This is a genomic window from Anaerobacillus sp. ABD4_527 (assembly GCF_056160805.1).
Map to the genome: position 1 here is coordinate 574977 of NZ_JBSWXZ010000002.1, position 224569 is coordinate 799545.

The 224569-nt window shown below is 42.3% G+C and carries 262 protein-coding genes, 5 pseudogenes and 1 riboswitch (1 of these 268 running past the window's edge); of the genes and pseudogenes, 206 read left to right on the forward strand and 61 right to left on the reverse strand.

Annotated features, from left to right (window positions below; genetic code table 11):
* From ACXAHI_RS15060 to ACXAHI_RS15070, 3 genes are all read left to right on the forward strand, one after another.
* A protein-coding gene (locus ACXAHI_RS15060; protein ID WP_474849192.1) for a tripartite tricarboxylate transporter substrate binding protein crosses the window boundary here: on the forward strand, positions 1–455 show its 3' end. It extends 559 nt beyond the left edge of the window; the window shows 455 of its 1014 coding nt (coding positions 560–1014); the start codon falls outside the window, past its left edge; its stop codon occupies positions 453–455.
* A 63-nt stretch (positions 456–518) separates the two neighbouring features.
* The gene (locus tag ACXAHI_RS15065; RefSeq protein ID WP_270181185.1) at positions 519–968 is read left to right on the forward strand and encodes a tripartite tricarboxylate transporter TctB family protein; all 450 of its coding nucleotides are present in this window, start codon (positions 519–521) and stop codon (positions 966–968) included.
* Between the two features lie 15 nt (positions 969–983).
* Entirely contained in the window at positions 984–2501 is a 1518-nt protein-coding gene (locus ACXAHI_RS15070; RefSeq protein WP_442865182.1) for a tripartite tricarboxylate transporter permease, read from the forward strand.
* 58 nt (positions 2502–2559) lie between these two features.
* Here ACXAHI_RS15070 and ACXAHI_RS15075 read toward each other — a convergent pair whose 3' ends face one another.
* Positions 2560–3246 carry a response regulator gene (locus ACXAHI_RS15075; protein ID WP_474849194.1) on the reverse strand — a complete coding sequence of 229 codons (687 nt, stop codon included), beginning with the start codon at positions 3244–3246 and terminating at the stop codon, positions 2560–2562.
* Positions 3239–4846, reverse strand: coding sequence for an ATP-binding protein (locus tag ACXAHI_RS15080; protein WP_474849196.1), 1608 nt, complete (start codon positions 4844–4846; stop codon positions 3239–3241). The genes ACXAHI_RS15075 and ACXAHI_RS15080 overlap by 8 nt, the downstream gene beginning before the upstream one ends.
* A gap of 269 nt (positions 4847–5115) precedes the next feature.
* Here ACXAHI_RS15080 and ACXAHI_RS15085 point away from each other — a divergent pair, with 269 nt between their 5' ends.
* The 15 genes from ACXAHI_RS15085 (at position 5116) to ACXAHI_RS15155 (ending at position 14554) form a co-directional block, all read left to right on the forward strand.
* Positions 5116–6102, forward strand: a complete 987-nt coding sequence (locus ACXAHI_RS15085) for a bile acid:sodium symporter family protein (protein WP_474849198.1) — start codon at positions 5116–5118, stop codon at positions 6100–6102.
* Positions 6103–6371: 269 nt separating this feature from the next.
* Positions 6372–7100, forward strand: coding sequence for a PAS domain-containing protein (locus ACXAHI_RS15090; RefSeq protein ID WP_474849200.1), 729 nt, complete (start codon positions 6372–6374; stop codon positions 7098–7100).
* 90 nt (positions 7101–7190) lie between these two features.
* Positions 7191–8066, forward strand: a complete 876-nt coding sequence (locus ACXAHI_RS15095) for a phosphotransferase family protein (RefSeq protein ID WP_474849202.1) — start codon at positions 7191–7193, stop codon at positions 8064–8066.
* Between the two features lie 155 nt (positions 8067–8221).
* Positions 8222–8623: a hypothetical protein gene (locus ACXAHI_RS15100; protein ID WP_474849204.1), complete on the forward strand. Its 402-nt coding sequence runs from the start codon at positions 8222–8224 to the stop codon at positions 8621–8623.
* Positions 8624–8659: 36 nt separating this feature from the next.
* The gene (locus tag ACXAHI_RS15105) at positions 8660–9547 is read left to right on the forward strand and encodes an EamA family transporter (protein ID WP_474849206.1); all 888 of its coding nucleotides are present in this window, start codon (positions 8660–8662) and stop codon (positions 9545–9547) included.
* A gap of 13 nt (positions 9548–9560) precedes the next feature.
* Entirely contained in the window at positions 9561–9746 is a 186-nt protein-coding gene (locus tag ACXAHI_RS15110; RefSeq protein WP_474849208.1) for a hypothetical protein, read from the forward strand.
* 16 nt (positions 9747–9762) lie between these two features.
* Positions 9763–10281, forward strand: a complete 519-nt coding sequence (locus ACXAHI_RS15115; protein ID WP_474849210.1) for an N-acetyltransferase family protein — start codon at positions 9763–9765, stop codon at positions 10279–10281.
* Between the two features lie 54 nt (positions 10282–10335).
* A complete protein-coding gene (locus ACXAHI_RS15120) occupies positions 10336–11172 on the forward strand; it encodes a DUF2785 domain-containing protein (protein ID WP_474849212.1) in 837 nt (278 codons plus the stop codon).
* 132 nt (positions 11173–11304) lie between these two features.
* Complete coding sequence (locus ACXAHI_RS15125) at positions 11305–11781, forward strand: N-acetyltransferase family protein (protein WP_474849214.1); 477 nt, start codon at positions 11305–11307, stop codon at positions 11779–11781.
* Positions 11782–11783: 2 nt separating this feature from the next.
* On the forward strand, positions 11784–11984 hold the full coding sequence (locus ACXAHI_RS15130) for a hypothetical protein (RefSeq protein WP_474849216.1): 201 nt from the start codon (positions 11784–11786) through the stop codon (positions 11982–11984).
* Between the two features lie 20 nt (positions 11985–12004).
* Positions 12005–12388 (forward strand): DUF4181 domain-containing protein, encoded by a 384-nt coding sequence (locus tag ACXAHI_RS15135; protein WP_474849218.1) that lies wholly within the window; start codon positions 12005–12007, stop codon positions 12386–12388.
* Positions 12389–12449: 61 nt separating this feature from the next.
* The gene (locus ACXAHI_RS15140; RefSeq protein ID WP_474849220.1) at positions 12450–12944 is read left to right on the forward strand and encodes an N-acetyltransferase family protein; all 495 of its coding nucleotides are present in this window, start codon (positions 12450–12452) and stop codon (positions 12942–12944) included.
* A gap of 23 nt (positions 12945–12967) precedes the next feature.
* Entirely contained in the window at positions 12968–13879 is a 912-nt protein-coding gene (locus ACXAHI_RS15145; protein ID WP_474849222.1) for a helix-turn-helix transcriptional regulator, read from the forward strand.
* A gap of 70 nt (positions 13880–13949) precedes the next feature.
* Positions 13950–14201: a zinc ribbon domain-containing protein gene (locus ACXAHI_RS15150; protein WP_474849225.1), complete on the forward strand. Its 252-nt coding sequence runs from the start codon at positions 13950–13952 to the stop codon at positions 14199–14201.
* 170 nt (positions 14202–14371) lie between these two features.
* The gene (locus ACXAHI_RS15155) at positions 14372–14554 is read left to right on the forward strand and encodes a YjcZ family sporulation protein (RefSeq protein WP_474849226.1); all 183 of its coding nucleotides are present in this window, start codon (positions 14372–14374) and stop codon (positions 14552–14554) included.
* 122 nt (positions 14555–14676) lie between these two features.
* Here the strand turns inward: ACXAHI_RS15155 and ACXAHI_RS15160 are convergent, their stop codons facing one another.
* Positions 14677–15231, reverse strand: coding sequence for a CBO0543 family protein (locus tag ACXAHI_RS15160; RefSeq protein ID WP_474849228.1), 555 nt, complete (start codon positions 15229–15231; stop codon positions 14677–14679).
* A gap of 77 nt (positions 15232–15308) precedes the next feature.
* Positions 15309–16430: an HD domain-containing phosphohydrolase gene (locus ACXAHI_RS15165; protein ID WP_474849230.1), complete on the reverse strand. Its 1122-nt coding sequence runs from the start codon at positions 16428–16430 to the stop codon at positions 15309–15311.
* Positions 16431–16584: 154 nt separating this feature from the next.
* On the opposite strand from ACXAHI_RS15165, the gene ACXAHI_RS15170 reads away from it, so the two are divergent.
* Entirely contained in the window at positions 16585–16932 is a 348-nt protein-coding gene (locus ACXAHI_RS15170; protein WP_474849232.1) for a DUF3307 domain-containing protein, read from the forward strand.
* Between the two features lie 18 nt (positions 16933–16950).
* Positions 16951–18738, forward strand: coding sequence for an adenylate/guanylate cyclase domain-containing protein (locus ACXAHI_RS15175; RefSeq protein WP_474849234.1), 1788 nt, complete (start codon positions 16951–16953; stop codon positions 18736–18738).
* A 35-nt stretch (positions 18739–18773) separates the two neighbouring features.
* Here ACXAHI_RS15175 and ACXAHI_RS15180 read toward each other — a convergent pair whose 3' ends face one another.
* Complete coding sequence (locus ACXAHI_RS15180) at positions 18774–19295, reverse strand: lysostaphin resistance A-like protein (RefSeq protein WP_474849236.1); 522 nt, start codon at positions 19293–19295, stop codon at positions 18774–18776.
* 228 nt (positions 19296–19523) lie between these two features.
* On the opposite strand from ACXAHI_RS15180, the gene ACXAHI_RS15185 reads away from it, so the two are divergent.
* The 3 genes from ACXAHI_RS15185 to ACXAHI_RS15195 all read left to right on the forward strand — a co-directional run bounded on the left by ACXAHI_RS15185 (position 19524) and on the right by ACXAHI_RS15195 (position 21029).
* On the forward strand, positions 19524–19742 hold the full coding sequence (locus ACXAHI_RS15185) for a hypothetical protein (RefSeq protein ID WP_474849238.1): 219 nt from the start codon (positions 19524–19526) through the stop codon (positions 19740–19742).
* Positions 19743–19797: 55 nt separating this feature from the next.
* A complete protein-coding gene (locus tag ACXAHI_RS15190; RefSeq protein ID WP_474849240.1) occupies positions 19798–20520 on the forward strand; it encodes a DUF421 domain-containing protein in 723 nt (240 codons plus the stop codon).
* Between the two features lie 131 nt (positions 20521–20651).
* Complete coding sequence (locus tag ACXAHI_RS15195; protein ID WP_474849242.1) at positions 20652–21029, forward strand: VOC family protein; 378 nt, start codon at positions 20652–20654, stop codon at positions 21027–21029.
* 180 nt (positions 21030–21209) lie between these two features.
* Here the strand turns inward: ACXAHI_RS15195 and ACXAHI_RS15200 are convergent, their stop codons facing one another.
* Together ACXAHI_RS15200 and arr are read right to left on the reverse strand one after the other, a co-directional pair.
* Positions 21210–21656, reverse strand: coding sequence for a hypothetical protein (locus ACXAHI_RS15200; protein WP_474849244.1), 447 nt, complete (start codon positions 21654–21656; stop codon positions 21210–21212).
* A 317-nt stretch (positions 21657–21973) separates the two neighbouring features.
* Positions 21974–22387 carry an NAD(+)--rifampin ADP-ribosyltransferase gene (gene arr / locus ACXAHI_RS15205; protein ID WP_474849246.1) on the reverse strand — a complete coding sequence of 138 codons (414 nt, stop codon included), beginning with the start codon at positions 22385–22387 and terminating at the stop codon, positions 21974–21976.
* A 451-nt stretch (positions 22388–22838) separates the two neighbouring features.
* Here arr and ACXAHI_RS15210 point away from each other — a divergent pair, with 451 nt between their 5' ends.
* The 5 genes from ACXAHI_RS15210 to ACXAHI_RS15230 all read left to right on the forward strand — a co-directional run bounded on the left by ACXAHI_RS15210 (position 22839) and on the right by ACXAHI_RS15230 (position 28051).
* Entirely contained in the window at positions 22839–23645 is an 807-nt protein-coding gene (locus tag ACXAHI_RS15210) for a nicotianamine synthase family protein (RefSeq protein WP_474849248.1), read from the forward strand.
* The gene (locus ACXAHI_RS15215; RefSeq protein ID WP_474849250.1) at positions 23642–24883 is read left to right on the forward strand and encodes an opine metallophore biosynthesis dehydrogenase; all 1242 of its coding nucleotides are present in this window, start codon (positions 23642–23644) and stop codon (positions 24881–24883) included. Before ACXAHI_RS15210 ends, ACXAHI_RS15215 begins: the two co-directional genes overlap by 4 nt.
* Entirely contained in the window at positions 24880–25758 is an 879-nt protein-coding gene (locus ACXAHI_RS15220) for a DMT family transporter (RefSeq protein ID WP_474849252.1), read from the forward strand. The genes ACXAHI_RS15215 and ACXAHI_RS15220 overlap by 4 nt, the downstream gene beginning before the upstream one ends.
* Positions 25759–26039: 281 nt before the next feature.
* The gene (locus ACXAHI_RS15225; RefSeq protein ID WP_474849254.1) at positions 26040–26528 is read left to right on the forward strand and encodes a PH domain-containing protein; all 489 of its coding nucleotides are present in this window, start codon (positions 26040–26042) and stop codon (positions 26526–26528) included.
* 2 nt (positions 26529–26530) lie between these two features.
* Positions 26531–28051 (forward strand): PH domain-containing protein, encoded by a 1521-nt coding sequence (locus tag ACXAHI_RS15230; protein WP_474849256.1) that lies wholly within the window; start codon positions 26531–26533, stop codon positions 28049–28051.
* A 110-nt stretch (positions 28052–28161) separates the two neighbouring features.
* On the opposite strand, the gene ACXAHI_RS15235 is transcribed toward ACXAHI_RS15230, so the two are convergent.
* Positions 28162–29652, reverse strand: coding sequence for a M1 family metallopeptidase (locus tag ACXAHI_RS15235; protein ID WP_474849258.1), 1491 nt, complete (start codon positions 29650–29652; stop codon positions 28162–28164).
* A 186-nt stretch (positions 29653–29838) separates the two neighbouring features.
* Between ACXAHI_RS15235 and ACXAHI_RS15240 the strand changes: the two genes are divergently transcribed.
* From ACXAHI_RS15240 to ACXAHI_RS15265, 6 genes and pseudogenes are all read left to right on the forward strand, one after another.
* Positions 29839–31755 (forward strand): BglG family transcription antiterminator, encoded by a 1917-nt coding sequence (locus tag ACXAHI_RS15240; RefSeq protein ID WP_474849260.1) that lies wholly within the window; start codon positions 29839–29841, stop codon positions 31753–31755.
* Positions 31756–31857: 102 nt separating this feature from the next.
* Positions 31858–33241 (forward strand): annotated as a pseudogene (locus ACXAHI_RS15245) (PTS fructose transporter subunit IIC); the annotation flags it as partial.
* 77 nt (positions 33242–33318) lie between these two features.
* Positions 33319–33780 (forward strand): annotated as a pseudogene (locus ACXAHI_RS15250) (PTS sugar transporter subunit IIA); the annotation flags it as partial.
* Between the two features lie 207 nt (positions 33781–33987).
* Positions 33988–34359, forward strand: coding sequence for a GntR family transcriptional regulator (locus ACXAHI_RS15255; RefSeq protein WP_474849262.1), 372 nt, complete (start codon positions 33988–33990; stop codon positions 34357–34359).
* Between the two features lie 4 nt (positions 34360–34363).
* The gene (locus tag ACXAHI_RS15260; RefSeq protein ID WP_474849264.1) at positions 34364–35221 is read left to right on the forward strand and encodes an ABC transporter ATP-binding protein; all 858 of its coding nucleotides are present in this window, start codon (positions 34364–34366) and stop codon (positions 35219–35221) included.
* Positions 35222–35815, forward strand: coding sequence for an ABC-2 transporter permease (locus tag ACXAHI_RS15265; protein ID WP_474849266.1), 594 nt, complete (start codon positions 35222–35224; stop codon positions 35813–35815). It begins immediately after the preceding gene.
* 101 nt (positions 35816–35916) lie between these two features.
* Here the strand turns inward: ACXAHI_RS15265 and ACXAHI_RS15270 are convergent, their stop codons facing one another.
* A complete protein-coding gene (locus ACXAHI_RS15270) occupies positions 35917–36252 on the reverse strand; it encodes a winged helix-turn-helix transcriptional regulator (protein WP_474849268.1) in 336 nt (111 codons plus the stop codon).
* Between the two features lie 132 nt (positions 36253–36384).
* Here ACXAHI_RS15270 and ACXAHI_RS15275 point away from each other — a divergent pair, with 132 nt between their 5' ends.
* On the forward strand, positions 36385–36879 hold the full coding sequence (locus tag ACXAHI_RS15275) for a lactoylglutathione lyase family protein (protein WP_474832273.1): 495 nt from the start codon (positions 36385–36387) through the stop codon (positions 36877–36879).
* Between the two features lie 135 nt (positions 36880–37014).
* On the forward strand, positions 37015–37254 hold the full coding sequence (locus tag ACXAHI_RS15280) for a hypothetical protein (RefSeq protein WP_474849270.1): 240 nt from the start codon (positions 37015–37017) through the stop codon (positions 37252–37254).
* 33 nt (positions 37255–37287) lie between these two features.
* On the opposite strand, the gene ACXAHI_RS15285 is transcribed toward ACXAHI_RS15280, so the two are convergent.
* Positions 37288–37467, reverse strand: coding sequence for a hypothetical protein (locus tag ACXAHI_RS15285; RefSeq protein ID WP_474849272.1), 180 nt, complete (start codon positions 37465–37467; stop codon positions 37288–37290).
* Between the two features lie 196 nt (positions 37468–37663).
* Between ACXAHI_RS15285 and ACXAHI_RS15290 the strand changes: the two genes are divergently transcribed.
* The 8 genes from ACXAHI_RS15290 to ACXAHI_RS15325 all read left to right on the forward strand — a co-directional run bounded on the left by ACXAHI_RS15290 (position 37664) and on the right by ACXAHI_RS15325 (position 42453).
* A complete protein-coding gene (locus tag ACXAHI_RS15290) occupies positions 37664–38413 on the forward strand; it encodes a phosphotransferase family protein (RefSeq protein WP_474849274.1) in 750 nt (249 codons plus the stop codon).
* 162 nt (positions 38414–38575) lie between these two features.
* A complete protein-coding gene (locus ACXAHI_RS15295; RefSeq protein WP_474849900.1) occupies positions 38576–39373 on the forward strand; it encodes an alpha/beta fold hydrolase in 798 nt (265 codons plus the stop codon).
* A 54-nt stretch (positions 39374–39427) separates the two neighbouring features.
* Entirely contained in the window at positions 39428–39595 is a 168-nt protein-coding gene (locus ACXAHI_RS15300) for a hypothetical protein (RefSeq protein ID WP_474849276.1), read from the forward strand.
* Positions 39596–39631: 36 nt separating this feature from the next.
* Positions 39632–39838 (forward strand): hypothetical protein, encoded by a 207-nt coding sequence (locus tag ACXAHI_RS15305; RefSeq protein WP_474849278.1) that lies wholly within the window; start codon positions 39632–39634, stop codon positions 39836–39838.
* A 41-nt stretch (positions 39839–39879) separates the two neighbouring features.
* Positions 39880–40392, forward strand: a complete 513-nt coding sequence (locus ACXAHI_RS15310; RefSeq protein ID WP_474849280.1) for an RDD family protein — start codon at positions 39880–39882, stop codon at positions 40390–40392.
* Between the two features lie 32 nt (positions 40393–40424).
* Complete coding sequence (locus ACXAHI_RS15315) at positions 40425–40922, forward strand: SRPBCC family protein (RefSeq protein WP_474849282.1); 498 nt, start codon at positions 40425–40427, stop codon at positions 40920–40922.
* Between the two features lie 36 nt (positions 40923–40958).
* Positions 40959–41540 carry a type 1 glutamine amidotransferase family protein gene (locus ACXAHI_RS15320; protein ID WP_474849284.1) on the forward strand — a complete coding sequence of 194 codons (582 nt, stop codon included), beginning with the start codon at positions 40959–40961 and terminating at the stop codon, positions 41538–41540.
* Between the two features lie 403 nt (positions 41541–41943).
* The gene (locus ACXAHI_RS15325; protein WP_474849286.1) at positions 41944–42453 is read left to right on the forward strand and encodes an N-acetyltransferase family protein; all 510 of its coding nucleotides are present in this window, start codon (positions 41944–41946) and stop codon (positions 42451–42453) included.
* 56 nt (positions 42454–42509) lie between these two features.
* Here the strand turns inward: ACXAHI_RS15325 and ACXAHI_RS15330 are convergent, their stop codons facing one another.
* A complete protein-coding gene (locus ACXAHI_RS15330; protein WP_474849288.1) occupies positions 42510–43112 on the reverse strand; it encodes a TetR/AcrR family transcriptional regulator in 603 nt (200 codons plus the stop codon).
* A gap of 164 nt (positions 43113–43276) precedes the next feature.
* Between ACXAHI_RS15330 and ACXAHI_RS15335 the strand changes: the two genes are divergently transcribed.
* The 9 genes from ACXAHI_RS15335 to ACXAHI_RS15375 all read left to right on the forward strand — a co-directional run bounded on the left by ACXAHI_RS15335 (position 43277) and on the right by ACXAHI_RS15375 (position 50387).
* The gene (locus tag ACXAHI_RS15335) at positions 43277–44464 is read left to right on the forward strand and encodes a YhgE/Pip domain-containing protein (RefSeq protein ID WP_474849290.1); all 1188 of its coding nucleotides are present in this window, start codon (positions 43277–43279) and stop codon (positions 44462–44464) included.
* Positions 44465–44494: 30 nt separating this feature from the next.
* The gene (locus tag ACXAHI_RS15340; protein ID WP_474849292.1) at positions 44495–45997 is read left to right on the forward strand and encodes an FAD-dependent monooxygenase; all 1503 of its coding nucleotides are present in this window, start codon (positions 44495–44497) and stop codon (positions 45995–45997) included.
* An 86-nt stretch (positions 45998–46083) separates the two neighbouring features.
* Positions 46084–47139 carry an NAD(P)H-dependent flavin oxidoreductase gene (locus ACXAHI_RS15345; RefSeq protein WP_474849294.1) on the forward strand — a complete coding sequence of 352 codons (1056 nt, stop codon included), beginning with the start codon at positions 46084–46086 and terminating at the stop codon, positions 47137–47139.
* Between the two features lie 219 nt (positions 47140–47358).
* A complete protein-coding gene (locus ACXAHI_RS15350; protein WP_474849296.1) occupies positions 47359–47559 on the forward strand; it encodes a hypothetical protein in 201 nt (66 codons plus the stop codon).
* Positions 47560–47590: 31 nt separating this feature from the next.
* The gene (locus ACXAHI_RS15355; protein ID WP_474849298.1) at positions 47591–47872 is read left to right on the forward strand and encodes a hypothetical protein; all 282 of its coding nucleotides are present in this window, start codon (positions 47591–47593) and stop codon (positions 47870–47872) included.
* Positions 47869–48477, forward strand: a complete 609-nt coding sequence (locus tag ACXAHI_RS15360) for a hypothetical protein (RefSeq protein WP_474849300.1) — start codon at positions 47869–47871, stop codon at positions 48475–48477. The genes ACXAHI_RS15355 and ACXAHI_RS15360 overlap by 4 nt, the downstream gene beginning before the upstream one ends.
* Before the next feature lie 78 nt (positions 48478–48555).
* A complete protein-coding gene (locus ACXAHI_RS15365; RefSeq protein WP_474849302.1) occupies positions 48556–48951 on the forward strand; it encodes a VOC family protein in 396 nt (131 codons plus the stop codon).
* A 64-nt stretch (positions 48952–49015) separates the two neighbouring features.
* Entirely contained in the window at positions 49016–49186 is a 171-nt protein-coding gene (locus ACXAHI_RS15370; RefSeq protein WP_270181250.1) for a hypothetical protein, read from the forward strand.
* A gap of 97 nt (positions 49187–49283) precedes the next feature.
* Complete coding sequence (locus ACXAHI_RS15375) at positions 49284–50387, forward strand: NADH:flavin oxidoreductase (RefSeq protein WP_474849304.1); 1104 nt, start codon at positions 49284–49286, stop codon at positions 50385–50387.
* 41 nt (positions 50388–50428) lie between these two features.
* On the opposite strand, the gene ACXAHI_RS15380 is transcribed toward ACXAHI_RS15375, so the two are convergent.
* Positions 50429–50725, reverse strand: coding sequence for a DMT family transporter (locus ACXAHI_RS15380; RefSeq protein ID WP_474849306.1), 297 nt, complete (start codon positions 50723–50725; stop codon positions 50429–50431).
* Positions 50722–51069, reverse strand: coding sequence for a DMT family transporter (locus ACXAHI_RS15385; RefSeq protein ID WP_474849308.1), 348 nt, complete (start codon positions 51067–51069; stop codon positions 50722–50724). The genes ACXAHI_RS15380 and ACXAHI_RS15385 overlap by 4 nt, the downstream gene beginning before the upstream one ends.
* Before the next feature lie 181 nt (positions 51070–51250).
* Between ACXAHI_RS15385 and ACXAHI_RS15390 the strand changes: the two genes are divergently transcribed.
* Positions 51251–52078, forward strand: coding sequence for a LysR family transcriptional regulator (locus tag ACXAHI_RS15390; protein WP_474849310.1), 828 nt, complete (start codon positions 51251–51253; stop codon positions 52076–52078).
* A gap of 32 nt (positions 52079–52110) precedes the next feature.
* Here the strand turns inward: ACXAHI_RS15390 and ACXAHI_RS15395 are convergent, their stop codons facing one another.
* The 3 genes from ACXAHI_RS15395 to ACXAHI_RS15405 are packed head-to-tail and all read right to left on the reverse strand — an operon-like array spanning position 52111 to position 55788.
* Entirely contained in the window at positions 52111–53253 is a 1143-nt protein-coding gene (locus ACXAHI_RS15395; protein WP_474849312.1) for a Ger(x)C family spore germination protein, read from the reverse strand.
* Positions 53250–54341 carry a GerAB/ArcD/ProY family transporter gene (locus ACXAHI_RS15400; protein ID WP_474849314.1) on the reverse strand — a complete coding sequence of 364 codons (1092 nt, stop codon included), beginning with the start codon at positions 54339–54341 and terminating at the stop codon, positions 53250–53252. Before ACXAHI_RS15400 ends, ACXAHI_RS15395 begins: the two co-directional genes overlap by 4 nt.
* Positions 54334–55788 carry a spore germination protein gene (locus tag ACXAHI_RS15405; RefSeq protein WP_474849316.1) on the reverse strand — a complete coding sequence of 485 codons (1455 nt, stop codon included), beginning with the start codon at positions 55786–55788 and terminating at the stop codon, positions 54334–54336. Before ACXAHI_RS15405 ends, ACXAHI_RS15400 begins: the two co-directional genes overlap by 8 nt.
* A gap of 115 nt (positions 55789–55903) precedes the next feature.
* Between ACXAHI_RS15405 and ACXAHI_RS15410 the strand changes: the two genes are divergently transcribed.
* Both ACXAHI_RS15410 and ACXAHI_RS15415 read left to right on the forward strand, forming a co-directional pair.
* Positions 55904–56425 carry a DUF6886 family protein gene (locus ACXAHI_RS15410; protein ID WP_474849318.1) on the forward strand — a complete coding sequence of 174 codons (522 nt, stop codon included), beginning with the start codon at positions 55904–55906 and terminating at the stop codon, positions 56423–56425.
* A 287-nt stretch (positions 56426–56712) separates the two neighbouring features.
* A complete protein-coding gene (locus ACXAHI_RS15415; RefSeq protein ID WP_474849320.1) occupies positions 56713–57522 on the forward strand; it encodes an alpha/beta fold hydrolase in 810 nt (269 codons plus the stop codon).
* Here the strand turns inward: ACXAHI_RS15415 and ACXAHI_RS15420 are convergent.
* The gene (locus tag ACXAHI_RS15420) at positions 57476–58087 is read right to left on the reverse strand and encodes a hypothetical protein (RefSeq protein ID WP_474849322.1); all 612 of its coding nucleotides are present in this window, start codon (positions 58085–58087) and stop codon (positions 57476–57478) included. The two genes, ACXAHI_RS15415 and ACXAHI_RS15420, sit on opposite strands and share 47 nt — an antisense overlap.
* Positions 58088–58196: 109 nt before the next feature.
* Between ACXAHI_RS15420 and ACXAHI_RS15425 the strand changes: the two genes are divergently transcribed.
* Positions 58197–58964, forward strand: a complete 768-nt coding sequence (locus ACXAHI_RS15425) for an SMI1/KNR4 family protein (RefSeq protein WP_474849324.1) — start codon at positions 58197–58199, stop codon at positions 58962–58964.
* 29 nt (positions 58965–58993) lie between these two features.
* Positions 58994–59266, forward strand: coding sequence for a DUF3986 family protein (locus ACXAHI_RS15430; RefSeq protein ID WP_474849326.1), 273 nt, complete (start codon positions 58994–58996; stop codon positions 59264–59266).
* A 79-nt stretch (positions 59267–59345) separates the two neighbouring features.
* Here ACXAHI_RS15430 and ACXAHI_RS15435 read toward each other — a convergent pair whose 3' ends face one another.
* Positions 59346–59966, reverse strand: a complete 621-nt coding sequence (locus ACXAHI_RS15435) for a DUF421 domain-containing protein (RefSeq protein WP_474849328.1) — start codon at positions 59964–59966, stop codon at positions 59346–59348.
* A 107-nt stretch (positions 59967–60073) separates the two neighbouring features.
* Positions 60074–60706: a spore coat protein gene (locus ACXAHI_RS15440; RefSeq protein ID WP_474849330.1), complete on the reverse strand. Its 633-nt coding sequence runs from the start codon at positions 60704–60706 to the stop codon at positions 60074–60076.
* 170 nt (positions 60707–60876) lie between these two features.
* Between ACXAHI_RS15440 and eutH the strand changes: the two genes are divergently transcribed.
* From eutH to ACXAHI_RS15470, 6 genes are all read left to right on the forward strand, one after another.
* The gene (gene eutH / locus ACXAHI_RS15445) at positions 60877–61953 is read left to right on the forward strand and encodes an ethanolamine utilization protein EutH (protein ID WP_474849332.1); all 1077 of its coding nucleotides are present in this window, start codon (positions 60877–60879) and stop codon (positions 61951–61953) included.
* Between the two features lie 233 nt (positions 61954–62186).
* Positions 62187–63053, forward strand: a complete 867-nt coding sequence (locus ACXAHI_RS15450; protein ID WP_474849334.1) for a DMT family transporter — start codon at positions 62187–62189, stop codon at positions 63051–63053.
* Between the two features lie 300 nt (positions 63054–63353).
* Positions 63354–63626 carry a hypothetical protein gene (locus ACXAHI_RS15455; RefSeq protein WP_474849336.1) on the forward strand — a complete coding sequence of 91 codons (273 nt, stop codon included), beginning with the start codon at positions 63354–63356 and terminating at the stop codon, positions 63624–63626.
* Between the two features lie 70 nt (positions 63627–63696).
* On the forward strand, positions 63697–64107 hold the full coding sequence (locus tag ACXAHI_RS15460) for a hypothetical protein (RefSeq protein WP_474849338.1): 411 nt from the start codon (positions 63697–63699) through the stop codon (positions 64105–64107).
* Between the two features lie 466 nt (positions 64108–64573).
* Positions 64574–64921, forward strand: coding sequence for a hypothetical protein (locus tag ACXAHI_RS15465; protein WP_474849340.1), 348 nt, complete (start codon positions 64574–64576; stop codon positions 64919–64921).
* A 181-nt stretch (positions 64922–65102) separates the two neighbouring features.
* Entirely contained in the window at positions 65103–65309 is a 207-nt protein-coding gene (locus ACXAHI_RS15470; RefSeq protein WP_270181268.1) for a hypothetical protein, read from the forward strand.
* Between the two features lie 362 nt (positions 65310–65671).
* Here ACXAHI_RS15470 and ACXAHI_RS15475 read toward each other — a convergent pair whose 3' ends face one another.
* The 3 genes from ACXAHI_RS15475 to pdxR all read right to left on the reverse strand — a co-directional run bounded on the left by ACXAHI_RS15475 (position 65672) and on the right by pdxR (position 69981).
* Positions 65672–66886: a M20 metallopeptidase family protein gene (locus tag ACXAHI_RS15475; RefSeq protein WP_474849342.1), complete on the reverse strand. Its 1215-nt coding sequence runs from the start codon at positions 66884–66886 to the stop codon at positions 65672–65674.
* Positions 66887–66903: 17 nt separating this feature from the next.
* The gene (locus ACXAHI_RS15480; RefSeq protein ID WP_474849344.1) at positions 66904–68463 is read right to left on the reverse strand and encodes an AbgT family transporter; all 1560 of its coding nucleotides are present in this window, start codon (positions 68461–68463) and stop codon (positions 66904–66906) included.
* A gap of 102 nt (positions 68464–68565) precedes the next feature.
* The gene (pdxR, locus tag ACXAHI_RS15485; RefSeq protein WP_474849346.1) at positions 68566–69981 is read right to left on the reverse strand and encodes a MocR-like pyridoxine biosynthesis transcription factor PdxR; all 1416 of its coding nucleotides are present in this window, start codon (positions 69979–69981) and stop codon (positions 68566–68568) included.
* 266 nt (positions 69982–70247) lie between these two features.
* Positions 70248–70397, forward strand: a riboswitch (cyclic di-AMP (ydaO/yuaA leader).
* A gap of 88 nt (positions 70398–70485) precedes the next feature.
* On the opposite strand from pdxR, the gene ACXAHI_RS15490 reads away from it, so the two are divergent.
* Positions 70486–71814 (forward strand): TrkH family potassium uptake protein, encoded by a 1329-nt coding sequence (locus ACXAHI_RS15490; protein ID WP_474849348.1) that lies wholly within the window; start codon positions 70486–70488, stop codon positions 71812–71814.
* A gap of 51 nt (positions 71815–71865) precedes the next feature.
* Here ACXAHI_RS15490 and ACXAHI_RS15495 read toward each other — a convergent pair whose 3' ends face one another.
* Positions 71866–72180, reverse strand: coding sequence for a winged helix-turn-helix transcriptional regulator (locus tag ACXAHI_RS15495; RefSeq protein WP_270181273.1), 315 nt, complete (start codon positions 72178–72180; stop codon positions 71866–71868).
* A 145-nt stretch (positions 72181–72325) separates the two neighbouring features.
* Between ACXAHI_RS15495 and ACXAHI_RS15500 the strand changes: the two genes are divergently transcribed.
* Genes ACXAHI_RS15500 through wrbA form a run of 3 tightly spaced genes read left to right on the forward strand, consistent with a single transcriptional unit; the run spans position 72326 to position 74312 of the window.
* Positions 72326–72742, forward strand: a complete 417-nt coding sequence (locus tag ACXAHI_RS15500; protein WP_474832243.1) for a DoxX family protein — start codon at positions 72326–72328, stop codon at positions 72740–72742.
* Positions 72732–73586 (forward strand): VOC family protein, encoded by an 855-nt coding sequence (locus ACXAHI_RS15505; RefSeq protein WP_474849350.1) that lies wholly within the window; start codon positions 72732–72734, stop codon positions 73584–73586. The genes ACXAHI_RS15500 and ACXAHI_RS15505 overlap by 11 nt, the downstream gene beginning before the upstream one ends.
* Before the next feature lie 60 nt (positions 73587–73646).
* A complete protein-coding gene (wrbA, locus tag ACXAHI_RS15510) occupies positions 73647–74312 on the forward strand; it encodes an NAD(P)H:quinone oxidoreductase (protein ID WP_474849352.1) in 666 nt (221 codons plus the stop codon).
* Positions 74313–74447: 135 nt separating this feature from the next.
* On the opposite strand, the gene ACXAHI_RS15515 is transcribed toward wrbA, so the two are convergent.
* The 6 genes from ACXAHI_RS15515 to ACXAHI_RS15540 form a co-directional block, all read right to left on the reverse strand.
* On the reverse strand, positions 74448–75746 hold the full coding sequence (locus tag ACXAHI_RS15515; protein WP_474849354.1) for an allantoate amidohydrolase: 1299 nt from the start codon (positions 75744–75746) through the stop codon (positions 74448–74450).
* Positions 75739–76923, reverse strand: a complete 1185-nt coding sequence (locus ACXAHI_RS15520; RefSeq protein WP_474849356.1) for an amidohydrolase — start codon at positions 76921–76923, stop codon at positions 75739–75741. The genes ACXAHI_RS15515 and ACXAHI_RS15520 overlap by 8 nt, the downstream gene beginning before the upstream one ends.
* Before the next feature lie 16 nt (positions 76924–76939).
* Entirely contained in the window at positions 76940–78211 is a 1272-nt protein-coding gene (locus tag ACXAHI_RS15525; protein ID WP_474849358.1) for a TRAP transporter large permease, read from the reverse strand.
* Positions 78208–78705, reverse strand: a complete 498-nt coding sequence (locus ACXAHI_RS15530) for a TRAP transporter small permease (RefSeq protein ID WP_474849902.1) — start codon at positions 78703–78705, stop codon at positions 78208–78210. Before ACXAHI_RS15530 ends, ACXAHI_RS15525 begins: the two co-directional genes overlap by 4 nt.
* A gap of 66 nt (positions 78706–78771) precedes the next feature.
* Complete coding sequence (locus ACXAHI_RS15535; protein WP_474849360.1) at positions 78772–79797, reverse strand: TRAP transporter substrate-binding protein; 1026 nt, start codon at positions 79795–79797, stop codon at positions 78772–78774.
* Between the two features lie 128 nt (positions 79798–79925).
* Complete coding sequence (locus ACXAHI_RS15540; protein ID WP_474849362.1) at positions 79926–82001, reverse strand: helix-turn-helix domain-containing protein; 2076 nt, start codon at positions 81999–82001, stop codon at positions 79926–79928.
* A 194-nt stretch (positions 82002–82195) separates the two neighbouring features.
* Here ACXAHI_RS15540 and ACXAHI_RS15545 point away from each other — a divergent pair, with 194 nt between their 5' ends.
* The 11 genes from ACXAHI_RS15545 (at position 82196) to ACXAHI_RS15595 (ending at position 88698) form a co-directional block, all read left to right on the forward strand.
* A complete protein-coding gene (locus tag ACXAHI_RS15545) occupies positions 82196–83239 on the forward strand; it encodes a beta-carotene 15,15'-monooxygenase (protein WP_474849364.1) in 1044 nt (347 codons plus the stop codon).
* Entirely contained in the window at positions 83236–84018 is a 783-nt protein-coding gene (locus tag ACXAHI_RS15550) for a class I SAM-dependent methyltransferase (protein ID WP_474849366.1), read from the forward strand. The genes ACXAHI_RS15545 and ACXAHI_RS15550 overlap by 4 nt, the downstream gene beginning before the upstream one ends.
* A gap of 17 nt (positions 84019–84035) precedes the next feature.
* The gene (locus ACXAHI_RS15555; RefSeq protein ID WP_474849368.1) at positions 84036–84785 is read left to right on the forward strand and encodes a phosphotransferase enzyme family protein; all 750 of its coding nucleotides are present in this window, start codon (positions 84036–84038) and stop codon (positions 84783–84785) included.
* Positions 84786–84913: 128 nt separating this feature from the next.
* Positions 84914–85450 (forward strand): GNAT family N-acetyltransferase, encoded by a 537-nt coding sequence (locus tag ACXAHI_RS15560; RefSeq protein WP_474849370.1) that lies wholly within the window; start codon positions 84914–84916, stop codon positions 85448–85450.
* Positions 85431–86069, forward strand: coding sequence for a lysostaphin resistance A-like protein (locus ACXAHI_RS15565; protein ID WP_474849372.1), 639 nt, complete (start codon positions 85431–85433; stop codon positions 86067–86069). Before ACXAHI_RS15560 ends, ACXAHI_RS15565 begins: the two co-directional genes overlap by 20 nt.
* A 17-nt stretch (positions 86070–86086) precedes the next feature.
* The gene (locus ACXAHI_RS15570) at positions 86087–86566 is read left to right on the forward strand and encodes an N-acetyltransferase family protein (protein ID WP_474849374.1); all 480 of its coding nucleotides are present in this window, start codon (positions 86087–86089) and stop codon (positions 86564–86566) included.
* Between the two features lie 9 nt (positions 86567–86575).
* Positions 86576–87133 carry a 2'-5' RNA ligase family protein gene (locus tag ACXAHI_RS15575; RefSeq protein ID WP_474849376.1) on the forward strand — a complete coding sequence of 186 codons (558 nt, stop codon included), beginning with the start codon at positions 86576–86578 and terminating at the stop codon, positions 87131–87133.
* Positions 87134–87174: 41 nt separating this feature from the next.
* Positions 87175–87678, forward strand: a complete 504-nt coding sequence (locus ACXAHI_RS15580) for a GNAT family N-acetyltransferase (protein WP_474849904.1) — start codon at positions 87175–87177, stop codon at positions 87676–87678.
* The gene (locus tag ACXAHI_RS15585; RefSeq protein WP_474849378.1) at positions 87675–87854 is read left to right on the forward strand and encodes a hypothetical protein; all 180 of its coding nucleotides are present in this window, start codon (positions 87675–87677) and stop codon (positions 87852–87854) included. Before ACXAHI_RS15580 ends, ACXAHI_RS15585 begins: the two co-directional genes overlap by 4 nt.
* Before the next feature lie 44 nt (positions 87855–87898).
* Positions 87899–88321, forward strand: coding sequence for a FosM family fosfomycin resistance protein (gene fosM / locus ACXAHI_RS15590; RefSeq protein WP_474849380.1), 423 nt, complete (start codon positions 87899–87901; stop codon positions 88319–88321).
* A 20-nt stretch (positions 88322–88341) separates the two neighbouring features.
* Positions 88342–88698 (forward strand): hypothetical protein, encoded by a 357-nt coding sequence (locus ACXAHI_RS15595; RefSeq protein ID WP_474849382.1) that lies wholly within the window; start codon positions 88342–88344, stop codon positions 88696–88698.
* A 113-nt stretch (positions 88699–88811) separates the two neighbouring features.
* Here ACXAHI_RS15595 and ACXAHI_RS15600 read toward each other — a convergent pair whose 3' ends face one another.
* The gene (locus ACXAHI_RS15600) at positions 88812–90620 is read right to left on the reverse strand and encodes an LTA synthase family protein (RefSeq protein ID WP_474849384.1); all 1809 of its coding nucleotides are present in this window, start codon (positions 90618–90620) and stop codon (positions 88812–88814) included.
* Between the two features lie 187 nt (positions 90621–90807).
* Between ACXAHI_RS15600 and ACXAHI_RS15605 the strand changes: the two genes are divergently transcribed.
* The 8 genes from ACXAHI_RS15605 to ACXAHI_RS15640 all read left to right on the forward strand — a co-directional run bounded on the left by ACXAHI_RS15605 (position 90808) and on the right by ACXAHI_RS15640 (position 95970).
* A complete protein-coding gene (locus ACXAHI_RS15605; protein ID WP_474849386.1) occupies positions 90808–91389 on the forward strand; it encodes a YdeI/OmpD-associated family protein in 582 nt (193 codons plus the stop codon).
* A gap of 116 nt (positions 91390–91505) precedes the next feature.
* Entirely contained in the window at positions 91506–93068 is a 1563-nt protein-coding gene (locus ACXAHI_RS15610; RefSeq protein ID WP_474849388.1) for a flotillin family protein, read from the forward strand.
* A gap of 327 nt (positions 93069–93395) precedes the next feature.
* Positions 93396–93593 carry a hypothetical protein gene (locus tag ACXAHI_RS15615; RefSeq protein ID WP_474849390.1) on the forward strand — a complete coding sequence of 66 codons (198 nt, stop codon included), beginning with the start codon at positions 93396–93398 and terminating at the stop codon, positions 93591–93593.
* Positions 93594–93619: 26 nt separating this feature from the next.
* Positions 93620–94081 (forward strand): GNAT family N-acetyltransferase, encoded by a 462-nt coding sequence (locus tag ACXAHI_RS15620; RefSeq protein WP_474849392.1) that lies wholly within the window; start codon positions 93620–93622, stop codon positions 94079–94081.
* Between the two features lie 97 nt (positions 94082–94178).
* On the forward strand, positions 94179–94385 hold the full coding sequence (locus ACXAHI_RS15625; RefSeq protein ID WP_474849394.1) for a hypothetical protein: 207 nt from the start codon (positions 94179–94181) through the stop codon (positions 94383–94385).
* Between the two features lie 96 nt (positions 94386–94481).
* Positions 94482–94970: a DUF4489 domain-containing protein gene (locus tag ACXAHI_RS15630; protein ID WP_474849396.1), complete on the forward strand. Its 489-nt coding sequence runs from the start codon at positions 94482–94484 to the stop codon at positions 94968–94970.
* Positions 94967–95500 (forward strand): DUF4489 domain-containing protein, encoded by a 534-nt coding sequence (locus tag ACXAHI_RS15635; RefSeq protein ID WP_474849398.1) that lies wholly within the window; start codon positions 94967–94969, stop codon positions 95498–95500. Before ACXAHI_RS15630 ends, ACXAHI_RS15635 begins: the two co-directional genes overlap by 4 nt.
* Positions 95497–95970 carry a DUF4489 domain-containing protein gene (locus ACXAHI_RS15640; protein ID WP_474849399.1) on the forward strand — a complete coding sequence of 158 codons (474 nt, stop codon included), beginning with the start codon at positions 95497–95499 and terminating at the stop codon, positions 95968–95970. Before ACXAHI_RS15635 ends, ACXAHI_RS15640 begins: the two co-directional genes overlap by 4 nt.
* Before the next feature lie 190 nt (positions 95971–96160).
* Here ACXAHI_RS15640 and ACXAHI_RS15645 read toward each other — a convergent pair whose 3' ends face one another.
* Entirely contained in the window at positions 96161–96247 is an 87-nt protein-coding gene (locus ACXAHI_RS15645; protein WP_270182026.1) for a YjcZ family sporulation protein, read from the reverse strand.
* 187 nt (positions 96248–96434) lie between these two features.
* Positions 96435–96674 carry a hypothetical protein gene (locus ACXAHI_RS15650; RefSeq protein WP_474849401.1) on the reverse strand — a complete coding sequence of 80 codons (240 nt, stop codon included), beginning with the start codon at positions 96672–96674 and terminating at the stop codon, positions 96435–96437.
* A gap of 207 nt (positions 96675–96881) precedes the next feature.
* Between ACXAHI_RS15650 and ACXAHI_RS15655 the strand changes: the two are divergent.
* Both ACXAHI_RS15655 and ACXAHI_RS15660 read left to right on the forward strand, forming a co-directional pair.
* A pseudogene (locus ACXAHI_RS15655) lies at positions 96882–96950 on the forward strand (YjcZ family sporulation protein); the annotation flags it as partial.
* A gap of 246 nt (positions 96951–97196) precedes the next feature.
* On the forward strand, positions 97197–97475 hold the full coding sequence (locus ACXAHI_RS15660; RefSeq protein ID WP_474849403.1) for a hypothetical protein: 279 nt from the start codon (positions 97197–97199) through the stop codon (positions 97473–97475).
* A 9-nt stretch (positions 97476–97484) separates the two neighbouring features.
* Here ACXAHI_RS15660 and ACXAHI_RS15665 read toward each other — a convergent pair whose 3' ends face one another.
* Positions 97485–97952 carry an Lrp/AsnC family transcriptional regulator gene (locus ACXAHI_RS15665; RefSeq protein WP_474849405.1) on the reverse strand — a complete coding sequence of 156 codons (468 nt, stop codon included), beginning with the start codon at positions 97950–97952 and terminating at the stop codon, positions 97485–97487.
* Positions 97953–98158: 206 nt separating this feature from the next.
* On the opposite strand from ACXAHI_RS15665, the gene ACXAHI_RS15670 reads away from it, so the two are divergent.
* The 9 genes from ACXAHI_RS15670 (at position 98159) to ACXAHI_RS15710 (ending at position 105847) form a co-directional block, all read left to right on the forward strand.
* Positions 98159–99769 carry a gamma-glutamyltransferase family protein gene (locus ACXAHI_RS15670; protein WP_474849406.1) on the forward strand — a complete coding sequence of 537 codons (1611 nt, stop codon included), beginning with the start codon at positions 98159–98161 and terminating at the stop codon, positions 99767–99769.
* A gap of 26 nt (positions 99770–99795) precedes the next feature.
* On the forward strand, positions 99796–100356 hold the full coding sequence (locus ACXAHI_RS15675) for a chromate transporter (RefSeq protein WP_474849408.1): 561 nt from the start codon (positions 99796–99798) through the stop codon (positions 100354–100356).
* Positions 100353–100883: a chromate transporter gene (locus ACXAHI_RS15680; protein WP_474849410.1), complete on the forward strand. Its 531-nt coding sequence runs from the start codon at positions 100353–100355 to the stop codon at positions 100881–100883. Before ACXAHI_RS15675 ends, ACXAHI_RS15680 begins: the two co-directional genes overlap by 4 nt.
* A 213-nt stretch (positions 100884–101096) precedes the next feature.
* Entirely contained in the window at positions 101097–101525 is a 429-nt protein-coding gene (locus ACXAHI_RS15685; RefSeq protein WP_474849412.1) for an ester cyclase, read from the forward strand.
* 24 nt (positions 101526–101549) lie between these two features.
* Positions 101550–101960: a hypothetical protein gene (locus tag ACXAHI_RS15690; RefSeq protein ID WP_474849414.1), complete on the forward strand. Its 411-nt coding sequence runs from the start codon at positions 101550–101552 to the stop codon at positions 101958–101960.
* A 76-nt stretch (positions 101961–102036) separates the two neighbouring features.
* Positions 102037–102297, forward strand: a complete 261-nt coding sequence (locus ACXAHI_RS15695) for a hypothetical protein (RefSeq protein WP_474849416.1) — start codon at positions 102037–102039, stop codon at positions 102295–102297.
* A complete protein-coding gene (locus tag ACXAHI_RS15700) occupies positions 102294–102740 on the forward strand; it encodes a hypothetical protein (RefSeq protein WP_474849418.1) in 447 nt (148 codons plus the stop codon). The genes ACXAHI_RS15695 and ACXAHI_RS15700 overlap by 4 nt, the downstream gene beginning before the upstream one ends.
* Before the next feature lie 40 nt (positions 102741–102780).
* Entirely contained in the window at positions 102781–103032 is a 252-nt protein-coding gene (locus ACXAHI_RS15705) for a hypothetical protein (protein WP_474849420.1), read from the forward strand.
* Positions 103033–103387: 355 nt separating this feature from the next.
* Entirely contained in the window at positions 103388–105847 is a 2460-nt protein-coding gene (locus tag ACXAHI_RS15710) for an EAL domain-containing protein (RefSeq protein WP_474849422.1), read from the forward strand.
* Here ACXAHI_RS15710 and ACXAHI_RS15715 read toward each other — a convergent pair.
* On the reverse strand, positions 105844–106068 hold the full coding sequence (locus ACXAHI_RS15715; protein ID WP_474849424.1) for a hypothetical protein: 225 nt from the start codon (positions 106066–106068) through the stop codon (positions 105844–105846). The two genes, ACXAHI_RS15710 and ACXAHI_RS15715, sit on opposite strands and share 4 nt — an antisense overlap.
* A 138-nt stretch (positions 106069–106206) precedes the next feature.
* On the opposite strand from ACXAHI_RS15715, the gene ACXAHI_RS15720 reads away from it, so the two are divergent.
* Entirely contained in the window at positions 106207–106578 is a 372-nt protein-coding gene (locus ACXAHI_RS15720) for a VOC family protein (RefSeq protein WP_474849426.1), read from the forward strand.
* Positions 106579–106839: 261 nt separating this feature from the next.
* Here ACXAHI_RS15720 and ACXAHI_RS15725 read toward each other — a convergent pair whose 3' ends face one another.
* Entirely contained in the window at positions 106840–108624 is a 1785-nt protein-coding gene (locus tag ACXAHI_RS15725; RefSeq protein ID WP_474849428.1) for a M3 family oligoendopeptidase, read from the reverse strand.
* A gap of 125 nt (positions 108625–108749) precedes the next feature.
* Here ACXAHI_RS15725 and ACXAHI_RS15730 point away from each other — a divergent pair, with 125 nt between their 5' ends.
* From ACXAHI_RS15730 to ACXAHI_RS15750, 5 genes are all read left to right on the forward strand, one after another.
* Positions 108750–109307 (forward strand): GNAT family N-acetyltransferase, encoded by a 558-nt coding sequence (locus tag ACXAHI_RS15730; RefSeq protein WP_474849430.1) that lies wholly within the window; start codon positions 108750–108752, stop codon positions 109305–109307.
* A 4-nt stretch (positions 109308–109311) separates the two neighbouring features.
* Positions 109312–109770: an NUDIX hydrolase gene (locus ACXAHI_RS15735; protein ID WP_474849432.1), complete on the forward strand. Its 459-nt coding sequence runs from the start codon at positions 109312–109314 to the stop codon at positions 109768–109770.
* Positions 109767–110324, forward strand: coding sequence for a DEAD/DEAH box helicase family protein (locus ACXAHI_RS15740; protein WP_474849434.1), 558 nt, complete (start codon positions 109767–109769; stop codon positions 110322–110324). The genes ACXAHI_RS15735 and ACXAHI_RS15740 overlap by 4 nt, the downstream gene beginning before the upstream one ends.
* A gap of 515 nt (positions 110325–110839) precedes the next feature.
* Positions 110840–111013, forward strand: coding sequence for a hypothetical protein (locus tag ACXAHI_RS15745; RefSeq protein WP_474849436.1), 174 nt, complete (start codon positions 110840–110842; stop codon positions 111011–111013).
* A gap of 262 nt (positions 111014–111275) precedes the next feature.
* Positions 111276–112484 carry a translocation protein TolB gene (locus ACXAHI_RS15750; protein ID WP_474849438.1) on the forward strand — a complete coding sequence of 403 codons (1209 nt, stop codon included), beginning with the start codon at positions 111276–111278 and terminating at the stop codon, positions 112482–112484.
* A 279-nt stretch (positions 112485–112763) separates the two neighbouring features.
* Here the strand turns inward: ACXAHI_RS15750 and egtD are convergent, their stop codons facing one another.
* Both egtD and egtB read right to left on the reverse strand, forming a co-directional pair.
* Positions 112764–113729, reverse strand: a complete 966-nt coding sequence (gene egtD / locus ACXAHI_RS15755) for an L-histidine N(alpha)-methyltransferase (protein ID WP_474849440.1) — start codon at positions 113727–113729, stop codon at positions 112764–112766.
* Positions 113726–115009 (reverse strand): ergothioneine biosynthesis protein EgtB, encoded by a 1284-nt coding sequence (gene egtB, locus ACXAHI_RS15760; protein ID WP_474849442.1) that lies wholly within the window; start codon positions 115007–115009, stop codon positions 113726–113728. The genes egtD and egtB overlap by 4 nt, the downstream gene beginning before the upstream one ends.
* Positions 115010–115201: 192 nt before the next feature.
* Between egtB and ACXAHI_RS15765 the strand changes: the two genes are divergently transcribed.
* From ACXAHI_RS15765 to ACXAHI_RS15790, 6 genes are all read left to right on the forward strand, one after another.
* Positions 115202–115510, forward strand: a complete 309-nt coding sequence (locus ACXAHI_RS15765) for a hypothetical protein (protein ID WP_474849444.1) — start codon at positions 115202–115204, stop codon at positions 115508–115510.
* 15 nt (positions 115511–115525) lie between these two features.
* Complete coding sequence (locus tag ACXAHI_RS15770) at positions 115526–116020, forward strand: NUDIX hydrolase (RefSeq protein ID WP_474849446.1); 495 nt, start codon at positions 115526–115528, stop codon at positions 116018–116020.
* A 376-nt stretch (positions 116021–116396) separates the two neighbouring features.
* A complete protein-coding gene (locus ACXAHI_RS15775) occupies positions 116397–116879 on the forward strand; it encodes a competence protein ComK (protein WP_474849448.1) in 483 nt (160 codons plus the stop codon).
* 89 nt (positions 116880–116968) lie between these two features.
* Positions 116969–117319 carry a DUF805 domain-containing protein gene (locus tag ACXAHI_RS15780; RefSeq protein WP_474849450.1) on the forward strand — a complete coding sequence of 117 codons (351 nt, stop codon included), beginning with the start codon at positions 116969–116971 and terminating at the stop codon, positions 117317–117319.
* A gap of 107 nt (positions 117320–117426) precedes the next feature.
* Entirely contained in the window at positions 117427–118215 is a 789-nt protein-coding gene (locus ACXAHI_RS15785) for a hypothetical protein (RefSeq protein WP_474849452.1), read from the forward strand.
* A complete protein-coding gene (locus ACXAHI_RS15790) occupies positions 118212–118688 on the forward strand; it encodes a hypothetical protein (protein WP_474849454.1) in 477 nt (158 codons plus the stop codon). Before ACXAHI_RS15785 ends, ACXAHI_RS15790 begins: the two co-directional genes overlap by 4 nt.
* Positions 118689–118727: 39 nt before the next feature.
* Here the strand turns inward: ACXAHI_RS15790 and ACXAHI_RS15795 are convergent, their stop codons facing one another.
* Positions 118728–119579 (reverse strand): STAS domain-containing protein, encoded by an 852-nt coding sequence (locus tag ACXAHI_RS15795; RefSeq protein WP_474849456.1) that lies wholly within the window; start codon positions 119577–119579, stop codon positions 118728–118730.
* 181 nt (positions 119580–119760) lie between these two features.
* Positions 119761–120648 (reverse strand): TetR/AcrR family transcriptional regulator, encoded by an 888-nt coding sequence (locus ACXAHI_RS15800; protein ID WP_474849458.1) that lies wholly within the window; start codon positions 120646–120648, stop codon positions 119761–119763.
* Positions 120649–120835: 187 nt separating this feature from the next.
* Between ACXAHI_RS15800 and ACXAHI_RS15805 the strand changes: the two genes are divergently transcribed.
* The 3 genes from ACXAHI_RS15805 (at position 120836) to ACXAHI_RS15815 (ending at position 123718) form a co-directional block, all read left to right on the forward strand.
* Positions 120836–122335: a DHA2 family efflux MFS transporter permease subunit gene (locus ACXAHI_RS15805; RefSeq protein WP_474849460.1), complete on the forward strand. Its 1500-nt coding sequence runs from the start codon at positions 120836–120838 to the stop codon at positions 122333–122335.
* 92 nt (positions 122336–122427) lie between these two features.
* A complete protein-coding gene (locus tag ACXAHI_RS15810; RefSeq protein WP_474849462.1) occupies positions 122428–122772 on the forward strand; it encodes a PadR family transcriptional regulator in 345 nt (114 codons plus the stop codon).
* Entirely contained in the window at positions 122759–123718 is a 960-nt protein-coding gene (locus ACXAHI_RS15815) for an HAAS signaling domain-containing protein (protein WP_474849464.1), read from the forward strand. The genes ACXAHI_RS15810 and ACXAHI_RS15815 overlap by 14 nt, the downstream gene beginning before the upstream one ends.
* On the opposite strand, the gene ACXAHI_RS15820 is transcribed toward ACXAHI_RS15815, so the two are convergent.
* Positions 123703–124971 carry an APC family permease gene (locus ACXAHI_RS15820; RefSeq protein ID WP_474849466.1) on the reverse strand — a complete coding sequence of 423 codons (1269 nt, stop codon included), beginning with the start codon at positions 124969–124971 and terminating at the stop codon, positions 123703–123705. The genes ACXAHI_RS15815 and ACXAHI_RS15820 overlap by 16 nt on opposite strands.
* Before the next feature lie 113 nt (positions 124972–125084).
* Here ACXAHI_RS15820 and ACXAHI_RS15825 point away from each other — a divergent pair, with 113 nt between their 5' ends.
* The 14 genes from ACXAHI_RS15825 (at position 125085) to ACXAHI_RS15890 (ending at position 137608) form a co-directional block, all read left to right on the forward strand.
* Positions 125085–125963, forward strand: a complete 879-nt coding sequence (locus ACXAHI_RS15825; protein WP_474849468.1) for a LysR family transcriptional regulator — start codon at positions 125085–125087, stop codon at positions 125961–125963.
* A gap of 114 nt (positions 125964–126077) precedes the next feature.
* Positions 126078–127241 carry an iron-containing alcohol dehydrogenase gene (locus ACXAHI_RS15830; protein WP_474849470.1) on the forward strand — a complete coding sequence of 388 codons (1164 nt, stop codon included), beginning with the start codon at positions 126078–126080 and terminating at the stop codon, positions 127239–127241.
* A gap of 197 nt (positions 127242–127438) precedes the next feature.
* Positions 127439–127885: an excalibur calcium-binding domain-containing protein gene (locus ACXAHI_RS15835; RefSeq protein ID WP_474849472.1), complete on the forward strand. Its 447-nt coding sequence runs from the start codon at positions 127439–127441 to the stop codon at positions 127883–127885.
* Between the two features lie 134 nt (positions 127886–128019).
* Complete coding sequence (locus ACXAHI_RS15840) at positions 128020–128823, forward strand: MBL fold metallo-hydrolase (protein ID WP_474849474.1); 804 nt, start codon at positions 128020–128022, stop codon at positions 128821–128823.
* A 100-nt stretch (positions 128824–128923) separates the two neighbouring features.
* Positions 128924–129775, forward strand: a complete 852-nt coding sequence (locus tag ACXAHI_RS15845) for an arylamine N-acetyltransferase (RefSeq protein ID WP_474849476.1) — start codon at positions 128924–128926, stop codon at positions 129773–129775.
* A gap of 365 nt (positions 129776–130140) precedes the next feature.
* Positions 130141–130794 carry an ABC transporter permease gene (locus tag ACXAHI_RS15850; protein ID WP_270181338.1) on the forward strand — a complete coding sequence of 218 codons (654 nt, stop codon included), beginning with the start codon at positions 130141–130143 and terminating at the stop codon, positions 130792–130794.
* A gap of 16 nt (positions 130795–130810) precedes the next feature.
* On the forward strand, positions 130811–131803 hold the full coding sequence (locus ACXAHI_RS15855; RefSeq protein WP_474849478.1) for an ABC transporter ATP-binding protein: 993 nt from the start codon (positions 130811–130813) through the stop codon (positions 131801–131803).
* A gap of 4 nt (positions 131804–131807) precedes the next feature.
* Positions 131808–132545 (forward strand): ABC transporter permease, encoded by a 738-nt coding sequence (locus tag ACXAHI_RS15860; protein ID WP_270181340.1) that lies wholly within the window; start codon positions 131808–131810, stop codon positions 132543–132545.
* 24 nt (positions 132546–132569) lie between these two features.
* Positions 132570–133478, forward strand: coding sequence for a glycine betaine ABC transporter substrate-binding protein (locus tag ACXAHI_RS15865; protein ID WP_474849480.1), 909 nt, complete (start codon positions 132570–132572; stop codon positions 133476–133478).
* A 110-nt stretch (positions 133479–133588) separates the two neighbouring features.
* Positions 133589–134218, forward strand: a complete 630-nt coding sequence (locus tag ACXAHI_RS15870; protein WP_474849482.1) for a DUF6944 family repetitive protein — start codon at positions 133589–133591, stop codon at positions 134216–134218.
* A gap of 350 nt (positions 134219–134568) precedes the next feature.
* Entirely contained in the window at positions 134569–135384 is an 816-nt protein-coding gene (locus ACXAHI_RS15875; RefSeq protein WP_474849484.1) for a hypothetical protein, read from the forward strand.
* Positions 135385–135402: 18 nt separating this feature from the next.
* The gene (locus ACXAHI_RS15880) at positions 135403–136650 is read left to right on the forward strand and encodes a SecD/SecF family protein translocase subunit (RefSeq protein ID WP_474849486.1); all 1248 of its coding nucleotides are present in this window, start codon (positions 135403–135405) and stop codon (positions 136648–136650) included.
* 4 nt (positions 136651–136654) lie between these two features.
* Complete coding sequence (locus ACXAHI_RS15885) at positions 136655–137212, forward strand: DJ-1/PfpI family protein (protein WP_474849488.1); 558 nt, start codon at positions 136655–136657, stop codon at positions 137210–137212.
* Positions 137213–137236: 24 nt separating this feature from the next.
* Positions 137237–137608, forward strand: a complete 372-nt coding sequence (locus tag ACXAHI_RS15890; RefSeq protein ID WP_474849490.1) for an iron chaperone — start codon at positions 137237–137239, stop codon at positions 137606–137608.
* Positions 137609–137656: 48 nt separating this feature from the next.
* On the opposite strand, the gene ACXAHI_RS15895 is transcribed toward ACXAHI_RS15890, so the two are convergent.
* Positions 137657–139024 (reverse strand): LuxE/PaaK family acyltransferase, encoded by a 1368-nt coding sequence (locus ACXAHI_RS15895; protein WP_474849492.1) that lies wholly within the window; start codon positions 139022–139024, stop codon positions 137657–137659.
* 244 nt (positions 139025–139268) lie between these two features.
* Between ACXAHI_RS15895 and ACXAHI_RS15900 the strand changes: the two genes are divergently transcribed.
* The 16 genes and pseudogenes from ACXAHI_RS15900 (at position 139269) to ACXAHI_RS15975 (ending at position 151959) form a co-directional block, all read left to right on the forward strand.
* Entirely contained in the window at positions 139269–140204 is a 936-nt protein-coding gene (locus ACXAHI_RS15900; RefSeq protein WP_474849494.1) for a sigma-70 family RNA polymerase sigma factor, read from the forward strand.
* Between the two features lie 125 nt (positions 140205–140329).
* Positions 140330–141139 (forward strand): aminoglycoside adenylyltransferase domain-containing protein, encoded by an 810-nt coding sequence (locus ACXAHI_RS15905; protein WP_474849496.1) that lies wholly within the window; start codon positions 140330–140332, stop codon positions 141137–141139.
* The gene (locus ACXAHI_RS15910) at positions 141139–141483 is read left to right on the forward strand and encodes a VOC family protein (protein ID WP_474849498.1); all 345 of its coding nucleotides are present in this window, start codon (positions 141139–141141) and stop codon (positions 141481–141483) included. The genes ACXAHI_RS15905 and ACXAHI_RS15910 overlap by 1 nt, the downstream gene beginning before the upstream one ends.
* A gap of 16 nt (positions 141484–141499) precedes the next feature.
* Positions 141500–141851, forward strand: a pseudogene (locus ACXAHI_RS15915) (VOC family protein).
* A 58-nt stretch (positions 141852–141909) separates the two neighbouring features.
* Positions 141910–142491, forward strand: coding sequence for a sugar O-acetyltransferase (locus tag ACXAHI_RS15920; protein ID WP_474849500.1), 582 nt, complete (start codon positions 141910–141912; stop codon positions 142489–142491).
* A gap of 28 nt (positions 142492–142519) precedes the next feature.
* On the forward strand, positions 142520–143266 hold the full coding sequence (locus ACXAHI_RS15925) for an SDR family NAD(P)-dependent oxidoreductase (RefSeq protein ID WP_474849501.1): 747 nt from the start codon (positions 142520–142522) through the stop codon (positions 143264–143266).
* The gene (locus tag ACXAHI_RS15930; RefSeq protein WP_474849502.1) at positions 143259–143810 is read left to right on the forward strand and encodes a DUF4269 domain-containing protein; all 552 of its coding nucleotides are present in this window, start codon (positions 143259–143261) and stop codon (positions 143808–143810) included. The genes ACXAHI_RS15925 and ACXAHI_RS15930 overlap by 8 nt, the downstream gene beginning before the upstream one ends.
* A gap of 140 nt (positions 143811–143950) precedes the next feature.
* Positions 143951–144946: a serine hydrolase domain-containing protein gene (locus ACXAHI_RS15935; protein WP_474849503.1), complete on the forward strand. Its 996-nt coding sequence runs from the start codon at positions 143951–143953 to the stop codon at positions 144944–144946.
* A 35-nt stretch (positions 144947–144981) separates the two neighbouring features.
* Positions 144982–145557, forward strand: coding sequence for a histidine phosphatase family protein (locus ACXAHI_RS15940; RefSeq protein WP_474849505.1), 576 nt, complete (start codon positions 144982–144984; stop codon positions 145555–145557).
* A 23-nt stretch (positions 145558–145580) separates the two neighbouring features.
* Positions 145581–145781 carry a hypothetical protein gene (locus ACXAHI_RS15945; protein ID WP_474849507.1) on the forward strand — a complete coding sequence of 67 codons (201 nt, stop codon included), beginning with the start codon at positions 145581–145583 and terminating at the stop codon, positions 145779–145781.
* A 137-nt stretch (positions 145782–145918) separates the two neighbouring features.
* Positions 145919–146623 carry an alpha/beta hydrolase family protein gene (locus tag ACXAHI_RS15950; protein WP_474849509.1) on the forward strand — a complete coding sequence of 235 codons (705 nt, stop codon included), beginning with the start codon at positions 145919–145921 and terminating at the stop codon, positions 146621–146623.
* A 303-nt stretch (positions 146624–146926) separates the two neighbouring features.
* A complete protein-coding gene (locus tag ACXAHI_RS15955; RefSeq protein WP_474849511.1) occupies positions 146927–147484 on the forward strand; it encodes an MEDS domain-containing protein in 558 nt (185 codons plus the stop codon).
* A 138-nt stretch (positions 147485–147622) separates the two neighbouring features.
* The gene (locus ACXAHI_RS15960) at positions 147623–148663 is read left to right on the forward strand and encodes a zinc-binding dehydrogenase (RefSeq protein WP_474849513.1); all 1041 of its coding nucleotides are present in this window, start codon (positions 147623–147625) and stop codon (positions 148661–148663) included.
* Between the two features lie 120 nt (positions 148664–148783).
* A complete protein-coding gene (locus ACXAHI_RS15965) occupies positions 148784–150118 on the forward strand; it encodes an FAD-binding oxidoreductase (RefSeq protein WP_474849515.1) in 1335 nt (444 codons plus the stop codon).
* Positions 150119–150236: 118 nt separating this feature from the next.
* Positions 150237–150806 carry a nucleotidyltransferase family protein gene (locus ACXAHI_RS15970; RefSeq protein WP_474849517.1) on the forward strand — a complete coding sequence of 190 codons (570 nt, stop codon included), beginning with the start codon at positions 150237–150239 and terminating at the stop codon, positions 150804–150806.
* Positions 150807–150879: 73 nt separating this feature from the next.
* Positions 150880–151959, forward strand: a complete 1080-nt coding sequence (locus ACXAHI_RS15975) for an AI-2E family transporter (protein ID WP_474849519.1) — start codon at positions 150880–150882, stop codon at positions 151957–151959.
* A gap of 53 nt (positions 151960–152012) precedes the next feature.
* On the opposite strand, the gene ACXAHI_RS15980 is transcribed toward ACXAHI_RS15975, so the two are convergent.
* Positions 152013–152411, reverse strand: coding sequence for a DUF192 domain-containing protein (locus ACXAHI_RS15980; RefSeq protein ID WP_474849521.1), 399 nt, complete (start codon positions 152409–152411; stop codon positions 152013–152015).
* A 335-nt stretch (positions 152412–152746) separates the two neighbouring features.
* On the opposite strand from ACXAHI_RS15980, the gene ACXAHI_RS15985 reads away from it, so the two are divergent.
* The 9 genes from ACXAHI_RS15985 to ACXAHI_RS16025 all read left to right on the forward strand — a co-directional run bounded on the left by ACXAHI_RS15985 (position 152747) and on the right by ACXAHI_RS16025 (position 159792).
* A complete protein-coding gene (locus tag ACXAHI_RS15985; RefSeq protein ID WP_474849523.1) occupies positions 152747–152911 on the forward strand; it encodes a Flp family type IVb pilin in 165 nt (54 codons plus the stop codon).
* 67 nt (positions 152912–152978) lie between these two features.
* Positions 152979–153479 carry an A24 family peptidase gene (locus ACXAHI_RS15990; RefSeq protein WP_474849525.1) on the forward strand — a complete coding sequence of 167 codons (501 nt, stop codon included), beginning with the start codon at positions 152979–152981 and terminating at the stop codon, positions 153477–153479.
* Positions 153476–153850: a TadE family protein gene (locus ACXAHI_RS15995; protein WP_474849527.1), complete on the forward strand. Its 375-nt coding sequence runs from the start codon at positions 153476–153478 to the stop codon at positions 153848–153850. Before ACXAHI_RS15990 ends, ACXAHI_RS15995 begins: the two co-directional genes overlap by 4 nt.
* The gene (locus ACXAHI_RS16000; RefSeq protein ID WP_474849529.1) at positions 153850–154749 is read left to right on the forward strand and encodes a pilus assembly protein TadG-related protein; all 900 of its coding nucleotides are present in this window, start codon (positions 153850–153852) and stop codon (positions 154747–154749) included. The genes ACXAHI_RS15995 and ACXAHI_RS16000 overlap by 1 nt, the downstream gene beginning before the upstream one ends.
* 26 nt (positions 154750–154775) lie before the next feature.
* On the forward strand, positions 154776–155366 hold the full coding sequence (gene cpaB, locus ACXAHI_RS16005) for a Flp pilus assembly protein CpaB (RefSeq protein ID WP_474849531.1): 591 nt from the start codon (positions 154776–154778) through the stop codon (positions 155364–155366).
* On the forward strand, positions 155363–156559 hold the full coding sequence (locus tag ACXAHI_RS16010) for an AAA family ATPase (protein WP_474849533.1): 1197 nt from the start codon (positions 155363–155365) through the stop codon (positions 156557–156559). The genes cpaB and ACXAHI_RS16010 overlap by 4 nt, the downstream gene beginning before the upstream one ends.
* A 13-nt stretch (positions 156560–156572) precedes the next feature.
* The gene (locus ACXAHI_RS16015; RefSeq protein WP_474849535.1) at positions 156573–157904 is read left to right on the forward strand and encodes a CpaF family protein; all 1332 of its coding nucleotides are present in this window, start codon (positions 156573–156575) and stop codon (positions 157902–157904) included.
* A 1-nt stretch (position 157905) separates the two neighbouring features.
* On the forward strand, positions 157906–158865 hold the full coding sequence (locus tag ACXAHI_RS16020; RefSeq protein ID WP_474849538.1) for a type II secretion system F family protein: 960 nt from the start codon (positions 157906–157908) through the stop codon (positions 158863–158865).
* 3 nt (positions 158866–158868) lie between these two features.
* A complete protein-coding gene (locus ACXAHI_RS16025) occupies positions 158869–159792 on the forward strand; it encodes a type II secretion system F family protein (RefSeq protein ID WP_474849540.1) in 924 nt (307 codons plus the stop codon).
* A 63-nt stretch (positions 159793–159855) separates the two neighbouring features.
* Here the strand turns inward: ACXAHI_RS16025 and ACXAHI_RS16030 are convergent, their stop codons facing one another.
* Positions 159856–160539, reverse strand: a complete 684-nt coding sequence (locus ACXAHI_RS16030; RefSeq protein ID WP_474849542.1) for a bacteriorhodopsin — start codon at positions 160537–160539, stop codon at positions 159856–159858.
* 214 nt (positions 160540–160753) lie between these two features.
* Here ACXAHI_RS16030 and ACXAHI_RS16035 point away from each other — a divergent pair, with 214 nt between their 5' ends.
* The 5 genes from ACXAHI_RS16035 to ACXAHI_RS16055 all read left to right on the forward strand — a co-directional run bounded on the left by ACXAHI_RS16035 (position 160754) and on the right by ACXAHI_RS16055 (position 165820).
* Positions 160754–161290 (forward strand): DJ-1/PfpI family protein, encoded by a 537-nt coding sequence (locus tag ACXAHI_RS16035; protein ID WP_474849544.1) that lies wholly within the window; start codon positions 160754–160756, stop codon positions 161288–161290.
* Positions 161291–161365: 75 nt separating this feature from the next.
* The gene (locus tag ACXAHI_RS16040) at positions 161366–162049 is read left to right on the forward strand and encodes a response regulator (protein WP_474849546.1); all 684 of its coding nucleotides are present in this window, start codon (positions 161366–161368) and stop codon (positions 162047–162049) included.
* A complete protein-coding gene (locus tag ACXAHI_RS16045; protein WP_474849548.1) occupies positions 162049–163053 on the forward strand; it encodes a sensor histidine kinase in 1005 nt (334 codons plus the stop codon). Before ACXAHI_RS16040 ends, ACXAHI_RS16045 begins: the two co-directional genes overlap by 1 nt.
* 99 nt (positions 163054–163152) lie before the next feature.
* The gene (locus ACXAHI_RS16050; protein ID WP_474849550.1) at positions 163153–163914 is read left to right on the forward strand and encodes an ABC transporter ATP-binding protein; all 762 of its coding nucleotides are present in this window, start codon (positions 163153–163155) and stop codon (positions 163912–163914) included.
* Complete coding sequence (locus tag ACXAHI_RS16055) at positions 163904–165820, forward strand: FtsX-like permease family protein (RefSeq protein WP_474849553.1); 1917 nt, start codon at positions 163904–163906, stop codon at positions 165818–165820. Before ACXAHI_RS16050 ends, ACXAHI_RS16055 begins: the two co-directional genes overlap by 11 nt.
* A gap of 61 nt (positions 165821–165881) precedes the next feature.
* On the opposite strand, the gene ACXAHI_RS16060 is transcribed toward ACXAHI_RS16055, so the two are convergent.
* Positions 165882–166517 (reverse strand): STAS domain-containing protein, encoded by a 636-nt coding sequence (locus tag ACXAHI_RS16060; protein ID WP_474849906.1) that lies wholly within the window; start codon positions 166515–166517, stop codon positions 165882–165884.
* A 6-nt stretch (positions 166518–166523) separates the two neighbouring features.
* The gene (locus ACXAHI_RS16065; RefSeq protein ID WP_474849555.1) at positions 166524–166727 is read right to left on the reverse strand and encodes a hypothetical protein; all 204 of its coding nucleotides are present in this window, start codon (positions 166725–166727) and stop codon (positions 166524–166526) included.
* A 72-nt stretch (positions 166728–166799) separates the two neighbouring features.
* On the opposite strand from ACXAHI_RS16065, the gene ACXAHI_RS16070 reads away from it, so the two are divergent.
* The gene (locus tag ACXAHI_RS16070; RefSeq protein ID WP_474849557.1) at positions 166800–167630 is read left to right on the forward strand and encodes a GNAT family N-acetyltransferase; all 831 of its coding nucleotides are present in this window, start codon (positions 166800–166802) and stop codon (positions 167628–167630) included.
* A 72-nt stretch (positions 167631–167702) separates the two neighbouring features.
* On the forward strand, positions 167703–168665 hold the full coding sequence (locus tag ACXAHI_RS16075; RefSeq protein ID WP_474849559.1) for a ring-cleaving dioxygenase: 963 nt from the start codon (positions 167703–167705) through the stop codon (positions 168663–168665).
* Positions 168666–168748: 83 nt separating this feature from the next.
* Here ACXAHI_RS16075 and ACXAHI_RS16080 read toward each other — a convergent pair whose 3' ends face one another.
* On the reverse strand, positions 168749–169360 hold the full coding sequence (locus ACXAHI_RS16080) for an acetate uptake transporter (protein ID WP_474849908.1): 612 nt from the start codon (positions 169358–169360) through the stop codon (positions 168749–168751).
* A gap of 157 nt (positions 169361–169517) precedes the next feature.
* Positions 169518–170831 carry a hypothetical protein gene (locus tag ACXAHI_RS16085; RefSeq protein WP_474849561.1) on the reverse strand — a complete coding sequence of 438 codons (1314 nt, stop codon included), beginning with the start codon at positions 170829–170831 and terminating at the stop codon, positions 169518–169520.
* Between the two features lie 352 nt (positions 170832–171183).
* Between ACXAHI_RS16085 and ACXAHI_RS16090 the strand changes: the two genes are divergently transcribed.
* The 4 genes from ACXAHI_RS16090 (at position 171184) to ACXAHI_RS16105 (ending at position 174104) form a co-directional block, all read left to right on the forward strand.
* The gene (locus tag ACXAHI_RS16090; protein WP_474849563.1) at positions 171184–172401 is read left to right on the forward strand and encodes a GrpB family protein; all 1218 of its coding nucleotides are present in this window, start codon (positions 171184–171186) and stop codon (positions 172399–172401) included.
* A 19-nt stretch (positions 172402–172420) separates the two neighbouring features.
* A complete protein-coding gene (locus tag ACXAHI_RS16095; protein WP_270181386.1) occupies positions 172421–172615 on the forward strand; it encodes a hypothetical protein in 195 nt (64 codons plus the stop codon).
* Between the two features lie 85 nt (positions 172616–172700).
* Positions 172701–172790: an LPXTG cell wall anchor domain-containing protein gene (locus tag ACXAHI_RS16100; protein ID WP_474849565.1), complete on the forward strand. Its 90-nt coding sequence runs from the start codon at positions 172701–172703 to the stop codon at positions 172788–172790.
* A 111-nt stretch (positions 172791–172901) separates the two neighbouring features.
* Positions 172902–174104, forward strand: coding sequence for an alanyl-tRNA editing protein (locus ACXAHI_RS16105; RefSeq protein WP_474849567.1), 1203 nt, complete (start codon positions 172902–172904; stop codon positions 174102–174104).
* A gap of 34 nt (positions 174105–174138) precedes the next feature.
* Here the strand turns inward: ACXAHI_RS16105 and ACXAHI_RS16110 are convergent, their stop codons facing one another.
* Positions 174139–174348, reverse strand: coding sequence for a DUF2642 domain-containing protein (locus tag ACXAHI_RS16110; RefSeq protein ID WP_474849569.1), 210 nt, complete (start codon positions 174346–174348; stop codon positions 174139–174141).
* 163 nt (positions 174349–174511) lie between these two features.
* Here ACXAHI_RS16110 and ACXAHI_RS16115 point away from each other — a divergent pair, with 163 nt between their 5' ends.
* Entirely contained in the window at positions 174512–174895 is a 384-nt protein-coding gene (locus ACXAHI_RS16115; protein WP_474849571.1) for a VOC family protein, read from the forward strand.
* A 14-nt stretch (positions 174896–174909) separates the two neighbouring features.
* On the forward strand, positions 174910–175302 hold the full coding sequence (locus ACXAHI_RS16120) for a VOC family protein (RefSeq protein ID WP_474849573.1): 393 nt from the start codon (positions 174910–174912) through the stop codon (positions 175300–175302).
* Positions 175303–175335: 33 nt separating this feature from the next.
* On the opposite strand, the gene ACXAHI_RS16125 is transcribed toward ACXAHI_RS16120, so the two are convergent.
* On the reverse strand, positions 175336–176772 hold the full coding sequence (locus ACXAHI_RS16125; protein WP_474849575.1) for an MDR family MFS transporter: 1437 nt from the start codon (positions 176770–176772) through the stop codon (positions 175336–175338).
* A gap of 180 nt (positions 176773–176952) precedes the next feature.
* Entirely contained in the window at positions 176953–177375 is a 423-nt protein-coding gene (locus ACXAHI_RS16130; protein WP_474849578.1) for an organic hydroperoxide resistance protein, read from the reverse strand.
* 156 nt (positions 177376–177531) lie between these two features.
* Here ACXAHI_RS16130 and ACXAHI_RS16135 point away from each other — a divergent pair, with 156 nt between their 5' ends.
* Positions 177532–177981 (forward strand): MarR family winged helix-turn-helix transcriptional regulator, encoded by a 450-nt coding sequence (locus ACXAHI_RS16135; protein ID WP_474849910.1) that lies wholly within the window; start codon positions 177532–177534, stop codon positions 177979–177981.
* 36 nt (positions 177982–178017) lie between these two features.
* Here ACXAHI_RS16135 and ACXAHI_RS16140 read toward each other — a convergent pair whose 3' ends face one another.
* Positions 178018–179532 carry an esterase/lipase family protein gene (locus ACXAHI_RS16140; RefSeq protein ID WP_474849580.1) on the reverse strand — a complete coding sequence of 505 codons (1515 nt, stop codon included), beginning with the start codon at positions 179530–179532 and terminating at the stop codon, positions 178018–178020.
* Positions 179533–179776: 244 nt separating this feature from the next.
* Between ACXAHI_RS16140 and ACXAHI_RS16145 the strand changes: the two genes are divergently transcribed.
* Complete coding sequence (locus ACXAHI_RS16145; RefSeq protein ID WP_474849582.1) at positions 179777–180271, forward strand: hypothetical protein; 495 nt, start codon at positions 179777–179779, stop codon at positions 180269–180271.
* 104 nt (positions 180272–180375) lie between these two features.
* Here the strand turns inward: ACXAHI_RS16145 and guaC are convergent, their stop codons facing one another.
* Positions 180376–181359, reverse strand: a complete 984-nt coding sequence (gene guaC, locus ACXAHI_RS16150) for a GMP reductase (protein ID WP_474849584.1) — start codon at positions 181357–181359, stop codon at positions 180376–180378.
* A gap of 121 nt (positions 181360–181480) precedes the next feature.
* Here guaC and ACXAHI_RS16155 point away from each other — a divergent pair, with 121 nt between their 5' ends.
* Complete coding sequence (locus ACXAHI_RS16155; RefSeq protein ID WP_474849586.1) at positions 181481–181906, forward strand: GNAT family N-acetyltransferase; 426 nt, start codon at positions 181481–181483, stop codon at positions 181904–181906.
* Positions 181907–182047: 141 nt separating this feature from the next.
* Positions 182048–182938: pseudogene (locus tag ACXAHI_RS16160) on the forward strand (alpha/beta hydrolase); the annotation flags it as partial.
* A 379-nt stretch (positions 182939–183317) separates the two neighbouring features.
* On the opposite strand, the gene ACXAHI_RS16165 reads toward ACXAHI_RS16160, so the two are convergent.
* Positions 183318–183722: a TipAS antibiotic-recognition domain-containing protein gene (locus tag ACXAHI_RS16165; RefSeq protein WP_474849588.1), complete on the reverse strand. Its 405-nt coding sequence runs from the start codon at positions 183720–183722 to the stop codon at positions 183318–183320.
* Positions 183723–184192: 470 nt separating this feature from the next.
* Between ACXAHI_RS16165 and ACXAHI_RS16170 the strand changes: the two genes are divergently transcribed.
* Together ACXAHI_RS16170 and ACXAHI_RS16175 are read left to right on the forward strand one after the other, a co-directional pair.
* Positions 184193–185296, forward strand: a complete 1104-nt coding sequence (locus ACXAHI_RS16170) for a histidine kinase N-terminal domain-containing protein (RefSeq protein WP_474849590.1) — start codon at positions 184193–184195, stop codon at positions 185294–185296.
* Positions 185297–185442: 146 nt separating this feature from the next.
* The gene (locus ACXAHI_RS16175) at positions 185443–185667 is read left to right on the forward strand and encodes a hypothetical protein (RefSeq protein ID WP_474849592.1); all 225 of its coding nucleotides are present in this window, start codon (positions 185443–185445) and stop codon (positions 185665–185667) included.
* A gap of 30 nt (positions 185668–185697) precedes the next feature.
* Here the strand turns inward: ACXAHI_RS16175 and ACXAHI_RS16180 are convergent, their stop codons facing one another.
* Both ACXAHI_RS16180 and ACXAHI_RS16185 read right to left on the reverse strand, forming a co-directional pair.
* On the reverse strand, positions 185698–185874 hold the full coding sequence (locus ACXAHI_RS16180) for a hypothetical protein (protein WP_270181398.1): 177 nt from the start codon (positions 185872–185874) through the stop codon (positions 185698–185700).
* A gap of 257 nt (positions 185875–186131) precedes the next feature.
* The gene (locus tag ACXAHI_RS16185) at positions 186132–186410 is read right to left on the reverse strand and encodes a hypothetical protein (RefSeq protein WP_270181399.1); all 279 of its coding nucleotides are present in this window, start codon (positions 186408–186410) and stop codon (positions 186132–186134) included.
* A gap of 181 nt (positions 186411–186591) precedes the next feature.
* Between ACXAHI_RS16185 and ACXAHI_RS16190 the strand changes: the two genes are divergently transcribed.
* Together ACXAHI_RS16190 and asnB are read left to right on the forward strand one after the other, a co-directional pair.
* Entirely contained in the window at positions 186592–187182 is a 591-nt protein-coding gene (locus ACXAHI_RS16190) for a peroxiredoxin (RefSeq protein ID WP_474849595.1), read from the forward strand.
* Between the two features lie 385 nt (positions 187183–187567).
* A complete protein-coding gene (gene asnB, locus ACXAHI_RS16195; RefSeq protein ID WP_474849597.1) occupies positions 187568–189481 on the forward strand; it encodes an asparagine synthase (glutamine-hydrolyzing) in 1914 nt (637 codons plus the stop codon).
* A gap of 318 nt (positions 189482–189799) precedes the next feature.
* Here the strand turns inward: asnB and ACXAHI_RS16200 are convergent, their stop codons facing one another.
* Positions 189800–191197, reverse strand: coding sequence for a DUF2254 domain-containing protein (locus tag ACXAHI_RS16200; protein WP_474849599.1), 1398 nt, complete (start codon positions 191195–191197; stop codon positions 189800–189802).
* Positions 191198–191421: 224 nt separating this feature from the next.
* Between ACXAHI_RS16200 and ACXAHI_RS16205 the strand changes: the two genes are divergently transcribed.
* The 7 genes from ACXAHI_RS16205 to ACXAHI_RS16235 all read left to right on the forward strand — a co-directional run bounded on the left by ACXAHI_RS16205 (position 191422) and on the right by ACXAHI_RS16235 (position 195213).
* Positions 191422–191904 carry a CBO0543 family protein gene (locus tag ACXAHI_RS16205; RefSeq protein WP_474849601.1) on the forward strand — a complete coding sequence of 161 codons (483 nt, stop codon included), beginning with the start codon at positions 191422–191424 and terminating at the stop codon, positions 191902–191904.
* Positions 191905–192099: 195 nt separating this feature from the next.
* Positions 192100–192426: a DUF3889 domain-containing protein gene (locus tag ACXAHI_RS16210; RefSeq protein WP_474849603.1), complete on the forward strand. Its 327-nt coding sequence runs from the start codon at positions 192100–192102 to the stop codon at positions 192424–192426.
* 106 nt (positions 192427–192532) lie between these two features.
* Positions 192533–192829: a hypothetical protein gene (locus ACXAHI_RS16215; RefSeq protein ID WP_474849605.1), complete on the forward strand. Its 297-nt coding sequence runs from the start codon at positions 192533–192535 to the stop codon at positions 192827–192829.
* A gap of 119 nt (positions 192830–192948) precedes the next feature.
* On the forward strand, positions 192949–193863 hold the full coding sequence (locus tag ACXAHI_RS16220) for an AEC family transporter (RefSeq protein ID WP_474849607.1): 915 nt from the start codon (positions 192949–192951) through the stop codon (positions 193861–193863).
* Positions 193864–194117: 254 nt separating this feature from the next.
* Positions 194118–194390 carry a YkvA family protein gene (locus tag ACXAHI_RS16225; protein WP_474849609.1) on the forward strand — a complete coding sequence of 91 codons (273 nt, stop codon included), beginning with the start codon at positions 194118–194120 and terminating at the stop codon, positions 194388–194390.
* A gap of 259 nt (positions 194391–194649) precedes the next feature.
* Positions 194650–194820 carry an FbpB family small basic protein gene (locus ACXAHI_RS16230; RefSeq protein WP_474849611.1) on the forward strand — a complete coding sequence of 57 codons (171 nt, stop codon included), beginning with the start codon at positions 194650–194652 and terminating at the stop codon, positions 194818–194820.
* Positions 194821–194823: 3 nt separating this feature from the next.
* The gene (locus ACXAHI_RS16235; protein WP_474849613.1) at positions 194824–195213 is read left to right on the forward strand and encodes a sporulation protein; all 390 of its coding nucleotides are present in this window, start codon (positions 194824–194826) and stop codon (positions 195211–195213) included.
* Positions 195214–195491: 278 nt separating this feature from the next.
* Here ACXAHI_RS16235 and splB read toward each other — a convergent pair whose 3' ends face one another.
* Together splB and ACXAHI_RS16245 are read right to left on the reverse strand one after the other, a co-directional pair.
* Complete coding sequence (gene splB, locus ACXAHI_RS16240) at positions 195492–196520, reverse strand: spore photoproduct lyase (protein WP_474849615.1); 1029 nt, start codon at positions 196518–196520, stop codon at positions 195492–195494.
* A 29-nt stretch (positions 196521–196549) separates the two neighbouring features.
* The gene (locus ACXAHI_RS16245) at positions 196550–196786 is read right to left on the reverse strand and encodes a transcriptional regulator SplA domain-containing protein (RefSeq protein ID WP_474849617.1); all 237 of its coding nucleotides are present in this window, start codon (positions 196784–196786) and stop codon (positions 196550–196552) included.
* A 201-nt stretch (positions 196787–196987) separates the two neighbouring features.
* On the opposite strand from ACXAHI_RS16245, the gene ACXAHI_RS16250 reads away from it, so the two are divergent.
* The 7 genes from ACXAHI_RS16250 to ACXAHI_RS16280 all read left to right on the forward strand — a co-directional run bounded on the left by ACXAHI_RS16250 (position 196988) and on the right by ACXAHI_RS16280 (position 202645).
* On the forward strand, positions 196988–197191 hold the full coding sequence (locus ACXAHI_RS16250) for a hypothetical protein (RefSeq protein WP_474849619.1): 204 nt from the start codon (positions 196988–196990) through the stop codon (positions 197189–197191).
* Positions 197192–197262: 71 nt separating this feature from the next.
* Positions 197263–198762 carry an argininosuccinate lyase gene (gene argH, locus ACXAHI_RS16255; RefSeq protein ID WP_474849621.1) on the forward strand — a complete coding sequence of 500 codons (1500 nt, stop codon included), beginning with the start codon at positions 197263–197265 and terminating at the stop codon, positions 198760–198762.
* A 75-nt stretch (positions 198763–198837) separates the two neighbouring features.
* Positions 198838–199404, forward strand: a complete 567-nt coding sequence (locus ACXAHI_RS16260) for an HD domain-containing protein (RefSeq protein ID WP_474849623.1) — start codon at positions 198838–198840, stop codon at positions 199402–199404.
* 227 nt (positions 199405–199631) lie between these two features.
* Positions 199632–199877 (forward strand): biotin/lipoyl attachment domain-containing protein, encoded by a 246-nt coding sequence (locus tag ACXAHI_RS16265; protein WP_270181417.1) that lies wholly within the window; start codon positions 199632–199634, stop codon positions 199875–199877.
* A gap of 90 nt (positions 199878–199967) precedes the next feature.
* Positions 199968–200606, forward strand: coding sequence for a FusB/FusC family EF-G-binding protein (locus ACXAHI_RS16270; RefSeq protein WP_474849625.1), 639 nt, complete (start codon positions 199968–199970; stop codon positions 200604–200606).
* A gap of 158 nt (positions 200607–200764) precedes the next feature.
* The gene (locus tag ACXAHI_RS16275) at positions 200765–201955 is read left to right on the forward strand and encodes a dicarboxylate/amino acid:cation symporter (protein WP_474849627.1); all 1191 of its coding nucleotides are present in this window, start codon (positions 200765–200767) and stop codon (positions 201953–201955) included.
* 129 nt (positions 201956–202084) lie between these two features.
* A complete protein-coding gene (locus ACXAHI_RS16280; protein WP_474849629.1) occupies positions 202085–202645 on the forward strand; it encodes a GNAT family N-acetyltransferase in 561 nt (186 codons plus the stop codon).
* Positions 202646–202659: 14 nt separating this feature from the next.
* On the opposite strand, the gene ACXAHI_RS16285 is transcribed toward ACXAHI_RS16280, so the two are convergent.
* Complete coding sequence (locus ACXAHI_RS16285; RefSeq protein WP_474849632.1) at positions 202660–203784, reverse strand: CapA family protein; 1125 nt, start codon at positions 203782–203784, stop codon at positions 202660–202662.
* Between the two features lie 123 nt (positions 203785–203907).
* Between ACXAHI_RS16285 and ACXAHI_RS16290 the strand changes: the two genes are divergently transcribed.
* The 7 genes from ACXAHI_RS16290 to ACXAHI_RS16320 all read left to right on the forward strand — a co-directional run bounded on the left by ACXAHI_RS16290 (position 203908) and on the right by ACXAHI_RS16320 (position 208504).
* A complete protein-coding gene (locus ACXAHI_RS16290) occupies positions 203908–204531 on the forward strand; it encodes a hypothetical protein (RefSeq protein ID WP_474849634.1) in 624 nt (207 codons plus the stop codon).
* Positions 204532–204601: 70 nt separating this feature from the next.
* The gene (locus ACXAHI_RS16295) at positions 204602–205228 is read left to right on the forward strand and encodes a class I SAM-dependent methyltransferase (protein ID WP_474849636.1); all 627 of its coding nucleotides are present in this window, start codon (positions 204602–204604) and stop codon (positions 205226–205228) included.
* Positions 205229–205320: 92 nt separating this feature from the next.
* The gene (locus ACXAHI_RS16300; RefSeq protein ID WP_474849638.1) at positions 205321–205605 is read left to right on the forward strand and encodes a hypothetical protein; all 285 of its coding nucleotides are present in this window, start codon (positions 205321–205323) and stop codon (positions 205603–205605) included.
* 49 nt (positions 205606–205654) lie between these two features.
* Positions 205655–206599: a hypothetical protein gene (locus ACXAHI_RS16305; RefSeq protein WP_474849640.1), complete on the forward strand. Its 945-nt coding sequence runs from the start codon at positions 205655–205657 to the stop codon at positions 206597–206599.
* A gap of 202 nt (positions 206600–206801) precedes the next feature.
* Positions 206802–207737, forward strand: coding sequence for a UDP-N-acetylmuramate dehydrogenase (gene murB / locus ACXAHI_RS16310; protein WP_270181426.1), 936 nt, complete (start codon positions 206802–206804; stop codon positions 207735–207737).
* 70 nt (positions 207738–207807) lie between these two features.
* Positions 207808–207981, forward strand: a complete 174-nt coding sequence (locus ACXAHI_RS16315; RefSeq protein WP_474849642.1) for a hypothetical protein — start codon at positions 207808–207810, stop codon at positions 207979–207981.
* 25 nt (positions 207982–208006) lie between these two features.
* Positions 208007–208504, forward strand: a complete 498-nt coding sequence (locus tag ACXAHI_RS16320) for an N-acetyltransferase family protein (protein WP_474849644.1) — start codon at positions 208007–208009, stop codon at positions 208502–208504.
* Between the two features lie 78 nt (positions 208505–208582).
* On the opposite strand, the gene ACXAHI_RS16325 is transcribed toward ACXAHI_RS16320, so the two are convergent.
* The gene (locus tag ACXAHI_RS16325) at positions 208583–210139 is read right to left on the reverse strand and encodes a catalase (protein WP_474849646.1); all 1557 of its coding nucleotides are present in this window, start codon (positions 210137–210139) and stop codon (positions 208583–208585) included.
* A gap of 271 nt (positions 210140–210410) precedes the next feature.
* Between ACXAHI_RS16325 and ACXAHI_RS16330 the strand changes: the two genes are divergently transcribed.
* The 12 genes from ACXAHI_RS16330 to ACXAHI_RS16385 all read left to right on the forward strand — a co-directional run bounded on the left by ACXAHI_RS16330 (position 210411) and on the right by ACXAHI_RS16385 (position 224074).
* Positions 210411–212174, forward strand: a complete 1764-nt coding sequence (locus ACXAHI_RS16330) for a PTS mannitol transporter subunit IIBC (protein WP_474849648.1) — start codon at positions 210411–210413, stop codon at positions 212172–212174.
* A 29-nt stretch (positions 212175–212203) separates the two neighbouring features.
* On the forward strand, positions 212204–214306 hold the full coding sequence (locus ACXAHI_RS16335) for a BglG family transcription antiterminator (protein ID WP_474849912.1): 2103 nt from the start codon (positions 212204–212206) through the stop codon (positions 214304–214306).
* Position 214307: 1 nt separating this feature from the next.
* On the forward strand, positions 214308–214745 hold the full coding sequence (locus ACXAHI_RS16340; protein ID WP_474812642.1) for a PTS mannitol transporter subunit IIA: 438 nt from the start codon (positions 214308–214310) through the stop codon (positions 214743–214745).
* Between the two features lie 2 nt (positions 214746–214747).
* Positions 214748–215887: a mannitol-1-phosphate 5-dehydrogenase gene (locus tag ACXAHI_RS16345; RefSeq protein WP_474849650.1), complete on the forward strand. Its 1140-nt coding sequence runs from the start codon at positions 214748–214750 to the stop codon at positions 215885–215887.
* 365 nt (positions 215888–216252) lie between these two features.
* Positions 216253–217161 carry an ABC transporter ATP-binding protein gene (locus tag ACXAHI_RS16350; protein WP_474849652.1) on the forward strand — a complete coding sequence of 303 codons (909 nt, stop codon included), beginning with the start codon at positions 216253–216255 and terminating at the stop codon, positions 217159–217161.
* Positions 217158–217898, forward strand: a complete 741-nt coding sequence (locus tag ACXAHI_RS16355) for an ABC transporter permease (RefSeq protein WP_474849654.1) — start codon at positions 217158–217160, stop codon at positions 217896–217898. Before ACXAHI_RS16350 ends, ACXAHI_RS16355 begins: the two co-directional genes overlap by 4 nt.
* On the forward strand, positions 217899–218294 hold the full coding sequence (locus ACXAHI_RS16360; RefSeq protein ID WP_474849656.1) for a hypothetical protein: 396 nt from the start codon (positions 217899–217901) through the stop codon (positions 218292–218294).
* Positions 218291–218638, forward strand: a complete 348-nt coding sequence (locus ACXAHI_RS16365) for a DUF4260 domain-containing protein (RefSeq protein WP_474849658.1) — start codon at positions 218291–218293, stop codon at positions 218636–218638. Before ACXAHI_RS16360 ends, ACXAHI_RS16365 begins: the two co-directional genes overlap by 4 nt.
* 237 nt (positions 218639–218875) lie before the next feature.
* Positions 218876–220843, forward strand: a complete 1968-nt coding sequence (locus ACXAHI_RS16370; protein WP_474849660.1) for a phospholipase D-like domain-containing protein — start codon at positions 218876–218878, stop codon at positions 220841–220843.
* Between the two features lie 197 nt (positions 220844–221040).
* Positions 221041–221874: an alpha/beta fold hydrolase gene (locus tag ACXAHI_RS16375; RefSeq protein WP_474849662.1), complete on the forward strand. Its 834-nt coding sequence runs from the start codon at positions 221041–221043 to the stop codon at positions 221872–221874.
* Between the two features lie 15 nt (positions 221875–221889).
* Entirely contained in the window at positions 221890–223524 is a 1635-nt protein-coding gene (locus ACXAHI_RS16380; RefSeq protein WP_474849664.1) for a glycoside hydrolase family 13 protein, read from the forward strand.
* 10 nt (positions 223525–223534) lie between these two features.
* Positions 223535–224074 carry a GNAT family N-acetyltransferase gene (locus ACXAHI_RS16385; RefSeq protein WP_474849666.1) on the forward strand — a complete coding sequence of 180 codons (540 nt, stop codon included), beginning with the start codon at positions 223535–223537 and terminating at the stop codon, positions 224072–224074.
* A 35-nt stretch (positions 224075–224109) separates the two neighbouring features.
* Here ACXAHI_RS16385 and ACXAHI_RS16390 read toward each other — a convergent pair whose 3' ends face one another.
* Positions 224110–224526: a VOC family protein gene (locus ACXAHI_RS16390; protein ID WP_474849668.1), complete on the reverse strand. Its 417-nt coding sequence runs from the start codon at positions 224524–224526 to the stop codon at positions 224110–224112.
* Positions 224527–224569: the final 43 nt, after the last annotated feature.

Here is a 224569-nt window from a genome sequence, read left to right on the forward strand (position 1 = left end):
CAGGTGTTGATATTAAGCAGCTGAAATACGTGTCAGCTCAAGATGGCAGTGGGATGAGCATGCTGCTTGGTAACAAAGTGGATGTTTACTCAACTGGTCTCGCTGAAGCAACGGAACAGGCACGCGCCGGTAAAGTGAAAGTGCTTGCCGTGACGTCTCCTGAGCCGCTTGAAGGTGAAACGGTATCAGAATTTCCAACGCTAAAAGAACAGGGAATCGAAGACGAATTCATTGTTTGGAGAGGGATTATGGGACCAAAAGAGATGAGTCCTGAAGCGAGAGCATTCTATGAGCAAGCTGTGAAAGACATGATGGAAACGGACGAGTGGAAAGCTCAGCGCGATAACTTTGGTTGGAATGATAACTTTATGTCAGGTGAAGAATTCCAAGCATTCCTTGATCAAGAAAAAGAAACGATGGAATCACTTTTGAAGGAAGTCGGTCTAGCAAAATAAGAAGGGAACGAAAGGTTAGCACATGCTGACCTTTCGTATTACATAAAAGGCAGGTGACACGCTATGCTCGCTAGTGTTGAACGAAAAGTAGCTTTGTTTTTGTTCGTATTTTCGTTTGCATATCTCGTCTTTACTTTTAACCTACCACCATTTCCGTATGCCATCGTAGACGCTGATGCGCTTCCGAAAGGACTCGGATTTTTACTCGCGGCACTTTCAATTCTATTGTTTATTCAAAATCCTGTTCATGACAGAAAGAAAAGTAATATGAAAAAAGATGAAGTGCTGATGTTGCTTGCAGTTGCTGGCCTCATATTCGTCTATATTCTTTTATTTGAGCTACTTGGATTTGTTGTGGTCACGATTCTTTTCTTACTCGTTACGTCGCGATTGTTAGGTTATACAAAATGGAAGTCGTTGATTGCCGTTGCGGTTGGCTTTACGCTTGTGCTCTATTTTTCCTTTAATTACTTACTACAAATCTATTTACCTCAGGGGATCTTGCCCTTTTAGAAAGGAGGAAAGATGATGGATACGATTTCAAATATGCTGTATGGCTTTCAAGTTGTTTTAACGTTCCAAAATATCCTGTTTGTCTTTATCGGCGTTCTTGCTGGGACACTGATCGGAATGCTCCCTGGACTTGGTCCTATCTCAGCGATTGCGATCATGATTCCGTTAAGTTATGGCATGGACCCGGCTTCTGCTCTTATTCTCATGGCTGGGGTTTACTATGGGGCCGTTTTTGGCGGTTCAACATCATCTATTTTATTAAACGCACCGGGAATATCGGGGACCGTTGCAACCTCCTTCGACGGGTACCCGCTAGCGAAGCAAGGTATGGCAGGGAAAGCACTAGCCATTGCAGCCATCTCATCATTTGCGGGTGGAACAGTGAGTGTTGTTGCCCTCATGTTAGTTGCTCCCCTGATGGCAAGCTTTGCGGTCTCGTTCGGACCAACTGAATACTTTGCTCTCATGCTGCTCGGGTTAACAGCCATCGCGAGCTTGTCGGAAGGCTCAACTGTAAAAGCGTTGATATCTGCCACAATTGGGTTAATCATCGCTACGATTGGCGTCGATCAGCAGACAGGGACACAGCGTTTCACGTTTGGTAGCCCGAATCTTCTTGAAGGTATCGACTTTTTAATCATTGCACTTGGATTGTTTGCACTTGCTGAAGTATGCTCGCTAATTCTGTCTAGGAAATCGAAAATGATGGGCGGAAATACGAACGTTGGGTCGTTGAAAATCACGAAGAAAGAAGCAAAAGACATCTCGGGACCAATTGCGAGGCACTCTGTGCTCGGATTTATCCTTGGAGTGCTCCCAGGTGCTGGTGCAACGATCGCTTCGTTCATGTCGTATATTACAGAGAAGAAGATTTCAAAGGACCCTTCTTCGTTTGGAAAAGGGAACATCAAAGGACTAGCTGCACCCGAGACGTCGAATAATGCTGCAACGAGCGGGGCTTTCGTTCCGCTTTTAACACTAGGGATTCCAGGCTCTGGTACCACTGCAGTTCTTCTTGGGGCTCTCCTCGTTGTTGGTGTTCAACCTGGACCATTGATGCTAACTGATCACCCAGATGTATTTTGGGGTGTGATTGCAAGTATGTATCTCGGTAACATTTTCTTACTTGTCCTGAACTTGCCGCTCATTCCGTTTATCGCGCGTATTCTCTATATTCCAAAAGCGCTGTTGATCTCGCTTGTGATTATTTTCTGTATGATCGGAGTGTATGGGGTTAGCTTCAGCACGTTTGATCTTTATCTTCTACTAGCATTTGGGATAATCGGGTTTATAATGAGACTCATAAACTTTCCAGCAGCGCCACTCATTCTAGCATTTATTCTAGGAGGAATGATGGAACAATCCTTTAGGCAAGCACTTACGATTTCAAACGGAAGCTACATGACGTTTTTTGATAGCACGGTAACCGTCGTTCTACTTGTTCTTTCAGTTCTTTCTCTCACGCTGCCTTTTATCAAAAGTAAGCTAAGTAAAAAGAAAGAAGAAGAAGAGAAGGAGCATTTAGCATCTTAAAAGAAAGAGAGAGAGCCGCTTTCATGATAGTTTGAAAGCGGCTCTTTACATTTGTTAGTTATACTGGATGATAGCGTCGCTCAGGTCTGCCTACCGATCCATAAGACAGATCAGCATCCACATTTCCTAGCGAAACCATGTATTCTAAGTATCTTCTCGCAGTTGTTCGACTACATCCCATCACACTGCCAACTTCTTCTGCCGTCATGCCTTGAGGCGTGTGCTCTAGCAGAACTCCTTTCAATTTCGATAGTGTTAGAGGATCGATTCCCTTTGGAGCGGCTTCGGTTACGGTAGCCCTTTGAGCGCCATGTCTCGTAAACAAGTGATCTACTTCTTCCTGACTCACGATTTTCTGACGGTTCATTTCACCACGTGTTTGCTTGAATTTTTCAAGGGTTTGCTTAAAACGATCAAAGATAACCGGTTTAATGATGTAATCGATCGCACCACCACGGAGCGCTTCTTGAACTGCTTCTATTTCTTTTGCAGCGGTTATCATCATGACGTCCGTTTCTTTGTAATGTTCACGAATGTGCCACAGCAATCCCAGTCCGCTTTCTTCTGGAAAAAAGATATCGAGTAGAACGAGGTCTGGCTCTAGAATTTCAAGAAGTTCTTTTCCTTCGGTAATGCTTGAAGCAACTCCAATAACAGTGTAACCAGGGACGTTTTCCGTGAACTTCTGGTTGATTCGAGCAATTCGCTGATCATCCTCAACAATCAATACTTCAATTTCAGACATTGGTATCATCCTCCTTAGGAATCACAACTGTGAAAGCAGCGCCACCGTAACGGCTTTTGGATATCGTGACATATCCGCCGAGATAATTGAGTGCATTTTTCACGAGAGAAAGTCCGATTCCTCGATCTTTTCCATCCTTACGACTAAATCCTCTTACAAAGATCTGTTCCATTTCATCATCATGTATGCCGTTCCCCGAGTCTTCTATTTCAAAGATCAAGTCTCTTCCAATATCCGTCATGAAGAGGTGAATCATTCTCTCATCTTCCTTTTTCTCAAGGACAGCATCCATGGCATTATCGATTAAGTTTCCAACGATCGTAACGATTTTTTCTTGCTCCAGCCATTCAGGAAGGTCACTCATATTGCTTTCTTCATCGATTGAAAACTGAATATGCAGCTCATGAGCTCGGTGGTACTTACCCAGTATTAGCGCTGAGATGATAGGGTTTGGCACTGCCTTTACTAATAGCTGAACAACCTCCTGATATCCAATCGCTTCCTTATGTATTAAGTCGATGGCTTCATCATATGCACCTAACTGAATCAATCCTAAAATGGTATACAGCTTATTGGCGTATTCGTGTGTTTGAGAGCGAAGCACATTCGCGTAGCTTTGGACTTGAGAGAGTTCTCGTGATAGCGCTTCGATTTCAGTTTTTCTTCTGAAACTAGAAACAACGCCCGTGACCTCACCTTTTTGAATGATTGGAATTCGGTTCACAATCACATGATCTTCCCCTATGATGCTTTCTTGATCATATTCTGCTTTTCCGGAATGTAAAACATCTGGCATTCTTGTGTTTGGTAAAACGGACAGAATATGTTGTCCTTCTAAACTTTCTTTTTCATCTCGATTCAGCATGCGATGCGCCTCTTGATTGGCAAGTGTGATTTCACCTTTCTTATCAACCGCAATAATGCCTTCTCGAATCGTTTGAAGAATGGTATTTCGCTCTAAAAACATCGCTCCGATTTCGGAAGGTTCGAGACCAAAAATAGACCGCTTTACGTTTTTTGCAATGAAAAATCCACCTGTTAAACCGAGTAACAAGATCATTCCTATTAAACTCATCACTTTTAACTCGAATCGATCGACTTTCTGTTCGATATCCTCTATTAGAAAGCCTACGGAGACGATACCGATAATCTCTCCATCGTCAAAGATTGGCGTCTTTCCTCTTAAGGAGGACCCAAGAGATCCTTCTGCTTTTGAGACGTAGGATTCCCCGCCTACCAAAGCTTGCTGGCTATCTCCGCCTACCATCGGTTTTCCAATCCGATCAAGTACAGGGTGGGCTACACGGATGCCACCTTTATCGCCAACCACAATAAATTCAGCTTCTGTTTTAGACCGAAGATCCTCAGCGATGGGTTGAATGATTTCCGATGGATTCTCTGACTTCATCGCTTCAATCACCGCTGGCATCATCGCGACAGATTGAGCTACATTTAACGCACGCTCTCCCATCTGCTCCTCAACACTTGTTGAATATAAGTGTGTAAAAATCAGCCCAATACTAAACAAAACTGTAAATAAGAGTGCCAATATCATTAATGATAATTTAGTTTGAAGAGAAAGTGATTTCATTCTACCCATGTACCCGCTTCCTGACTGAATTGTCTTACTATTATTCTAACGATGACCTAACAAGAGCACAAGACTAAGGAAGTGAGGGACGTAGGGACAGGTTCCATGTCCCAAAATTATTAGGTAAGAGGGACAGTGAACCTGTCCCTGCGTCCCTCTTGAAATATTTAGATTATTGTGTATAATTCGATTCATTAGCTATTCGACTTGTCATACGAGGTGAGCATTTGATCCGTCGATTTACCTGTCGAAACCACTGGCATAAGGGAGTGTAGTCTATGAAAATCTTAGAATCAATCAGTAATCTTGCAGGAAAATACTTCGCTCTATGGGTAATTGGAGTAGCACTGATTGCTTACTTCATTCCAACACCGTTCTTAGGGTTAGGAAGTTACATTACGATTCTATTAGGAGTCGTGATGTTTGGGATGGGACTTACACTGAAGCCAGTGGACTTTAAACTGGTTCTAAAAAAGCCTGTTCCTGTCATCATAGGAGTGGCTGCTCAATTCATCATCATGCCTTTGATCGCCTTGCTTCTAGCCATCGTCTTCCAGCTGCCGGCTGAGTTAGCTGCTGGTCTCGTATTGCTCGGGTCTGTACCTGGTGGAACATCGTCGAACGTAATGGTTTATTTAGCGAAAGGGAACCTTGCTCTTTCTGTTGCGATGACATCTTTGTCTACGATGCTCGCACCGATCGTAACCCCGCTCATTTTGCTAGCACTAGCCGGACAATGGCTGCCAGTCGATCCGATCGCTATGTTTCTATCGATCGTACAAGTCATCATCGTACCAATTACGTTAGGGGTACTTGTTCGAAAAGTGTTTCCAACCGCAGTTGATAAAAGTACTGCCGTCATTCCGCTGATCTCAGTCTTGGCAATCATTATCATCGTGTCTGCTGTTGTTTCTGCAAACGTTGAGAGTATTACAACATCAGGTTTGTTAATCTTCTCAGCTGTGATGGTTCATAATTTAGTTGGACTCTCGCTCGGCTACTTTACAGCATTCATGATGAAGTTAGATGAAAGTAAGCGACGTGCGATTTCTATAGAAGTTGGGATGCAAAACTCTGGACTCGGTGTTGCCCTTGCAACAGCTCACTTCGGTCCACTAGCGGCACTTCCAAATGTTATCGCAGCAGTTTGGCATAATATATCGGGGCCGATTCTTGCTACGATTTGGTCGAAGAAACCGATTGAACCAAAAGAGAGTGATTCAAGCACTCAGGTTAAAACTGAGTTGCAAAGGACCGGAATTTAAACGAAAGCCCAGGTCATATCGTCGATGACCTGGGCTTTCTATGAATAAAGAAGCCATAGCGTGTCAGGCCGACAACGTCTGACACGCTATATGTGTTTAGTAGATGGGTAGTTGCAAGCCCCATGTAGGTGAGAGGGACAGTGAACCTGTCCCTCCGTCCCCCAAAAAAAGGAGACATGACGAACGATGACGAATTAATAGAGAATAGTTCCTATTTCTAAAGGACGGCATAAAACAACAATCACTCAAGTAGTGAAGGGGGAATGAAAGTGAACGACCTTTCTCGTGCTGTGCTAGATCACGTTTCTTACGGAGTCTTAGCCATCGACACGGAGTATCGCATCACGTTACTTAATAAATCTGGAGCAAGTTTACTAGAATTATCACCTGAAGAAGTGCTGGGGAGAGACATGTATGAGGTGTTCCCTGATGCTCCTGAAGAGGTTCGGCATGTAGAGAGGACGGTTAAGACTCATAAAGAATATCACATCGATGTGATGCCTTATCAATATGGGAAATACGATACATTCCTCTCGATTCAAACGAGACTGCTTCGAGAAGATGGCATCGTCTGGGGTGCAATGGTTGAGTTTACAGATGTCACAGACCTCTATAAAAAACAATTGCAGCTCGTAAGTCGTGTCGAAAGCTTGTCAGTAAACGTCATTCCTCTTAGTGAAGGAATCGCAGTACTTCCTCTGCAATCCACGATGGATGAAAATGAGTTTAATCATATCATTGATAAAGGGGTCGAAAGGGTTTCAGAGCTCAGGGTGAGTAGATTGATCCTCGACCTTTCCTCGATTGGAAATATTGATCCTGTTCTTCTCGCAAACATTCAAAAGTTAGTAAAAACAGTTTCCCTCATCGGTACGAACGTCATCATCACGGGAGTCCGTCCGTCTGTCGCAATCGAGTGGAGTAAATCGCATGAAGAGAACGTTCAAGCAGCCTTTTATCAGAATTTAGGAATCGCATTAAGAGACGTGTTTGGGTGAGGGACGAAGGGACAGGTTCCTTGTCCCAGTGACATATCAGGTTAGTGGGACAGAGGACCTGTCCCCGTGTCCCAGAAAAGAGGAATGCCCATGAATGAGTTACAGAAAGTAATCGACACCTTCAAATTGAACGTGCTAGCAGTCGAGAATGTTCCAGAGTCATTTAGCTCGACTGTATATAAGGTGAACCTCAGTAATCAACAGCTTGTATATATTAAAATTCCATATTCCAAAGTCAAACGAGACCGTGAAGTAACGGTTCTCAAGCGTTTAGAAAACGAGCTGCCTGTGCCGAAATTGCTAGATTACTGGGAAGGTGATGATGACATCACTGGAGCACTATTATTATCTGCAATCGAAGGGGTTCCTCTATCTGAAAAAGTTGACCCCGCGTTGGCATATGATATCGGTGTTCATCATGCCAAACTACATGCCATCGTTCCTGAGAATTCGGATTTTGAGAGCGCCGTTTCGAACGAGTATGACGATTGGGCTCAGTTCATTGAACGACAGTTTTATTCATTTGCAGAGGATGTGAAGGAAGTCATCGATCACAGGTTGTATGAGCGATCACTTCACCATTTTCACCAGCTCCAGCATTCTCTTCCACCTAAAGTTGGTCCGAGTTTTATACATATGGATTTTCGTCCAGGAAATATTTTGGTTTATGAGAATCGCGTTGCAGGGATTATTGATTTTGAAAGTGTCAGAATCGGTTCAACAGAAATCGACTTTACAAAGATTAATCGTGATATCTTCAGCGTCTTTCCGGGAACGTTAGAAGCCTTTCAGGAAGGGTATCGATCGATTCGTCCACTAATCGACCTAGGAAAAGTGTTACCTTTTTATGCATTCGTAGATGCTTTCAACTCGATTGGCTGGTGCCAAAGGAGAGGGATTGAAAGAAATCGGTCATTTATGGAGCGGAACTATGGTTTGTTAAAAGGGTTTCTCTATAAGACTTGAGGGACAGCGAACCTGTCCCCGTGTCTTGCAATCTGTTAAACTATGGAAGGAGAGAGGGACGAAGGGACAGGTTCCATGTCCCAACTAAACTAATTGATATTCACGTGAGAGGGACAGTAAACCTGTCCCCTTGTCCCGCAAAAGGAGCAATTACGTTGAAAAGACTACATAAAGTAAATGTCACCCTGTTTAGCTTATTACTGATCAGCTTAATGCTCATGATGCTAATCGTCTACAGAGACATAAACAGCAACCTAGGAATAGGATTCGTGATCGCTGGTTTGGTGTTCCTGTTTCTCTTTGTTTTCTATCTTGCCATCCTTTCCATCGTGAAATTGTTTGGAATGGACCGAGATGAAAAGAAGGGGAGGCTTCTAAAGTTTTTAGCTTGGTTTGGAGGTCTGACCGTGATGGATGTTGCGGTCTCGTTGATCACGTCAACGGACATCCGTCCCCTTGATTTCTTCACGTCGTTCGGGATTGCAGTTGGGATCACGTTCTTCGATGTGTTGTTTTTCAAGCGGCAACGGTACGACAAAGGCGTTACTCCTAAGTAGGGGTGCGTCTTTTTGTTTAGGAAAGGAGGTAACTGTATGAAGATAAAAGGAATCGTCTATGTCCTGATCGGGGCAGGAAGCTTTGGGTTCACACCGATCTTTGTGAAGACAGCCTTTGGCTACGAGTACTCATTAGGGCAGGTCAATCTTGTTCAGATGCTGCTCGCCTTCCTATTATTACTCAGTTTATGCCTGCTACAAGGATTAAGAGTTAACCAATCGAAAAGCAATCTGGTGAAAATTATGATGACAGGGACGGCGATGGGATTAACGAGCATTTTCTATTACGGTGCGATGTTGTATTTGAGCGCATCATTAGCCATCATCATGCTCTTTCAGTTCGTCTGGATCGGCATGATTTACGAATGGATCTTCAGCAAGGTCAAGCCAACCAGAATGAATTTCCTCTCATTGCTCGTCACGTTGACAGGAGTTGTGTTCGCGTCGAACATCATCGTTAGCGGGGTGTCGTCACTTCATCCCCTCGGCTTATTGTTAGGATTTCTCGCAGGCGCATCTTATGCAGGCTTTATTTTCTTTAGCGGGCAAGTTGCAACAGAATCCAATCCAATCGTACGCAGTATGCTGATGGTGGCTGGTTCTCTCGTTCTCGTCCTAATCGTGTTCATTCGAGACATTCCAACGATCGCTGTGATAGACGGTCGTTTGTTGTTATTAGGGATAGGGCTTGCGCTTGTTGGAGGTGTCATTCCGACGCTGTTCTTTGCGAAGGGCGCTCCGCTCATTTCAGGAAGACTCGCGAACGTACTAAGTTCCATCGAACTGCCTGTTGCCATCATTTCGGCGATGATCGTGCTGTCGGAAGCCGTTTCGTTTTTACAGTGGATAGGGGTGCTGTTGATCGTCGCAGCGATCGTAATCAATGAACTCGGGGATATGGCGAGAGACAAAGCTCTTGGGTAAGGACGTGTTAAATATGGATGTTATTGCAGTTGTACTGATGTCGATCGGACTCATACTTGCGCCGGTAATCGGGTTCTTTTATCCTGCTTGGTTAAGGATGAATGGAGAAGAGGTTAGTGAGAAGAAGCTCTACGGGATACGCGCTGCTGGAATCGGTGCGCTCCTGCTCATGTATGTGTTATCGCAGGCAATAAGTTGATGAGAGGGGGATAACGTTGATCAGAAAGATGACATCAGAAGATCTACCAGAGATGGTGGACATCTATATAGAAGTATTTCTAAGAAGTCACGCAGCCATTCTACCACGGAATTTCTTAGAAACGGTTACATATAAAACGGTCCTCGATCGATTTGAGCGGATCTTCCAAAGTGATGTTCGACGTCCTTTTTCCTTCGTAAAAATATGCGATGAAAAAATCGTCGGGTTTGTTCTTGGAACGTTTGCGTTACATCCTCCAAAAGGTCATAAAGGTGAAGTCAAGATGCTCTATGTCTTGCAGGAGTACCAGCATGTTGGAATAGGGAAGCAGCTCATACAAAACGCAGTTCAACATTTCTTGAACCATCATGTGGAGTCGATGTTTATCGGGACTTTCAAAGCGAATCAAGCTGCCAGAGCTTTTTATGACCGATTGGATGGGGAGGTTTTCAGTGAACAGACCGATCTTATCAACGGTCATCCCCTTGTCACGGTAAACTATGGATGGTCCTCGATTCGTCGGTTGTTAGATTGAGTCTGACATTCGCAATTGTTAATCTGTTAAACTATGGAAAAAGGGGCGATGTTAGTGAGTGTTGAAACGCTAGAGAAGACGTTAAGAGAGTTAGATTGTGAGGCCGTCGACATGGATGCGCTTCTTCAAGAGATGTTGAGTGAAATCGGGACGACGGACCCGGTGCTCCGGGATGAGTTGATCTATCGCACGTTTTGTCATCTCGTGATGGAGAATCATCTAAGTGAAGAGCAGTTGATCGAAACGTTAAAGACGTGTCTTGATGATCATCATCTTTTCTATAATATTGGTGCTGAAAAAGGTGATGCCGTTTTTACTCGCTCATTTTCTGTACTGGTAATTGCATTGATACTACATAAAGACCGCGAATCCTCTTTTTTACCAGATGAACTGATTCAAGTTACAACAGAAGCAGTTCTGCGCTACCTTCAGGAAGAGCGTGATACAAGAGGTTATGTGAAGGGGAAGGGCTGGGCGCACAGTATCGCGCACGGTGCTGATGCACTTGATGAAGCGATTCGTCATGACGAGTTTCGCAGAGAACAGATCGATTCTTGTCTGAATACGATTGCTGACTGTCTCTTTAAAAAAGGTGTGTACGTTGACGATGAAGACGAGCGGTTACTGATGGCGATGGAGGCACTTCTTCTAAAAGGGTTAAAAGATGATGTCCTCGCATCATGGGTGAAACATGTTGACGATGAGCTCACTTCTTTGTTCGACCAAGAAGGATTTAGCGCTGCGTTTTCCCATACGAAAGCGAACGTATTAGGCTTTCTAAAAAGTTGTTATTTCAGACTAAAATTTTGTCATGAGGCAGAAGAAACGATGACTGCGATCGAGGATGTGCTAGAGAAATGGATGAAGAAGTTTTATGGAAGCGGTGAGTAACGGTGAGAAAGCGAAGAGAAAAAGGGTTTCTTCGAGAGCTTGGAGAAGTTACGTTTCTCGAGATCATCGCAAATATCCTCATGTTCATTCCACGCATGATCATGCGATTCTTCTAATAAAAGGAGATAAAGAATGATTACATTCGAAACAAGTAATGGCACACAGATCGAAGTAGAGAAAGAGATTTTCAATCGTAACCCTGCTTATAATGTGATCGCGTTTGGTAAAGAAACGCTAGATGACTCAGATCTACAAGAGCAGTATCGTGATGTGAAGGAGTTTCATACTGAACGGTACTTGGTGAAGGAGGATGACCATGTTCTAGGGGTCATCGAATACGGCATGGAGAGCCCGCGATCTCGGAAGCCGTGGTTAAGTTTGCTGATAATCGATGGGCAATACCAGGGGCGTGGCTATGCTAGGAAAGTGTACGATCTTTATGAGAGTAAGATGGTTGAAAAAGGTGCGGATCTCATTCAAATCGCTGTCCATGCGGAAAATACATACGCGTTACGATTCTGGCATTCTCTTGGGTTCGAAGTCTATGATGAGCGGATGTATGAAGGCAAACAGTACTATAGTTTAGATAAAACGTTAGCGAGGTTCTAAGAATGAAAGAAGAGAAGAATAAGAAAAAAAGCAGGTTTTTTGTTACTTTTGCTAGTTTGTTTTTAGGTCATCTTACTGTAGATACCTTCAACGGAAGCCCCTTCACGTGGGGGGAATATTTCATGGTGTCGTTTTTAGCAATGTTGATTCATATGTTTTTCTCTTGGGCATGGAATTCAAAAGAGTATAGGCAAGAACAGTAGATTTTAGAGGAGGCGGTACTGTGTTGTTCTTCTATTTAATCGTTTTAGCCGTCATCTATCTCTTCGTAAGCGAAATTTACATGAAGCGAATGCTAGGTATTAAAGAGCGGAGTAGATGGATCTTCCATGAGGAGCGGTATAAAGTTTCGATGATCATCGATGTTGTGATAGTGATTGCCTTCATTTTTACTTCATTTGAATTGATCGTTGAGAGACCAAATTCCCCAGCGATCGTGATGTTAATGCCATCGATGTTCATGGCCTTTCTCATATCGATCAATCGTGGAGTGGAGGATTATCTTCAAGATCCAACGAGTAAATCACATTACTATGAGTGGTTAGCGGCATTTGTGGTCGTTCTTGGATTTGGAGTGTTCTATTTGTGGGAAAGAGGGACTATTTGACATGTTTGAACTTCTGGCTACCTAGATAAACTACGTTATTCAATTAAGGAGCTTACCTAAGATGACCAACATTCGAGAAATGACGAGGGAAGATTGGGACGAAGTGAAAGAAATCTATCGGTTAGGAATCGAGACGGGTGACGCAACCTTTGAGCATCGCACACCTACCTACGAAGTGTTCATCTCAAACGCTGTTACTGAATGTACCTTGGTCGCAGTGGACGAAGGTGGTGTACAGGGATGGTGTAAATGCAATCGATCGTCGAGTCGGTACGTGTATCGCGGAGTTGGAGAAGTGAGCGTCTATGTTCATCCTCGTGAAAAGGGTAATGGGATCGGGAATTTGTTGCTGCAAACGTTGATCAAAAGGTCTGAAGAAGCGGGCTTTTGGACGCTAAGTGCTGGGATCTTTCCTGAAAATATCGGTAGTATTACGTTACATAAGAAGAATGGTTTTGAAAAACTAGGAATTCGGAAAAGAGTGGGACGCATGCAAGATGGGCGGTGGCGAGATGTGATTCTATTCGAAAGAAGAAGTGATGTGGTAGGTGTTTAGTGCAGACGGTGGGGTGTTGATTGATGAAGACAGAGCGTTTACTCGCCATTGTGATTAAACTCTTGAATCAAAAGAAGATGACGGCAAAAGAACTAGCGGATTATTTCGAAGTTTCTGTTCGAACGATTCAACGTGATATGGAGTCCATTGAACTAGCGGGTATTCCAATCACTTCTGAAAAAGGGGTGAACGGTGGGTACGCTATTTTGGAAACGTTCAAGATTCATAACGGCTACTTTAATGACGTCGAACATCAACTTTTAATGACGGCGTTGGATGGTGTATACAAAACGTATGACGATAAGAACTTAAAGAACATCATTGAAAAACTTGCAACGATAAAAATGAGCCAACCCGTTTCAACTAATCGGTCTCTTATTCTCGATTTCAGTGCTTGGGGGCCGGAATATAGAAAGCAAGAAAAAGTGAATGTGATACAAAAAGCGATTGATCAGCAAAAGGCCATTCACTTTCAATACATCGATATTAACGGGAATGTTACGTCTCGTGAAGCTGAGCCGGTCTCCTTAATTTTAAAAATCAACAAATGGTATCTATATGCGTTTTGTAACCTGCGAAATGATTTTAGATTGTTTAAATTAGGCAGGATGTATGAGGTGCAGACGACAGAAAGAACCATCGATCAAAAAAGAGAGGTTCCGCCATTCGATTTTACTGAGGATGAACGTGAACGAGTACTTGTTCGATTAAAGTTCAATAAACAAGCGCTCAATCAGTTGGAGGATTATTTCGAGCTCGATCGCTTGGCGTTTCATGAAGATGGCTTCATTTATGTTTCGGAATATTATCCTGAAGATGAATGGGTATATGGGATGATTCTCCATTTTGGAGATCAGGTGGAAGTGATCGAACCAAGCCATATTCGAACGATCATCAAAGATCGTGCGGAGAAAACGTTGAAAAAATATCTGTAAATACGACATAACGGTGTCGTTTTCCTTTCTTATAATAAGGTTAGATTTTACTTATTAAGGAGGAGTCAAAATGAACAAACCAGTATGTCAAAGTTGTGCAATGCCGATGGAAGATGAAAAGCTTTTTGGTACAAATCAAGATGGATCCAAAAACGAAGAATACTGCGTCTATTGTTATGAAAATGGATCATTCACTGCGAATGTCACGATGAATGAAATGGTGAACATCTGTGTTCCTTATCTCGTCGAAGAAGGGATGAAGGAACCCGAGGCACGAGACATGATGAAAGACGTTTTACCAAAGTTAAAAAGGTGGGCGTAATTTAGAAAAGGCGGACTCTATGAGCTCCGTCTTTTTCTATGGATTCTTAAAGATATGATAGACAGTACTAGAGGTAGATGCCTCTTTTCGCGTAACTTCAATTCCTGCCTATCCAGTCATGCTAGCTTGGACATACACTGTATAGAAACTAGAATAGGGAGGTTGAGAAGATGGGTGCTGACAATAGACCTGGACGCCGCGATGATGGCAGACTATTTGCTTTAGTTGTGGTTCTATTTATTCTATTAATTATCGTTGGTGCTGCTGGCTACGCAGGCGGAAGAGGTCGTTGCTGTAATGTTGGAGGCAACTACGGCGGAAACTACGGTGGTTTCGGAGGCGGCTTCTACTAAAATGAGCTGCTGGGCATCGGACATGCCCCTATAAAACCAGTGGAAAAGAGCGTTTCGTTTATGGAACGCTTTTTTTATTGGATGCGAAGGCGCATCTTTTCATACTTTAGCAGATGGTTTTCTTACGAGCGGATCGATGCTTTATTAAAGATTTTCATCTGAAATTTCACGATGAGACCGATCAATAAATAGGCAATCATGGAATAAACATTATTCCATTTGATATATTCGTACACGTTCACCCAGCGAAGAAGGTTTTCTACAATGAAAGCGAGTAGTAACGATGTGATAATCATAGCCAGCATATAGCTCTTCCAAGTGAAAAAGTATTGATATAACAGCATGAAGATCACTGGTAAAACGATGTAGGTTGAAACAAAAAACGATGGGCTTAAAGGAGTTATACTTGTTGGATAGGCAGTAAAACCATATTGTATCAGAATAACATCCATCAACGTACTGATGGCGATGACGATTCCACCAACAGTCAATAATTCAAATAAACGTTTGCGATCAATGAGTTTGAATGCTACATATAGAAAGATTAGATTGATGATCAGTATTAACCACCAACCAAATGAAAACAAATCATCATGTAACCAATGGTTCCAATATTGTACTTGAAAAGACTCTCTGATGGATGTAATCGATTCCCATGAAGGTGCTCCCATTTCCATATTACCTCGCCACTATTATTTTTTCGGTTAGTACTTAAAGTTGGCTAGTTTGTTATTTTTATACACATAATCCTTCATTACGAATACTGCTCTTTAATCTTCACAAACGCTTCAACATTCCGAAGAAACACATCGACTAACATCGGATCAAAGTGTTTGCCTCTTTCTTCTTTAAAGTATGAAAGAATGCGTTCGAGCTCCCATGCTTCTTTATACGGACGTTGTGATGCAAGGGCATCGAAGACATCAACGACCGATACGATCCTGCCATATAGGTGGATGTTTTCTCCGCTTCGGCCATCAGGATAACCCTTGCCATCCCAGCGTTCATGGTGTTGATCTGCGATGATCGCAGCGGCTTGAAGAATCGATCTTTTCGAGTTCTTCAATAAGTCGTACCCAATCTTTGAGTGGTTTTTGATCAATTGAAATTCTTCCGTAGAGAGCTTTCCTGGTTTATTCAGTATAGCGTCAGGAATCCCAACTTTCCCAATATCGTGCATGGGAGAAGCAACTTTGATCAGCTCAGCTTCTTCTTCTTCGAAGCCTGCCTTTAATGCGAGGAGTTTTGCATACTCAGCGACACGTTTTACATGTGCACCGGTTTCCTTCGAGCGTCCTTCTCCAATCTCTCCCATCTTAAAGAGGATTTCCTTTTGCGTTTCTTCGATCTCGATGTTGACGAGCATCGCTTCTAGCGCTTGACCCGTATAGGAGGCTGCAAGACTTAAGTACTTCAAGTCATTCGGATGAAAAATAGACTCTTCCGTTAGCTTATTGATCACCTGATAAACGCCGACCGTTTTATTGAGTTTGTTCTTCACAGGGATCACCATGACGGATTTCGTTCGATACCCGGTCTGTATATCGATGACAGAATGAAATCTCTCATCTTGATAAGCATCATCGATTACAAGAGGTTCCCCGGATTGGAATACGTGTCCCGCGAGACCTACTGATGAAGGGACCCGAACTTCTTCCATTCCATGGGCGACCCGTGCCCAAAGCTCATTTTTTGTTTCATCATAAAGCCAAAGTGTACACCGATCCGCTAAGGTCATCTTTCGTCCCATATCTGCCATCAACATCAGCAAACGATCGAGGCTGTTTTCGGTCGTGATCTGTGCAGCATAATCGAATATGATTTGGAGAAGTTCTTCAGAATTTAATTCACTTTTATGATACTGATTCGATTCCACAAGTCGAGACCTCCTCGTCTACCTATTTGGGATTCTAATCTATTCGTTCTATTTCTTTCTATAAAAAATGGTATGATAAGAAAAATAAGGATTTGTAGGATAATTCTATCATACACGCTGATGTATTAAAGCGGTAGGTAAAGGAAGGCAAAACATGACTCCGTTTGAATATTTATTTATCGCCCATTTGATTGGAGATTTTCTTTTTCAGACGAAATGGATGGCTGAGCATAAGCATAACAGGTGGCTTCCACTGTTATCTCACGTCTCAATCTACACAGCCGTGTTAGGTACCGTTGCCTGGTTCGGATTCGGAGGCCTTTCGATGTTACAGCTCAGCTTCATCTTCATCACTCATGTCATTCTCGACCGGAGAACGTTCGTTACATGGTGGACGAGGACTGTAATGAGGGATGTTGATGATTCTGTAGGGTGGTTGAAAGTAATCACAGACCAAGTGTTTCATCTTATCGTTATTGCGATCATCGTATCGATTTTATAATGTCTGGGAGGTTACTAGATGAAGGAACGTCACTTTTCACTTGTGAAGCAATTTCCAATACGGAAAGAAGAAGCGTGGGACATTCTCGCAACAAACGATCATTTGAACAGGCTCATCGGTTTGTTTCCAGTAGAATTCTCAGATGCGCGATTCGATGAATCTCTTTTTTACCGTCCTGCAAAGGCAAAGCTAGGTGGCGTCTCGCTTGAATGGAAGGAGTATCCGTTCGAATGGGTGAAGGGAGAACAGTATTCGGTTCAAAGGCTGTACACAGCAGGTCCACTCGCTGAATTTTATGCAGGAATCAAAATGAGGGATGTATCGGTCGATGAGAACCCAATGACAGAAGTCGAGGTTTTTTCGATGTTACGCCCGGCAAACATCATCGGAAAACTCGCGATCCCTGCAATTGCGATTCCTGGTATGAAAAAAACGATCGCATATATTGAAAAATACATAGCGCTCGACTCACGAATCGTTGTGTTGCCTCCACCAAAACACCTTTCACCCACAAACAAACAAGCCCTTTCCTATGCGATGGACAAGCTCGAACCTTCGAAAGCAAAAGAGTTCCTCAAGCAGCACATCAATCAGTCTCATGATCAAGCGCTTGTTGAGATGCAGCCGTATAAACTTGCAGATCAATGGGGGATCGATCGCGAAGAAGTGTTAGTGCTGTTTCTTGAAGCAACAAAAGCTGGCGTTCTAACCTTATCCTGGAGTTTGATGTGTCCGACGTGTCGTGTCGCAAAAGAGAGCGCGTCTTCCCTTCGAGATGTGAAAAACGAGGTGCACTGTGACCTTTGCGGCATAACGTACGACATGACGTTCGATGAAACGATCGAACTGCGATTTACGGTCCACCCGGCGGTTCGAAAAGCCGTTTCACAGACTTATTGTATCGGAGGGCCAAATATTACGCCGCATATCCTTTTGCAGAAACGCATCCGTTCAGGGACTTCAAGTGAACTCCCTGCGATTCATTCAGAAAAAGACGTGAGGCTCCGCATTTTAACAAGGAGTCATCTCGTTTCTCAACGTGATGATGAGGGTGTGGCGCTAACGTATCGTGATGATGGATTTGATAGCGATCATTTTTCAATTCAAGGCTGCACCCTTCAAAATGAGAGCAGCCGCGATATCGTAGCGGTGGTTGAAGAAGTCGAGCGCGATCCGAACGTTGTGACCGCTGCTAACGTAACGACGATGACAAAGTTTCGACGACTCTTTTCGTCTGAGGTACTAGCAGAAGGCCAGGAGATCGGCGTTGAAAATGTGACGATCGTTTTTAGTGACTTGCGAGGCTCAACTTCCCTTTATGAATCAGCAGGAGATGCGCGCGCTTATCGCCAGGTGAACGATCACTTTCAGTTTCTATCAGAGAAATTTAAGAACCATAAGGGAACGATTATCAAAACGATCGGCGACTCTGTGATGGCAGCCTTTTTTGTACCAGAGAATGCGGTAAAAGCGGCGCTCGACATTCAACATTCGATCGGCGATTTCAATGCAGAGCATGGAACGAACTTAACGATTAAACTCGGCATGTATACAGGTCCCGCGATCGCGGTAACGGCGAACAACCAACTGGATTACTTCGGTCATACCGTCAACATGGCTTCAAGAATCGAGCAAGAAAGCAAAGGCAACGATATTATGTTTTCCTCTGATATGCTTGAACGGAAGGAGATTCGAGCGATGCTAAAAGTGTACGAAATGGAATCGTACGAAGCAGCGTTGATGGGAATTCGAAAGGAAGTTTCGCTTGTTCGAATAAAGACAACGAGGGAATTTGTTACTGTGTAAAAAGGAGCTTGCCTTGGCAAGCTCCTTTTTTATATCTAAAGCAGTGGAATGAAGACGAGGATGAGTAGGTCGAACAAAATATGTGAGAGAAGCGGCACCCAGAAATTCTTCCGTTTCTCATAAATCCATCCCCACACGATCCCGCCAACAAGAGCGGCGACAATGAGAAGCGGGGCACCTGAATAAAGGTGAGCGACTGCATAGAGAAGCGTTGCGAGAACGATGGTATCCCCACTTTTGTATTTTTTGAACTGCTGCTGGACGTAGCCTCTCCAATAAATCTCCTCACCTGGAATCACGATGAGAATAAGACTGATGAAGTGCCACGGTTTAACAGGCTGTACGATATCATAAAACTGTTCCATGTTATCAAATAGAGAGGGAGTTGCCAAGATGATGAGTTCGATCCCTACATAGCTTAACCCGTACAGGAAGAGTGCACTGACGATGATGTATATGAGGTCCGTTCCTGTAATCTTCTTAAACACAAGCTTGCCGGTCGTGATGCTGATCACGATTAAGATCGCAAGTGTTACTGTGAAAACAGGCCAAAACATGATTGGAAAGTAGACGAAGCTAATAAAAAGAAGTGCATGAGCTAGAAACAGAGAACTGAATAGTATTGTTTTTTGAATATGTCATCATCCTAACTTGTCTCTGATTTCTACGTATCTACCTATGATTACCCATAGTGTGATGCAAGCATACCCAATCGAGCACATCGTAGCACATCGAAGTGAAACGAAAGCCGTTCTGTATCGTAAACACTACTACGGGGTGATTGTATGAAAAGATTTGTCTTATTTATCGCAAGTTTTATCGTGGTGTTTTTTCTTTTGCAATGGGGCTCAGGTTTTCTCCTAACGGCGTTACATACACCGGATGCTGGTGAGTCCACGTTCCTACAAACGGTTCAATTTGGAGAAAACAGCGTCTCACTTATCTTACTCTTACTCAGTGTAGCGATCGCTTACGTTGTGTCGAGAGTCATTAAAAGCGTTTAATGGATTAAGGAGAGTTTGGGAATGATGAGCGTAAAGAATGAAAGAGGTGCTCATCATGGACATTTTAATGGACTCCTTGAAGGTTATCTTTCGTATTGCTACAATTCTTCCGCTCATGCTTGCGATCGGACTATATATGGGGAAGCGCTCGATCGGAGAGCTCCCAGTTTTTGATTTTCTCGTCGTACTCGTATTTGGTGCTGTTGTCGGAGCGGATATCGCAGATCCTAAGATCGACCATGTTCATACGGTTATCGCGATGATTGCGATTGCGCTTCTACAAAAGTTGATTATTAAAGTGAAACTAAAGAATCCAAAGCTAGGGAAGCTTTTTACTTTCGAGCCAACCGTTGTGATGTACCAAGGTACGTTTCTAAAGAAAAATATGAAACGCATTCAGTATTCGGTCGACAACATCCTGCAGATGTTACGAGAAAAAGATGTGTTTCATACGAGTGACGTTGAGCTTGCGATTGTTGAAGCGAACGGACAGCTGAGTGTAAAACTCTATCCTGGTAAAGAAGGCATTTTACGGGAAGATATGCAGATCTACAAAGCTGGGAACGACTATGAAATTCCTGTGATTTTAGATGGCAAGGTGCAGAGGGATCTGCTTGAGCGAATCGGCAAGACGGAGCAATGGCTATTGAATGAACTACATACTACTGGAAAAGTCGACGTAAGTGAGATTTTTTATGCTGGTGTTACGGGCCAGGGAGAGCTTTCCGTATCAAAGAAAGATCATCAAGCGAAGGATGCTCCTCCTATTGAGCATTAATCGGTGCATTATTAGGGCTTATTTTCCTACCGACTTTCTTCTCATCATTTCGACATTTAAAGGATATCTTTAAGCGCTTAGAGAAAAGAAAAGGCGCAAGAGAGAATTGAAGGAAACGAGGAGGAAAATCCATGATCGCAAAGCTTGGACAGGTAATGGTGTATGTGAAGGATCAAGATCAAGCCGTCACGTTTTGGACAGAGAAAATGGGATTTGACGTCATCTCAGAAGAAAATAAGGGGATGCGTTGGATCGAAGTAGCACCATCTACATCTGCAGAAACGAGCATCGTTCTTCATAACAAAGACGTTATCGCAAAAATGCAGCCAGATATGAATCTCGACACGCCTTCACTCATGTTTTTTACTAAAGAGCTCGATCATCTGCATGAAGACTTAAAACTGAAAGGTGTGAAGGTTGGGGAAATCGTGAAGATGGGAACTAACCGCGTCTTTAACTTTTCGGATTTTGAAGAGAATTATTTTGCGGTTGGGGAGAGAGCGGAGTAGTTGCTGGTACAAAGCTATTGGAGTATCAAATTGCAGTTGAATTTGATACTCTTTTTTTATTGATTGATGGAGTTTCTATCCCTTTTTAGCTAATCATGCACAGGGAACTGCAGCGTATTTCGTGTGTTGAAGGATAGGGTGTTAATTGATGAAGGTACTAAGAATTCGATAGCACTCATTTCACATAGAATTTTGCAAGATAGCTTTTATATCATTCAAGTGTCTAACTAATGACACTCCAGGAACGAAAGCGTAAATAAAACCTTGAAACAGAACTCTCTTCCATGATTTTTTTCTAAGGAGGTCGAATCCTCCCCAGAATATCGCCAACATTATTGCGGTGAAGAAGAAGAGGTATAGAGTCTGTTGTTGATTAACCAGATCCTTAAGTAATTCAACCTTCCACTCTTGCCCTATTTGCGGATTATAGGTGGTTCTATCTTCTTCAAGTCCAATGACATTATAGGATTGTAGAACTAATTTGTCCTCTTTTACTTCTATCCCTTCGTAACCGAGCGGTGTATATTCGAGAGGATAGGTGATTAGATAAGATAAGACAAATGCAATCATCAGAAGGCCAATATATACAAGGAAACGCCTTGTTTTCCTCAAAACTTTTTCACTCATAATTCACCTCACCCATAGTTTTAAAACTCTGTTAGTATATTTGGTTTGTGAATGAACTACTTTAACAATAGCTTTTGCGTAGCACTATTTGTGTCGCGTTCGCTCCGCTTTATTGGAGCAATTCTCAAACTTCATTTTACCATAATTCTTCCAATCAGACTGACAGGTATGGTAGCAATTCAACATGCGAATTAGGGTGCATATAAGTACACAAATTCATATGAAAAAGCAGTTCAATTTAGAGTGCAAACTGTTATTCTGTACTCCAAAACTGAACTGCCAAGGTTTTATTAAGACTCTTTTTTAAGTGCAAAGAATCATTCATAGATCACGTCTTTTCCTTCTTCACGCAATTTTTTCAGAGAAGTAAGCATTTGGTTGATTTCTTCATCTGAGTGCCTTTCCCATGACTTTAACTCTGCTATGATCTTCAAAGGTGATTTCGAGCGATAAGAGCGTGTTGGGTTTCCTGGAAATCTTTTGTCCGTTAGATTTGGATCGTTTTCAAACTCACCTAATGGTTCAACGATGTAAATCCTTTCTTTCTCGGTTGATTTCGCTAGTTCAGCACCCCACTTTGCAGCATTTAACGTCGCGGTAAAATAAATGTGGTTCGATTTTTTGTCCTGATAATTTGATAAATGCTGCGGCTTCAAATGATCTCCGATGTTGAGTTTCGCTTTCGTTCCATGAAAGAAAGGACCGTTATCCAACACATCTTTATCATTCATTCGAATCCACCTCTCATTTGATTTGTAAGTAAGAGTATAGGGGAGAAATATTAAAAAAAGTAGTCTATAAATTTTCTGATTTCAGGATTATAATAAAAGTAGAAGGAAGAAATGTAAGTCGTTTATAGGATGAATTAATGAGCAGTGCCGTTTTTGGCGGTGCTTTTTTCTATTCTGTGTACATACGACCGGTAACGAATCGTGATTAGGTATTTTGACCTGTTCATCACCTTTTACTCAGTAATAAAAGAAATGTATAGATCACGCCAACACCCACGTTTGAGAACGATCCCGTGGGTGTTTTTATCGTATTCAGCGTTACAAAGACTATTGGCTCATTTAAATCGAATATGAAAAAAAGAATTTACAGAGCGAAAGGGTTTACCTATACTTTACTTTATAAATCGAAACGGTTTCGATTTGTGATAAACATGATTGAGAGGTGAACTTATTGAAAGAAAAATATGAATTACTTTGTTCGTTGAAAGTAATTGAAGTCGAAATTGCAGAACTCGCCAGGTATGCAAAGGAATTCGATGGTTGCTATGATCTCTTAAAGAGCAAGTTGGATGATTTATGTACGTTCATCATGAGCAAAGAGAACGACCAAAAATGGAACCAATGGGGCGCGATCGAAGAAGTTCAAGTCCTTTCCCATCAACTCCGCGAAACATCAGTCAATGCGTTATGTGACGTAGAGAAATACCAGTCCATTCGCGCTCAGCAGGTGGGACTTCCCGTCGGACAATATTTATCTTCGTTAGCGAAAACGGTAAGGGATGAGTACAACAACTTCGGAATACATAGTCATTCAAACGTTTTATTTATTGGGTCTGGTGCATTTCCAACGACAGCTTTAACGATCGCGAAAGAGACAGGTGCTGCGGTGATTTGTTTGGACATCGATCAAGAAGCGATTGCGTTATCTAAAGAAGTGGCGCGTGCTTCAGGACTAGAAGAGAAGATCTCATTTTTCCACGGTGACATCCACGCTCACCATAGCTTCGAGGACATCACACATGTTTTTATTGCTTCGCTTGTGAAAGACAAACATGAAGTCATCGAGGTGCTTAAGGAGAAGGTATGGGAAGGTACAAAAGTCATCGTTCGATTCGGGAACGGCTTGAAGTCGATCTTTAATTACCCAATCGATGACATCATCACAGGAAACTGGGTTCAGACGTACATGCACACTGAATACAGTGACAGAATCTACGAAACACTCGTTCTTGAGAAAAAGACTCAGGTGATCTCATGAGTGGGAGGCATACATTAATTGTCGGTGCAGGACCTGCGGCCATTCAAACAGCAGTCGCTGTTAAGAAGAGCTGGAAGGGAGACGTATCGATTGTAAATCGTAATGGCTCCTATTCAGGACGTGTGCAAAATCAACTAAAGAATACTCACCATGTGATCACGGCAATTGCCCCGAATTGGCCATCCCTTTCTGGAAAAGTAGAAATCTCTCGTTTCTACAATGGCTTAGAGAGCGTTGAGGATCGGTTCAATACGATGATCGTCTGTGTTCCAAGCTACAGTTATGAAGATGTTCTTCGATCGATTGGGATAGGAAGGTTAACAAAACTTAACAAGATTATTTTGCTGTCACCCGTAATCGGATCGAACGAACTTGTTAGAAAGATCGTTACCGAAACAAGTAAGAGTATTGAAGTGATCAGCCTTTCAAATTATTATGCCGCAACTAAATTCGTCCCTGAGGGGGACCTTGTTGCGTTTACGAAGGCGGTAAAAAAACGGGTTTACTTAGCTACTAGTAAAAAAGGATCTCTAAATGAAATCGAAAGGTTATTACAAGAAGCTGGGGTTGAAACCGTTGGAAAAGAAAACCCAATCGATGCAGAATGTCGGAACATCACGACCTATGTGCATCCTGCATTCTTCATCAATCCTTTTTCATTGAATGAGATTTTTTCTGAGAAGAAATCGTTGAAGTCCCTGTACAAGCTTTATCCAGAAGGACCGATCACGAAAGAAACAATCAATGTCATGGTGAAGCTGTGGAAAGAGATCTCAGCGCTAACTGTGAAACTAGGAGGGGAACCGATCAATTTACTTCAGTTCCTTAACGATGATAACTACCCTGTACACGAGGAGTCGCTGTCACGTTCTGATCTTGATGGCTTTCAAGAGTTTGAAGCTGTGAAACAGGAGTATTACCTCTACATTCGCTATGCTTCGATCTTGATCGATCCCTTTTCACAGCCTGATAAAAACGGGGCATACTTTGATTTCTCGAAAGTCCCTTTTCAACAAATTTCAAGAACGCCTTCTGGGGAGTGGTGCGTTCCGAGAATCCCATTCGAAGATTATATGAACTTAAAACAAATGCACCGCCTTGGATTTGAAAGAGGAATTAGATTACCAGAAATGTTCCGCTTGATTCAATCTTTCGAACAAAAAGTTCACGAGTGGCAAAGCTTGAAGGGTGAGCCGGTAAGAGGGTTTCAGAGATTTGCAGAAAGGGAGATTCGATGAAAAATGGCGTCCTGCTTGCAATACTATCTTCCTTAATCTTCAGTATCATGAACGCCCTCGTGAAAAGTATAAGTGACACGGTGCCGACTTCTGAAATCGTGTTTTTTAGAAGTTTCATAGGAACTGTACTGATTTTCTTCTTTATGAGGAGCAGAAAGGTTTCGTTCTCGAGAAAAGGAATTCCGTTTTTGATGCTGCGAGGTGCGCTTGGAGCGCTGTATTTGCTTGCATATTTCTATACGATTTCTAAGATACCGCTAGCGGATGCGAGTATTCTCGCGCATCTATCCCCTTTCTTTGCGGTGTTCTTTTCATACATGTTCTTAAAAGAGCGGGTGTCTAAGCAAGTTTTGCTAATCCTACCGCTTGTTCTTGTTGGGATCGTGCTGTTAGCGAAGCCTGGTGCGTATTCATCATACTCACTTTATGCGCTCGTGGGAGTCGTGAGTGCACTGTTTGCGGGTGCGGCGGCAACGAGTATCCGTTTCCTAAGTAAAACACATCACTCGTTTGAGATTGTCTTTTATTTTCTCGCAACTGGGACACTCGTCTCCATTCCGCTGATGTGGAATGATTTAGTGATTCCAACTGCCGCAGACTTAACGATTCTTATCGGAATCGGAGTCGTCTCCTTACTCGGACAAGTGTTTCTAACGAAGGCCTTTACTCATGAAAGTGTGGTCGTCGTTGAAATCGCCCGCTACATAGGGATTGTGTTCAATATTCTCTGGGGCTTTCTGTTCTGGGCAGAAGTACCAGATCTACTTACAATTTCTGGAGGAATTCTCATCGTCTCCGCGTGCATTTTACTATCGAGAAAAAAGAAACAGGTGCGGACGAAGGTGTCCTTACGTCCTGTAATGAGAAGGCAATGACAGGATCATTACGAATCTGTTTCTCCTGCTACTCGATGAACCCACTACAACCTTAGACGTTTCGATTCAAGCATCGATTATAAATCTGCTGAAACAGAGTTTTCCTTCGAATCTGAATGCGTATACGAAAGAGCTGCTCAGTGTATACGAAGATAGGAATTTATTTAAAAGTCTCGTCCCTAAAAAAGGGAGGAGGCTTTTTTTGGATTTTTTGAAACGATTTCCAATTAGTATCGTAAATGATAGTGAGCAAAGTTGTGTATACAAGGAGTGTATAGTGATTGAGTACGTTTATTGAATCTCCAACGAAACGATTGTCAAAAGATAGTGTGAAAGTTTGGTTAATTAGTGAAACCATGATGAATGTTGCTGGGTTTCTAATTCTTGGTGGATTGTTCATTGCGGACGGATACTTTGACTGGAAGCCATGGATCGGGTGGGTACTAGTAGGGTTAACGATTCTTTCTATCGTTGGAACGGTATGGGCTTTCTTCAAGGTTTCTTTGTTGTACAAACATTGGCGTTATGACATCAGTGAAGACTTCCTTCAGATTAAGTCCGGAGCGCTACATGAAGCACATCAATTGATTCCTATGACGAAAATTCAGTCAGTATCAACTCATCAAGGGCCACTGTTAAAGAAATACAACTTGTATTCAATTGAAGTGAATACAACGGGATCTGTACATAAAATACCAGCATTGCCGGAATCCACCGCAATGCATTTAAGGAATCAGATCGCGTTTTATGCAAAAGTAGAGGAAGTGTAGTGATGAGCATGCGAAGACGAAATCACCCTTTGATGATGCTGCATGAACTAGGAAAGCTCTTGAGGAATAGCGCTGTCTTTTTTATCTTGCTTTTTGTTATACATGCTGGGTCCGAAGCCTGGTATATCGTTTATGGGCGCTATGCGCTGGTTGTCCTCTTCATAGTGAGTTTACTTGCGATTCCATACAAATGGTATTCCCGTACCTATGCAGTGAATGAAACAGCGATTCAACTCACAAGACGCAGGATTACGACTACGAAACAAACTGTGCCTTTTTCTAAGGTTCAACATGTTAATCGTAAAACGTATTGGTTTCATCGACTCTTTGGTGTCACCTCACTCATACTAGAGACGAGTATAACGGGTGAAGAAAGTTCAATTGTTCTTCCTGTCATAAAAGTAGATGAAGCAGAAAAGATTGAGGGGAGAATTGAAGCAAGAAAAAGTCCTAACGAATTGAGAGAAGAAGACTCATCGGCTACAAAGGTTTCGCCTATAGAAGTTAACGAAACTAATGAACATGAAGGCAAGGTGAAATCCGACTCTTCAAAGACCGTCCATTTTACGCCTACGAAAAAAGATATCCTAAAGGCAACCTTTACGTCTCTTAGCTTTTTAGCAATCATTCCAATCGCTGGGTCGCTCATTTCGAAAGTAGAAGACTTTCATTTAGAAAACAAAATGAATGGGATATTATCTAGTATCGTTGGATCGACCTGGACGATGAGCATCGTTTTTATATTCTTAATCCTTATTTCAATCGGTATAGGAATGGTAAGGACAGTCGTGAAGTATGGAAAATATGAGATTGCTTCAACTGATGAGAAGGTCATCATTACGAAAGGAATAGCGGAAGAAAGCAACTTTTCAATAGAGAAAGATAAGGTTCAAGCGATTTTAATCGAACAGACCCTTTTGAAACGAATGCTTGGATTAGCCTCAGTAACATTAGTTTCTGCAGGTGGAAGTCTTGGGGAATCTGAAGTGAGTACCCTATACCCTTTTCTTCCGATAAAGCGTGCGATTTCAATTGTAGAGGAAATGCTGCCTCAATATCGTTTAATTGGACAAATGGAACGGTTACCTAGAAAAGCAATGTACCTTCGTCTGTTGAAGCCTAGCTGGTTTTGGATGATCACAACTGGAGCTCTCTTTTGGTTGAAACCCGATCCTTTTAACTTTACTTGGGCATGGTGGGCGCTCTCACTTGTCTTGCTGGTGTTGATTGTAACGTCTCGGGTTTTAGATTATCTTCAAACAAAATACGCGATGAACAAGGAGTTTGTCCAGATGCAAACGGGAGGATTTACTCTTACGACTTATCTATCGAAACGTGAGAAGATCATTGAGATGGAGGCATCGAGAACATTCTTACAAAAGGTGTTTGGTTTAGCCACATTGAACGTGGTCAATCGAGCAAATCCGATCAGACATACTACGATGAGAGATGCTCCTTCTTTATGGGTGAAAGAAGCTTATGGTTGGTACATGGATAGAAAGAAAGAAATTCACTTTCAGTAATGAACAGCGAAGGGTAATTGGCAAGAAGAAAAAATCCGACGAATGCGGAATTCTTTAATACCGCTTCGTCGGTTTTTTTCTTGACCTAAGACACTTTTTTACACGAGGTTTTAGCGAACTTCATCCAATGTGACAGGATGATTATTCAACCATTCATTGAAGTACGTTTCAGTTTCAGGTCCAATCGTTCTTTCAAATGCTTCGATCAAGTCTTCTTTTTCAGCAAATTGATACTTGTTAGCGCTATAATAATGTTCCAAGGCTTCGTTCATTTTTTCTTTTCCAACTTCTTCTTCCAATTTATAAAACATGTGAGGTCCGATCGCATATACAAGATCCACATATTCCTTAGAATTTGAGTATTCGGTTGTGGAAGAAGTAATGGATGCTCCGCTTTTCTTAAGTTCATCTATTTTCTCGGTTTTTTCCTTATATTTGTTCAACTCATCGTTAGCGTGGTTGGGATAGTACTCTGATAAAAATTGAAGCGTTGAATAGGTGGTTAAACTCTCGTCAAGCCATGCATCGTCAATCGTGTGATTTCCGACTACTCCATACCACCATTGATGGGCAACCTCATGCGCGATGGTTTTAAGAAGTTGGTCTGGGTAATTGTTATATAGTCTCTCATTCACCAGTGTCAATCCGGGATATTCCATCCCTAAGAAAGACCTTGCGCCTGGTACGATTTCAAACTCTTTATAGGGATATTCACCAAATGATTCATTGAAATACTGAATGGCATTCTTTGCTGTTTCATGAAAGCTCGAATAGTGAAATTCAGATTCGGATGTATACCAAGTGCGTAGAGTGATTCCGTCTATTTCTTCGCTATGTACCTTAAACGTCTCATCGAGGACACTCATAGCAAATTCTCTCACTTTCTCTGCATGTATCGAATAAGTCTTTTTATCTTCGCTAACTTCTGGTTCCGCCGTTTCCTGTCCAGTGCTTGCTAGATGATGGTCTTTTGGGACAGTGACCGTTACCGAATAATCTGCAACATCATTATAAGATGGATCCCCGATCGGCGGAAACTCATTCATGTACCATCCATCTTCATTGTAGACAGCTCGAGTCGGAAGCCAGCTCCCGAAGTAAATACTATTGTTGTTATAAGAAAAGATCCCCTCATTGTAAGGAACCGTAAATTGAAAGTCCAAGGAGACGTTAATGACTTCATCAACATCCCATTTTTCCAGTGGAATTTCGAGCATTGTATCTTTTATGGTGTACTCGATAGCCTCCCCATCAACTTGTACTTCTTTAAATTCAAGTCCGCCTGATTCATAGAATGGTCCCAGCATAGCTTTCCACTCATCTCTATCAAGTGCATCTGAGTCTAGAAACTTATTGGCTAACACTTGAAAGAAGATTCGATCTTGGGCTTGACCAGTATCATTTTTTGTATGAATCGTCATGGTTCCAGTACCTGTGTTAGTATCCGGAAAAACCTCAACGTCTACCTCGTAGTATGTATTAACATCTGTTAGATCAGGTTCATCTTTAAAAGAAAACCAGGCACTGATACTAGAATTTAAACTAAAGACAGCAATAAGCAGTAGTAAACACAAACCTGAAAACAATAAAAGTTTTTTCATTGAACCCCTCCAATATTCTATTTTCTACTACTTCTCCTGTTTACATTAAATCCCTTTTATCTATTGGAAGTAGGGCACTACAAGCCCCACTTCATTCATCAGCATGGATGATCTTTGTATTCCTTTTGAACCAATACTTTTGATATACTACCTATATTTAGGAACGCTATGAAGTAGGTGGAAGAGATGAATCGTAGACAGCAAAAACTGTTGCTTATGTTACTAGAAAGCAAAGAAACAGAACGAGTGAGCAAACTTGCGGATCATCTTTCTTGTTCTGAGAAGACTGTCCGGAACGACCTAGGGACGATAAAAGAATACGTTGAGAAGGAAACGAACGGTGAGCTTGTTAAGAAGCCGGGGCTAGGGGTTTACATACAGGTGGATGAATACGAACGTTCGAGGCTTTATCAAACGTTCAGCTCAGTAGATACGAAGAAAGAAGAAGTCATCGAACGGCAACGAAAAGTTGAAATCGTCTATGAGCTGCTGATGACGAAGGATCCAGTTTCAATCCAGGGTCTTTCCGAACGCTATTATGTGAATCGACTCGTTATCCGTAAAGACCTTGAGGACATTCGCACATGGTTAGATGAGTTTGAACTCGCCCTTCATTTTAAGCAAAAAGTTGGTGTGTTGGTAGATGGGGAGGAGATGGCGAAAAGGAGGGCACTCGCTCGTTTACGGGAGTTTGTACATGATGACACTCTTGTACAATCCTTCTTTAAAAAGCAATTTTCACCTTATGAAATAAGTCTTGTCGAAACTGAATTACGTACGCATCAAGCCGAGCATGATATTTCGTATACAGATGAAGCGTATGAAAATCTTCTCATGCATACGTTGTTTACGATTAAACGAGTGAAGCAAAGACATGTGGTTACCCTACGTGAAGAAGATGTTGAGAGGGTGACGTCAACTGCGGAGTATCAGTGGGCGAAAAGCCTGTTAAAGAAGCTTGAGTTCGTGTTTGTCGTGCATTTTCCACAAGAAGAAATCGCCTATCTCGCGCTTCATTTTATCGGTGCAAAACGACGAGGTATGAAGGAAGATGAGCTAGAAATCGATCCCATCGCAACAGACCTTGTTCGTAGGATGTCGGAACTGACGTCTCTTTCTTTTCGTGATGACGACGATTTGCTAGAAGGACTGCGTGTTCATTTGTATGCTGCTCTTAACCGGCTTACATACGGCCTGTCTGTAACAAATCCGATGCTTCAAGAAATTAAGCAGATGTACCCGTATTTATTCGATCTTCTCATCGGACTTTCTACAGAATTTAGTGAAAAGCACGGGGTAATGATTCCGGAAGATGAAGTCGCCTATTTAACGCTGCATTTTGAAGCAGCTGTTGAACGGCTTCATTCAAATAGAGGAAAGCAAAAAAAAGCCGTCATCGTGTGTCATCTCGGTGTAGGAATGTCCCAGCTTCTACGAACAAAGCTTGAGCGGAAGTTCGCATCTCTTACGATTCTGGACTGTATTTCCCAAGTAGAACTTCCTTCATTTTTGAAAAAAGAAGAAGTCGATCTCGTTATCTCAACCGTTGACCTTAAGACCGTGCAGGCTGTTCCATCGATCGTGATCTCGCCATTACTGAACATCGAAGAAGAAAGTAAACTAGAGGCATTTATTCATGAGATCGATCGAAGCAGCGCGATAGTTACAGAATACGTAAAGCCTGAATTTGTGTTTATTTATGAAGAACCTGTTCATCGATTCGCCGTTATTGAAGAACTGTCGAACGCACTCTCTCGGAGCGGGTATGTGGCGAAGGAGTATGCGACGCGTGCGCTTGAAAGAGAGCGAGCTTCATCTACAAGCATCGGGTCTGGTATTGCGATTCCACATGGTGATCCTCAGTTCATACATAAGTCAGCGATAGCCGTAGGGGTTATGAAAGAGCCTATCGAGTGGGAGAAGGAAAACGTTAGCCTCGTCTTTCTATTAGCCGTAAATAACGATAATAGTGAGGCTACGAGAGCACTGTTTAGGGAGATCTCTTCTCTGAGTGAAAACCCGCAATTGCTAAGGAGTATTGTGAGTAAGAGAGACCCTGACTCCGTAATCGACATCCTCAGTGGAAACCGTTCATCACAATAAATAGTCATATTTCCGGAAGTTCCGGTAAACTTTCTTTCTTTTTCCCCACTCTTTATAAGATACGATATGTGTAAGCGATATCAAAGAAAGAGGGGGAAGCACATGAAGTTGTTGGCGATTACATCCTGTCCGAACGGGATTGCGCATACGTACATGGCAGCTGAGAATCTACAAAAAGCTGCAGAGAAATTAGGCGTCGAGCTAAAGGTAGAAACGCAAGGGTCCATCGGCGTTGAGAATGAGTTTACTGAGAAGGACATTCAAGAAGCCGATGGCATCATCATTGCAGCCGATAAAACGGTAGTGAAAGACCGTTTCCACGGCAAAAAAGTACTTAGCGTTGGTGTTCAAGAAGGAATTCGTAATCCTGAAGGGTTGATAAAAAAGCATCAAAACGGTGACGTACCTGAGTTTCGCAACAGCGGCGCAGAAACGGCGAAGGATGATAAGAAAGGTAAAGAAAATCCGATCTACAAACACCTCATGAACGGCGTTTCGTATATGATTCCATTCATTGTGGTCGGAGGACTTTTGATTGCAATCTCACTAACGATCGGGGGAGAGCCAACTGAGAACGGTCTCGTGATTCCTGAAGGTTCCTTCTGGAAGACGATCGAACAGCTAGGCGGGGCGTCGTTCACGTTCATGATCCCGATTCTTGCAGGATTCATTGCTTACAGTATCGCGGATCGTCCTGGACTCGCACCTGGTGTGATCGGAGGGTTCATCGCAGCGAACGGCAGCTTTTATGGAAGTGAAGCAGGAGCAGGGTTCATCGGCGGGATTATCGCTGGTTTCTTGGCAGGGTACGTTGCACTTGCGATTAAGAAGATCAAGGTTCCAAAATCCGTTCAGCCGATCATGCCGATCATCATCATTCCGGTTCTCGCATCACTGATCGTTGGACTCGCATTTGTCTTTATCATCGGTGCGCCAGTCGCACAGGTATTTGAAACGTTAACGAACTGGCTTGCAGGCATGCAGGGAACGAGTTCAATCCTTCTCGCCGTTATTCTTGGCGCGATGATTTCCTTCGATATGGGTGGCCCAGTAAACAAGGTTGCGTTCTTATTCGGAGCTGCCATGATCGGAGAAGGAAACTATGAGATCATGGGGCCGATCGCAGCTGCGATCTGTATTCCACCGATCGGAATGGGCCTAGCAACATTTCTTAAGAAACGGAAGTATCAAGAAGCTGAGATTGAAACTGGAAAAGCGTCGTTTACGATGGGGCTTTTCGGAATCACGGAAGGTGCAATTCCGTTCGCAGCTCAAGATCCACTCCGCGTTATCCCGAGTATCATGGTCGGCTCGATTACAGGTTCTGTCATTGCGATGATGGGGAACGTCGGAGACCGAGTCGCACACGGTGGACCGATCGTAGCAGTTCTAGGTGCTGTGGATAATGTGCTCATGTTCTTCGTGGCAGTGATTGCAGGTGCAATCGTGACTGCGCTTCTTGTTAACACCTTGAAAAAAGACGTCGCTGCGATGGAAGTCGCAGGCACTGATGGACAGGTCGAAGCGGCACCAGCAGAGGAAGAGACGGTATCAAGGGTTACAGAGGTAACGAAACTAACTGACATTACGAACGAACGATTGGTGAACATTGCGTTAAAAGGATCTAAGAGAGACGACGTGATCGATGAAATGATCGACATGCTTGAAATGGAAGATGTGCTAGATTCAAAAGAGAGCTTTAAGGAAGCGATCATTGCGAGAGAAAATGAAAGCTCAACTGGAATCGGCATGAACATCGCCATTCCTCATGGGAAATCGACGGCTGTAAGCGAACCTCGCGTCGTGTTTGGAATCAAGCGCGATGGCATCGATTGGAACAGCCTTGACGGTACAGAAGCGAGACTGATCTTCATGATCGCGGTACCTAAAGAGAGCGAAGGAGACGCACACTTAAAGATTCTTCAGATGCTTTCAAGGAAACTTATGGATGATGAGTATCGAGAGAAGCTGCTTGACGTGAAATCTGATGAAGAAGCGTACGAGTTGTTGAAAGAAGTTAATTAAAAGAAATGATAGGTGGGGTTGGTCTTATAAAAGATCGACCCTACCTTTTTAGTGTTCAGAATGAGTTTCATTCGTAAGCATTTGTCTTTAATTCATAATCATTTCTTAAAATTATTCAATTTAGTATTGTGCCCTTCACTTTCGTGTGTATATAATGTATATATAGTATATATACATTATATCAGAGAAGGTAAAAGAGGGATTTGCATGCAGATAATTATTTCGAACAGTTCAAAGGAGCCGATCTATGAACAAATTACAAATCAAATCAAGTCTTCTATCTTAACAGGTGAGATGAAAGAGGGAACCGCTTTACCATCAATTAGGCAGCTTGCAAAAGATTTACAAATCAGTGTTATCACAACGAAACGAGCTTATGAAGAGTTAGAAAAAGCAGGATTTATCTACTCTATTGTTGGTAAAGGATCGTTTGTTGCAGAGCAGAATTTAGAAGTCATTCGAGAAAAGAAACTTAAAGCTATTGAAGATCAATTAAACGCAGTCATTATAAATAGTCGCGAAATGGGGCTTTCACTTGATGAACTACAACAATTATTGATGATGCTATACGAGGAGTGAAACCATGAAAAATGTTGTTGAATTAAGAAGTGCTTCAAAGACATTCAAGGATTTCTCGGTTAAGAATATTGACCTACAAGTAAAACAAGGCTTGATTACAGGATTTATTGGCGAAAATGGAGCAGGCAAGTCGACAACGATTAGAATGATGATGAATTTATTAAAACCAGATGATGGAGAAGTGTATGTATTTGGATTAGACTTCAAATCGCACGAAAAAGAGATAAAGGAACGGATCGGGTTTGTGTACGATGGAAATGTTTTCTTCGAAGGGTTAAATTTAAAAGATATAAAACGGATTGTAGGACCTGCATACAAACGATGGGATGATTCTCTATTTTACCAGTATGCTGATCAATTTAATCTCCCTCTTAACAAACCGATTAAAACGTTCTCTAAAGGTATGCAGATGAAGGCATCCTTGGCTATTGCGCTTTCCCATCATGCTGAATTGATTATTATGGATGAGCCCACTGCTGGATTAGATCCTAATTTCAGGCGAGAGCTATTGAGTCTTTTACAGGAGCTTATGCTTGATGGGAAACGAACGATTTTTTTCTCAACCCACATTACAACTGATCTTGATCGGATCGCGGATTACATTGCATTTATACAAAACGGGGAACTAGTATTCAATCAATCGACGGATGATATTTCAGATCAATATGCGATTGTAAAAGGGGGATTAGAGCTTCTCGATAGGGATACAGAAAGCGATTTTGTTCACGTTCATCGAGCATCCACAGGGTTTGAGGCATTAACGGATAATGTGAGTGCTGTGAAAGATACATTTGGAGACACCGTAGTAATCGAACGAGCTTCTTTAGAAGAAATTATGTACTATACGAAAGGAGCTAGCTGAATGTTAAATTTAATTAGGCGAGACGTTATTTTACAAAAGCGCCAGCTGCTGTTCTTCGTTCCGTTTATTTTATTCTTTATCTTTATGGGCTCACACCCTGTTTTAATCTTTCTTGTTGCAAGTATCTTCATTCCTTTCAACGCTTATGCTTATGATGAGAAAGCGGAAGCAAACGTCTTATTGAATTCTTTGCCTTATACCCGAAAAGAAATTATTGCTTCACGTTACATAGGTGCAATTGTGTATATGATGATTTCAATTGCGCTAACAAGCCTTTCGTTATTTCTATTCAACAAACCGTTTGATATCAAGCACATTCTCATTGCTAGTGGTTTATTCTTGGCGTTTTCGGCCTTTACCTTTCCCTTGTTTTATATCTTTAAACAGGGATATATATTTACGATCGTACTTATCTCCTTTCTTGTCTTGGCGGGTATTGGTCCTTCCATTCTTACGTTTTTAGGGAAGTATTTGACTCCGTTAATGAATGTACCTATACAGGCGCTGTATATTGTAGTAACCATTAGTGTGTTGATGGTTTATGCTGTCTCATGGAGTATCTCTCATGTTGTTTATCAGCGGAAAGTTTTCTAACAGAATTTAAAAAAGAACCAGTTCAAAACGTATTTTAGGAAAAGCGCAATTCTCAACTGAGAATTGCGCTTTTTCTTATAAATCTACATTAATTGGTAATCCTATTGATTGTCCATCTGTTCGGTTCCCCACTTATGCATTTGTTCGAGAATCGGCAAAACCGTTTTTCCTTTTTCCGTCATCGAGTATTCAACTTTTGGCGGGATCGTGTTGTACTGTTTGCGGTCGATGAACCCGTCTTCTTCTAATTCTTTTAACTGCTCACTGAGAACTTTGTGCGTAACGCCTGGTAATAACCTGCGTAACTCGTTATATCTAAAATTACCGTCGACTCCAAGGTGCCAGAGAATGACCGTTTTCCATTTCCCGCCGATTTTCTTCAATGTGTATTCGATCGAACAGTTTAGTTTACCATCTTGATTGATCGGTGCGTCCATCTTCTTTCAGTCCTTTACTTACTTTTAGGTTAGTGTCTCACATAAAAGTGCGTTCTTCTCATGTATAAAAACTCATTATATAATGTGTTCTGTAATCAATTAAATTACAATTTCTAAGGAGGAATTACTACTATGGTAACATATCCAAGAAACTTTTCTCATATTGGACTATCTGTCCCAAACGTTGAAGATGCGGTAAAATTTTATACAGAAGTATTCGGTTGGTACGTCATCATGGAGCCTTCCGATGTAGAAAATGACGATACACCGATCGGCCAAATGTGCCGTGATGTGTTCGGTAACGACTGGGAGAAATTCCGAATCGCTCACCTTTCAACGGGTGATAAAATCGGTGTCGAACTATTTGAGTTCCCAGAGAACGAACAGCCTGAAAACAACTTCGAGTATTGGAAAACAGGTATCTTCCATTTCTGTATCCAAGATCCTGATATTGAAGGAATGGTTGAGAAAATCAAAGCACACGGTGGTAAACAACGTATGCCGATCCGTGAATACTATCCTGGTGAAAAACCATTTAAGATGGTGTATGTAGAAGATCCATTCGGTAACATTTTTGAAATCTATACGCATAGCTATGAGCTGACGTATTCAGAAGGTGCTTACTAGGAGAATGCAATAATGAGCAAAGGAGCTTACTTTTAGTAGGCTCCTTTTTTGATGGAATAAAGTATTGAGTTGTTCTGATCATTTTGAAATAATTGGTAGGAGTGCGTACAACACAATTACATAAGGAGTATACACATGAAATTAAGAGTAATGTTAATCATTTTAACCTTAGTTTCGATGAGTGCGATGATTTGGGCGGGATTCACGAGACAAACCGCACTTTTTCCACTTTTATTAAGTATCACGATCGCTTTCTCGATGGCGAATATCTCTTTTGATGAAAAGAAAGAAGAAAGGGAGAAGACGATTTACAAAGTTGCGATGAGCTTAGCCATTTTCGCTGCGATACTAAGTGCTGGGAATCTTATTTTTTAGTGAAGCAAAAACACCCTCAATGTAAGGATGTTCCTATGGATTGATCGTAAACCCATCGATTCGGTGGCAGTCGATGATAAACGGACTCGTGCCTGCACCAGCATCAAACGTGGCACAGCAATCAGTAGAATCGTAGCTTTGTAGAATCAACGATCCACCTGATGGAACACGAACACCAGACACTCTTAATGCTACAGATGTACCTGGTTGCAAGCGACTTAACCTCATGCAGATGCAGCTCGTACATTTCTTATGTGCGGGTATTCCGCAAGGCTGTTGCTCGAATAAGCTCAAGTAACTCAGTCCTTTCTTTTTTAAAGATTCCTATAGTACTAGTAGATTCAAGTATCTTACATAAAGGCACGGCGTTTAGACATGAAAAGTACCGTACGATGAAGGAGTGGTGTGAGTGAAGGAAGCTGTTCAGATCGCAGAAGGAAATACTGCGACCATCTACTTGCAGGATGATCGCGTGATCAAAGTGTTTAAGGAGCATTTGCCAAGTTCGGAAGCTGTCGCTGAAGCAGATAAACAAAAGCATGCACATGCTTGTGGTCTACCTGTTCCGAAGATTTACGACGTAACGAAGGTCGATGGAAAACAGGCTATTATCATGGCGTACATCAAAGGCAAAACGCTGGGTGACCTTGCACTCGAAAGGATGGAGAAAGCGGAAGACTACATGAAGCTATCGATTGATATCCAGTGCAGGATCCATGACATTACGACGGATTCGCTTGAACCCATGTATAAGAAGTTAAAGCGACAGATTGAGTCTGCTTGGGTGTTAGAGCAAAGCCAAAAACATGCACTTCTTAGAAAACTTGATCGGATGAATGTAGAGAATAAGCTTTGTCACGGTGATTACCACTTATTTAATTTAATCCAATCGGATAACGATGTGACCGTCATCGACTGGGTGGATTCGAGTGCAGGTGATCCTCGTGCGGATGTGTATCGAACATACTTGTTGTATGCGGGTTTTTCTATGGAGTGGGCTGAGCGGTATGTAAAACTAGCATGTGATCGTAGCGGCTTCTCCTTGGACGAGGTGCTTGAGTGGGCGCCGATTATCGCTGGTGCGAGGTTGTCCGAAAATGTTGCGACCGAGAATAATAAGCGATTGATGGAAATTGTAGAACGATATGTTACGAGTTAAAACAAAGAAAGGTCTTTTCTCATTGGAAAAGACCTTTCTGGTTAAGAGGTTTGAATCCATAAATATGGAATTAAATAGAAGGAGCATCGTTTCATAGAGTTAAAGGAGGACAATCTCATTCGTAATTATTATGTTGAAAAAGTAGGGCAAGGTGAACCAGCAATCTTCCTCCCTGCCGGTGGTTTTACTGGTAATGAAGGTTTGAATATTGCTGACTATCTAAAAGAAGAATTTGAAACACATTTACTCGATTTGCCGGGATTAGGGAAAAGTGAGGGAATTAGAGATAAAATCACTTCGCTGGAGTTAGCGAATTGGGTAAAAGCATATATGGACCAACAAGGAATAGAAAAAGGTAACGTGATCGGGCATTCGTTAGGTGGAGCCATCTTATTAGCCTTTGCGTATCATTATCCTAATCGAGTAGCGAAACTCGTTCTGCTAGATCAAGGTCACAAACCTTTTCCTAGAATCCCTAAGTCAGAATACGGTCCGTTTGCTTATGCGTTTCCTATTCTAAACTTTGGTGTACAAGTATTTGGAATGTCTTTTCTAAATAAATTAGCACCGCTCTTTCGTCAAGGTAGTGGTGATGAAGTGAACTTTGAAGGAAAAGTAAAGCAATTTTGCGAGAGTGTTCGTATTGAAGAAGATGAATACGTTCGCTTAGCCTTAAAGCACCCAGGCGACTTTTCAGTAAGTGGTCTTAACCTTATGTTCGGATACTATAATCTAAATCTTCCTAACCTGCTTAAAAAGGTAGAGGTGCCGACTTATTTAGTTTACGGTACGTTTGAAGATATGAACGAGAAAGAGTGCAGAAACACCGCTCAATACATACGAAAAATAAAGCAGCATGACCTTCCGATTACCTATCACCCAGTAAAAGGTGGTCATTACGTTCATTGGAATAGAGAATTATCGTTAAGTGAGCTGAGGAACTTTTTAACATCAGCATAAAGAAGAGGGAAGGTACTGAAGAAGGTAAACTCTTTACAACGTTTGGAGGCAGAAATGCTAAAGAAATGGATTAAAATGATATTAAGGGCTACACCGTTAGGAATTGGAATCGCAACGATTAGCTTAGTGATGCAAGGAGCTATCAAAGCAAGCAGTCCGATTACATTCTTATCGATCGGAATGATCTGTTTAGCACTGTTACATTTTGATGATAAAGAATGAAGCGAGCATTAGTAACTTCATATAGAGGAGGTAATCATGGGGGAGCTCATCAGTAAGTACTTACACTGGATTTTACTAGCGATCGTCGGAATTAGTTTTATTACGTTGTTCTTTCCATTTGAAGGTTCTGCATCTCACATTATTGCGTTGATCATGAGCGGAATCGGATTTGTTTTCCTCATTTACGTAACTTACACGATAGAGAAAAATAAAAGAAAAGAGAAAGACAAGGCTGCTGAATAAAGGTATAGACTACGACTCTTCAAGTTTAGGGAGTGAACGGGATGTCTTATCCTCCTTTTCGAAATCGTATTTACGCTTTTTTACTCGATTATTTGATCATCGCTTCATACGGTGTTTTGGTAGTAGGTTCGATTTCCGTTATCTTTCGAGCATATCTCGTTCCCCTCTTTTCAACTTCGCCTGCAATCGCTCAGCTGACAGGATTTTTATTGATGACGTTGCCAGTTTCTCTATATTTTATGTTGTGCGAATGTTCCAACTGGCAAGGAACGGTTGGAAAGCGCAAAATGGGGCTCCGTGTAACGAACAAGAGCGGTGAACGTATTGGAATCGGTCGCTCGATGCTTCGTACGTTTATTAAGTTTCTCCCTTGGGAACTCGCACATTTTGGTATATGGCGAATCATGCTTCCTTCTGACTACAAGGAAGTGACTTTGTATGTGGTTTTAGTCGCAGCGAATCTAGCTATCTTGTTGTATTTACTTCTTCCTTTTACGAATAAGAAAAGGAAGAATCTCTATGACTGGATCGCTGGAACAGAAGTGGTTCGCTGATAAGAATCTAGAATAATAAAGGAGATGACACGATGGATAATGTCTCAACGGTACCATTAACCATGGAGAGAACGTTTGAGGAAAAGGCTGAAACTGTTTATGAAGCATGGGTGAATCCAGACATGATGAGAAAATGGTTATTAACCTTAGAAGGAACGAACAAGCTCGTAGAGAATCATTCTAAGGTTGGAGGCCATTGGGAAATCATCGACCATCGAGAAGGCGTTGATTACCGAGCGGTAGGGGAGTACCTCGAACTCAACGCTCCAAATCAATTGGTCTTTACGTTCAAAATGCCGCAGTTTAGTGAGTTAGAAGACAGAATCACGGTTGAGATTGTTGAAAATGCTAGCGGAGCACAGATGACGTTTACTCAGCTTATTCACGTTGAGCGAGAAGAAAGTTGGACAGACGCTGATATGGAAAAAGCGCTATCTGAGTACCGTGACGCAACCGAACATGGATGGGATTTAATGTTTAGAGGACTAAAGGAATTAGTAGAGACCGGGGATACGAGCTACAAAGGGTAGCGTGTTACATTATTTTGGAAAAGGGAGCGTTTTGAAATGAAAAAAGTATTAGTTGTGATCACAGATGGTTTTGCTGATTGGGAAGCAAGTTACGTCACGCCAGAATTGAATAAGTCAGGTACGGGTTACTACGTTCAAACGATTGCGATCGATAAAGATCCTAAAACATCGATGGGCGGTTTCACTGTTCTCCCTGATTATAGTTTACAAGACTACTCCGTTGCATCAGATTTAGCAATGGTGATCATTCCTGGTGGAACAGGGTGGAGAGAAGAGAAGAATCAAGTGGTAAAAGAGCTCGTTGCAGCGTGCTTTGAGAACGACATTCCTGTTGCAGCAATCTGTGATGCGACTACGTTCCTCGGCATTCATGGCTTTCTCGATCACCATAAGCATACGGGGAATTCATTGCCTTATTTAAAAGAAAGTGCACCTCACTACAAAGGTGATGATAACTACATAGAAAAACAGTCGGTTAGTGACGGAGGTTTGATTACCGCAAACGGAAGTGGGGCAGTCGAATTTTCAAGAGACATTCTACGAACGTTAGGCGTGTTAGAAGGAGACGCGCTTCACGAATGGTATGAGATGTTCAAGAAGGGTTTCTTAAGCGCTTAAGGTAGTATTTGTTAAATAATCCTGATTAATCATAATAATATCTCACAATCGATTATGTCAGTTTGATGAAAGAAGGAACACAATGGAAGTAATATTAACAAGTGTTTTTTCAGGTATCATTATATTTATTACTGTCTTTTTTTTGATGAAGGCATTCATTATCGCTTATAAAAGAAATGAAATATCACTTCAAAAATTCATTGTTTTTTCAGCATCTTCAATTGTAATAGGTATAATATTTGCTTCCGTATTACCCTTTGGTTTTCAAAGACTATTTGATTACATTTAATAGCCACCTCTTATTAAAAGGTCATCCCTATCGAATATATTTCACTTTCTAACCCAATCAACCTTAAAACTTATCATTGCCTAACGAAAAGATAACGGTGTAAGGGGGATCTCATTGGAAAATTCGGTGACAATCAGAAAAGCTCACCAAAGTGACGCTGTTCAACTGATCGAGCATACAAAAAAGGTGTTGAGCGAGAACGCTCACTTTTTAAGTTCTACGTTAGAAGAGTTTACGACAACGGTTGAGGAAGAAGAAGACTGGATCAACGCTCAAGATTCAAACGGTTTAGTGTTAGTTGCGGAAGTAAATAGTGAAATCGTTGGCATGCTTAATTTTCGTCGTTCCACTAGGAAAAAGTTCTGTCATCAAGGAATGTTCGGTATGAGTGTACAAGAACAATTTTGGGATAACGGCATCGGCAGTTCGTTACTAACGGAACTACTGGACTGGGCGAAAGAAAACGAAGTAGAAAAAGTATCTCTCGAAGTATTTTCAAACAATCCGAGAGCCTTTCACTTATACTCTAAGTTTGGGTTTACTGTAGAAGGTAGACGAGTAAGGCAAGGGAAGCTCGGTCCAAACGAGTATGTTGATGATATTTTGATGGGGAAATTTCTATAACGGCAGAAACCCGCTACTCTTTAGAGAAGTAGCGGGTTTGTTTTGGATGATATAGGCTAATTCAATCCAGCCTCCATCCCTGGTCCTAGAATGGTGAGTCGAGATAGGATGAGGGCAATTTCCCGTGGCGACTCATTCATCCCAGATTTCAGCCAGTGCTGAATCACGCCTAAATTGGCGGAACTCACGTATGCGATCAAATAATCAGTAGGTATAGGAGAGTCGCTTAACCGTTGTTCGATGAGCACGGTGAGGTTCTTCTTCATAAGATCTTTCAGCTTCTCCTGAAAAGATGGATCACCTTTTGGTCCTAAGATGGTCTTTAAGAAAGCTGAATGATCAGCTAGGTGTTCGATTAGTTTTAGAATGTGTGGGAGCGGGTCCGTTTGAACTAGCTTTCTGTAGTCATTCTGTGGAGTTGGGAAACCTTCACGCACAATTTGTTCGAAGTCTTTCAGGATTTCATCCTCGCATTTATCCAACAGGTCATATTTATCTTGATAGTGAATATAGAAAGTACCACGATTGATGTCCGCTCTTTCCGTTAAACTGCTTACCGTTAATGCTTCAAATCCCTTTTCTTCCATAAGCTCAGTTAAAGCCTGACGCAGCATCCGCTTTGTACGTAGAATTCGTCGATCGGTCGTATCTCTGTCCATCGGTGCTTCCTCGCTTCCTTTTTAATCAACACTTTCTACAGTTGTGTTAAGTACTGTTCATCCCGACTAGTATTGTGCATTGTAATCACTTGTAAACCAATTATAATATACAGTGTGAACGTTAATCAACACAGTGTTTATTAAATAGATAAGGAGGAAGGATCATGACAGATCGCAAAATGTGGGTTGTTTTACCGGTAATTGTACTGCTTATTTTAACTATTTTTTCGCTGACACTTATCCCATCTGTTAACCAGACACCGAAAAACATACCGGTAGCCGTCGTGAATTTGGATAAAGGGGCGGACATCCCCGAGCAGGGGAAACTGAACGCAGGGAACACGATCGTAGAATCGATGCAAAAGATGCTAGCATCAGCGGAGGAACCGCCAATTCAGTTGGTGGAACTCAGTAGCGTTGAGGAAATGATGAAAGGGTTCGATGACCAAACTTACTATGCTGGATTGGTTATTCCAGAAACCTTTAGCATGAATCAAGGTTCTCTACGGTCACCAAATCCTACTTCGCCTCAGTTAGACGTGTATACCAATGAAGGAATGAATAGGATGGCAACGATGGTCGCACAATCGATGTTGAATCAAGTGGTTACCAACCTGAACGAAAACGTTCGGAAGCAAGTGATCACTGGTTTTGAACAGCAAGGGATGACCCTTTCACCAAGTCAGGCTGAACAGCTCGCAACACCGATTATGAAACAAGACATTCAGGTAAATGAGATTGGTGAAAATAGTGCGAACGGGAATGCGCCTGTTTCACTGTTTCAACCTCTTTGGATGGCCTGTATGGCAGGTGCTGCGCTAACGTTCTTCTTTCTTCAGAAACATTCGCGTAAGCAAACTTTTAAAGCAAGAGGGATTCAGCTAGTGCTAGGTCTTGTTCTCTCACTAACGGCAGGCTTTGGCTTAGCCTGGTTAGCTGAAGTGATGGTCGGTTTATCGATTCCGAACTTTGTAGATACGGCTTTGTTCTTATCGCTCGTCTACTTCAGCTTCTTCGTGATGATCTCTGCAGTGTTATCGTGGATTGGTTTAAAAGGAATAGGAATCTTCGCGCTGTTACTATTCTTTGGAGCGCCACTCTTAACCATTCCAACCGAATTTATGACTTCTTTTTATCATGATTGGATTTATCCTTGGATGCCGATGCGCTTCATGACAGAAGGTTTGAGAGATTTGTTTTACTTTGATAAAGCGTTGGAATGGAATGAACCTACATCTGCGCTTGTTTGGATCGCTGTTGGAAGTCTCGTTGTCCTTTTTTCTTCACGTTTTAAGCGGTCATCTGTCGAGATGAAAGAAGGGGCTTCCGTACAAAAACAAGAATTGGTGTAGGAGGAACTTTTTTTAAGAGGAGTTGGGAGGATGAAAGCAAACGTATTGATCGTAGGAGCGGGGCCAACTGGTCTAGCGATGGCGTTAACCCTTACCAAGCTTGGCGTACCGTTTCGCATCATTGAGAAAAATAAAGGGCCAGGTGAAACATCGCGTGCTTTAGTAACCCAAGCTCGTATCCTCGAACATTATCAGCAACTAGGTGTTTCAGATAAATTCGTGAAAGAAGGAATTCCGCTTACTGCTGTTCACATTAGAAATGGAGGGGAAGACAAAGCGGAGCTGAGACTGAAGGACATAGGGGGCGCGTTAAGCCCGTTCCCCTATGTGCTGAGTCTGCCTCAAGATGTTCATGAAAGATTGCTAGTGAAAGAGTTGGAGAATGCGGGAGTTGAGATCGAGTGGAATACAGAGCTCGTTTCGTTCACAAATCATGAGGACGGTGTTCAAGCGATCCTCAAAAAGGATGAACATGAGGAGTGTCAGTTCGATTATATTTGTGGCTGTGACGGGGCACATAGTACGGTTCGCCACGGGATGGAAACCGATTTTCCAGGTGGGACGTATGACCAGCAGTTTTTTGTTGCAGATGTTGAAGCAGAGAGTGACTCTCTCGTACTAGGTGACATGTATATGAACATGGAAGCGAACGGATTTTTTGTTTTCATGCCGGTGAGGAAAGAAGGAATCATCCGTCTGATTGGAATCGTTCCGGAGGACGTTCGTGCGATCGACTTCTGGGAGATTTACCCGGCCGTTCAGAGAAAGCTTGATCTTACTGTATCTCAAGTAAACTGGTTTTCTACTTATAAAGTTCATCATCGAGTCAGTGAGAAGTTTAGAGAAGGAAGGGTGTTCCTTGCAGGTGATGCCGCTCATATTCATAGCCCAGCAGGAGGGCAAGGGATGAATACGGGGATCGGAGATGCAATTAATCTCGCTTGGAAACTAGCTAGCGTGGTAAAAGGAAAAGCGTCACGTGATCTATTGGAGACGTATGAACAGGAACGCCGTACGTTCGCGAACAGTCTCGTTTCAACGACGGACCGTGCGTTTACAAACATCATAGGTCAGCATCGGAGAGGGAAAGTGCTAAGAACTGTTTTCTTTCCTTATGTTCTACCATTTCTATTGCGATTCCCATCAGTACGTAAAGCGATGTTCAGGACGATCTCGCAAACGCGCATTCACTATCATGAAAGTATGCTGAGTGTAGGCACGATCGGAAAACGTCGAGGGGGCGATCGGCTGCCATGGGTACAAAACCACAATAATTATGAAGCGTTGCGATCGTTTGATTGGCAGATTCATGTTTATGGAACCGTAAAACAACAGGTGAGAGATGAACTATCTTTTGTCCCGATACCTGTGCATGCATATGAGTGGGACTCTTCTGTGGAAGCTGCGGGATTGCAGAAAAGCGTGCTATACCTCGTCCGGCCAGACGGATATATTGGCTATGTGGGTGAGGACGTAGAAGAAATGAAGCGCTATTTGGCTCGGTTTCAAAATGAGGTGTTTTTTAATGATTAATTAAGTAGTTCTCGTGTCCTCCGCTATTATGCTTCGTTATCGTGGTAAACTGTAAAAAAGTAGGTTTATGGAAGGAGAAGATACCTATGTGGAAGCATAGCCGGTTACTTGAACTTCTGAAACTTGAACACCCGATCATACAAGCAGGAATGGCTGGAGGCGTTACGACGCCAGGGCTCGTTTCTACCGTTTCGAATGCAGGAGCACTCGGAACGCTAGGGGCTGGGTATATGACACCAGAGGCGATGAAAGAGGCGATCGAAGAGATTCAGACGTTAACCAACAGGCCGTTCGCTGTGAATGTGTTCGTCCCTGAATACCCGAAAGCTACAGAGCAAGAGATAAAGCATGCAAACGAGCTTTTGAACCCTTTTCGAGACGAACTAGGACTAGCGGAAGAAGCCTTTCCAGAGATTGATGAATCACTTTTTAGAAACCAAATTGAGGTGATCAAGGAGCTGAACGTTCCTATTGTAAGCTTTACGTTTGGGCTACCTGATCAAGAGGTCATTCAAGACCTTAAGGGTGATGGAATCATCTTGATTGGAACAGCGACTTCCGTGGAAGAAGCGATCTTGAATGAGAAATCTGGTATGGATGCTGTCGTCGCGCAGGGTAGTGAAGCTGGCGGTCATCGTGGAACGTTTTTAGCGACGAACGAAGGCGTTGGTACGATGTCACTCATCCCTCAAGTCGCAGATGAAGTGAAGATTCCTGTCATCGCAGCGGGTGGCATTATGGACGGAAGAGGGGTTTGTGCTTCCATGGTTCTTGGAGCAGATGGCGCGCAGCTCGGGACGGCGTTTGTCACTTGTAATGAAAGTGGTGCGAATCCACATCATAAAGAAGCGATTGTACATACGAAAGAAACAGAAACCGTACTGACTTCTTCCTTTAGCGGAAAGCCAGCGAGAGGCATTCGAAACACCTTTATCGATAAAATGGAAGGCCATGAACACGAGTTATTGGCTTATCCCTTACAAAACTCGTTAACAAAAGGTATTCGAAAAGAAGCTGCAAACCAACAAAACCCTGAATTCATGTCTCTCTGGTCGGGGCAAAGTCCTCGATTGAGCCGCCGTGAATCAGCGTCTGAAATTATTGCATCGATCGTTTCTCAAGCGAAGAGAATCAATAGCTGAATGGTGCTTGAAAGGAGATTTTCATGTCTCCAAAAAGGGCACAAAAAAGAAGGGCAATCGCCCTTCTTTTTTATGGATTCGCATTAATGAGCAGTGCAGCTGTCTCTTAGACTGAAGAAATGCCGTCTTCATAAAGGTTCATGGAAAAGAAGATTGTTATTTTTAAGAAAATTTGAAATAATTGGTAGAGACAAATCTTAGTATGTGGGAGGTAAAGGAATGAAAGAAAATTTAACACTTGCGTGGATTGCAACTTGGTTTACATTGGTTGGGCAGCTTGTATTTTTCATTATCGTGGCATCCTTTACAGGAGAATGGCGGTATGTGATGTGGAGCTTTATTGTCAGTATGATGGCCGGCGTGCCATGTTTGATCCAAACGTTAAGAGCTCAGAAAAAGCGAAACATCCTTGAAGTGTGAGCTTCCGTAGCGTAGGTAAGGAGGAAGGATATTGGGGTTTTTTATTGTAACGATCGGCTTGTTAGTCGGAAGCTGGACCCTTTACGTTAAGAAGAGTATGAATCATTATCTTCTCAGTTTCGTAGCGATGGCTTCTGCAGTCATCTTCCATATTGTTGGTTTACTTGTATCAGGGATGATGCACAGCCAAGGAGCGGCGTTCGTCACGGCTTATTGCGCGATCGGTCTACTTCTAAATGGAATCCTGATGTTAGTCGTGACCATTATTAGAAGCATTTTTGGAGGGAGATTCAGTAAGGAGAGAACGGGATGAAGCAACTATTAACGCTGCTCGTGGTGCTCGTTTTAGTAGCATGCACGAATGAGGAGACGACCGGATCAGAGGAGAAGGTTTTAGCAAAAAGCGATTCAACGTTGACGATTAAGTCAGCATCATTAACTGAGCGTGAGCAAAGGATCATCGATCAAATCGGCATCGACTACAAAACGTTTTTTACCGTTGATGGTGAGTTATCGGATGGTGAGCATTTAGTTAGTTCAATCGTCGTTTTTCAAAATGGTGACGGTGGGAAGGAACAGTTCCAAACGTATGGCGACGATCAAACGTTTAAAAAAGCGCTGCATTCCTTTCAACTTCATATGGAAGAAGGCACCGCATTTTACACGATGGGATCACCGACTGGCTACAGTAAAGGTTCGACCGAAATGCCAAAAGATCTTCAAGGTTATGGGTTTGAACAGCTCGAAGGAGACGTCACGCTAAAAAGTGGAGAAACCGTTTATCTCGCTTACGTAAAGGGGTCGAGTGAGAACCACATGGATATCGGAGGGCTTGATGATTATAAAACCCTTCCTGAATCAGTGAAAGATGCAGAGTACGCGGTTGTCGCTCAACTTTACATAACGGATAATCCATAAAACTGGAGAAGGAGAATGTACCGAGTAAGCGAATATAGTTAGGTGAACGCTACGGCAAAACTATTCGGGAGGTTTTTTATGGGTAGAGTCATTCATTTCGAAGTTCATGTTGACGACATGGAACGTGCAAAAATGTTTTATGGAGAAGTGTTTGGATGGACGTTTGAAGACTGGAGCGAATACGCTGGCATGCCTTACTTTGGCGTCGTCACGGGAGATTCGAACGAGCCTGGAATCAACGGCGCGTTGATGCAGCGACAAACGCCTCCTCCAGAAGTGAACAGCGCGATGAACGGGTATGCATGTACGATGGGCTCAGAAGACATCGATGCAACGGAAAAGGTCATTCTAGCGAATGGCGGAAGAGTCGCTCTAGCAAAATACGCGCTCCCAGGCATGGCTTGGCAGGCCTATTACATGGATACTGAAGGGAATATTTTCGGTGTTCATCAACCGGATGAGAACGCAAAATAAATGATAGAAGAAAAAACCCTGTGAGAAGGGTTTTTTCGTTGGATAAGAAAGGAGGAGTTCAAGTATGAACGTACATATTGGAGATATTCTTTTTCAACTCTTTGCATTTGTCATGTTGCTATCCATTCCTACTCTTATGATCGTGCTACTTTTTATGTTAAAGGGTAGGAGGTCTCGTCTCGATCGCCTAGAGCAGAAGGTCGACCAGCTGCTTTCTCAGAAAGAGGAGAGGTGAGGGCAACCGGCTAACCTCTACCTACAAACAGATTACTTTCTTTCCAATAATGAATCTGTAATAATAAAAATTGCATTAATGGAAGGAGAGGAAACCATTGAGTAAAACAACAAGTTCATTGAAACCACTATTCGAATCATTTACAAGTGAAAACTTAAATTTAGAAAACCGCACGGTGATGGCACCGATGACGCGCGGCTTTTCTCCTGGTAACGTACCTGGAGAGGATGTTGCAGCGTATTATCGTAGACGTGCGGAAAACGGTGTTGGTCTTATCGTGACAGAAGGAACTGGAATCAATCATCCTGCATCTGTTTCTGGCGCGAGTATCCCTGTCTTTCACGGAGAAAAGGCACTAAGCGGTTGGGAAAATGTTGTGAAAGAAGTACACGAAGCAGGTGGAAAAATCGTGCCACAGCTTTGGCATGTTGGAATGACACGTAAAGCAGGCGACCTTCCAAATGAGGAAGCACAGCCAGTTGGCCCATCTGGTCTTGATCTGTCAGGAGAAAAGGTGAACGAACCACTGACTGAAAAAGAAGTAGAAGAACTAGTAGAAGCGTATGCGCAAGCCGCAGCTGACGCGAAGCGTATTGGCTTTGACGGCATTGAACTTCACGGCGCACATGGTTACTTGATCGACCAATTCTTCTGGGAAAGAACAAACAAGCGTACTGACCGTTACGGCGGTGACCTTGTTGGTAGAACGCGATTCGCAGCTGAGATCATCGAAGCGTGTCGACGTGCAGTTGGACCGGACTTCCCGATCATTTTCCGTTTCTCACAATGGAAGATGTTCAACTTCGATGCGAAGTTAGCGGAAACACCAGAAGAACTAGAGCGTTTCTTACAGCCGCTCGTTGAAGCTGGCGTAGATATCTTCCACTGCTCAACGCGTCGTTTCTGGGAGCCAGAGTTCGAAGGATCTGATCTGAACCTTGCTGGATGGACGAAGAAGCTAACAGGTAAGCCTGTTATTTCCGTTGGTTCTGTTGGACTTGACGGTGAGTTCACGAGCTTTGAAGGTGCAAACACGACGAGCCTTGATGGCCTTGTAGACCGATTAGATCAAGGTGAATTCGACCTGGTCGCAATCGGACGTTCTCTATTGATGGACCCTGAGTGGGTGAAGAAAGTTCGTGATGGAAGAGCGGATGATCTACTTCCATTCGATAAGGAAGCATTAAAGAAATTAACGTAAATGTAAGGAAGCCGATCGTGCACGCCACGATCGGCTTTTTATTATAGAACAACGACGCCAGCGATGATGACGGCAATCGATAGAAACTTTCGTTTGTTTGCTTTTTCATTAAAAAGCAGGATGCCAGCAAGCGTGGTACCAGCGATGGATACACCTGACCAAACGGCGTAGGCGATGCCAACATCGATCGTTTGAACAGCGAGTGTGAGAAAATAGATACAAAAGCCGAACAGTAGGAACGACATCACGCTTGGAATGCGCTTTTTAAATCCTTTCGACAGTTTGACGCTTATACTTCCTAACACCGAGCAGATAAGTGAGATGGTCAAAAACATCATGACGGTTGTCCTCCTCTTTCAGCATGTTTACCTGGTGTGTTCAACCCAACGATGCCGATCACGATGAGTTTGATGCCGATTAGTTTCGTAATGGTTGTTGCTTCGTCAAAGAGTGCGATTCCGATGACGGCGATCGTAACCGTCCCGCCACCTGACCAGAGTGCATTGATGATACCGAGTTCGTGGTCTCTAGTTAGAATGATATAGAATGTGAGCGCTAAGGCATAGCTCAGAAAAACGATGCCACTATAACCCGCGTTCGTAAATCCGTCTGCAAATTTCATAAACGTTGCGCCGATCACTTCAAACAGTATCGCAACAATGAGTAGAACGGAATGTTTCATAATGAAGTCTCCTTTTGAATGCGTTAGTTTCTTATTTCTAGAATAACGGGTGTGAGTAGAAGTGTGGTAATACATAAAAAGCATTAAATGATAACTTAAGGTTATGATAAAGTGTTAAGAAGAGTGATGGTAAAGAATAGTTGTTACGTTTAAATAATATGAAGTTATGGAGGCGGCTGGCATGCTACTGCATAAGCTGAAGTATTTTATTGAGATTGCAGAGAAAAGAAGTTTTACAAAGGCGGCCGAAGCGTGCTTTGTTTCGCAGCCTGCGCTTAGTAAACAGATGAAACTCCTTGAGGAGGAGCTCGGTTTTGCGCTGTTTAATCGTTCGGTCAGAGGGGTGGAGCTAACGAGAAAAGGAAGGTCACTCTACGATGACCTATCTCCATTGTTTTCAAAAATCGACCAAACGGTCCATCACTATAAGCAGTTTGATCATATCAGGTTTGGTTCTACGCCACTGTTAAGTTCGTACTTTTTACCGAGTTATTATGAAAAGCTACAGTATACGAACCTGAACGTGACTGTTGTCCAGAATGACAGTCGGGATCTCGTTCCATTATTAAAAGCGCACGACATCGACGCTGCAATCGTTCAAGATACGCCTTCGATCGAAGGGATCTATTCAACGTTATTGTTTCAAGAACCATTTGTCGCAGCGATTCCGGTTTCTTACGCACTGTCCACAAGAAAAGAGGTAACGATGGAGGAGTGCTTTGCTTATAAGCAGATTCTTCCCCCAGAGGGGAGCCTTTCAGATCAAGTTACGAACATGATGCAGGAAAAGGGCATTGGAGTAGACGTGCTTGAAACCCACTACCTCGGCATGGTTGGACTTGTATCGATCGGGATCGGAATCGCTTATCTTCCAAAGATGATGGCGGATGCGATCGAACATAAAGGCGTTACGTTCGTACCTATAAAAAACGGCGTGTTAGAAAGGAAAATGTACCTTCATACAGTTTCACCTTCTATCTTAAAGCTTTTATCAGATACGATGCGCTAGAAAAAAGCTCCTCTCATGATGTTGAGAGGAGCTTATTGTAGATCCTGCGTTCCATATCCATCGACATCAACCTTAACGTCTACAGAAATGGGGACGTCTCTAAACGTCTCGTTCCAGTTCTTTTTATGAGACTCGTAGAAGGCAGGTTCTTTGATCCTTACCCATTTAGATATACCAAGAAAATCTAACTCATATTCGTTTTGAGCTGGATCAATAACTTTTTGTATGGACCTTTTAATGTGGTTCTGTGCATCCGTTGTTATCTTATCATCCCAACCTGGTTTAAACACATCTCTTTCAATGTTCCAATCTTCTCCTAGACGGACAGTCGCCTTAACTGAAACTTCTACTTCTAGCTTTCCGCCTTGTACCTTCGGATTGATTTCTGTACCTGCTGTAATAATTTCGAGTACAACATGGTCTTCCGAATGCTTTTCTTCTTGACCCGTTAAGGACACTAAACCACCTTTTACGGTGTCGGTAAGCCACTTGAGACCCTCCACTTGCTCACGGTTTAGCCAACCCGCAAGTTTGTAATCTTCATCTGAAATGACGGCTGCTCCTGATAAGCGAATACGGTTCTGGTTGATTTCAATTTCGGGGATAACGAAGCTCACATCTTCTGAAATATTACTGGAAAGTTCGCTGAACTTTGTGTTTTCTAAAATCTCCAAACTTTTATCATTATTTTGTGTAAGCTCCTTGATTTGGACCGCAGGGAACATTTCCTTTGTCGGCTCAACGCTCATGATTTCTTCCACTTTTTCTTTCGTCACAAATACGGCGACTGTTCTTCGGAATTCATGATCGCGTAAAAAGAAGCTGATTAGTTTTCGAACAGATTCTTGTTCAATAAGTCTATTCGAAAGAACAAGTGACTTTAAATGTGTAAAGTTTGGTGGACGATCGGTTTCAAGAGAATTTTCTCTTATGATTTCAAAAAACGATTCTCCTTCAAGTGTGAGGTTTTGAAATGGTTTCCCAGATGCCTGACTCCCTTGGGATGCTTGGATGTTATTTGGAACGACATATTGATGTGTCATTGAAAATTTTTCATCTTCACCAAAGTCAAGACCAACCCCAATAATTAAGCCAACATCTTCAATTTCGTTACTGTCCCAGCAGGCAGAAAGAAAGATTACACAAGCAATGGTAACCATTATCTTTCTTATCATCGTAAAGACCTCCTAAAGTATGAAATGAGTAAGAGGATGAAAGGAATACCCACAAGTGATGCATAGGACAAATAGTTGATGTATGTTCCATATGAAAATAGCTCGGTTATTCCATCTGGGAAAATAGACAAAATTATGATAATCAAACCAATCAGGATGTTTAGGTAAATGTTCTTTTTGCAACGTAACGTTTTACATACACCTAATAAAGCAGCGTAGTAGTAGGCGACGACAGTCGTGAAGATGGTGATAATCCATCCGAATAGAAACAATAGCTCGAAGCGTTCAAAAAAGAACCCTTGAAATTCGATCGACTTTGCCATCTCGATGGTTGGAAACGTGGTCACCTTCAGTTCTTCGAGGCTCAAAATCCCAATGTTCAAAATAAAAAAGAGTACGTAGATCGTACATACAGTACCAAGGCTTACTAACAAGATCGTCGACATCGATTTCCAACCCGATATTGACTTACGATTTGAGAGAACCATGATCAGTTCATATCCAACAAAAGAGAAGAATGTCGTTTTTGCACCTATGATGAGAGGAACAATGTCATTTACGAAAACTGGACGTAAGTTGGTAACTTCAATGTTACGGACACTAAGGATGGTCAATAACAGGAACATCAGCAGGATGATAGGAAAATAAAGTTGCAAAAAAGCCATAATATTCGTGATTCCAGTTGAAACAAGGTAGACACATGAAACGATTAGAACGAAAATGACGACTATTCTAGGTGTTAAGTCAAGTAGATAATAATTCACGATCTCAGCCATCATTCTCATAATAAAAGCGGAAATGCAGATCGTGTACAAAACGAATATGATGTTGAATACACTTCCGAGAAGTCTTCCTACGACGTTTGGTGCAATATCATAGATTGTCTGTTCAGGGTAGCGCTTGATGACAGAATAAATTAAAAGCCCATTCAGAAAAGCAATCGCAGCACCTAGTACAACACTGACCCACATATTCGGTTGGTCGATAACATTAGCAGCTTCACGTGGTAACGTTACGATTCCGACACCGATGATGGTCGAGATGATGAATACAATGATGGGGAAGTTCGACAGTTGTTTGTCATTCATGTAGCTTCCCGTCCTTTTTACCTAGTCTGAAAAATAAGCGGATAACTGAGTCTTTGAGTTGTCTGAAACGAATTGGTGCATAAGGTTCCATGTATGGAACGTTAAAGCTTCTGAGTGAAACGAGATGTGTAGAGAGAATAAACAGCGCGATTAGGATTCCATAGATGCCGAGTATCGCGGCAAAAAACAACAGGAAAAACCGAATCGATCGAAGTGCAAGACTCAGCTGATAATTCGGTACAGTGAATGAACAGATTGCTGTAAATGAAATCACCATCACCATCATCGGACTTACGATTCCTGCACTAACAGCCGTTTCACCAATAACGATTGCTCCGACGATACTCACAGTCGAGCCAATTGGCTTTGGAAGGCGTATACCAGCTTCTCGTAAAATTTCGATCGTAATTTCCATCAAAAACGCTTCGATGACCGATGGAAACGGCACGCCCTCTCTTGTTTTTGATAAAGAAATGGCGAGGTCAGTTGGAATGAGGCCGTGATGAAAGGAAATGAGCGAAATATATACAGCAGGCAAGACGAACGAAATGATTGCAGCAAAGTAAGTAAGAATTCGTGTAAGAGAAGCCGGAATCCATTTGAAATAATAGTCATCAGGCGACTGAAGCAGCATGTTTAGTGTGGTCGGTGCTATGAGTGCTGTAGGCGAACCATCTGTCAAAATGGTGATTTTCCCTTCCATCAAAGCGTTTGTTACTTTGAGAGGGAACTGCGTATTCGTTAATTCTGGGAATGCTGAGAACTTGTTTTTCCCAATCGCTTGCTCGAGCAATCCAGCGTCTCCTATATATTCTGCCTCAACAGATTGAATTCGCTCTCTAGCTTCTGTTATTAACTCTTCCGATGCTTTTCCTTTTACATAAACCAATTCAACATACGTTTTGACTTCCGATCCGACAGAAAAACGTTCAAAAACCAAATCGTTCGAATGCAGGTGCATCCGAATCAGTGATTTGTTATCTTGAATCGATTCAACGAACCCATCACGTGGTCCACTGATTGTTGGTTCATTAACTGGTTCATTCGTTTTACGTTTTACAAAATTACACGTTTCAATCGCATAGACGACTTCTGTTTCTCCTTTTGCTATGATGATCGTAAAGCCATCCATCAAGTATGTGTTGATCTTATCGTAGTTTTTTACAACCTCCATCGATTCTACTGGTAATTTGCCAGTGATCGAAAATGGAGAAATGGGTTCATTTTCTTGTGCTAGAAATAGAAGTGGCGCAATGATCAGTTTTTGAATCGTTTTTCGATTGGTGATATCCGCGATAAACAAAATCGTGATGTCGATATCTGGCACTTCAAAAGACTTGCAGTGGAGATCACTGCTATGATGGAAATCGTCCATGATTCGTTCTTTTATGCTTTTGCTTTCTTTTGAAGAATCTTGTTGTTTGATTGAATGTCGTCTTATTTTCATGTCAGAATCACTCCGAACATAAGCTATCTGTTAGTATTCACAGACTAAGGTATTCTATCCAATGTAGCTTCGCGTTTTTGTTTGTAGAAAGAATTAATGAGGGAGAGATCGTTCAGTGAGGTTATTTCATGTTAGCGAAGAAATTGACATAGAAGTGTTTGAACCAAGAATTCCAACACGTAAGGATCTTGATCAAACAAAGGGGCTCGTGTGGGCGGTTGAAGTGAGGTGCTTACCGAATTTCTTAACACCGCGAGATTGCCCCAGGGTTTGCTATCACGTCGGAAGGGAGACGACCGACCACGATAAACAGCAATACCTTTCACCACAGCAGCATCAGCATGTCGTTGTCATCGAACAGGAGTGGCTAGAAGCTATGATGAACACTACGTTAGTTTTGTATGAATTTGACCCAACGTCTTTTCAAAGTTTCGATGAGAACGCTGGGTACTACATCAGTGAGGAAGCGCAAATACCGATTGCTAAACACAAGATCGATGATTTGTTTCAAGAACTGTTTTCGTACGGCGTTGAACTTCGGATCACCCATGATTTATGGGAGATGCATGATGCGATTCAACAAACGACGTTTCATTGGTCGATGTGCAGGATGAGGAACGCAAAGCCGAGGGGATAAGGCGGTTGTTGCGTTACGTTTGTTTGCATTAAGGATAGAGAGTAACAGGTTAAGGTACTAGACCATGCTAGCATGTTTAGTGGTAACAAAGCTTTTTACCTGAAACTAAGAATTTTTTGCCTATTAGAGGTGGAATTCTTTATAAATATGTGACGAACCACGCAAAATCCGACAAAAAAAGCACATTTGTCGCGTTTGGTTATTTATTTCTTCACCCATTTAAGGTTATACTTGTTCTTTAGAAGAAGGACACAACACCCCTTTTTTATAGAGAGGATTGTATCACCATGCTTGATTATAAATACTACAAATGTAACAACAAAAATAATGAAACGATCGTTTTGCTTCACGGTCTTGGCGGCAACTACGGGATCTTCAGTAAACAAATCGCAACGTTTAAGAAGCAGTTTCATGTATTAGCGATCAATTTACCTGGACATGGAAAATCACCAGGGACTTCTACTTATGATAAACCATTTACAAGTGACTTAGTTGTCGATAAACTTCTGCATACTTTAGATGAACTTAAAATAGACAAGGCTCACGTGGTAGGAATTTCACTAGGATCTGTAGTTGCTCATCACATGCTACAACGTGCACCAGAGAAAGTGAAAAGTGCAGTACTTGGAGGGGCAATTACACGGTTCACCCCACTCGCAACTTTTCTTTTATTGGCTGGTACTGCGGTAAAACGGTTTGTGCCTTACATGTGGTTGTACAAGCTGTTTGCTTACATCATGATGCCAAAAGCAAATCATGCAACGGCAAGAAAAGTGTTCATTAGAGAAGCTGTGAAAATGAATCGTCAAGATTTTTTAGCGTGGTATAATTTAGCGTTTACCGTGAAAGAAACGTATGCGGATGTGCAGAAGAAGGGAAAGAACGTCCCGAAGTTATACATTTCAGGAGAAGAAGACCACCTTTTTGTAGAACCATTGCTAGAAGACACGAAGAGCGACAAACTCGCCCGTCATTTGGTATTAGAAGAATGTGGCCACGTGTGTAACGTTGAAAAGCCAAAAGAGTTCAATGCTGCTTCGTTAGAATTTTTTAACAAGCATCGATCGAAGCATGAGCCCGTTTCATCTGCGCTTTAATCGTTTGAATAGTAGGAGAAAGACTCGTCGTTGACGAGTCTTTTTTACGTTGTAACTCTGAGATTGTGGTAAACATTCTACTATAAACATCTAAAATATTCTCTGGAGAGATTTCCTGGTTATAGAGACCGTACCTCCAATGGAGATGACCATCTTCTTTGGCATAATAACCAACTGCATATTCGGAATTACTTAAACTTGGAGCACTTTCGTAGGTTGAATCCGCATTCCAAAAAGCGTAGGTTATTTTCTCTGATTCTATGAAAAAGAAAGGAAGATCCGTTGTTTTGTATAGTTCAGCATATTCACTCTCGGCTGCTTTTTGTAAGTGCTTTTTCATAATGAATACCGCGTCAAAATCGAATGGATCGATCTTTTTTAAACCTTCGAAATCCATCGGAACGAATGTAATCGACCGATCTTCTTTTATCGTTGGTTCGTTTCCTACAACGGCGATGGTTAACGGTGGTCCGTCATAACTTTCAAATTGTGGTTCTCCGCTGCCGTCCGCTTGACACGAGGCTACTACCAGAATTGAAAGACAGAGTAGTAAAAAACGTTTCAATTCTATTCCTCCCTTGCTATCGACAACTCCTATTCTACCATAGAAGATTGCCATCAAATGGAAGAACGGTATACTAATAGAGGAAGCTTATTAACGAGGAGGAACGTTTTTGGACATTTGGGATGACCAAAGAGATAGCATGTATAAAGTGAAGCCGATAACTGAACGTAAAATGGATCGGTATGAAAAGAAAATAAACCGTACATTGCCAGAGAGTTATAAGGAGCTCGTGCTGAAACAGAACGGTGGATACATCAAGCAAAATGCAGTGAAAATTGCTGATGATACCTTTCTAGCGATCGATCACATTTATGGTATCGGTCGTCCAGGTTTACTCGATAGTCCAGATCTCATTAAAGAGTGGGGTTTTAAAGACAATATCATCCTTTTCAGTGGAGATGGGAACGATTGGTTTGCCTTTGATTATTCAACAGAGACACCAACGATCATCCACATCGAAGGAGAAAGTAATGAAGTGATAAAGGTGGCTTCTAGCTTTGATGAATTTTTGACGAAGCTCAGTGTCGATTTTTCCGAAGGGGATGAGGAATTTTCTTGGTCAAGAGAAGAAGCTGAAGTGATCTTCTTAAGTGAGGACGAATTCCTTATTCAAGAGGTCCTCTTTTATATGCAGCATGCCGGTGATCTCGATTGGGTTGCGACGAAACTTTCGCAGCTCAGCGATCATTCTAGTTTACTCGTGAGAGAAGCGGTGGTCAGTGTGCTTGAAACGAGTATGGATGAATATATCCATGAGTTACCTGAAGCTTCATTTGATCATATAAACGAAGCTGTAAGCAATCTAACAAACGATGATATTGAAGAGATTCGAAGGATGATAGAGGAGTTAAAAATGGAGTATCCGTTTTTACGATAAGACGGTTCAAAGGGGAAGGAGGTCATATCATGTATGACGCTAGCCAGCATCTTCATATAGGTTATTACGAAGATGGTTATGATTATGAAGTGATCGCTTATAAAAGGGAGAATGAAGCTGTATGGGATGTATTTGTAGGCGAGGATGATACTGAGCTGTATCGGTCTGTAAGTGAGGTGGGGAAATGGGTATCTGTTAAAGGTCACGGGTTACGCATTTTATCAATCTCAGACAATGATCTCTCATATGAGCATGGGGCTCGTTTGTTTAAGGATTTCCTTGTGGACAATGGTGTTGTTTAGTTTCGTTTGAATAGGTAGAATTTGTTGTTTCTAAAGCAACCTTACTCCCACCTATAACAATAAGGACGCAATCGGGTCCTTATTGCAAATGCTTAGGTGGCTCAACAATATGAGAGTTTGTAGCTACCTCTGTAAATAAATCTGGTTTATAAGACTGTTGTGTTTGAGAATGTTGAGCTATGGGTTGGTTCAATAGTTGAAGGACTTGTTGAATACTTTGTTGGAGCTGGTCGAATTCTTTTCTTGTTACTGGTTGTGATTCAGGTTTTAGTTCATATCCTACTTGTCCATTAGGTTCTAGTGATGCCCATTTGACACTATCGATTGACGTTACATTTTGTTGTCTTAATTTCATTTCGAGTTGATCCACGGTAAAACGTAACTTTTTGAGGTTTTTCTCGTGCAACGTACCATTTTCAATTAGTATTTTGGATTTTCCAGTAATGAATTTTTCGATTCGATCAGATTTCACCTGAGCATATTCCATAATGATCAGCGTTACTACTAACATAGTTCCTACTGCAAGAGTCGTCCATATATTCTTTCCGGCGAGCGGCTGGATTAATAATGAACCGATTCCGATCATGATGACGGTTTGAGCAAGAGTCATCTGCGAAATTGATTTTCTACCAGCTATTCTTAGCAATAATGTTCCCCCAACAACAATCAAGATTGACTTCCATATCCAGTCGAAATCCATGTCACCTACTCCTTTCTCGTACTTAATGATAGAGCACACCGAGGTGAAGCATGTGTCTAAAAGGTAAATCGTTAAAAGCTGAACTCAACACGTTCAGCTTTTTGTTATTATTGAAGCGTTCCCTGATCAGAGACAGGTGTATAGCTTTGCAGCATGACGTTCATATCCTGCTCTGAAAGTTGAGGAACTTGGTAGTAGCTGTGCTTATTTTGGTAAAGAAAGATTTCATAACTTAACTCAATTAGGTTTGGCACACTGTCACTGACAACTCGACGTAATACAGGGTTCGTCATTTCAAGTGCCGTCATTGTGAATAAAGAGGCTAACGTCTTCGTGTGACCTAACATATAAGCTGACAATCCTTGATCAGATAAGTCACGCACTGACTGATTTGGTTTCTTAGGAGGGCTAGGCTTGATCCCATACACAACCTCATTCGACTGCTGCATCGTATAGTTTCCTGTCGGGTTTACTGGATCTTGTCCTGTTTGAAAACTCTGTACGATTGAGTTATACATTGTGGTAATGAACTTAGATTGGTGCTGGAGGATACTTTTCAATTCAGGATCTTGTATAGGCTGTTCATACATCTGATACTGATCGAGCAAATTGATGATGCCGGCTATGATTTCATGAGCGTCGAACACCTCGTGACCGCCATGATTATGTTTGATGCCCCCTGTATTTGATAGTGTCTGTTGAGCATTCGGCATATTCATTTGATTTGGTTGATGATCCATCTTCTTCCCTCCGTTAACGTAGTGATCGTTCTGTTGTATTATCTCTTAAGGAACCTGTCATATGTATGATTCGATTACCAAATCGATCATTCCGTGTTACCATAAATTGCAGTTGTCACTTCATGAATGGTCAAGTGGATTTATTGTGATTGTAGATGGGGGATAGAAGGTTGGGAATCAATGACATCATTGTCTATATCGTTATCGGCTTTTTATGTATAGGTGCGATCGATAAAATAATGGGAAATCGATGGGGGTTCGGTGAAAAGTTTACAGAGGGATTTATGACAATGGGATCGTTAACACTTGCGATGGTAGGAATTATCTCATTGGCTCCTGTTCTAGCAAGTATCTTGACCCCAATCGTCGCTCCCATCTATGGGTTGGTTAGAGCAGACCCTGCTTCATTTGCGAATACCTTGTTAGCTCTTGATATGGGAGGCTACTCGCTAGCGACAGAGATGGCGGAAAGCAAGGATGCTGAACTTTTTGCATGGGTATTTTTAGGAACGATGATGGGGCCGACGCTAGCATTTACGATTCCCGTAGCATTAAGCATTATTACAAAAGATGATCATCCGTATTTCGCTAAAGGGATATTAGTAGGGTTAATCACTGTTCCTTTTGGCTGCTTAGTAGGTGGAATCGTTGCAGGTTTGGATCTCGTCGTTATTGTAGCAAACTTGATACCTACGATCATTTTGTCTGTTCTTATTTCAATCGGATTATTTAAATATACGAATAAGATGATCGCTGGGTTCGCTGTGTTTGCAAAAGGCATACAGGTAGTTGCGATCATCGGACTCGCTGCGATCAGTGTTGAAACGTTTACTGGTTTCGTTATGATTCCGAATATGACACCACTGATTGAAGCTGTTGAAATTGTGGCCAAGATCGCTGTTTTTCTTGCGGGTGCATTTCCGCTAGTCACATTTATCTCTTTCATCTTAAAAAAACCACTGAATAAAATAGGGAAATCGATGGGGATAAACGACGTATCAACTGCCGCGATGATTGCAAGCTTGGCACATAACATCCCAATGTTATCGTTACTTAAAGAGATGAACCCAAGAGGAAAAGTCATGAACGTCGCATTCGCGGTTAGTGGGGCGTTCGTATTGGGGAGTCATTTAGGGTTTGTAGCAGGAGTGAATAAGGAAATCGTTTTTGCCATGATCGTTGGAAAATTGGTCGGTGGAATGAGTGCTGTCATGTTAGCTGTTTTTGTAACTAGAAAAGAGGTATAAAAAACTATGAGAAAGAAAGCCACCAACCTTGTGATGTTGGTGGTTTTTAATTGTATGTTGCGAGGATTTAACGATACTTAGTGAGTTAGTTAAAAATGATTGGTAGTGCCTTTGAGGAGCTGCATTAAGACCGTTATAAAAAATTACCAAATATCTCCTAATTTAGAGTTTTACACGTTCACACGGTGGGAATTACCACCTGAGCAAGATCACATCGATTAAGGAGAATCAATATGTTTTTTGGAGTATGGTTTGTCGTTCTAGCCGCGATGCTCTGGGGAGTTTCCGGTGGATTAGCCGGTATCCTTATGGAGAAAGGTTGGGACCCTCTAGTTATTTCATTTTATCGAGGAGCGGTTGGACTTGTTTGCCTTTTCATTTGGCTGTTGCTTCGTCCTAAACCTGAAGGTGAGGTGAACAAGAGAAAAACGTTCCTCTGGTCAATTTTAGCCGGAATTGGTGTAGCAGGAAACTTTAGTTTTTATTTTCTAAGTATCTCGCAGTCTGGCGTGGCGGTTGCTTCAACGTTAATGTATACAGCGCCACTGTTTGTTTTTATCATTTCCTTTTTCTTGCATCTTGAGCGTGCAACGACATTCAAGGTGGTTTCGATCTTTGTCGTGATGATTGGCATTATGCTATTAACGAATGTCTTTGAAGTAGGACTTGAAAGTTTAAATCTAATTGGAATCATAAGTGGATTACTATCTGGGCTTTCGTATGCGCTTTTCATCTTTGGTTTTAAGTTTGCGACGGAACATGGCCATCCGCCGTTTGTATTAACAGTGGCATTCGCTGCGTTTACCGCCTTGATGCTGACAATCATCGATCTAGACGAAACGGTATCTGTGCTTCGTTCAGATGATCTTGTTTGGTTTATTACGCTAGGGATCATCGGAGCAGGGATCTCGTTCTTCGCTTATTTAGAAGGATTGAAGAAAACGAAGGCGTCTCTTGCAGCAGTAATCGCAATGGTGGAACCTGTGACGGCTTCCTTGTTCGGTGTGCTGATCTTAAGTGAAGTGCTTACTTTTATACAAGTTGTTGGGATTTTAATTATTTTAGTAACCATTACATTGTTAAGTAAAAAGCAGAATTAGGAATGGTTGATCAAATAGTAGAGGAAGAAGCAGTTCGTTTATGGAGCGTAAAGCAGAGTCCATATTTGAACTGCTTTTTTGGTAGTATATCAGGAATATAAAGGAAGTTTTTATTTTTATTTCACAATTAAATGTACTAAAATATGGTAATATATAAATGATTTAATGTGGTCAGCGTTTCATTATCTGCTTTAGTACTATTTGTAGCAAAGAATGATTTTGAACACCCTTTACTAGATAAGAGAATGCTAGAAAAGGTAACAAGTGTCGTATGGAAGTTTACTTAGTGGGAGGTCCATATTGAAAAAGCTCTTAAGCCTTATATCGATTATTATTCCAATTGTACTGTCAGCCTTGATTATAAACTTTTTATTTAATGGAATCTCACTCAGGATTCAAGGACTGCCCATCGTACTGCCTTTTGTTTTATGTCCAATAGGAGCGGTATTTGGGGTGATGGGTTATAGATTAAATAAAGATACCCTGTCTCGAATCGGAATCCTCTTCAACATCGTGCTATTCATTTTTCCGATCGCATATAACATTGTTGGAACGCTTAGTCAGGGAGTGTAAGATCGTATCATTTTAGTCTTATGAAATAGTTATGATAGCAAAGCACATTTTACAGGGAAGAGGAATGTAAATGGCGGTATTTCTAAAAAGAAAAGGTAAAACGTTTTCGCTGAGAGATTTGCATTTCTATCTGTTGTACTTGTTGTTAGCAGGTCTATTCTTCTATTATTTTGTTTTTATGTCTCCTAAGAACTCAGTGGAGTTGTACGAGACCATTTCATTCGCAGAGGATTATGAGGCAGTACAAAGTCTTGTTTTAGAAGGGTATGAAGCCAACTTCAAAGAAGAGGATTTTGTTTCATTACAAAAACTAGGCCCAACTATGAACCGAGTTAGTCAAGTTACTCTATTGGAATATGAAAACAGAACATTTTTAGTCATGACTTCCCCAGGTACAGAACAATTAAAAGTGCTTGCAGTTGAAGAGTTACCTGAAGAGATTAGAAGTTACTTCCTTGGGCTGGATCCATCAAATAAGTAAAAGATAAACCATTGTTTTAAGGGGGAAGATATGACAAAAGATAAAATGAGCAAGTTAATCGTTATCTCGGCGTTTCCAATTTTTCTATCTTTTCTAATCTATGACATAAAGAGCATCGAGTTATGGGGTTACATAGGGATAACCCTAGCGATTTTTCTACCGATTTTTTATTTAGTAGAGATAAGAATGTATTATCCAAGAGTCTCTTTTGCAGTAGGCGCGGTCATTTGGACAGTTTTATGTTCGGTTTTGTTTAATGACACATTCATAAGCATAGGATTAGCTATCATTTCGTTAGGTAGTGTAGGAGTATTTATCCTTTTATATAAAAGCAATTGACTCAATAGGGCAGGAATTGTTTATTCACTCAAGGAGCGGTGTGTGGTTGTTTCCTGCACCATTGGAACGTAAGACTTTGATGTCAGTTTAGTGCTTCGTAGTTAGAAACAGGGAAAAGGGGGATCGTTTGAATCAACTATTTCTTGTTCTCTTCATAATTGGAACGTTACTTGTATTTTTTGCTTGGTATCGGGGGCGTGGAGAAAGTAACAAACAATACACGTGGCTTAGTTATCTTTCCTTAGGGCTTCCAGTCATCGTAATCCTTCTAGTATACACCATTCCTAAAGGTTCAATGGTATCGATCTATTTAACACCTATTGGTACTCTCATTGCATTTATTCTTATAGGGATTACACTATTCAAACGAAATGAAAAAAATCTTCTTGCTGCCATTGGCTTATTTCTATCATTACTATTGCTTGGAATCCTAATCATCTTTGGGATATTTATCATAACTCCACTTGAACCTTAACGTATGTTTGCCAGAGGAAATATTAGTTTAGTAAAATGTGGTTAGTGCGATTGTTCTACGATTTTCCAGTATATTTTAGCGCGAATAGGTATTAAATCCGTGAAGAACGTGTTACGGTGTATGACAAGAGAATGGCTCCTCTTCTCCAAACATAAATGGAAAGAAAGGAGCAAACTGATTGATGCTAGTTAGTAGATATAGTATGATTTTCTATCAGACTAGAACTGCAATTGACCGTTTGCAGCGAGAATCAACAGAAAAAATCAAGATTGGAACGTTGTCTGTTATTACAGGTTTCTCAGAAGAATCCATTCTTGAATCTCTAGAATTTGGAAATATTCCTGCAAACCACTCTGCAGAATTACAATCAAAGATAGCCTCTTCTTAATGTCATGATGGAAGAAGAGGAGGGTTCTCTTTTAAGAATTGGATAACGACTACTAGTGATCTTATACTAACAGTGGGTATAGGATGTTTTTTTGTTTTTTTATAGACTAATAGCGATGATCAGGAGATTTCATGCCTAACATTCAGTGTGATGGAAGCTGATTGAGAAAGAATGGAGCTTATATCAGCGAAATTTTGCTTTTATCGGCGAAAGTGGAGAAGATATCAGCGAAATTTTCAATATATCAGCGAAAGTCAGCCATTTATCGGCGAAACGGTGATTATATCAGCGAAACCGTTAGAAAAGAGCTTGGGACACAATCCCAAGCTCTTTTCGTTTAACTACGCATTTCGCTTCAGTCTTTAGCTGTTCCCTTGTGCGATCTCCTCACGAGTGAACGTTTTATTGCCCTCAAGAAAATCCAGCGTCACAAGTGCAAGTGTTTTTGCCGCGATCAGCATCGCTCTCTCATCAAAGTTAAACTTCGGATGGTGATGAGGGTAGGCGTTCGCTTCGTCTTCCACCATCGCTCCAGTAAAGAAGAACGTGCCAGGGACGTGCTCTAAGTAATAAGAGAAATCTTCTCCGCCCATCTGTTCTTTATATTCTCTGATCGTAGTTGCTTCTTCCACTTGAGTCGCGACGTTTGCGAGCTGATGCGTTTCTTTCGCATGATTTATCGTTGCAGGGTATCCGTCGACATAATTGAGTGAATAATCAGCATCCGCTGCAAGACACGTCCCCTTAATGATGCGCTCCAATTCTTCTTTGATCATTTGCTGTACTTCCTTTTTGAACGTACGTACGGTACCTTTAATAACAACCTTATCCGCGATGACATTGAACGCATTCGTTGCATCGAATGAGCCGATTGACACGACAGCTTGATCGAGCGGATCTACGCGTCTTGAGACGATCTGTTGAAGATTTACGACTACCTGTGAAGCGATCACGATGGAATCCTTCGTTAAGTGCGGCTGAGCGCCGTGACCTCCTTTTCCTTGGATGACCAATTCGAAGCGGTCTGCTGCAGCCGTTAATGGACCTTCTTTGTATAGGATTTCGCCTAGCTTTTCAGTAGCCCATAGGTGCGTACCATAGATTACGTCGACACCTTCCAAGCAGCCATCCTCAATCATCGCGATCGCACCACCCGGCTGCATTTCTTCTGCGTGCTGGTGGATAAAGACGACGCGACCTTCTAACTCGTCCTTGATGCTATTCAGTGCTTTCGCTACTCCTAAAAGGGTTGCAGTATGTCCATCGTGACCACAGGCATGCATGACGCCGTCCACTTTTGATTTATAATCCACATCGTTTTGTTCGTGAATCGGAAGGGCGTCGAAGTCAGCTCTCAACCCGACTGTTTTGCCGGGCTTAGCGCCTTCTAAAATCGCCACAACTCCTCGTCCACCAACTTGCTCTCGTACTTCATGTCCAAGGTTACGGTGGTATTCTGCAATGAACTTCGGCGTTTCAACTTCTTCAAATGATAGTTCAGGGTTCATATGAAGGTGACGTCTTACTTCCACCATTTCGTCGTAAAGGTTTTCGAGTACAGCTTTAATTTTCATCATGCAAAACTCCTTTTCAATTAGTTAAGTCTTATATAAGCATCTGGGCCAATTGGTAGCCCTAGAAGATACCACACGGTGAAAAGTAGGATCCAGAAGATCATAAATGCGAGTGAGTATGGAAGTAACGCTGAAATCAACGTTCCAACACCCATCTTCGGATCGTATTTTTTCGCAAAGGTTAAAATGATCGCAAAGTATGCAAGCATCGGTGTGATCATGTTTGTAATCGAGTCTCCAATGCGGTAAGCGAGCTGAGTAAATTCTGGGCTGAATCCTAAAATCATGAGCATCGGAACAAAAACAGGTCCGAGGATTGCCCATTTTGCGGATGAACTTGCGACGAGTAAGTTGATCAATGCTGAAAGTAGAATGAAGCCGATTAGTAGTGGTAACCCAACCAGTCCGATATTTTGTAACCATTCTGCACCTTTGATTGAGAGGATGGCTCCAAGGTTACTCCATGCAAAGTATGTGATCATTTGCGCGGCGATGAACGTTAGGACGATGTAGTAACCCATTCCAGACATTGCTTTTGTAAGGTGACTAGCAACATCTTTATCTGATTTGATCGTCTTCGCTCCGATTCCATATGCTAACGCCGGAAGGAAGAAGAATAAGAACATGATGGCAACGAGTGAACTCATGAAAGGAGAGTCCATGATGGCACCAGTTTCCTGGTTCCTTAAGATCCCGTTTTCAGGGATGATCGTTAGGGCGATGAGGATGGAGAAGATAGCAACCGTGATTGTCGCAAAACGCAGCCCTTTTTTCTCTGCACGAGAAAGTTCTGTTTTCTGGTCATCCATGACGGATGAAACTGGTAGTGACCCTAATCTTGGTTCAACAACTTTATTTGTGATCCAAACCGTTATCGGTAATAAAACGAACGTGGATGCAAAGACGAAATAAAAGTTCATCGCTGGATTCGCTTTATAAGATGGGTCGATGATCTGTGCACTTGATTCAGTGAATCCTGCTAAGAGAACATCGAGGGAGGTGATGATCAAGTTTGCACTGAATCCTCCAGCAACTGCGGCGTATGCAGCGACGAGTCCTACGATAGGGTTCTTACCGAGAGTGTAGTAAATCAAAGCTGCGATCGGAGGAAGTACGATTACCGCAGCGTCTGCAGCAGCGTTTCCAAGAATCGCGATCAAGACAATCGTAGGTAGGATCAATTTCTGAGGTGCGGCAAAAACGATTCGTCTCATGAAGCTTGATACGAGTCCTGTTGATTCTGCTAAACCGACACCTAGCATGACGACGAGAACGAGACCAAGTGGTGGGAAAGCGACGAAGTTATTGACCATTTCCGTCATGATTCTCCGAACGCCATCTCCGTTCAGGAGATTAACAGCATCGAGGCGTTCATTCGTTGCAGGGTTGATCGCACTGACTCCTAATGTCGAAGCAATCCAGGATGAAACGAGAATGATGGCTGTAATGATGGCGAAAAGCGTGAGAACATCTGGAAACTTATTGCCTCCTTGTTCAATCAAATCTAAAAACTTTTGAGTTACTGTTTTCTTTTTTGTACTTACGTTTCCCTTCTCAGTCGAAGGATTAGGTAGCGCCATCGTGTTGTCCCCTTTCGTTATAATTTTCTGAATTTTTTATTATCATAAAGAAAATCTGTCCCTCTTAAAAGGGGCAGATTTAGAATTTTTATAGGGGTCAGATTAGCTGTGGAACCAGACATTTCGAAGTGATTCAATGCCTTCTTCGATCTGTTCCTCACTTAAGGCAGTAAAGCAAAGCATATAGATGTGGTGAAAATTGGTGGGGTGAGTTTTATCAAGGAACAGTTCAACAGAGTCTAGAGCGATTCCGCTATCAGAAGCGAGGGAGTGATAATCGATATCCTCATCAGGTTCGTTTAGTTTGATCACAACGTGATGTCCCGCATGATCTCCGAGGATCGTGACATGCTCTCCCATATAACGCTGGATGCATTTCTTTGTCCACTCAAATTTCTTTTTGTAAATTTTCCTCATCCTGCGTAGGTGACGAATCCAGTAGCCTTCTTTCATAAAAATCTCAACGGTCTTCTGCAACACCCTCGAGGTGGTTTGTTGATAGATGATCAACTCTTTTTGATAGATTTCTAATAGACCAGGTGGCAGAACCATATAGTTGAGTCGAATACTTGGCAAGAGCGATTTGAAGAATGTTCCCATATAAATGATTCTTCCATGATGATCAAGGTGCTGTAGAGCAGGGATAGGGTCGCCACTGTACCGGAACTCGCTGTTTAAATCGTCTTCGATGATGTAACGATTTCCCTCTACGGCCCATTCGATTAATTTTAGCCTTTGTTGGACGGGCATGATGTACCCTAACGGAATTTGATGAGAAGGGGTCACATATGCCATTACTGCTGAACTTTTATGTAGGTGGTTTAAGTCAATCCCGTTCTTATCGACAGGGATGGAGTCAATTTTGTAGCCAAGGAGACGAAACACTTCCCTAGCTGCGTAATAGCCGGGATTTTCAAAAGCGATGGTTTGCCCATTCAAGCCGATCATCTGGCATAACAAATTGAGCAGGTACTGTGAATGAGGACCGATAATGATTTGTTCTTCTGTACACGACACACCACGAGCCTGTTGCAAGTAATGCGCAATTTCCTTTCGTAAGCCGATTTCTCCCTGCGGATGCCCAAAGTAGAAGAGTTCATCGACTTGATCTTTCATGCATTGATTCGTGATCTTCTTCCAAGTGGATAGAGGAAAACTGGTCGTATCAACCCGATTGCCTCTAAAGTCGTATGTAATGGATGACGGATGGTTTTCAATCTCGCTGTTACGTGTTGGATTTTCTTTTGCGATTTCTCTCATCACATCAGTAGCGAGATCTTGAATGAAATAGCCGCTTCTCGCCTTGCTATATATGTACCCTTCTGATAGCAGCCGTTCATAAGCTGTTTCCACCGTATTTCTACTGATTGCAAGGCTAGTTGAAAGAACTCGAACAGACGGCATCTTACTATCCTTAGGCAAGGTGCCTTTGAGTATTTGTTTTTTTACTTCATCGTATACTTGTAAATAGAGTGGGGTGGACTGTTCGCGGTTTAACTGGATCATAAACTCATTCATTTCAACACTCCTCGTGACCAAGCTTTGTTACTAGTCTACTGGAAAGGAATGAACATGACTAGGTTAGTATTTTAGTTTTTGAAAAGACTAAAAGAAGGTATGAAAACGAGAGTAACAGCATTCTGGTTAATCATATAGTGTGTTGTTAGCGGTTACTTGGTCGTTATTGACGTAATTCCGTTCAAACTGTCGTTTTTTGCTTGTTTACAAACGTGACACCGAGGAGTAGACTATGTCTCATTAAGATATCAATTTAAAAAGTTTCTCATTCGAAATCGCTTAATCCAATCGGAGCGGACGACCCAACGATTGATGCAGTACATTTACTGCTAGGGGTGAATCCTGTTTATCAGGTAGGGCTACTTCTATGGCCCGAATCCGACAGCTAAGTCCGTAAGCGTTATGGGAGAGGACGGTGAAACTTGTGATCTAGCAATCGGCCACAGGTTTAGTTACCTGTGGTTTTTTTGTGTTCGATTTTTAAAAAAATTGGAGTGTAATAAAATGACGATTCGGTCAAAACGGTTTAAACGGCTAGAACCTCCTCAGGTGCTCATTCTTGTGTTTGGCTGTTTTATTCTCATCGGAGCAGCGTTACTAAAGCTTCCTTTCGCAACTACGGAGGAAATAGGCTGGATCGACGCATTGTTTACTTCAACGTCTGCGATGACGGTGACAGGACTCGTTGTGGTAGACACCGGTCAGGCATTCACGCTGTTTGGAGAGCTTGTCATCGCTTTTCTCATTCAACTCGGTGGACTTGGGATCATGACGTTTGCGGTCATCACGTTCATGATGTTAGGAAAAAAGATTGGGATGAAGCAAAGGCTTCTCGTGCAGCAAGCCACAAACCAGAATTCACCTGGAGGCGTTATCCGATTAGTAAAGACGATCTTCCTTTTTTCTCTAACGGTCGAGGCGATCGGCATGATCATTCTGGCCTTCAGATGGGTACCAGAATTAGGCATGAAAGAAGGCCTTTACGCGAGCTTCTTTCATTCGATCTCAGCATTCAACAATGCGGGGTTCTCAATCTGGTCTGATAGCTTGATGGGCTACGTTGGAGACCCTATCGTAAACATCGTGATCTCTGCCCTTTTTATTGTGGGAGGGATCGGGTTTACGGTACTTGACGACCTTGTTCGAACGAAGCGGCTTCGTTCGCTCGCGCTACATTCAAAGATCATGCTCATAGGCACGCTCGTCATTAATGTTGTCGCGATGTTTGGCTTTCTTTTTCTTGAATTCCATAACCCGAATACGCTCGGAGACTTAACGATGTCAGAAAAGCTGTGGAGCTCGTATTTTCAAGGCGTAACGACGAGAACGGCGGGGTTTAACTCGGTGGATATTGGTGCGATTGGAACAGGGACCGCTTTTCTTATGTTTGTTTTAATGTTTGTAGGAGCGGGGAGTACTTCTACTGGCGGAGGGATTAAACTAACGACAGCTGTTGTGATCATTCTTGCCGCATTCACGTTCCTAAAGAGAAAAAGCGATCCTGTGTTGTATGGTCGCACCATTCGGAAGGAAGTTGTTCTGAAATCCTTAACCATCTCCATCATGAGCATCCTCTTGGTTTATCTGTCCATATTCATTTTGGTTCAAACAGAAAACGCAGATGTAACTACGATCATCTTTGAAGCAGTCTCAGCGTTTGGCACGGTCGGTTTATCGATGGGCTTAACGGGTGATCTTTCGCAAGTCGGGAGGATCGTGATTATCTTTCTCATGTTTCTCGGAAAAATTGGACCGCTTACCCTTGCGTTCTCACTTGCGCAGCCTGATCGATCTCGCATTCGATATCCGAATGAGGACCTTTTAACAGGATGAGTTTATAAAAATTGAAAGTAAAAAAGCATGGATGCGGAATCCATGCTTTTTTTATTCTTTTTCTAACCAGTTCTGAGACCAGTCTTCAATATTTTTCATTAAGGGTTCAAGGGCATACCCTTTATCAGTTAGCGCATACTCGATTCTAACAGGGGTTTCTGGATAGACGTGGCGTTTAACGATGCCTTCTTCTTCAAGGTCTTTCAACCGTTCTGAAAGGAGTCTGCCGCTTATTCCGATCGATTCTTTAATCGTGCAGTTTCGCTGGGGACCGGACAGTAGTTGATAAATGATCAGTCCTGTCCATCGTTGACTAAGAATCGTAATGGCTTTTTCAAACCTCGGACATATCTCTGATTGATTCACTTTAAACTCCTCCTTTCCAATAATAGTATACCACACATAATAATTAATAATAAATTATTTACTTGACGTAATAAAGTTACTTGTTTATAGTTGGTTACATAAAGTAACTTAGTTAATAAAAATAATTAAAGGGGAGTTGCAGAGAATGGTTTCAGAAAAAATTGGCGTGCTCTTACTAAGGATCGTACTAGGCACAACATTTATGATTCATGGGTTCGCAAAGTTTCAAGGAGGAATTGAGAATACCGTTGGATTTTTCCAATCGGTCGGCTTACCGGGGTTTGCAGCGTATGTCGTAGCACTCATCGAATTAATAGGCGGAATTGCAATCATACTCGGACTCGGAACAAGAATTGTTGCAGGGTTATTCGCAATCATCATGATCGGAGCAATTTTTACAGTGAAGTTAAGTGCTGGATTTTTAGGCGGTGAAACAGCGGGCTATGAATTAGATCTTTTATTACTTGTCCTATCTTTTTATTTCGTTACGAGAAAACCAGTCGATCTTTCACTAGATCACATGCTGTTCTCGAATAAAGGAGTACGATCAGATGTTTCATAAAGCACCGAGCACGTATGTTGGAGGAGTCACATTGAACGTCATGGACATTGACCGATCACTCCAATTTTATAAAGAAATGATCGGTTTTCAAGTTTTGAATCATCGTTCAGGTGCGGTAGAGCTTTCGGCGGATGGTGTAACACCATTACTTACGTTGTACCAACCTAAAGAAGCACAGCCTAAGCAATTGCATACGACAGGTTTGTTTCACTTTGCGCTCTTATTGCCGAAACGAGCTGATTTAGGAAGGGTTCTCCATCATTTTGCAGAAAAGAGGGTCCCGATCGGTTCTTCAGATCATCTCGTTAGTGAAGCGATCTATTTAAATGACCCTGATGGAAATGGTATTGAGATTTACTACGATAAACCTTCTTCTACTTGGACGTGGCAAGGTGAACAGGTAAAGATGTCCGTAGATCCGCTTGATACGAAGGCGGTATTAGAAGAAGGAAGAGGGGAAGCGTGGAGTGAACTCCCAAAGAACACTGTAATGGGGCATATCCACCTGCAAGTTAGTGAATTAAGAGAGGTTGAAACATTTTACACTGAAGGTCTAGGGTTTGAAGTCGTCAATCGGTTTGGAAATCAAGCGCTTTTTCTATCAACAGAAGGCTACCATCATCATATCGGTCTCAATACGTGGAATAGCCTTGGCGGCTCAAAGCCTTCAGAAACAAGTGTTGGGTTGCAATCGTTCGAACTGATTTATCCAAGTAACGAAAAGCTTCAAGAAGCTGTTTTTAACTTAAGAAAGGTCGGAGCAGAGGTTGTTGAAGAAGGTGCGATTGTAAGAACAGAAGATCCTTCTGGAAATCGGATGTATTTAAAACTAGCGTTCGTCTGATAAAAAAAGTTTTCGAGTAAATAATAGTAGCAGTTCACATTGGGAAGGTAAGGTGCAAGAATGGGCTTTTTAGAAAAAATCTTTGGAAAATCACCTGAAAAGGAGCAAAATAAAATGGAAAACGTTAAAGTCGCAATTATTTATTACAGTTCTACAGGGACAAATTATAAGATGGCTAAGTGGGCAGAAGAGGGCTTGAAAGATACAGGTGCTGAAGTAAAAATACTTAAAGTTCCTGAACTAGCTCCAAGGGAAGCGATCGAATCGAACGATGTGTGGAAAGCGCATTTGGAGGAAACGAAAGATGTACCTGAAGTGACGCTTGATGATTTAGATTGGGCAGATGCGTATATCTTTAGTATTCCTACTCGTTTTGGTAACTTGCCTGGTCAAGTGAAGCAGTTCCTCGATACAACGGGCGGCTTGTGGTCTAAAGGTAAGCTTGCGAATAAAGTTGTAAGTGCAATGTCTTCAGCGAGCAATGCGCACGGAGGTCAGGAGCAAACGATTCTATCGCTTTACACGACCATGTACCACTGGGGTGCAATCGTAGCGAGTCCAGGATATACAGACGACTCGATCTTCGCAGCTGGAGGGAACCCTTATGGTACGAGCGTTACAGTCGGTGAAAACGGGAAGATGCTGGAAAACGTCGAACCGGCTGTGAAGCATCAAGCAAAACGAACAGCATCGGTCGCGCAGTGGGTGAAGGATGGAAATCGTTAAGAACGGATAATCGTTAGGTTTATTCAATACTTGAATCGACCTTTTGTTATGCATACGATCGATAAGCGAATAGCGATGATCATAAATAAATGCGAGCCCATCACTATTGTGATGGGCTCGCATGGTTGTGGAGCTTTAGCTTTCTTTATAACCTGATAAAATCTTCCCAATCGTTCGTTCCATCACAAGAATGCCGTCTAAGCATTCTGTTAACGACGTCCATTCTTCAGGGGTATGACTTTTCCCGTTCTTACTCGGAACAAAAATCATACCTGTAGGAATTTTTTTGCCGACAAGCATGGCATCATGTCCAGCGCCGCTTGGCATTCTACGATACGGTAAGTTTAATTCGTTTGTTGATTCTTCAATCATATTCGTCATCTCATCATTCATATGAACAGGCTCAACGCGAATGCTGTTTGAAATTTCAAGTCGGAGTCCTCGTGTTTTTGCGATAAAAGATGCACGCTCTTTAATCGCATCGATCAGGTTTTCTCTTGCGTCACGGTCGATGTCTCGAATATCAACCGTTACCGTAGTTTTTCCTGCGATGACGTTCGTTCCATTAGGAGAGTTGGTGATCTTTCCAACTGTTGCAACGGCGGTATCGCTGTATTTGGCAGGAAGCTGTTCGATCGACGTGATGAGTTCACTTGCGCCGATCAGGGCATCTTGCCTCATGTTCATCGGCGTATTTCCTGCGTGATCTGCGCTTCCGATAAACGTAAACGTTTCTCTAGCCGGACCTGCGATTCCTTCTACAACACCGATCTGCTGCTTGTTTGTTTCTAACACGAGACCTTGTTCGATGTGGAGCTCAAGGTAGCCGATAAAATCGTCCATGTCTCGTTCCGCGCTTTTCAATCCATTCGGATTCAAACCGTCCGCTGTCATCGCTTCTCTGAGTGTTGTACCTTCGTCATCACGGTATGTGTGGAGAGCTTCTTCGTCGATTTCACCGATCATCGCACGGCTTCCTAGTAAGCCATGGTTGAAGCGTGATCCTTCTTCATCGGCAAAAACAGCAACTTCGATCGACCACTTTGGCATTCCGTTTCGTTCGATGAACGATTCAACTGCTGTTAAAGCGGATAGCACGCCCAACAGGCCATCGAACATGCCGCCGTTCGGAACTGTATCGATGTGAGAGCCTAGCATGAGGCTTTTATGTGTATGAATTCCTTTAATTTTTCCATAAACATTGCCGATCGCGTCCTCCTGAACGGACATTCCGATTTCCCTCATCCATTTCTTAACCCATTCGATCGCTTCTCTGTATTCAGAAGTATAAGGGAAGCGGCTATTGCCGCCGGCTTCCGTTGCTCCAATGCTATTGACGGCATCGAAATAGGTGATGAAATGATTCATAGGTAAGTGGGTGTGACGAGGCAGAGGCTTATATTCCTCCTTCCATCGTCTGACTCGGTTATCCATCTGAAACACCCTCCTCATGACTAACTTCGATTAATTTGATGAACATCTTACTCGCCTGTAGCATCGCTTTTTCATCGATATCGAAGTTCGGATGGTGGTGGGGATAAGCGTCTTTATGACCTGCTCCAGTAAAGAAGAACGCACCTGGTTTATCCAACAAATAATAAGCGAAATCTTCTCCACCCATCATAGGGTCCATCTCCAGTGAGTGTTGAGCTCCAAATAAGTCTTCAGCAGCGCGCTTTATATACGTCGTTTCTTTCTCATGGTTGAACAGGGCTGGATAGCCTTCTTCATAGTTGAGAGAACACGTAGCACCGTATGCTTTTCCTGTATGTTCGACGATTTCAGCCATCCTCTTCTTCACGGAAACCTGGACGTCTCGTGAAAATGTACGAACCGTTCCTAAAATTTTAGCGTGAGCCGGTATGACGTTGAAGGGGCCACCAGACTCAAATGCGCCTAGTGAAAGGACGGCTGACTCTAGTGGATTGACGTTTCGACTAACAACCTGCTGTAGATTTTGAACAACGGCAGATCCACAGACGATCGGATCGATCGTTTCGTGAGGAAGAGCACCATGCCCGCCTTTTCCGTCGATTTCAATCGTGAATCGATCGGACGATGCCATCAATGGGCCGCTTTTCGAGAACACGGATCCTACTGGGAACATCGACCATAAGTGAGTTCCGTACACTTCATCGACACCTTCGAGGCATCCTGCTTCAATCATAGGCTTTGCACCGCCTGGTGTTTGTTCTTCAGCGAACTGATGGATCAGAACGATCGTTCCGTTAAGGTGTTCGCGATTATCGTGAAGAACTTTTGCTGTATGAAGCAGCGTCGAGGTGTGAGCGTCGTGTCCACAAGCGTGGGAAACACCATCCACTTTTGATTTATATGGTACGTCTTTAGCATCCTGAATGGGGAGAGCATCGAAATCTGCTCGAAGTGCGATCGTTTTACCTGGAAGAGCTCCGTGAATCTTCGCGACGATTCCTCGTCCACCTACGCCTTCTTCTATTTCTTCGATACCGATGTCTCGTAAAAAGGCAGCAATTTTCTTAGGTGTTTCTACTTCTTGAAAAGAAAGCTCTGGATTTTCATGAAAGTGACGGCGCCATTCGACCATTTGTGGGTATTCTGTTTCTAGTTGTTCGATCATTTTTCCGTACATCAACAACGTCCTTTCTTTATTCAAATAGACTTGGAATCCATAGCGTCAAACTTGGAATGTATGCAATCAGTAGGATTGCGATGATTCCAGTGATGAAGAATGGGAATATATCTTTAATCGTATTTTCAATTTTAACTCGAGCGATGTGGCACGAGATGAATAGGGTAGAGCCTACTGGTGGTGTGAATAGTCCTAATGCGAATGAACAAAGCATCACGATTGAGAAGTGGGTAGGGTCCATTCCGACACCAGTTGCAATCGGGAAGAATACCGGAATAAAGATAAACAAGTTTGGAACAAGTTCCATCACCATTCCAGCACCAAGCATGATGACGATCAACAGTAAGATCACGAGTCCATCAGAAAGGCCAAGACCTAAAATCCAGTTTGAAATCAAGTTTGGGATGCCTTCTGAGATCAGCGCGTACGTGAAGATCATCGACGTACAGATCATAAGCATTACGACCGTTGTACCGTATACAGTTTCTTTTAATGATTCATAAACTCCTTTGAACGATAGCGAACGATAGACGAATTTCCCAACAAGGAACGCATAGATCGCCGCTAGGGCAGCTGCTTCTGTAACGGTTGCGATTCCGAATACGATGGCTCCGATCAAGAAGATAGGAAGGACGAGTGCCCAAAAAGCTTTGAAAAGACTTAAGAAGAACTCCTTGAAAGAAGGCATCGATTCACGCGGATAACCACGTTTGACCGAAATGATGACGGTCGTGATGAGGTAGGTTAACCCGATTAAAATTCCTGGGATCACACCTGCTAGGAACATTTCTGCAACAGATAGGTTTGCTAGCCATGCGATGATGATCATCGTGCTACTCGGTGGAATGATGATTCCAACTACAGAGCTCGATGCGTTGATCGCAGCTGAGAAGGAAGAAGAGTATCCTTTCTTTTTCATAGAAGGGATCAACACACTACCTGTTGAAGCGGCGTCTGCGACAGAAGAACCAGAAACGCCTGCCATTCCCATACTCGTGATGACGGATACACAGCCAAGACCACCTGGCAGTTGGCGAACCATCGAATCTGCGACTTTAATGATTCGTTGAGCGATATTACCATGGATCATTAAGTTTCCGGCAAAAATAAAGAATGGAATCGCTAGGAATGCGAATGATTGCGTGTTTGAAAAGAAACGCTGTGCTGCGAGTTCCATCGGAATACCGTCGACGATAAAGAAAAGAACGGCCGATATACCCATGGAGAACGCAATTGGTACTCCCAGTAAGAGCATAACGAAAAAGCTGATAATCATTATGGCAATCATTGAGTTTCTCCTCCTTCCATCCACGTACTTTTATTTCGAATAAGTAAACTGATTTGAAGAATTAAAAGAATTGCAACTAAAGCAAACGATACGGTTACAGAGATGTATAGCCACGACTTTGAGATCTGCAGCATCGGTAGAGGCTGCATGCGAACAGCATCTGCTAGTAAGTAACTTGCATAAACCATATAAACCGAAAACAGGAGCATGATGACTTTTGCGAATATCTGTAGCACCCACTGAACGCCTCGGCCGAATTTCTCTTGTAAAACGGAAATTTTCAAATGATCTTCATTCTTCGTAACGGCGATCGTTCCGAGGAAGATCATCCAAGGGAAGAAGATTTGCGTCAACTCAGTAGAAGATGAAATAGGATAGTCGAAAACATATCTTGATAGGACTTCTGCAAACACCACGAGGGTAAGCAGAACCATTAGGATACTTGCGATGATTTCAGTAACCTTCACAAACCTCGATGTGATTTTTTCTAGCATTTCGTTCACCAACTTTCTCCAATAATGAAATTCAGCGAGCAGAAGACCTGCTCGCTGAATGATGTGTTATTGTTCAGAGCGGTATTCTTCTAGGAATGTTTGAACCTCGTTCATGATTTCAGGTGACATTCTTTCTTCCATTTTTCCATAAACAGGCTCTACTGCTTTTTGGAATGGTTCTACGTCAGGTTCAGTGATTTCCACGAAAGAATCTTGCATTTTATCTAACATCTCTTTATCTTTGCTTGCTGTGAACTCATAAGATGCATCACGTGCTGCATTGGATGCTTTTTGTACGATTTCTTGAAGCTCAGGCTCAAGACCGTCAAACGTGCCCTGGTTCATGATGAAGTATGAATAGTAGTAAGTGAAGTTCAGGATCGCAAGGTGATCTTGTACTTCATGGAACTTGGTTTCATAAATCGCATCGAGCGGGTTGAACTGACCATCGACTACTCCTTGGGATAGTGCAAGGTAAACTTCAGTAAACGGCATCGTTGAAACAGAGCTTCCTAGTGTCTTGAATGTTTCGATCAACGTTACGTCGTTCGGTGAACGCATCTTTAAGCCTTCTAGATCTTCTGGAGTATTGATTGGGTGCTCGTTGTTCGTGATTTGAGCAAAGCCAAGTTCAACATCAGACAATACTTTCAATCCTTGCTCAGAACCGAGTTCTTTCAATTTATCGCCAGTTTCACTTTCAAGTACTGCATGCGCTTCATCGAAGTTTTTAACTAAGAAAGGAAGCGATAGCGTCGCGTATTCAGGAATCGTATTCGCCATCATGTTGGCACCAGCGATCTGCATGTCTAGTGCACCGACTTGTACCGATTCAATCATTTCTTGCGCGCTACCGAGCTCTTCGTTAGGGTAGATTTCAACTGTGACTGCGCCGTCTGTTTCTTTTTCTACTACTTCTTTAAACTTCTTAGCAGCGACATCGCGGACAGAACCTTCCACCGTGTTAAAGCCGACTTTCCACGTTCTTTCTTCAAAACTTCCGTCTCCTGAATTAGAAGCAGAATCGCTGCCGCTTCCACATGCACCGAGGAAAACAGTTAAAGCTAATAATAGAACAAGTAATCGTTTCATCTCACGCACTCCTTATTTTTATAATGTTTTTTGAATATTTAAAACCATTGTATCGGACATGCGCCTTCTTTTTATTGTGTGTTTTAACAAAAAAATAATAATTTTACTGAAGTTTAAACAAACAGGCGTTAAGAACGGAAGAGCCACTCTTCTTTTGTTCCTAATAAATTCATAATGTTCCACGCCATACGGAGGTGAAAGATGACCTCTGCATCTCGAATATCGACGGATAAAATATCGCTTATTCGTCTTAGGCGATAGTTGAGCGTATTGCTATGAAGGTGTAACGCATCCGCAACTTCTTTCAAGTGCTGATGATTGAATAAGTAGTGTTCCAGTGTATCGAGTAGCTCGCGCTTATTCTGTTTCGTGTAATCCATCAACGGCTTCACTTGATCGATGACAAATTGGTAGAGCTCTTCTTCCGAACTATTCATCATCATCTTCGCAACGCCGACTTCTCGATACGTCATCCGCTGATTGGGGCGCTTATGCCTGTTAAAGATTTCGATGCAGTACCACACATCTTTATAAGACGTCCTGATCTCTTCTAAGGAGCTTAATCTTCCTAACGCATACGAAAACGTTCTTTTTTCGAAATGCCTACGGATATACAGGTCTAGCTGATCGATGAACGTATCCATCTGACTTCGTACAGACTCTTCAGTCGTATCAGGTGGAAATCCGATGATGCCTCGGAGGCCGTTGTTTCGTTTAAAGATGATGTTGCTGTTGTAGTAGTGAGCAATAAATTTCTCAACGATGTGGTGAAGACTCTTCGTTTCTTTGACGCTCCACTCGTTTTGCTGTTGATCGATATGAAGTCCGAAGAATAGGTAGTTTTCTCGATCGCTTAAACCAAGAAGTTTTGCTTGATCGATCAATACACTGATGTCCACTTTTCCTTGAATATCCTCTAGAAACTCTCCTTGAATTCGCTGTTTCGTTTCGTAAACCGCTTCTTGTTTTAAAAGCTCGATGGAAATGATGTTCTGGGCTTCTTCGATAAGCATCTTTTCAAGATGGTCGAGAGGAAGGTCTTTGTTTGAAAGCGCGAGGAACCCTCTAGGTTCCCTTCTTGTGATGATCGGAATGACAACAACATCGTAGGTGTCTAGCTGAACCGGCTTCAACAAGTCAGGCGTCAATGTATCTAGGAACGGTGGGATCGCAGCTTCGAAAGGGACATTGTCTTTTTCATAAGAAGACACGAGCTGTCTAAACTCATCGTACATAAATACTGAGGCGTTTAACCGCTCGCTGAGAAAAGCGATGATCGGATCCATTCCCTGCTGGTCGATCGCGATTTTCATCAATTCATTATGGTTATGCTGCGTCTGTTCGAGCGTTTGGTTTTTTAGCTGGATGTCATGATTCAGCTTCATCAATTTATCCGCTTGGTTTTCTAGTTCAGTGAAGAGGTACCCTCGATGAACAGCGAACGCTGCCTGGTTACAAATCGCTTTTAAGAGATCGAGGTCTTCATCTGTGAAATGTCCTGTCTGGCGGAACGAATTGATGCTCACGACACCGATACAGTCGTTTTGAATCATAAGAGGGCAACACATCGCGCTTTGTGCTTTCATCCGTTCGCCGCCTTCAATCGGCGTCGACTCCTCGAAGTGCTTCCAGTTTTCCTTCGACATCGACTCCATACCTTGGTACACCTCATCAGTGTGATGGAAGATTTGCGGGCGCTTCGATTGAAACGTGAACCCTGTTAACGATTCGCCCGGCTTAAAACGGATATGCTGCAGATGCTCCCATTTAAAACCTCGCGTCACCCGTGGAATCAGGGTATCTTCCTTGGCATCATATATGTATAGACTGCATGAATCGGAAAGTGGGAGCACTTCCATCGCCATGTCCATGATTCTTCTCAGGATTTCATCGAGCCGTTGATAGAGCGCGAGCGTTCTTGAAAGGTTTAGTAGGAGATCCTTGCCTTTTTGTTCAACTCCTACCGTCGTGGACATGAGCTGACTTTGCATATTGACGAATTCGGTGAGGTCAGAAGATTCTTGTTCTGCTTTGATCACAATCGTATAGCGGCCATTCTCAATCTTGGTAGTCGCACCGCCATTTGTGTCGAATTGTTTTGTGAACACGTTCGTTTGTTTGTAAAAAATAGTGATTTCGGATATTGGTAAAGCAATGGCTTTTGCATATTGGATAATTGAGTCGGCGAGTAAAGGATAGACCATTCTTCTACGATTCCTCCGTTACAAGTTTTTATCTCTATCTTATCATGTCGAATTATCTCGAAACTTAACAGGAAGACAACTTTCTATAGAAGGAAGAGAGGAATTTAGATAGAGAAAGGCTAGAGGATTGTCGGACTTTCGAGGAGAATAACATAGAGTAGATAGCTAAATATGGAAAATGAGGTGGAGTCATGGTGGCATGGCGTTTTGATACAAAACATTACGTTTTATCGATGCTTCTCGTCTTTGTGCTCGTAGCAAACTTCCTTGTCTACAGGTTACCAGTCTCGCAGCCCGTTCCTCGAGAGGCTCAGCTGCTCGTGATGGCTTCGATTGTTGACCTAGCCATTGTCTCGCCTATTTTCATACTAGCGATTGTAGGAGCGTTTTCTGTGAAGCGGCTGCTCCTCACGATGGTGGGTGGACTCCTTCTCGTTAGATGGGTTATTCCTCAAGAATATCTTGTTTCTGTTTTTAAAATGTCTCAAATCGATATGGCGTTAGGAGTCCTTGTTTTCGCGCTTGAAATAGGTTTGCTAATCGCGCTGATCCGCTATGTTCCTTCTATTGTTAGAGGAGTGAAACAAAGTAAAGAAACCTTTTTGTTTTCTTTTCCAGATGCTATGGAACAAAACGTTCGTGATCATTCCGTTATCCGCATCCTCGTCTCAGAAATCCTCATGTTCTATTATGCGTTTTTCTCATGGAAAAAGAGTGCGGATGAAACGGACTTTACGTTACATAAAAAATCAAGTCTTATCATGATACACATTATGACGATCCACGCGATTGCGATCGAAACGATCGGACTTCACTATTGGTTACATGAACAGTCTGCGAGCATTTCTCTCGTGTTACTCATCTTAAATGTGTATTCCATCGCCCTCCTCGTTGGAGAAATCCAGGCGATTCGCTTAAACCCAGCAAGATTAAAGGGTGAAAGACTTTACTTATCTCTTGGTTTAACGAAACGAATGATCGTTTCGTTGGATGAAATTGAGTCAATTACGGTTGATCGTGCTTCTTTGGATAGTACGATCGACAAGAAGACAACCATAACATTCATCGCAAAAGATTTTGAAGAAGTAAAGCCAGAGCTAATTTTAGAACTGAAAAATCCTTGTAAGGCAACGCACCTCTTCGGGATTCAAAAGTCTTATACAAGAGTTGCGTTACGTATCGATGAGCATCACAAATTTCTGAGTAGATTAGTTAATCAATTGGAGGGACAGGCGTGAACAACATAGAGCAGCAGTATAAGAAATCGACGAACTTACGTACACGCATCAGTATTCACGAGCGATTCAGCACAAACAAAGAAGATTGGCATCGATGGCTCTTCGGTCGATACAACCTTCCTGATGAAAGATTGCGCATTCTAGAAATCGGATGTGGAGATGCAACATTCTGGGTGAAAAATCGCGAGCGGGTATCAGAGCGATGGAGCATTACACTGTCTGACTTTTCAAGAGGTATGGTGGAGGCAGCAAAAATGAACGTGAGCAGGTTGGCAAACATTTCTGTGGAGCAAATGAAGATCGAAAACATTCCTTATGAAGAGAACCTTTTTGATGTCGTCATTGCGAATCATATGCTTTACCACGTTCCTGATCGAAACAAAGCGTTATCTGAAGTCCGGAGAGTGCTGAAGGATGGTGGTACGTTTTTTTCTTCTACAATTGGAGAAGAGCACATGAGGGGATTTGGAGATCTTTTAAAAGGGTTTTATCCTCAACTGGATTATCCATCCGCCACCGTACACGCAAAGGAGTTTGGATTAGAAAATGGAGCGGATCAATTGAGATGTTTCTTTGATCATGTCGATCTCATCGATTTTCCAGGTGATCTCAGCATCACCGATGAGCACGCCATCATCGACTATTTACACTCAACGAATGTACACCGATTCGGTGAGGAAGAAGTGGCAGGTTTTCTACAGTATTTACAGGAAGTAAAGGAAGCGAACGGTGGTGCGATCCCGATTACGAAATCTACTGGATTGTTTGTTTCGCAGTAGTAGAAAGGAGAGAGCTTATGCGAGACCAAGAAGAAGTTTTGGAAGGTGGAAACGTGTCGAACGTCTATCGATCCGGTCAAACGGTGAGACGAGAATTGAAGGAAGGCAGCTACAGAATTCATGCGCTACTCGATCACCTCGAACGTAAGGGATATCTTCATTCACCGAGGTTCCTATGTATCGATGACCAAGGGAGAGAGGTTCTGACTTTTATTAAGGGAGAGGCGGGAAACTACCCTCTAAAAGAGTACATGCTTTCAGACGATTCGCTCGTCGAGATCGCACGGATGCTTCGCACGTATCATGATGCTGTGAGTGACTACGCCTACGATCCCGACTGGCCACCATTAGATCATACACCTCCACATCATGAAGTGATTTGTCACAATGATTTTGCCATCTATAACATTATCTTTCATGATAAAGAACCAGTTGGAATCATCGATTTCGATATGGCGGCACCAGGTCCAAGAATCTGGGATATCGCTTATACCCTTTACACGTGCGTCCCTTTGAGCAGGTTTATGGGTAAGGAGAGTTCTGAGATTAAGAGGCGCGTCTCCATGTTCTTCGAAGCGTATGGCGAAACGTTTGAAGAAGATTGGGTAGAGGTTGTGATGGAGCGGTTAGAAGGTCTCTGTCAGACCATTACGAGAAAAGGTTCAGAAGGTGACAAGGCGTTTCAAAAAATGATCGAGGAGGGGCATGTCACACATTACAAGGAAGAGATTGCGTTTATTAAAAAACACGGTCATGCGTGGAAGTAACCGCTTCGTTTACAAGTATTTCTAATCGTGTTAGAATTTTTAAAAAATGATGGCTTGCAGCTTCACAGATAATCTCGTCCCAAAGCGAGGGGCGGGATTTTTTTATGTTAGCGAAAGGGGGGACCGTGATGCAGCCACTAGATTCAGATCGAATCACATTAAGACCATTTGAAATGGAAGATGCAACTCGCATCCAGCAGTTAGCCAATCATAAAGATGTGGCGACCATCATTGGCTTACCTTATCCGTATCGTTTGGAGGATGCGGAGGAGTGGATCAAGATTCAGCCGGAATTGATTCGAAGCGGCACAGAGTATCCGCTCGTTATGTACTCTAAGGATCACGATGAACTGATTGGGACGATCTGTATACGTGTTGACAAGAAAAACAATCGGGGTGAGCTCGGGTATTGGATCGGAAGGTCGTACTGGGGAGAGGGCTTTGCGACAGAGGCCGTCAAACGAATGATCACATTTGGATTTACTGACCTTGAACTAAACAAGGTGTGGGCAACAGCGATCACTCGTAACAAAGGATCGATCAAGGTACTCCAGCATGCTGGGATGGTACGAGAAGGCTTCCTGAGAGAGGATCGAATCGTGTTAGGAACCTATGAAGATGCTGAACTGTATGGGATGTTGAGAAGTGAGTTTGATAGGTCTTAGCGTCATGACGCTACAGAAGAACGTACAGTTCGTGTTATTCATCGTACTTTATGTCGTGATCGACGGGTTTCTGATTAACGTTTTCAGCATCGATTCCTCGTTGTATCCCTATCGAGACTATAGGTATATCGTCGAATTTCTAGGAATCGCTTTTCTGCTCCTCTTCTTGCCTGAAGTGAGATCTCACCTGATACATGTCAAAAACCCTATAAAACTGAAAGAAACGTCTACATATGTTTGGGTCCTTGTGTCTATGCTCTTTCTTTTTTTCTCGCGTGAAATTCTCTTTTCATTAGAATTTCTATATGATCCGCAGTTTCTACTAAACTACCAGCTTCGTTTTGAAAATGAGTCATTTATTTACTTAATTGGAGCGGTAGTACTCGTGCCAATCTATGAAGAAATAATCTACCGTGGCTTGCTTCAGCACTGGTTAACGAAGAAGATCGGCATTGCAGGGGTCTTCATCGCATCGATCATATTTGGCTGGATTCACGGTGATTATCCACTATTTGGCTTTGTGATGGGGATGGCGTTTGGACTTATTTATCATTATAAAAAATCATTGCTTGTAGCGATCGTGCTACATGTTTTGTGGAATATTGCTGCAAGTCTTTGAAAGGAGGAGAATGCGAATTGGACGTGCGAAACGTGAGAAGTTCAGATTATGACAAGCTGGCACCATTAATCAACGAGTGGTGGGGTGGCAGGCAGATGTCTGACCTTTTACCAAAACTGTTTTTTGATCATTTTCAACCTACTAGTTTTGTAATCGAGAAAGAGAGTAATATTATTGGCTTTCTCATCGGATTTCTTTCTCAATCGAACTTAAAGGAAGCATACATACACTTTGTTGGCGTCCATCCGGAATATCGGCAACATAACGTGGGTCGTTCGCTTTACGAGCGATTTTTTAAAGCCGTAACATTCGAAAATCGAGATACTGTAAGAGCGGTGACGTCCCCGGTAAACAAAGCTTCCATCGCTTATCATACGAAGATGGGTTTTGAGATCGTTAAAGGGGATCGATTGGTCGATCGGGTACCGGTTCATTCAAATTATGATGGAGAAGGAAAAGATCGAGTGTTATTCGTAAAGAAACTACGTGATGAATAGAGGGATAGCATGGAGAGAGCTTACTTTATCGGCATCGTACCGCCGGAAGATTATTTAAAAAGAATACAGCATTTCCAGCAAAAGTGGAACGAACATACAGGTGTTGAGCCTCACGTTACGTTAAAAGCGCAAGGTGGCTTAACTGCTGATCGAGAGTGGATCGAAAAAGTGAAAGAAGTGTGTTCGAAAAGTACGCCTTTTCAACTAACGCTCGAGGGTCCTGCGTATTTTGGCGAGGTCGTTTTATACTTACAAGTTCGTTCACACGAATTGGTCGAACTGCATCATCAGTTGGTGAGTGAGGTTTCTCCATCAAACGAGTTGATCAAGCAGTATTTTGAAGGGGAGGATTTTATCCCACACTTAACGCTAGCAAAAGAAGCGTATGGTGGCGGTATTTCTAAAGGTGTCTCAAGATCTGATCTTAAGGAAATGGAGAAAAAAGTAAAGGGAGAACTGACGCCTTATCCAACGTTTGACGTGACGTTCATTCGGATTTATGAGCTAAATGTCGATGAGCGTAAGTATGAGCCGTTACTGGATGTGCCTTTAGGTAACGGGATTTAGAGTGGAGGCAAAAGATTCTGACCGATGAGAGGTGAACGATCATATCTAAAATGAATTTAGTGAAGTTTCAAAAGGATGATTTTGAAGACTATTACCGCCTTGTTTCCAATGAAAGCGTGATGGCTCAAATCACCGAGCGTGCGATTCCGTTAGAAGAAGCGCGGTCGAATTATGAGAAGGTATTGTTACGAAACGAACGTAGTGACTTACTTGGATCTTTTAAGATCATGAGTGAGAACCAATTCCTAGGTCTTGGTCACGTCACGTTGAAAGAAGCGTACGAAGCTGAAATTGGTTATATGCTCCTGCCGCCATTTTGGGGGAGAGGATATGGAACTGAAGTGGCAAGGATGCTCATCGAGCTTGCGGAGCAAACAGATGTGAAAAAGCTTATAGCGACGATCGATCCAAATAATATAGCTTCTAGAAAAATTTTGGTCAATCAGCAGTTCGTATCAGAAAAAATTGGTGAAATGGACGGATTACCAGGTGAAATTCTGAGCAGACGTTTATCGGAATCCATTTTAGAAGAGATCGAACGATGAAAAACAAAGAGAACGTATTGAATGGGGTAGGGGTCGTCTTTTTCTTTTTACTGTTTGTCGTAAGCATGTCTTTCTTAAATGAGATGCCGCTCTTAACGATCACTGGTATCTTAGGATTAAGCGGTGTTTCGTATTTTGTTTATCGGTTTGTTTCATCACAGATTCAAAAAGTTTAGTTCACTATTTATGAAGTTGAATCTAATATTGATTGGGTGATTGGGTGTCTATAAAAGGAATAAATCATCTATTGTTTTCGGTTTCTAACTTGGAATATTCTATACCGTTTTATAAGAACGTATTTAACGCTAAATTGTTAGTGAAAGGTAGAAGTACAGCATACTTTGATCTTAATGGAATGTGGCTTGCTCTTAATGAAGAAAAGGACATACCTCGAAATGAAATAGAGCAATCTTACACGCATATTGCATTTTCGGTAGAAGAAGACGACTTCGAAGAGATGGTCAATAAACTAATAAGTCTTGAAGTCAACATTTTGTCAGGCCGTCCAAGAGCGGAAGAAGATAAGAAATCGATTTATTTTACTGATCCAGATGGCCATAAATTTGAATTTCATACAGGAACGTTGAAGGACAGATTAGATTATTACAGAAAAGAAAAAACACATATGGAATTCTATGATTAAAGAAAGGTGACTTGAATTTGATGGCTAGCCCAGAAACCAAAGAGATGTCCATTAAATCGCTGGAGTCCACTTACAATAAACTTTCAAACGCTTATAAAAGCATGAGCGAAAAAGGTTCAAATACTACGCTCGTCTTAAAGAGACTTAACGCCGTAGAGATCGGAATAAAAAGTTTAAAAGACAATTGGAGCAGTGAGGGGTTCTTTTATGAGGAAGAACCAATGAAAAATTCTAAAGAAGTTCTAGAAGGTATTATTCCATCTATTGAAAAACAGATTGAACGAGCAAAAAAAGGTAGTGCGCAAAAAACAATAAATGAGCGCCGTTTAACTGCGCTTAAACTAGCAATCGAATCATTGGAGCAACGTCTAAACTAAACCGTCCCTTAACCGTTTTAGAAAAAAGAGCTAAAAACCAATAAAATATAACGGTCAGAGGGATTTGACCCGCTGACCGTTTTTTTCCTGCAATTTTACAGAGCAGGTTTCATTTACTCAAGCGCATTATTCTCGATGATAGCATCTGACAGGCGAAGTTGCTCGACTGACTTCTCAATTTGTTTTTCACACTTACTATGGGAAACTTCCTTTTCAGAAGAAACAGAGTAACACGTTCCCTCACCGGACGCTTCTGTTAAATTGGCTTTGTAATAAAGGTCTTTATAACGGAACGAGCCGTCTCTGAAAACGGTCATGTTTTCTTTGTCATCGAGTAATGAATTTCCAAGCATGAATGTTGGTTCGATGTCTAATACATCCAGAATGGTAGGTGCAATATCGATCTGTCCTCCGTTTCCTTCCATCACTTTTCCACCGTCTGCATTCGGCAACTTGATGAATAGCGGCACTTGACGGTCGAGTTCGAACGCATCGACATCGTTCTCAACGTTTGCTTCTTCTGCCATTTCATCGCCTGGCATCGTTAGCCCGCTGTCATGATCTCCATAAAAGATGACGAGTGCATCGTTCCACATGTTCTTCTGCTTCAGCTCCTCGATCATCACCCCGACCGCTTTATCGACAAAATGAACCGTTTGATAATACTTCTTTAGCTGCTCATCTTCATATCCTTCAAGGTTAAGTTCTCGCTTCTCTTTTGGAATATCGTAAGGCGTATGACTCGAGAGAGCGACCATGAAGGCGAAATATGGCCTTTTCAACTTTTCCATCTTATCGATCGATGAGGTGAAGAAGGTTTGGTCGTTCAACGCCATCCCGACTTTATCTCCGTCTGGATAATCTTTTTCACTATAAAAGTGATCAAACCCGACGTTCTCATACACATCATCCCTGTTCCAAAACCCTTCCTTAAAGGCATGCATCGCTGCCGTTTCATACCCGTAGTTCTTCAGAAGGTCAGGGAGCGCTTTGTATTCGTTTGTTGGGAAGCGCGTGTAAACAGAACCTGATTTCAGCGGGTAAAGTGATGTTATTGTCGTGAACTCAGAATCCGATGTTCGCCCTTCATGGGTTTGGTGATAGAAAGATGGAAAGTAAAGTGATTCTTTTTTCAACTCGTTTAAGTTCGGTGTTAACACCTGGTCGTTCACGAATTGGTCGATGACAGAATCCTGAAATGATTCGAGTTGCACAAGGATGATGTTTGGCTTATCAGTTACCTTCTTAGGGTCTGTCTCTTTATTGAGTGACTTCTTAATATCTGATTTCACTTCGCTCGAAACGTTCGGTTCGTCGTCGAATTGCCGCTTTAATTCTGTGACGACGTCTAGTCCGTGATACCCCCAGAAGCCAAGCTGGTAATACTCGCGCATGTTCGAAATCGATTCATCCATCAGCCACTTTTCTTTGTTAAAGAAGCTCGTGACGAGTGGGATCGCAAAAATAACGATTGCCGCGGATAACGAAAGGCCAGCGATCAAGCGTTTCTTCTTTTTTGGTAGTGGGTTCTTTTGGTGACGTAATAGAAAAATTACGATTCCAAAGATGATGAGATCCGTGAAGATGAGAAAATCCTTCACCATGATGAGCTCCATAAATGCACCGCCAACGTCACTCATCTGAAGCATCTGTGAAATCAACGCGACCGACAACAGGTCGTCGAAGTAGCGATAGTACCAGAGGTCAGAGAGAATGAGCGTACTATGTAGAAAGAGAAAGAAAAAAAGGATCCAACGCCTTTTTTTCGGTTTTAAGAAAAGGGTCCAGAACGAGATCATCACCATGCCTGCTACATTCACAAGGAGGAAATCAAACTGAAACGCTGTGTTTGTATATAAACTAAATAGAAAGAGTTTTAAAAGTGATAGTGTGAGATAAATCCAATAATCGAGCGTTTCCATTTCAACACCTCCAATAATTAGTCCTCGTACTAAGTTATCTCCTAAATTTCCTTTTTTAGTTAACTAGAAAACATTCGGATGTGCTTACTGAAAATCATACGAGGTTGTAGAAGGAGTATGGGTGAAGATGTGAAATAGTAGTAGTGAGACGTGAAGGGATGCACGATCTAAAAAGGAGTGTGTTCAAATGAATGGTAGAAGTCGAAAAGTAGATGGTTTTCTTAAGAAAGCGAAGCAGTGGAAAGAAGAATTTGAGACGTTGCGCGAAATCATTTTAGACTGCGACTTAACAGAAGACATGAAATGGATGCACCCGTGCTACACGTATGAGGATAAGAATATCGTGCTGATCCACGGATTCAATGAGTACTGCGCCATTCTTTTTCACAAAGGTGCGTTACTGAAGGATCCCCATTGCATTCTCATTCAGCAGACGGAAAATGTGCAGGCGGCTCGTCAGGTTCGGTTTACGAACGTGAACGAAATTGTAGAATTAGCGCCGATACTAAAAGACTATATTCAAGAAGCGATTGAAGTGGAGAAAGCTGGATTAAAGGTTGAATTGAACAAAGAGGTACAAATCCCTGAAGAGCTTCAGCAGAAGTTCGATGAGAGTCCACAATTGAAAAAAGCGTTCGAAGAGCTAACGCCAGGACGTCAACGCGCGTATGGCTTTTACTTTTCAAAAGCGAAACAATCGAAAACGAGGGTATCTCGCATTGAGAAATACGTTCCGCATATTCTTGAAGGAAAAGGATTGAATGATTGATCCCTTTCCTTTTTTCTGGGTAAATCGGTAAAATCTGAAACTTTTCTTGTTCTAGTCCGTAGAAAAGGTAAGGCAATTACATAGATTGCAAACCAAGAGAGGATGATGAACGGGATATGATGGAATTTATCGGACTGATTATTTCAGCGGTCATTTTGTTTTTCTTATTGATCGCAGCCGGTATCGGTTTTTTTATTTTCAAAAAGCGGTATAAGACGGCAAGCTCCAATCAAGCGCTGATTATCACGGGGCCAAAACTTGGAGATGCAGAAAAAGACAATCGCATTTTCGTTGATGACAACGGGAGAAGCATGAAGATCGTGCGAGGTGGCGGTATTCGCCTTAAGATGTTCCAAACGAGTACGCCGATCGACCTTACGTCGTTCCAGCTCGAGATCGCTTCACCAAAAGCATACACGTCTGAAGGGGTACCGATCAAAGCGACGAGTGTTGCGGAAATCAGTATCGGAAGCAAGCTCGAGATCGTTGCAAACTATGCAGAGAAATTTCTCGGTAAGGAACAAAAAGAAAAAGAACGTGAACTGAAGGAAGTACTAGAAGGTCACCTTCGTGCGATCATTTCTTCCCTTACTGTCGATGAAATCTACAAAGATTTTAATTCAGTAAATAAAAAGGTTAAAAACATCGCAGAAGAAGATCTGAAGAACCTCGGTTTTGAGATCACATCGTTCGCGCTTAAAGAGTTAAAAGATGATGACGAAGAGAACGGCTATCTTGAAGCATTAGGTCGACCAAGAATCGCAGAAGCACGTAAAGATGCGGACATCGCAGAAGCGAACGCGAGACGTGAAACGCGTATGCATAAAGCAAAAACGGACCAAGAAGCAGAAGAAGATGAGATCAGACGTCAGATCGACATCTCGCAATCTCAAAAAGATAAAGACGTGAAAGAAGCGGAATACAAAGCTGAGGTTGAACGTGGACGTGCGCGTTCTGAGCAGTCGTACAACCTAGAACAAGCGACGCTTAACCAGAAGGTAAAAGAAGAAGAGATGCAGGTTCAATACATCGAACGTAAGCGTCAGGTTGAACTAGAGCTTGAGGAACAGAAGCGTAGAAGAGCTCAAGCTGATGCGGACGCATACGACATCCGTGCGAGAGCAGAAGCAGAAGCTGAGAAAGATCGGATCGATGGTGAGACAAAAGCAGAAATCGAGAAGCAAAAAGGGCTTGCAGAAGCTGAGGTTATTCGCGAACGTGGTAAAGCCGAAGCGGAAGCAAAAGAACTGATGGCTCAAGCGATGGAGAAATACGGAGAAGCAGCGATCATCGAAATGGTCGTCGAGATGCTGCCGAAGTATGCGCATGAAATTTCTCAGCCGCTTTCTCAAATCTCAGACATGAAAGTGATCGATATGGGCGGAGGAAGCAGCAACGGCTCTGCGAAGATCACAGATAACGTAACGAAAACGATGACGGGACTTCAAGCGAGTCTTAAAGAATCGACGGGCATGGACTTAAAAGCTATGCTTGAAAGCTTCGTATCGAGAGGAAACTATAATAGTTTCGCTTCAGAGGAGAAGAAGTCTGAAGCAGAAGAAACGGAAGAAGCTAGAGACGCTGAAGATGCTGAAGCGCACGAGCGTGAGCAAAAGCAGTATGAAAGTGAAGTGGCTTCTGCGTATGAAGAAGAATTAGAGAAGGAACAAAAAGAGTAACGGTAAGTGCGTCGAATTTGTTCGGCGCCTTTTCTTTATACATGCGACCAACCTTAAGATAATCGTTACGGTCGATAAGGAGAGTGAGTATCTATCAAAAGTCTCTTAAGTAGCGGATTATTGTTTTTCACTTTTATTGTAGTGACGACCTTAGGATCTCTAACGACCCTATACAACATGTTGCTTAGTTGCGTGTTGCTGTATGTGATCTATCAAAGTGATGAGAAGTTATCTCTATGAAAAAGAAAATAATATTGTGGTATATGGAATAGTTTGGAAAAATTAAGAGTAGAGCATGTTTTACGCCTTAGGAGGAACGGTGAAGGAATGAACACAGACGAAAAGATTCTTGAAGAATTGAGAGAAATAAACCATCGATTAGGGAAGATGGAAGAGGCAAATGAAGAGCAACCATCAAACATTGTTTTTAGTATGATAAAGTCACTGTTGACCGGTCTATTGATCGGTGGGGTGATTGCTGTAGGGTTTGGATTGGTTGAAATCATCGCAAGTTGGATCATGTAACGATTTTTAAAAGGGGAAGTTCACTAATGAATTACGAATTTAACGTGATGACACAAAATCAAGCTGAGGAAATCGCGCGTAACTGGCATTATGATGGAAAGTATTCTTTCTATGACATGGAAGCCGATGAAGAGGATCTTGCAGAATTTCTTGATCCGAAAACGCGTGGAGAATCGATGTACGCTGTGGTGAATAACGATGATCTGATCGGGTTCTTTAGTGCGAACCAGATTGCTGACACGATCGACATCGGATTAGGGATGAGGCCGGATCTTACTGGAAGAGGGTATGGAAAAGCGTTTTTGGAGGCTGGAATTTCATTTGTAAAATCTACATATGAACCAAACGTAATCACGCTTGCCGTCGCCACCTTTAATCAGCGAGCGATTTCACTGTATCGAAATGTAGGCTTTCAAGATGTAGAAAATTATATGCAGGATACGAATGGGAGTACATATGAATTTTTGAAGATGCGTTATGAGTGCTGAGGCTAGCGGTGGACACACTGGACAGTATTATAGCAGCCACAGCCCATAGTTGCGTGTGCATTTTAAAAAAACTAAATTTAAATGGAGGGTGTTTTACATGACGATAAGTAAGAATCGTAACTATACCATTTTCTTCCTCATGCTTGCACCTGCCTTCATCGCAGGTGGTATGGCATTAAGTGATGTTGTTCCTTTCTCATCTGTAATCGGTTGGCTATTGGCACTGGCGAGTCAGGTCACTGCGATTGTCTTCGCAGTAAGACGTAATCGAATCCATCGTGCAAATCAGAACTTGCCTCGTTAGGGAAGTTCTTTTTATTTGCTTCAATATAGTCGTAAAGCCCTTAACCATTCGCATAGGCTGATAGTAATAGCGTATCGATGAAGGGTGGGAATTTTATTGAAAAGTGGACTACCTTTATTAAGTTGCGGAAAAACGTTCGCTCAGGATTTGCCAGAGAAGCTTGATCGAAGTGAGCCTCCAATCACCATTGCCGAGGTTTTCGTCGATTTGAAATCGATACAAACCCCATGTGTACTAACGAAGTATTCAGAGTTTATCCAGTTTACGCTATTCGGATTGAATCCGAAACTGCGTATTTGTTATCGACTGATTAGAAAAGGGGTTAGAGACGAACAGATTTTACAAGAATGGGAGTTTCTATACAATGCTACCGATCGAGTGGGATTCGGAGATCTAAATGCTGTACAGCCGACGGTTCTTAATAACTGTGATTGCTTGAAGAGGGGGAGAAGGAAGCTCGCGTATCACATTCAGATTATTGAGATTGAGACGAATGGCGTTCGAAGCTATCGTCTTCAAAATCAAAGCTTTACAGCGACTGCCATCACTGGTGAGTCTCAGCATGAAAGGAAGGGAGCTCGATGAGAAAAAAGCGTCCTTCTGTTGTTAAGTCGTATAAGCCTGTCTCAAGCGTGAAGTCCAATGAGCAACGATACGTAACACCTTTTATTGCGTGCGGAAAAGTATTTAATCCAGTGTTACCTTTTGAACTTTCTCAAAATGATCGACCTGTACCTTTAACGCGTGTTTCGATCACGGTGAAGAGTTCGCTACCTACGAATGTTCTTATTAATTTCTCTTGTTTTATCACATCAGCCCTAAGAGAAGCGGGGGCATTCAACAACCTTGTGTTTCGTCTGGTGCGTGAATGTTCCTCAATGAAAGTACCGTTAAGAGAGTATTCGTTTCAAAGGCAGCTGCCATCTCCTACTGATATAAAGGAGCCGCTCGTCTACAATTTTTGTGACGAGAATCCGCCGATGAGGACGTGTACGTATACACTTTTTCTTGTAAAAGCAAATGTATCGAAATCATCCTTTTACGATATTACGAACAAGAGCATGACGGGACTCGTTTTTCCTGCCCCGATTAAAAGGGAGGATGAAAGAATATGAAGGAATTTGGCATTCCAACATTAGCGTGCGGTGAGATTCTTAAGAAAAAGATTCCTTCAGAGCTCTCTAGAAAAAATCCACCGATTACGCTCGCAAAAGTTGTGGTGAATCCTCGCACCGTTTCGTCTCCTTGCGTGCTATTGAATTATTCGTTGAATATAAGGTTCGTTACTGAGGGTGTTGAGCCTATCATTAGCCTCTGTTTTCAGTTGGTAAGAACACCGAAAGCCACAAAGAAAACGACGGTACTCGAAGAATGGCAGTTCGAGGGTGCTGAAATTATTCCGACGGATGTTCCGAGTACGAAGACAATCGAACCGATCGTCTTTAATAACTGCGATTGTAATCATTTTTCTAGTCCAGTTATGTATCGTATGCAGCTCGTTGAAATCGTGACGAATAACGTGCGTTTTGTGATCGATGATGAGGAGTTTTCTGGCATTGTGATGAGTGGAATGGATCAACGTTAGCGTAATGGATATGGATATCCGCGAAAAATTCATGATATCCGCGATAACCAGGATATATCCGCGCTTTTCGCTATTTATCTGCTAATATCAAATTATATCCGCTAAAACGAGATTATATCCGCGAAACAAAATTCCCCACTATTCAATACGAAGGAAGGCACCTATTTAGGTGCCTTCCCTTTATAAAATCTTACCATTTACAGTAAGCAGTACCAACGATGATCAACAAAATGAACAATACCACGATCAACGCGAAGTTTTTGTTGTATCCTGACATGAATATCCCTCCCAAATCCTAAATAAGAGGAAATTCCCTCTCTTACTACTAGATTATGTAGAAGTTTGAAAGATGTGAAGACAAGCTAAAACTAGTTTTATAAAAAAAGAAACCTCTCGGATCCTGATCCGGGAGGTGAGGGGTGCGACGAATAAGATTATCTAATCTACTAAAGGCTACTTCTAGATTACCAGAAGAAAGGGCCGTAGCTAAAAGCAGCGATCGAAGCGAACGCTACTGCGATAAGCGCAGCACCGAAGAAAAAGTAGCTTCCATACCCTGGGCCACTATCTCCACCGTCTAATGGACGAAGGTAGACATGGTCACCGTCACAGTGATCAACATACCCGCGGTAGACATTTCCGTCATGACAGCGAATTTCTACGCATCTGCCAACGTTACTACCGAAATGATCTTGATAAGACATAATTTCACCTCTTCTATAATTCGTAGTATTCGGTACTAGTTTATGTAACCAAGCCATCATTCGCATGGACGGGTAGCCGGTATCCAATTAAAAATATAAATTTGCTTAGTGCCCGAACAAACCATTCACCCATTTCATACGCTGTAAAGAAATGAAAAGGGGGGAATCAGAATGAGTGAAAAGTGTGATGTTCAAGGAGTATACAGAGGTGGAGCTGGAAAAGGCTTTGCTTTGATCGTTGTATTGTTTATCCTTCTAATCATCGTAGGTGCAGCTGCACTTGGCGGTGCTTACGGATGTAACAATGTAGCGCCTGCATATGGAAAAGGCTGCGGATACGGTGGCGGATACGGCTACTAAGGCCGGAAGAATCGGACCAAACATACAAAAAGGTCCGTACAAAAAGAGGGTGCCAGTGGCGCCCTCTTTTTATATAAAAAAATCTTGAATTCAAATATCTTTAGTTTGAGTTTTTCGGAATAGGGAATTTATCATAGTATTCGGTACCTAGGAGGAGTAAAAATGATTTCAGATCTTGATCTGATTACGCGCATCATGAATAAGGAGAAGGACGCACTTTCACTCCTCTATGATCAATATGATACCCATCTTTATCGAATCGCCGTAAACATGGGGTTAGATGAAGCGGTAATTGAGGCAACGATAACAGATTTTTATCGAACGATATGGAGATCACCTGATATCCTTTTGAGTAAGAAAACACTTTCTTACATCATGACCCATCTTTACATAGAGATTTGTTTAAAAAGAGATGATCATAAAAAAGCAGTTACTGTTTAAAGGCTTAAACTATAACTTTAATCCACTCCTGCTCTTAAATCTTCTTAGCAAGATATGCGATTCCACTCTTGTAATTCCCTCAAGTGCATACAATTCATTGTTTACAAACGACTCTAATTCAATAAAATCCTGTACAAGTACGTGCATATGAAGTGTGCTCGGCCCTGTCATTTGATAACAGCTCGCAACATATGGATTGTTTGCCAGGTTTTCTGCCACCTCAACGAGCGCCCTCGGTTCACAATCCACCTCGAAAAAGGCTGACACCCCTTTCCCTACTTTTTCACTGTTTACCACACATGAAAATTTCTCGATCACCCCACATTCCATAAGCTGATTCACACGAGACCTCACCGAGACACGAGACAGGTCTAATTCTTTTCCGATGTCCGCGTAAGACATACGGCCATCCTCTACAAGCAGCTCGATGATTCGCTTATCGATGTCATCGATCTTGAGCTTTCCGCCATCTTTCATCGTTTCACATCCTAACTCGATTTTTGTAACGACCATTTTATAAAAAAAGGATTCAATTTTCAAAACATTTCATCTATAATTGGGAGTATCCGTTTGTTAATTAAAATAACATATTTGATTAACAAAAAGTATAAATATATGAACAAATATAATCAAATTGAAAATAAGTGAATGAGCAAACAGAGAATGAAAGGAGCTTATTAACGATGACTACCGACTATCTTCACCATCCTTATACGTCTCAACGGATGACGACCGTCGCCAACAAAGGCATGGTCGCAACGTCTCAGCCTCTTGCGGCTCAAGTGGGCCTCGATATATTGAAAAAAGGGGGCAATGCGATCGATGCTGCGATTGCAACGGCCGCAACGCTTACTGTTGTTGAACCGACATCAAACGGTATCGGTGGTGATGCGTTTGCGCTTGTTTGGACGAAAGGAAAGCTTTACGGACTGAATGGGAGCGGTCCTGCGCCGGCATCGATTTCAATCGATTCATTAAAAAGGAGAGGCTATGATGAGATTCCAAAGTATGGATGGGTGCCTGTCACCGTTCCAGGGGCTCCGGGAACATGGGCGGAGTTGTCTCGCGAGTTCGGAAAGCTTTCTCTTAAAGAAACACTTGAACCTGCAGTACGCTATGCAGAAGAAGGGTATCCATTATCTCCGGTGTTAGCGAAGTTCTGGAAAAACGCGTTCGAACAGTTTCGAGAAGCGCTGACGGATAAAGAGTTTGAACATTGGTTCGAAACGTTTGCGCCGATTGGTAAACCGCCTGAAGTAGGTGATGTGTGGAGGTCTCAAGGGCACGCAGACACGTTACGAAAAATTGGTGAAACGAACGCAGAATCGTTTTATAAAGGTGAACTAGCTGATAAGATCGCATCTTTTTCAAAAGAATTTGACGGGTATTTAACGAAGGAAGACCTGGCTTCTTATAAACCGGAGTGGGTTGACCCAATCTCCGTTTACTATAAGGGCTATGATGTGTGGGAAATCCCTCCAAACGGCCAAGGGCTGATCGCACTATCTGCACTTAACATATTGAACGGATTCGAGTTCGATCATAAAGACTCGGTCGAAACATATCATAAGCAAATTGAAGCGCTGAAGCTTGGGTTTGCGGATGGACAGAAGTACATTACTGAACAAAGTGAGATGTCAGTTTCTGTGCAAGGGTTGTTATCAAAAGAGTACGGTGATGAACGTAGAAAGCTCATCTCTGACGAAGCGTTGATGCCGGCACCAGGTGAGCCTCCAAAAGGGGGGACGGTGTATTTATCAACGGCTGATTCTGAAGGCAATATGGTGTCCTTCATTCAAAGTAACTATATGGGCTTCGGTTCAGGATTGGTCGTACCAGGTACAGGAATTGCCCTGCAAAATCGAGGGCATAATTTTTCTATGAATGAAGAGCACGACAACGCGCTAAAAGGCGGTAAGCGTACGTACCATACGATTATCCCAGGATTTCTTACGAAGGATGGGGAAGCCGTCGGGCCGTTTGGTGTCATGGGTGGCTTTATGCAGCCGCAAGGTCATGTACAGGTCGTTTCAAATCTAATCGATTTTCACCTGAATCCACAAGCGGCTCTCGATGCACCGAGGTGGCAATGGACCGAGGGGAAGAAGGTATGGGTTGAATCTACATTCCCACCATACCTTGCTGAATCACTCAGCAGAAAAGGACATGAGATTGACGTTCAGCTCGAAAAAGGTGCGTTTGGAAGAGGACAAATTATTTGGCGGGACCACCAAACTGGTACACTGTACGGTGGAACCGAATCTCGAACAGATGGTTCAATCGCAGCTTACTAACGCGAGAAGTAGAAAGGTGGTACATCATGAAGCAGTGGCAGCTATTCCTTGCCTTTTTTAGAGTGGGGATGCTCGGATATGGAGGTGGGCCATCTTCTATTCCTCTTGTGCATAAAGAAGTGGTCGAAAAGTATAAATGGCTTAGTGATGATGAGTTTGCGGATATTCTTGCACTAGGTAATTCGTTACCAGGTCCAATAGCGACGAAGATGGCCGGCTACATCGGTCACCGCGTTGCCGGAATCACCGGAATGATGAATGCCGTATTGGCAACGATCGTACCAACGATTACGATCATGATCGTTCTTTTAACCTTTTTATCTAGTTTCCGTGACAAAGCCTGGGTTCAGGGAATGACGCAGGCGGTTGTTCCGGTTGTCGGTGTAATGCTTGCCGTATTAACGTATGACTTCTTTCGAAAAGCTCAGGGGAAATTAGGTTGGATCCTTACGATCGTGATGACGCTCGTCTCGTTTCTAGTGATTGAAATCGCTGGTGTTCATCCTGGAATCGTCATCGGGGTGTTGTTGCTTTATGCGCTTCTTAAGCCTTCAAAGAAAGATGAAAAAGGAGGGGAGGCGTCATGATTTATTGGGAGATCTTCGTCGCCTTTTTCATACCTGGAATTTTAGGCTATGGGGGCGGACCCGCATCGATTCCCCTCGTCGAGAATGAAGTAGTCGGGCGCTTCGGGTGGATGAGTGTGAACGAGTTCAGTGAGATGCTCGCAATGGCGAACGCGTTACCGGGGCCAATTGCGACAAAGATGGCTGGATATATTGGATTTCAACAAGGAGGAGTCCTCGGTGCATTCGTAGGCGTTTTCGCAACGGTCGCTCCGTCGCTCATCTTAATGGTTGTCTTATTGAGTATTCTCTATAAATTTAAGGATTCACCGAAGGTCAAGCTGATGACAGCGCTCATCAGACCTACGGTTGCTATTTTACTGGGCGTTATGGCGTTTCAATTCTTTGCAAGCTCTTACGAAGGAGCGGGCTTATTGCAAACGATCTTTCTCATCGCCGTCAGCTTCATACTGATGGAACGGATGAAGGTACACCCTGCCTTCGTAATCGTGGGCTCCCTTGTATATGGCGCCGTGTTCTTAGGGTGACTTAGGGTGACAGGTACCACCCGTTTTAGCTCGATTGGTGTCGAATAGCTTCATTGCCCTGTGCACTAGCACAGGGCATTTTTATTTGCTTTTAAGACTTCTAAACAGAGTAAGGTTTTACTAGCGATGTATGGTAAAATGTGGGTAAACGGATGAACTCACTAATAGGTTTTAAAGAACAAAACGTAATTAAGCGAAAGGGAGGAACCAACCATGATTAGTGCCTCTAAAAAACGAATTGCTGAAAGATGGTTCAATGACTATTTTACAGAAGGAAATTTAGATGCTTTAGATGAACTGACGACTGAGGATTTCGTCTTCCATTCACATACCGGTGAGAACTCAAAAGAAAAGATGAAAGAGTTCATGGAATGGTACCGATCTGTCTTCCAAGAAGATGAGTGGAAAATCAATGACTTAATCGAACAAGATCAAAAGTTAGTGGTGCGCTATACGGGATGGATGACCTATAAAGGTGGCTGGTTTAACATTCCTTCAGATGATCAGCGAGTGAAGGAAACAGGCATTATGATATTTTATTTTGAAGGAGACAAGGTACGTGAACTGTGGTGTGAAAACAGTGATGCGGCGATTCTTTTCAATCTAGGGGCATTGGAGAGCAATACGCATAGAATCTTTTAATCTGACTTGATAGGAGCTAGTCATTTGAAACAACCTTCAGAAATCGCATACGCTAGAAAATTTCTATCAGCTTGTATCACGATTCTATGTTGTTCTTTCTTATTCACACCATTTCTATATCGTGAACTAGACTATTTAACTGGGCTTAGTATCATGTATTTTTTCTTATTTATAGGTGTTTTTTTATATGGAATTGTAGCCTCTATCTTGAGTGATGCAATTGCTAATTTCATAGTGAAAGATAAAATCTATATAAAGATCTTCCTCTCTGGTATCTTTCATGCACTCTTTGGATTGATTATCGGGTTCCCATTAATGCTGGTCGCATTGTTTTACTTTTTGACAGATCGAATCGCTGCATATTTAGGATATAGGAGCTGGAAGATCTCAACCCTTTCGGTTAGTGTACTAACGGTTGTATTTTTAGCGTTATAACGTAAGTGTATGTTAAACGCATCGTGTTCTAGTGTAATGAAGTCTACAAAACTCTTAAGAGTGAGGAAGAGACGCTATGAAAAAGTATTACCAAGCTGTGACCTATGATGTTTGTGAGCACAATGATTTATTTATCGATATGAATGAGTACCCTATTGATTTCCCGGCAGAAATGGAAGTTCGGGTAAAGGCACTTGCGAAGCAAGATGTTGCTCCACTGGTAAGAGTTTATGTGTCAGAGACGAGTGATTTTAAAACTATCACGTTACATAGAGAATTTACGTTTAAAGAGTACGAGTGTGGGTGTGAGTCAGATAGCATGTGGTGTGAAACATGAGTGAAGAACACTTAAGGAAAGTCAGGCTTGTTCTTTTTTACATAGGATTTTTAATCATTTCGATTTCAGCGTCTTACTTTATTGCGTATCCGATTGGGTTCGCACCTAATGGTTACGAATTGATAGAATCAACAGAAGACAAAGCGACCCTACAATCTTATACAATTATCGGAATGAAAGATGAAAAGATCATCTATCGCCCGGAAGAAGGGAATGAGTGGAAGATGACTTTCCTGAGTGAGCGAATCGAACAACTGCCGCAAGACTATTTCTTTTTCTTCACGTCGGTAATCGTGGCGATTTTTTGGGCAGGAATTGACTTTTTTAGAAGGCGTTCTCTTAAAAGCTGCTTGCTTCAGGCTGGGGCATTCATGCTTTTCCCAACTTTAATGTTGGTTGGGAGCATCAATGACATTAAGGAAGTTATACAGTATTCACTTTAGGGTTGGGATATGGGATCGTTGACAAGTCAGGAGGTATACGATGGATCAAGATAAGCTTCGAGCTGCCTTGATTTTAGGTTCATTAATAGGAGTAATTGGCATAATCATGCTTTTCTTTAGTGTGGATTTCGGTACAGCGATAGCTGAGAACTGGTTAGCTGAAGAAGGTGGGGCAAATACGGAGTATTACCATATTGCTGTCCAGGGCTTTATCAACAACTTTATAGTCGCTGGAGGAATTATGTTTGCTTTTGGACTAACCGTGACATCGGTTGCGCTATACTTTAGGTGACAGGTACCACCCGGTTTAGCTCGATTGATGTCGAACTCCGTCATGAGAGGGTTTAGCGTACGTATGTAAAATGTCCTGTATCTTAATACAGGGCATTTTTATATGCTTTAGTATGGTAGAATATGGTTTGGTGAGTTTTGTTGATAAAGTCCGTTCCAATCGTTTGTATTGGAAGATTTACCAACGGAGGAAAACACATTTGCTTCACCTACAAAATAGTCGTTATACAAATCTAATGATAAGATTAAACACTAGCAACCTACAAGGGGAGAACGTTCATCCTTCCTTGTAATAGGGAGTTAGGTTAGTTATAACCTATCGAAAAACGTCGTTAGGGATTAGGGAGAGATGGGTGATGGGGGATCAGTTTAGTCAGTATAATTTTTGGTTGGTATCATTGTCTTTCGCAATTGCGGTCCTATCTGCTTTTACTTCGTTACATATCGTGAGCCGTCTACAAGGTTCGAAAGGGAACGATCGAATCGTTTGGGTATCGATAGGTAGTTTTACCTTAGGTGCTGGGATTTGGTCGATGCATTTCGTTGGAATGCTCGCTTATCACACCCATATGGCGGTGACTTACGACCCGTTATTAATGTCGATCAGCATCCTTCTCTCCATCGTCTCGAGTGCGATTGCGTTTTACGTGATCAGTTTAGAGATTAATAAAACGAGTACACATCTAGCCGTTTCCGGTCTAATAGGCATGGGTATTGTTTCGATGCACTATATCGGAATGGCGTCTATGGAGATGGCGGCTACGATTACATACGATTCTAAGATGGTAGCGCTCTCCGGCGGCATTGCACTTATTGCTTCCTATATTGCCTTAAAACTTTTTCTTTCGTGTGCTCAAACAGAATGCAAGTGGAGGCTATGGACAAGTGCAGTCGTTATGGGGGTCGCGATCACAGGGATGCATTATACAGGGATGGCAGCGGCGTCCTTTGACGGAATGAGCGTAGCTATTCTTCCTCAAATGGATTCTAGCATCGATCAAGATACATTAGGCTACCTAGTCGTTGGTGGCGTTTTATTAATCATGGCGTTTACTGTCATCGTCATTAAATACCAGGCAAGGATTGAAGATAGCAATCATCGTTTCGCGATTATTGACCGTATGCATCGTTCGATCATCGAATCCGCGAATGATGCCGTCATTACTGCTGACCATGATGGAAACATCTTATCTTGGAATAAAGCTGCGGAGAGAATTTTTGGGTATCATTCGAAGGAAGTCATCGAGGCACCTCTTGAGAAAATCTTGCCAACTGGTTTTCAAAATGCGCACCAGGATCAGGGAGAGGGAAACGATGAACGAACAGGACAGACTGTTGAACTAGAAGGCATACATAAATCCGGCCGTGCCTTTCCAATCGAACTTTCATTATCAACGATCAAAGATGGAGCGGATGTTTACTTTACAGGAATCATTCGAAATATCACAGAACGAATCGAAAGCCAAAAGCGTATAGAAGAGCTCGTCTATCGTGATGACTTAACGCATTTGCCAAACAGAAGGATGCTGTATGATCACTTATCTTCATGTATTGAAGAAGCCGCTGATCATGCTAAACCCATCGCTGTGATGTTTTTAGATTTAGATCGTTTTAAGCAAATAAATGATGTGTACGGGCATCGGGTAGGGGATCAACTCTTGAAAAAAGTTGCCAGCCGAACGCAGTCATGTCTCACTTCATACGATTTATTAGCAAGACAAAGCGGAGATGAATTCGTGATCGTATTAACAGAAACGAATGAGGATCAGGGAAGAAAAGTAGCGAAGGAAATTATTCAAGCAATCGCTGAACCGTTCCTAATTGATAATTTAGAACTCTATACTTCAACATCCGTTGGCATCAGCTTATATCCTAAGGACGGTACGGATGCGGACATGTTGTTAAAACATGCGGATACCGCTATGTATGAAGCGAAGAAGGAAGGCGGGAGTCAGTATTCCTTTTTTACGAAGGAGCTTGATCAAGTCATTTCAAGAAAAATGATGATTGAAACCGGCCTACGTAAAGCGATTGAACGAGAAGAGCTAGAAGTTTATTATCAACCGCAGGTCAATGTGGCCACACAGAAGGTTATAGGATTTGAAGCACTCGTTCGCTGGAATCATCCTGTGCTCGGTCTTGTATCACCAGGAGAATTTATTCCTCTCGCTGAAGAAGCTAACTTAATCATTCCGATGGGAGAGTGGATCTTACGGGAAGCTTGCCTTAAATTTAAGGAATGGGTAGATGACGATCACACGTTGACTCATATTTCAGTGAACATTTCTGCAATCCAGTTTAAACAGCCAAATTTTCCTGACATCGTCAAGGCGACTTTGAAAGAAACCAATTTAGATCCATCTTATTTAGAGCTTGAACTAACAGAAAGTAGTGTTCAAGATCCTGGCCGCGCAATTCCTACCATGCATCGTTTGAAAATGATGGGTGTCAAGCTATCACTAGATGATTTTGGAACTGGTTATTCTTCTCTTAGTTATTTAAAAGACTTTCCATTAGATACGTTGAAAATTGACCGATCGTTCACGCAAGCCATTCATGAGAGTCAAAGGGACAAAGCTGTTGTGGAGACAATCGTGCATATGGCTCTGAAGCTTGGTTTGAATGTGATCGCTGAAGGTATCGAAACGCCTGAGCAGTTAGATCGAATCACAGAAAGCAAATGCCATGAGTACCAGGGATATCTATGTAGTCCACCATTGCCGCAACAACAGATTGCAGCGAAGTTTATAAATAAAGGAATTGAAGCTAAACTAACGATACAAAAGGAGCCTCTCAATCAAGAGGCCTCCAGCTAATATAACGGTTGTTGGTTTTGACATGGTGGAAATCCGTTAATATCTTGAATCATGGCAAAATCATATTGCTTTAAAGCGAATTGGGATTGATACAAATATTCCATCACAAGCACTTTACCTTGTGACGTTCCGCATAATACGCCTGACGTTCCCTGTCCATTCGTTAATGAGATGCCAACAGGTTGACCGATCAAATATTGGATCTTCTGGTGCCAATGCATGGGCAACACTCCTTCACCTCCATCATATTGAATGAGGTAAAATAGGTGCATGTCTAGATAAAAGAAGGAGTAACGCTCTTTTTATTGAATAAGTGAAAGTGAAAGCTCGTTAAAATACGGTATACATAAGGAGGAACTATGAATTTAGGAGCATTCTCGATCAGTTTAACGGTAAAAGACCTTGAGAAGTCAAAGGCGTTTTATGAGAAACTTGGCTTTAGTGACATGGGTGGAGATATGTCTCACAATTACCTCATCATGAAGAATGGCAATTGCATCATCGGCTTATTTCAGGGCATGTTTGATAAAAATATCCTCACGTTCAATCCAGGATGGGATGAAAATGCGGAGAACCTGGATTCCTTCACAGATATCCGTGATTTGCAGAAGCATCTGAAAGAAAGCGGCATCGAATTGATTTCTGAAGCGGATGAATCTAGTGAAGGTCCTGCAAGCATCACCCTTGAAGATCCTGATGGAAATCCAATTCTTCTCGATCAGCATCGATAAATTTTAAGCAGTTCGGCAAAGGGATATCGTACGCGGTATCCTTTGCGAACTGCTTTTCATTTGCACGTTTATTAAAAAGCTACACCACTAGGAGGTTAAGTAGATGGGCTTGTTATACATCGGTGCATTTTTCGCAGGGTTAGGTATCTTTTTTATGGGGATTGCCTCTCTATGGGCTGTATCGCTCTATGATAAGAAAGTGCGCCGTAAATAGATTGAAAGAAGCCCCTCACATGATACGAGGGGCTTCTTTTGAGGGGGTTACTCCTTCACATACTTATCTGTTAGTTCGATAAACTGATCGATTGCGTCGTTGATCGGCTTTAGAGACTGTTTCCAGAATTCACTTTTAGTAAGATCCTCGTTAAGAAACGTTGCGCCTAGCTCTTCGATCGACATTTTACCTGTGTGTCGAAGAAGCTCTACATACTCGTCGGAGAACCCTTCGCTCCCTTGCTTCGATCGTACGTAGATTCCGTTGCTGAAAAGGTAGCCGACCGTATACGAAAGGGTGTAGAACGGTTTTTCAGGAGAGTAATAATGTGAAATCGTCATCCAATTGTATGGATTGTATTCTGCTAACGCATGATTCGTCCAGCGCTTTTCCGTATCAACCATAAGGTCTGAAAGCTCGTCAGCACTGAGCTTGTTTGATTTACGCTTTTCATAAAACTGCTTCTCAAAGTCGAATGTATAAGGGATGTTAGAGATGTATTTGTTTCCATTCGTAATCTTCATTTCGAGCAGTGACAGTTGATCTTCTACTGTCTCGGCATGTTGGATGGCAGCGTCTAGAACAAGGTTTTCAGCGAACGTTGAAGCGCTCTCGGCAAGGGCAGAACCGGTTTCTTGTGAAAATGCTTGTTCCTTTTGTAGAATCGAATTGTGATAAGCATGCCCGAGTTCGTGGGCTAGCGTTACGACATCTTGATAATCACCGTTAAAGGAAAGTAGGATACGACTTTGATTCTCTAGCGGCATCTCAGCACAGAATGCACCGAACTGCTTCGTCTTTCTCTTCTCTGCATCGATCCACTGTTCATCAAACGCACGCTCGGCGAACGTCCCCATATCCTCACTAAATCGATGAAACTGCTTTTTCACGATTTCTGCCGCTTGCTCATAATCGATGCTTGCTTTTGAAGAAAAGTACGGGACATCGATATCGTAGTAACTGAGTTTCTCAAGGTCCATAAGCTCAGCTTTCCTTTGTAGGAAACGCTGTTCCTGCTCGTTATGTTCACGAAGAGCATTCATCATGCTTGAGATCGCTTCTTCGCCGATCCGATTCTTTTCATAGAATTCGGCTTGCGTCTTTTCGTAGCCTTTTAATGCGTATGTATCAAGGCGAAATCCAGCAAAGTGATTGAAGATCGACGCAACGGTATCTTTTTGTTGCTCGAGCACCTGACGGATCGCTTTACTAGCAGATTCCCTCTTGTCCCGGTTATGATCAAAATGAGATACGATGAATGCTTCGTATAGTGATAGATTCTTCGTCTCATCTCCTTCAGAAAGAGGCACTTCTAGCTTGTATACAAGCTGTTCAAAATGATCTTCCCAACCATGAATGCCGTTGATCGAGAGCGTGTTGATCGCATTTTCAATTGACTGTGGCAGCTTTTTGCTTTGTTTTTTCTCTAAAAGGTAAGGCTTAACGGATTGAAGTGAATCACATTCCAATAACTGATGCCATTCTTCTTCATTTAGTTTTGAAAACAAGCCATCAAGTTCCGCTTTTAACGTTTTCACTTTCGTTTGAAGCTTCGTGCTTCTCTCCGTCAACTTCATCGATTCTTGATCATTGGTATCTTCTGAAGAAAGGCAAATGCAATACTCATCGATTTGAAAAGCCTTCAAGATGATGTGCTGAACCTTTTGTAAAAGCTGCTCAACCTCTCTTGTAGGGAGAGGCCAATGCATCTGGTCGATTAAAACTGGTATCTCGCTCTCTAGTTCATTGAAGTGCTGATGTAGTTTGTCAGAGTGCTTTCCCCCAGGATAAATACTGTCTAAATCCCATCGTTTTGTTAATGTATGTTCCATCGAAAATCCCCCTTTTTTTCCACTCTATGTACTAGGTTACTAGAAAAAGGAAGAAATTTCATGTATTTGAGAGAAAATTATGATAGTTTTGTATGTAGTGTAAAATGAAGGTGTGAGGTGAGAGTATGAAAGAATTTAATCCGATTGAAAGTTCACGAATAGTATTAAGACCGTTTAAAGAGTCCGATCTTGATGAGTTCGTCGCGTACCGCGCTGATCCTGACGTCGCACGATATCAATCGTGGGACGATTATACGAAAGAAGATGGCATCTCGTTTTTTGAAGAGATGGCGAATGCTCGTTTCGATGCACCCGGCGAGTATTATCAAATTGCATTCGAGCTCATGGAAACGAATGATTTGATCGGAGATTGCGTTGTGCATCCTTTAGCAGAAGATCCACGTCAGGTTGAGATCGGATTTACACTAGCGCGCAAGTTTCAAGGGAAAGGGTATGCTTACGAAGCGTTAACAACACTTTTAGACTATTTGTTTGTAGATCTTAAGAAGCACCGCGCGTTCGCTGTTACGGATGTGAAAAATGAAGGGTCGGTAAGGTTACTAGAAAACCTCGGAATGAGAAGAGAAGGTCACTTTGTTCAAAACATCTGGTTTAAGGGTGAGTGGGGAAGCGAATATTTGTATGCGATTTTGAATAAGGAATGGAGTCGCGGAAGGAGGTAACTCGTTGGATTATGTAAAAGAATTAAGAGAGCTAGTAGGTCATAGACCGCTCATCTTACCTGGGTCTGTTGTGATTATCCTGAATGATAAGGATGAACTGCTGCTTCAGCATCGAACAGATGGAGGATGGGGACTGCCTGGTGGCATCATGGAACTCGGTGAAAGTCTTGAAGACACTGCAAGAAGAGAAGTGAAAGAAGAGACCGGATTAACGGTAGGGAGTCTACAGCTCGTGGATGTCTTTTCGGGATCGGATTATTACCTCAAGGTTTCAAACGGTGATGAACTGTATTCGGTCACAGCGGTTTATGTAACGAGTGATGTTAAAGGCACGATCACGATGGATGAATCAGAGTCTTTAGACATGCGCTACTTTTCCGTAGAGAATCTCCCAGATGGTGTAACGAAGGAGTACCGTCATTACATCGAAACGTATGTAAGAAAGAAGGGAGGAGGCGCATGAAATTTGTCTTAATATTTGGACCGCAGGCCGTTGGGAAAATGACGGTCGGTGCTGAGTTAGCAAAGCTAACGGGACTGAAGCTTTTTCATAACCATATGACCATCGATCCACTCGCGCCACTATTTGGGTTCAGTTCAGAAATGTGGCGACTCTCATCTTTGTTTCGAGAGGAAATATTTAATACGTTCGCACGAAGCGAGCAATATGGCATGATCTTTACATACGTATGGGCGTTTGACGAGAAGAAGGATTGGGATAGCGTGGAGAAGATGTGTAGGTTTTTCACCTCAGAAGGCGCAGAGCTCTACTTCGTAGAATTAGAAGCGAATGTTGACGAGCGGTTAAAACGTAACCGTACTCCGTATCGTCTTGAACAAAAGCCTACAAAAAGAAACATCGAACAGTCTGAGCATAACCTGCTTGAAACGATGAAAACAAACAGGTTAAATTCGTATGAAGGTGAGATCGACCAGCAACACTATCTACGGATCAATAATGAAAACCTGAAACCAGAAGAAGTTGCACGAATGATAAAGGAACAGTTTATGTTATAGAGAAAAGAGAGCGAATCGATGTGATAACGAGTTCCGTTACCTATCACAAACAATGAAAATGTAGACTAAAATGCGCCACAAATTGCATAGCAATCTGTGGCGCATTTTTTATTTGATATATAAGGGTACAAATAAAAATCGAAACAAAATTTGCAGGTGAATTTGCATACGAATTTGTAGCCTTACATTAGACAGTGTATGTTAACAAATTGACCTGCATTTAACCCTTCAATTTGTTAAGTGTAATTTAGTGAATTAGGCAGGTTTTCGACGACTTTCCTGAAATAATATTGGGGTAATATGCTAAAATTGTAGTTAGATACAACTTAGATTAATCCAACAATCGGGAGCTATTTCTCAATAAGATTGGTGACTTTTTAAAATTTATGACTGGCTAGGAAACGTTCGATTACGGTGCATTTTCTTACTATGTTAAATCATATATTGCACCAAAAGTGTCAGAGTATATACTTTGAAATTCAGCATATTATTTTTGGTTTAGGAGGGGGATGAGTATGTATAGGAAATGGATGTACGGAATCTTAGCAACATTGGGTTTTGTTGGATTAGTATTAGTCGATATAACGATGCTTGTTCCGTTTGCCGAGAACCAAATAATCGCTTCAGCACTCGTTATAGTGTTTTATTTGTATCTTTTATATCTCATTATTTTCCGTAAGATATTTTGAACAATCAGGGAGCTTTAATTGAACAAATCAAGTAAAAGAGCTTGGAACGGCATTGTGCCTCCAAGCTCTATTCTGTATTCTGTGTGATTTACAGTGCGAATTGTACTGTGAACTCAATTGTAAATTGTTATGTGATTTCACGTTTTGCACCTCTGAAGTAAACCCGTTAAGAAAAGGGAGCGCTACTTTAAAAAGTTGCGTCCTTTTTAGGTAGCATCTTACAGTTACTTCAGGACATCCTAATACAAGGGAGGGATGTTCAGTGGTATTCAAAATTATGTTATCTTTGTTATTTTTATTTCATAATACATCAATCGCTTCTGCTGAAACGCCAATCAAAGCAGCTTTCATAAGGGACCATCAATTATGGATAAAAGAGGGAAATAAAGAATCACAGCTTACATCAAATCAGTATATATACACTCCAAAGTGGTCATATGATGGCAGGTTTATTGCTTATTTAGTTGGTGATGCTTTTGGTGAGAATACTAATTTGTTTATTTATGATTCAAATACAGAAGAAAGTTATCAGCCTTACCAAGCCATTGAAACTAGAAATTTTCAATGGTCTCCTGTATCAAATCAATTAGCCTACATCTCTAATGGTGTACTTAACGTAACAAAAATAATGAATGACCGACCATACGGATTTGAGAATGTCTCGCTAGGCGTTAGTGATTTTGCTTGGTTTCCGAATGAAAATGAGTTCATTGTCTCTTCGCAATCAAATTTACTACCGACAGGGTGGGAGCCTGTTCAGTTATTTAAAATACCAGTAGATGCTAATCTTAATTCTGACAAAATAAAACCGTTTTATACTATTCCAACAAATACACCTGACTTGTTTGCCATCAATGCAGAATATTTTAAGTGGAGCACAGATGGAAAATGGGTTAGTTTTCTTGCAACTCCCACTGCTTCCTGGGCGAATGACAGCAATACTCTATGTGTACTTTCTTCTAAAGGAAAAAAATTTCAGAATGTAGGAAAAATGCTTTGGTATAAAGATTGGATAAAGTGGGCTCCAAATAAAAATATACTAGCATACATCTCGGGAGAGGGTAGGTTTTTTGTTGAGAATAAAAACACTACCGTTGCCGATATTCCAATTTTAAACGAACAGATGGAGTATACACCAAGAGGGTATGTTGATCTTGATTTAGATTGGTTTTCCTCAGACACTATTATTGTTGCTCGAGCAAAAGAGAATAAGGAGTGGAAGCAAGGTCCGGTTCCTACAATGTTTACAAGTCTATACGCTTTAAATATAAAGTCGAATGTGCAAAAGCAAATTTCCTATCCAAAAGAAAATGAACTAGATCTCAAACCTCAAGGTGTAAAAACAAAAATTATCTGGTTTAGAAAAAGTATTAATAATAGCAAAGGAAATGTATGGATTAAATACAAATTAAATGGTCCAGAACATATATGGATTCGAAATGTTGACTCGGCTCCTGTTCTTTTCTCATAAGAATAAGACTAATATAGACTAATTCTTTATTATCTTAAGAAGAAGTAATCTTTTGTTCAACAATCGGGAGCTTTAATTGAATGAGCCTTTTGAATAAAATAAAAGTCGCATCCTGATCCGTTAAGGATTAAGATGCGACTTATTTTTTAGTAAAAACCTATGCAACACTTAATGCAATTATCTATCATTTACATAATCATTTTCTTACGCAAATTGATGTTCGATAGGTAACGGAACCCGTTATCGATGTGATTCGCTCTCTTTTTCTAGATAGAGAGGCTACTCAACCTTAAGATAATGAATGCTGAACAACTGATCGTCATCTGTCCAGATCGCTTCAGACAGGAACCCTGAACGCAATGCGAGTTTCTTAAACTCTTGGATGCTATATTTATAGGAATTCTCGGTATGAATCGTCTCATGCTCTTTGAAAGAAATCGTTTCATCTCCTAGCGTAACGGTCTGCTCGATCATGCTGACGAGATGCATCTCGACTCGTCCCATCGGCGCGTTGTAATACGCATAGTGTTTAAACGAATCGAGGTTAAAATCGGCGTCGAGCTCACGGTTTAAGTGTTCAAGCATATTGAGGTTAAAACGTGATGTCACTCCTTTTCTATCATTATAAGCATCATGGAGAACGGAAGGATCTTTCTTTGTATCGACTCCAATCAATAATCCATCTCCTGGCAATAGTAGATTCGCGATATTGGATAGAAAGCTTTCCGCTTCTTTTTTCTCAAAGTTTCCGATCGTCGAACCTGGAAAGAAGACGGTTTTTTTCTTTGAAGGATCAAGGATTTCTTTAGGGAGCTTCAGCTCTCCGGTATAGTCGGCCACGATTCCGGTAATGTCGACGTTAGGATAATCAGAAGCAAGCTGCTCTGAAGAATCCTTAAGGAACGATTTTGCGATGTCGATCGGTACGTATTCAGAAATCATACCAGACTCGAGCAACAGACGGATCTTTCTACTTGCGCCGCTACCAAACTCGATGATTGTGGAACCCCTTCCGATGAGACACATCATCTCATCGAGCGATTCTTCCATAATTGAGAGTTCTGTTCGAGTCGGATAATATTCTTCGAGTTTCGTAATCTCCTCGAACAACTCTGATCCCGTCTGGTCATAGAGAAACTTCGGATGCAGGGTTTTCTTTTGTGCTGTTAAGCCTTCAAGAGCTTCATGAAAACGATCGGGCTGTGTAGTGAGCTGGTCGATGATTGTGAGGCCGGCCTTAATCATGACTCGTCTCCTGCAAGGCGAATACCTGTAAACTGCCAGCGTTTGTCAGGTCCGAAGAAGTTTCGGTACGTTGGTCGTATATGAGACGCAGACGTAACGCAAGACCCGCCGCGTAAGACCATCTGACTGCTCATGAACTTTGCGTTGTATTCACCGAGCGCGCCATCTAGAGGCTTGTTCCCTGGGTACGCCATGTATGGACTTTTCGTCCACTCCCACACGTCGCCGAACGCTTTTTTGATCTGGCCTTCATCGTCTTTGACAGAAGCGACAGGATGATAGATACCGTCTTCAACAAAGTTTCCTGAAATCGGTTGATCTCGGACGGCAACTTCCCATTCCGCTTCAGTTGGGAGGCGTTTCCCTGCCCAGCTTGCGTATGCTTCTGCTTCATAGTAGCTGACGTGTGTGACGGGTTCTTCTTTGTTAAGGGGAACGAAGCCGTGCAGTGTGAACGTGTACCATTCACCATTTCGCTCTTCCCAATGAAGTGGTGCTTTCCATTGTTGATTCTTAACCGTTGCCCAGCCGTCTGATAGCCAGAATTCTGCGCGTTCATACCCGCCGTCTTCTATAAAAGCAAGGTACTCTCCGTTCGTAACCGTTCTTGTCGCAAGTTCAAACGGCTCAAGCCAAACCTTGTGAACAGGCCGTTCGTTATCAAACGAAAAACGCTCTCCTTCGTCGATACCAATCTCTAAAAGTCCACCTTCAAAACGTGCCCATTCGAGCGGAGGTGCGACGTCTTTTGTGGTCGTTTCGCGTTCAAGGTAAACAGGCTTCAACGGATTGATTGAGAAATTGTATTTCACGTCTGTCATAAGAAGTTCCTGGTGCTGTTGCTCATGATGAATCCCGATTTCGATTAAATACGCTACTTCACGTAATTTCTTTTCGTCGAGTTCTTCGATTAACAGAGTGATTTCATGATCGATATCAGCTCGATACTGCTTAACTTTTTCAACACCAGGTCGACTTAATAGTCCTCTTGAATGTCTCGGAAAGAAGCTGCCGACGCTTTCATAGTAGGAGTTGAACAAATACTCAAATTCCTCATGATAAGAAACGTAGTTTTCACGGTAGTCTTTTAAAATAAATGTCTCAAAAAACCATGTCGTATGTGCCATATGCCATTTTGGAGGGCTGACATCGGGGTGCGACTGGATCACATAATCTTCTGTTTCGAGTGGTTGAACGAGCTTCATCGTCATCTCTCTGACGTTTTTATAAGACTTTCGCAAAGTATTTCGTAATTCAGTGGATTCAATATGTTGTAACATGTGTTCCTCCTCGAATCGGTTATGGTTTATCAAAGCAAATACTCTCCTGCATTCTTACAATTACACACTGTCATCAGAAATCCTGTTTTTTATATGCGCACGATGTGCAGTCCTCATAAATTTTGTTGCTCTAGTTGGATAAGTCTGGAATAATTGAGGTTAACGTGATTTGTATGGAAAGAGGGAAACAGAGTGATTGAAGTTTATGAGCCAATGTATATTCCTATTTTGCTGCTTTTGTTAGGAATCGGTTATCTTGTTGTGTATTCGACAGTCGTAATGAAATACAAATTCACCCTTTCTGGGAAGATTCTCATGTCGATTTCTGTGATGATTTATCTTCTTGTTGGCATGTATATGATTGGTGGAGGATATTACACTGATGGTCATAATGAAGGACCGATGCTCTTCGGAATTGGATTTCTTGAGATGATCATTCTTTCGTACGCGTATATTTTCATTGGATTAGCGGTTGGAATAGGGAAGCGGGATTCGAGATAAGAGGATGGTGATGAGGTGTTAGCATCTACGGTCGTAACATGGGGAGAGTCACGTCTAACGTTAACGTGGAGACCGGGCAGGGAGCTTCCAGAACGTGAGCTCATTACGAGCGTACATGGTTTTTGTTATAAGGATGGTGAGCTGCTTCTTGTGAATCTGAATGATAGAGGATGGGATTTTCCAGGCGGGCACATTGAAAAGGGAGAAACAGCTGAGGCATGTTTTCAACGAGAAGCTTTTGAAGAGGCATATGTGTCTGGAAACTGTACGCTGGTCGGCTCTATCGTCGTCGATCACAGTGAAAATGAACAGTGGAATGAGTCGAGCCGCTATCCTAAAGTAGGGTATCAAGTGTTCTACAGCATGGAAATCACGGACGTTCATCCTTTTGGTGGTGAGTTTGAATCGAGTGAAAGGCGCTTCATCTCCCCGGAGAAAGTAAGTGACTACTATCCGAAATGGAATGCGGTGTACCAAGAAATCATTCATGAAATTGAGAGGAAGTCTTAATGCTGGTAACCTTTGAACGGTTATCAGCTGTTTTATTTTACACTGAAAATAAAATAGGTAAAATCTACCTAAAAAGTATTCCTAAATTTCAGATAGTTCATTATAATCGGATTAGGAGGTGTGAAAATATTCCAGTAATTGAAAAAGGAGTTGGCAGTCCTCGTGTTCGCATGAGGGTTTTGAAGTGTGCAATTTTTGATATCGATAGGAGGATGGGCTGGTACATAAGAGACCTCTGAATGCAGTTCCTGGTAAGAGTACATTCAGAGGCGTCGCTGGTTTAAGAAACCAACTTTCATAAGTATACCGCTTCTTCACAATAAGTGGAACTGAAATGGGTGTTCCTGAACAATATACTGAAGGGGATAAAAAAAGAATGACAATTTTATGCGAAGAAATGGTTTTAGAGTACGAAATCAGCCGTACAACCGAAGCGTTGCTACCGGCAAAAGAACTTGTGAACGAAACGAGAATTTACGATCGATCAGGTGTTTATTTATCGAAACGAACTCAGATCGATTTGATTCGAGATGCTTGCCTTGAAGGTGGATCTACATATGATGGACGACGAAAAGCGATGGTGTATCACCTGAAATATGAGCACCAAACGCCAATCGTCATCTCTACCTCGAACAGAATATGCGCCTTTCCTACTGAATCCCCTGATAATCTTGAGTGTTCCTGGATCTTCTATCACCATGTGAGGAACATGACATCACTAACTAAGAATTCGTCGATGGTCCATTTTCATAGTGGTTTAAAGCTAGAAGTCCCCGTATCGCTTTCGAGGCTTCAGAAACAAATGGAAAGGATGGGACGGTGTATCAGTCACTACTCAAATAATCCGGTCTATTGTTAGCATAAAAAAAGTCGTACATTCCTCTCTGTCCGAATATACATTTAGTTGTAGCTTGCAAATCAACAATGTGAGACAGAGGAGGAATCACGATGAGCTGGTATTTGAAGGTGCTAAAGGATTATGTGAATTTTAAAGGAAGAGCTCGACGGAAAGAGTATTGGATGTTTTTTCTTGTTCACGTCATCATTTGTTGTCTTCTTTCATGGATTCAAAGCGCTGCGGATATGGGAGTTGCGCTCACTTCTATCTATACACTCGCCGTTTTCCTGCCTGCGTTAGCTGTAGCAGTTAGACGCTTGCATGATACCGGTAAAAGTGGGTGGTGGGTGCTGATTTCACTCATCCCGATCATTGGTTCTATCATTTTGATCGTTTTCCTCGTACTCGATAGTGAGGATGAAAACAAATACGGTTCAAGTCCTAAACTTGCTGAAATTTAATAAAAACTGCCAGTGCTTCGGTACTGGCAGTTTATTTTTATGAAATGGATAGTATTTTCTAATATAAGTAAAATAAAGAGTGACTGAAAAGTAGAAGGTGTTAGAAGATGGACAGTTATTCGAACGACAATACAGCAAGGCGCTATAGGGCACATGTGAGTACGTGGGGAACCACGCAACTTCATTTGCGGAATCCGTATGTAATGGCATGGTGGTCAGCAGCGTTTCCCGGGTTTGGTCATTTGCTGCTTTCAAAATATATACGAGGATTCATGTTATTTGCTTGGGAAGTCATTGTGAATATGAATGCTCATGTCAATACCGCAATGATTTATTCATTTCAAGGTGAAATCCAGCAGGCAAAGGAAGTTTTGGATACAAGGTGGTTACTTATCTACATACCAGTCTACCTTTTTGCGATATGGGATACTTACCGAACGACCGTAGATATGAATAAAGTGTATATATTAGCTGATATGGAGGATCATCGAATCAATACATTCAGTATGGGTGCGTTTGAGGTGAATTATTTGGATAAACGAAGTCCAAACATGGCTGCATTATGGTCTTTCTTAATGCCGGGTCTAGGGCAATTGTATATTCACCGCATTTTCACAGCCTTCTTTATTGTTGTATGGGGGGTAACGTTTTTATACTACTCACACGCTCTTGAAGCTATCTCCTTACTTTTCTTAGGTGAAACGAGTAAAGCGACTTCAGTAATAAAGCCTGATTGGCTGTTGATGCTTCCTTCTCTTTATGGATTCGCGATTTTCGATGCATATATAAATACCGTAGAAAACAATAAGCTTTATAAAAAAGAACAAAGGAGATATCTCCTAAAGACGTATCAGTCTCCAAGTTTCGTAATTAAGAAAGGAACGAAGATGTCATGAAGCGTGTGCAACTATTCTCCACGTTCGAGAATCATTCCTATCTTGAAATCGCAATTTCAAACCTTGAAAAGCAGGGCATCCCACGTGAAAAAATATATGCAGTGCCGCTTGACAAACGTGCAGAAACGAAAAAACTTTTTGATACACTGCACAGCTCTGATGGGATATCTCTTATCGACATTGGCTTGCCGTTAGCTACTGCGATTTCCGTTGTTACTGCAAGCATCGGATTTGAGTTAGCATGGGGACCGATCTATTGGGGACTAATAGGTGCGGCGTCGGGTTTTGTATTAGGTGTTATCATCAGGTTAATCATCTTTTGGCAAACAGAGAAGGGAAAGAAAAGAGTGAGGCGGAAACAAGCGGATTTGATTTTGATCGTAGAGTGTGAGCCATCCATTAGTGAAAAGGTAGAGAAGATCTTATGGGAACATTTTGCGATGGGGCTAGCAAAAGTTGAAAGTGGAACGTAACAAGAAAGGCTGTAGAGATGTACTCTACAGCCTGTTTTTTTATTCTTCAGTTTCCATGTCTGCACTATTTGTCATTGCCTGAGCAAGGTTCGATGTGATGTTCACTGATCCGAAATCGATGCCGAGCTGAACGGCGGTTTGAGCGATTTCTGGGCGAATGCCTGAAAGCGTAGCCGTTACACCGATAAGCTTGAGACCTGTGAGCAATTGGAAGATTTGTTGCGCGACCATAGTGTCGACCATGTAAACGCCTGACAGATCTAAGAACAAATGATTAACGCCTTTTTCAATACAGCCTGTCAGCGTGTTATCGATGATGGCTGAAGCACGTTCATCGTCGATGTCACCGATGATTGGAAGGAGTGCCTGTCCCTTTTGTAAAGAGATGAGCGGGAAACTTAAGTCGTTGATCGTTTTCTGCTGCTCTTCAATTCTCTTGTTGAGATGTTCAGCCTTTCCTTCAAACACACGCATCATGACGATATCAAACGAGTCATAGATCACCGTTTTCCAAAGATCGATCTTTTCTTGTGGAATCGGATAGTCCTGCTGGTTGATAAATTCTTGTATGTATGTAAGGTACTGCTCACGAACCCTTAAAAACTCCCTCATAATCAAGTGGGTAGGGGTTTTAATGTGCTCTGTATCCGTTGCAATCTCCATAATCCATTGATCGAATTCTTTAAAAAACTGTTCTTTTTCCATCACAAATATTTTGCAAAGATGGTAATGGAACGACATGTTTTGAGATTTAAGGTTCTCGATCACCTTCGGATCATTCGATGAGTAAACACCCTCTGGATCTGATTTATCAAGTGATTGGTACCATTCTTCGTTTAGCTGCTCTGCTTTACTTAACAGAAAATCGTGGAGCTCTATATTCCGTTGCATATCATTTTCTCCTCTCAAACCTTCTCAATCTCGTATCTGATTTAACCTTAGGTCTAGATGTACAGTGGTATATCATTCATAGAAGACAAAATGAGCGTGCATTCGTCAAAAGATTGCATCATTCCTTCTCATGTTACTGAAGAAAATGGAGAAGTGCAAACATTAAAATAGTAAAAGGGAGTTAGGCCTCGGCCTGACTCCCTAAAATGATCTTCTCAACTTTCGAAAGGTCGATAGAAACTGAAGAAGGAATAGTCGCTTGAAGTGTTGTGAGTGCGCTCTTCATCAAGTGATGACGAGGGTCTTTCGACTGCGTGAATTCGTCTCTAATAAATTCAAGAAGCTCATTGTACTGCGCATAATCATCTGAAGATTTTAGCTTCTTCTTCATACATAGGATCGCGTCGTTAAGTACCTCTTTCCGAGATTGGTCTTTAAGTTCTGCATCAGGGAGCCAGTTTTTGAGATCATCTGGTTCAATCAATTGTTCACCGCTCTCAGTTACTTCTTTCACGATTTTCTCAATTCGGTTAACCGTGTAGTTCACCACGAGCTGAATGTTTACGGTAGAACCATGCGTACGCGCGTAATATTTTGTGTTGTGATGAAGAATGCCTAGGAACATAATCGCACAATCAAGTAAGTAAGGTTTCGCATCCACGCTGAACAAATCCTCAAAACGATGATAAACCCACTGCAGCATCCTCGCCTGACTTTCCTTAATGTACTCTTTAATCTCTTCATCTGGTGATAAAACAACTTCTTCAAAAAGCGTGAGAAGGCGGTTCTTTCGATTCGTATTCATTTGTGTTTCGATCTGCTTCTTAAAAACTTCGATATTTGCAGAATCTTTTCCAGTTAATAAGCGATCGCGCTTTGTCTCCATTTCATTCAATAACGTTTTGAAGAGTGCGATCAAAAGCTCATTTTTTGATGAAAAGTAGTTATAGAATGTTCCTTTTGAAATACCTGTATAGTCGAGAATATCTTGAATCGACGTTGCGTGAAAGCCTCTGTCGATGAAAAGTTCATGAGATTTAATGATTACCTGTTGTTTTCGATCGTTCACTGTATCATCACCCTGTGTATTAATGTACTACCTGTATAAATTTGATAATACATCATTTTCTGATAAAGAACAAATGCTTGTGTAGAAGGAGATACAAAGGTGTTGATAAAAATGAACCGATGGTATAAAATAATCGTAGTGAACTTATAGTATAAAAAATGAACTGGTAGTATAGGAGAGGATCAACATGAATGCAGCAGTTAATGAGACACCTCGTCCACAGTATGGCGTTCTTGCTGTACTCATCGTCGGAGCGTTCATTGCATTTTTAAATAATACACTTTTGAATATCGCACTTCCGTCCATTATGGCGGATTTGCAAATCGGTACAGCTACCGTTCAATGGCTGACGACTGGATTTATGCTCGTGAATGGAATTTTGATTCCTGCCACAGCTTTTTTAATTGAAAAATTTTCTGTGCGACGTTTGTTTTTAGTCGCGATGGGATTGTTCTCGATCGGAACCATCATTGCGGGAATGGCAGATGTGTTTCCTGTTCTGTTAGGAGGAAGAATGCTGCAAGCCTCAGGATCAGCAATCATGATGCCGCTACTGATGAACGTGATGCTCGTTAGCTTTCCGATCGAAAAGCGCGGCGCAGCGATGGGGGTTTTCGGCTTAATATTGATGGCGGCACCAGCAATCGGCCCGACGCTATCAGGGTGGATCATCGAACATTACGACTGGAGAATGCTGTTTCACTTCGTCACGCCGATCGCAATCGGTGTGTTACTGCTAGGTTTCTTCTTATTAAAAGATAAAAAAGAGAAAGTAACGTTAAAGCTCGATGTTATTTCACTCGTTCTATCGAGTGCAGGTTTCGGAGGCATCCTTTATGGATTCAGTTCTGCAGGAAGCAAAGGATGGGAAAGCCCGCACGTGACGGTCACACTTGCAGTAGGCGTTATTTCACTTGTTACCTTTATCGTCAGACAGTCGAAACTAGAACGACCGATGCTGAACTTTACGATTTTTAAATATCCAATGTTCGCCTTATCGTCTTCGATTACAATGGTGATTAATATGGCACTGTTTTCTGGCATGCTGCTATTGCCGATTTATGTTCAGACCATTCGTGGCATCTCGCCGTTTGATGCTGGACTCATGATGTTACCAGGTGCGCTCGTGATGGCACTCATGTCACCGATAACTGGTAAACTTTTTGATAAATACGGTGGTCGCATCTTAGCGATGACCGGTCTAACGATTACGGTAGCGACTACTTACTTATTTAGCACGCTATCGTTCGAAACGACCTACACGTATTTAATGATTCTTCATGCCGTACGAATGTTTGGAATGTCGATGGTGATGATGCCTGTCTCAACGAATGGGCTGAATCAGCTGCCAGCGAAATTCTATCCGCACGGCACAGCGATGAACAACACGTTGAATCAGGTTTCTGGTGCGATCGGTACGGCACTGCTCGTTACGGTGATGTCGACTCGAACGGAATCAACAGCTTCAGAGCTAGCACTTTCGGGAGTAAGTGAGCAGCAGATCATGATGAAAGCGATGCTTGAAGGAATTAACTTTGCTTTCTTCGTCGCAACATTTATAGCGGGTGTGGCACTCCTGCTATCATTCTTCATCAGAAGACCAGGAAGAGTTGAAGAGCAATTAGACAAGCAATCAGAGAAACAATCAGACGAAACGATCATCGTAAGGGGTCAGGCGCGTGCCTGATCCTTTCTTTTTTTGTTGCTGTTTCGCACACATTACTGTATGATACATAGTATAGATAGTGTACGACATACAGTAATAGAAAGAGTGATGGTATGACGTTGTTGAATTCTTTAGTAACCGAGCTAAGAAGGGGGACATTAACCCTTGCTGTGCTCAGTCAGTTGAGATCTCCTCAGTATGGGTATTCACTCGTTCAGTCTCTTGAAAAGTCAGGTGTCACAATTGAACAAAGCACGTTATATCCACTTCTACGAAGGCTAGAAAAGCAAGAGCTTGTCACGAGCAGCTGGGATACGACGGAGAAGAGACCAAGAAAGTATTATTTACTGAGTGAATTTGGAACAGAAATTTATGGACAATTAAAAGAAGAGTGGGAGAAGACTTCTGCGGAACTTCACTCCCTTCTGAAAGGAGACGAATCACGTGAAGTTGATTGAAGCGTATATTGGAGAAGTGACGAGAAGGCTGCCAGAAAAGGAGCGGGAAGATATCGCTCTAGAACTAAGGTCAACGATCTATGATACGCTGCCTGAAGATTACAGTGAAGAAGAGGAGAAGGCTGCATTACGTGAGCTTGGAAGTCCGTTTATGTTGGCGAACGGTTATAAAAACTGGCCCATGCATCTTATCGGACCGAAGTACTTTGAGTCATACGTTACGCTACTAAAAATCATTCTGCCAATCGTCCTCCTCATCTCTTTTCTTTCGTTATTAACCGTGGATTTCATCGAGCATTCCGGGATCATCTCGGTGATCGAGATCTTCTGGATGGCGATAGGAAATGCGTTTGCTGTCTTCTTTGATGTTACGCTCCAGGTCCTCTTCTGGGTGACGCTTGGATTTGTGATTCTAGAAAGAACAGAGCATAAAAAGGAAACGATAAAGAAATGGTCACCTGACGACTTGAAGAAATCACCGAGTTATTTAACAGAGAAAGCTGTTAAGAAGATGGAGATCTTTTGGGATCTTTTCTGGACGGCTGTGCTTGTGGCACTTTTTTTCAACGCATCGAGTCTAATCGGTGTGATCCAAAATGGAGAAATGGTGGCACCTCTATTCAATAACGACGTGTTGCTGTCTTATTGGCCACTTGTCGTGGCTGCTTTGATCGGTGAGGTTCTCCTTGCTGCGTATAAGTTAGTAGCTGGGGTATGGACGAAGCGAATGGCGATTCTAAATATGCTTCAGCTTGCCTTTTCGACGACCGTCTTCCTCTTGATCATTTTCAATAACAACATTATTCATTCCAAGATCGCAACTTATTTTCCATTACCGGAAAGTTATCTAGACCGTACTCTTATTATCACTGCGATTGTGGTGGTTGGGATCAACGCTTATGAAGCTTGGAAAGGTTTTAAAAGAGGGAGTCAGGCACGTGCCTGACTCCTAATTTCTCTTTCTTTCGTTTTCTTCCATCCCATTACAATAAAAAAGACGGCTAAGGGATAGAGAGCTACCCATCCGAGGAAGGGGAAAAAGCCAATTGTCATAACAAGTGAAAGCTTTGATGCAATCCTACCTACTCGGTGGTTCTTCAACAGAATGACGCCGGCTGCAGCACCACCTATATAAGTAGCAAAGTAGGTTGCGTTAGGAAACGGTAAAAGCGCTTCAAAAGAAAAGAATCCTTGATAGACACTCGTTAGTATGATGAAGAAGATGATCCCGATAAATAGCAATCCACCTAAGGGCGAAGAGTATTTACTATATACAATCCCAAACCATTTCGGTGCAACTTTTTGGTGTGAAAGCGTATATGCGATACGTGCCCCGGCGCTAACATATGCATTCGCACTCGCAATTGAGATGAATAATGCTGTAATGCTAACGATAACGGCACCTGTTCTCCCAAGTGAGAGTTCAACCATATAGCTTAGTGCGGTTTCTCCCGTACCATTTACGTAGCTGTTTGTACCGACGACTGCCACTGCTAATAAGATGTAAAGGAATGATACGATACCAGCGCTATAAAGTACTCCCTTTAAAGCATCACGATCAGGACGGTTGAATTCTCCTGACATATGGGTGACGCTCTCCCATCCGATGAAACACCAGAATAGAATGCTGATCGTCGGTAAGGAACTTAGCCACCCGTTAGGCGTAAACGGTGTGAAATGTTCTTTCTCAACATGTGGAGCTGCTGCGAAAATTGCTCCGAGTAACACGATGATAATGAGCGAAATGACGAATGTTTGTACAAACCCTACCGTTTTCACTCCAAACACGTTCATCAGTAGCACTGCGAGTAAAATCATCCCTGCTGCTAGTACGGTTTGCTTGTGACTCCAGCCAAAGAGCTGTCCGAGGTAAGACCCACCTGTTAGTGCAATGATTGGAACACCCGTGGGTACAGAAAGCATGAACATCCATCCGATTGCTGTACCGTACGTTTTTCCAAAGGCTTTTGAGACGAACGTTGACACCCCTCCAGAACTTGGGTGAAGGGCTGAAAGCAATCCCATCGTTAATGCAAGCGGTATTGCAGCGATACAAATCACGATCCAGGAAATAATTGAAAGCGGTCCACTCATGTTTGCTGCGACCCCTGGTAAAAATAAGACACCTGAACCAAGTACGGCTCCGATATATAACGCAATAATCTGCGTCAGACTAAGAGATTTTTTTAGTTGATCCATCGTTGACCCTCCAGCTTTTTAGTTCACGTTGAAGTTTATCATTGTTATAAGTATCGTAGTTATCTATAATTATCGATAGATACTATTGAAAAAAGTGATGGAGGATCTATCTGATGGATTTGAATAGCTTATACACCTTTAAAGAGGTAGTCAAATGGGGAAGCTATACACGTACTGGGGAAGAACTTGGATACGCGCAATCGAGTGTCACAACACAAATTAAGAAGTTAGAAGAGCATTACGGTGTAAAGTTGTTTGAACGGGTTGGGCGGACGATGAGGCTCACACAATCTGGTGAACAGCTTTATTTTTATGTTGATCAAATTCTTGCTCTTTTAGAAGAAGCGGAGGATCGGTTTACGCAGGATATCAATTTAAGAGGTACCGTTCGAGTGGGGATTGTTGAATCTCTCGCAGCTTATTTTATCACTCCTTTTATTAAAGACATCAAGGAGAAGCATCCGGAGCTCCGAATCTTGTTAGAATCAGGACTCTGTCCTAACTTGCGCGACGGCGTGATGGACGGGGCTTATGATGTAGCTGTGTTACTAGATCGTGTTCAGGAGCAACCTGACCTTGTCACGATTCCTGTTCGTAAAGAAGATATGGTGATGATTGCATCCCCGCGTCATCGGTTGAGCGGTCTAGCAAAGATGCCACTTAGCGAGATCGAGGAGGAGACCGTTATTTATACAGAAGAAGGGTGCTCATATCGTGTGTTGCTTGAACAAGCATTGAAGAATGGGAACGTACAACCAAAATCGATGCTTTCCTTCAGCAGTCTTGAAGCGATCAAACAGTGCGTAGCAGATGAACTTGGAATAGCTCTACTACCCCGAATCGCTGTGGAAGATGAACTGACGAATGGAAAATTAGTAGAGTTGCCATTTGAACAAGGGGAGATGGAGGTTTTCACTCAAATTGTTTATCAGAAAAAGAAGTGGATCTCGCCTTCTCTTCAGCAGCTTATCTCTTCGATTGAAAATGGATAGAAGATAATACTATCAATGTAAGTGATAATAAGTATTGAAATCTATCGATAACACTGTTCTTTCTTGTAGTGTTAAACTTACTAACGTAATCAAACTTAAAACTGAGGTGCTACCATGAATACATTTCTACAATACAATCCAACAAAGCTTTATTTCGGAAAAGGTCAGATGGAGCAGTTATCATCTGAAATCAAAAAGCAATCAAATGTGCTCGTCGTCTACGGAGGCGGAAGCATCAAGAAAAACGGCGTTTACGATAAGGTGATGGAGCAGCTATATTCTGTAGGAGCAGAGATTCATGAGTTATCAGGCGTAGAGCCAAATCCGCGGTTAACGACGGTGCGTAAAGGGGTCGAGATCTGTAAAAATGAAGGGATCGATTTTCTTTTAGCAGTAGGTGGAGGTAGTGTGATCGATTGTACGAAGGCAATCGCGATCGGTGCGAAGTATGATGGTGATGTGTGGGAGCTTATCACTCAGAAAGCGCCGATTGAGGACGCTCTACCGATTGGAACAGTGCTTACGCTAGCGGCTACTGGCTCAGAGATGAACTCCGTTTCAGTGATCACGAACTGGGAAACGAAAGATAAGCTCGGCTGGGGATCTGTTCATGTTTATCCTACGTTTTCGATTCTAGACCCTGAGAATACGTTCTCTGTACCAGAAAATCAGACGGTGTATGGTATCGTCGACAGCATGTCTCACGCGCTCGAGCACTACTTCCATCGAACGGAGAACACACCGATGATCGATGGATTCATCGAATCTCTTCTACGTACTGCGATTGAAACGGGGCCGAAGCTTGTAAACGACCTTCACTCGTATGAGCATCGAGAAACGATGATGTACATCAGTACGACAGCATTTAATGGGACGCTCATGAACGGTACCGACGGCGGAGACTGGGCGACACACCGCATCGAGCATGCGATTTCAGCTGTTTATGATATCCCGCACGGTGGAGGACTTGCGATTCTATTCCCAAACTGGCTCGAGCATGTGCTTGAAGAAGATCCATCTCGTGTGAAGCAGCTTGCGATTAACGTGTTGGATGTCAATCCATCAGGCAAGAGCGATGAAGAGGTTGCACGTGAAGGGGCGCGCAAACTTCGAGCGTTCTGGAACTCGATCGGAGCACCGAGCACGTTGCGTGATTATGACATCGATGACAGTGAGTTCGACACGATCGTAGAAAAGACGTTCATCAAGCCTGGAGTAGGGACGTATAAAGAGCTTGATGGTGAAAGTGTAATGGATATATTGAATCGTTCGAAGTAATGAATAGCTTTGAGCCACACCCTAATCTACTAAGATTTAGAGTGTGGCTTTTTCATTCCGCGTAGTTCTCCACGTTTCGACTGTAGATACTTTTTACCATTTTTATGGATATCAAGTCCTATCGTGTGACTTTCCAATTTGTGGGTGATAGTCTGGCAGTGGGATGATTTAGAATATTCTGAACAAGGAGGAGTTTTATGAAGAAGGTAGTTTCTACAGTCGTTACGCTTTTGATGGTGTTTGGTTTTGCTAACATTGCTTTTGCAGAAACTGACAAAGATTGTGGAGATTTTAGCACATGGCAAGAAGCCCAAACATTCTTTAACAACAATGACCCAGCAAACGATCCACATGACCTAGATCGAGATAATGACGGCATTGTGTGTGAAAGTTTAAGTGGCTATGACAGTACATACGTCGCTGGCACACCGGTAAATGGGTCTGACGACGCAACATCAGAGGACACTTCTGATGATGCTTCAGACGATTCAGCAACGGATGATACAACAGAAGCAAGTGACTCTGAAGAACAAGGCGATGAAATGCCAGACACTGCTACGAACTACCCTGCATTAATGATTTTAGGAATGCTAGTAATCGCGATTGGCGCATTACTTTTTGTTAAACGCAAAGCTCATGAATAAAGTGTAAATCATCCCAAATCAAAGACAGGCTAGCGCCTGTCTTTTTTGTGGTATCTTTCACAGGTACCACCCGTTTTTTGTCGAAAGAAATGTGGAATAGGAAAGAGAAATGTTAGTTATAGGAGCGTGAAGGTATGATTCAATTCCAGAAGAAGAATGTAACCGTGTTTCAAAGTTCGTTGTATATGACGACCTCAGCGGTGATCGAAACTGATGATGCTGTGATCTTGACTGATCCGAACTGGCTGCCTGTCGAGGTAGAGGGGATTAAGAAATACGTTGAAAGCATTCTCGGCAGCAAACAGCTATACATCATTTACACACATAACGACTATGACCATATCATCGGAGCTGGCGCGTTTTCTAATGCCGTCGTAATCGCTTCTGAAGCGTTCGCCGCTTACCCAGAGAAAGAGAAGATCGTTCAAGAAAACCGAGAGTTTGATGAAGCGCGTTATTTAGAACGCTCTTATGAGCATATTTATCCTGAAGTCGATGTAGTCGTGACGCATGACGAACAAAAGCTTGAAGTGGGAGACATCTCGTTAACGTTTTACAAAGCGCCGGGACACACAGACGATGGGATCTTCACCGTCGTCGAACCGTACGGCATCTTTCTGTCTGGTGATTATTTATCAGACGTTGAATTTCCGTTCATAACAGGAAGCTACCTTGATTATGTTCGTACGATCGAAAAAGCTGAGACAATTTTTTCGCGATACGATATTACTCTGCACGTGCCAGGACACGGTCGAACAACGGAAGAAAAGCGTGAAATGGAGAGCCGCCTCGACTTTTCGAAGCACTACCTTCAACAATTACCAAATGAAGATGATGGATTACGAGAACACATGAAGGAGAAGTTTACGTTCTTCAATTTTATGAGTGGTGTTCATGATGATAATAAAATGGTGGCTAAGCGGGAGCTCGGAAAGTGAAGCGGTATCTAGATATAAAGTATGAGGTGAGAGTCCTCCTTTCGAAGACTGAACGATGAGTCTTTTTGAAATAAGATAGAAGATAGAGAGGAGGAGTACGATGACGTTACCATATTGGGCACAGAGATATCTAGAACGATTAGGGGTCGAACAGGAGCCGCCTACATTACCTTTTCTTGAAAGAGTGTGTCGTGCACATCTAAACGCTGTCCCCTTTGAAAACATTAGTAAGCTTCTTTATTTGAGAGATTTTGAGAAAAATGGTTTTCATATTCCGCCGATCGACGTATACGTAGAAAACATGTTTCAGTTCGATTATGGCGGCACGTGTTACACCAACAATTCTCATGCCTTAACGCTATTAAACGAGTTAGGATTCGAAGGCTATCATGTACAGTTAGGTTCTTCTCATATCGGCATTATCATCGAGCTCGATGGAGAAAGGTGGTATGCGGATTTTGGTTCTGCCTCTCCTTTTTTCAAGCCGGTTAACTTTGAGAAGAATCATGATAACCTGACCGCATATGATATCGAGGAAATTAGAATTGTGCCGGATTTGAACCAAGAAGGCTTTTATCGATTCGTACGCTATCGACATGGCAAGGTTGTGAAAGATGACTGGGACTTCAAGCCTGATGAAGGGAAGGAGTTTGGAGAGTTTACTGAAACGGTTGCTCAATCCAATAAACCTGGTGCTTTCTTCCTTACACATTTACGCTGTCACCACTATCAGTTAGAACAAAACCGTACGCTTTCACTCATCAACAACAAGCTGTCGATCAAGTATAACGATCAGCGTGTGGAAGAAGTCGTTTTGAACACGTCAAAAGAAGTTAAGAAAATCATGGAGAAAGAATTTAACCTCCCTAACCTTCCTGTAAAAGAAGCGATCGATGTTTTAGGTGAATTAGGAGTCGATATTTTTAATAGAGAGAACGCAACGAAAGTTTAAGAAGTTTCGGTAGATACCATAATGTGGTAAAATATACGGTAAACACTGCATGAAAGGAGGGAATGCGGTGGGATTTATTATTGCTCTTTTAACGATCCTATCATCTGCAGGCTTCCTTTATTACATGGGGAAGTCAGGACAAAAGTGGGACATGAGTGAGGGTGAAGAGGAGTAACCTCTTCTCTTTTAATCGTGTTATTAGCGGATTTAACAAGTTGATTAGGAAAGCACATTCCAAGCTTAGGAATGTGCTTTTTTACGTTCTAGAATGAGCGTATTCTTGGGAAAGAAGACGAATTACAGTTATTATGTTAACATGGTACCTGTTGCATTTTTAGGGAATAAAAGGTTGAGGAGGGATTATATTGGATAAATGGTTGAAGTTTCTTGAGATTAATGCGCCGCGAATCTTTGATTTAACGATAGAACATGCCATCTTGGTCGGAGCAGCGATCCTTGTTGCACTATTGATCGGAGTTCCTCTTGGCATTTATTTAACAACGAATGATTATCTGGCCGAGACGGTTCTTCAGATTGCGTCAGTCATGTTGACGATCCCGAGTATCGCGCTATTCGGCGTTATGATTCCGATCTTTTCGATTGTGAACCTTGGTATTGGATTCGTGCCAGCTTTCGTTGCGCTAGTGTTATACGCGCAGCTACCCATTATACGGAATACATATACCGCAATCCGTAACGTAGATCCTGAGATGAGAGATGCAGCGATCGGGCTTGGGATGAAGCCGATTCAGAGGCTGTTTCGCGTCGAAATACCGAACGCTTTCCCTGTCATTATGGCAGGTATTCGAACGGCAGTCGTAATCAATATTGGGATCGGTGTAATCGCAGCTTATATCGGGGCAGGTGGTCTCGGCGTTCTGATCACGCAGGGAATCACGCGTGGAGATAATTACTTAATCATAACTGGGTCTGTTGCAGTAGCGATATTAGCAATGATCGCAGATGGATTCTTGATGTGGATTCAAAAAAGGTACACACCAAAAAGCATTGCGAATTAAAGAGTGAGGTGCAGAGATGATAACTTTCGATAAAACGACGAAAACATACGATGGCGGCGTCACTGCTGTTAAAGGTGTGGATTTTACAGTTGAAAAAGGAGAAATCGTTGTGTTGCTCGGACCATCTGGGTGTGGGAAAACAACGCTACTCCGGATGGTAAACCGTCTGGAATCGATATCTGATGGGAAGATCATGATCGATGGGGAAGATTCGATGTCACTAGATTCGATCGAATTACGAAGAAAGATCGGGTACGTGATTCAAAGTAACGGATTGTTCCCGAACATGACAATCGAAGAAAACGTCATGATCGTTCCAGACCTTCTAGGATGGAGCAAAAAGGATAAAAAAGAACGATTTAAAAAGTTGATGAACATGATCAGCATGGATAGTGAGAAGTTCGGTAAACGTTACCCGCATGAACTCTCTGGTGGACAGCAACAGCGAATCGGCGTTATCCGTGCGCTCGCTGCAGATCCTCCCGTTATGCTCATGGATGAACCGTTCGGTGCGCTCGATCCGATCATTCGTGAAAAGATTCAAGATGAATTTCTACAGATTCAAAACGAAGTGAAGAAAACGATTCTCTTCGTTAGTCATGATATCGATGAAGCGATCAGAATGGCGGATAAAATCGTGTTACTACGTGGAGGCGAGCTCATGCAGTACGACACACCATCCGAAATGCTCGTTCGACCGAAGAGTGAATTCGTTCGAGAATTTTTTGGAAAGGACCGTGCGATCAAGAGCTTGAGTCTTCATACCATCCGTGAGCTGCAAGACATCATCGGACTTGCGGAGTTTGATGAGAGCATCACGGATACGATCACGATCAACGTGAACCATGACCTTCGCAATACGCTCTCGATGCTATTAAACCAGGAAGCAGATCAGGTGATCGTTGTCGATGATGAAGGAACTAAGCTCGGTGCGATCACGATCGATATCGTGCAGAAGTATCTACACTTCGAGATCAAAGCGAAGCCGGCCCTGGTAGAGAAAGGGTGATGGTATGAATAAGAAGAAGGTTATTAGTCAGATCGTTCGCTATTCTGTTTATGGACTGGTCGCTTTGTTCTTTTTCTACGCGATCAGTAACAATTATTTTGGCTATATTTTCAGTGAAACATCGACGTTTCTATTACTTGTGAAGCAGCATATGCAGCTTGTCTTGCTATCATCTGGACTTGCATTGATCGTAGCGATCCCTGTTGGCATTCTTGTTACGAGGAAAAGCTTTCGACGAGCTGAGTGGATCGTTTCAAATACGGTGAACCTCGGTCAGACGATTCCGAGTCTCGCTGTACTCGCTTTGATGATCAGTATTCTTGGTATCGGATTTCAAACAGCGGTTTTCGCCCTGTTCGTTTATTCGCTGTTACCGATGTATCGAAATACAGTAGCTGGCATCGACTCGATCGATGAGAATTTAATCGATGCTGCAAGAGGGATGGGGATGAAGCCCCTTCAAATTCTTTTAAGAATCGAACTTCCAAATGCGGCGTACTCGATTTTAGCTGGTGTAAGAACAGCGATCGTATTGAACATCGGTACGGCAGCCCTTGCCTATGTTGTTGGAGGCGGAGGTCTTGGCGTTTGGATCTTCACTGGAATTCAACTTTTCGATAACGGCTACTTAATATCAGGGGCGATTCCTGTTACGCTACTCGCCATTTTTGTTGACTACTTACTGCGTCTACTCGAGCGACGAATCGTGCCAGAAGGATCTCGTCCACCGCAAGAATTGTAACGGTTATGACAGGAGGTGTTTTTTATGAAAAGAAAATTAATGAGCAGCGTCCTTATCGTCGCGATCATTTCGATGCTGACCTCTTGCTCCACACTCGGAATCGGTGGGAAGCAAGTTTCTGTTGGGGGTAAGAACTTTACTGAACAGTACCTTCTTTCTGAAATGACGACGTTCCTATTGGAGAAAGAGGGGTTTGATGTGAAGCAGATGAACAACCTTGGAAGCTCGGTTGTTCGAAAGGCACTCGAAAACGAACAGGTCGATTTGATGTGGGAATATACCGGAACAGCCCTCATCACGTACATGGGACAAGATAAGATCTCTGATCCAGTTAAGGCGTTCGATAAGGTAAAAGAACTCGATAAGAAGAATGAGATCGAGTGGACCAACATGTCTAACGTGAACAATACGTACGCGATTGCGATGAAAGAAGAGAAGGCAAAAGAACTCGGAATCGAATCGATCAGTGATCTCGCAGCGTATATCAATGAGAACCCAGGAGAGCTTTCAATCGCTTCAGATGCAGAATTCGCAAACCGACCGGACGGTATCCCTGGCGTAGAAAAAACGTATGGGTTTGAATTTGATTCTAGTCAAATCAAGCAGATGGACATTGGATTAACGCAACGAGCGCTGGATAATGGGCAGGTTGATCTCTCGGTTGCTTATGAAACAGATCCGACGATCGTAAAGTATGGCTTGGTTACATTAAAAGATGATAAGAACTTCTTCCCGCCGTACCGAGCAGCTCTAACGATCAATAAAGAAATCTATGAAAAATACCCAGAGATCGAGGAAATTACTGCACCACTAGCTGAAGAATTAAACAGCGACATCATGCGTGAGTTGAACTACAAAGTGGATATTGAAGGAAACCCTGTTTCGATCGTTGCACACGATTGGCTTGTGGAAAACGGCTTGCTAGAGGAATAGGGAGTAGGTGGCAGACATCAGCGTCTGTCACCTTTTTTATGAGATGGGGGAAAGCTGTTACGCGTTCGTTTTCCTAGAATAAGATAAAGAAGGTGAGGAGTGTGTGTAGAATGGAGGGGAACGGCGAAGGATTAATCGTTACAGGGGCATGGATTCAAACGATCGGGGCAGCGGTGGCAGCGATCGGCAACACGGTTGCTGCTATGGATAAAAGTGAAGAAGATGAACGAGTCAGCAGCGAACTTTATATTCTAGGTAACGCAGTCGAAGCGACGGGAAATTCCCTCCAAGCAATCGGTCAAACGAAAATCCAAGAAACTGAGGAAGAAACGCTTGGAATTGTAGGAGATTGGTTTCAGGCAGCTGGGAATATTGCAAACGTAGTCGGCGGAACGATCGTACTCAATGATGAAGTGGAGGAAGGACTAAAAATCGATATTCTTGGTGACGTCATCCAATCGATCGGGGCGAGCTTTGAAGCGCAAAGTTCTAGTTTACTAGATTCTGATTATGCGGCGCTCATTGCAGCAGGTCAGAGGGTGCAATCGATTTCTGTGGCGATCGAGGCAATTGGCCTCGTGTATATAACGAAAGGAAAAGATAAGGTAGGACAGCAGCTGATCGCGATCGGAAGCTATGGCCAAACAGCTGGTGCAGCGCTTTCTGCAATCGGGTATACGAAAGAATACAATCGACCGCGGTCATTTTATGACTGGAATAGCGGCTATTATTATTTGTAGGTAATGATTTTCTGAGAATATATGGAACTTCATGCGTTTAAAGTTCGTACATAGTAGTAGCGCTAGTTCTGGAGGTGGTTTAGTGGAGCTATTCGTGATCGAGTTGGGCTTTTTATTCTTTTCATATTTGGTCGGAGTGAAGAAGCAAACATACCTTCAGGGCTTAATGGCAAATACATAAGGACAAGTCGCTGCTAGGAATGGTAGTAGGAGGATGGTTACTCCTCCCGATAGGTTTCATCTTCATTTTACCTTATTTATGAGGGGATTGTGATTGGAAGTGCGATGGTGTTTCTCTTAACGAGCGTGTATGTGTTGATCAACAGAAAGCTGTGACCGGAGGTGTTTTTTTGATTGCAGAGATGTTTAAGCGTAGAGAAAAATACGCGTATTTAGGTTTGATTGTTGTCACTGTTTTTAGCGGTGTTTTTCTTGCTTTTAATTTGCCGAAGACGAACGGTGAGTGGGCAGAAATGCTCGTGTTGTTACTTCCAATTCTCTTCCTCGTCTTCATCGCATTAAACAGTCGTAAGAAATATAACGAGGTGAAAGGAGTAGATTTCCCCCAAGCGCATTCATCCCTTCTCGCGTGTGATCACCTTGTTTTAAAGCAAGATGCTGCTATGTTTCCTAGGCTTCTTTCGTTTGAAAAAGATGGGAGTTTCATAGGAGATTATCAGTTAATCGATGTAAAGTGGTGGCTATACCCTATCGCTCTTTTTCAGTCTTCGATGCTTTCCCTCATTCCACATCGGGTCGCTTTTTTATCGAACGAAGGTAAAAAGGTATTCTCTTTCAGGCGGGAAGGGTTTAAGAAAACAAAGGTCACGATTTATGATCATGAAGATCAGGTGATCGGTACATATGAACAAGAAGAGTTTAAGAGTTTGGTTAATCTGAATGGAGAATTAAAGGATGAGAATGGATCTGTCATTTTACAGGTAAAAGTTGCTGGGTTCTCTGGAGATTTTCATTTAAAAGATGAGGAAGGACATCGGTGGGCATATTTTTACAATGGTCGGTTTCCGCATGAGTATACAAAGATTTTTAAGGATATGGACAATGATATCGTTGAGGTCTCAAATCGGCTTTCAGAACGAGATAAAATTCGCTTACTAAGCTTCATAGGCTTTATTTTTATGGAGCGGAGTTTTAAGGGGCGATAAGATGGAGCGGCTACTTTAATGAAGAAAAGCTGGGTGATCTCAACGTGTCTTACAATTATCCTCATCTTCTCATTCATCCTTGCTACATGGAAACCGATCGCAGAAGAGCTCAAACTAGGGCTCGATCTGCAGGGTGGATTTGAAATTCTTTATGAAGTTCAGGATCCGTTTGAAGGAAGAAGCGTCGAAAAAGAGAAACTAGTAAAGCAGACCGCATCGATTATGCGAGATCGCGTCAATTTATTAGGAATAAGTGAACCGGTAATCCAAGTCGAAGATGAAGAACGCATTCGCGTTCAGCTCCCTGGCGTGCAGGATCAGAACGAGGCGCGTGACATCTTATCGATCGGAGGGAACATCACGATTCGGGATACGGATAACGATCTTATCCTATCTTCAGAAGAGTTTTCTTCTATTAAAATCGTTGAGGTGACAGAGGGTGAACCACCTCAGGTCACCATCAAGTTTCGTGAAGATGTAGATATGCAGCGCATTACAGAGAAGTACGAGGGAGAGACGCTTGTCCTTTGGCTCGATTATGTAAAAGGAGAATCTTACAGCGCGTCTCACCCTAACGTTATCTTTGATGGTGCTGTATCAATGGCGTGGGCTTACGACGGGGTTGCGCTCTCGAGTGATTTTACAAACGAAGAGGCGGATAAACTTGAGAAAGTACTCAGTACAGGTGACTTACCTGCGCCGATCGAAGAGATCTACTCTCGCTCTGTTGGAAGTCAACTCGGTGAGAAAGCACTGAACAATACGATGCTGTCATGTGGAATCGCGATACTCTTGATCTTTTTGTATATGGTTTGGAAGTACCGTTATCTGGGAGTGATTTCCGTTCTTTGCATGGTATGCTACCTCTATTTGACGTTCGCCATCTTTGTATTCTTAGAAGGCGTGCTCACGCTTACAGGGTTGGCAGCGTTTATTCTTGGCCTCGGGATGGCGGTCGATGCGTCGATTTTAACGTTTGAGCGTTTGCGGGAAATCAAGAGAGAGGGAGCTTCGTTCGAAACGCTCGTGATGGAAGCCTCGAACCGTTCCTTTACAACGATTGGGGATGCACAAGTAACGACCGCACTTGCTGCTTGTGGACTGTTTATCTTTGGTGTTGGCGCTGTAAAAGGGTTTGCGGTCATGCTATTCATCTCGATTGTTGCTGGCTTCTTAACCTGTTATGCACTGTTAAGACTGCTACTCTATATGATTGGTGAGGCGAGAATCGTAGAGTGGTATGAGAGAAGTAATAGAAAGGGTTGAAGAGATGAAGGCATTATTTTTACTGTATGATGGCTATGTAGAATGGGAAATCAGTACGCTTAGCTATATCTTTAGTGAAACGGACGTCGATATCGAGACCACCGCTCTATACCGTGAAGTGACGAATAGCGGGAAGTTCAATGTACGTGTTAGCAAGACCGTGAGCGAGTGTTCACCTGATGATTATGACATCTTAGTCATCCCTGGTGGTGATCCAGAGCCACTTTTAGAGGAAGAGAAGTTTTTGAACCTTATCCAGAGTTTTGATGAGAAAAAGAAGTGGATCGCGGCGATATGCGGAGCTTCAACATTCCTCGGCGCAAGTTCAGTGTTAGGAGATAGGGAGTATTCGACTTCCATTGAAATAGAAGAGTTTCCGACGATCCTTATCGTTGCAAACAAAAGCAAAGCTGATGTAACGGTTTGTGAAAACTTAATTACCGCTGAAGGAAATGCGTACATAGAATTTTCGGTAGCAGTCGCAAAACAGCTTGATCTGTTTGAGGATCGTGAAGATGAATTGGAAACGGTCTTGTTCTTTAAGAATCAGCTGAGAGGGTAGCGCTTTAGTAGAGGAGGGAACGGAGTGGAAACGTTTGAAGACTATCTTAGCAAAATCGAAGATCCTGAGCATCGGGCTCGAATGAATGAAGTGTTCGATTGGGTTGAGGAGAGGTATCCGAACCTAGAGCGAAGGGTTGCATGGAACGAGCCGATGTATACCGATCACGGCACGTTTATTATCGCTTTTAGTAAGGCGAAGAAGCACATGTCGGTCGCACCGGAGCGGGTCGTGATGGAGCGTTTCGCTGATGAAATCGCAGCAGCTGGATATGATGCCACAAAAGAGCTCTTGCGAATTCCGTGGAACAAACCGGTGGATTATGGGCTCCTTGAGAAGATGATCTCGTTTAATATTCGTGATAAAGCGGAATGTACGAGCTTTTGGAGGAAGTGACTGTGTTGAAGAGACGCCTGCTTTATGAGCAGACGTCTTTTTGTATACCTAGTTCTGTTCGACAGCATTCGAGCTAATCCGGGTGGTACCTGTCACCGTAGCTGTGCGGTGGTCAAAGACTCGCTTTGCTTTTCCTTCAGAGCGGGGAAGAGCCGACGGTTCTTTTAAGAAGACTTCCATCGAGACGAGTGCTTCGGTTTTCACCATCAACGCGATTCTTGACGTTAGCTCCTGTGCAGCTGGGTGGCTGAAGGTTTGATCATTAAGAGACTTATAGAATTGTTCTGATACCTCGACATGGAGTTCCACGTGATCCATAGGACCTTTCTTATGAAGGTGAATTTGGTAGTGAGGCACCAGTTCATTAAGGCTACAGATGAATCGTTCGATCTCAGATGGGAAGACGTTCACGCCACGAATAATCAGCATGTCATCGATTCTGCCTTTTACCCGGCTCATTCTCGTCGTCGTCCTACCACATTCACAAGGCTCGCGGGTTATCGAAGCGATATCTCCAGTTCGGTAACGGATCGTTGGTAACGCTTCTTTTGTAAGGCTGGTAAACACAAGCTCACCGTCTTGGCCGTCTTCAACAGGCTCTAGCGTATTTGGGTCAATCACTTCAACGAGAAAGTGGTCGTCAGCAATGTGAAGGCCATCCTGACAATCTACGCATTCTTGTGCAACGCCTGGGCCGATCACTTCACTGAGACCATAAATGTCAGTCGCTTTAAGGTCGAACATTCGCTCAATCTGACTCCTCATCCCTTCTGACCATGGTTCGGCACCTAGTATTGCGATTTCTAGCGAAGTCGAAGCAGGGTCGATTCCTTGTTGAATCATCGCTTCACCGATACTTAACAAGTAGGATGGCGTACAACAAATGATCCTCGGTTTAAAGTCTTGGATGAGTGAGATCTGCTTTACGGTGTTTCCGCCAGATACGGGAACGGTCGCACAGCCTAGTTTTTCTGATCCAACATGCAATCCGAGGCCTCCCGTAAAGAGTCCATATCCATAAGCATTATGAAGAATATCGCCTTTTCGACCGCCTGCTAACGCGATCGCTCGAGCGACGATTTCTCCCCAGCTCTCTAGATCGTTCTTCGTATAAGCGACTACCGTAGGCTTTCCGCTTGTTCCTGAGGAAGCATGGATCCGGACGATGTCTTCCATTGGACTTGCTAGTAGATTGAACGGGTAGTTTTCTCTAAGGTGATGTTTCTGCGTGAATGGGAGACGACGTAGATCGTCTAATGTTTGGATATCTTCTGGGGTGATATGAGCTTCCATGAATGAATCGCGGTAAAAAGGGACGTTTTGAAATGCATGATCGACAGTTTTCTGTAAACCTTTGACCTGATGTGTTTCCATCTCAGCTGATTTCCAACCTTCACACTCTGAGTAAATAGCCATTTCTCCATCTCCTTATATGAGAGTTTTTTCACGGCGTATGTATTGTGCGTTATATTTAAGGTAGTCCTTTATGGAAGCGCTGTCAATTTATTTTGAAAATTTAGACACCAATAAATTGGAAATAGTTCGAAAGTCGTTGTCTTCATGCATTCGACAAATTGCGGGCGGTACCAGGCACTGAGTTTTGTATAATTTTCGTGTGCTCATACGTTATACATAATGAAAACATTCTAAGGAGGATTCGATGGAAAGGTATCAGAAGGAAAAGGATCTACAGACCTTTACTGAGAGGAACCGTGATTTAAAGTCTGAATTCGATGGATTGATCGAAGAGTACAAACAAGATCTATGGAACTACTGCCATTATATTACAGGGTCACCGTGGGATGGAGAAGATCTATTCCAGGAAACGATGGTGAAAGCATTCGGTGGACTTTATCAAAGGTGGCATCCAACCAATCCTAATTCATATCTTTACCGTGTCGCAACAACGACGTGGATCGACCACTGTCGGAAGCAAAAGCGAATCGTTGGAACATTAGAAGAAGGGGACATGCCTACCGAGGAGTTTTCAGATCGATTAGAAGTGGAAGAAGCGCTGACGCATTTAGCAGAGCTTTTCACTCCAAGAGAGTCTGCTGCGTTCTTACTAAAAGAAGTTTTTTCTTTCAGTGCGAAAGAAGTTTCGGGAATCGTTCGAACAACGCCTGGAGCTGTGTATGCGAGTGTGAGACGGATGAAAGAAAAATTGCGCGAATCCAGCTTAGAAAAGCGCAGTAAGGAAAACGTTGACCATAACAATCCAGTGATTAAGAAATACTTGAAGGCGCTAACCGATGGAGACGTTGATGCTGTATTAAGCCTCTTTAGTGAAGATGCGCAAAGCGATGTAGGTTTAGGGTTTCAAGAATATTCAAAGAGCGAGATGCGTTCTGGGTCTATGCAATTTGGGTTGCCTGGTTTCCGAGCAGAACCGTTAATACTATGGGAGAAGCCGGTTATCGTGGTCTTTTATGATGGAGACGATGAACCGAAAATACATGATATTCAATATCAAGAGGTTGAAAATGATAAGATCGTATACCACCGTAGCTTCTACTTCAGGAAAGAAATGATTGTTGCTGCAGCGAAGGAGCTAGGATTTCCGCCACAGGTGAATAAGCCAGCTGCAGATTGGTAAAGGGAAGGTGCCTGGTACCGCCCGCTTTTGCTCGATGATTGTCGAACGAGAGCGGGCAGGTTTTTTGTTGATTTTGTTGAACGTGTTTTAGAGAAGGAAATGAGTACCGAAATAGGAGATGTGATATGAGTGATAGCTGGGATAACTGTTCAAACGACGTGAAAGAGTTTGTAAGAAACATAGTAGAAGAAATGAAAGTCATTTTAAAGGATGGCTTTGTTGGCTTTTATATTCATGGTTCTCTCGCCATGGGTGGGTTCAATCCGGCGAGAAGCGATGTTGATATTCTTGTTGTAACGAAAAGAGAGTTAACAATTAAAGAGAACGAGAAGCTAGCAACATACCTCTTAAAGGCTTCAAACAACCCATATCCAATTGAAATTAGTATTCTCACACTAGAGCATTTACGAGTATGGAAGCATCCGTGTTTTTATGAGTTTCACTATAGTGAGGACTGGCGTGAGCGATATGAGTTTGCAATACAACATGAAGATATCCAGTACATTGCAGACTTGAAAGGAGAGGACCCTGATCTAGCTGCACACCTCACAATTTTAAACTCCAGAGGGGTCAGTATTGAGGGACCTCCGATCAATGAGCTTTTCCCTATGATTCCGTCCAAAGACTATGTCGCTTCTATTCTATATGATTATGATGACTGTCTAGATGACATAGAGGAAAATCCAGTGTACTGTGTGCTAAATATCGTACGCGTTTATCGGTACTTACTCGATGGAGTGATCTCATCAAAACAAGAAGCAGGGATCTGGGGCAGGAATGAGTTTACTGTAGATATCGGGAGAACGATCGAAAAGGCCTACGAAAATTATACAGGTTTGAAAGAGCGTTACTTTGAGAGAAGCGAACTTTCAGCAGTGAGAGAATATTTTCGGCCAAGAGTTAAGAGTTTGATTAACTATAAGGAGGGCATGTGATGCTCGAACGAATCGATACGTTTTGTTTAAGAGTACGTGATGTTGAGCGAGCAAGTGAGTGGTATCAAAAGAATCTAGGTTTGAAAGAGACCTTTCGTGATGATGGGTATCGCATTTTAAGTGTGGGTGATAGTAGCGTTCCAATCACGATTGAGGAAGGTGAACCGTCTAAATCTAAGCACCAGAACTATCCGATCTTCTTCACATCAGCGATTACAGAGACTTATGAAACTTTTAAGAGTCGAGGTGTTGAGGTAAGCGAGCTGCAGCGTGATGAAGTGAATACGTTTTTCGACCTTTATGACCTTGATGGAAATCGAATGCAAGTTTGTTTCTGGGAGTAAAAAGGAGTGGGGCGAAATGCAAGTTAAACGGATTGTAGCCAATATTGAAGCGTATGATTTGGCGAAAGCAAAGGCGTTTTACGGAGATCTACTCGGTCTCGATGAAGTGATGAATCTTGGTTGGATCGCGACGTATGGTTCAGAGGAGAAAATGTCGGTGCAAATCAATGCAGCTATAGATGGAGGTTCCAATATTCCTACTCCAGATCTTTCTATTGAAGTGGATGATCTAGAGGAAGCACTTTGGGTGATGAAAGAAGCGGGAGTTTGAGCATGGTCCAGTAGACGAGCCATGGGGAGTCAGGCGTTTCTTCGTAAGGGATCCTTTTGGAAAGATGCTCAATATTCTTTGTCATGCTAATGTATGATGGAGTTTACCAGTTAAGTAGAATGCTGCATTTATTTGATTAATATGGAGGTAAAGTGATGAAGACAGAAAAACAAAAGATGCTAGACGGAGAACTGTACAATCCAGGTGACGAAGAACTAATTATCGATCGCCTTCATGCTCGTCGAATGACGAGATTGTATAATCAAACGATTGAAACAGATCACAAAGAGCGCTCACGGCTAATAAAAGAACTATTTGGTTCTACGAAGGAAAACGTGGGCATTGAACCAAGGTTTAAATGTGATTATGGGTACAATATACACGTTGGAGAAAATTTCTTTATGAATTTTGATTGTGTGATTCTTGATATTTGTGAGGTGCGTTTTGGAGATAATTGTATGTTAGGGCCAGGGGTTCACATTTATGGTGCGACGCATCCTCTAGATCCAGTCGAACGTAATTCTGGAAAAGAATATGGAAAACCAATCATCTTCGGTGATAACGTGTGGATTGGAGGAGGTGCCATCATTAATCCAGGAGTTACGGTTGGAGATAATGTTGTCATCGCTTCCGGAGCAGTCGTAACAAAAGACGTTCCAGACAACGTAGTCGTTGGAGGAAATCCAGCGAAGAAGATAAGAGAGGTGCCCCACCGTTCGACAAATAGCGGGTGGTGACAGGTACCACGAAAGAAAGAGGGGTACTATGCCAGATTTAAAGAACCAAATTATCCTTATCACAGGCGCCAACAGAGGTCAGGGGCGAGCGATTGCGGAGCACCTCGTAACGATCGGTGCAACAGTTGTTGTCGCGGCCCGAAACTTTGAAAGTGCAAAGGCCGTTTGTGATGAGCTAGGTGAGGAACGAGCTTACCCGATACAGCTAGATGTTACGAGTGAACAACAATGGAAGGAGGCTATGGCTGAGATAGAAGAAAAGTTCGGGAAGTTAGATGCTCTCGTGAACAATGCTGGCGTCCTAAAACGAAAAGCGTTTCAAGAAATAACCGTTGAAGACTACCAGGAACTCATCAATGTAAACCAGCTCGGTGTATTTCTCGGCATGCAGGCAGCTCTACCTTTAATGGAAAAACAGCAGAAAGGATCGATCATTAACAACGTCTCGATCTCTGCGTTTGCACCGATCGGGAAGTCCACTGCCTATGCTGCGACAAAAGCGGCTGTTGTAGCCATGTCAAAAGCAGCAGCCATCGAAGTAGGGCCTAAAGGAATTCGCGTGAACATGATCCACCCAGGTGGAGTGGAAACCGAAATGGCAACACAGGGGCAAGGTGTACCATCTTTCTATGAATCGATTCCTCTTGGTCGAATCGGCCAGCCTATCGAGATCGCAAGAGCTGTTGCCTTTCTTGCTTCAGACGAAAGCTCTTATTGCACAGGAACTGAAATTGTTGTGGATGGGGGCATGACGCTAGGATCTGCGAATGTGTAGTACAGAATCGGTCGGCCGCAGCTTTCTTTCTTCGATGAAATTTGGCAGTGAGAAGCAAAGAAGCGCTTATCGTGCAATCGATGAATTAGGGATTATGGAGGATCTAAAAGCATTTCATCCAGTACTATGTGGAACCATTCCGATCGGGATCGACCTCGAAGATTCCGATCTTGATATTGTGTTCGAAGTGAATGATGCTGAAGAGTTCGAGTGGAGAGTTACAGAATTATATGGGGCGAATGATGACTTCAGATTAAAGAGAACGACGATCAGAGGGAAAGCCATCATTAAAGCGAATTTTTGGTTTCAAGGGTTCGAATTTGAACTGTTCGGACAAGCGGAACGAGTACATAACCAATATGCGTATCTTCACATGGTGATCGAGTATGAGCTTATGAAGAAGCAACCGGGTTTGAGGGAAAGTGTGGTCCACCTTAAAAAACAAGGATACAAAACAGAGCCAGCTTTTTGTAGATTGCTTGGAATTGAAGGTGATCCGTACGAAGGGATGATTGACTATGGTAAAGAGTTTGAAATAATCTAAACGATTGCTTTAAGCAAGAAGGAGGGGAGATACCTCCTTCTTTTCTTTGAGAATCGAGAGTTTCATATGGAATTTTATGCTAAAATTATGGTGGAGATTCTTCGACAATATATCGCAAAAAACGGGTGGTGACAGGTACCATGAATGAGCTTCTTTCATGGGTTGAAGACATTAAGAACAAAAATGCTAGTACAGCTGCTTCACTTCTTATTATTAGAAACAACGAAATTCTATTCGAACATTATAGTGGGACACACAACAACACGAACGGTGCTCGTAAGGTCGATCAGCATTCACGGTTCAACGTCGCATCTGCAAGGAAAAGCTATCTTGGTCTTGCTGTTGCGTTTGCTGTCTATGATGGAAAGATTACGAGTTTAGATGATTTTGCAAGAGACTACTTCTCAGAGTTAGATCCTGAGTTGCTCGGCGCAACAACCATTCGGCATCTCGTTACACATTCACATGGCCTAGATGAGGACGCAGATGGTAACGTATACAGAGAGTTCGAACCTGGAGAAAACTGGGCTTATCGAAACATCAATGTTGTCATGATGACAAAGCTCATCCACCGTCTTTACGGTAGATCCTTCCCTGAACTCTTAAAAGAACGAGTCTTTGAACCACTTAATTTTACGAAGACACGGTGGGAGGTTTCGGATGCCGAGGACCTCGTCAGGGTGATCGTAGATCCTAATCAAGAAGGGGAACGTGCATTAGGGACAGTAGAAGATGGTCTAGATAAAAATCTCTTCGTAAACACTAGAGAGTTTGCAGAGTGGGGTAATCTTCTTCTAAACAGAGGAAGTGTGAATGGGAAACAAGTCGTGCCAGAAGAGGTAATTGATCTGGCAACGACTATTCAAAATCCACCTTACACTGATAAGGAACTACCGCAGAATGGCTTTTTCTGGTACGTTCAAGACGTTCCGCGTGAACGGAGTGAGCTAGGCAGCCGTGTTCCTAGCGGGTCTTATCAAATTCTTGGTGTAACAGGACCGACGCTTCTCGTCATTCCTGAATACGATGTCGTTGTCGCGAAGATGTACAGTAAGCGGTATAACTATGGTGGTGAAAACTACTTATACTATTTAAAAGAGTTTAGTAATCTTGTAGCAGATGCGTTTAACAGGTAAAGGAATACATAATAAGAAAGTTAGAGGAGGATATCATGCCAACAGTAGGGCTAGTAAGACACGGCGTAACAGAATGGAATACGTTAGGAAAAGCGCAGGGACATGCGAATGTGCCTTTGAACGAAGAAGGAAGAAAGCAGGCGTTAGCGCTCGCTGAGAGACTCTCACAGGAAGAACCATGGGATGTTATCATCACGAGTGACCTTATGAGGGCAAAGGAAACGGCGCAGATAATCGCTTCGAAGCTGAACAAGCCACTGATCGAGCAAGAGTGGATTAGAGAAATAAATTGTGGTGATATCGAAGGAACGACTGAGGATGAAAGAGTGGAAAAATGGGGTGAGAATTGGCGTGATCAAGACCTCGGGATGGAAGAGCGATCAGATGTAGCAATCAGAGGGAACGCATTTTTAGAAGAGGTAGCGAAGGATCATCAGGGAAAAAGAGTTCTCGTCGTGAGCCACGGGGCTTGGATCGGAATCACGCTCGAACATTTATTTCCTGAAGAGTACACTCATGCGTTAATCGACAACACGTCACTTTCAATCATTGAAAGAGCAGGTCAAGGTTGGCACAACTCACTATTCAATTGCATCAAGCACTTATCATAGTGGTTAGTTTGGGAGGGGTGTTTTTGAGAAAAATTCTTTCTAGTAAGTGGTTCGGCTATCCATTTATTTTATTTCTACTATTCGGAGATTATGGCAGTCGGTCTATTTCTTCAATTTTTGAACATGTAGGAAAAGCTGTAGTTATTGCGGTAATTGTATCCCTTATGGCTTATTCGATCCAAAATCGTTCCATCATTAAAATGTTTGCGAGAAAGCAAGAGTGACCGTTTAAAATGAGGTGATCTATATGTTCACAACAGATATTTCTGAGTGGAAAAATAATCCAAAGGATATGCCTTGTTAACGATGGCGGCATCTGTTTTTGCCTTTAGCGTCGTTTTTTGCATAGTGGAGTGAAAAAATGGTGAAACGCATTGAGAATAAACATTTGCCTTATTATATAGCAACTACTAAATTAAAACCATCCAAAACAATCGTCTTGTATCACGGATGGGGGAGCAAGGTGGAAGGCTTGCTGGATGTAGCAGAAACCCTTTCTGAGGAAGGCTTTTCAGTCGTCATGCCAGAGCTGATCTACCACGATTCTCGAGGCCCCTTTGCCAATCATTTTCAACCGGACATTATGCAGTCGTACTTTTGGAAAACGATCTTCCATAGCATTGACGAATTTCCAAAGCTTCTTCAGTCAATCGATGAGAAAAGGGAAGACGTCGTTCTCCTCGGAAGCTCGATGGGTGGCTTTATTGTGAATGGGATTGCGAGTAAGCACTCGGTAGGAGGACTCATAAGTGTGAATGGCTCAGGTTCATTCGTACGGTCTGAAACCATATTCCGGAAGCGTGATGGCCGAGGGGAGATCCCGAATAACCTTTTGAAAGTATTGAAACATTATGATCCGATTGAGCAAGGGTGTACCTTAACGCCAACTCTACTTCTTCATGGTGAATGTGATGAGATCGTTCCAATATGTGGGCAGGAAGATTACTTTCGAAAAGTGGTGGAAGAGAATAGAAGTCATGCGGAATTCCGTCGTTATCCTGATGTTGGACATGAATTCACAGATGAAATGGTACACGATGTGCTAGCGTGGTTACATAAGGTTTAAATTGGTTTAAGGAACTCCTTAAAGGGGTTCCTTTTTATGCATAAAAACTTTCAATGCGATCAATGCCTTTGGACAACCCATTCTCTATCCGTTCATCGCTATTTTGTGGATGAGTGTCCTTGGGCTCGTGTTCGCATTTATGACGATTAACGTCATGCAGAAAAAGCAAATTGCATAGTTAAATAGGAGCAATTTAGGAAAAGAGCAAATCAAATAAAGGATTCGCTCTTTTCTTGTCTAATCCTTTAAGTGAGCAACGTCCTCGTAGTAAGAAAGTCTTAAATAAACTAGAGGGGTGATGTATTGAAAAGTGAAATGAATCGGTTGTTTGAGGACAAACGGTGCGTTCATGTGCTCTACGCCTACCAGGGAAGATCGAATTATGTTAAACAGGTGCTCGATTTTATCAAAGATGGTATCGAAGCGGGTGAACATGTGATCCTGATTGAAAATGAACCTGTTTATCGTCTCATCGAGAAAGAACTTTCCAGACTGTTAACGGAAGAAGACAGATCATACGTCCACCGGATCAACAACTTTGATTTTTACTTTTCAAGCGGCAGCTATCATCCTCCAGCAATTGAAGAGCACTTTCAAAAATCCGTAGAACCTTTTGTGGAGAATAATGTTTCGTTCAGGTCGTGGGCGCACGTTGAGTGGGCATCGATGGAAGAACCGCTGCATTTAATAGAAGATTTCGAGAGAATCGTGGATCGCGCTGTGCATCAATACTCGTTTCCGCTCATCTGTGCATATGAAGATGAACGGATGCCAGATTATCTCATCGATATTCTAATGGAAACTCACCCGTACGTGCTGATGGAAGAAGAATTTATAACGTCGAAGCAATATCAGGTATAACACTTGGCTGCTTGAAGCAACTTCCGTGTTAATAAGGAAAACGAATGATATAATGTTTCACACTGTGAAAGACTATGAAGAGCTCAGGCTCTTTTTTTATTTGTAACATGACTACATAATGAGAAAGGTGAGGAAAAAATGAAAGCTGTTCAAGTAACAGGGTACGGTGATGTTGATAAGCTACAGATTGCGGAGGTACCGATCCCAGAACCAAAGGATCATGAAGTGTTAGTAAAAGTAAAAGCTTGCGCGATCAACAATACAGAGATCTGGATGCGAGAAGGTGCATATGGAACGGGATCAAAGTCCGGCTGGCGTCCTGAAGGGGTACAATTCCCACGTACGCCAGGATCCGATATTACGGGTCAGGTTGTAAAAGTTGGAGCGAGTGTCGATGGTGCGATGAAAGGTAGGAATGTCGTTCTCTTTCCTTTCACTTCGAGTGGGGAAGAAGGAGCGGAACATATTTCTGAAGACATGTCTTTCATCGGTTCGGAATACGATGGTGGCTATGCCGAATACGTTGTGTGGCCCGCAGACCTTTGTTTTGATATGCCGCTATCAAACTATATTGAAAGTGCTGTGTTCTCCGTAAGTGGGATGACGGCGTGGCACATGGTGGAACAAATCCAACCGAAGCCTGGAGAGACGATCATGGTTACAGGTGCGAACGGTGGAGTAGGATCCTTAAATGTACAGATTGCAGCGAACGTTTTTGGTGCAAAAGTCGTTGCGATCGTCGGTGACCTCCAACTAGAAGAACGCATGAAGGAGCTTGGAGCGACCCACGTGCTTTCTTATAAGTCTGAAACCCTTGCACAAGACATACTCGATGCGAATGGCGGCCCGATCGACGCTGTTCTAGACGTTGTTGGAGACGCGCTCTTCGCAACGTCGCTACAAGTGTTGAAAAAAGGCGGAAAGTTTTGTACGTCAGGTTCTGCTGGTGGACAGAAGACTGAGCTTGATTTTCGTACGCTCTATTTAAAACACATTACGCTTTACGGATCCGTACTTGGAACGCGTGCTGAGTTTGAGAAGATGTTAACTGCCATTTCAGAAGGAAAGGTCCAGCCTGTCATCGATCGTACGTTTCCACTTGATGCAGCGAGAGAAGCACAGACGTACTTTAAGAATGCTGGTAAGTTAGGAAAAATCGTTTTACTGCCAGAGGAATGATCCTTATTTCGACCCGTCCGAATAGGCGGGTCTTTTTTTAGCACTTTTTTTATACAGAAGCTACCCAACGTCTTCCGCCCACATACACTGCTGTATGAATAAGAAAAGGTGGGCGAGAGGATGGCGACTGAATTAACCGGACGGGTCGTGTTACCTGGTGATCCAGCGTATGACAAAGCAAGGGAAAACCTGAACCTGTATCAATCGAAATTTCCTGGTGCAATCGTATTTTGTCAGGAGGAAAAGGATGTCTTACATGCCTTAACATTTGCTCGTGAAAAAGGGCTTCCTTTTCGAGTAAGGAGCGGAAGACATAGCTATCAAAACTTTTCGAACCTAGATGGTGGATTAGTGATCGACATAAGTGAGTTGAACGAGATATCGGTGTCTGTGCCTACCAAGACAGCGAAGGTATGTGCTGGAGCGGATTTAGGAAAAGTGTACAACACGCTATGGAAATATGGGCTGGCACTACCTGGTGGAACAGAGTTTAGTGTAGGTGTTTCTGGATTAACGCTAGGAGGCGGGATTGGGTATTTGTCGAGAGAGTATGGATTGACGTGTGACCATGTAGAGCGTATTAGAATGGTGGTGCCAAAGGGCGAGAAAGGTGCTGAAATCATTGAGGCAACAAGAGATCAGCATAGCGATTTGTTTTGGGCTTGCTGCGGTGGAGGCGGCGGGAGTTTTGGTATTGTCACATCGTTTACTTTTCGAACCCACCCGATCGACAACGTCTCCGTTTTCAAAATCGAGTGGGAGTTCGATCAGCTCGAAGACGTATTCGAAACATGGCAAAACTGGGCTCCGACCACTGATCATAAGTTAACCTCGACGCTAGAACTTCATGCGAAAAGTAAGAATATCATTCGCTCTGAAGGTCAGTTCTTAGGGTCCAAGAAACGGTTGATCGAGCTGATCAAACCACTGCTAAAGGACAATAAGCCAAGTAAAGTCCAGGTTGGTTCCCTTCCTTTTAATAAGGCGTTCAATTATTTTAACGACCCTGCAGGAAATAAGCAGTCATTCTTCAAAAGGTCTGGCTCTTTCGTGTATAAGCCTATTCCGGAGCGGGGCATTTCGATTATGAAACGATTCCTCGAACATGCGCCGAATGAGGATGCGGTGATTTGGCAGCAGTCACTAGGTGGTGCTGTTTCTGATATCCCTCCTGCTGACTCGGCATTTTACCACCGAGATGCGATTATTGCACAAGAATATAACACAACGTGGACGAAAAAAGAAGAAGCAAGGGATAACGTCCAATGGGTAGTCGCGTTAAGGAAGCAAATGAGACGGTATACGGAAGGTGACTATGTGAACTGGCCAGATGAAACGATTCGAGATTGGCAGCGGGCTTACTACGGGGAAAACGTTCACCGCTTACGAAAGATCAAGACAGAAGTGGATCCGTTTAACGTGTTTCGCTTTCAACAAAGCATCCCTCCATATTAAAAGTACTCTCGTTTGAGAGTGCTTTTTTATTAACCATTGTGGTTCCTTAGTCATTTTGAAATAATTGGTTTGGTAAAGTAGACAGTCTGCGGCGGCATCAAGCAAAGGGGGAGTTAAGATGTTAACTACGGAAGAAGACTTGCTGACTAGTGTCAAAAGAGATTATAAGATGATGGAAATTTTGAAAGCGGCAAAATCACTTAACCTTCCAGATTGGTGGGTATGTGCTGGGTTTGTGCGTTCGAAGATCTGGGATGTTCAGCACGGCTATGAAGAAGCCACGAAGCTACCGGATGTGGACGTCATTTATTTTGACAAGTTTCATATTGACGAGGGTGAAGAAGTAATGCTAGAGAAACAGCTTTACGAGATCGTTAAAGACGTGCCTTGGTCGGTGAAAAACCAGGCAAGAATGCACGTGTTAAACGACGTGGCACCCTATCGTTCCTCAATTGATGCCATCTCAAAGTTTCCTGAGACAGCCACTTCGCTTGGGTTAAAACTTGATGAAGAAGACTGCTTAGTCATTGCTGCCCCTCACGGATTAGATGATGTCCTTCACATGAAACTGCGTCCAACCCCAGCTTTCTTAAATAACGAGCGTAGTTGGATTTATGAAGAACGCCTTCGTAAGAAAAATTGGATTTCTAAATGGCCTCTGCTAGACGTTACTTATGGAAAAACTTAAATTCCCTGTTATGAAGACTCCTTCTTGTGGAATATAGTAAAAGCTATTACTTTTACGTAGAGGAGTTTTGACGATGTGGCTAAAACATAATTTTTTTAAATATATGACTGGTGCGATACTTGTACTTATCTTATTCTTTTTTCTTGCTGAATTAGAGTTTGTGAAGCCGGTCATCACAATCATCAGCACGCTTTTTTACCCAGTGCTGATCGCAGGATTTTTCTATTACATTCTTAAACCGGTCGTTCGACTCGTTCGAAAAATCCCGTTCGTTCCGAATCTTGCGGCGATCTTGCTCGTCTTTGCATCGATCGGTGGACTCTTATACATAGGGTTTAAGTTATTAGCTCAAACAATTGCGGATCAAGCGAAAAGTATTATGAAAGACCTGCCTAAAAAGCTAGAGAATTCAGCTGGTGAGGCTCAAAAAGCGATTGAGAAAAACGATATGGGCATGGTGTCAGTTGGGAATCTGAGACATAAAGCAACAAGTTTTCTTGGAGACATTACACAAAATTTTGGAGATAACATCACCCAAATTGTTTCTACCCTTACAGGTGCGACAACAGTGCTGATCGTCGTACCTTTCGTTCTCTTTTATTTTCTAAAAGATGATCACAAGCTGATCCCTTACTTGTTGAAGTTCGTTCCTGGCCATCATCAAGAAGAAGGGAAGAAGATTTTACAGAACATCGATGATACGGTGGCAGCTTACATTACAGGTCAAGTTATCGTGGCAGTCGTCGATGGTGTTCTTATGTATATCGCCTATTTAATACTAGGCCTTCCTTATGCGCTGATTCTCGGAATGTTCGTTACCCTTACAGCAGTCGTGCCGTTCTTCGGGCCGATCATCGGGGTTATCCCGGCACTTGTCATCGCTCTAACGCAAGACCCAATGATGGCTTTTTCAGTGCTCGTGGCACTCGTCATCGTGCAGCAGCTTGAAGGGAACTTAGTCGCACCGCTCGTATTAGGCAGCAGGCTGAACATCCATCCACTAACGATCATCCTACTGTTGATCGTTGCGGGAGCGCTGTATGGATTTATCGGAATGCTGATTGCGATTCCGTTTTATTCTGTTTTAAAAGTAATCATCAAAAACATATATGAGTTGTATCGTCTGAGGCAGATGCGAGAGATTAGTGAGTGATGAAGATCGGTGTAGTGCATAGCGCTATACCGATCTTTTTATTTATCGTTAAACTAGAACTTAAGGTGATCGTTCACCTTGAGTTTATACTCTGATATAGCTCCTGCAGGAAGTTCAAGAACTGAACGTGCTCCTTTAACTGGCATGGTAAGACGCCATGGCGTTAAATTGGGTATGAGTTTAATGACTTTATTCTCGCTGTTAAGAAAAACAGCATCGATGGAAAAGGTCATGAAGCACATATGGATGGCGTTACACGGTGTGATCAGCAGACCTTCTAAGTCGAGAGGTTTTTTACGAAACATCAAACCTCTAAACCGTGTTCCGAATGAGTCAGCGAACGTAATCGTATGAGGGAGTGTTCTATATATCATACATTTGGAGAGTTCTCTCATGTTCTTCATACCTCCTGAAGATCGTGTTAAATCTACTATATAACAAGGTGTAAGCATTCACAACGGTTTGTAACGACTTTCTATTATTCTCAAACATTTACAATTAAAATTAAAAAATAGGTTTACAAATTCGTTATTGAGAACTACAATAAAAGTACAGATAGTTCTTTAAAAAGAACAAAAACTCAGAATCGAACACTATAATGAACGATCGTAAACGGATACTGACGTTCACTAGTAAAAGGGGGTTTGAAATGAGGATAGCGTAACTGCTTCGTCGTGCTATGTTATTACTTTCTTTCAAGGTCTCTAAAGCATACTTACTGAAATTCAATTCATTTGTAGACATACGTATCTCACAAAATAAAACAACCAAATAGGGAGGAAATCAAATGTTAAAGAAGATGGCAGCGTTCGTTAGAGAAGAAGAAGGTCAAGGGATGGCCGAGTATGGGTTGATTCTTGCAGGGGTAGCGATCGTAGCGGTTGGCGCGTTTACAGCACTTGGTGACCAAGTTGAAGTCTTGATTAAAAAAGTTACAACGGCACTTAAATAAATTTGATCGAGTTTCACTAGCCCCACTCTAAACAAGTGGGGCTAAATTTAAAAGGAGAGATATATCGATGATCTCTAGTATCTTGGTGGTCACCTTGTTTCTATCTTTATATACAGATATACGAAGTCGGAAAATCTTAAACATCGTAACGTTTCCAGCTATGCTGTTAGGATTGATCTACTACACGATTACAGGAGGATTTGAAGGTTTCCTCTTCAGCGGAGCAGGTCTATTAGTTGGTTTCCTTCTTCTCATCATCCCGTATTTGCTAGGAGGCATGGGTGCTGGTGATGTAAAGTTACTTGCCGCTGTGGGTGCTCTTACTGGTGTCACCTTTGTTTTACATTCCTTCTTTTTTACTGCATTAGCAGGTGGGTGCATTGGACTTATTTTACTTGTAAAAAGACTCGAATTCAAAAAGCTCTCCCCTCTATACTTATTCTCGTTTGTCTTTTTGTTAAAAAACATAACGGCTGTTCAGAACGACAAACCAAAAATCACCTTTCCATATGGAGTAGCCATTACAGTTGGGACGCTGTGTGCGTCTTTCGTAGGAGGGATGATGTGAAATCTGAAAAAGGTCAATCGATGGTTGAATTTGCATTGGTTCTTCCTGTGCTAATCGTATTATTGTTTGGCATCGTTGATTTTGGGCGAATCTTCCATGCGTACCTCACCATCGATCATGCGAGTCGAGAAGCTGCGCGGTCGGCAAGCGTTGGAGAAGACGATGCGACGATTCGGGCAGTAGCAGTTGATAATGCAACAAGTATTAATCTTTCTGGCTCTCAAGTATCGATCTCTCCTGGTGGAAAGAAAACATCAGGCAGCGAAGTTAGGATCACCATCAGTCACAACATTGATTTCCTCACTCCTGTGGTCGCCTCATTAACTGGTCCGATCGATCTGACGAGTACAACGGCGATGAGGGTGGAGTGATGAAAAGAATAATTAAGCTACTTTTAAATGAAAGCGGCGGTACGATGGCAATGGTTGCGGTCAGTATCACAGTATTGCTCGGTGCAGCGGCGATGGTGGTGGACGTAGGACGCCTCTATCATGAAAAGAGTACATTGCAGAACGCTGTTGATGCAGCTGCCCTAGCAGGAGCTCAAGAGCTACTTACGAGTAGAAGTAAGGCCACACTCGTAGCTGGGAGCTATGCTTATAAAAATGGATATCCAGTTACTTACTGTGATATATGGACGGGAGCTGACACGATTCACGTTTCTCAGGCTACGAAAGTCCAAATGACGTTTGCGAAGGTGCTCGGTATCAAAGATGCTAAAGTGAGTGCCTCTGCAAGAGCAAAAGTTGGACCTGTTTGGCCAACAAAGGGGATCACGCCCATTGCACTAGAGTATACAGAAGTACCCCATCAGACGGAGTTGAAATGTAGCAATCCGGGTGAAAAAAACGGAAACTGTGGTTATCTTGATATTGGCAGCAATGGTGCGAAAGGTCTCGCGAACAACATTATAAACGGTGTAGAGATACCAAAAGGTACTAAAACTGTCCAAACGGAACCTGGACAAAAGTGGGGTCCGGTTAAGAGTGCGTTTCAGACGCTAATCGATAACGACGCAGGCAAAGCTCATTGTCAGAGTGCGACATCAGCAGATGCATCGTGCGATCGGATGATTATTCTCCCATTAATCAAGTCATGGGACGGTGTGAATGGGAAATCGACGGTAGAAATTGTAGGATTTGCTTCTTACTGGGTCGACCGGGTCGACGAACCAAAGCGTATCGTTGGAAAGTTCAAGAAGATGATCACATCTGGGGAAATCGATGGGTCACAAACTGGGAACGTTTACGGCGTGAAACTAATTAATTAAAGACAGGAAAAGGTAAGGAGGAGCATATGAAAACGAAGCGAATCTGGATGTGGTCTCTAGTCTTCGGAGTGATCGCAACGTGTATCGTCTACGTAGCAATTTTCTCAAATATAGGGATCGTTGCCTCAACGGGGTCTGACTCAGATGTGGAAGAGATGCCTGAGGTTGTTGAGGTTGCAGAAGCTGCCCCGACGGTCATTGATAGGGAAATGAGCAATGAAATGCTCGAGGTCAGTGAAGGTAAGCGGGCCATTTCGATAAAAGTCACGCTTGAACAAGGTGTATCGGGTTATGTTGTACCAGGATCATTCGTAGATGTTGTTGCGTTTGAGACATCTGTGAACGAAGAAAAGAAAGAAGAGCTTCGATCAGCAAAGGTTGTTCTCCAAAATGTTAAAGTCCTAGGCTCCGGAAAAGCTTCAGATGCTGGGGAAGAATCCCTTCTTTATGAAACCGTCACATTAGAAGTAGATGCAAAGCAAGGTGTTCAAATAAGTTTAGCTTCAACGGATGCGAACGGTTTCTACTTAATGCTACGAAATGAGAATGATAAGGCGATCGAGAAGGCTGAACTGAAAGAAACAAGACAGGTTGTTGAAGGAGTTGTTGCGAAATGAGTGTAGAGTGGTACTTTTATTGCGACTCTAACGGTCGAGCAGAAAAAATTGAGACGTTCCTTTTGAAAAGAGGACAACATTTAACATGTTTTCAAACTCTTACAGATCTTCAGTCACGACTTGAGGATGCCTCTAATGCTACTCTCTTTTTACAGCCAAACAATGTTTACAATGTTTATGAACTTAGCGAAGAAATTTCAGTTAAGCACCCTCATATCTACATCATTATCATCTCTGAAGATACGAGTGAAAATACGAAGAAAGCGATGCATTCTGGTGCATCGAACTTATTGACACTTCCGATTAAAACAGAAGAGCTCGTCGATGTTGTGACACAGGCTCACCGTTACATGAATTATCGCGCTGAACAGCAAGGAGTGAAAGAGAATCATGAACCAAAGAACGACAGTCGTGTGATTTCCGTTTGCAGCCCTCGCGGTGGAATCGGGCGAACGGTTACTACCGTGAATTTAGCTGCGAGCTTCGCTAGAGAAGGAAAGATGGTCGCTGTACTCGACACAAACATTCAATTCGGAGACGTCACGATGTACTTCGATGTGAAGCCGAAAAATACGATTTATGAATGGGTGAAGGAAGGTTACGACAAAGGGAGATTTTCTGTCACGCATTATTTAACAAAACACGATTCTGGTGTTGCGATTCTAGCTCCACCACCTCGACCAGAGTTTTTTGAGATCATTACCGAGCATCACATCGAGATGGCGATTACAGAACTTAGGAAAGACTACGATGTGATTTTAGTCGATACAACTTCTTCGATTTCAGAAATTCATCTGAAAAGCCTCGTTCTTTCTGATGATATCTTATTGATGATGACGAGTGATATACCTGCTGTGCGTAATACGAAGCTCTACATGGAAACGCTTGAACCACTGAAGTTAGTCGAGAAGGTAAGCGTTATTTTGAACAGGGATTCTAGAAAAACGACCATCGACCAAAAGCGTTTAGAAGAGATTCTTCAAAAACCGATCATCTCCATGCTTCCAGATCAACCAGGACCTGTTGCGACTTCTATAAACGAAGGGTATCCGCTCGTATTAAAAGATGCGAAAAACGCTCTATCAAAAGCGATCTTTTCACTTTCAAAGCAACTGTTGCCGGAAGAAGAGGAGTCCGTTCAATCTGGATTAAAATCGATCAAGTCTATGCGCTGGCCTCTATTGAGTAGGTAAGGGAGGGAATGGAGTGTCTCTTTTTAAACGATATGTAGATGTTCAACCTGTGGAAGGTGTCGAAGGAAAGCCACAAGCTCCTGTTAAGACGAATGAATACATCGTGATGGAATCGAAACTACAAAACTATTTGTTAGAAGAATTAAAGAAAAAGCAGTTTGATCGAGATGAAGAAACGAGAAAAATTCGTGAACTAGGTAAAGCGTTCATTGATAAAGAAGGTGAGCGGTTAACGTTCGAAGAGAAGAAGAGTCTTCTTGGAACGGTCGAGCATGAGCTTTTAGGGTATGGACCCATCACGCCGCTACTAGAAGATTCTACGGTTTCTGAAATCATGGTCAATGGTCCATTCGATATTTATTACGAACATCAAGGGAAAATCTTGAAAAGTGATTCATCGTTTCGAGATGATGCACATGTTGAGCGTGTAATCGAGCGGATCGTATCACCCCTTGGGCGTCGAATCGATGAGAGTTCGCCCATGGTAGATGCTAGATTGCCAGATGGCTCTCGTGTTAACGCGGTTATTCCTCCTCTAGCGTTAAGAGGTCCGTCATTAACCATTCGAAAATTCTCAGCGACTCCTTTCCAAATCTATGATTTGATCGATTACAATACGCTAAGCACTGAGATGGCAGATTTTCTAAGTATGTGCGTTAAATCGAGGTTGAACATCTTCATTAGTGGGGGAACAGGTTCGGGGAAGACGTCCTCATTGAACGTATTATCATCGTTTATTCCAAACGATGAGCGAATCGTGACGATCGAAGATGCTGCCGAACTTCAGCTTTCACAGGACCACATCGTCGCACTCGAAGCACGCCCTTCCAATATAGAAGGAACAGGAGCGATCACCATACGTGACCTCGTTAGAAATGCACTTCGTATGCGTCCAGATCGAATCGTCGTAGGGGAGGTTCGTGGTGCAGAAGCGCTCGATATGCTGCAGGCGATGAACACTGGTCACGATGGAAGCTTAAGTTCAGGACACGCCAATTCTCCTCGTGATATGCTGTCTCGTCTTGAAACGATGGTATTGATGGCAGGATTCGATCTACCGCTTCGTGCGATTCGTGAGCAGATTGCAAATGCCCTCGACCTTATCGTACACCAAGTTCGTTTGAAGGATGGCTCAAGAAAGATGGTAAAGATCACTGAGGTTCTTGGTATGGAAGGAGAGACGATCGTACTTCAAGATCTATTCGTTTTTAAAGAAGAAGGTCGTAATAGCAAAGGTAAGATTGAGGGCCGTTTCGTACCGACTGGGGTAAGACCAGGATTTGCCGAAGTGCTGGAACAAAATGAATTTACGATTCCATCTTCATGGTTCAAAGAGGAGTGGTGAAATGAATGAGATCGTTCTACTGATACTAATTTTTTTGGCTTTCTCTTTGACATTTTTCTTCATAACGATGAATTGGAAGAAAAGGAAGAAGGCAAATTCGAGAATCAAAGAGTTTGTGCCAGCTGGTCAGTCGATCGTTGAGAAGAAGAGCGAAGATAAGAAGGAAATACTGAAACCACTGATCATTAAACTTTCTAACCTTTTTCATGGAATGAAGTTTAGCAAGGTTACGGAAATAAAGCTTCAGCAGGCAGGAAGTACATTAAAGGTCGAGGAGTTTTTTGTCATACGACTTCTGGTTGCTGCTGCAACTCCTATCGCGCTTTTTCTTCTCACGGTTCCGTGGTACTTCTGTCTTTTAGCGATCGCAATCGGATATATTCTGCCTGAACGATATATGGTCAATAAAGCAAGAAAACGAAACAAACAGCTATCTTACCAGCTAGTAGAAGCCTTAGCAACAATGTCGAACTCTCTTAGAGCGGGATTTAGCTTTGTTCAAACGATGAAATTGATCGGAAAAGAAATGCCAGATCCGATCGGTCCTGAGTTCGAGCGTGCGGTTAGGGAAATTGGAATGGGGATTCCGATGGAAGAAGTGTTTGAAAGTCTGATCGCTCGGGTTCCAAATAAAGAGCTTGAAGTTGTCATCCAAGCGATTTTAGCACAGCGTAAGAGCGGAGGAAATCTAGCAAAGCTCATGGATAACATGGAGGAAACCGTTCGAGGAAGAATCCGGATACTAGAAGAGCTCAATACATTAACCGCACAAGGGAAACTCTCATCGTGGGTCATTACAGCACTACCGATCGTTTTAACGTTGTATCTTTATTTTGTAAGCCCTGACTACTTTCAACCGATGATCGATTATCCAATAGGGTGGGTATTGCTTGGTATAGGTTCGATTTCCTTAATTCTAGGGTGGTTCATCATTCAAAAGATCGTACGAATCGAGGTGTAGCATATGATCAGCATGTTGTTTGTGATCTCTTCCGTCGTTTTCTTCATGCTCTTATTCACTGCAGTGTTTTCTACAATTTATCAAAGAGACATTGCGATCGAATCCCGTGCAGATGTCTATTTTGGTAAATCTGAAGGTGGTGAGAAACGGACCAAAAAGGCATCGAATGTAATTACTCAAACGCTATTCCGTAAATTGTGGAATATAAGTGTTAAGCGTCTTGGAAGGCTGCTTGAGAGAAAGGATCATCGAAAGCTAGAGCTGATGATTCGGGAAAGTGGCTATGAAAAACTATCACCTATCGAATTCCGATTGATTCAAATTCTTGCGTGTGTAACAGGAGGGTTTCTTACGCTATTGTTGATCGGCCCTACCTCTGATGGTGGCATATCTATGCTATTCCTTGCGATTGCAGTATCATTCGTGTTTTATCGCTATCCTATCTTCTATATAGCTAAGAAGAGAACGCAACGTATAAAGGTGATCAACAGAGAACTCTCTGACTTTTTCGATATGGTGAGCTTGTTACTTGAAGCTGGTGTTGGTCTAGAAGGAGCGATCACGGATGTATGTGACCGTATGAAAGGACCATTATCTTCTGAATTTAAGAAGACGTTAGATGAAATGAAGCGAGGAAAATCCAGGCGTGAGGCATTCTACGATATGAAAAAAAGAGTTCCTTCAGATAGTTTTCGCAGTGTGATGACGTCGATTATCCAAGCGGATCATCTAGGTGTGGGAATGACTAGAGTTATCGTGAGTTTAACGACGAGATTAAGAGAGCAAAGACGTGAGGTCGCAAGGGAACAAGCGATGAAAGCACCGGTAAAGATGCTAATCCCGATGATTTTATTTATCTTCCCTCCGATCTTTATCGTCATCTTAGGTCCCCTAGTTGTTAAGGTATTCATGGAAGGATTGGGGTAAGAATTGTGGAGAGAGAACATACATAGAAAAAACCAGTATCGTCTGCATAGATACTGGTTTTTTCTATTGATGAAGTCTTCTCAGTCCATGTAAATCGATAATGCCAAACCCGATTTTTGAGAACAGGGGCAGGATGATAAAGGAAAGGGCACTGACCATTTCCTGGGTTATATTTAAGCCAGTGGAACCAAGCAGCCATGCTGTTGGATAGAGCACCCAGAAGGATGTTAAATAAAGAGCGGTAATGTTGTAATGGCGGTAAAGTCGCTTTCCACCAGCTCGCGCTATTTTTCGTAAAGGCATCCATAGGATGAATAAGACGATGACGAGTGCAATGATTCCGAACGTATACCAGATGTATTTCGTTCTTTCTGGAGAAAAGTCAGCGATCAGCCCGGTTAAAATCATAAACACGTCGGCAGAAACTAAGCCGATGAGAAGCCCTTTGTTTTTCTTTCTCTCATAAAACATAGCGGTCAAGGCGAGTGATAATAGGAGCAGCGGTGTCGTGACAACCCAGTCAAGGTAACGTGCGAAATAGATCGTTCGATCAGCACGTTCAACAACGCCTTGTCCTAAAGCAATCGAAAGGTAAGCTGTCCCAGACCAGGCGGTGATGATGATTGGGATGACGTATTCATAAAGTGGCACGTTCTTTGGTTTCCTACTTAGGATGAAGAAGTAGATAGCGGCAGCGATCATTAAAATAAAATAGATGATGTGTAATGTGATATCCAAATTTGACATTGCTTTCTCCCCTATACGTAATCTTAGTGGTATCCAGTATAGACAAAACTCAGTTCTATTAATCCTATTCTAGTAAAAGGTGCTCCATTTGAAGGTTAGAAGAAAGGAAAACGTGATGACGTTGCAGAAAAGGTACTAGTGTTTGGAAAAGTTGAACAAAAAATAGTTTCGTGTCGCTTATCTGCATTGTCAATATGAAGAAGGAGCGTGTGTCATGTATACGGGTATTCTCTTATACCATGGATTCAGCGAGTATGAATTATCGGTACTTGTTTCTGTGCTTAAGCAAGGGAAGAAGCCAGTCGTTTTTATAGGACTCGATCACGGACTTGTCTCGGGAGAAGCTGGGATGCCTTGTTATCCACAGTTTAGTATCAATCAGGTCGATCGATCAAAGTTAGATAGTCTCGTTCTTCCTGGGGTTGATGATTTTGAACATCTTGTTGAGCACGATGAATTAAAAGCATTCTTAAAGAGCTTGAAAGAAGAAGATTTGTTGATCGGAGCGATTTCAAGTGCTCCGTATTTCTTAGCGATGAGTGGATTGTTGGAGAACAAACGATACACGACGGGCCTGACCCGCGAGCAGCGAACGTTTCTAGCAGCCTTCGATGAAGACTATTTCTGTGATAAGCCAATGCTGGTAGATGGACAGATTATTACAGCAAGGGGTTCATCTTATGTTGATTTTGCTTTTCAGTACGGTGAATCGTTAGGGCTTTCTTTCGAACGAAGTTGGTATGGAAGATAGAGGAGTCGAACGATTGTATGGTAGGATAATAGTTGATAGTTGGGTAAAAATGACAGGCGAGCGTGGTGAAGGTTGGTGTTTAAGGTTTTTCTGATTGAAGATGATCAATCACTATTTAGTGAGATAAAAGATCGCTTAACCCAGTGGTCGTATGATGTATATGGGGTAAGTGATTTTAATCATGTTTTCAAGGAATTTGTGGAGCTGAAGCCGGAGTTGGTGATCATCGATATTCAGCTGCCTAAGTTTGATGGCTTTCATTGGTGCCGAATGATTCGAGAACATTCGAACGTTCCGATCATCTTCTTATCGTCTCGGGACCATCCGACAGACATGGTGATGTCGATGAATCTTGGGGCAGATGATTTTATACAAAAGCCGTTTCACTTTGATGTTCTCGTTGCTAAGATTCAAGCAATCTTAAGGCGTGTATACAATTACAACACCGAAGAAACGGGCGTGAAGACGTGGCTTGGAGCAACGGTAGATTATGAGCGGAATCGGTTATCGAATGAACACGGCACAATTGATTTAACGAAAAACGAAATCTATATTTTGAAAATCTTGATTGAGAAGAAAAATAAAATTATTAGTCGTGATGAAATCATCAGTGTGCTATGGGAAGATGAACGGTTTGTGAGTGACAATACGTTAACAGTTAATGTGAATCGATTACGAAAGAAGCTGACCGAGCTTGGACTTGGTGATTCAATTGTAACGAAGGTCGGCCAGGGATACATGGCTGTGGAGCGCGTGTGATGATCAAAGCCTTTCTTATCGAACGAAGAAGTTGGATCGGTCTCTTTCTTTTTCTACAGCTTTTGTTGCTCCTAACCTCGTATGTTGATCAGTCCATTTCATTCTCGTCAATTCTGTACGTTGTCTTTCTTTCTATACTCATCATGACGATTTTTCTTGTCATCCGATATCGAAAGGAAACAACATTTTATGGAGAATTAGAACATAGGGAAAACCACCTTGAAAGGTGGAGTGTTCCAGAGGGAAACAGTCCGTTTGAACATATTGTTGAACGGAATTTAGTTTCGGAAATCGAAAAGCTTCAAGAAGAAGTCTCAAGAAAACAGGTGGCGATCGAGCAAGAAAAGGATGAGTTGCTCTCATGGATTCATGAAGTGAAAACACCTCTTACCGTCATGTCGTTAATGATCGAGCGCCTCGAGGATAAAGAGGCAAAAGCTCAGTTAACGTACGAGTGGCTTCGGATTCATCTTTTGTTAGATCAACAGCTTCATCAAAAGCGCATTTCATTTATTGAAACGGACGTGTACATCGAGCGGGTAAATCTTGAATCAATTCTTTTCGGTGAAATTAAAACACTGCAATCGTGGTGCATCCGAAAAGGGATCGGGTTTGAAATTGATCTTGATGTAGAGGAAGTGTTGAGTGATGCGAAGTGGCTTGCGTTTATCATAAGACAGCTATTATCAAACGCTGTGAAATATAGTGATTCATCCGATTTGAATATTACGAGTAAGGTGACTCATGATCAGACTGTTCTCAGTATTACTGACTATGGACAAGGAATCGACTCGCAAGACCTACCTCGTATTTTTGAAAAAGGGTTTACCTCGACAACGAGGCATTCCGATCATGCAGCGACTGGGATGGGCCTTTATCTTGCGAGGAAAGTTGCAGATGCGCTACATAGTAAACTAGAAGTGGAGTCAGAGGCTGGTGTTGGGACGACTGTTAAGGTGATCTTCCCAAACGCAAATATAGTTGAATCGATTAGAGGCGTGTGACAAAGGTGTCACATGCTTTTGTGTTTTGTTAGGTGATTGAAAGGAAACCCGTTCTCACCTCATATACACTTAAGACATTAAGTAGGGGGAGGTCATCACATGATCGTATTGGAAGCAACAAAATTACATAAAAGCTATGGAAATAAGTTCACGAAACATGACGTGTTAAAAGGAATTGATTTACAGATTGAGCAAGGGGAGTTCGTCAGCATCATGGGGGCATCTGGGTCTGGTAAAACAACGTTGTTGAACGTTCTTTCATCAATCGATCGAATCAGTCATGGGTCGATTAAAGTGCAAGGAAAAGAAATATCAAAATTAAAAGAGAAAGAGCTAGCAAACTATCGAAAGCATGAGCTAGGCTTTATCTTTCAAGAGTATAACCTGCTTGATACGCTTACGGTGAAAGAAAATATTCTTCTGCCGCTCTCGATCAAGAAGGTTTCGAAAAAAGAAGCGAATGAAAAGTTTAACGAAGTGGCGGGAGAGTTGGACATCGAGCGTATAAGTGACAGCTACCCGAATGAAATTTCAGGTGGGCAAAAGCAACGGACGTCAGCAGCACGTGCATTCATTCATGAACCAAGCATCATATTTGCTGATGAGCCAACGGGTGCCCTTGATTCGAAATCTGCTTCAGATCTGTTAACCAAACTGAGTGAGATGAATCAAAAACGAAAAGCAACGATCATGATGGTCACGCATGATCCTGTGACGGCAAGCTTCAGCTCACGTGTAATCTTTATTAAAGACGGTAGCATCTATACCCAGTTGAATAAAGGAGAGCAGTCGAGACAGGCATTTCTTAAGGACATCATGAAAACGCAAGGTGTGCTTGGCGGTGTGACGTATGAGTACTAAACAGCTCATATTCCGTAACCTCCAGAAGAATGTAAGAAACTATTCTCTCTACATTTTCGCGCTCGTCTTCACTGTCGCGCTTTACTTTTCGTTCGTTACATTACAATTTGCTCCGGCGCTTACCAATGACAGTTCAATCAAAGCAACAGCAGCGATCCGAACAACATCGATCTTTCTGATCGTCATTATAGGAGTCTTTCTTCTATATGCGAATAACATCTTCATCAAACGGAGAAGCAAGGAAATCGGTCTTTTCCAGCTGATCGGGATGACGAAGAATCGAATCTTTTCTATTGTTAGCATAGAGAATGCGATCGTGTTTCTCGTTTCGGTCATGCTCGGAACATTCGTTGGATTTGCTCTATCAAAGCTGATCCTGATGATCTTTTTCAAGGTAGTAGGTATTGAGAAAACTGCTAGTCTCTACTTTTCCGTGGATGCTTTTTGGTTAACGGTCTTGGTGTTTGGGGTTATCTACCTTCTTATCACAGTACGGAACTATGTATTCGTTAAGAGAAGAACGATTTTAATGTTATTTAGCGTTTCAACTACGACAGAAGAGCGAGTAAAAAGTATTTCTGTGTGGGAAATCATCATGGGAATCTCAGGAATCGTTCTGATTCTTATCGGATACTACGTATCTTCTAAACTATTCGATGGGGATTTCACCTCTCTCAATCAGATGATGATCGCCATGATATCGATCCTAGCGTCTGTTATCACTGGAACGTACCTTTTTTATAAAGGATCTGTTCGGTTCATTACGAATCTGATCAGGCGAAAGAAAGATGGATACCTCGATATCAATGCGGTGCTGTCTCTTTCATCGATCATGTTTCGGATGAAATCGAATGCATTCATGTTAACGGTGATCACAACGGTTTCAGCAGTCGCGATCGGGCTATTATCCTTGAGCTATATCTCTTACTATTCAGCAGAGAAAAATGCTGAAATTACTCTTCCTGATCATTTTGCCTTTACGGATGAAGGTGATGCAGATCGGTTTATGGAAGCGATGAGTCATAATGCAATATCGTATGAAGAAAAGAAGATCGAAACTTATAGAGAAGAGGTAGACCTTTCATCGATTATGGACACTTCTCTCGACGAAGTGACGCTGGACTTTGAGAACGTCTCCATGCTGATTACGAACGAGAAAGATGTTGATGGAATCTCAGTTGAGAAAAACGAAATCCTTTTCACAGGATATAACAGAATGGTAGAGAAAATCATGCCGCTTAAGGAAAAAGGGAACCTCGTCATCCATGGTGAGAAAGCTCCGCTTGAACTGAACTATATTGGGTTAAGGGACGAGTCGATTGTAAGTGCGCGTGTATCAGGTGGAGGATTACCGACTGCGATTATTGATGAAGAACATTTCAATAATCTTTTAAGTGAGGAATCGAACAGCTTCTATATAGGCGTTAATGTAGAAGAAGGTAATCTACAGAAGGCAAATGAGATCTTTAATGATCTCGGTCTTCAAGAAACGCACCAATCTCAACTGTATGTTAAGACTAACCAAAAGCAAAACATGGGCTTAGTGATGTTTATCGTAGCTTTCCTTGGTCTCACGTTCCTCATCACATCAGGCTGTATTCTTTACTTTAAACAGATGGATGAAAGTGATGAAGAGAAGCCTAGCTATCGTATTTTACGAATGCTAGGATATTCGAAACGTGATTTGCTTCGAGGAATTGCAGGTAAGCAGGTGTTTAACTTTGGGATCCCGCTTATCGTTGGCATACTGCATAGCTATTTCGCTGTTCGATCAGGTTGGTTTTTATTTGGAACTGAATTATGGACACCAATGATTATCGTGATGGTGATGTACACGATTCTCTATTCGATCTTTGGGCTGCTCTCAATTAAGTACTACAAACGAGTTATTCGTGAAGCGCTTTAAAAGAAGTCTACTTAGTTAATGATCATAATATAAAAACAGACCAGGAGCGTCCCTGGTCTGTTTAAGTTTCTTTTACGAGTTTGTATCCGATATAATCTAAGGCTTGCTCCAAGTTAGATCGTACAGTAATGTCTTCAAGATCACTATCCGATTGAATGGCTCTCAAGGCAAGCTGAGGACGAATGCCGGTTATGATCATATGAACACCCACAAGGTCGAGCGACTTGCTGATCTTCAATAGGTTGCTCATATTGCTCTCATCAATATCAATAAGACCCGAGAGGTCGAGTAATATGTATTCGAGATTTTTCTTCACACTGTGTGCTAAGGTAGTTTCGATAATTCGCTCTGTGCGTTCGTTATCAACGTCTCCGATTATCGGTAGAATTGCTACTTCACTCGAGATAGGAACGAGCGGTACAGATAGCGTTTCGATGCTCGTCTGTGCGCGATCTAGTTCTAATACGTTTCCTAATAAATTTGCCATCGATTTCATGAGCGCAACATGGTCTTCACTAAAATGATGAGGACGACTGTCCATCCCACAAAGTGTTCCAAAGTTTTCGCCGTTTCGAAAATTGATCGGTACTCCGATCAATGAGCCTCCACCAAGACTTTTTGTAACATCCATATCTTTCGTAAAGGCATTTGTTGTTAAATCTTCAATGATGAGCGGTTCACGACCAGCTCGGACAATAAATTGTCAGTAAGAATCACGATATAGCGTTTGATAACCAGATTCGAGTAAAATATCATCTCGATTAAAAGACTCAATGATATCAACGTCTTTTTTATCGTTTCTAGCTACGAAAAACGTATTCACGTCGATGAACTTGCTTATTAGTTCTAGCACATCTTTTGCTGCGTCATGAATACTGTTGTATGCGGGGGATTGCGTCATCTTCATCGTACGCTCCTTTCTTCATTCAATTTGTGATTAGTGTATAATTTTATCGTAACATAGTTTGGAGAAAAGCGTATGTCTAACGCTGTCACTGATTTATATCCAATAGAGAAGAGGGGGAACGTTTTGACATACAAAACACGGTTAGTAGATAATTTTGTAGATAAAGTTTCTTACTTTGCGAAACGCATAAGAACGATGGAAGTGATCGAAACCAGTCATGCGACGATTGTGGACTCTGGTTACCCTTCTGATACGTTCAATATTATTGCGGTTCGGCAAGCTCTATCAGAAGAGTTCTTCCAAGAAGCAATATCTAGGTTCAAAAAGAAAGAGTATCCTTTAAGCGTATGGTGTTGGAATGAGGAAAGTACACATGGAAACGATTTGATAAACCTCGGATTGGTTCAGGCAGAGACAAATGTTGCGATGGTTAAGGAAATGAATGAATTGGTGAAAAAACCGGTGCTTCCAAAAGGTTTCGAAATAAAAAGAATAGAATCACCTGAAGAAGTAATGCTGTTCGGAGCGTTGATTTCTTTATTTTTCGGAGATTCACTAGAAGGGAGAGCGGTCAAGTCGTATTACGATGACGTCGCTTCTCTCAGCATGAAGTCTTCGGATTTGACTTTTTACATTGGGATTGCTGAAGGAAAACCCGTCACGACCGGTTCAATAATCGTTAGCTCAGATAGTGTTGGCATTTATGATATGGGAACATCGGATGAAGAACGTGGAAAAGGATACGGTACTGCCATGTTTCGTTATCTTCTTTCTGAAGCAAGTAAGTACGAGAAGGACGCCTGTTTCTTGCAAGCATCTCCGGACGGATTTGCTATTTACGAAAGTGCTGGTTTCAAAGCGATTGGAGAAATGAACGTATTTGGATGGGAATGTGACAATTAGTTTGAAATCAAGTATATTGAATTCGAGATAATTTTAGTTTATACTAGTGGTGAACACAAAGGAGGGATCACGATGCACTTATTAGGACTACATCACGTGTCCATTTTGACTGGAAAAGCAGAACGAAATTATGAGTTTTTCACAAAGATCCTTGGTATGAGATTAGTAAAAAAAACAGTGAATCAAGACAATACAGAATCTTACCATCTATTTTATGCGGATGGGAAAGGCACACCGGGTACAGACATTACATTTTTCGATATTCCAGGGTTAGGGAAATCATATAGAGGAACCTCAGATATCTCTTATGTTTCATTACGGGTGAAAACTACGGAAGCTCTTCACTTCTGGAAAGAACGTTTCGAAACCTATAATGTGAAGCATGAAGACATACAGAAGCGAGCAGGTCGTCAATCGCTTGGTTTTGAAGACTTTGATGGCACGAGACTGATTCTTGTTGCTGACGACGGTGAAGAAGGCGTAAGAGCCGGAACGCCTTGGGAGCGGGAGGATATTCCAACAGAACACAGCATTGTAGGACTTGGACCTGTGACATTAACAGTAGACGATCCTAAACCTACCGTACAAGTGTTAACAGAAGTGATGGGATTTAGAGAAGAAGGAACGTATCCCGCACCAGAAGATAAGAAAGATATTCTCGTTTATTCAACTGGTGAAGGTGGAAGTGGAGCTGAAGTCCATATCGAAGTACGTCCAGATCTTCCTAAAGCTCGACTTGGAAGAGGTGGCGTCCACCACGTAGCGTTTCGTGTTCCGAATGAAGAAGAGTACGATAAATGGGCTGAGCGGTTGAATCAATTTCGATTACCAAACTCTGGTAAGGTTGAACGGTATTATTTCAAAGCGCTTTACTTTAGAGAGCCGAATGGCATTTTATTTGAGTTATCCACTGATGGACCTGGATTTGCGACGGATGAATCGTTAGAGACGATGGGTGAAGCGTTAGCTCTTCCGCCATTTCTTGAGCCAAAGCGTGCTGAGATCGAAGAGAAGTTAAGACCACTTGAGTTTTAATAAAAAGAAGGACCTCTCTAGGGGTCCTTCTTTTTTGTGTGGCTTTGCGAAAAAAAAGAGACCTAAAAGGTCCCTCTGTCATGCTATTTAAATACCCCAAATGGCTTTCCTACTGGTATCGTTACTTTTCCGAAATGCGTGTTGAGTACACTTGCAGCAGATCCATAGAAACTGAAAATCGCGATGAGGAACTCAGCAATCGCTGCGACGAAGTGCATCGCTTCAGGAGCAATTCCTAGCGTTGATAGCGATAGTCCTATGAAAAGAAAATCAATGAGAACGAAGATGATGAAGAGCACTTTATGTGTTTCCATCGCACCGATCGTCATGAATAGGCTGAAGATCAAGTACCCGATGTAAGCGATGCCTAGCTGGTTCGGATCAACTGCGCTTGCTGCTGCGTCTCCGAACACTCCGAACTGGATCAACCACGATGTGCCGACACCCATCCAAAAAAGTCCGAATGCGCCAAATGCTGTGGTACCAAACGTATTGTTATGCTTAGCGTCTAACACGCTCGCGAAAAGTTGTGCGATTCCTCCAAGAAAGATCGCCCATGGTAATATGAACGAAACGCCGTCCGTCAATCCAAGTTTCGCAGATGAAGCGACGAGTGTCACCATCGCTAGTCCAAATAACCCGATTGCGGAAGGGTCAGCTACTTTAATTTGAACTTGCTGTGTTTGATTCATGATGTAACCTCCTATAAAACATACTTGACCACTTTACACAATAAAAACGGTGTATGCAATAGGAAATTATGTGGAAGCGTATTCTTTACTAAATTCGTTTAAAATTAAGCTAGTAAGAGCTCTAAACGTCAGAAACCCCCGTGCTACACGGGGGGTTTTGTTAATGAGATTCTTTATGCTTTTTCAATTTGTCATCTTGCGACTCTAGTTCGACTGCGCTGATCGAGCCATTTTCTTCTGTTGATATAAAAGAAATCATATTATCGCCTGCATGGTACACATGGTAATATTCCCCTCTTAGTTCATTTAAGAATACTTCATCTGGCTCACCAAACTGACAGGTCAACAGTTCATAAGGAATCGCTGGACCTTCAGATAAGGCGTTGTAACGCAAGTTGAAAACTTTATCATCTACCGTCATGTAGGCATACGTATTATCAAAGAAAGCAGGAATTCCTTCAAAATACCAATCATCATATTGAAGGGAAGGATTTGAAGCTTTTAATTCGTCTTCCGTCATTCCGAGAAAGATCGAAGCGTTCTTTAAGTGTCCTTTCTCTGCAAAGGATAAGAGTCCAGAATGAAATGGTTCAGCTGAACAGCTCTTGTCTGCTTTTGCTGTTGGAAGTTTTGGAGGATCATCGGTCATTGTGAACTCACCAGAGAATTCAACGGCAGCACCGTGGTAGTAAAGGCATGAGTCTTCTTTAAAAGTGATCACATTATCATTTATTTCGAACGTTCCTTTGCATTCTGGCTGATCATTATCCTGGAAGATCGCTTCGTTTCCGTTTGCTTTCGCCTTTCCTGTAAGCTGTCCAACATGTGCTCCATTGCTTACGTCAAATGAGAACATAAACGAATCAGGTGTTACGTTATACACGCTTAAGTTACCGGTGTCGAAGCTCCCATCGATGTAGAGGGCTTCTTTCCAGTGTGAGATGTCCTCTTGTTCGTCAGCTTCTGCGGTCGTTTCTTCTTCTGCATCATCTGAAGCTTCTTCTTCAGAGGAAGACTCTTCTGCTGTTTCTGTACCTATAGGAATAAACGTATAAATGCCGTTAAACGATACATCAGCGACGTTTTGACATCCCTCTGTAGTTGCTACTGCGACCGCTTCTTTTTCTTTCGTGAACGTGACCGTACATTCATTATCATCAGAGTGCGTATAGACAGCCTGATCATTTCCGCTTGAGGTACCAGCTAGTTCACCGACATCTTGTCCATCGTAAGCAAATAACGAAAAGGCAAAAGAATCTCCGCTTGGGTCCGTAATATCAAGAGTTCCCATGATATTTCCGTTTTCTTCCCATTTGTACGTTCCTTCTGTCCATGATGGTGTTGTGCCGACTTCTACTGCTTCAGTTGGCTTTTCAGCTTCGCTTTCCTTTGAGGCGTCCTTTCCAGGAAGAAGGTTACAAGAAGCGGTTAGAATGAGAGAAAGAAATAAGAACATGAGGCGCAAAGGTCGCATAAGATTCCTCCCGAACGATAGATTTGGACTTATTATACATAAACACTAGTAAAAGAAAGGGCTATCGGTGTCGAGGCCAAAATTTTTTTACTGTCTAATCTAGCAGAATTCCAATGTCTGCTTATAGGAGATTTCCGGGGAAATGATTGCAGGAAGTCGAATGAATCTGATGGAAAGTCTTGAACGATAAGCGTACATTGAAGCCGACAAAAACCTCCATGTCTTTTTAAAGTATTTTTAGGAAAGGGTTTCTCCCACTTAAAATGGAAGATAGTAGAACGTATGTAAATGCTAGATTAGGAGTGGTACCGATGAGGGGTACAAGTAAAGGAAACAGAAGAGGAGCATCAGTATGAGAGAAATCGTTGAGTTTGTATCTGAGGAAGCTTTAAGGGAGAGCGCAGAGAACGTCTATCGCAAACACAAAGACATCATCACACGAGCGATTCCTGGTGCTGAAGTTTATCATGTTGGCAGTACAGCCGTAAAAGGTTCTATAACGAAAGGTGATGTGGATCTCCAGATTCGTGTAGATGAGGCAGCATTCGAACAAGCGAGGACGTTCTTAGACAAAACATACGCTCTGAATGAAGGAAGTAGTCAAACATCATTTTTTGGAGCGTATGAAAAGAATGATGAAGTGTTACCGCTCGGTCTGCAATTGACGCTGAAGCATTCTGAGGTCGATCACTTTTTGAAAGTCACTGGTTATTTCAAGGAAAACCCGAGCCTAACGACGAAATATAATTCATTGAAATCTACTTTTCATGGGAAAGAGATGGAAGCGTATCGTACTGAAAAAGCATTGTTTATGGAGGAGATACTTCGGTCTACTGGCTATCTTGATCTTTCACGAAGGTATGATCTTTATGAGAAGGTGAAAATTGTAACAGGTGAGAAGTTTGTAACGATCGAGGAGCTTGATCACGCATCCGAAAATGAGGTGGAAGAGCTTGTTGCAAATGTCCTGAACGACCCAGCTTTTAAAGAGAAAGAAACGCTGAATATTGTATGCAGCGGGCGATTATGCAGTTTCCTCGAGCGAGAGGGATTTGTCCTACATGATGAGACGGTACAGGTGACACATGATCTTCATACGGAAATCGCAGCATCATCCCGTTTTACGTTTGTCTCGCTAAACGATGGAGAAGAAGATGTATTTAAAGATGTATGGGCTGATGCGATGTCTGGTTCATTCAATTCCAAGTCTTCTCTTACAATGGAGGATCATCTAAAAAGCGTCGAATATGAGCTTGGTGAGGGGTGGAGAAAGAGTTGTTTGACCGTTTACGAAGATGAAAAACCAATCGGCGTCGTGATGCCTCATATCGAACCTGGCACAAAAACAGAAGGAAGGCTGTTTTATTTTGGATTAGTACCTTCTGAGAGAGGTAAAGGAAAAAGTAAAGAGATTCATAGACAGGGCTTACGCTTTCTTCGAGACGATTTCAGTGCCAAATCTTATGTAGGAAATACGAGCGTTCGGAACATTCCCATGATGCAAACGTTTAGAGCGAACGGCTGTCGTGAAATATCGAGAAATAAGGTCTATACGTTACGAAGAAAATGAAGCGGGTAGGTGATGAAAGGTGATCGCATACTTATTGAGGCATTGGGTTCCGTTTGCGATCGGATGTATCGTAGCGATCTCTTTAGTGGATCTACTGAAAGGTGAGCGAATAAGCTGGCCATTCATCACGTTATTTTGTATCGGTAGTTTAATCATGTATATCATCCTCTGGCAATTTAAGAAAGGTGAAAAAGATAGCCATTATTCCGGTTGAAGATTGTGTGAGGATTATCGGTACCTTTCTTTGATGTGGTATCCTTTTACTATCGGTAACAAATTGTGAAAGGTAGTTGTACACGATGGATATAATTTCAGATAACATCATGGCGTTTGGGATTTTGTTTCTAATCATCGCCATTCTGCTTTCAAAGTTTACAAAGAAGAAGTGAGGGAAAGGCTTGAGGATTCGTTGCCTCAAGCTTTTTGTTTGGAGAGAAAAGGTGCAGGGCGTGCACTGGACGTGATACGATAAAACTACTATGTGGAAAGAAGGGTATCGATTGACGGAAAAATATTATTATGAAGATCCATACATACGCACGTTTGAGTCAACGGTCGAAAAAGAACAAACGGACGAGAACGGTCACTATGTTGTTCTGACATCAACAGCCTTTTATCCGACAGTGGGCGGGCAGCCTCATGATGTGGGAACGATCAATGACGTTATTGTTGAAAATGTTGAAGAAGTGGATGGAGAAGTTCGTCATTATCTTGAATCACCTCTCAATGGCGAGAAGAAAGTGAGAGGTGAAGTTGATTGGAACCGTCGTTTTGATCACATGCAGCAGCACGCTGGCCAGCATATCTTGTCTGCAGCGTTTGAAGATCTGTTCGGGTATAAAACGATCAGCTTTCACCTTGGAAAGGAAACATGCACGATCGACCTTGACATCCGAGACCTCTCGGAAGAGGAAGCGAAGCGTGCTGAGGATGTTGCGAACAATGTGATCCTCACAAACAAGGAAATCGTTGCAAAATGGGTAGCTCCAGATGAAGCCAAACAGTTTCCACTTCGAAAGCAGCTTTCTGTTACAGAAAACATTCGTCTCGTCATGATTCCAGATGTTGATTACAGCGGATGTGGTGGAACGCACCCCGCTTCTACTGGGGAAGTAGGAGGCATCAGCATCTTAAAATGGGAAAAACAGAAAAAGCTTGTTAGGGTTTCATTCGTATGCGGAAAGAGAATCATCGATGAGCTTTATCAAAAACAAAAAGTGATGGAGCAGTTGACGAAAACGCTTAGCGTTCCTCAAGAAAACGTAGCGGAAGCGGCACAGCGTTTGGTTCAGCAAACGAAAGAGCAAGAGAAAGCGATGGACGATTTACGTGAAAAGCTTTTAGCTTTCGAAGCTGAAGCGCTCGTAAATTCACCTCTTCCTTTAGGAAACTATAACGTTGTTCAGCTCATCTCTCATGAATATGGCATGAAGGAGCTTCAGAAGCTCGCAAAGATGATGCTTAGTGAAAACTCTGCCGTTATCGTTCTCCTTGTTAGTGAGGTAGGAGAGAAAGTTCAAATCGTCTGTGGTAGAGGGGCAGATGTTAACGTTGATATGAACCTTGTCCTAAAAGAAGTCTTGCCTGTGATCAACGGGAAAGGCGGCGGAAAGAAAGATTTTGCGCAAGGTGGAGGAGAAGCGATTATATCTGCAGAGGATGTTTTAAAAGAATTGATCTCGCAAGTAACTGTCGAGGTTTAGTTAAGAGGGGAAGCACGTATCGTGCTTCCTCTTTTTATTCCGGCATAATCAAAACGATTTGTTCAGTGTGTACTTTCCTTTCACACTCAGAGTCATAGAGCACGATGTGATCAGGCTGAACGTGAACAAGATTTCCTCGAAGCGTGTCTTTCTTCGTTTGAATAAGTAACGCTTTTCCTAGGGTAGCGTATAAGCGGTTCAGCATATATGGATCAACAGAAGCAAATCGGTTTTTATAGTTCATTTTTTCATCCCCTTACACGGAAGCATTCGAACTCATCGTATGCACAAATGGATTATTTTGATCTGAAGTAAACTGAATAATTAAAAAATAACTAGCGTAAGAACAAATGTTCTGGTAAGATAAAAGAGAGTTTTGTATACATAATTTAGGAGGCGATCGAGCAATGTTTGAAATGACGATTCAACTACGTGTATCTGATATGGAAGAAGGTTTGGCTTGGTACAAAGAACTTTTTCAGCGTGATCCTGATTTTGTTCCTCACAAAGGTTTCGTTGAATGGGAGATGCTGCCCGGAAGTTGGCTTCAGCTTGCTGAAGGAACACCGACGGAAGGAAGCGGTCCGTTAAGATTAGGGGTAGAAGACATTTCAGCAGAGCGAGAAAGAGTTATGAAGAAACTAAACGTTGATCATTTCGAAATACACTCGAGAGAAGAAGTTCCAGTAAAATGGGGAACGTTCACGGATTCATGGGGAAATCGCCTAGGGTTTTACGAGTACCTTAACAAAGAGATGGAAGCGGAACGCATGCAAACGATTTTGGGATAAATGGAGGGAGTAGGTTGAGTTCTTTCTTAAAGCGAGTCGGCACGACCTATATTCCAGTTGCAAATCCTAAGAATTCTTCAAAATGGTACCAACACGTTCTTGGTGCTGTTGAAAACTATGTGGATCATGATAAAGCGATCATCGATGTTGCTGATCAAAGTTTTTTTCTCGTAAGAGCGAGGGATGGGGAACGATTAGGGTTTACCGATTATAAAGGAAACCAGCATTTTGGTGTAACGTTTGAAGTGGATGGTTTGAATGCACTTCAAGATTTGCGCGCTGAATTACATGAAAACGGTGTGAGTGTAGGAGAAGTGGAAGATCGCGGGCATGCAGGTAATAATTTTGTGTTCAAAGATCCTGACGGCAACGTGTTCGATGTGTGGAGTGAGTTACGCAAATCATAAAGAAAACTCGTCCGTAGTGGACGAGTTTTTGTTTTACAGATTAACTGATTTAGGTTCAGGTGCTTCTTGCTCTTTTGCCATTTCTTCAGGACTTTTTTTGTTGATAAAGAACGAGAGCAAGAGTCCTACAAAGGTGAGTGCGACGATCACGATGAATGCGACTTTTACACCATAAATATCTGGGTTAGCAGTCGATCCTTGCTGTGCGGTTTGTGCCGTTGTCGTCATCACCGTTACGAGGATGGCTGTACCGACAGACGCTGCGATCTGACGCATCGTATTATTCATTGCTGCACCATGCGGGATGAGTCGTTTTGGCATCTGATTGAGTCCCGCTGTCGTTACAGGCATCATCACCATGGAAAGTCCGAACATGCGGATCGCATACATCACGGTAAGATAGGTGATGGTAGTCGTTGGATCGATGAATACAAAACCGACTGTTGAAGCGGTAACGATCGTAAGTCCCGTAATAGCAAGTAATCTGGCACCAAACTTATCAAAGATTCGACCAGTGATCGGAGACATGAACGCGACGATGACCGCTCCAGGTAAAAGGACTAGTCCTGATTCAAAAGCTGTAAAGTCTCTCATGTTCTGCATGTAGAGTGGAATCAGTGTTTCTGCACCGATCAAGCCAAGGAACATAATCATTCCGATTATCGTGGTAATGGTGAAAATTTTATCTTTAAACACTCGGAATTCTAGCATCGGATGAGACATACGTAACTGTCTAGTGATGAAGATCGTGAGCGTAACGACACCGATCGCTAGGACGATCAGCGTCATCGGGCTATCCCATCCATTGTTTCCTGCACTTGTGAATGCATAAAGTAACCCACCGAAACCGATGGAAGATAAGATGATTGAAACCGGGTCAACCTTAGGACGTGAAAGCTCTGTCACATTCTTCATGATGAAGTATGCGATGATGATGATCATGATTGAGAGTGGCAAGACCGACCAGAATAACAAGCGCCACGAATAATTAGCCGTCAACCATCCGGAAAGTGCTGGCCCAATCGCCGGAGCGAACGAAATGACGAGCCCGATATATCCCATTGCGGTACCGCGTTTATTAACTGGAAATATCATTAAGAAGACAGTTTGCATCAATGGGAGCATCACACCCGCACCAGCAGATTGAATTACCCTCCCCATCAGCAACATGCCAAAGTTAGGGGCTAATCCACCGACAACGGTTCCGACTGAGAAGATCCCCATCGCGGTAATAAATAGCTGTCTAGTTGTAAATCGTTCGAGTAAAAAAGCACTAACTGGAATCATAATTCCATTCACTAGCATAAAAACGGTCGTAAGCCATTGACCGGTATTTGCTGTGATATTCATTTCTTCCATAATAGGCGGAATGGCAGTGATCATAAGGGTTTGGTTCAATATCGTAATAAACGATCCTGCGAGTAATAAGGCAGCGATCAGTAATTTATTATAAGGTTGAGTGGTCGTCATTTAAACTCCTCCTTTCTAGTTGACCGTTGTTAATTTAAGAGTTTCATTTACTAGTTTAACTGCAATCAATTATCAAATTATACTCCTTATTCAACCTCGTGACAAACACTCTGATCGATAGAATAGTAGAATTTTACACCCAAAAAAAAGAGCCGCCGAATCGGCAGCTCTATCGTCCTTTTATTTCGTAATCGTATTTAGTTCAACTTCCATATTGCCACGAGTTGCTCTTGAATAAGGGCATGTTTCGTGAGCGGCTTTTACTAATTCTTCTGCAGTTTGTTGGTCGATATCTGGAATCGTAACCGTTAATTTCGCACTGAGTCCAAATGCACCATCTTCTTCTTTACCGATGGAAACATGTGCTTCAACAGAGGTATCGTTTAGTTTAACTCGCTTCATTCTTGCTACCATATTGAGTGCGCTATCGAAACACGCTGCATAGCCAGCTGCAAAAAGCTGCTCAGGGTTCGTAGCTTCTCCACCTTGTCCACCAAGCTCCTTAGGCATGCGAAGATCCATATTGATCACACCGTCTGAGGACTCAACCTTCCCTTGGCGGCCGCCGTGAGCGAGTGCTTTTGCTGTGTATAATGCTTTCATTCTAATCTCCTCCTGTTATTTAAGTTGTGCACAATTTAATTTTACAAAATATAATATACGGCACATCTTTCACTTTGTCAATGAATTAGAGTTGACTTCCTTAGCTCTTCAAGATAAATTGATTGTGCACAACTTATGTAGAAGAAGGTGTTTAAGATCGAACGAAATGATCAATTAAAATTAGAAAATCAGCTTTGTTTTTCTGTTTATGCCTGTTCAAGAGAAATTACAAAGATGTATCGTCCATATTTAGATAAGCTTGGAATTACGTATCCTCAATACCTTGTGTTACTCGTTCTATGGGAACATCACGAAATAACCGTCACCGCTTTAGGAGCTGAACTTTATTTGGATTCTGGAACGCTGACACCACTGCTTAAAAGGATGGAAGAGTCAGACCTTGTAAAACGCGAACGCTCTAAAGAGGACGAACGAAGAGTGATGGTACGGTTAACGACTAAAGGAGAAGAATTAAGGGAAGAAGCTTCAATTATTCCGGATGCGATGGCTGCGAACAGCGGTTTGTCAAAAGAGGAGTTTAAGAAAGCGTTAACTGGGTTTCAACAGCTACTCGATCACATTCACTCTATTAATGATAAGAAATAAGAAAAGACCCGAAGCACATCGCTTCGGGTCTTTTCGCTATGGCCTATAAACCTTCCCGTTTTTATCAACATAGATCGTATAAAGAAGGGTTCGCTCAAATTGTTTTCCTTTCTTAGTATCACCCTCAACGTCGATCATGATGTGATAGATACCTTCACCCGCTTTCTTAATAGGGAAAGATTCTAGTGCATAAAATTTCTTTGCACTGATTTTCTTTTGTTTTACTTTGCCATTCTTACTATATTGAATCACGATGTCTCCTTTTAAAGACTTTGTTTCGATTGCGGACGGATCAACTGTTAATGTTACTTCGTCAGCGTCCTGTTCGTCGATCGCTAGCCCGCCATTAAGCTCACTATCGTAGGATACTTGCATTAAATAGCTTTCCTTTTTCCGCTGGTTAACGATAGCCTTCCATTGACCTGCCCGTGGTGAATCTACTTTTACTTGATGGTGGAAGGCACCTTGAAAGATTCCGCTGTCTTTCGTTGCTTTCAAGGTTGTAAATCTTTTGCCTTCAGGACTTTCGAGGATGATGTTAGAGTCTTCGTTTTGGCTCATCCAATCCAACGCAATGCTCTTAGCATCTTCTTCAACTTCGAAGGTTTCAACCTTTGTTCCTGTAAATTCGCCGCCCCTTACTAGTACATCCCCCGTTTCAGTTTCTTCATAAGCGAAATTGAAAGTTTGTTTTGAAGTAAAGGCAGGAACCGATTGAGTGAGGTAAGGTTCGAACAAGTTGAATGTAGCATTTCCGTTCTTAATCGTTCCGTGATCCCACTTCCCAACAGAAATCTCATTTCCATATGGCAGTCTAGAACTTTTGACCGTAACCGCTCCATCATTTGTTCCGTATTGCCTTAAGTAAAGACCACCCCAGTAAAGCGAGCCTCCAAAGCTACCCCAATCCGTACCCCCGAATGTGTAGTAGGGCGTAAGCGATGTTTTTGCATTGGAATCTGTGATCGATCGAAAGTAGCTCATATATCCGGTTTGAAGAGAATACGTTGCATCGTTTTTGGTACCGATGATTGCAGATAGCCATCCGGCCCAGCTGCTGTAGGCAAGGTCTGCGAGTTGTGAGCCATGGTGAGGAGTTGAAAGCGTGATGATCTTATCAACATACTGATGTGCATTAGAATGAACGAGCGCGGACTGTGCATCGATGCCGCCTTTACTATGAGTGACGAGGATCATTTTTTTACCAAAATAGTGATACATCTCTGATAGTTTAGTGGAGAGGAGCTGACCGTTGTCCCACATGTTTTTCGTCGGGTAAAGGTCGATGAATGCGGTTTGATAGTTCTTGTTGTATGTTATTTCATCCATATCGTTCTCATCGATCCATGTGTTAGAGGAGCTATTCAACCCATGTACGAACACGATTGGAAGGGAGCCTGATCGCGTTGAGAGTGGCTCATCACCTATGTACCATTCACCAGGTGTCCCAGTAGCATCACCTTTTCCAAGAATTCCTGCGTATGCATCGTTAGCGAGAGGCGGGGCAAAAAAGAGAAGGAAAACAAGTAACGGAATCAGTCTTTTTTTCATAAAACCCTCCTAATTACTTTATTTCATATTCTAACTGTATGAATATTCCATCAATACAACAAGAAACGATTTCACTAGTTTAAAAAAGTTTTTGATAGGTCTATTGGATTGAAATGACCGGTATATCGACATAGATCTAGAAGATGTGAGAATGATTGAAAACGGTTTAGAGAAAGGTGGGTATATTGCACTAACTAAAGAGATCTTTTTAGGAGAGATGGAACTTTATGGGAGGGGGGATCGTATGTCTAAGTACATGCTACAAGGGGAGGGCACAACCATGCATATTCGAATGATCCTTATTGCAGTTGTACTTTTCACGCTGCCTGCTTGCATTCAGTGGGAAGAAGGAGGCCAGAATACGCCTGAAGAAGCTGTGAAAACATACGACCGAATAGAAGATGAACGTTTTTATGAAACCTATAAAGTGAATGACGAGCTAGCGTTAGTTTTTCTGAAAGGAACGTATACAGAAGAAGCAATATGGCTTGCAGAAGTTCACTTTGATCGTGACAAAAATTTGTGGAGCGCAGGGTTGATCACGAATATGAAAGAACCATCTGATGACATTGGTACGTTTAAAAGAATGTTTCTTAGCAAAGACGATGGATATAGCGTTGGTTATGTAAAAGGTGACATTGACGAGAGTAACGTCGAAGAATCTGACAACTATCATATTGTGACGGAACTAGAAGAGTATGAAGAATGGAAGATTTGGGTGAACGAAACGCCTTCTTGATTTCAACTTATTGTTTTAGGGCTGTAAGGATGAAGCCGGCATAAAGAAACCATTCATTCGAAACATGAAAAAAGCCACACCTCATCGTGTGGCTTTCTATGATATTAGTATACTTTGTCACCATTAAAGATAGAGTTCTTCACAACCACATAATCAACGTGGCGGAGAGCATCAAGGTTCTTACCACCTGCATAAGAGATCGCGGATTGCAGATCTTGTTCCATTTCAATAAGGGTGTCGTGAAGAGCACCTTTATGCTCTACGAACATTTTCTTGCCTTCAACGTTCTTTTTCTCACCTTTTTGGAATTCAGATGCTGATCCAAAGTACTCTTTGACGAGCTTTCCATCACGTTCTGTTGTCTCACCAGGGGATTCTTCGTGTCCAGCGAAAAGTGAGCCGATCATGACCATCGATGCACCGAAGCGTATGGATTTTGCGATATCACCATGAGTACGAATTCCACCGTCAGCGATGACCGGTTTGCTTGCAGCTTTCGCACACCAGCGAAGAGCGGCTAGTTGCCATCCGCCTGTACCAAATCCAGTTTTGATTTTCGTAATACATACTTTACCTGGTCCAATTCCAACCTTCGTTGCATCAGCACCAGCATGCTCGAGCTCTCTGACTGCTTCTGGTGTACCAACGTTTCCGGCGATGAGGAAACTGTGTGGCAAGTTCTTTTTGATGTGTTTAATCATATCGATCACAGCTTCAGAATGTCCGTGTGCAATATCGATCGTGATATAGTCAGGGACCAAATTTTCTTCAGCAAGCTGCTCGACAAAACGGTATTCTTCTTCTTTCACGCCAATACTGATCGAAGAGATAAGTCCTTGCTTTTTCATATCACTCACGAAGGACAGGCGTCGCTCCGGTTGAAAGCGATGCATGATATAAAAATAGCCATTTGTGGCTAAATAAGTAGCGATTTTTTCATCTATGATCGTCTGCATGTTGGCAGGAACGACTGGAAGCTTAAACGAATGCTCACCTAGTGTGATCGTTGCATCACATTCAGAGCGACTGTTAACCACACATTTAGCAGGAATTAATTGAATATCTTCATAATCAAACACGTTTTCCATTATACACACCCCTAAATACGAATAATCTTTGTTAGTATTAAAAATATCGTTCGTCTATTACTTAATGTACATGACAAAGGTTTCCATGTCAAAACATATTTCAGCGATAGGAGGAATCATTGTGATTAGAAAAGCAAACAGTTGTGATGTGAAAAGACTCGCACATTTGATGGGAGAACTCGGGTATCCGACGAGCGTTGAGGATATGGAAAAAAGGATGTGCATTATGTTTGAGAACCAGCACTACCAGACTTATGTTTATGTTGAAGGTGATGTGGTAGTAGGAATGATCGGTTTTATGCATTGTTATCGGTATGAAAGTAGCGACTCGTATATTAGGATAAACGGTTTTGTCGTGGACTCACATGCGCGAGGAACAGGAATCGGAAAATCCCTTCTCCACTTTGCAGAATGTTGGGCGAAAGAGAACGGAGCATCGTTGGTGACATTGAATAGCGGTAACCGTCCTGAACGAATCGACGCGCATGCGTTTTATGAGCGGTGTGGGTTTGTAGGAAGTGCAACTGGATTTTATAAAAAGCTCTAGGCGCAAGTTATTATTCTCGTCCAAACCGAATATAGTTTACTAGTATTCGCTACGAGTCCTGCTTGAAGGGAGAGGACGGCTATTCAACAGCAGTCGATAGGTGATTTTCCGGTAGTGTTTGTACCTGGGTTATTTGGTTCGATGGGCGACGAGATCATTCCAGGCACAGGAGACTGGCACTTTGGCCTCGCAGGAATTGTGTACAAACCTTTCGTAAAGTTACTTGAAAAAGAACTTGGTCTAAAAGAAGGAGAGAATTTCTTCGTCTCCTATTACGATTGGCGTAAACCGATCGAGCATTCAGCGAGGCGGTATTTGTACGATACGATCCAACATGCGAAGAAAATTACGGGCAAGAAAAAGGTTGTCATCATAAGTCATAGTATGGGTGGATTAGTGAGTCGGTCTTATGTCGAAAGCAACTATTACAAATTCGATGTGAGTCAGCTTATCATGATGTGTACACCGAATGCTGGATCACCTCCTAATTTTAGTTATTGGACCGGTGGGTCATTACCTGGAGAACCAGGAGAGAAAGTCAACCTTGTCCGCCTTTATATGGATGCTTACCTCTGGCTTTTACCGAGGGTGACGAACATGAGTAGAGTTGATGCGATTCATGAATTTTTTAAAGGACTGAAAGATATTACGCCAGGGGCTGCTTATGGGAATTACCTTTTTATGAAAAATAACGATGGAGAATTTGGTGTCGTCCCATATCAAACGATGAATACGAAGAACAACTTCCTTGATCGCTTAAACAATAAGAGAGAAGTGATGAAGAAAAGGCATATTCCAATCACACTTATTGGAGGGATTGGTGAAGAAACCATACGGTATTTGGAGGTTGAACCGTCTGATTCACCGGATATCTGGATAGACGGTGAAGTGACGAATTCGTTGAAAACAGAGCTCGGAGATGGAAATGCGACGCTGAGCAGCGTGTTTTCGCTCGAAGGTGATAAACACATCTTTCAAGGTAGTCATAACGAAGTGCTGTATAAGAGTTTGCCGCTTCTTGCAAAAAAACTTGGACGATCGTGTGAGGAAGAGAAGTCGTATCCCTCTTTCAATGATTACTCGCTGATCATCTTGAAAGGGAGAGGGCACATTAAGCTGAAAGAGAAGACTGAACACATTAGTCACTTGTTGAGACCAGACACATCGACGTCAATCGAACACCATATGTCCGTTGTCCGGATTAAACAAATGTCTTGCCTTGTTGTTTCTCAAGAGTTTCTTCGTACGTACACGGTTAACTTTGTGCCTCACGAGCTACGAGATGTGGAGTATCTTCTGATTAAGAAGGGGAAGAGAACAGAGAGTCGTTTACATGTTAGTTCGAAAGATCCGATTCCTGTCAATGCATTGCTCACACTTTAGATGCCATAACGCAAAATGAAACAACGGATTATCCCGTTGTTTCATTTGGTTCAACGCCGATATAACATGCGATCCCTTTTTGCATATACTCAGCTAAACCTGCTCCATATTTGTCGATGTTTCGTTTAAATCGAGCGTCCTTTACATAAAGATCTCCAAGTCGGTAGAATTCTTCAAGAGTGTACGAGCCGTTAAAATAATCACATAAGAAATGATACCATTCATCGATGATGCTCTGCGTTTCAATCGAATGTGGCGGTATCGACGTTAGACTAGCGAGTTTTTTGTAAATGGTTTCAAGTGCGGCCTGCAATTCTTTCTTTTCACTATTTGATAAATGGTTCAATTGACTCATGCGAGCTTTCCTCATCTTCTGGTTACCATACTGTTTGCGAAAGAACGCAATCGCTTCAAACCTTCCCTTTTTATCCATAATACGACCTCCTTCCATCCTTAAGGAGAAAGAGAATGTTATTTTAAAATATATTCTAGGGAATCAGGGAGTATGACTTTCCGAATCATTGTCTTAACGGGTGGTACGTTAAAGAATAAAATTTTCGGAAATGCACAGATTTCTTTTCAGAATTGATGTAAACTTATGATGATAGCTGGTCGATTGTAATAACTTCAATAATGACATCGTTTTTTATTCCAGACGATTGTTATGAGATATAGAAGTGCTAGGCTAAACATGGTCTATGGTTGAATGGACTTTTACGAATAGTAAGCGTAGCGTGTAAGCTGGGGCGAAAATGTTTTTAAGTACAAAGCGATCGTTCATTCATGATCAGATGAAAAGTCTATTTTGAGTTGATCATTTCAACATTTCGGTATCATTGTTATACTAGTAAGAAAGTTCTGTATATTTTCGTCTTTTACTATAAATAAATGAGGGATGAGGTTATGATTGCACAAAATCAATTAGTAGACTACCTCGACCAAAACCTAGACGAATATCTTAATAGCTGGAAACGTCGAGTTAGAATCTCTGACGATGATATTTATAAGGATAAGGTAGTCGCGAATGGAAAACTAATGTATCAACTTGTTAGAACGAATATCGTTGATCCGATCGATGAAAATAAGATCGCTGAACTTGCGAAGCAAATAGCAAGGGAACGAGTTGAAGCGAATATCAACATCGGGGATTTTATTTATAATGTAAATTTAGGGAGAAGTGTGTTATTTGACCATATGACGCGATCGGATGTTTCTTCTGATGATCTTCTACCGATCCTTCAGTCGTTTAATGACCTGTTCGATACGTTTGCCTATCATGCTGTAACGGAATATACGAAGATCAAAAGTGATGAGTTACAGGAGAAGATTTCATACATAGATGAAACTCATCAAGAAAAGCTATCGATTTTGGGACAGATGTCTTCGAGTTTTGTTCATGAATTTAGAAATCCATTAACAGCCATCATGGGTTTCGTGGCCATCCTTAGGAAAGAAAATCCCGAAATGAAGTATCTTGATGTGATTGAGCATGAATTGAAACAGCTGAACTTTCGCATTTCTCAATTCCTTCACGTTTCGAAGAAGGAAATCGATGGAGTGGAAGAGGAAGAGTTTGAATTGGGTGAAGTCTTCAATGATATGATCGACTTCATTTACCCAAGCGTAGTGGACGTGGATGTTCACATTTCGAATAACATACCTAAAGGTTTACGGATTTTCGGACAAAAAGATAAGATCCGTCAAGTTCTTTTAAATATCGTAATGAACTCGATCGATGCTCTTAAGGAAATCCAAAGAAACCGGAAGATCAACCTATTTGGTGAGAAGCTAAAGGGTGAGATGAAGCTTCATATTTCGAACAACGGACCAGCGATACCTGAGAAAAAACTCGATACGATCTTTGAGCCGTTTTATACGACGAAGGAGCTTGGCACAGGAATCGGTCTCTATGTTTGTCAAAAGATCATCCAGAACCACAACGGTCAGATCTCATGTAAATCCGATGAAGATGAAACAACGTTTACCATTACGTTGCCTCTTTGTTAAGCTAATGTGAACAAGGATGTCATTTACGAGGGATAAGTAAATGGCTTTTCTTCGTGTGAAAATAATGATGAACGGGTATTTTATATAAAGTAGAGAGAGGTTAATCGATCCCATCGATTTTAATCGTAAAGCTAACGGAGGAAACGATGATCACTAAAAATGCAGGAAAGATGAGTAAACATTATTTCGTATCTTATTTCAACCTAGTGATGAATGCCAGGGGGTTCACGATAGACGACGCAAAAGCATTCGCGTTTAAAGAACTGTTCGATAACGACCGGAATGCCTATGGAAAGAGTACGTATCAAGAATTTGAAAAAGCGTATGAAGAGTTGAAAGAGGCATCTCAACCAAACGGGCGGCTAAACTGAAAGGACAGGCAGAGCCTGTCCTTTTCGAATTTAGAGAATCGTATATTCGTCGTGCTTCGCAACAACACGTTTTTCTTCGTCTTCAGATACTTCATGCCATTCGGCTACGATCGTGTTGTTTAAGATGCTGATAACCTTCGCTTTACGGCTACCTATTTGTACGTCACTACCGATTTCTGGGAGTATAATATCGTTCTCTACCTCCACGTAAAACCCCTCTTTTCCATTTAGAGTAGATACTATGATAACATAAATTATTTCGCATTCCTAATAATCAGGGGAAATTACCCTTTAATGATGGTGACAGGTTAGATAGCGCTTGCATCTTTTAGAGGAATACATAGATCTCACCGATCATATAATGAACAATAGCCTATTCTCTCCCCCCTCGTTAAGAGGGGCTTTTTATGTAGAAAAATACATGCAAAAGCTTCTGCACTCATGTACAGAAGCTGATGTGAGTTCTAGTAGTTACGGTCACGTCTGTCCTGGCGTCTTTGCTCGGACGGTTCTTCGTCCAAATCTGGCTCTTCTTCATCCATATTGTTTGGAGTATCACGTTCGCCCGGCTGGCGAATGTGACGTCTGTCCATGTCGTCATCTCTGTTGTTGTCGTAACGAACTGGATCGTAATTCACATCTTCAGGCTGTTGATTCATATCGTCTTGCTCTGGCGTACAAGCTGCTAATGAGCCTGTAGAAAGAGCAGCAACCATCGTTAATACTAAAGCTTTCTTCTTCATATCTTTTCCTCCTTAAATTTGATGGAATCGATTCTTAATATCACCATAGAAAAAGATTTTACTCTTAAAAAAAGCAGGATATTATTGTCAATCACATTGTCTTTGATCATACAAAGAAACGAATGATTTAAGTGAGGTTCTCATATGATATAGGGCATGTGAAAAGAGGTGGAGAGTGGATATGTCAGAGGAGAGCCTGCCGTTTTGCGCGCAAACGAACGATGTTGCGCCATTATTTCGAGCAACTGCTTACGATCCCATCAAAAAAGAAATCGTACAGGTTAGTCTAGAAGATTATCGCGGTAGCTGGGTCATCCTTTTTTTCTATCCCAGTGATTTCACATTTGTTTGACCAACAGAGTTAGCAGCGGTCGCTGCTAGTTATCCTGAATTAAAAGCGATCAACACGAATGTGTTAGGAATTAGTACCGATAGTGTTTATTCTCACAAAGTTTTTACACAAGTTTCTCCTTTAGCGGCAAAAGTCCGGTATCCTCTTGTTAGTGACCGGAATCATCAAATAAGCAAATCATATCGCGTATTAGAAGAACAGGCAGGAACAGCTTTACGTGGAACAGTGATCATCGATCCTGTTGGTATGATCCGCTCGAAAATGGTCTATCCTCCAGAGGTAGGCCGGAATTCATTCGAGTTAGTAAGACTTATTCATGCTCTTCAGTACCATAAAAAAACAGGAAAAGGTGTCCCGGCAAATTGGTCGCCTGGTCAAGAGGGAATCACGATCACAACAGAAAATATTGGTGAACAATAAAAGTAGCGAACTATTTTGCTGCTTTTTTCGTTGTATTATGTGAAGAGAGTGTGAAAAGAATTAAGAGATTAGATGAGACTATCTTCCTAATACGGTGGTTTGGGTCAAAAGAAGGGACAAATTTCGGTGAGAATGTGCTTTAATAGAAGTAATAGTTGGAATATCAATGGATAATCATTACTGAAATTGGAATTGAACGATGCAGCAATCTTCAACCTACGTTTATTCTTATTACATACAACTCTTTGATTATGTGCTGTTATGACGTAATCGATTCTACAGTAAAAATAGAACGGCTTTACCAAAATATTCGCTCAACTGTTACGTAACCATTACTTAAATGTTACAATTGTGTTACTACCCCAAAGAAAGTGTGGCTATAGTTATGTGTGGTTTTATAGGTGTTCTACGTACAGAACCAGGAAAATCAAACTATCATTCACAATCTGATCTAGTGAAAATGAACCAGGTCATTGCTCATAGAGGTCCTGATGATGAAGGCTATTATACCGATGATCATGTTTCGTTAGGGTTCAGGAGACTAAGCATCATTGATATTGAATCTGGACATCAGCCTTATCACTACGAGAACGAACGGTATTGGATGGTTTTTAACGGGGAGATCTACAACTATGTAGAGCTTCGTGAGCAGTTAAAAAAGCATGGCAAAACGTTTCAAACGGAATCTGATACAGAAGTAATCATCGCGTTATTCTCGGAAAAGGGTGTCGATTCGTTCGCTGATTTGCGCGGAATGTTCTCTATATTGATATGGGACAAACATGAAAATACCCTTTTTGGTGCGAGAGATCCATTTGGAATAAAACCTCTTTACTATAAAGAAAAAGATCATGATGTAATCTTTGCTTCTGAAAAGAAAAGCATTACGCTCCTGCAGGATTTTGAAGAAGTGGATCCAATAGCGCTTCAACACTATTTAAGTTTTCAGTACTCTCCGGAGCCAATGACACTCACAGACGGTATAAAAAAGGTCGAGCCAGGTCATTATTTTGTAAAAGAATTGGACAAACCTCTTCAGTTCCATCGCTATTTTCATGCGACATTCAACCCGATTCTTAACAGGGATGAGAAAGAGTGGACGAAACGTATCCAAGATGTTCTCATCGATTCAGTGAATGTACATATGAGAAGTGATGTGCCTGTCGGTTCGTTCCTTTCTGGCGGTATCGATTCTTCTATTATTGTGTCTCTGGCGAAACAAGTTAATCCGAACATCAAGACGTTTTCTGTAGGGTTTGAGAGAGACGGGTATTCGGAAGTAGATGTTGCGAAGGAAACGGCAAACAAGTTGAATGTAGACAATTATTCCTACATGATATCTGCCAAAGAATACATCCAAAAGCTCCCGAAGATTATGTTTCATATGGATGATCCTCTTGCTGATCCCGCGTGCGTTCCTTTGTATTTCGTCGCGAGAGAAGCTCGTAAGCATGTAACCGTGGTCCTTTCAGGAGAAGGAGCGGATGAGTTATTCGGTGGGTATAACATCTACCGTGAACCAGAAGCGCTTCGCATGTTCCAACCAGTTCCGACTAGTTTGAAAAAGATGATCAACAAAGTTGCGACCGTGTTACCAGAAGGAATGAAAGGAAAGAGCTTCTTAGAACGAGGTTCAACGGCACTTTCCGAGCGCTATATCGGCAACGCGAAGATGTTCGAGGAAAAAGAGAAAGAAAATCTGCTTCAAACCTACGATCCGAAAGAAACGTATCAAGAGATCACAAAACCGTTTTATAAAAATGTTCAATCAGATCATCCAGTGAATCAAATGCAGTATATCGATATTCAAACATGGCTCCGTGGCGATATTCTTCTTAAAGCTGACAAGATGACGATGGCAAATGCACTCGAGCTACGCGTTCCTTTTTTGGATAAAGAAGTCTTTAAGGTCGCGAGTGAAATTCCAGTGCATGAAAAAATCGCGAACGGAACGACTAAATCAATTCTTAGAAAAGCAGCTCGAGGCATTGTTCCTGACCATGTCCTCGACCGTAAAAAGCTTGGTTTTCCAGTTCCGATTCGACACTGGCTTCGAAACGAACTCTATGATTGGGCAAAGCAGCTGATCCACGTTAGTGAGACCGATTATCTCATCGATAAAAAAGTCGTTGCGGACTTATTGGAAGCTCACGTTCAGAAGAAAGGCGACTATTCCCGAAAAATTTGGACGGTTCTAGTCTTCATGCTTTGGCACCAAATTTTTGTAGAACGGATTTATTCGTTTGAAGAATTGCAGATGGAAGATGAGATCGAAAGCAAAATAGCGGCTTTTCGTTAAAAAAGCAGAGCCTGCCAGTATGTTGGCAGGCTTATTTTGTTTTGTAGCCGCTAACTGAACGTGGAATTTAGCTGATATCAGCGAAAATCTGAATTTATCGGCGAAATATGCCGAGTTATCAGCGAATTTTTCATTATATCAGCGAATGGGCAGCATTTATCAGCGAATTTTCAATTATATCAGCGAAACCGGTGTGGACTTCCCTGGTCAGACTGGAGTTGGAGGACAGGAAAGCAAAGGGGATTTCATACGTCTTATTGATCACATTCTTCCCAATAAGCAAAGCCCGCCACAATGTTGGCAGGCTTTTTCATATTTCTAATTTTCCATTTTATGTCCCTCTGAACCGCTCTCACCAAACCGTTTCTCAATTTGGTGGAAATCATCTTCGTGACCCGTGTAATAGGCGAGGCTATAAAGCTTTTCAAGTAAGTAATCACGATCCAGATCATAAATGAGTTTTTCATCGATGTGATCCATGGTGTTCTTACCAAATTCCCAAACTTGTTTCAACTTGTCCTTAGAGATCGATTGTGCAACAAGACTCAGTGCAAGGATGATCTCTGAGATGATAAGATAATTTTCACCAGCATAGTGACGAATGTAACCATATCCACGGTACAAATAATAGCTAAAGTTCTCAGACTCCATGATGACTCGCACACATCCATCATGATCAGCGAGGTATGGAGTGAACGTGATGTCTTTCTCGACTTCTAATAACAAGTCAGCCATCTGATGAATAATGGTGATTGCTGTTTTAGGGTCGTCGTTACCAAGTGACTTTACTCCGATCTCAGAGAGCTTCGTCATGCCCATCTTAATATCTTGAATCTCTGTTTCTTTATAACCGACTTCAAGAAATTTATGATATTTTTTCACGTTGATGTCTTTTGCACCTTCTCCCCAAAAAGTAAAAAGGGAAGTGCCTCTTAAAACGTAATCTCCAACTTTTTTCTGCAGCTGAATCACAATGCGGTCTTTCCTTGCTTCTTCAATCATACTTCGAAAGTCAATCAATTGAATGTAGCCTGATTCAATGGAACACGCTTCTTTTTCATTGATTCTTTCTTCTTTATCAAAGGTAACAGGTGTTTCACTTCTGAATTCTTCAAGCTCTTCGGATAGTGATTTCCTCACGATCGAGATAGATTCATTCTTCATGTTTGTGGCGATGTTATGTACCTGCATCCAGCTCGTTGCATGGTTGATGAATAGGATGAACGTCATCACGGTAATGAAAGCTAGCATGAATGTAACTGCAGGTATGACAACAAAATTTTCTTCAGACTGGCTAGTTAGGAATAGGAACGTAATAAGTACATACACGAAGCTTCCGTGGAAGATTCCGACAAAGTGTTGTGTGGTTCGATCTGCAACGAAGTTAAGAAGCATTCTCGGTGAAAACTGACCGCTAAATGTTGTTAACACAACGAGAACGGAGTTTAAGGTGAAAGCACTCAGTGTTAAGATTCCACCGATCAACGAACTTACGAGTAATCTTGTCGGTTGTGTGCTTGCATGCATGAGCTCAGGAGTGAATCGCGATAGCTCGACTGATAAATCGAGGTATAGGGTGAGCATAGAGAATAAGATTGAGCAAATAATATAGATAGCTGGCATATACCAAAGAGTGGATTGAAGCTCATGCTTTCGCACGCTCTTCGGCATATCAAAATATTTGCGCAGCTGCCAGGGTAGGAATTTTTTTAACATGACTGCGACTCCCTTCTACCATTGTCTATAGCGTTTTTCCCCTGGGGTACATTGGTAAAACTCGAATTCTGTTTTTTATATATTTTACTTAAAAGGGCAAATGTGATACTTTCTTTGGTCACGCGTAACCACTAACTGTTAAGGATGGATAAAAGAGGCGCATTCCGGAAAAAGTAAGACGTGAATCATCATTCTTAATCTTAGCTGGTAAAGTAGGTGAAAAAATGGGAGCCGAAAAAGTCATCCTTTATGCCATGTTTGTAGGTGGACTCTTGTTCTTTTTCTATAGTTTGCGCAAGCCTCCGATAAAGGATTGGCTACTTGCCTTCTTTATTACAGGATATTTTGCACTGATTCTCGGAGTGATGGTCGTGGAAAGCGGCATGCTGTCCTATCCCGTTACGATTTTTCCCTATTTTGATAGCAGCCCTCTGTTCGAACTCGTACTTTTTCCTGTATTAAGTCTCCATTATTATCAAACAACGTATCATTATTCGTTTAAAGGTTACCTTTTAAAAGGATTTATGTATACGTCGATCCTCACCATTACTGAAGTTTTATTTGAGAAATTTACAGATTTAGTTCAGTACAATACGTGGAAATGGTACTACACCTTTATAAGTGTTTATGTATTTTTTGTCATAATTCGATGTCTTTTACAATTCATCAGTAAATTGCCTGATCAAGAACAAAAAGAAACACACTAGAATGCTCTAGCGTGCTTTTCAAATTCGTTCCACCGGATTATTGAAGAAAGGGGAACCATCTACCTTACTTATAGAGTATGTCCAGGAAGTTAAATTGGCTTGGACGAGCAACCTGATGCATGTGTCACGAATGTATGAATGACGCCAAAGTATTAAATACTATCTCCATACCAATAAAGAGTGGGGGTACACCTTATGTACAAAAAAGTTACCTGGTGCCTGAGCCTCATGATAGGTCTCGCACTATTGTTTCAAGGGCCTTTTGCAAGTGCACAGCAACCTTCTTATGCGGAATGGGGAAAGATAGCGATTCAAGAAACAAAAAAGCAATATCCAGAGGAAAGTGTTACGGAATACACGTATGATGGTAAGGTGTTTATTTCTGATGAGAGGCATCAATATAATTTCGACTTCACCTTAAAATCCAATGGGATGAAGAAGAATGTTCGTGTATACGTACTCGTAAACGATAAAAAGAAAGAATTGATCGACGTATACTTCGATGATGTAGAAGAGTTTTAATGAGAAGCAGCTGGAGACAGCTGCTTTTTCCATGTGGTAAAGAAGGGATTTTTGCCTTTAGAGGGAATTATTATCTAAACCTTCTAGGAACAAAGGAGAGAGAGGAATGAATGTAATCAGAAGTAAGAAAGACATTGAAGAGCTGCTCATGACCTTCAACAAAATTGCGAACTATGATTCAACCGGGGGAAAACATTATATCGTTTTTAAAGACAGCGATCGGGATGGACAATGGACGGTGATGAAATATGATGAAGCGACTTACTCCGTACATGGTAAGGGAAAATCCTATTGTGATAAGGAAGAAACGTTCGTATCGATAGAGGAACTTCAAAAGATGCTTTGGGAAAACCGAAAAGCTGTGAATAAGCTGGTGAGGGAGGCAAAGGCGTTGATGGCGTGAACGTCAAGCTTACACGTTTTTGTTCAAGGATGAACAAGCATAGGCAAAGATTTCTATACGTGATTCTGTTATTATAAAACTTTACAGAAATTCACATCGTATAGATTTGAGGATTTAGCATGATTGGTGTTTTCATCGATATTATTGTACCAGTATTTATTTTGATCGGAATCGGTGTATTGCTTCACCGAATCTTTCGGTTAGATCTCTACACGTTAGCGAAAGTGAATATTTATTTCATCGTACCTGGTTTTATCTTCTTAAAGCTTTACGAAACAACGTTTTCTCTTTCGCTGTTCATCTCTGTTCTGTCGTTTTTTTCATTTTTCGTTGTACTCCTCTATGTGATCTCTCTACTCGTTAGTAAAGTGTTTCGATACAGTAAGAGCGTGCGAGCATCCTTCACGAACAGCATTTTGTTTTATAACTCAGGAAATTACGGTGTCCCAGTAAACGACCTTGTCTTTAAACATGATCCGTTCGCAATGTCGATTCAGGTTATCATCCTTACTTTTCAGAACATCTTAACGTTTTCCTGGGGTATCTTCGCGTTAAAAGCCGTTGATGGCAACAAGCTGAGTGCGGTTATTGGCTATTTCAAAATGCCTGTTCTTTATGCGATGGTTTTTGGAATAAGTCTCAATGTAACAAACGTAGATGTGCCGGAATTCATCTTGATTCCAGCAGATTATATTGCAGATTCCATGGTTGCGATCGCGCTAGTGACGCTTGGTGCTCAGGTCGCACAGCTTAAATTTGCAAAAAACCTTTCTGTTGTGTACGTGAGTTTGTTTATTCGTTTGATCCTAGGTCCAGTGATCGCACTCGGGCTGATCTATACTCTTGGTATGGATGGTGTGACCGCACAAGCACTCTTAATATCATCTGCGATGCCAACAGCCGTTAACAGCGCCATCATTGCACAGGAATATCGGAACGAACCTGAGCTGTCTGCTCAAATCGTACTTGCGTCCACCGTTTTCAGCATGGTGACCGTAACCGGCGTTATTTCTGTCAGCAGACTGCTATTTTAACGCTCAATACTTTTTACTTGACGAATCAATCGTCGTGATCTAAAGTTAGAATTACAAACGAACGTTCGAAGGGGAGTAGCTTTTACAGTAAAGTCGTCATTTCAGAGCATGAAGCTCTCGGCTTTATTGGCAGCGAATAGCTGTTAGCAAGACCTTTACCGTCTATGTGGTAAAGGGCTCCTCATGAATAACCTTTGCCATATATGGCGAAGGTTATTTTTGATTTGGCTGTACGGTTGAAAGGGGTGAAAAATATGACTGCAATCGTAAAACGAGCAAGGCTGTTTTTTAAAGTGAAGAAGTTTTTCCCGTTTTTGTTTGAGTACTTTACGCGTCATGGTGGTAAGAGGAAATGGATTTCACTACTCGCAATCCTTGGTTACGTTGTTCTTCCGTTCGATTTGATACCAGACTTTCTCAGTATCTTTGGAATGGTGGATGATGTTATGATTCTGACATTCATTCTTCACCAAATCGTGAAACATGCCCCAGATGAATTAAAAGAGAAATACGATTTTGACTATTGACACTATTTCATAAATTCTATAAGATTAAGATAACAATTTATCGTTTCTCCTAAAGGGGAGTAGCTTTTACAATAAAGTCGTCAGGACAGAGCGCGATGCTCTCGGCTTTATTGGCAGCACTAGCTGTTAGCAAGACCTTTACCAAACGGTAAAGGTCTTTTATTTGGCCTTTACCACAGTGGTAAAGGTCATTTTTTATTGAATGATAAGTTGTTGCTCGAGCCCAATCAAAATAAAAAATGAAGCAAGGGAGATCATTATGAGGAAAAACTTATACTCACATAATAAATCACTTTCATTTAAAGAACTTGTTAAACAAAATAAAGAAGATTTGATGCATGACAAGAAAGAAATGGACCGTATCGATCGTCAGCTTGATGAAAAGTATGATCGTTTTCACAGAAAATCGGTTGTTAAAGGAGGGAAGTAGCACGTGCTCCTGAGAAAATCGATGTGTTTGTTAGGGATTGGAGCGGCTAAAATCGATCTTGTCCTTGAGAAGCTAAACTTCAAACGAGGTGAACTCGTGACGGGTATTTTTGAAATCACCGGTGGGACGATCGAACAACGAGTCAAACGTGTAGAGTGTGATCTCATTTACGTTAATCATGCTGAAAAAACGTCTCGAATCGTTGATTCTGTAACAATTTTAACGGTAAAAGATGTACGGAAAGAGCAACGCGTCACGATCCCGTTTTCTTTCCGAATTCCTGAAAATATACCTGAAACTGAAAAGCGTACATCTTACAAGTTTTCAACACGTCTTGTGTTCAATGAAGGTGTTAAGAGTGTGGATCAGGATCAGATCGCGATTCAGGCATAGTAGAAAAAGAGGGGCTGAGTGCTCCTCTTTAATTTGGTCAGAAAACTATTTTGTCACGAAACTCATTGCTCCATAATCAGATTCTTTCTGTTTCTCCATTCTCCGTAAATTCTGCGACACTCCAGTGATAAAGAGAGCCACAGCGTTCAGGTCTGGAACGATCGTATCCTTCATAAACAAAAAATGAGTGCGCTCAATATTGAGTGCACTCATAACAATCCAACTAAGATTGCCATCGACACCATTCGACCTAAACCGGGTGGTGACAGGTACCGCCCTTAAGTAAAGTATTCGAGTTTTGCATCGGGGAAGAACTTATCGATGTAGCCTCCAAGCGTTTCTTTCATGTCTTCTTGCTGATCTTTTTGGTAGACATACTTACCGATTCCGTATTTTCCCCACTTCCACTGGCGGTTTTCTTCTTCCATCTCAAGCTTTGACATTGGATAGTTCTTTTGAATAACGCGCTTGGCAGGTTTCGTAAATCGATGTTGGATAAGTTCGAACGTTAAGTCCTTTGTAGCCTTCTTCGGTAGTTTTGCTTCGAGTTGTTCAAACAACTCGAGGTAGCCTTGTTTCCAATCATCATAAAGGTAGATCGGTGCAACGATGAAACCGAGTGGGTATCCTGCTTCAGCGACTTTTGCTGCTGCTTCAATCCTCTCATCGAGTCTTGAAGTACCAGGCTCAAGAAATTTAATCACATAGTCTGCGTTCATGCTGAAACGAAACCTTGTTTTTTTGTTATGTTCCGCGTCGAGAAGGTGATCAACATGTGCGAATTTCGTTACAAAACGAAGCTTTCCGTATTCTGATTTCCCAAAGTACTCGATCGCACTTTTTAACGTGTGCGTTAGATGATCGATCCCTACGATATCAGATGTACACGATGCTTCAAATCTCGTTTGTTCTGGAGCACGTTCCTGCATATATTTCTCAGCCGCATCAAAGATTTCATCTGTATTCACATACGTTCGAATGTAAGGTTTGCTTCCCATCGTCGTTTGTAAATAGCAATAGTGACAATGACCCATACATCCTGTAGCAAACGGAATGGCATATTCTGCAGATGGCTTCGACGTATCGAACTTCAGCGTTTTCCTAACTCCAACGACAAGCGTTGACTTTGCCACTCGATACTGCTGGAAATGGTTATCTCCAGGTAGGTTTCTTACCTGGTTATGAGAAGTTGTCTCACGTATTTCGATGCCCATCTTCGTAAACTTTTCCTTTAACTGACGACCGAGGGGATATTCGGTAGCGCGGGGTTCCATATAAACGAGCTGTGGGACAAACGGTTTAACCAATACAGTTCCTCCTTCCTTATGTGGTTTTACTATCCGAAATACATATCGAAAGCTTGCTGTGCCTCTGTTTCTGAATGATAAATTGCAATATCTGAATTCAATGGATAATACGTTTCATACAGAAAGAGTGCAAGTTCACCTGGATGATCGGGATCGTTCACGACTGCTGCTTGTTGGATGTTTGCGACGTCGTATGTATGTGGATTTCGATACATCACATAAACGATATCTCCCGCTTGGTATTGTGTTGGATCGTTGAGATTCATTTTTCATTCACTCCTTTTTCCTACCTTCATTGTTCCTAATATGAGGAAATTGTTGCAAAAAAACGGTTGGTAATTCTTGTTATCTCCATATGATGCGCAGTGTGAAATTGTAAGGTGGTCGAAGGCCTTTTTTTAACATCTTTTCATTCCTTCTTACATATTGTGTTCTGTTGAGCCATTATGAAGGAGGTGCGTGGAGGTATGCTGAAGTTTCTTAAGAAGTTACTGCCTTCACTTGATGAAAAGATCTTGTCGCGATTTAAGCTATACAGGAGAGTGCGAGGTGGCGTATGGTACAAAGTTTCTGATCGGGTTGTACCAAAACACAGCCTTTGGGTAAGGGAAGTCGACCACGAAGCGTATTATGTATGGAAAAAAGAAAACTACAACAAAACGGGCAATTGAGCAAACAGCTCAATGCCCGTTTTTATTCTTTCGACATATGATGAGTAAAAACGGGTGGTGACAGGCACCAAATGAACAAAGAAGAATTCACTAAAAAAGAAGGTAGCGTCTTTCCTGGTAAGACGTATGTTGAGGCGCTGTTGACATATGTGTTCGAAGATCAGCGTGATTATCTATTTCATGCGATGTTTCAAATTCATAGAGCTCATGTTGTGATGCTCTCTGAACAAGGAATCGTTAAGAAGCAAGATGCGAAAGTGATCCTTGACTGCGTGAATCGTCTTGAGGAGATGGATGTACGTTCACTATCCTATTCACCAGAATTTGAAGATCTGTTCTTCATGATGGAATCCACGATAAGTAAGGAAATTGGGCCGGATTTAGCAAGCGCGATGCATATTGCGAGAAGTCGAAACGATATGGGTGAAGCGATGTACCGTATCGTGCTTCGTGAGCACATTCTTTCGCTCATCGGTGATTTGATTTCAATTAAAGAAGCGATTATTCAGCAAGCAGAGGACCACGTTGATACAGTAATGACTGCTCATACACATACACAGCCCGCACAACCAACAACCCTCGGGCATTACCTAGTAGCAGTGTACGATGTTCTAGAGCGTGATCTAAATCGGTTTTGGGATGCGTTTCATACCATAAACCATTCCCCTATGGGGGCAGCGGCGATTACGACGACTGGCTTTCCGATCAACCGTGAGCGGGTTAGTGAATTGTTAGGTTTTGAAGGTGTGATAGAGAACTCATACGATGCGATCGGTGGCGTTGATTATTTACTCGATCCTGCTACTGCCATTTTAACATCGATGACGAATACCGGTCGCTGGATACAAGACTTCCTAAGGCTTACTACGGTTGAAGTGGGCATCTTACGCGTTGCAGCACCTTACGTGCAAGTTAGCAGCATTATGCCGCAAAAACGAAATCCCGTATCGATCGAGCATGCTCGTGCGATTGCTAGTAGTGCTGTAGGTGAGGCGCTAAGTGTGATTCAGATGATTCACAACACGCCATATGGAGATATCGTCGATACGGAAGACGATCTTCAGCCTCATCTTTATCGAGGGTTCGATAAAGCCTCTCGAGTGTATCGCTTGATGAATGCCGTTATTAGGACGATGGAAGTAAATAAACAAAGAGCGCGTTCCGAAGCGTCTCACCACTGTATTACGATTACAGAGTTCGCCGATGTATTGACGAGAGAGAAGGGCGTATCCTATCGTGACGCTCATAAAGCTGCGAGTCATTTAGCTAGAAAATGTGTTGATGAAAATCGTGAGTTAGCTGATTGGAACGTAGGAGAAGTAAACGACTTGTTAAAAGCGCAAATAAGGATAACAGTGGTTCTTTCAGATGAAGATTGGAAAGGGATCGTGTGTCCTGAAGAATTTGTTCACAGGAGAAGCGTAAGAGGAGGACCAAATCCTACTGAAGTAAAGAGAATGATCGAAGTGCGAAGAACTGCATTGAAGAAACATCACGATAAGTGTGAGAAGATAAAGGGACGTCTAAACGAAAAAGAGCAGCAGTTGAAAAACAAACGGCATTCGACATGAAACGGGTGGTGACAGGCACCAAACAACAGGCACCAAACAACCAAACAGGGCACAAAACAGAGGGGGTTAGCTACGGTGGATGCGAACGAAATCGTCACGTTCATTAAGGAGTTAGAGAGACTGAAGGATACGACGAGATCTGCGTATACGAAGAAGGGTAGACGAGAGAGCGTTGCTGAGCATTCTTGGAGGCTCGCGATGTTTGCACTTGCACTAAAGGATGAGCTAGAAGGGCTCGACATGAATAAAGTGGTTCTGATGTGCCTCGTTCACGATCTTGGGGAAGCTTATGATGGAGATATTTCAGCAACGGTGAAGGTGAATCATGATAAGAAGATCAAAAAAGAGGAAAAAGGTGTCGAGCGGTTAACGGATGCTCTACCAGAAGAAAATCAAAGCGCGATCTTAGCGTTATGTAAGGAATATAACAAAGGAGAAACGAGCGAAGCAAAGTTTGTAAAGGCACTCGATAAGATGGAAACGATTATTCAGCATACTCAAGGAACAAATCCACCAGGGTTCGACTACGAGTTCAACCTTACTTATGGAAAAGAATATGAGCTTGATCACCCTTTAATGAAACAGGTCAGAAAACTCATCGATCTCGAAACGAAAAACAAAATTGATGAAGGGAAGCCGTAAGCGAGTACCTACAAGGTGCTCGTTTTTTTACGTTGAAGTTACACTTTTCTGAAATGTATGGATTTTAGTTTCAGGGTTGCGATTCTTTCAAATGCCGGTAAAATAGACGCGAGGTTTTTTCAGTAAATGTTTCACATCATACTTGGCCATGTGAAACATATCATGATAGTAAACTGACTTTCGTCCTCATTCGAGGAACAATACATGTCAGAAAGGGGCACAATAACATGAATCGCACAGTGGTCTGTCCATGTGAAGGGATTGTTGAAAAAGTTTATGTGAACCATTCATCCCGTGTGTACGAATGGGAGCCGATGTTTGTCATTCGCGATGGACAGGGCAACGTTGAGGATGTCACGCTCAACGTAAGTGGGCAAATCTCTGAACTTCACGTACAAGAAAACGATCGCGTGACGTCTGGTGTCATTCTTGCATCGATGAAAGAAGATGACTTCGTAACAGGTAGCGATTGATCTCGCGTTATAAAGCCGGCATAGCCGGCTTTTTGTGTAGATGGAACACTCTGATTGTGGTATAAAGAAAACACAAGGAGGGGTGCTTTTATGCTTCAGCCGTTTTTGTACAATCACCATCTGAATGTCATTAGAGAACAAATCGATGTTTTATTATACAACGTTGGCCATCTTGTTGATGCCGACGTGAAAGCTGCCGTGCAGCATACGATCGCAGATAAATTACTCGCTCTCTTTCCTACTCTTTCGAAAGAACAACATGCCTTTATCGACGAAATCCGCTACTTGAACGTTTCTGAGATCGAACACTTTCTTGAAAGAGCACAAAAAGTCGTTATCCCATTCCCAGAGCTAGCGAACGACGAAATAGAAAAGCTTTTTCGTAAAAGTAAAAAAGTAAAGCTTCCCTATTCTTATCCGAGAACGATCACCTATCTCGGTTGGAACGATATACAATCAAAACGTAAGTATCTTATTTACCCCTACAAAGGCGAGATCATTGGTGTGGAAGGATCTTACACAATATTAAATCAGAGGACAACCTGTTTCTTATGCGGCGGGTATGGTGAAGTTGCGCATGTGTCGTCCAGGATCTATGATCATGAAGACTACCACACGGTCGGTCAGTATATGTGTGTAGACAGCGTGTTGTGTAATGAGTACCTGAAAGATACGGCTCCGCTTGAAGCTTTTTTTGAAAAAGTTCATAACAAAGCGTTGAACGCGTGAAAAACACCGCCTATTCAATTGTGGATGGGCGGTGTTTTTCATTGGAAAAAGTTTTTAATCCTTTTTTGCGTTAAAAGCTTGCTAGAATATTGATTATCTTGTAAAGTACTCCGTAGATTACATCTCAGATGGACAAATGTTTTTGTTTGGAGGACACTATGAAGAAGATTGGACTACTACCACGAATTCTTATCGCAATTGCATTAGGTGTATTGATCGGAGCATTTCTACCAGAATGGACCGTACGATTATTCGCGACATTCAACGGTATATTCGGTAACTTCCTTGGATTCGCTATTCCACTAATCATTATTGGATTCATCGCACCAGGAATAGGCGAAATCGGTAAAGGTGCTGGAAAACTGATTGGGGTCACGACGACGGTTGCGTATCTTTCTACTTTTCTAGCAGGCTTACTCGCATTCTTTGCAGCTCGTAACCTTTATCCTATATTTCTTGAAACTGGTGGTGCGGCTTCAGGGATGGAAAACCCTGAAGAATCACTTCTAGAGCCATTTTTCCAAGTGGAAATTCCGCCTATGATGGGCGTAATGACAGCCCTTGTCCTTGCGTTTACGCTCGGTTTAGGGATGGCAGCGATGAAAGAAAATAAGCTTAAAGGCGTTATGGTTGAATTTAGAACGATCATCGAAAAAGTGATCAGCTACGTAATCATCCCGTTATTGCCACTGCACATTCTTGGTATATTCGCGAATATGACGAGTGCTGGTCAGGTGCAAACGATCTTAAGCGTGTTTGCAAAAGTTTTTGTCATGATCATTCTTCTTCACCTAACGATGCTTTTGATTCAATATAGTGTGACGGGCGCTGCTACATCTCGCAATCCTTTTACATTATTAAAAGGGATGATTCCAGCGTATTTCACAGCTCTCGGTACACAGTCATCTGCTTCTACCATTCCGGTAACGCTTAGACAAACGAAGAAGAACGGCGTTCGTGAAAAAGTAGCGGACTTCAGCATCCCGCTTCTAGCAACGATTCATCTCTCAGGAAGTACAATCACGATTGTGTCCTGTGCGATGGCCGTAATGCTATTAAATGGACAGGACCCAACGTTCGCCTCTATCATTCCTTTCGTCTTGATGCTAGGAATTACGATGATCGCAGCACCTGGTGTACCGGGTGGAGCGGTAATGGCCGCGATCGGGCTTCTTGAGAGTATGCTAGCATTCGATGCAACGATGGTATCTCTTATGATCGCGCTCTACCTTGCACAAGATAGCTTTGGTACAGCAACGAATGTTACGGGTGACGGGGCATTATCAGGCCTTGTCGATAAATTAACGTCGAAAAAGAAAAACGTTCAGCCTGTTGCAAAAGCGAATTAAGATTAAAAGCAAGCTCCCTACGAGCTTGCTTTTTTATTAGACTAAAAAGTGAATGAAACCCTTTATTTCCAAAATCTACTATGTCTATAATAGAGCTATTACATTTATCAGAAGGAGTTAAAGAAGCAAATGAACCCAATTTTAATGGATGTACGCACGGAGCTAGAAACGGAACGATTAATCCTACGAATGCCTCGACCAGGGGATGGTAAAGTCATCAACGAAGCGATTCACTCTTCAATGAAGGAACTATCTCCATGGGTTGGGTTCGCGAGAGAAAATCCAACGGTTGAAGATACAGAGATGAATGTGAGAGAGGCACATATCAAGTTCTTAAAGCGAGTAGGGTTCAGATTTCTCATATTCGAGAAGAAGACAGGTGAATACGTGGGCACAACGGGCCTTCATAATCTTGATTGGGATGTACCGAAGACGGAAGTTGGGTATTGGATCAACACGAAGTTTGGCGGACGTGGTTACATAACAGAAGCCGTTGGTGAGCTGACAAACTTTGCGGAGAAAGAACTCGGGATGAAACGGATCGAGATTCAATGCGACCTGAAAAACAAAAAGAGCCGTGCAGTACCTGAACGACTCGATTACGTGCTTGAAGCGACTTTACGAAACGATGATGTTTTGTTAGATGGGTCTGGCTTATCGGATACGTGTATTTACGCGAAGGTGTTCTAAGGAAGCGCTTTCTATCATTCGCCTGCTTTTGCAACCGTTAGTGATTGCCCGCTTCCTTCAGATACCGCAAAATCAGTAGTTTGCGAGATTAAGCTAGAACGATAAATCATCTTATCTGTGATGCGAGTGGCGTTTTGTTTATCTGCGAGTGTAACAGTGCTGTCATGGATGACTGCAGGGATAAAGGTAACTTCATAGTTGTCCACAGTGACGTCGATCTTAGCGATTACCGTGTCAGCGGTGTCACCTTCAACGTAGTCTGGGAATAAAAAGTTGCCGAGGGAGTATAAGATCGGCTTCCCATCATAGTACTCCATCCCTTGCAGCACATGAGGGTGTGCACCAATGATGATATCGGCCCCCGCGTCGATCATGCTGTGTGCAAAATTTCGTTGACTATCGCTAGGCTGGATCGTCCGTTCAGCTCCCCAGTGGATATACACGATCGTCGTATCACAAGTGGCTGCAGATTGTTTAATATGCTCGATCACTCGGTCTTGCTGGTACCCGCTAGCGAGCCCTCCATTTTCATTTGCGTACCATGAGATGGTGGGCAGAACTTGCGAAAAACCAAGAATATCGACTTTGTGATCATTGATCGTCTGCGAATGAGCACGGTACGCCTCACTTTCGTTCGTACCAGCTCCAACATAGTTCAGGTCTGCTTTTTTCAGTAGGTCGATCGTCTCATATAATCCTTCTCGACCAAAGTCCATCGCGTGATTGTTTGCGAGTGATACGACGTCAAAGCCAGCGTCTTTGATCGCTTTAGCTGAAGCAGGTGGGGATTGAAACGTATAAAGCTTGTTCTCTTTTATTCCTTTGGTTCCAATCGCGGTTTCTAAGTTCATGATGGCGAGGTCAGATTCCTTGATGATCGGGGAAATATGTTGAAGTGGATAGTTCGCCCCTTTCGTGCTCATCGCTTCTTTAATCGACCAGTCGAACATCGTGTCACCTACGACTGTAATCTCATAACTAGACGATTTCCCTATAAGCTCTTTCGAAAGATTTCTTGAAATCTCTGAATGAACGTTAGAAGAGTAGACGGCTTCTGAATTGTTGAAAGGATTTACAGCTACTAAACTTAGCACACCAACGACGAGCAACAAACTTACTAGAATAACCAAACGCTTCATATCGACACCTCAAAATTATAAAAAATAAGAGTACAAGGTAAATTATAACATGGAAATAAAAGTATTTAGACCTATTTTTAGGGAGTAACTGGTAAACTTTTTACAAGAGAGAGGAGGAGTGTTTTGAAAAAAGGGGTCTGGTTATTGTTAGTTATGTTCCTTCTAGGAGGGTGCAGTGTTGAGTTTTCGATGGAGGATGAGCACCTTGCTTACCTTTCTTACAAGGTAGGAAACGACCATGAAAAGATGTTTGAAGAGATGAACATGGGGATCCTATTAAACTATGATCTTAAGCTTACAAAAGCGGATAAAACGTGGGTCACAGTTTGGGTCGAGGGCTACCGAGATGGAGAGCCGATGACACCGTCACCTTTAACTGAGCTCTCTTATGGGTTTAGTCAAGAGGAAGAACAAGTGGGGAGCGTTGGGTTCGGCATCGTCCAACCTGAAGATGGAGAAGAGTTATTTTCTCTTTATGCACCAGGTGCCACAACAGGTCCTGAAGCGATACCAAGTAATCCCATAAATACAGACAAGCCACACGGATACGGGTACACGATAGAAGAGGAGATCACGCTTGATTCTGGAGATACAAAAGTGATTGGAGCGTACTATGAAAGTGAGCAAGATAATATGATCAGGTCGGTCGATATGCAAACAAAAGAAGGCATTGAAGAAATGATTCATGATGAGCATGTTGTCCTACTTTTGAAGATTAAGATCGAGGAACGAGCGGGAGAAAACTGAAATGTGTTAGTATTTAGATAAGTTGAACTCCAAACGTACTAGATAGACACATAAATGTAGGAGGATTTTGATGCTAAGTAAACAAGGATTTGATTTATGGGCGAATGAATACGATCATTCTGTACAGGTAAGTGAAGAAAGCGATTCTTATCCATTCGCTGGCTATAAGGAAATCTTGAATGCCATCTATAACGAGGTCATGTCTACCGAAAAGGCAAACATCCTCGATATCGGATTTGGGACAGGTGTTCTTGCAAGCAGGTTGTACGAAGCTGGTCACGACATAAACGGTATCGACTTTTCGAACGAAATGATTCGGATCGCTCAGTTGAAAATGCCATATGCGCAGCTGATCGAATGGGATCTTACACACGGACTTCCTGAACATTTTAAGAAAAAGCAGTATGACGTTATTATCAGCACATACGCTTTGCACCATATTTCTGATCGTGAGAAGGTCGCTTTCATTAAAGAACTTCTTCCACAGCTATCGGAAAACGGAAAGATTTTAATCGGTGATGTGGCGTTTGAAAATCGCAGGAAATTAGAAGCGTGTCGAAGCGAAAACCTTCATCACTGGGATGGTGATGAATTTTACTTTGTTTTTGATGAACTAAAAGCGGAGTTAGAAGGGTCGTGTAAACTCGAATTTCACGATTTCTCACACTGCGGCGGTGTGATACAAATCTCAAACTAAAAAACAGGTGAGGATGCTTAGGAGGCATCCTTTTTTTATGGAGGATTTTCACGTTGCTCATCGAATGAACTATCAACATGTGAGGTGATCCGTTGGAAAGCTCGACTTTGTACCGTAAACAACTAGCACATAAATTGTTTGTAACCATCTTGATAAGCTCCTATTTCGTTTTCGGAATCTCATCCTTCTTTGAAGCTGAAATCTCACAATCTCATATACTTACCACTATGTTTTCAATAGTCGTGATCATCGTTGGGGTAGCAGTCGTTTACTTCATTAAACTAGCAATGAAAAAAGGAAGGGCTGCCGTAGTAGGTTTGTTAGCTTTTTACCTATTCTTTCTAGTAACAAAAGTCATTATCTACGTAGCAACATAATGTATCATTAGATGTGGTTTCTTTTTAAACTAGAAAGTGAGGGTACACGATGAAAAAGTGGATCATTGCTTGTTTTGTCATGTTGTTATTGACCGGTTGCGCGGTGGATGTGGACCAACCGAGCACCACTTCAGACGTGCCTGAAATTGAAGAAGGCGATCGGTATTTAAGCGAAATCAATGCGCTAAAAGGGGATTTTTTAGATATCCCTGAGTCCTTAGAAGAAGAACGAGAAGCAGTAGAAACAACGGTTATTTCATACGATATTGTCGGAGATCACATAGAAAATCATAATGTTCTAACCGAAGAAGAAGAGTATCTAGAATATACTAAGCAACACGAAGCACATGAGGCGCTTTGGAAGTTATTTGCTGACTTAATCCCTTCTGAAGACCGAAGTATGGTAAAAGAGTTCTTGATCTTTACGGATGGAAAAGATGTGGTCCTTGGATACGTTGAACCACTAGACAATTCGAAAGCGTGGCGTCTCGCAATCGATTATGAAGATACAACGAACGAGAAGGATTTCTATTATACGCTCGTGCACGAATATGGTCATCTTCTGACATTGAAAGATGATCAGGTGAATGCGACGAATTTAGAGGATGAAGATGAAGTAGAAGAAGCCTTCATGGCATGTGATGATTACTTTGCATTCAATGGGTGTAGTAAGGAAAATTCATATATGAACGCCTTCTTCCAAACGTTTTGGTCCGATTATTATGAGGAGTGGCTCGATAAAGAAGTTGAATGGAATGAAGAAGCGCAGGTCGCGTTTTATGATGATTATGCTGATCATTTTTCAACCGACTATGCAGCGACACATCCTGAAGAAGACATCGCAGAAGCGTGGACGCATTTTATTTTTTCTACGAAGCCAGAAGGCGATACGATTGCTGAGCAAAAGATTGCTTTCTTTTATCAATTTCCTGAGCTGATCGAACTCAGGAAAGATATTCTTTCTCAATTGAATGATTCATTAAAGGAAAAGTAGTAGATAATCGTAATAAAACGTTTTGTTAGAGATGAAGTATTTGCCCATTAATGGTAAAATAAATGATTGTGTAAAGCTGTTTTTTACGCTATGCCGTAATAATAAAGATTTTAGACACGAACAGTTTTGATTATAACTATAATAAAAATAAAAGGTTCGAGTACGATTACACAATCGAACATGTTCATAAGTGAGGTAAGTAATGGATAATCAACGTGTGTTTAACGACCTGAGAAATAGTTTGCCTACAGCAGATGTCAGATTGAATGAACCACTGAATGTGCATACGTACACGCAGATGGGTGGAGAAGCAGATGTGTTTGTTTTTCCAGGTGGTGCGGAAGATGCAAGAGCAGTGGTGGAGTATGCCAATAAGCATGATTTACCGCTAACCATTCTCGGTAAAGGATCGAATGTCATCATTCAGGATGGTGGAATCCGAGGAATCGTGTTGAATATCTCGACGCTTGACAAAATTGAACGAACGGAAGATGCTGTCGTAGCAGAAGCAGGCGCTCGTATCATTGAAGTATCACAATTCGCCTTGAAAGAACATTTATCAGGACTAGAATTTGCATGTGGAATTCCTGGTTCCGTTGGTGGTGCTGTGTATATGAACGCTGGCGCGTACGGCGGCGAAGTAGCAGACTGCCTCGAAAGTGTGCTAGGGGTAACAAAAGACGGAAAGCTTGTTCGTCGAAAAGCAGAAGAGCTCGACTTATCGTATCGTCATAGTAACGTGGATGAAACAGGATTCCTCGTACTTGAAGCAACATTTCAGTTGAAAAAAGGAAACTATGACGACATCAAAGCGATTATGGATGATCTAACGTTTAAACGCGAAAGCAAGCAGCCGCTCGAATATCCTTCTTGTGGAAGTGTGTTCAAGCGCCCGCCAGGCTTATTCGCTGGAAAGCTCATTCAAGATTCAGGCTTGCAGGGAACAAGAATCGGTGGAGCGGAAGTTTCCAAAAAGCATGCAGGCTTTATCGTTAACATCGACAATGCCACTGCAACAGATTATCTGAACGTGATCCATCACGTGCAGAACACTGTAAAAGAAAAGTTTTCGGTCGATCTAGAACGTGAAGTAAGGGTCATCGGTGAGCCGTTGAAGGAAAAAGATGCTTCAGAATAGAATATGGTGAAAGGTTAAGAAGGGATGATGTGATTCATCCCTTTTTGCTTTATATGAAGGAGGATCAATCGTGAGAAAAACGACAGTCGGGGTGGTCATCATCTTATTTCTCGTCATTGCTTTTTATTCAAATAACTTCAGTCTGCAATCTACTGTAGATAGCTGTTTAAAAGCAAACGGGGAAGCGAAGGTAGAGAAAGATTTTCTTGGAATGAATTGGAATGTAAAGTGCGAGCTTGAATAGGGACGAGTAAAGGAGTTGGAAGAGGATGAAAGTTAGAGAGATAAAAGAAGAAGACGTTGAAGGGTTCTGTAAGATTAGAAATCAGGTCGATGCGGAGTCACGATACATGCTTTTTGGTGCTGATGAGCGAAAAGTCGATGTTGAGGAAGAAAAGAAGAAGATTGTGTCGATGTTGAGAAATGAAACGTCTACGATCTTTGTCGCTGAACAAGATGAGGGATTGGTAGGTTATTTAGTCGCTGTTGGAAGTGAAGCAAAGAAAAAGCGTCATGCAGTTTACCTCGTCATCGGTGTACTCGAAAAGGCTCAAGGCACAGGAGTCGGAACGGCCCTTTTTAACAAATTAGAGGATTGGGCGGAGAGTAAAAACGTACATAGGTTGGAGTTGAACGTCGCGACCCCGAACGAAGGAGGGCTCGCGCTATACAAAAAGTTCGGCTTTGAAGTAGAAGGGTTGAAGCGACATTCGTTGCTGATGGATGATACATATGTAGATGAGTATTATATGGGGAAGCTGCTGTAAATAAAAATACGAATCATAAAGCCAGTTTAAACTCTATATAAAAAAGCTTGGCAACGATGCCAAGCTTTTTTCAACTGTTTAGTACGGATCTGATGGATGACTCTTGTCCTCAGCTTCACATACAGCTTCATCGAGTACGGAGCCGGTAGACTTCTTCATTTCCTTCAATCCGTTCATGACTCGTTCCCCGTATTCTTTATCACACTGTGTAAAGTGTTCGATCATCTTCTCTTGAATCTCTTCTCGGCAGTCCATGAGTGCACTGACGAGGTTTGAAATCAGTTCCTCTTGCTCCCAGTCGTTTAGTCTGCGATACGTTTCTCCCGCTTGACCGTAGTTGTTTTCACGAGGAATGCTTTTTCTCGATAAATTTCCTTCAACAAATGGTTCGTGTTCCACACCTGGATTCGCTGCTTCTTTCAACCCGCCGATCAAAGAAGGTTCATAGTTGATATGTGGGTTTTCATCTTTCCCATAATCAGTGCGGTTGTCCATCTGGCCGCCGCTCTGGTTCGTCGAAACATGTTTCTTCGGCTTATTGATCGGAAGTTGTAAGTAGTTTGAACCAACACGGTATCGCTGCGTATCAGAGTAGGAATACGTCCTGCCTTGCAGAAGTTTGTCATCAGAGAAGTCGAGCCCATCGACCAATACCCCAGTACCAAATGCTGCTTGTTCCACTTCAGCAAAATAGTTCTCAGGGTTTTTGTTAAGCGTCATCTTCCCAACCTTATGCCAAGGAAAATCCTCTTTGTACCAAAGCTTCGTTGGATCGAGGGGATCGAAATCTAGTTCTGGATGCTCGCCATCCTCCATGATCTGTACATAGAGCTCCCATTCTGGATAGTCTCCATCTTCGATCGCTTGATACAAGTCAGCCGTCGCATGGTTAAAGTTCATCGACTGAATGTGATCCGCTTCATCTTGTGATAGGTTGCGAATTCCTTGGACGGGTTCCCAGTGATACTTTACAAGTACAGCTTTCCCTTCTTCGTTCACCCATTTGTATGCATGGACACCAGATCCTTGCATATGTCGAAAGTTTGCTGGAATGCCCCAAGGTGAGAACAGGAAGGTCACCATGTGCATCGATTCAGGAGATTGGCAAAGGAAATCAAACATTCTCTCCATATCCTGTATGTTCGTGACAGGGTCAGGTTTGAAGGAGTGCACCATATCAGGAAACTTGAGAGGATCACGGATGAAGAATACTTTTAAGTTATTCCCTACAAGGTCCCAGTTGCCGTCTTCTGTATAAAACTTAACTGCAAATCCTCTAGGATCACGTAGCGTTTCTGGTGAATGTGTGCCGTGAACAACCGTTGAGAACCTAACAAAAACAGGCGTTTTCTTAGCTTCCGTAAACACTTTCGCACGTGTATACGTTGAAATCGGTTCGTCTCCTACTTTTCCATACGATTCAAAATACCCATGCGCACCTGCCCCTCGTGCATGAACGACGCGTTCAGGGATTCGCTCTCTGTCGAAATGGCTGATTTTCTCAAGGAAATCGTAGTTCTCAAGAGTGGTTGGCCCGCGACTCCCTACTGTTCGGACATTCTGGTTGTTCGTGACAGGATGTCCCTGCTGGTTTGTTAACGTCTCGTCCTGCGGCTTTTTCTTCTTTTCATCCATAAAGCTCCCTCCTTTTATTCACGATTTCAGTTATCTCCAACCAGCACCTTCATATTCACTTTGCAATACAATTTATTGGGTCATTTTGTCCATTATTTAAAAATGTCAACAAGTCATCTGCCGAATTTGAGTTTGGAATTCATTGCGAACGCTTTCTTATGGCCTTACTATTGGAATTAACAAGTAAAACATTTCGCAAGGAAAGCTAACTGACAGGATCTAATAAAACATGTCAACAAGTCTTCCCTGCGAAAGAAGAGGAGGAACTATCATGAGCGACCAAGAAAAATCCGGTTTCAAAGTGAAGATTCAACGGTTTGGTAGCTATTTAAGCGGCATGATCATGCCGAACATCGGTGCATTTATTGCATGGGGACTTATTACAGCATTATTTATTCCAGATGGTTGGATTCCAAATGAACAATTAGCAGCGCTTGTTGGTCCGATGATCAACTACTTATTACCACTCTTAATCGGTTACACTGGTGGTAAAATTGTTTACGGCGCACGAGGTGGAGTAGTCGGTGCGACAGCGACGATGGGTGTTATTGTCGGAGCGGATATTCCGATGTTCCTCGGTGCGATGGCGATGGGACCACTCGGTGGTTATGCGATTAAGAAATTCGACGAAGCGATCAAAGGCAAAGTCAAATCCGGTTTTGAAATGCTAGTTAACAACTTCTCAGCAGGTATCATCGGTGGTATTCTGACGATCCTCGCTTCACTAGCGATCGGACCAGTTGTACTAGGTTTAAACAAAGCACTTGCAGCTGGAGTAGAAGTCATCGTAGATGCTGGACTGTTACCACTAGCTAGTATTCTAGTTGAGCCAGCAAAAGTATTGTTCTTGAACAACGCGATCAACCATGGGATCTTAAGCCCGTTAGGAATCGATCAGGCAGCTAGTGCAGGAAAGTCGATTCTGTTCCTGTTAGAAACGAACCCTGGACCAGGACTTGGTATTCTTCTCGCTTTCTGGTTTGCAGGTAAAGGTTCTGCGAAGCAGTCAGCACCTGGTGCTGCAATCATCCACTTCTTCGGTGGTATTCATGAAATCTACTTCCCATACATCTTGATGAAACCAGCATTAATCATTGCAGTAATCCTTGGGGGAATGAGCGGCGTATTCACATTCGGTATTCTGAATGCAGGATTGATCGCACCACCTTCACCAGGTAGTATCGTTGCACTCATGATCATGACACCGCGTGGAGGATACCTTGGGGTTATCGCAGGTGTTGTTGTCGCTACACTCGTTTCATTCCTAGTTGCATCCTTCATCCTTAAGCGATCAAGTGACTCTGATGAAAATCTTGAAGAAGCAGCAGAAAAGATGGAAGCGATGAAAGGGAAGAAGAGCAGCGTAAGGTCATCATTAGGCGCGAAAGAAGAAAGTTCATCTGACGCAACTGTTAACTACAGTGACATCAAAAAAGTTGTATTCGCATGTGACGCAGGTATGGGCTCAAGTGCAATGGGTGCGTCCGTGTTGAGAAATAAATTTAAAAAAGCAGGTCTTGAGCATATCGAAGTGATCAACACATCGATCAGCAATCTTCCGAACGATGCAGATCTTGTTGTCACTCATAAAGACTTAACAGATCGTGCAAAAGCGAAGCTTCCAAAGGCGCATCACATTTCAGTAACAAACTTCATGAACAGTCCGAAATATGATGAGCTTGTAAGTGATCTTTCAGGGGATAAGCAGGAGGAAGAAACAACTAGCGCGAAGGACACTGAAGTGGCTGCAAAAGACATTCAAAAAGTCGTGTTTGCATGTGACGCTGGAATGGGGTCAAGTGCGATGGGGGCATCTGTTTTACGAAACAAGTTTAAGAAAGCAGGACTTGAAGAGATCGATGTATCGAACACATCTATCAACAATCTACCAGACGATGCAGACTTAATCGTGACGCACAAAGACTTAACGGATCGTGCAAAAGCGAAGCGTCCAGACGCTGAGCACATTTCAGTGGCGAACTTCATGAATAGTCCTATGTACGATGAACTTGTTAACATGCTAAAAGACCGTTAACTAAAGGATAGAGGTGAATTCACATCTTTATATCAGCAAGGGAAAGAAGTATTCTACAACTTTTGCTTGAAACAGACGATTTCTTTACGGTAAAAGAAATAGCTAAGCAGCTCAATGTTAGTGAGCGGACCGTTCATAGAGATTTAGCGGGAATCGATGATGTTGTGAATCACTATGGATTAACATTAATTAAAAAAGCAGGAGTGGGTGTCCAATTCGATGGACATCCCTCTCAGCGTGAAGAACTCAAACGGTACTTGTACAGCTTGGACATTACCGAGTACACACAAGATGAAAGAGAAACATTGATACTTTGCAAACTTTTAGAATCTCATGAGCCTATTAAACTCGTGAGTCTAGCGCACGATCTCAGGGTCACCGTGGCAACGATCAGCAACGACTTAAACAGAGTAGAAGAATGGCTACAGCATATGCAGCTTTCATTAATCAGGAAGCGCGGATATGGTGTTCAGGTAGAGGGTGCAGAAGCATTGAAGAGACATGCGATCAGTTCCCTACTTGCGACAGAATATAACGACTCAGATTTCTTTACTTTATTGCAGCGTTCGATTCAAAATAAATCAAAAGCTGACGTGATGGAGTCTGCTTCAAAGCAGCTTCTCGGGCTTGTTGATCACGAAAAATTGCATCAAGTCGAAACGATCGTTAGAGAAGTAAATAATGACCTATCGCACATGATGGCAGACAGTGCCTACATTGGTCTCATCGTTCATCTGACGCTTGCGATCGAACGAATTCAGCAAGGTGAAAAAATTAAGATGGAGCAGGATTTTCTTTCGAATTTAAAAGAAACGAAAGAATTTACGCTTGCTGAAATGATCAGCAAGCGAATGGAGGACTATTTCTCTGTTCCGATCCCTGAAGCTGAGGTCGGGTATATTACGATGCACCTCAGAGGAGCAAAGCTACGGAATTCAAGCAGTTATTATTTAGAAGAGTCGAATTATCCGATCACTGTAAAGGCGAAACAGCTGATTAGAGAAGTTAGTGAAAAGACTAACGTGGATCTTATGTCGAATGATTCTCTATTTCAGGGGCTTGTGACACACCTAGGTCCAGCGATGCATCGTCTCAATCAGAAAATGAGCATTCATAATCCACTTCTAACGAAAATCAAAGAAGATTATCAAGAACTTTTCGGTATCATCTCGGAGGCTGTTGAAAATGTCTTCGAAGGCCTTTCTATTCCTGATGAAGAAGTTGGATTTCTAGTCCTGCACTTTGGTTCTGCACTTGAAGGTCGAAATAAGAAGAACGACTTAAGAATTCTTGCCGTTTGTTCTAGCGGAATCGGAACGTCAAAGATGCTCGCTACAAGGCTGAAGCAAGAATTTCATGAGGTACATGATGTGAAGAGCGTCTCACTCTTCCAACTAGAAAAAGAAGACGTCCATGCGTTTGACCTGATCGTGTCAACGATCCCTTTAACGGAGTTGGATACAGACTATATTGAAGTGAGTCCGTTTTTATCTGAAAAAGAAGCAAAAGGCATCCGAACAGTCCTTCAACGGTCAACTGGATCAAGCAAAAGAGTACTTGAAGATAAAGAAAGCGGGTTTCAGTCAGGAAGCCAAGCTGAATCCTGGTTTACGCAAACAGCCTCATATAGCGAGGCGGCGGCTTCTATTATGCACTCTTTCCTTCTAACAGAAGCTAACTCAGATCAACTAGAAGACTTGTTAATAAACGAATGTAGCCGACTTCAAAAGGGTAATACCATTACGCGTTCAGCTTCAGTTACAAAAGCAGTTTTAAAACGCGAGGAATTAGGCGGCGTTGGTATACCGGATTCTTCTCTTGCATTGTTTCATGCGCGTACAAAAGAGGTACTTAAGCCGACATTTTCAATGATCAGATTGGAAACTCCTGTTAAGCGAAGCGCAATGGATGGAACAGAAATCGATATGAAAACGATTCTGTTGCAGCTTGCACCGGAAGAAGCAACGCTAGAACAAATTGAAGTGATGAGCTTCATCAGTACCATCATTATCGAATCTAGTGAAACACTTGCTTTATTTGAACAGGAAGATGAGGAACGAATCAAGCTCTTTTTAGCAGAGCGTTTAAAAGGATTCATCACTGAAAAATTAAAATCAAAGGGAGAGAAATAACATGGCTAACGGCATATTAACGAAAGAAAATATCGTATTGAACGAAACTGCAGCAACGAAGGAAGACGCGATCCGTCTTGTAGGAAACATTCTTGTAGAGAAAGGGTACGTTGAAGAGAGCTATATTGACCAAATGTTTGAACGTGAGAAAATCACGACAACTTATATGGGGAACTACGTAGCAATTCCTCATGGTACGGAAGATGCGAAGAAATCAGTAAATCATTCAGGTCTTTCCATCGTACAGCTTCGTGAAGGCGTTGACTTTGGTGATGGAAATATCGCAAAGCTTATTATCGGAATCGCTGGAAAAGATAACGAGCACCTTGAAATTCTATCTCAAATTGCAATCGTATGTTCAGAAGAAGAAAATGTGGAGAAGCTCATTCAAGCAGAAGATAAAGAAACATTTATCTCTATGTTTAACGAGGTGAACTAATCATGCTAGCTGTACATTTCGGAGCTGGGAATATCGGGAGAGGGTTCATCGGTAAGCTTTTATCACAATCAGGCTATGAAGTTTGTTTTGTTGATATCAATGAAACGGTGATCGATGAACTGAATGAAAAGAATCAATACACCGTAGAAATTCTTGGCCAAGAGCGTAAAGAAATCATGGTTGATAACGTACGGGGAATCAACAGTAAAGCGAACCCTGAAGAGGTCGTTGAGGCGATTAGTAAAGCTGACCTCATTACGACAGCGGTTGGTCCAACCGTACTTAAAATGATTTCTAGTAGTATAAAAGATGGCATCGAAAAGCGCATCGAAAGAGGGAAAGCGCCCGTTAACATCATCGCATGTGAAAACATGATCGGCGGAAGTACGATGTTGAAAGAAGCGATTCAGGAGCAAATGGACGAAGATGGTTCACTCGAACAGTATGCTGGTTTTCCAGATGCAGCGGTCGATCGTATCGTACCGAATCAAACGCATGACGATCCTTTAACAGTCGCGGTCGAACCGTTCTATGAGTGGGCTGTCGACAAGACGATGATGGTGGGAGAAATCCCGGAAATCAAAGGAATTACGTACGTTGACGATCTTGCTCCTTACATCGAGCGCAAGCTGTTTACTGTTAATACGGGTCATGCAATGACGGCGTATTTAGGCTACCTTGCTGAAGCTGAAACGATTAAAGAGGCTCTTGAAAAAGAAGAGATCTATGCAGATGTGAAACGTGCGCTAGAAGAAACGGGTGCATTGCTGAAGCATAAATACAGCTTTGACGCAGAAGTTCACAGTGCGTATATCGAGAAGATTCTTGCGAGGTTCGAGAACCCTCATCTCGTTGACGAAGTTACACGAGTCGGCCGTGCACCGATTCGTAAACTTGGCCCGAGCGATCGATTAACAGGGCCCGCAAGTCAGCTTATGAAGATTGGAAATGAGCCAACGTACTTAGCAAAAGGAATAGCAGCAGCACTTCTTTTCGATCCAAAAGGTGACGAAGAAGCTGTCCAAATTCAAGAAGCTATCCACACGAATGGCCTTTCAAACGCCATCACAACTTACACAGGCATTGAAGAAGGCTCATCTCTATTCAACCTAATCAAAAAGCACTACGATGAATTGAGTTAGACCATAGCTGCCGAGGTAATCTCGGTGGCTTTTTTATGCTGTCTGAATCAATACGGTTTCGCCGATAAAAACGAAATATCGCTGATAAAAGACCCCTTTTCGCTGATATAACCTTCTATTTCGCTGATAAAATCAACTTATCGCTGATATATGCTAACGATCGCAGATAAACTCATTGAGCAGGCTACTCAGCCACACGGAATCCGCGCCTAAATAGGTTGTTATAGCCTCCTTATGTTAGTCTTCCTGATATTTTAATACTTTTGAAACTATTCTGAAGGATTAACGTATTAGAAGTTGAAGATTATCATATCAATCAACAGGACAGCGTTTGGCCGTGAAAATAAGAGCGGGGGGATTAAGTAATGGAAGTAGTGATCAAAGCTGACCATCTAGTAAAGTCATACGGTAGTATTCAGGCAGTAAATGACATTTCACTTACAGTTGATAAGGGAGAGATCTTTGGCATCATCGGACCGAATGGTGCGGGGAAAACAACGACGATCGAAATGCTTGAAGGCATACGTAAGCCAGACGGTGGAGAACTTTCGGTCCTTGGCTTAACGCCTCATAAGCAGCTGCGAGAGTTGAACAAGAAAATCGGTGTACAGTTTCAGGCAACGGCCATCCAGAAAAAGATGAAGGTAAAAGAAGCGATCGATTTATTCGCATCTTTTTATCCAACCACCCAAAAAGACCATCTCATCGATCTCTTAGGGCTTCATGAAAAATTAGGTGTGATGTTCGATGACTTGTCAGGTGGATGGAAGCAGCGCGTAACGCTTGCACTTGCTACACTTCATAAGCCTGAGATCTTATTCCTTGATGAACCGAGCATGGGGCTTGACCCTCACGCTAGGCGAGAACTATGGGGGCTCATCAATGCGCTGAAAGAACAAGGATGCACGATCGTTCTTACAACTCACTATATGGAAGAGGCAGAAAAGCTTTGTGATCGCGTTGCAATGATCTATAGCGGTCAACTAAGAGCACTAGGCACTCCTCAACAGCTCTTGAATCAAATTCCTGCTCACTACCTTACGTTTGATAGCGAAGAGCTACTGTACGATTTCCTCATCTCCTTACCAAGCGTCGTTAGCGTTGAAAACGAGAACCAGTCTTACAAGGTGTTAAGCGATGATCAGCAAACGACTGCGTATTACATTTTTAAATATTGTTATGATAACGAAATTCTGATTCAAGACTTTAGATTCGAAAAAGGATCACTCGATGATCTGTTCGTCCATTTTCTTGAAAAGGAGGCGTCCGCATGACCGCGATGATGAAGCTAGCTAGTTTGGAAACAAAAATGTTTTTCCGAGATCGTCTGAGCGTGTTCTGGACATTTCTTTTTCCTGTTCTCATGATCTGGCTTTTCGGCTCGATGTTTGGAGATAGCAACCTGAGCGGCCTTTCCTTCGCAGAAATGTTCGTTCCTTCATGGATTGGTGTGAACATCGTGACGATTTCCTTCTTTACACTAGGAACCGTATTAACGAACTATCGCGAGACGGGTGTTCTAAGGAGGTACCAATCGACACCGATTCGTTCATGGATGATTCTTGCTGCACATACGTTTCAAGGTTCCGTCATCTTTGTTATATCCGCACTATTGCTAATGGTCTTCGGAATGTTGATGTATGATCTCACGTTACCAGTATATATGGGGAGCACGTTGCTAGCTCTTCTTGTTAGCATTCTAGCGTTTTTCCCGTTCGCATTGTTTCTAACGTCGCTTGCTAAGAATTCACAGGCAGCTGCAGCGATCAGCTCACTATGTTTGAACGTCATGCTCTTCTTATCAGGAGCTGCCTTTCCTCTTGAATTCATGCCGACAATTCTCCAAAATGTAGCAAAAATTCTTCCGCTTTACTATGTTGTGGAATTGCTTCGTGGAACGTGGAGCGTTGGTCCGATTACAGATTATTGGCTTGAAGTAGCGGTGTTGCTCGGTATTTCCATCGTTTCTACGATTCTTGCTTCACGGTTTTTTCGATGGAGTGATAAGTAAGTGAATCGAAAGCTGTTTTTGATTTTATTTCTTTTTGTTCTAACAGGGTGCGGCGATCCTTCTCCTCTTAGATCAAACATCGAGGTCGAGATCAACCAAATGTTTGGAACAGAATTCGGCGTGATGGACCAAGTCTTTGTAAAACATGAGGGTGAAACGATTGCGGTTTTAGGGGCAGAGGAGTTCTTGGAAGCAATACGGAACTCATCAAAAAGCACTCAGAGTAAAGAAGGAGATTATGCGATCGTCCTCCAAACTTCTGAAGGTATGAAAGAGTTTAGTAGAAAGCAAACCCAAGAAGTTCTCTCCTATAACAGTCAGTCTCAAAAGCTCTGCAATGCGAGTCATTGCTATACCGTACCTTCAGCTTTTCAATCAGAGGTGATACCAAAGTGACTAAACTACTCTTGCATATAGAAGGTTTCGTAGTCTTCATTCTATCTCTCTACTTTTTCTCGACAATGGACGTAAGCTGGTGGGTGTTTCTTCTTTTATTATTCACACCGGATTTAGCGATGTTCGGCTATGCGATGAGTAAGAAAGTAGGAGCATATTGCTATAACGTGATCCATTCCTATAGTCTACCGTTCATCATGATCTTAATTAGCGTGATGATCGACCAGTCCCTTTTTGTAGCCATCGGACTCATTTGGACCGCTCATATTAGCATGGATAGGACGATCGGCTATGGATTGAAATCGAAAGAAGACTTTAAAATCACGCACTTGCAAAAGGCGTAAAGATCGTCGGAATTGTTTCGACGGTCTTTTTGTTCATCAACATTCATAGGTAACACTCAGCTTTCATTGGCAAAAATGTAAGCGCTTACCTTTTGTCTGGACTATTCGAACTAGTGCATAGTATGTAAATTTATAATTTACAAAATATTTTCATTAAAAGCATATTAAAAATTCGTCGAAAATTGTAGGATAGTGTGGAAAGCGTTTCATAAAGGACATCTCAGGGAGGAAAACACGATGAAGAAATTGGGAATGATTATCGCGTCCATCAGTATGTTACTAACTGTTGTTACACCATCGATGACGCCAAACAAGGTTCATGCAGCGACGAATGGGGACGTTGTTGTCAATGAAGTTGCATGGATGGGAACGACAGTTGATTACAACGATGAGTGGATCGAACTCTACAACAATACGGGTAGCGCTATTTCACTAGACGGTTGGACGCTAAACGCAACAGACGGCAGTCCTTCAATCAATTTGGCTGGCAGTATTCCAGCGGATGGGTATTACATACTTGAACGAACAGATGATAATACGATTTCTGGCGTTACGGCTGATCATATTTACAGCGGAGCACTTAGCAACTCTGGTGAAAACATGGAACTTCGCGATGATAGCGGTGCATTAATCGACAACGTTGACGCATGGCACGCTGGTGACAACGATACGAAGGCGACGATGGAACGCCAAGATCCAGGAGTAGCTGGAACGGATGCTTCTAACTGGGTAACGTCGACTGGTTCTTATAGTGAAGGAAAAGGAACACCATCTTCATCTAGCACGAGCGGATCCGGCAGTGGATCTGGCGGAGCTTGTACAGATACAACCGAGCACCTGAATCAAGTTTCTGAAGCACCAGACGCAATCAACGTTTATTTCAATAAATGTGCGATGGATCAATATGCTGATCCGGGTAACGAAGCAAACTACAATGTAAATCTCGAAGATCGTCTCTTGAAGCGTATTAACGCTGCGACGACAAGCATCGATTTCGCTACTTATGAGATCAATCTTCCAAAAATAGTAGATGCTCTAATCCAAAAAGCTTCTGAAGGTGTTGACGTACGAGTGATCGCGGACTCGAAAGACGCAACTGACCCTCATTATGTAGACCGTTTTAAGACGATGAGACTTTATGTTGAGGAAATGGTTCGCGGAAAAGATATGGTTGTTGGAACGGCTGACGATATTCACGTATTCTCTGATTCTCCAATGCTAGCAGTTGAAGATACAACGCTACGTGCAGATCATAACCTACCTTCTTCACCTGATGATTTCCCACAGCGCACGATTATGGTTGGGAACACTGAGATGACTGGGTATTTATTCGTAGAAGCAGAACAGCAAACAGACGGCACGTACTATTCTCCTGCCGATCAAATGCACAATAAATTTGCACTAATTGATGACAAATGGGTATTTACTGGAAGCTGGAACTTCACAGTGACAGGTCTCTATGGAACGGAAGAAAACATGGCGAACGGCGTTCTTGATGGAAACCAGCAGCACGTTGTGGAAGTGAATTCTCCAGAGTTGTCTTCAATCTATGAAACTGAATTTAACGAAATGTGGGGAACATCTACACTAACTCCGAGCACGTCGAATGCGAACTTTGGCTCTCGTAAAACGGATAACACACCGCATCAAGTGACGATCGGTGGGAAAACAGTGGAAGTTTATTTCTCAGCTGGAGACAATGCGGTCGGCCGTATGGCTGAACTTATCAAAACAGAAGCTGACCTCAACACGTATTTCACAATTTTCGCTTGGAGTGATCAAGCTCTTGTCGATGAGTTGAAGTACAAGTGGGAAGGTTCTTACCAGGATCAGCAGGGAACACTTACTGGCTTTGATGTAAAAGGCGTATTCTCAAGTGACTTTTGGAACCAGTGGTGGTCTGCAAGTATTGAAATGACAGGGCGTACGGTAACTGGAAGTCAAAATAACCCTAACATCCGCTGGGCTAACGCTGCTCCAGTTTACAAAGATGCTGAATCCCGTAAGCTTCATAGTAAAACGATGCTTGTGGATGCAGAAACGAACAGTGATCCAACGGTCATTGTTGGTTCAACGAACTGGAGCACGAACGGTAACGACGTGAATGACGAAAACATGCTGATCATTCATGATGATGCAATTACGAACCAATTTGTACAGGAATTCAACGCACGGTACATTCAAGCAGGTGGAACAATAAATTAATTCAGAAGAGCATGAAATCGATACGATTTCATGCTTTTTTTGTTTTCAGAATTAACCTGCTGTTTTTTTTAGAAGAGTAGGGGAGTACTTCTCTTAAGCTTGCTGTTCTAAAACGACAGGCGGACCCCTTTCCGAATTGTCAGTCTGTTACAATAATAGGAGCGTTGTGCGGAGCAAACTTAGGGGAGGATAAGTAATTGAATCGATTTTACATAAACATAAATGAAAAGAACGTCGGTGTTACGGAGTGGGGAAACGAGGATAAACCGACCATATTCTGTTTGCACGGACTTGGAAATACGAGCCTTAGTTTTATCGAAATTGCTGAAGCATTAGAAGAACGATACCACATCATCGCGGTCGACGCCCCCGGTCATGGGAAATCGGAACCTTTCGATCGAGAAGAAGACTATGAGATGCCTGAAATGGTAGAGTGGTTAAACCGTGTGTTCGATCGCTTGAATATTGACACATTTTATTTCTTATCTCATTCATGGGGAAGTTTTGTTGCACTCTTTTATTTGAAGGAAAATAGAGAAAAGGTAAAAGGTTCGCTCTTACTGGATGGAGGTTATCAAAGTAAACGAGAGTCACAGCTCTCGATGGAAGAAGAAGCCGCATCGTATGAAGTTGATTTTGAAGATTATATGGAATCATGGGAATCGTTTAGAGAGCATGCTGCGTATGGAGCGGTTATGAGGAGAACTCCATCTTTAGATCTCGCAGCAGAAGATCTGCTTCTGATGAAAGATGGTAAGTATTACTGGCACGCGAGAGGGAAAACGGGAAGTAGTATTGTAAAAGCGATGCACAAGCATGAGATTATGGATATTTATGAAGCACTGCCAGCAGAAATCATTTTACTGTGCGCTACTCTCCCGGAGGAGCGGGAGGGTGAGCGTTCGAGGATGGCGAGTGTATTTGAAAAAGAAGCGAGGGCGATCTTGGAACTTGTTCCTCATAGTACACATATGCTCCACTGGGATCAGCCGGAGTATGTTATTAGCGTCATTACACAGAGATGGGTTTAAAAGGAGAGAAGCGGGATGGAACGAACATGGTGGAAAGAAGCAGTCGTATATCAAGTTTACTGGCGCAGTTTCTATGATAGTGATGGAGATGGATATGGCGACTTAAGAGGCGTGATCGAAAAGTTAGATTATATCAAGAAGCTTGGGGTATCTGTCGTTTGGCTCAATCCCTTTTACGAATCACCTGATCGTGACAATGGGTATGATATTTCCGATTATTACTCAGTGATGGAGAAGGCCGGTACGATGGAGGACTTTGAGAAGCTGTTACATGAAGCCCACAAGAGGGACCTAAAGGTCATCATGGATCTTGTGGTGAACCATACTTCGGACCAACATGACTGGTTTACACAATCAAAGTCCTCGAAAGAGCATCCGAAGAGAGATTGGTACATATGGAGAGACCCTGTGGATGGAAAAGAACCAAATAACTGGCGCTCCTATTTTACCCCATCAACTTGGGAGTTTGACGAAGGCACAGGACAATATTATTTTCATTCCTTCGCAGTTGAGCAGCCAGATCTGAACTGGGAGAACAAAGAAGTGAGAGAGGCGATCTATGAGATGATGCGCTTCTGGCTTGAGAAGGGCATCGATGGCTTTCGAATGGACGTCATTAACCTTCTAGCCAAGGTCGATGGTTTTCCGAATGCTGAAAATCCCGACTATACGGATTACCTTGCAAATAATCCAGGCATCCATGAGTATTTGAAAGAGATGAACGAAAAGGTTCTCTCTCATTATGACGTTTTGACAGTTGGAGAGATTCCGTTCGTTACACCTGAGGAAGGTTTAAAGTACGTAGCAGAAGACCGAGGAGAGTTAAAGACGCTCTTTCATTTTGAGGTAGCTGACGATATGCCGACTTGGGATATGGTCCGGTATAAGGAAATTCAGGAGAAGTGGCATGAGACTTTTTATGGAAAAGGGTGGAATTCACAGTTTTTGAATAATCATGACCACACACGTCAGGTCACGAGATACGGGAATGACAAACGTTATCGAAAAGAATCGTCCAAGCTTCTTGCGACGATGATCCATACGCTTCCTGGCATTCCTTATGTTTTTCAAGGTGAAGAAATAGGTATGACTGGTGTTCGCTTCGACTCGATCGAAGACTACAATGATATTGCGATGAAGAACAAATATAGAGAAGAAGTGGAAAAGGGCCGTAACCCTGTCGCGGTATTTGAAAGCTTATTGCCTTTGAGCCGGGATAACTCGAGGACACCTATTCAGTGGGATGAAACGGAACAAGCTGGTTTTACAGAAGGTGAGCCGTGGATCAATGTGAACCCAAACTATAAAGAAATCAATGTAAAACGTGACCTTTCTGAAGTGGACTCGATCTTTGGTTATTATCAGAAGCTCATCGCACTTCGAAAAGAGCATCCGGTTATGATTTACGGTGATTATACAGATTTATCAAAAGGACAACAGAAGCTTTATGTATATACGAGGGAGTTTGAAAAGAAACGCTGGCTCATCGTTTTAAACTATAGCGACGATCACACGATCTTTCAAACTGATGTAGCAATTGATGAGAATAGCAAGCGATTAATTCTTGCAAACTACCGTGATGTTACTGAGGACGATGGATTAAATGGCACCTCTCTTAGACCTCATGAAGCAAGGATTTATGAATTATGAGAGGTGGCGTATGAAGATAGCTGAACGGTTTGGCGACATCCCAACGATTGAAACAGAACGACTCATCCTAAGGAAAGTAACGCTCGATGATGCAGAGGACCTGTATCATTACGCTTCGAATGAAGACGTAACTCGTCTCGTCACGTGGAATACTCACGCAGCATTGGAGGACAGTATCGAATTTATTCGTACATTTTTACCTCGGTATGATGCTCCGTGGGGAATCGAACTCAAACAAACTGGAAAATTGATCGGTACCGTTCACTTTGTCTGGTGGAACCCTGAGCATAAAAGCGCAGAGCTTGGTTATGTTCTTTCTCATGAACATTGGGGCGAGGGAATCATCAGCGAAGCAGCTAGGGCGGTAATTAGGTTTGGTTTTGAGAGCATGGATTTAGTACGAATTCGGGCTAGGTGTTTTTTGGAAAATATCGGATCAGAAAAGGTTATGAAGAAGATAGGGATGTCCTATGAAGGGATAGAGAGAAAAGCAATGCTTGTAAAAGGGACACATCGTGACTTAAAAGTATACGCGATCGTTCAGAACTGAATACATAAAAGCGCCCAGGCGAGGGCGCTTTTATGTTAGATCTTGTTCTGTGCTTTCCGTACCTCATCACGATGATAGGGAGAGTCCTTCACTTCATTCACTACGCTAAACGTATTGCCATCTAAGTCATCGAAATCAAACACCTTCATGCCACCAAATGCATCGATTTCAGTTGTCATGACGCCATTTTCATTTAATTTCTCATAAGCTTCTTCAATATCATCGACTAGAAAATTATAATACCCGTTCTTTGAATCAGTCGAGGTTGTGAATTCAGTTGACTGTGACTTTTCTACTTGAATTAAAGCGAGCTGTGTATCATCGTTTGGAAAGTAAAATCCAACACCGCCATCCCAGCTGTCAATCTTCGTCACTCCGAGGTTGTCTTCGTACCACTTTACAGATTTGTCGAGATCAGTTACTGGAATGAAAATACTACCTACTTTGAACATGTCATTCCTCCCTTTTCTTGTACTGCCTTTAGTACGAATAGTG

What these genes read in the sequence shown, in the direction of transcription:
- ACXAHI_RS15730 (WP_474849430.1), top strand. Translation starts at nt 108,750, where the DNA reads ATGAAAGAATTTAATCCGATTGAAAGTTCACGAATAGTATTAAGACCG.
- ACXAHI_RS16245 (WP_474849617.1), bottom strand. Translation starts at nt 196,786, where the DNA reads ATGAATCTCAACGATCCAACACAATACCAAGCGGGAGATATCGTTTAT.
- ACXAHI_RS15860 (WP_270181340.1), top strand. Translation starts at nt 131,808, where the DNA reads ATGAATAAGAAGAAGGTTATTAGTCAGATCGTTCGCTATTCTGTTTAT.
- ACXAHI_RS16185 (WP_270181399.1), bottom strand. Translation starts at nt 186,410, where the DNA reads ATGAAGAAGAAAGCTTTAGTATTAACGATGGTTGCTGCTCTTTCTACA.
- ACXAHI_RS15070 (WP_442865182.1), top strand. Translation starts at nt 984, where the DNA reads ATGGATACGATTTCAAATATGCTGTATGGCTTTCAAGTTGTTTTAACG.
- ACXAHI_RS15095 (WP_474849202.1), top strand. Translation starts at nt 7,191, where the DNA reads ATGAATGAGTTACAGAAAGTAATCGACACCTTCAAATTGAACGTGCTA.
- ACXAHI_RS15065 (WP_270181185.1), top strand. Translation starts at nt 519, where the DNA reads ATGCTCGCTAGTGTTGAACGAAAAGTAGCTTTGTTTTTGTTCGTATTT.
- ACXAHI_RS15195 (WP_474849242.1), top strand. Translation starts at nt 20,652, where the DNA reads ATGATCGCAAAGCTTGGACAGGTAATGGTGTATGTGAAGGATCAAGAT.
- ACXAHI_RS15540 (WP_474849362.1), bottom strand. Translation starts at nt 82,001, where the DNA reads ATGGTCTATCCTTTACTCGCCGACTCAATTATCCAATATGCAAAAGCC.
- arr (WP_474849246.1), bottom strand. Translation starts at nt 22,387, where the DNA reads ATGAATGATAAAGATGTGTTGGATAACGGTCCTTTCTTTCATGGAACG.
- ACXAHI_RS15110 (WP_474849208.1), top strand. Translation starts at nt 9,561, where the DNA reads ATGGATGTTATTGCAGTTGTACTGATGTCGATCGGACTCATACTTGCG.
- ACXAHI_RS16275 (WP_474849627.1), top strand. Translation starts at nt 200,765, where the DNA reads ATGAAGAAGATTGGACTACTACCACGAATTCTTATCGCAATTGCATTA.
- ACXAHI_RS15835 (WP_474849472.1), top strand. Translation starts at nt 127,439, where the DNA reads ATGAAGAAGGTAGTTTCTACAGTCGTTACGCTTTTGATGGTGTTTGGT.
- ACXAHI_RS16045 (WP_474849548.1), top strand. Translation starts at nt 162,049, where the DNA reads ATGATCAAAGCCTTTCTTATCGAACGAAGAAGTTGGATCGGTCTCTTT.
- ACXAHI_RS15805 (WP_474849460.1), top strand. Translation starts at nt 120,836, where the DNA reads ATGAATGCAGCAGTTAATGAGACACCTCGTCCACAGTATGGCGTTCTT.
- ACXAHI_RS15260 (WP_474849264.1), top strand. Translation starts at nt 34,364, where the DNA reads ATGAAAAATGTTGTTGAATTAAGAAGTGCTTCAAAGACATTCAAGGAT.
- ACXAHI_RS15200 (WP_474849244.1), bottom strand. Translation starts at nt 21,656, where the DNA reads ATGAGTGAAAAAGTTTTGAGGAAAACAAGGCGTTTCCTTGTATATATT.
- ACXAHI_RS16265 (WP_270181417.1), top strand. Translation starts at nt 199,632, where the DNA reads ATGAATCGCACAGTGGTCTGTCCATGTGAAGGGATTGTTGAAAAAGTT.
- ACXAHI_RS15370 (WP_270181250.1), top strand. Translation starts at nt 49,016, where the DNA reads ATGAACGTACATATTGGAGATATTCTTTTTCAACTCTTTGCATTTGTC.
- ACXAHI_RS15920 (WP_474849500.1), top strand. Translation starts at nt 141,910, where the DNA reads ATGAAGACAGAAAAACAAAAGATGCTAGACGGAGAACTGTACAATCCA.
- ACXAHI_RS15615 (WP_474849390.1), top strand. Translation starts at nt 93,396, where the DNA reads ATGAACACAGACGAAAAGATTCTTGAAGAATTGAGAGAAATAAACCAT.
- ACXAHI_RS15525 (WP_474849358.1), bottom strand. Translation starts at nt 78,211, where the DNA reads ATGATTGCCATAATGATTATCAGCTTTTTCGTTATGCTCTTACTGGGA.
- ACXAHI_RS16355 (WP_474849654.1), top strand. Translation starts at nt 217,158, where the DNA reads ATGACCGCGATGATGAAGCTAGCTAGTTTGGAAACAAAAATGTTTTTC.
- ACXAHI_RS16250 (WP_474849619.1), top strand. Translation starts at nt 196,988, where the DNA reads ATGCTGAAGTTTCTTAAGAAGTTACTGCCTTCACTTGATGAAAAGATC.
- ACXAHI_RS16050 (WP_474849550.1), top strand. Translation starts at nt 163,153, where the DNA reads ATGATCGTATTGGAAGCAACAAAATTACATAAAAGCTATGGAAATAAG.
- ACXAHI_RS15415 (WP_474849320.1), top strand. Translation starts at nt 56,713, where the DNA reads ATGCTTGATTATAAATACTACAAATGTAACAACAAAAATAATGAAACG.
- ACXAHI_RS15900 (WP_474849494.1), top strand. Translation starts at nt 139,269, where the DNA reads ATGGAAAGGTATCAGAAGGAAAAGGATCTACAGACCTTTACTGAGAGG.
- ACXAHI_RS15535 (WP_474849360.1), bottom strand. Translation starts at nt 79,797, where the DNA reads ATGAAACGATTACTTGTTCTATTATTAGCTTTAACTGTTTTCCTCGGT.
- cpaB (WP_474849531.1), top strand. Translation starts at nt 154,776, where the DNA reads ATGAAAACGAAGCGAATCTGGATGTGGTCTCTAGTCTTCGGAGTGATC.
- ACXAHI_RS16115 (WP_474849571.1), top strand. Translation starts at nt 174,512, where the DNA reads ATGTTTGAAATGACGATTCAACTACGTGTATCTGATATGGAAGAAGGT.
- ACXAHI_RS16090 (WP_474849563.1), top strand. Translation starts at nt 171,184, where the DNA reads ATGAGAGAAATCGTTGAGTTTGTATCTGAGGAAGCTTTAAGGGAGAGC.
- ACXAHI_RS15235 (WP_474849258.1), bottom strand. Translation starts at nt 29,652, where the DNA reads ATGAAAAAACTTTTATTGTTTTCAGGTTTGTGTTTACTACTGCTTATT.
- ACXAHI_RS15440 (WP_474849330.1), bottom strand. Translation starts at nt 60,706, where the DNA reads ATGGATCATCAACCAAATCAAATGAATATGCCGAATGCTCAACAGACA.
- ACXAHI_RS15430 (WP_474849326.1), top strand. Translation starts at nt 58,994, where the DNA reads ATGTATGACGCTAGCCAGCATCTTCATATAGGTTATTACGAAGATGGT.
- ACXAHI_RS15360 (WP_474849300.1), top strand. Translation starts at nt 47,869, where the DNA reads ATGAAGCAACTATTAACGCTGCTCGTGGTGCTCGTTTTAGTAGCATGC.
- ACXAHI_RS15720 (WP_474849426.1), top strand. Translation starts at nt 106,207, where the DNA reads ATGAATTTAGGAGCATTCTCGATCAGTTTAACGGTAAAAGACCTTGAG.
- ACXAHI_RS16100 (WP_474849565.1), top strand. Translation starts at nt 172,701, where the DNA reads ATGGATATAATTTCAGATAACATCATGGCGTTTGGGATTTTGTTTCTA.
- ACXAHI_RS15305 (WP_474849278.1), top strand. Translation starts at nt 39,632, where the DNA reads ATGGGGGAGCTCATCAGTAAGTACTTACACTGGATTTTACTAGCGATC.
- ACXAHI_RS16075 (WP_474849559.1), top strand. Translation starts at nt 167,703, where the DNA reads ATGCACTTATTAGGACTACATCACGTGTCCATTTTGACTGGAAAAGCA.
- ACXAHI_RS15335 (WP_474849290.1), top strand. Translation starts at nt 43,277, where the DNA reads ATGACAGATCGCAAAATGTGGGTTGTTTTACCGGTAATTGTACTGCTT.
- ACXAHI_RS15560 (WP_474849370.1), top strand. Translation starts at nt 84,914, where the DNA reads ATGCAGCCACTAGATTCAGATCGAATCACATTAAGACCATTTGAAATG.
- ACXAHI_RS16145 (WP_474849582.1), top strand. Translation starts at nt 179,777, where the DNA reads ATGTCTAAGTACATGCTACAAGGGGAGGGCACAACCATGCATATTCGA.
- ACXAHI_RS15885 (WP_474849488.1), top strand. Translation starts at nt 136,655, where the DNA reads ATGAAGGCATTATTTTTACTGTATGATGGCTATGTAGAATGGGAAATC.
- ACXAHI_RS15880 (WP_474849486.1), top strand. Translation starts at nt 135,403, where the DNA reads ATGAAGAAAAGCTGGGTGATCTCAACGTGTCTTACAATTATCCTCATC.
- ACXAHI_RS16225 (WP_474849609.1), top strand. Translation starts at nt 194,118, where the DNA reads ATGACTGCAATCGTAAAACGAGCAAGGCTGTTTTTTAAAGTGAAGAAG.
- ACXAHI_RS15635 (WP_474849398.1), top strand. Translation starts at nt 94,967, where the DNA reads ATGAGAAAAAAGCGTCCTTCTGTTGTTAAGTCGTATAAGCCTGTCTCA.
- ACXAHI_RS15745 (WP_474849436.1), top strand. Translation starts at nt 110,840, where the DNA reads ATGTATAGGAAATGGATGTACGGAATCTTAGCAACATTGGGTTTTGTT.
- ACXAHI_RS15190 (WP_474849240.1), top strand. Translation starts at nt 19,798, where the DNA reads ATGGACATTTTAATGGACTCCTTGAAGGTTATCTTTCGTATTGCTACA.
- egtD (WP_474849440.1), bottom strand. Translation starts at nt 113,729, where the DNA reads ATGATTAAGGCCGGCCTCACAATCATCGACCAGCTCACTACACAGCCC.
- ACXAHI_RS15170 (WP_474849232.1), top strand. Translation starts at nt 16,585, where the DNA reads ATGACTCCGTTTGAATATTTATTTATCGCCCATTTGATTGGAGATTTT.
- argH (WP_474849621.1), top strand. Translation starts at nt 197,263, where the DNA reads ATGAACAAAGAAGAATTCACTAAAAAAGAAGGTAGCGTCTTTCCTGGT.
- ACXAHI_RS15330 (WP_474849288.1), bottom strand. Translation starts at nt 43,112, where the DNA reads ATGGACAGAGATACGACCGATCGACGAATTCTACGTACAAAGCGGATG.
- ACXAHI_RS15715 (WP_474849424.1), bottom strand. Translation starts at nt 106,068, where the DNA reads ATGCATTGGCACCAGAAGATCCAATATTTGATCGGTCAACCTGTTGGC.
- ACXAHI_RS15695 (WP_474849416.1), top strand. Translation starts at nt 102,037, where the DNA reads ATGAAAAAGTATTACCAAGCTGTGACCTATGATGTTTGTGAGCACAAT.
- ACXAHI_RS15280 (WP_474849270.1), top strand. Translation starts at nt 37,015, where the DNA reads ATGAAATTAAGAGTAATGTTAATCATTTTAACCTTAGTTTCGATGAGT.
- ACXAHI_RS16340 (WP_474812642.1), top strand. Translation starts at nt 214,308, where the DNA reads ATGGCTAACGGCATATTAACGAAAGAAAATATCGTATTGAACGAAACT.
- ACXAHI_RS16035 (WP_474849544.1), top strand. Translation starts at nt 160,754, where the DNA reads ATGTATACGGGTATTCTCTTATACCATGGATTCAGCGAGTATGAATTA.
- egtB (WP_474849442.1), bottom strand. Translation starts at nt 115,009, where the DNA reads ATGTTACAACATATTGAATCCACTGAATTACGAAATACTTTGCGAAAG.
- ACXAHI_RS16350 (WP_474849652.1), top strand. Translation starts at nt 216,253, where the DNA reads ATGGAAGTAGTGATCAAAGCTGACCATCTAGTAAAGTCATACGGTAGT.
- ACXAHI_RS15515 (WP_474849354.1), bottom strand. Translation starts at nt 75,746, where the DNA reads ATGGATAACCGAGTCAGACGATGGAAGGAGGAATATAAGCCTCTGCCT.
- ACXAHI_RS15460 (WP_474849338.1), top strand. Translation starts at nt 63,697, where the DNA reads ATGGCGGTATTTCTAAAAAGAAAAGGTAAAACGTTTTCGCTGAGAGAT.
- ACXAHI_RS15780 (WP_474849450.1), top strand. Translation starts at nt 116,969, where the DNA reads ATGAGCTGGTATTTGAAGGTGCTAAAGGATTATGTGAATTTTAAAGGA.
- ACXAHI_RS15905 (WP_474849496.1), top strand. Translation starts at nt 140,330, where the DNA reads ATGAGTGATAGCTGGGATAACTGTTCAAACGACGTGAAAGAGTTTGTA.
- ACXAHI_RS15575 (WP_474849376.1), top strand. Translation starts at nt 86,576, where the DNA reads ATGGAGAGAGCTTACTTTATCGGCATCGTACCGCCGGAAGATTATTTA.
- ACXAHI_RS16065 (WP_474849555.1), bottom strand. Translation starts at nt 166,727, where the DNA reads ATGAAGATGACGCAATCCCCCGCATACAACAGTATTCATGACGCAGCA.
- ACXAHI_RS15930 (WP_474849502.1), top strand. Translation starts at nt 143,259, where the DNA reads ATGTGTAGTACAGAATCGGTCGGCCGCAGCTTTCTTTCTTCGATGAAA.
- ACXAHI_RS16285 (WP_474849632.1), bottom strand. Translation starts at nt 203,784, where the DNA reads ATGAAGCGTTTGGTTATTCTAGTAAGTTTGTTGCTCGTCGTTGGTGTG.
- ACXAHI_RS15555 (WP_474849368.1), top strand. Translation starts at nt 84,036, where the DNA reads ATGCGAGACCAAGAAGAAGTTTTGGAAGGTGGAAACGTGTCGAACGTC.
- ACXAHI_RS16215 (WP_474849605.1), top strand. Translation starts at nt 192,533, where the DNA reads ATGAATGTAATCAGAAGTAAGAAAGACATTGAAGAGCTGCTCATGACC.
- ACXAHI_RS16125 (WP_474849575.1), bottom strand. Translation starts at nt 176,772, where the DNA reads ATGACGACCACTCAACCTTATAATAAATTACTGATCGCTGCCTTATTA.
- ACXAHI_RS15790 (WP_474849454.1), top strand. Translation starts at nt 118,212, where the DNA reads ATGAAGCGTGTGCAACTATTCTCCACGTTCGAGAATCATTCCTATCTT.
- ACXAHI_RS15600 (WP_474849384.1), bottom strand. Translation starts at nt 90,620, where the DNA reads ATGGAAACGCTCGATTATTGGATTTATCTCACACTATCACTTTTAAAA.
- ACXAHI_RS15265 (WP_474849266.1), top strand. Translation starts at nt 35,222, where the DNA reads ATGTTAAATTTAATTAGGCGAGACGTTATTTTACAAAAGCGCCAGCTG.
- ACXAHI_RS15975 (WP_474849519.1), top strand. Translation starts at nt 150,880, where the DNA reads ATGTGGCTAAAACATAATTTTTTTAAATATATGACTGGTGCGATACTT.
- ACXAHI_RS15160 (WP_474849228.1), bottom strand. Translation starts at nt 15,231, where the DNA reads ATGGAAATGGGAGCACCTTCATGGGAATCGATTACATCCATCAGAGAG.
- ACXAHI_RS15950 (WP_474849509.1), top strand. Translation starts at nt 145,919, where the DNA reads ATGGTGAAACGCATTGAGAATAAACATTTGCCTTATTATATAGCAACT.
- ACXAHI_RS15960 (WP_474849513.1), top strand. Translation starts at nt 147,623, where the DNA reads ATGAAAGCTGTTCAAGTAACAGGGTACGGTGATGTTGATAAGCTACAG.
- ACXAHI_RS15255 (WP_474849262.1), top strand. Translation starts at nt 33,988, where the DNA reads ATGCAGATAATTATTTCGAACAGTTCAAAGGAGCCGATCTATGAACAA.
- ACXAHI_RS15175 (WP_474849234.1), top strand. Translation starts at nt 16,951, where the DNA reads ATGAAGGAACGTCACTTTTCACTTGTGAAGCAATTTCCAATACGGAAA.
- ACXAHI_RS15620 (WP_474849392.1), top strand. Translation starts at nt 93,620, where the DNA reads ATGAATTACGAATTTAACGTGATGACACAAAATCAAGCTGAGGAAATC.
- ACXAHI_RS16270 (WP_474849625.1), top strand. Translation starts at nt 199,968, where the DNA reads ATGCTTCAGCCGTTTTTGTACAATCACCATCTGAATGTCATTAGAGAA.
- ACXAHI_RS15740 (WP_474849434.1), top strand. Translation starts at nt 109,767, where the DNA reads ATGAAATTTGTCTTAATATTTGGACCGCAGGCCGTTGGGAAAATGACG.
- ACXAHI_RS15725 (WP_474849428.1), bottom strand. Translation starts at nt 108,624, where the DNA reads ATGGAACATACATTAACAAAACGATGGGATTTAGACAGTATTTATCCT.
- ACXAHI_RS16025 (WP_474849540.1), top strand. Translation starts at nt 158,869, where the DNA reads ATGATCAGCATGTTGTTTGTGATCTCTTCCGTCGTTTTCTTCATGCTC.
- ACXAHI_RS15080 (WP_474849196.1), bottom strand. Translation starts at nt 4,846, where the DNA reads ATGGGTAGAATGAAATCACTTTCTCTTCAAACTAAATTATCATTAATG.
- pdxR (WP_474849346.1), bottom strand. Translation starts at nt 69,981, where the DNA reads ATGAATGAGTTTATGATCCAGTTAAACCGCGAACAGTCCACCCCACTC.
- ACXAHI_RS15350 (WP_474849296.1), top strand. Translation starts at nt 47,359, where the DNA reads ATGAAAGAAAATTTAACACTTGCGTGGATTGCAACTTGGTTTACATTG.
- ACXAHI_RS15530 (WP_474849902.1), bottom strand. Translation starts at nt 78,705, where the DNA reads ATGCTAGAAAAAATCACATCGAGGTTTGTGAAGGTTACTGAAATCATC.
- ACXAHI_RS16205 (WP_474849601.1), top strand. Translation starts at nt 191,422, where the DNA reads ATGGGAGCCGAAAAAGTCATCCTTTATGCCATGTTTGTAGGTGGACTC.
- ACXAHI_RS15970 (WP_474849517.1), top strand. Translation starts at nt 150,237, where the DNA reads ATGTTAACTACGGAAGAAGACTTGCTGACTAGTGTCAAAAGAGATTAT.
- ACXAHI_RS15865 (WP_474849480.1), top strand. Translation starts at nt 132,570, where the DNA reads ATGAAAAGAAAATTAATGAGCAGCGTCCTTATCGTCGCGATCATTTCG.
- ACXAHI_RS15990 (WP_474849525.1), top strand. Translation starts at nt 152,979, where the DNA reads ATGATCTCTAGTATCTTGGTGGTCACCTTGTTTCTATCTTTATATACA.
- ACXAHI_RS15230 (WP_474849256.1), top strand. Translation starts at nt 26,531, where the DNA reads ATGAGCATGCGAAGACGAAATCACCCTTTGATGATGCTGCATGAACTA.
- ACXAHI_RS16020 (WP_474849538.1), top strand. Translation starts at nt 157,906, where the DNA reads ATGAATGAGATCGTTCTACTGATACTAATTTTTTTGGCTTTCTCTTTG.
- ACXAHI_RS16330 (WP_474849648.1), top strand. Translation starts at nt 210,411, where the DNA reads ATGAGCGACCAAGAAAAATCCGGTTTCAAAGTGAAGATTCAACGGTTT.
- ACXAHI_RS15665 (WP_474849405.1), bottom strand. Translation starts at nt 97,952, where the DNA reads ATGAAAGATGGCGGAAAGCTCAAGATCGATGACATCGATAAGCGAATC.
- ACXAHI_RS15965 (WP_474849515.1), top strand. Translation starts at nt 148,784, where the DNA reads ATGGCGACTGAATTAACCGGACGGGTCGTGTTACCTGGTGATCCAGCG.
- ACXAHI_RS15710 (WP_474849422.1), top strand. Translation starts at nt 103,388, where the DNA reads ATGGGGGATCAGTTTAGTCAGTATAATTTTTGGTTGGTATCATTGTCT.
- ACXAHI_RS15785 (WP_474849452.1), top strand. Translation starts at nt 117,427, where the DNA reads ATGGACAGTTATTCGAACGACAATACAGCAAGGCGCTATAGGGCACAT.
- ACXAHI_RS15895 (WP_474849492.1), bottom strand. Translation starts at nt 139,024, where the DNA reads ATGGCTATTTACTCAGAGTGTGAAGGTTGGAAATCAGCTGAGATGGAA.
- ACXAHI_RS15685 (WP_474849412.1), top strand. Translation starts at nt 101,097, where the DNA reads ATGATTAGTGCCTCTAAAAAACGAATTGCTGAAAGATGGTTCAATGAC.
- ACXAHI_RS15085 (WP_474849198.1), top strand. Translation starts at nt 5,116, where the DNA reads ATGAAAATCTTAGAATCAATCAGTAATCTTGCAGGAAAATACTTCGCT.
- ACXAHI_RS16000 (WP_474849529.1), top strand. Translation starts at nt 153,850, where the DNA reads ATGAAAAGAATAATTAAGCTACTTTTAAATGAAAGCGGCGGTACGATG.
- ACXAHI_RS16220 (WP_474849607.1), top strand. Translation starts at nt 192,949, where the DNA reads ATGATTGGTGTTTTCATCGATATTATTGTACCAGTATTTATTTTGATC.
- ACXAHI_RS16380 (WP_474849664.1), top strand. Translation starts at nt 221,890, where the DNA reads ATGGAACGAACATGGTGGAAAGAAGCAGTCGTATATCAAGTTTACTGG.
- ACXAHI_RS15270 (WP_474849268.1), bottom strand. Translation starts at nt 36,252, where the DNA reads ATGGACGCACCGATCAATCAAGATGGTAAACTAAACTGTTCGATCGAA.
- ACXAHI_RS15400 (WP_474849314.1), bottom strand. Translation starts at nt 54,341, where the DNA reads ATGAATGACAAACAACTGTCGAACTTCCCCATCATTGTATTCATCATC.
- ACXAHI_RS15980 (WP_474849521.1), bottom strand. Translation starts at nt 152,411, where the DNA reads ATGCTTACACCTTGTTATATAGTAGATTTAACACGATCTTCAGGAGGT.
- ACXAHI_RS15870 (WP_474849482.1), top strand. Translation starts at nt 133,589, where the DNA reads ATGGAGGGGAACGGCGAAGGATTAATCGTTACAGGGGCATGGATTCAA.
- ACXAHI_RS15340 (WP_474849292.1), top strand. Translation starts at nt 44,495, where the DNA reads ATGAAAGCAAACGTATTGATCGTAGGAGCGGGGCCAACTGGTCTAGCG.
- ACXAHI_RS16085 (WP_474849561.1), bottom strand. Translation starts at nt 170,831, where the DNA reads ATGCGACCTTTGCGCCTCATGTTCTTATTTCTTTCTCTCATTCTAACC.
- murB (WP_270181426.1), top strand. Translation starts at nt 206,802, where the DNA reads ATGGATAATCAACGTGTGTTTAACGACCTGAGAAATAGTTTGCCTACA.
- ACXAHI_RS16370 (WP_474849660.1), top strand. Translation starts at nt 218,876, where the DNA reads ATGAAGAAATTGGGAATGATTATCGCGTCCATCAGTATGTTACTAACT.
- ACXAHI_RS16230 (WP_474849611.1), top strand. Translation starts at nt 194,650, where the DNA reads ATGAGGAAAAACTTATACTCACATAATAAATCACTTTCATTTAAAGAA.
- ACXAHI_RS15910 (WP_474849498.1), top strand. Translation starts at nt 141,139, where the DNA reads ATGCTCGAACGAATCGATACGTTTTGTTTAAGAGTACGTGATGTTGAG.
- ACXAHI_RS16140 (WP_474849580.1), bottom strand. Translation starts at nt 179,532, where the DNA reads ATGAAAAAAAGACTGATTCCGTTACTTGTTTTCCTTCTCTTTTTTGCC.
- ACXAHI_RS16030 (WP_474849542.1), bottom strand. Translation starts at nt 160,539, where the DNA reads ATGTCAAATTTGGATATCACATTACACATCATCTATTTTATTTTAATG.
- ACXAHI_RS15705 (WP_474849420.1), top strand. Translation starts at nt 102,781, where the DNA reads ATGGATCAAGATAAGCTTCGAGCTGCCTTGATTTTAGGTTCATTAATA.
- ACXAHI_RS16170 (WP_474849590.1), top strand. Translation starts at nt 184,193, where the DNA reads ATGATTGCACAAAATCAATTAGTAGACTACCTCGACCAAAACCTAGAC.
- ACXAHI_RS15585 (WP_474849378.1), top strand. Translation starts at nt 87,675, where the DNA reads ATGAAAAACAAAGAGAACGTATTGAATGGGGTAGGGGTCGTCTTTTTC.
- ACXAHI_RS16325 (WP_474849646.1), bottom strand. Translation starts at nt 210,139, where the DNA reads ATGGATGAAAAGAAGAAAAAGCCGCAGGACGAGACGTTAACAAACCAG.
- ACXAHI_RS15450 (WP_474849334.1), top strand. Translation starts at nt 62,187, where the DNA reads ATGTTTTTTGGAGTATGGTTTGTCGTTCTAGCCGCGATGCTCTGGGGA.
- ACXAHI_RS15825 (WP_474849468.1), top strand. Translation starts at nt 125,085, where the DNA reads ATGGATTTGAATAGCTTATACACCTTTAAAGAGGTAGTCAAATGGGGA.
- ACXAHI_RS15640 (WP_474849399.1), top strand. Translation starts at nt 95,497, where the DNA reads ATGAAGGAATTTGGCATTCCAACATTAGCGTGCGGTGAGATTCTTAAG.
- ACXAHI_RS15220 (WP_474849252.1), top strand. Translation starts at nt 24,880, where the DNA reads ATGAAAAATGGCGTCCTGCTTGCAATACTATCTTCCTTAATCTTCAGT.
- ACXAHI_RS16070 (WP_474849557.1), top strand. Translation starts at nt 166,800, where the DNA reads ATGTCTAACGCTGTCACTGATTTATATCCAATAGAGAAGAGGGGGAAC.
- ACXAHI_RS15675 (WP_474849408.1), top strand. Translation starts at nt 99,796, where the DNA reads ATGAAGCAGTGGCAGCTATTCCTTGCCTTTTTTAGAGTGGGGATGCTC.
- ACXAHI_RS16385 (WP_474849666.1), top strand. Translation starts at nt 223,535, where the DNA reads ATGAAGATAGCTGAACGGTTTGGCGACATCCCAACGATTGAAACAGAA.
- ACXAHI_RS15185 (WP_474849238.1), top strand. Translation starts at nt 19,524, where the DNA reads ATGAAAAGATTTGTCTTATTTATCGCAAGTTTTATCGTGGTGTTTTTT.
- ACXAHI_RS15940 (WP_474849505.1), top strand. Translation starts at nt 144,982, where the DNA reads ATGCCAACAGTAGGGCTAGTAAGACACGGCGTAACAGAATGGAATACG.
- ACXAHI_RS15795 (WP_474849456.1), bottom strand. Translation starts at nt 119,579, where the DNA reads ATGCAACGGAATATAGAGCTCCACGATTTTCTGTTAAGTAAAGCAGAG.
- ACXAHI_RS15505 (WP_474849350.1), top strand. Translation starts at nt 72,732, where the DNA reads ATGTTTCATAAAGCACCGAGCACGTATGTTGGAGGAGTCACATTGAAC.
- ACXAHI_RS16345 (WP_474849650.1), top strand. Translation starts at nt 214,748, where the DNA reads ATGCTAGCTGTACATTTCGGAGCTGGGAATATCGGGAGAGGGTTCATC.
- wrbA (WP_474849352.1), top strand. Translation starts at nt 73,647, where the DNA reads ATGGGCTTTTTAGAAAAAATCTTTGGAAAATCACCTGAAAAGGAGCAA.
- ACXAHI_RS15365 (WP_474849302.1), top strand. Translation starts at nt 48,556, where the DNA reads ATGGGTAGAGTCATTCATTTCGAAGTTCATGTTGACGACATGGAACGT.
- ACXAHI_RS16165 (WP_474849588.1), bottom strand. Translation starts at nt 183,722, where the DNA reads ATGGATAAAAAGGGAAGGTTTGAAGCGATTGCGTTCTTTCGCAAACAG.
- ACXAHI_RS15145 (WP_474849222.1), top strand. Translation starts at nt 12,968, where the DNA reads ATGAAGACAGAGCGTTTACTCGCCATTGTGATTAAACTCTTGAATCAA.
- ACXAHI_RS15155 (WP_474849226.1), top strand. Translation starts at nt 14,372, where the DNA reads ATGGGTGCTGACAATAGACCTGGACGCCGCGATGATGGCAGACTATTT.
- ACXAHI_RS15150 (WP_474849225.1), top strand. Translation starts at nt 13,950, where the DNA reads ATGAACAAACCAGTATGTCAAAGTTGTGCAATGCCGATGGAAGATGAA.
- ACXAHI_RS15215 (WP_474849250.1), top strand. Translation starts at nt 23,642, where the DNA reads ATGAGTGGGAGGCATACATTAATTGTCGGTGCAGGACCTGCGGCCATT.
- ACXAHI_RS16200 (WP_474849599.1), bottom strand. Translation starts at nt 191,197, where the DNA reads ATGTTAAAAAAATTCCTACCCTGGCAGCTGCGCAAATATTTTGATATG.
- ACXAHI_RS15985 (WP_474849523.1), top strand. Translation starts at nt 152,747, where the DNA reads ATGTTAAAGAAGATGGCAGCGTTCGTTAGAGAAGAAGAAGGTCAAGGG.
- ACXAHI_RS15820 (WP_474849466.1), bottom strand. Translation starts at nt 124,971, where the DNA reads ATGGATCAACTAAAAAAATCTCTTAGTCTGACGCAGATTATTGCGTTA.
- ACXAHI_RS15925 (WP_474849501.1), top strand. Translation starts at nt 142,520, where the DNA reads ATGCCAGATTTAAAGAACCAAATTATCCTTATCACAGGCGCCAACAGA.
- ACXAHI_RS16280 (WP_474849629.1), top strand. Translation starts at nt 202,085, where the DNA reads ATGAACCCAATTTTAATGGATGTACGCACGGAGCTAGAAACGGAACGA.
- ACXAHI_RS15390 (WP_474849310.1), top strand. Translation starts at nt 51,251, where the DNA reads ATGCTACTGCATAAGCTGAAGTATTTTATTGAGATTGCAGAGAAAAGA.
- ACXAHI_RS15470 (WP_270181268.1), top strand. Translation starts at nt 65,103, where the DNA reads ATGCTAGTTAGTAGATATAGTATGATTTTCTATCAGACTAGAACTGCA.
- ACXAHI_RS15125 (WP_474849214.1), top strand. Translation starts at nt 11,305, where the DNA reads ATGATTACATTCGAAACAAGTAATGGCACACAGATCGAAGTAGAGAAA.
- ACXAHI_RS15395 (WP_474849312.1), bottom strand. Translation starts at nt 53,253, where the DNA reads ATGATAAGAAAGATAATGGTTACCATTGCTTGTGTAATCTTTCTTTCT.
- ACXAHI_RS15075 (WP_474849194.1), bottom strand. Translation starts at nt 3,246, where the DNA reads ATGTCTGAAATTGAAGTATTGATTGTTGAGGATGATCAGCGAATTGCT.
- ACXAHI_RS15105 (WP_474849206.1), top strand. Translation starts at nt 8,660, where the DNA reads ATGAAGATAAAAGGAATCGTCTATGTCCTGATCGGGGCAGGAAGCTTT.
- ACXAHI_RS15610 (WP_474849388.1), top strand. Translation starts at nt 91,506, where the DNA reads ATGATGGAATTTATCGGACTGATTATTTCAGCGGTCATTTTGTTTTTC.
- ACXAHI_RS16130 (WP_474849578.1), bottom strand. Translation starts at nt 177,375, where the DNA reads ATGAAAGCATTATACACAGCAAAAGCACTCGCTCACGGCGGCCGCCAA.
- ACXAHI_RS15275 (WP_474832273.1), top strand. Translation starts at nt 36,385, where the DNA reads ATGGTAACATATCCAAGAAACTTTTCTCATATTGGACTATCTGTCCCA.
- ACXAHI_RS15385 (WP_474849308.1), bottom strand. Translation starts at nt 51,069, where the DNA reads ATGAAACATTCCGTTCTACTCATTGTTGCGATACTGTTTGAAGTGATC.
- ACXAHI_RS15130 (WP_474849216.1), top strand. Translation starts at nt 11,784, where the DNA reads ATGAAAGAAGAGAAGAATAAGAAAAAAAGCAGGTTTTTTGTTACTTTT.
- ACXAHI_RS16055 (WP_474849553.1), top strand. Translation starts at nt 163,904, where the DNA reads ATGAGTACTAAACAGCTCATATTCCGTAACCTCCAGAAGAATGTAAGA.
- ACXAHI_RS15310 (WP_474849280.1), top strand. Translation starts at nt 39,880, where the DNA reads ATGTCTTATCCTCCTTTTCGAAATCGTATTTACGCTTTTTTACTCGAT.
- ACXAHI_RS15140 (WP_474849220.1), top strand. Translation starts at nt 12,450, where the DNA reads ATGACCAACATTCGAGAAATGACGAGGGAAGATTGGGACGAAGTGAAA.
- ACXAHI_RS15845 (WP_474849476.1), top strand. Translation starts at nt 128,924, where the DNA reads ATGACGTTACCATATTGGGCACAGAGATATCTAGAACGATTAGGGGTC.
- ACXAHI_RS16305 (WP_474849640.1), top strand. Translation starts at nt 205,655, where the DNA reads ATGAAAAAGTGGATCATTGCTTGTTTTGTCATGTTGTTATTGACCGGT.
- ACXAHI_RS15405 (WP_474849316.1), bottom strand. Translation starts at nt 55,788, where the DNA reads ATGAAAATAAGACGACATTCAATCAAACAACAAGATTCTTCAAAAGAA.
- ACXAHI_RS15810 (WP_474849462.1), top strand. Translation starts at nt 122,428, where the DNA reads ATGACGTTGTTGAATTCTTTAGTAACCGAGCTAAGAAGGGGGACATTA.
- ACXAHI_RS15480 (WP_474849344.1), bottom strand. Translation starts at nt 68,463, where the DNA reads ATGGCGCTACCTAATCCTTCGACTGAGAAGGGAAACGTAAGTACAAAA.
- ACXAHI_RS15345 (WP_474849294.1), top strand. Translation starts at nt 46,084, where the DNA reads ATGTGGAAGCATAGCCGGTTACTTGAACTTCTGAAACTTGAACACCCG.
- ACXAHI_RS15300 (WP_474849276.1), top strand. Translation starts at nt 39,428, where the DNA reads ATGCTAAAGAAATGGATTAAAATGATATTAAGGGCTACACCGTTAGGA.
- ACXAHI_RS15490 (WP_474849348.1), top strand. Translation starts at nt 70,486, where the DNA reads ATGACGATTCGGTCAAAACGGTTTAAACGGCTAGAACCTCCTCAGGTG.
- ACXAHI_RS15625 (WP_474849394.1), top strand. Translation starts at nt 94,179, where the DNA reads ATGACGATAAGTAAGAATCGTAACTATACCATTTTCTTCCTCATGCTT.
- ACXAHI_RS15520 (WP_474849356.1), bottom strand. Translation starts at nt 76,923, where the DNA reads ATGTACGGAAAAATGATCGAACAACTAGAAACAGAATACCCACAAATG.
- ACXAHI_RS15475 (WP_474849342.1), bottom strand. Translation starts at nt 66,886, where the DNA reads ATGATGAAAATTAAAGCTGTACTCGAAAACCTTTACGACGAAATGGTG.
- ACXAHI_RS15775 (WP_474849448.1), top strand. Translation starts at nt 116,397, where the DNA reads ATGACAATTTTATGCGAAGAAATGGTTTTAGAGTACGAAATCAGCCGT.
- ACXAHI_RS15855 (WP_474849478.1), top strand. Translation starts at nt 130,811, where the DNA reads ATGATAACTTTCGATAAAACGACGAAAACATACGATGGCGGCGTCACT.
- ACXAHI_RS15645 (WP_270182026.1), bottom strand. Translation starts at nt 96,247, where the DNA reads ATGTCAGGATACAACAAAAACTTCGCGTTGATCGTGGTATTGTTCATT.
- ACXAHI_RS15315 (WP_474849282.1), top strand. Translation starts at nt 40,425, where the DNA reads ATGGATAATGTCTCAACGGTACCATTAACCATGGAGAGAACGTTTGAG.
- ACXAHI_RS16320 (WP_474849644.1), top strand. Translation starts at nt 208,007, where the DNA reads ATGAAAGTTAGAGAGATAAAAGAAGAAGACGTTGAAGGGTTCTGTAAG.
- ACXAHI_RS15180 (WP_474849236.1), bottom strand. Translation starts at nt 19,295, where the DNA reads ATGTTTTGGCCTGTTTTCACAGTAACACTTGCGATCTTAATCGTGATC.
- ACXAHI_RS15320 (WP_474849284.1), top strand. Translation starts at nt 40,959, where the DNA reads ATGAAAAAAGTATTAGTTGTGATCACAGATGGTTTTGCTGATTGGGAA.
- ACXAHI_RS15605 (WP_474849386.1), top strand. Translation starts at nt 90,808, where the DNA reads ATGAATGGTAGAAGTCGAAAAGTAGATGGTTTTCTTAAGAAAGCGAAG.
- ACXAHI_RS15670 (WP_474849406.1), top strand. Translation starts at nt 98,159, where the DNA reads ATGACTACCGACTATCTTCACCATCCTTATACGTCTCAACGGATGACG.
- ACXAHI_RS15435 (WP_474849328.1), bottom strand. Translation starts at nt 59,966, where the DNA reads ATGGATTTCGACTGGATATGGAAGTCAATCTTGATTGTTGTTGGGGGA.
- ACXAHI_RS15935 (WP_474849503.1), top strand. Translation starts at nt 143,951, where the DNA reads ATGAATGAGCTTCTTTCATGGGTTGAAGACATTAAGAACAAAAATGCT.
- guaC (WP_474849584.1), bottom strand. Translation starts at nt 181,359, where the DNA reads ATGGAAAACGTGTTTGATTATGAAGATATTCAATTAATTCCTGCTAAA.
- ACXAHI_RS15680 (WP_474849410.1), top strand. Translation starts at nt 100,353, where the DNA reads ATGATTTATTGGGAGATCTTCGTCGCCTTTTTCATACCTGGAATTTTA.
- ACXAHI_RS15700 (WP_474849418.1), top strand. Translation starts at nt 102,294, where the DNA reads ATGAGTGAAGAACACTTAAGGAAAGTCAGGCTTGTTCTTTTTTACATA.
- ACXAHI_RS15240 (WP_474849260.1), top strand. Translation starts at nt 29,839, where the DNA reads ATGAATCGTAGACAGCAAAAACTGTTGCTTATGTTACTAGAAAGCAAA.
- ACXAHI_RS16210 (WP_474849603.1), top strand. Translation starts at nt 192,100, where the DNA reads ATGTACAAAAAAGTTACCTGGTGCCTGAGCCTCATGATAGGTCTCGCA.
- ACXAHI_RS15830 (WP_474849470.1), top strand. Translation starts at nt 126,078, where the DNA reads ATGAATACATTTCTACAATACAATCCAACAAAGCTTTATTTCGGAAAA.
- ACXAHI_RS15380 (WP_474849306.1), bottom strand. Translation starts at nt 50,725, where the DNA reads ATGATGTTTTTGACCATCTCACTTATCTGCTCGGTGTTAGGAAGTATA.
- asnB (WP_474849597.1), top strand. Translation starts at nt 187,568, where the DNA reads ATGTGTGGTTTTATAGGTGTTCTACGTACAGAACCAGGAAAATCAAAC.
- ACXAHI_RS15500 (WP_474832243.1), top strand. Translation starts at nt 72,326, where the DNA reads ATGGTTTCAGAAAAAATTGGCGTGCTCTTACTAAGGATCGTACTAGGC.
- ACXAHI_RS16010 (WP_474849533.1), top strand. Translation starts at nt 155,363, where the DNA reads ATGAGTGTAGAGTGGTACTTTTATTGCGACTCTAACGGTCGAGCAGAA.
- ACXAHI_RS15595 (WP_474849382.1), top strand. Translation starts at nt 88,342, where the DNA reads ATGGCTAGCCCAGAAACCAAAGAGATGTCCATTAAATCGCTGGAGTCC.
- ACXAHI_RS15660 (WP_474849403.1), top strand. Translation starts at nt 97,197, where the DNA reads ATGATTTCAGATCTTGATCTGATTACGCGCATCATGAATAAGGAGAAG.
- ACXAHI_RS16295 (WP_474849636.1), top strand. Translation starts at nt 204,602, where the DNA reads ATGCTAAGTAAACAAGGATTTGATTTATGGGCGAATGAATACGATCAT.
- ACXAHI_RS15650 (WP_474849401.1), bottom strand. Translation starts at nt 96,674, where the DNA reads ATGTCTTATCAAGATCATTTCGGTAGTAACGTTGGCAGATGCGTAGAA.
- ACXAHI_RS16175 (WP_474849592.1), top strand. Translation starts at nt 185,443, where the DNA reads ATGATCACTAAAAATGCAGGAAAGATGAGTAAACATTATTTCGTATCT.
- ACXAHI_RS16390 (WP_474849668.1), bottom strand. Translation starts at nt 224,526, where the DNA reads ATGTTCAAAGTAGGTAGTATTTTCATTCCAGTAACTGATCTCGACAAA.
- ACXAHI_RS15840 (WP_474849474.1), top strand. Translation starts at nt 128,020, where the DNA reads ATGATTCAATTCCAGAAGAAGAATGTAACCGTGTTTCAAAGTTCGTTG.
- ACXAHI_RS16110 (WP_474849569.1), bottom strand. Translation starts at nt 174,348, where the DNA reads ATGAACTATAAAAACCGATTTGCTTCTGTTGATCCATATATGCTGAAC.